The organism is Nocardia sp. NPDC058058 (assembly GCF_042885355.1).
GTDB lineage: Bacteria > Actinomycetota > Actinomycetes > Mycobacteriales > Mycobacteriaceae > Nocardia.
Genome location: NZ_JBHVSA010000002.1, coordinates 154,857 through 385,542, shown reverse-complemented (window position 1 = coordinate 385,542; position 230,686 = coordinate 154,857). Strand labels below are relative to the sequence as shown.

Here is a 230,686-nt window from a genome sequence, read left to right as displayed (position 1 = left end):
CCCCGGAAGCAACCGCCCTCGCCGACCTCCCTGCCGAAACGCCCACCATCGACCTCGACACCATCACCCCACCCGCCATGCTCGACCTCGACGATCAAGGTTCCTTCGAACGCCGCGCCAACGGCCGCTTCGCCGTCTCTGTCCCGAAATCCCACTGAGACTTTGGGAGTACGAGGTTGCTGTATTACCGTGCGGTCCACGAAGGTGACTACGGAACAACGCCGCCATTCACCGTATTCGTGACGACTGATAAGTCCGACGATGCGCTCGTCTGGGCTCAGCGAATTCAGATGTGGCAGTACGACCCGGGTCGCGTGATTGGCTTTATCAACGACTTCAGGAACGACGATCGTTGGGAGTTGGTCGATCGCGGTGCGGCCGAGGAGTTTTCGCGCGGGCTGGCCGTGGTTGGTTCTTCGGCCAGTGAGTTGCCGAGTGAGGATTGGATCGAGTGGTTCTTTGCTTGGAAGGGTGATCCGCCGGACCATGAAGATGTCTCATGGGACAGCGACCTTCACGTCCGTCAGATGAAGGAAGACAAAGCGCGCCAACAGGATCCGTAGCATTGGTGGATCGCCTCGGCTAATACTCGAAGGTTCCCTGTTCCGGCCAGATCTCGTTGTGGCGATTCGCGTACGCCCAGGACTTCGCCAGGCTGGCTGGTTCGGGGATACCGCGTTCGTTCGTTCGAGAGCGCAGGGTTTTCTTATCGATGGTCAGCTGGAGATCGGTTGTCGGGTCGGCTGTTTCGAGCAGTGGTCGGGTCAGCACGTGATACTCGATCTCGGTCTGGTCTTCCCGGATTCGCTGCACCGTCACGCTCCAGCGGGGCGGATGGATCTGGCGGCCCTGGACCGGTTGCCCGGTTCTGATCGCTTCGTCGTACTGTTCCCCGATCGTCTGCGGATGCAGACTCGAATGGGCGGTGACTACGCCGGTCTCGGCATCGACGACAAAGTTGCCCTGGCCTGGATGTGGTCGGTTCTGTGAGTCTCTGCCGGACGAGATCGGATGGCAGACCCAGCCGTACTCCGTCTGATAGATGTGAAATGTTAAGCGCCGCTTGAAGATATGAATCAGCAGCTGCTCCACTTGGTCTCGCGTGCGGTAGCGCCGCTGATCGGTCACCAGTCGTCGGCGCTGATTCGGCTCGGGCGCAGGTCGTCGAGATCTTCGACGTCGGTGAAGACCATGCCGGGGTCGTGTTGTTGGCGCTCCGGGGAATTGGGTGGTGCGAGGGAGGCCGGGATCAGTTCAGGGAGGCGGTCGTTCAGGTTCGGCAGGCCCTCGATCAGGTCGGACATTTTCGGCATGCGGCCGCGTCCTTCCTGGATGGGATTCATGAGTTCGGCTGTCTTGCGGGACAGTTCGGTGGCCGCTTCCTGGGCCGCCTCGGTGACAGCCTTGGCGAGTTCCTCGTGAGTGAGCTCGTCGGTATCGGTGAAGCGCGTTTCGATGACCACGCCATCGGCGTTGAGCGTCACCGTAACCCGCTTCTGTAACGCGGTTCCGGAGGCGACGAGCTGGGCTCGCCGCTGCTGGACATCGGCGAGCACCGTCATCTGCGCCTGGAACTCGTCCATCATGGAAGCGAGTTCGCCCTTGAGGAATTCGTTCGCCATGAGCTACTTCTTGAAGGTGTTCGCGCTGTTCGTATCGGTATTGTCGTGCAGCTTCGACGAATCGTTCTGCGCGTTCGCCTGATCCTCGGCCTGCTTGGTGTAGTCGGTGGTGAGTTCTTTGAGGTTGTCGCGCGCGGCGGTGTAACCATTGTTGTCCTCACCGTTGGCGAACTTCGTGCCGTAGGTATCACTGCCCCAGGGCTGACCAAGGCCGTCGGCCGCCGCGGACAGATTGGCGAACACATCGCGAACCTTATCGGTCACATCCAAGGTCTTGGCGGACGCCTGCCGCAGCAATTCCGCGTTGACCTCTACTTTTCCAGCCATGAAACCGACTCCTCCCCAATCAGTATTGCCGCCGACGATATCCGCTGATCAGCGTCGATGGCAATGCGAAGCATATGTCTCAGGCGGTCCGCGCCCGATAACGCTGGATGAATCCCTTGATGTACACGTCGGGCGGAACCGATGACGACGACGCCTCGATGACGCCGTCATCGGCGATGTAGTAGATGGCCCGCCCGAGCATGATCTCGCCCGGCTGGGTAGGTACGTAAACCATCCAACCCGATTCGATGCGATCCGCGGTCAACTGATCGAGCGGATACCCGGTGGTATCCGAGCCCTTGTCCACGATGTGCGCCCGCACCTGCTCGATCGCGTCGCCGCGCGACAGCGGGGGAGCGGTGACGAAGGTACGCAACCCCGCGAGCGTGAACTGATTCAGCGCCGCATCCACATCGAATCGCGCGGGATCGATTGCGGCGGTAATGGTTTCGAAGGTGACAACCCCGGCTTCGGCTGCGGCGACCAGTGTCGCCACCGCACCCCGGTCCCGATCGCTCAGCGGCGAACCCGTTGCCTGCGCCAGCGCCCCCGTAATGATCTCGGCGGTGACATCCGACGTCCACACACCCGGGCAGGCGAGCGCCAGCCCCGGCCCGCTCGGCGACTCACCGCGATACCACCGGCCGTTATCCCACCAGTAGCAGAACGACAGCAGCCCGGACGTGATACGCGGGTTGAGCACCGCATCGGTCACCCAATCCGGCGCTCCCGCATACAGTTCCGGCATCGGAGCCTCGCCGTTGTACGCGGCGTCGAGCTCCGGCGAATTCCACACGCCGCCGGAGATGATCGCCCGATCACCCGGCAGCACATACAGCGTGCTCCCACTCCGCTTGGTGGTCTCGAACCATGCCAGCGACGGCAGCACGCGCGGCCCCTGCGTCACTTCCAGCGCGGCATAGGTCGCCGCGATCGCCGTCCAGCGCGCCCAGAGTAGCGGCAGCGGAGGGAAATCCGTTGTGGAGACTTCCCCGCGCACACCCTTCCCGCGATCGAGTCGCGCCTGCTCGGCCGCCACCCGCGGTGGCCGCGACTGCCGCCCCTCATGCCCGACATACGCCGCCAGCCACATCGGCAACCGCCGCCGCGGATACTCCGCGAGATCGGCCTGATAGGCCTCCGGCGGAAACAGCTGATCATCGGGAAAAGGCTCATCGCCGTAGTCGTAATCGGTCTGAATCTCACCGCCATTGGTGAGCACGATCCGCATCCGCCACCACGGCCCCTCGGACAGCTGCGCGGCGACCTCCCGCTGCTCCTGCACCAAAAGCAATGTCGTCTGCGGCGGTTCGGCCCGCACTCCGCGCCCCTGCGCCGAATAGATCACATTCCACGCCTGAGTGGCGACCGTCCACGCGAACACCGCGTCGATCCGCTCCCACCCCTCCGGACCATCCGAGGCGAGCGCCCGCGCGATGCCGTGCGTGAGCTCCCGCGCCTGCTCGGTGATCTGCTTCTCATCGGGACCGCTCGGCTGACCGGGATGGGAGACGATCGTCATGCCGGCGTCGCCACCGGCCTGCGTGAAACTGTCCATGAATGTCTTCATGAAGTCGTCCGGGCTCCCGGCCTGCGGATTGTTCACGATATCGCTCCCCTCCTCGACCGAGCGCCAGCGGCGGCCCGTTCGGATACGCCTGCGACCCTACACATTCGTGGACGGTGTTTCAGGTCCGGTCGGCGCGGTAGCGGGGGATTCACTTGACCGAGCGTCGATGAGAATCCGCCCCGATAGGGAAGGATCGATCCGGCCCGACGACCCGTATAACGCGCGATATGAACCACAGCGACCGCATGGCGTCCCCCCGTCCCGGATTCGGCCTGTTCGGGCCGAACATCCCCGAACCGCGGGGCTGCTGACCGTTAGCGGACCGCACCGGCCCAGTTGCTGATCCCCGCCTGATATGGCAGCGTGGCGCGAGATCACTGCCCCGAGTCGGTGAAAACCGCCGCCCGGCAGTGCAATAGCTGATGGTCGGTCGAATCCGGGGGCGGGAGTGACAGTTCGGGGGGCGAAAGCCGCTGCTGGGCGCGTGCTTTCCAGCATCGCGAGTCCGCGTTGATCTGGCGTCCGCCCGGCGCCGACTATTACGGCTGGCTTGTGGGCATGCAATGGCCCGAGGGCAATGAAGACCGCATGTGGGACCTGGCCGACGACTGGAAAGCCGCCGCCGCAAATCTCGAGAACGTCAAAGCCGATATCGACGCCGCGATATCCGCGGTGCGCGTCGCCTATCCCGAAGGCGATGGCGGCGACGCGATGCTCGTACAACTCAACTCGCTCAAGTACGGCGATCTGAGCAAGGATGGCGCCGGGTCGATCGACAGCTTCGTCAAGTGGTTCAACAGTATTGCCGGGCTGGCAGAGAACACGGGCACCGAGTTCGAGTACACCAAATTGATGTTCCACGCCATGTTGCTCATCATGGCGGTGGATATGGCATTCGCCGCGGCCACCTTGATCGGGGCTCCGGCGGCTGAGGCCGCCGTGATCGCGGTCAATCGCGTCACCGCGCGGACCATCGCGAAGCTGCTTATCAAGAAGATCACCATGCAGAGCATGGAGTTCGCCGAGATCGCCGCGCTCAAGGCGGCGCTCAAGAAGCTGGCGATCACGGCCGGTATGTCGGCCGGTCTCGGCGCGGCCATGGGAGCCGCACCCGATGCCGCGATTCAGCTGTGGCAGCGCTACAACGGGCGACGCGAGAAGTTCGACTGGAATCAGGTGGGCGTTATGGCGGCTGCCGGAGCCGCCGGTGGACTCGTCGCCGCCGGCGTCGGTAGCCGTCTGCACAATATGTTCGGCATGCCCTCGAACATCACCAAGCGGGTGGTGACGACCGGGGCCACCATGGTGGCGGCCGGTGGTTCGGCAGGGCTGGCCGGTTGGGCCACCGCCGGATTGATCACCCACCATTGGGAACTCGACCCGCGCATGATCACCGCGGGCATGTGGGGCGGTGCCGCGCCGGGCGCGATCCGAGCGATGAAGCCGACGGCGCACGCGCCGAGCGGGGCCGCCCCGGGCGCCCTTGCCAAGAGCGATGTGGCAGCGCCGAAGCCCGCCGCTGCCGAGCACGTACCGTCCACGCCTTCCGCCACCGCGGAGGGTGCGGCGCCGACCTCTGGTGCACCGCGCGCGGGGGACTCCACCACCATCGGCAGTGAGGCGGCACCCGTCGCACCCGCGGCCGCCCCTGCCGCGGGGCTGGCAGGTGAGCCACAGGCTGCGGTACCTGCCGGGCGCAACGATATTGCGGGCGCCCCATTGGCCAACGGCCAGAGCGTAGCTCCCGCGCCGGCACATTCGGCACCCGCCGCACAGCCCGCGGTGGCGCCCAAAATCGACGGCGGCGCTCAATCCGCCGGTGCCGCACACCCTTCGGGTGAACCCAAGACACCGCCGGAGAGCCGTCCGCAGGTGCCTCGCACCGAGAGCCCGGCCACGACCACGCCGCCCGCGGACCGAGCCGCCGGTGCCGCGCCAGGCCGCGAGGCTCCGGCACAGGCGCCGCACGCGCAGGCGAAAGCCACCGGTGTGGAAGCGACTTCGCGCGCCGAGCGTTTGGACGCCACCTCGAACGACCGCACGAGCGTCCCGGCCTCGGATCGGCCGAAGGGCCAGATCGGCGGGCTCCAGGAGCACCAGCAACCGCACGATTCCGGTCGCGCCCACAACGACGACGCTGCCAATGGGGACCGAAACCCGCAGCGGGACAACGACACAACGCGGGACGGTCACGCCGACCGGGACGGTCATCCGGGGCGCGACGACCACGCGGACCGGGACGGTCACACGGATCGCGATGGTCGCCCGAATCGCGACGGGCATGCCGATCGTGATGGTCAACCCGCTCACGATGGTCAGCAGGATCGCACCGGGCAGCCCGCACGTGACGGCCAGTCGGATCACAACCCGCAGCCGAGTCACGACCCGCAGCCATCGCATCCAGAGCCGTCTAGTTCCGGCGATCACGCGCCGAGACCTGTACTGCCGGTGGATCATCCGATCACCGCCGCCGAGCACCAGCACGCGGCCGACGCTCTGGCCAAGCTCGGTCATGACGCCGAGCCCCGGCAACTCCTGCATGCCGACAACGTCGATCAGGCCGGTGCGCACCAGAAGGCCCGGGAAAACCACGACTGGTGGCAGAAGTTGACGCCCGACGAGCAGTCGGCGATGACACGCCTGCACCCGCACGAGATCGGCAATGCCGACGGCGTGCCCCCGCACGTCCGCGATCAGGCCAATCGCCTCTCGATCGCCCGCGACCTCGCCGAACTCCGGGAACGCAATCCACGTGTGGATAAGTGGACGAGCCGTTTCTCCGACCCTGAAGGCCGCCAGCAGTTCCAGAACCTGCAGAGCACCATCCACAACCTCGAGCACGCGGAGACGCTCGCGGACACTTTCGCGAACCGCGACCGAACCGATCCGAGCGATCCGTCCGGTTACCGCCCGCCGGTGCACGTACTGTCCTATGACTCAACGGCTTTCAATGGCGAGGGACGCGCGGTCGTAGCGATCGGCGACGTGGACCACGCGTCGACCGTCTCCTTCCACATCCCCGGCATCACCACCACTGTCCGCAGCCTCGAAGTGAACCTGAACAACGCGTTCAACCACTTCTGGGCGACCTCGGACAACGTGCACGACCCCAGCATGGTCGCCTCGATCGCCTGGATCGGCTACGACGCCCCGAGTGGTTCGCGCATCGGCCGGGAGATGACGAATCCCGCTCTGGCCCAACGCGGTGGTCAGCTACTTGCGCGAGATGTGGCCGCGTTCAACCAGACTCGCAAGATCAACGCCGGCCTCCCCGGCGGCTCGCCGCCCCCGGATGTGCACCTGTTCGGCCACAGCTACGGCTCCACCACAACGAGTTACGCAGGTTCCGGCGGCCGCCTGACCGGCGAGGTCAGCACCATCACGCTCCTGGGTTCCCCGGGCGCGGGCCCGGTCGTGCACGCCGCCGAATTCGGCATCGGTGCGGAAAACGTCTTCGTAGCCAGTTCCTCCCGCGACCCGGTCACCTGGATCGGCTCCAGCACCCCCGGCGAAATCGCCCGAGCCGCACCCGGTCTCAGCATGGGCTTGGGCATGGATCCCTCGGTAGAGGCCTTCGGTGCACGCCGAGTAATCGCCCAATTCCCAGGCGGTGTAAAAACTTTCAGTGATATCGGCACCCACACCGGCTACTACAGGTTCCACGACGACGCCCACTCGATCCCGAGCGAATCCCTCTACAACTTCGCCAAAATCGCCGCGGGCGACAAAGCCAACATCATCCCCGAATTCGCCCGCCCCGACCACGAGAGCCTCAACGCCTGGCAACGCAACATAGGCTCCCTCCCCAGCGACCCAGCCCACCTGCGCCCACCCATCTTCGACCCACACGAGGGTGCCCCCTTCGGCTACGAACACCTCGTAGACGAATTCCGCCACCCCGACCCGGTCCCCGAACACCCCACCCTCCCCGCCGACCACCAGCCGGTCAACGACTGCGGCCCCCAAGCCCTCCGCCACGCCCAAGAACTCACCGGCAACGAAAACATCCGAATCCCACACGATCCGGAAATCGCCGACCGCGGCATGACGGCCCACGACCTCGAAACGGCCGCGGGCGGCCGCATGCAACACATGGAAACCCCGGGCGTCTTGGCCGACCACCTGAACCGCCTCGGTGAAGGCGCAACCGCCATCGTCGTCTCCGAATTCCACGGCCCCACAGACACAAACGGCATCGGCGCGCACGCCTACACCGTCACCAACGACGGCGGCCGCCTGGTAGTCCACGACTCCGCCGTTCCCGGCGGCCCCCACCCCTTCCCCGCCAGCAACACCAACGTCCGTGCCACCTACGCGGTTCTCTACGACGCACACGGAAACCCTGTGCGCCCAATCGAGTCGGCCTCTCCTGTGCACCCCGGAGCACATCCCGAAGTTCGTATCGGCCAACCGGAGCCACATGCGCAGCAACCGGGACACGAGCAGCCGCCCGTGACTCCGCGGCATCAGACGGAAAATCCTGCTGTCCAGCATGATTCGATCCGTCGCTTCGACACCGATGACGCGGGCCTGAAGTTCGGCGACGAGACGATGGGGTCCCACATGGACTCCCTGTCCGAAGCTGAGCGCCAGGAGGTGAGTCGCTACGTACGGCATGCGTGGATCAATGAATTGCTGCGCGATCCCGACCCGGGTGCGAGATTCACTCAGCTCGTGGCGGACCGCGCGATCCAGCACCAGCTGTCCCGCTTGAACGAAGGGAAGTCGTTCGAGCCGAGCCTCGAGCTGCTCAAGTCCTACGATCGGTACCCGAATCTCGACCCGCCATTGCGGGCTTCCCTCGATAACGTGCTCCGCGACCCGCACCCTCAGCAGCGCTTGAGCGAATTGTGGTCGAACGCCCAGGACCACATGGTCATCGAACGCATTCTCGACACCGCGCCGACCGGCGAGATTCTCAACCAGCATGTACAGACGCTGGATCGGTTGACGGATAACACCACGCCGCAGGGATTCGAGATCACCCGCGGCCTCGGTAACAATGGCGTCAGGCATCTGACCATCGACAACCACGGAACAGTGCTCGGCGAGCGGAGCGTTCTGGATCTGAAAGGAACACTGCAGACCGAACGTGGCTATCTGTCGACCAGTTTGGGGGAGAAGCCGCCGGGTGGCTTCAAAGAGAGCAGCATTCGACTGGAACTCGAGGTGCCCGCGGGCTCCAAGGGTTTGTGGATCGGCGGCTCCGAACACGAATTCCTGATGCCGCGTGGAACTCGGTACCTGATCACCGATGTCATCGAGAGTCCGTCCGGGTCCAGGTACGAGGGTGTCAGGTATCTGATCAAAGGCACGGTGGTGGGCGTCGAGTACGTCCACGATCCTCGAGCCACCACGAACCATGGTTCACACCCGGTAGATCCGCCTCCGCACGCGCCGGCCCCGCACGGCGTCGAATCACCCTCGCATAACGTCGAACCGGCCGTACCTCACGAATCTCTCGACCTTCCGGCGCACACCAAACCGGAACCGGTCGACAAGCCGATCAATCTGAACGACATTCCGACTCCGGTCGAACCGGCACCGACACATCCCATCACGCCCGACGATCGCCCCAGTTCCCTCACCCCGCACCTGCAGGGCCGCTTCAACGAGCTGAAGTCCTTGGCAACCGAGATCTCGAATGCGCTGCGAGATCCTGTCCGTCACAACGAACTACCCCACCTCCGTGACAGTTTCGTCGAGGTCCTCGACAAAACCGGATTCATGGATAAGGCGACATTGGAAACGCCCTGGCGTCTGCTCACCGAACACGATCCTGTTTTCCGGGATTACCTCAGCAAGTACGGTAATGACCTGCTCACTGTCGTCCCCGAGTCACGGACGCCTACCCACCAGGAACCCGCGTCTGCCCACCCCGGGTCCGAGAAACCACAGCACCCGAATAGCGCTCACCCGCACGAGGACCCAGCCCACCCTGACCCGAACAATGCCCATCCCGTCGACGACCCGCACCCGTCCCCCGCCAAAGAGACCGAAGCCGGTGTCTCCTTCCACCCCGACGACCCCGTCGTCTCAGAGCTAGCCTCCCGAATAGCCAAGGACCCCAACCACTTCACGGCCGATGTCCATATAACCGAGGACGGCCACGCCCGCATCGGCGACCGCACCTACACCCCCGAAGAGTTCGCAAACCTACTACGTGGGACCAGCTGGGACGGTAAGACACCTATCCGACTAGTCGGCTGCGATGCCGCCGCCAACGGTTTCGCAGCCCGACTAGCCCACCACCTGGGCGTAGATGTCATGGCACCCACCAAACCAGCCTGGTCCGACTCACACGGTCGCCTATACACCAGCACTGCCGAGCTACACCCGGACGGCACCCGTCGTCCGCGCATCCCACCCGACGGAGCCTGGGAAACGCATCATCCCGATGGGACCAAATCAAAAGTATCAACAGATGGGTTTGCCCCCGGAACTCATGAGACGGCCAAGATGGGCCTCAATGCCGACGAAGCGCGAGAACGGGCAGCGAACGAGGATGCGGTAGACCCCGTCAATAGCGGTCATGATGACATAAAACCGGCTCATATCACTTCGAAACTTGATGAGTGGGTGTACGGAACCTCGCGGCCAACTTTCGCCGCAAAGACGAAGCATGATGTTTTTCACGCGGCTCAGATGCGTGCAGATGGGACGATGGTTTGCAGCACCAGCGGAAAGACTATTGACGTTCGCCGCAACCCGCAGACCGGCGACCCGCTGTTCTTTGAATACAATGAAAAAGGTCACGCTGTAAGAACCTCTGCGCCTGATTGGTACAAAAATTGGAAGACCGAAGATTCGGCACTCCCAGAAGGTGTCGAGCGTCCGGAACCGCCAATTGTCAATGAAGATGACAAGTTCACCAAACCGGGACCTAATATAGCTGATATGGGTCACGTCGAAGAGTCTGAATATTGGAGTCTTCAGCAGTTTGCGATTTACCATGGCATCGATGAACAAGGGTTCAAGGCGGCATACAATAATGTGAGCCACTACCGACTGGAAGAGCGAAGTGCCAATCGGAGTCATGGGCACGAGTCGACAGTGCCAGGCTATGGTCACTACGGTAATCTGGCTGGAACTTACCCGCCCCTTCCGAATGCGCCAAATGCGTTTGACATAATAATGGGGAGAAAGAAGCCTGGCGGATAGTGGGGTTGAGCAATTCCGGTTAAGTGTCATTATGTAAGGTAGAGTGTTGACGGTCGTGTAAGTGCGTCCTGTGCGGAAGGGGTCTTGTGGCAACGTCGAATGATTTTGAAGGACTGCTCGATCACAACGTTGATCATTTGGGGGAATTTCAGTACGTCGAGCCTGCAACCGCTCAGGGTGGAAATAGAGGTTATGACCTGGTGTTCTACACCAAGACTGAGTACGAAGTGACATCGGTGGTGACAAATGGGCTTCGATTCCAGGACGTCACGGCCCTGCTGCCGGAGGAGCTGATCTGTACTCTTCATTCTGGTCAAGAGGGAATTGCTCGACACATTGTTGATGTTACCGCCGGGCTCGTGATAGCGAACGGTCGTGGAATTGAATACGATTCAATCTTAACCAACTCGAATCCACTTGTGGCGGGGACGAATATTTCCGGGATAATAGGTTATCCCAGCCCGTACTTCGGTCCCGATTTTGATCTATTTCGAGATTCTACTGGCCGTGCCGTGCTTCAGACGATAACGCTTATACCCGTCACACGCGAAGAAGCCGAATTTGCTGGCGACAACAGTGTTGATGAACTATGGGATATTTGGAGGGAAAAGAAGGCGAATATTTTGGATATCAATCGTCTGTCAGCCCTCTAGTCTTCGACTGCTCTGACCATCATCGAGCGTGACTGGAAGCAATAATGAGCACACAACAATCGCCGGGTCGGTACGAGGTTTGGACGCGCCGCCCCGTTGCCTACCTACCAATCATGCTTGAAGGCAAGCTTGTAGGTTATCTGTGGGGTGCGGAGTCGGGATCCGCGGCGGGCTACTTCGCCCACATGGGGTCAGGAATCGATCACGTCGACTCGTCGATCTATTGGTACGACAAGCTTGGTGAGTCGTATCAGCTCGGCCTGAAACCTGTTGAGGCAATCCGCCATTGGGTCGGAAAGCCCGAGGATCCTAAATACGGCGGAATCTCGATCGGTGCCGAGCTGGGTGAGGCGCGAACCATTCAGGACCTGGCGCTGCGGTTGAATCCTGATGCGCCACTGGGTGATGGGCCTTGGGAGCAAGACGGAGAGTATCCAAGTGGTGCGCCGGTGGATCGTTCCAAGGGCTGGGGCCCGCTGTTCTCGACTCCGACCAGGACCTATCCCGAAGACGCCAACGGCCCCGTCACGTACCTGCCTGTGGCCCGGAACGGTGTAGTGCTGGGTTACATCTGGGCATCTGAAGCTGACAACGCCGCGGGATATGTACAGCGAACTTCAACCGGGTCCGAAGGCATGCTCGCCGGCGGCCTCTGGCGCTCACGCTTCATCGATACGTTCGGGATGGGCCTGCCGGCACTCGACGCGATGCGCCGAAACCGCTCGTTGCCCGCCCATGCCCCCGAGCTTTTCGGAGTGGTCGACGAAGCGGTCACGGAGCAGCGGGCCGCAAGTCTCGCAGACCTCCGCCGCCTGGCCGATAGCGATTGATCACCCGTTGCCGAAAGTCGGCCGTGAAGGAAAGGGAAGCCTGCCGTGCCATCGATCTCTGCAGCCGAGGTCGGCGAGTGGCTCGGATCGGGAGGCTGGTTTCCGACTCGGGATATCGGTGAGCGAGCCGACGATCTCATCGAATTTCGAGTGAATGATGCTGCGCGCCAAGGCTCGACGCTACAGGCGATCGATCCGGCCCGGCGCTTCATCCACTCGTACGGCGAGTTGGAGCTACCGCTGAGGAAGTCTTCGGAAGAGATGCTCATCATCGATCCCACCGTCGGCTATGAGGGCGACGTCGAGGATTTCGCCGAGTGCGCCGCAGGTTTGGGTAAGGCCATCTTCCCTGTTGGAGCCGAGACGCATGAGTACGGCCTATTGGTGATCGATGAGCTTGGCAGATTTTTCTACCGTCACCATACGGGTTTCTACTTCCTCGGGAACGACGAGCTGGAAGCATTTTCCGCGCTTTTGATCGGCAATAAATTCGTAGACGCCGAGGAATTCTATATCTGATTGCTCCCCTTGGAGCATACCGCTATGGGCCAACCGAAGTCGTTCGATCTTCCGATAGCTTGTCGGCGGGCAGTTAGCCGGGCCGCCAGTCGTTCCCACCAGTATCTATGCTCATGCAGGCAATGTCGGCGAGTTCACGCTGCTTCATTTCGACCAGGCCCAGACGGTTGGCTATATCGAATACCCGACAGGCTCTCTCTACCTGCAGGATTACGATGGGGTGGCAGTGTACGAGATGCTGGCCGACCAGCTTCGTTCGGCGGCTCTGTCGAAAAGTCAATCCGCTGAACTCATTCGGAGCCGGGCGGCCGACTGGAAGTGAGGAGTCGGCATATGGCGGCAAGCGTCGATCACCAGTGGCGCAAGTCCAGTTACAGCGGGAGCAATGGCGGCCAGTGCGTCGAGGTCCTCCTCGGCGACGACCACGTCGGCGTTCGCGACTCCAAGGACCGCAGCCCGGTATTATGGTTCACCGGCGAGCAGTGGGATGGCTTCCTCGCCAGTGACATCTGGCGTCACTCGTAGGAGAACTGCTATGTCAGAACGAGTTCCGATCGGCCCCGTTCAGCGTGCAGAGACTCAGCAGGCCATCGGACGGGAGTTGGTAGCCGCAGCACCCAGGGACTGGAACCGGCTCTGGTACGAGTTCCGTGCGACGATCCAGATCGATGCCGACATGTTCGAGTCGATCTCTGCTGCCGGCAACGCCACTCGACTCTCAGCTCCCTTGCTGATCATGGAGCTGTTCGCGGAATTACGATCGGCGACGTACCAGCCTGGTAAGGGAACCTGGTTCACTGTCAGGTGCTCGATCGATCGTAGCCACGCTTGGACAATGGATTTCGACTACGAAGGCGAGCCTGCCTTCAACCCGCAACTCACCCCCGATGCCTTCGCGCTGGATCTCGAGTACTTCCCGCGGGATACCGCGCACACGCCGCAATGGCTCAGCGACATGTTCGAGCCGGACGGGATTCGGAGTGCGCCGAAAAGCTAAGAGCTGCACTCGATTTCATGCACAGTCGCGGAACGCGCGTTCAGCCGAAGGCCACGAGCTTGCTGCCGATGGAAATGTATTGGATTCTCAGTGAACTGCGAAGATGCACCTGGGTCGCGAACCTTCATGGTTGATCTGATCGAGCCCCTGGTCCGAGGTGGCCTCGTGATAGAGGAAGCCATACACGGGTGCAGCGCGGCGGAAGTCGACGCGCTGATGGATGCACAAGGGGTCGAGGAGCTTCCGGCGTCCTATCGACAGTTCCTACGCTGTACCGGCAAAGATCCATACTGGCTCAGTCGCAACGACGAATGGGACCACAGTTGGGTTTTGGAGGCCAAGGAGATAGCTTGTGAGATCGTCGTCGACGACTACGAACGAGACTTCGAGCAGTTCGAGAAGGCGTTCGTCTTCCTGACCCACCACGGCTACATGTTCTTCTATTTCCGGCCGGAGGATCTCGGACTGCCGGATCCGACCTTCTGGATCTTTGCGGGCGACGAGCCCGTTCGGGACAGCGGCCTCTCTTTCAACCAATGGTTGCGCACCCTGGCCGACTACCTCCCCGCCGCGATCGAACTGCGGCGGGAGCTCGGGATGTAGCCGGTTGACCTCATCGGTCCTGTCGCTGTCCGGATTCCTTCCGCTCGCGCCGCTTGCGCATCCACCTGGCGGCTCGGAATGCGATCCAGCCCAACACAATCAGCAAGATCAGCACCGCGATGAACGCCACTATCGGAACCGCGAGCGCCAAGACCGTGAGCGCCAACGATGTTCCGTCCTCGGCGCTCGACACAACCGGATTACCCACTCCCGCAGTGGTTCCCGTCACGAACGGGCGCGCCACAGACCGGCCGACATGCACGCTTCCCGCAGTGATCGCACCGAGAACCGCGGCGACCGCCGGCGGCATGTGGGAGGAGATGCTGGTTTCGGCAGTGAAGAGGATCGCGCCCGATGCCGGAGCGATGAGGGTTCCGATGCCGTGCAGCACCGAATCCAGTGCGGGGATCTTGTCGCCGACGAGGTCGAGCAGGAAGACGATGCCGATTCCGATCAATGCCGGAGTCGAGGACAGCCATCCGTATGAACTGCCGAGATCGATCCAGCCGAACCGATCCGCAATGCCGACAACGAGCAGAGGCAGCCAGGCGTTGAGCCCCGCCGCGCCCGAGAGCCCGAAGGCACCGAGCACGGCTGCGACGGCCGATGTGATCTCCATGCCACGAGTGTGACGCCAACACGCGAATTCGGCCGTATTTGGATCCTGTGCCAGCTTGGCTGTGTGAGCCGTTGCGGTGATGTGGAATACGGCAGTGAGTTTGCTTGCCTTCCCGGGCTGGCGATAGCGTCCACTTCGACAAGATGAATCGATGGGGGTCAGATGAAGCTGCGCTTGGTGGGATGTGTGTTCGCTGTCGCTGGTGCGCTAGCGCTGTCAGGGTGCGGAGCTGACGTGGGCAAGAAGGTCTCGTTCGGGGAGGCGGTCACCATCGATCGCAAGGACGGAGCACAGGGCCTGACCGTGCTGCGCGTCGACAAGGGCAACACTTCGGATCTCGACTCGCTCGCCGACAGCTCGAAGTATGCGGGGAAGACTCCGTACTACGTCCGCTATCGGCTGACCAAGGCATCAACCAGCTACAACACCACCAGTTACTTCGCGGTGTACGCAGGTAAGAAGCAACTGTCCGAATTGATCTTCCTGCCCTCGGCAGGATCACTTGGCAACCCGAATCGATCCTCCGCCAGCCGTTTCGACAAATGCTTCGGCGCATCGGCTGCCGAGTTCGACAAGATGAGTCAGGGGCAGAGCCTCGAGGGGTGTACCACCTTCTTGGCGGGGTCGGGGGTGGGCACGCCAGACAAGGTGCAATGGAAGCCTGAGAAGGCGGTCATTGCTACCTGGCAATGAGCTTCGTGCCACTGCTCCACTCACATCAGTGGGTTAGACGGCGTAGAGCAGGTTGCTTCGGGAGCCACAAGGCAACTGCACGCGAAGGGCCTGGCCCAATTCGTCGTGGTACCGTCGGGCCATGTCTACACCGGGGGCTGGACGGGGCAGCAGCGGCCGTTTCTCGAACAAGACTCCGACGCACAGGGCGGGCAGTTCGCAAACGCGGTTTTCCTCGGCTCCTGTTGGGGCAGGCCAGTTTCAGGCGCCCCCAGCGGATCCGTTCGCATTTCTGCAGCCCGCGCCGAAACGTCGGTACCAGGGGTGGATATGGGCATTGGGTGGTGCGTTGCTGGCTTCGGCAGTGTGGGCCGCAGGAGTATTCGCCGTCGGCGATCGTGGGGATGGCCCGGAGCTACACGGCTACCACTATGTCGAAAACCTTTGTACCGTAACCGAAATTGGAGCACTGCGAAGTGCCGGCTACGAAAACGCTGGCGGCGGCAATCTGCAGTTTACCGGGGTCGCCGCGTCGGCCTTGGACATGATGTCCTGCAGGGTTCAGCTGGATAACAGTAAGAACCCCAACGCGAACGGCTTTCTCGTGGCGACCGCCAACTTGCACAAGGAAGTGGATCCGGCTGTCGAGTTCGCGGCCTTCAATACCGCACAAGCTGTGGGGCAGAACGGCGTCAAGATCGATACTGCGAAGCTCACAGGGCTCGGCGACGAGGCATACCGGAGGGTGGAGACGTCGCCGAGTATGCCGAACAATCGGACTGTCAGCCTGAGTATTCGTGATGGCGGTTTGGTTTTCGAAGTTTCCTTGACGCAGCCAATGGTCGCTCAATTGTCCACTTCGGATCCCGCAGTCTTCTCTGCGGATGCGACGGTGGACTTTCTTCGTAGCGTTGCGGCTGCGTCGATGGCGAGACTGCGGTCGTAGTAAATGACTATATCAGCGGTGGGGAGTTGAATTTATGGCTACTGATAATACGCAATGGTCTAACCTCAGGTCTTCGGGCGGTGTCAAATTCGATGACTCGGCCGTCACGGATATTGTAAACGCTTGCAATGCCTTACTCGGCAAATTCATCGGTCTGCAGCAATTCACCGATCAGCTATCCGGTCTCAAACCATTTGCGGGACCTTCGGATAAATTCTTCTCCGGCACTCGTCTTGCTGAAGAATTCTCCCTGAAGGGCACGGCGGTTGCGGATGCGATCAAAGAGCATATCGTCATTCTGGACGATATCATCTACACGTACAAAGCTGCCGGAAAGGCGTATGCCGGCGCTGAAACAGACTCGGTCAAGAGGTTCGAGGGAATCCAACGACCTGACGCCGCGAGCTTCGCGAGCGCGCCGCCTGATCAAAAGAATGCCAAGGTTCCTCCGTTCACGCAAAAAGAACCTAGCAACGTCCAGGCAACGGGCGAGCATGTGATCAATGCTGAAACACCGGCGTCCAAGAAATGGGAAGAACTCTACATGTTGAGGGAGAGTATTGATTCTCCTTCGGTTGCTCATGTCGGTGAGATGTGGATATGGATGGCCGGTGAGTTATCGAATGCTATCCCCGACTTCACGAATAGAATAATCTCGACCAATGACAAATGGGACGGTTGGGCTGCGGCTCGAGCAAAAAGTGCGACAGTCGCCTACTCGGACAGTATAGGGAAGTTTGCAACGGGTTTGAAGTCAATTGGTAACCAACTGGTTACTGTTTCGGGCTGGTTGGCTGAAACGAAGAAGAATATGCCCCCGCAGCCCAACAACCCCGCTGGTCAGATGGTCTACGGTGGCGTGCATCTGAATCTGACGTACTCCTATCAGGAGTTTTCTATCCAGACGGACAATACGGCGATGTATCAGGAGAATTTCCGCAAAACCTATGTCGCAGGTATTGCGGACCTCAATGGTGTCATGTTGTCTGTTCTGTCTCCGAATACTCCGGTAGGTAGTCCGGTCACGGATCAACCGCAATCTCCGTCCGGTGCGCCGAAAACCAGTGCAGGTGTGCCGACTTCGCCCACTGGAAACCCTGGCGTCCAGACTCCCGAGAATCCGCAGGACAATCCGGTTAAAGATAATCCTGATAAGACAACGCCGGATAAGACGACCACAACTGACACAACTGTGCAAACGATAGCAACCACGGTGCAGAAGCTGGCTGAAACGGCATCCTCGGTGGCGACATCGGGGATTTCGGCACTGCAGACGGTTGGACAGCAGATCGCCACTGCGATTCAGTCGCAGGTCAAGACGACCGATACGACCACGACTCCGACCGATACTCAGAAGCTGCTCAACCAGCAGCTGACCAACCTGCAGTCCTTGATGAATCCAAGTGGTTCGCCTACCGGGGGCAGTCCGTCGAGTCCCGGTGGTGGCAGCCCGGGCACCGTCAAGACGCAGGAACCCAACAAGCTTGTCTCGAAGCAATTTCCGCGTGCCACGATTGCCACCGAAGAGTCGGTCGTCACTCGGGCGGGAGTCGCAGCCGGTTCGACTGCTTCTACAGGTACAGCAGCTTCCTCCGGGACGGGTGGAATGGGTTCACCCGGTGCGAGTGGTGCGGCCCAGGGGCAGGGTAAGGAATACAAGCGGGCGGCTTATCTCACCGGAGCCGACAATCTGGATGAGGTGCTGGAGATTCCGGATGCGGTGAGGCCGGTGGCCGAGAAATGAGCCGGAGCTGGCAGTTCACGGATTTGGAGTTCGTTGTCCTTTGGGAGCAGCTCGACGGTGACCCTTTGCCCTTTCCGTTTACGTTTACGAGCCGAACGCCGTTGTACGACGACTACCTTCGTGAAGCGCGTGAGGCCAAGGACCAGGTGAATCGCCGACTGAACGGATCGTTCACGGGTGTGCTGGAGTCGGTGGCGCAACCCGATATTCGAGTTATCGTCGACGCGTGGGACGGTCTGGACCCCAAGCGTGCGGACGGTCGCATCCGGATTGTCGCCTCGCGCAAAGGCGATCGTGGCTATCTCGTTAGTCAGCTACCTGGTGAAACCTACATGCACAGTGGTGGATTCACGGTTACCGAGTGTGACCCACTTGAACTTGCCGGTGCCGTCGTGGCGGCGCTGCCTGAGTCGGAACCAGGCGAACATGCTGAGATCCCGCTCACGCCGCCGCATGAGAAGCAAGACGATACCGATTATGAGTACGGTCGCTCACGTATCGGCGCCGACTCGGAGGATGCAGTTGCGGTTCGGTCGAGGAGGTTCTTGCACATCCCTGCGACATCAGTCGGCACGATCGACATCATCCAGGGCTCGTCGGTATTCGGTCCGCGTGGGATCAGTAGACATCGGCTCGAGTGGCGTGACCTGCCGAATTCAGGGCGATACGCCATCGGACACGCACCACCATGGAAGGCGGTTTCTGTTGATCGGAAGAAGTTGACCGGAATGGTCAATACTCGTATTGCCGAAGTCGTTCGAGTGATCAAGGAAGAGCGCACCGCCTAGCGGTTCTGATTCTGGGCCTGCACAGTGTGATTCGGCCACGGCGGGACCCTTGAATCTCGCTGGTGATCGAAAACGTCGTATGGTATCTCTACACGTAAGGACTGGGAGGGAGTTCTGCATGACCGAGGCGGGGGTGAGTTCGGACTCTGCTGAGCAGGGTTGGGCTTCGGTGACCATCGCGAACCCGTACGGTTCGATCAAGCTGCGCACCACCGAGCAGGGGATTCCGCTGGCTGTGAAGGTGGATGCGGCTGAGCTGCATCGGGATCCGGCGCAGTTGGCGGGGGAGGTGCTCAGGCTGTGTCAGCGGGCCGCCGCCCGCGCCGGCCTTGCCAAGCGCAAGGAGTACGAAGAAGCCGGGATGAGTCCCGAGATGCTTGCGCGCACCGGGCTTCCTACCGAGGCGGACGTGGCTCGGCAAGAGATTGTCGAGGAGCAGGACTACGATACTGAGCCGCAGAGCTGGCTACGGACTTTGTGAGGAGGGGGCACTCATGGTCGGGTCGATGGATGAGCTTCAGGAGCGGGTTCGGCGGCAGCTGTATCGGTTTCAGGATTTGGCGGAGCAGATGGCCGCGGTCCGGGGGCGGGAGACTTCCGAGGACGGGGCCGTGATGGCCGAGGTCGACGGGAATGGCGCGCTGCGGGATTTGCAGTTCGGGCATGCTGTTTCGCGGATGACGCCGGATCAGTTCGAGCAGGTCGTGGTCGCGACGTCGGCCGCGGCGGCGCGGGCGGCGTTCGAGCGGCGGGCCGAAATTGTCAATCGGTTCAATGAGGAGATGGCCGGTTAGACCGGTCCGTTAACGCAATCTTGCGCCAGAATTTGCGTTTTACTATCTGGCACAACCAATTTCGTGCTTGTACTGTCATTCAAGATCGTGTATCTGGGAGGGACCACCGATGGTCGACTACGTGAAAGCGGAATTCGAGCCGATTCTGGAGTACGGAACCACGCACGCCGGGATCGCGGCACAGATCGCGGGGGCGGCCGCGGCCGACTCGATCGGCGCGATGGCTTCGGCGGTGCCGATGTTCGGTCTGATCGGCCAGGACTTCCTGCTGGCGTTCGCGGGTGCGCAGGGCAGCTACCTGTCCTCGGCGGCCGAAATCGCCGGTGTGCACGCGGAAACCGCGATCAGCGCCGCGTCCGCGGTGGGCACCTACTCCACCACCGAACTGGCCTCGGCGACGACCTTCCTCAGCAACCTGTGACTGAATCCGTCGGGGTAGTCACCACGACACCGAGCCCTACCGTGCTGGACGTCATTCGTTCCGGTCCGGCTGGGGCGCTGGTGGATACGCCCGTGGCCGATGTGATCAAAGGGCTGGGATTGCCGCAGCTGCCGCAGTTTCCGGCGATCCAATTGCCGGATCTGTCGGGCATCCAGATGCCCACGCTGCCGACCATCGATCCCACGACGCTGATTCAACCGGCGATCAGCCTGCTGTCCGCCATGGGCAACGGCGCGGCCAGCATCGGCACCCAGCTGATCTCGATCTTCGCTGCGGTCAGCAAGGCGCTCACCTCGGCGGCCAGCACGAGTTCTGCTGCTACATCGGCGGTTTCGAACAGTTGGCAGGGTGACGCGGCCAAAGCCGCGGAGGTGAAGAGCAAGCAGGTCGAAACCGTCATCCCGACCGTTGACGCGCAGGGGCAGGAGCTGCGGACGATCCTGCTCGCGGCCGAGGCGACCGTCGCGGAGGGGTATGGGCTGCTCTCGGCCCTCATCTCGCGATTCGTCGCGTCGGTGCTGGCGGATCTGCCCTTCCTGGTCACTCCGGTCGGCGTGCCGGTGCTGATCGCCATGGCCACCGACGCACTGTCGGAGGCGGGGATCATCACCGCCAACACCCGCGCACAGCTGACCGTGCACACCGCCAATGTCGCCGCCGCCGGAATCAAGATTCCGGTGCCCGGTGCGCCGAATATCGCCGACGCGGCCTCGCTGGCCAATCAGGTGACGCAGGCGGTGCAGCCGTTCCTCAATGTGGGAACGACCGCGGTGCAGAAGGTGGTCGAAAAGGGCAGCTCGGTGGCGTCTTCAGCGGCATCGTCGGCCAGCAGCATCAGCTCGGCCGGGCAGTCGGTGGTGAGTGCGCTGACCTCGAACACCAACAAGGACACGACCACCACCAACAAGACCACCACGACGAACCCCAACGACAAGACCACCACCGAGACCAAGCCGGTCGACACCACCCTGAAGACCAACGACACCACCACAACCGGTGGTGGCGGCGGTATCCCGGGCGGCATGCCGATGGGCGCCGGACTGAACAACAGCCCGCTGAGCCCCTACACCGGCAAGATGCCGACGGCAGAGGGCCTGGGCTCCGGCTCACCGGTCTCACGCGTCACCAGCAATAACAACGAGACCCAAACCCGTTCCACCACAAGCATGCCCGGTGGCATGGGTGCGGGAGCGGGCTTGGCGAACAAGGGCGACACCGAATCGGCGGGCGAGCGCACCGCCCTGGTCACCGGCGCACACGGCGACGAAGTGGTCGGCGTAATCGAAGGCGTCTCCATCCCGGTGGTAGGCGCGGTGGAAGCCGTCGACGAACCACCGGACAAAGCGCTCACGCTCTGAAAACGCAGGGGTATTAGGAGGATTGCCATGAGCACCAATGATTTCGAAGGCGTGCGGTTCGACGCGTCGAGCGCACTTCAGGCCGCGATGCAGCTGGACGCACTGGCCGATCGCATCGCGAACGGACTGACCGCCGAACAGGCCAAGCTGGAGATCGCTCCGGCCGGGGCCGATGAGGTTTCCACGCGTGCGGCACAGACACTGAATTCCGTTGCGGCGTCGTTCCAGACGTCCGGCGGGACCGGGGTGGACGAAGTGCGCAAGCTGGCCGCCGCGCTGCGAGCACAGGTCGGTCAGTACACCTCGGTCGAGGAGCAGAGCGTCCTCGGGTTCGCGGTCTGAGGAGCGCCGTAGCCGATGTTGGAACCGACGAGCCCCGGCTTCACCGGTGTGGTCTGGGAATCCAGGCCACCCGAGCAGCTGGCCCGCGATCTGGTCACGGGGGCGGGCGCCGTGCCCGCCGCCGAGGCCGGTCTCGCCTGGGCGCGCTTGAGCGCCGGATTCGCCGCGGCCGCACTCGACTACGAGCGCATCCTCGAAAACCTCGACAGCGCATGGCAATCGAAGAACAGTAGCCAGTTCATCGAGCGCATTCGCACGCTGCGCGACTGGTTCGCCAGTTCCGCGGCCGATGCGGCGGCCAATGCCGCCAAGGCCGAAACACACGCCGCCGCATACGAAATCGCGCGCCTGGCGATGCCGGACGCCGATGATGTCGAGAAGCTGAAGCAGCTGCGCGAGACGCTGGAGCAACTCGGCACCGCACTCGGTGCGCCGATGCTGGCCAAACTCGCGCAGACCGATACCGACGCGGACGCGGTGAAAGCCGTGGCGTCACGCGTTATGCACACCTACGAGGGCGCGACCGAAACACTGTCGACGCCTTGGGAACACCCGGCGCCGCCGGAGATCACCGCCGGTATGACCCCGACGCAGAGCGCGCCGCAGGTGGACCCGGAAACGGTCACGCCGGAGCTGCCCGTCGGTATGCCGGGAATCCCGCTGGGGGCGCTCAACATACCGCCGGTCATCACCGCGTTCCGCCCGCAAGGCGTAGCCGAGGTGAACGCCGGTACCACGCAAAAGGTTGCGGTGCAGCCGGTTACGGTGCAGCAGGCCGGTTCGGTGCCCATGGCTCCCGGCGGTATGGCGCCGAACAGTCAGGACGAGAGCGAGCATCACACACGCTCCGGTCTCGCCGGTGCGCCGACCAGCGATGAGGAACTCGGCCTCACCTCGGGGATGCAGGTTGCGCCCGCGGTGCTTGGTGGCCTCGATCCCAATGCGCAGCAACGGGTTCCAGATATCGCGTTCAATGCCGGGACTACCGGCGTCGAGAATTCCACCCCGGCCCCCGCCCCAGCTACGAGTGAGGAGACGACGACATGACGACCCTCACCAATGACAGTGTCATGGCGCTTGCCTCCCACCTCGGTGTGCAGACCTTGCCGCTGGTGCTGTCGATCGGCCCGCAACAGGATTCGCACACCGAATGGGCGAACGGACAGGAGCGCGCGCGAGCGGAATTGCGCTCCGGTCGGATCGTGGATAACCGTGGAGACGTCGAAACCGGCATAGCCACAGCGCTTTTCGCGCTCGCGCAGCCCGACAGCGAACTCGCCGCGCGTATCTACACCCCCGATGGTCAGATCCGGGTCTGCCTCGCTCAGCGTGCCGACGAGACCGTGCTCGCGATCCGGCGTGGCGACACCCTGGATATCCGCTCGACCTGGACCGACGGCACCGGCGATTCGCTCGCGCGCCCGATCCTGGACGCCCTCGGCGCGTTCCCGCCCGCCGACGTCGCCAGCTTCAGCGCGCTGTCCACCGATCTGAGCGAACGCTTCGATACCGCAACCACTTCCGAACAGTTCGCGAGCGCCGTCTACAGCCTGGGCGTCGCCGATACCGACGCCACCGTATACGGCCTCGCGCTCGCGTCCTGCCATGCTTACGCCGAGGTGGTGGCCTATGCCTACGCCGACGGCGTGACCGATCGATCCCCGGGGGCGGTGGTCGTGTACGACACCGCGCGGGGGCGCATTGTCGCCGCGCCCGGGATCGCTCCGGATCAGCAAGTCTGGTCCACGTTGACACCGGGCACCGATCACCGTGTCGCGCAGGCGATTTCGGCACTCATCGACTCGCTGCCTGGGGGGAGGTGGCTGCGGTGACGGGCAAGTAGCCAGGCAGCTATTCCAATCCGAGTAGGGCGGCGCAGAGTGGCGCCGCCTGCTGATCCGAAAAATAAGCACTGATGGAGGATTCGCGATGACCGTTTCACAGAACAGCGCTGTCGCCAAGGCGGCGCAGAACCACATGTCGGATGTCGTCAGCACCGTCAAGGCCATCCTTGACCGGGTCACCAAGGATGTCGACGACTCGCGCGTGGGCTTCAAGGGCACCGCAGCTGTCGCGTTCAACGCGGCGGCCAACGACTGGCACACCGAGGCCGACAAGCTTCGGGGAATTCTGCACGATATCGAGACCCAGGTCGGTACCGGTGTCGCGACCTTCCAGAACCTGGATTCCGAGAACGAATCGGGTTTCAAGACGCTCAGCACGGGCGGCTCGCACACCAACCTGGTTTAAGCACAACACTTTTCAATCGCCGGACAAATGGAGGACTGACACATGTCGGACGAAATGCTTTATGACCCCAGCGTCATCAACCCGCTGGTCGAATCCCTGAAGTCGAACTTCGGACAGCTCCAGATCGCTGGCGAGGATCTGGGCAAGGCCGCGACTCAGCTCGAGACTTCCTGGGACAGCAACGATTCCATGACGGGTTTCAAGGAGGTGCACGGTCGCTGGGACCGCGAGTACGCCGACTCGCTGCACACCCTGAACCAGGTCGCCATCGCGGTCGAGAACGCGATGCACAACGCGCTCGGCGCCGACAAGAAGATCGGCGACGGCTTCGGCGGTATCTAAAGACCACCGGGATTTCGTTCAACAGCGCACCCCGCTGTCTCGGTGGGGTGCGCTGTCGGATGCCCGTCTCGGTAGTCTCCCGCATGTAGTTCTTGTTCCGACGGAGGTTCAGTGCCAGCCCAGTTGACCACTCGGGCCCAGGTCAATGGGTACCGGTTCCTGCTGCGACGTCTCGACCACGCGCTCGTGCGCCGTGATGTGCGCATGCTGCACGATCCGATGCGTGCGCAGTTCCGGTCACTGCTGTCCGGTGCGATCCTCTCGCTACTGGTGGTCGCGGGTTGCGCGATCCTGGCGTTTATCCGGCCGCAGGGCTCCATAGGTGACGCCAACATCGTCGTGGGTAAGGACAGCGGCGCACTCTACGTCGTTATCAAGGACCCCAACGACAAGACCAAAATGACGCTGAGTCCAGTCTTGAATCTGGCTTCGGCGCGATTGCTCTCGGGTAGTGCCGAAGCCCCGAAGTCGGTCAAGGACAGCAAACTCAGTTCTGTGCCGCGCGGCCCGATCCTCGGAATTCCAGGCGCCCCGGCAGCGTTGCCTGGCTCGAATCAGGGCAATCGATCGCAGTGGACATTGTGCGACAACGTGCAGGTATCCGCCGGTGGCGGTACCGCATCCGCCGTAGGCGCCACCACCACCGCAATCGCGGGCGGGCTGGAGTTGAACCAGCGGATCAAGCAGGCCGATAGCGGCTCCGCGCTGCTGGTGCGCAGTGTCGCCACCAAAGACAACGGTGAGACGGTCCAGAAGGACTACCTGATCTACGACGGCAAACGTGCAGAGGTGGACCTCTCGGATGCCACCGTATTGCGTGCTCTGAATCTCACCGCGGCACGACCTCGGCCGATTTCGACTGGCTTGCTGGGTGCGGCCACTGAAGTCCCACAGCTGACTCCACCGAAGATCCCGAACGCCGGCGATTCGGGTCCCGGACGGCTCAACGGAATTCCGGTTGGCGGCGTCATTCGTGTCGCGGCCCTGGGCAGTTCCGATAAGTCGGAGCTCTACGTGGTGCTTTCCGATGGCGTGCAGCCTATTTCGGCCTTCACGTCCGACGTGATCCGTGCTGCCAATTCGCAGGGAATGGACGACATCAAGTCCGTGCCCCCGGACTTCATCGTCGGCCTGAACCATCCGGCAAATCCCCTGCCCGTTGCCAGCTTTCCAGTTGTTGCACCGAAGATTATTGCCGCAGAGGACAATCCGTACGCTTGCATCACATGGTCCAAGAACAAGGCAACTGATGCCAAGGATGCCGATGCGACTGAAGGACCCACGGATCGTGCGGTGACTTCGTTGCTTGTCGGCACCCGGCTACCGCTGCCCGACTCCGCGTCCCCTGTGCACATGGCGACGGCCGACGGTACCGGCAACCGGATCGACTTCGTGTACATACCGCCCAGCACTGGCGAATTCGTGCGAACGATCGGCATCGAGCCGGGTAGCAAGCGTCGGGACAGCCTGTTCTACGTTGCCGACAATGGAATCCGCTACGCCATACCGGATGTGGCAACTGCACAGAAGCTAGGTCTCGGGGATACCCCTCGCCTGGCCCCGTGGGAAATTGTCGGCCAACTGGTCCCCGGTCCGGCACTCAATCCGACTGCGGCTCTGACCAGCTACGACTCGATGACTGTCACCAACAAATAGATACGCCTGCGGTGAACCGCCGGCTCGATTGAGCGGCTGACACCGGCTGTGACGCATTCCATCGCGAATAGCTCTGGCGCACAGCCGATGTTAGATTGTCGCCGACCCTGCGGCTCGCCTGCGGGGCTCAACAGATGAATGACAACTGTTCTGCGGGGGAGTCGCGGACATAGGGGGGTGTATGCGGTCTCGGTCGCGTCAGCTCGCCGCGGTGGTCTTGGCGACCGTGATCGCGAGTATGTCTGTCGCATGTGGAAATGACGGTAAGGCAACCGATCACGATTCAACGCTCGATGTCGGCACCTATTCGACCCAGCCCTTGGACAGCAGCTACGACGATCGCCCCAGTTATGGGCGAGGGGTACTGGTGGAGTCGCTGCGCCTCGGTGCACGGGCCGCGTTCGGCAGTGAGATAGCCCCCGAGTTCTCGGCTGGGCACGGTGGGATTGTGCTGGCTACCGAAGACGGGATTCGGAATGCCGACGGGATCATGGCACCGGCGATGGCGCCATTCCATCCCATGGGTGCGTTCATAACCGATGCTGCCGAGACCCCCTACGTGGGCGAGCACGATAAGCACTATGAGCTGTCGATTGGTCTCGTGTCCTTTCCCGACGAGCAGAGCGCCACGGATGCCGCTGTAGCCCTGGCGCAGAACGATCTCGGGATGAATGGCAAGAACGAACTCGTGGGATTGCCCGACTATCCTGCGGCGCTGAGCCATTGGCGGCCGGGAGTGCCGAATCTCGGCAGCTGGATGGCGTGGAAATCGGTGGTGATCGCGGTGTTCGTGCAGAGCCGCCAGGCGAACCTCGATCAGCTGACGGCTTTCGTATCCAAGGCATACCAGCAGCAGTTGGCGAAACTGGACGGCTATGTACCCGTAGCCCGGGATCAGCTACCGATGCTCAAGCTGGATCAGGACAAACTCCTGACCCGCCTGGTCAAGACGAACGATGCCAGGCCGGATCAGCGGGACTTCGCCGTATACAGTCCACGCGGTTTCGCGGGGCTCGGTACCGACCCTGTGGCTGCCGCCCGAGAGTACGGCGATGCCGGGGTGAAGGCCATCGCCGTATCGGACAATAAGTATCTCTACGACCTTCGCGATACCGCGGCCGCACGTGATTTCACTACCCGCCTGGCGAAGGACCCGACCATATCGAAGTTCGTTCCGATGGCAGGTGTTCCCGGCGCAGCGGATATCTCATGTTTCAAAGCGACTCAGCCGAACCCGACCGTCGCGGCAGCGCGCCGGTTCCGCTGCGTGATCCCGCACGAGGAGGTCGTCGCCGAGGTTTTCAGCACCGAGGAATCCGATGTGCGACAGCTCGCTGCGGCTCAGTACACGGTGCTGAAGGGTGCCGGGTAGTCGTGGCCGATTCGAATTGCGGCCGAGTGCATTACGTGGGAGGGATCGTATGAAGGGGCTGGGCTCCCAGGATCCTCGTCAGCTGGGGCGTAACCGTATGGTGGCCGTGATCGGCCAGGGCGGGATGGGCCGTGTGCTACTTGGTGAATCGCCGACCGGAAGACTATTGGCGGTCAAGCAGATCCACCGGCACCTCGCGAATGACGTGGAGTTCCGCGAACGATTTCGACGTGAGATAGCGGCCAGTCGACGTGTGACCGGCGCCTACTCGGTGGCCGTTGTGGATTGCGATACCGAATCCGAAACGCCTTGGCTGGCAACGGAATACATCCCGGGGCCCGGGTTGGGGGCCGTGATCGAGGCAACCGGACCACTATCGTTGGGTGGGCTTCGGCTACTGGCGGCGGGGCTGGCTTCGGCGCTGATCGAGATTCATCGAGCCGGTTTGATCCACCGAGATCTCAAGCCCGCCAATGTATTGCTCGCGCCGGACGGCCCCAGAGTCATCGACTTCGGCATTGCCCGAGCGCTCGAGGGTGATGCTCAACTCACCATGACCGGATCGGTAATCGGTTCACCGGCGTTCATGTCTCCGGAACAGGCACAGGGGCAGCCGTTGACCCCGGCGGCCGATGTCTTCTCGGTCGGTGCCATCCTGGCTCTGGCCGCATCCGGGCACAATCCCTTCGCCGGAACTTCCACGCCACAGGTGCTTTTCAGCGTCTTGAACTCCTCTCCCGATACCTCGCGGGTGCCGGACGCGCTGCGGGACATCGTCGAGCGTTGCCTGGCCAAGAATCCGGAGCATCGACCGACTCCGGAGCAGTTGCTCGATGTCGCGGGGAAGATCGAGGCTGAACCCGTCTGGCCCGGGGCGGTACGGGATGTGATCGCCGAGCACGGCACCGACTCCGGGTGGTGGGTGGAGACCACCGCGAAGCATGCTCGATATGAGGCGCAGCTCGCCGGGCTGCGTGCCCAGCGGCGGGGTCGGCTGCGTGTATTGGCGGCGGCGGGCGCCTCTTTGATCCTGCTGGTCGTGACCGGTGTGACAGCGCACCAATGGGCGCAGCAGTCCGGACATGCCGCCCCGGCGAGCGATCTGTCGGTCGCGTTGACCTCCGAACAGTGGCAGCTGCTGGATCTCTGCACACTCTTGGACAAATCGATAAGCCAAAACGGCATGCGGACAGGCGATCTCAGCAACAGCACGCCGGGTCAGTGCTCTGCCCCGTATACGGACACGGGAGGTACGAAACGATCCGTTGTACTTTCGGTGGGAGCCTCCGCCACTGAAACGCTGAATCAGTGGACGCCGACCGGGGCCGTGGCCGGATGGATGCCGATATACGGCAAGTCGTCCATGTGTGACCGCCGGGTGATGACCCAGACTCGCCCGCCCGTGACCGTAGAGGTCACAGTTTCGGGCAAGAGCGACGGATGCAAGCTGTCGGACAGCGCAATGCTTGCAGTTGTCAACCGGCTCGGCGTCAACCCTCCACAGTTGTCGTTGCCCGCGAACTCGATCCGGCGCTTGGACGCGTGCGCGTTGTTGAATACACAATTGCGCACGGAGGTGCTCGGGGGTGATATCGAGCGGACCGGGTTCCCCTATGCGTGCAGCTTGAACGGCTCAGACGCGATGGCGACTGTCGAATTCACTGAACGGATGCGCCCGGACAAGGCCGGAATCAATGGCATTCCGCCGTCCGTTCAGGTCGACGGCGTGACGGCCTACATCGAGGATAACGACGGTCCGTATCACAGCTGTGCGCTCAAATATATGGTGCGCCCCACCAACGGTGACATGGCGGAGGTTGCTGCCGTGCGGATCTATACGCACGACAACGTGAGTGGAACCTGCGACCGCGCCAAGCGAGTGCTCTCCAGCCTTCTACCGCAGCTGCCGAAATGACGATTCGTCCACTCGCCCAAGGCGATCCGCAACAGATCGGCCGGTACCGAATTCTCGGCATACTCGGCTCCGGCGGTATGGGAAGAGTCCTGCTCGGCGCGGGTCCGGACGGTCGGCTGGTTGCGGTGAAACAGGTGCACGCACATCTTCTCGGCGAACGGGAGTACCGCTCTCGTTTTCTCCGAGAAGTAACCGCGTCCACGCGAGTCTCGGGCGCTTTCACCGCCCCGGTGATCGATTTCGATGTCGACGCGTCGGCGCCGTGGCTGGCGTCGGTATTCGTGGTCGGGGTTCCGCTGGACAGCGCGGTGAGTCAGTATGGACCACTGCCGCCATCGGCTGTACGCATGCTGGCGGCTGGGCTCGCGTCCGCATTGCAGGAGATTCACCGAGCCGGCCTGATCCATCGAGATCTCAAGCCCGCCAACGTCCTGCTCGCCGCTGATGGGCCACGCGTAATCGACTTCGGCATCGCGCAGCTATCAGAGAACCCGGAAGGGTTGACCGAGGTAGGATCCGTATTGGGATCGCCCGGGTACATGTCGCCGGAACAAGCTCTGTCCGAACCGCTTACGCCTGCAAGTGATGTCTTTTCGCTGGGCTCACTGCTGTTCATGGCCGCAACGGGGGCGAGTCCATTCGCGGCGTTTACGCTCGCCTATACGCTCTTCAATATCGTGCATGTCGAGGCCGACCTCAGCGGAGTTCCGACTGAACTCAGGGAACTCCTGGCTCCCTGCCTGAGCAAGGATCCGGCTGCCCGACCGACGCCGACGCAGATCCTGGACTACCTCGGGCGGCTCGAAGGGTTTGGCCGACCATGGCCGGAGCCCATCCTTCACGAGATTGGCGGACTCGGGACGGAGTTGGCCGCATTGGCGGCTGACCCGGAGGCCACGTCGGTGCTCCCCGGAGCCCGCCGGAATTCGCAAGCGGCTCAGCGAGTAGTCGAATTGGCCTCTGGTCGGCAAAGGAGACGATCGAGAACTCTTGTCGCGCTTCTTGCGGTGATCATCGCATTGGTCGCGACGTCAGGCGCGGCATGGGTGCGCTGGGGGCGCACCGCCGATCAGACAACTGCCCTGCCCGCCTTGACTCTTGCTCAACTGCGAGAGGCTGACTCCTGCGCATGGTTGCGCACAGCCCTGGGCTCTTCGATCCCCGCCGGGTTGGCGAGCGCCTGGCCCGAGGCGGTCGCCGCATGGACCTTCACCCCAACGTGGGTGTGGGGATGCGAGGCATCCGCGGGTACACAGACGCTGACCTTCGAGCCGGGCGCCCACCTTTTCGCGCTCACGCAGACCACCGCCATTGCGGCAGGACAGCCGGTGTTCGCACGAGAGGCGGACACCTACTGCGGTCGCGCGCTGCGATCCGGCGATGCGCAGCAACGTTGGGGACTGTACGTGGAGGCAAGGAATCAGAGCCAATGCGCGTTGGCCGAGTATGTATTGACGCGCATTGCATCGGTTTCCACGGTGCCGCGTCTAGCCGATGCCGATCGGGTCCTTGCCGGTGTGGATCCTTGCGCCCTCGTCGATCGCGGGACGCTCACTTCACTCATCGGAGCGTTGCCCGATGCACCGAAGGAAGTATCCGCCCACACCTGTGTGTGGGAGGGTTCTGCTCAAGCGACGATCAATCTGCGCCTGCTCGACCCATCCATCCCCGCTGATCGTGAGATTGATCTCGGGGAGGGTAGGACACTGCTCGCACCCGTCAGTAAGACAGCGGCGATCTGTTCTCGTGACTATGTGGTGCGGCAGACAACCCAGCATCGCGAGCAGGTCGAGATCAGCGTGCAGGGCGACAGTGACAACGAGAAACATTGCGGTGCGGCTGAGGACATCGCACGAGTAGTCGTCGACAAGCTGCCGAAATAGGACAGCGGCGGACGCGTAGGGCGATGAATCTGGGGCCAGGAGTAGTTGTAGGCGGCTATCGGATCGAGCGGATGCTCGGTGCGGGCGGGATGGGGACCGTCTATCTGGCGAAGCATCCCAGCCTGCCGCGGTGGGATGCGGTGAAGATGTTGGGGGTGGAGGCCGGCAGGGATCCCGAGTTTCGGGGGCGGTTCGAGCGGGAGGCGAATCTTGCTTCCGGGCTTGATCATCCGAATATCGTTTCGGTGTATGACCGGGGAGATGATGCCGGGCGGCTGTGGATTGCCATGCAGTACGTGGAGGGAACCGATGCCGCGGAGGCTGTGAAGAGTCAGCCGCGCGGGATGGGGGTGGAGCGGGCGCTGCGGATTGTGGGGGAGGTGGGGCGGGGGCTTGATCATGCGCATCGGCGGGGGTTGTTGCATCGGGATGTGAAGCCGGCCAATTTCCTGTTGTCGCATGGGGAGCCGGAGCGGGTGTTGCTGACCGACTTCGGGGTGGCCAAATCGATGCTGGACACCAGCGAGTTGACGGTGACGGGGAAGTTCGTCGCCACGATCGCCTATGCCGCGCCGGAACAGCTTTCGGGCGCGGTGCTGAGTCGGCAGACCGATATCTATGGGTTGGCCTGTTCGTTCTTCAAGCTGGTGACGGGGCGGAATCCCTATCCGGGTACGCAACCGGCCGTGGTGATGACGGGGCATCTATATGAGCCGGCGCCCCGGATCACCGAGTTGCGGCCGGAATTGCCCGCCGCGCTGGATGAGGTGCTGGCGGTGGCGATGGCCAAGCATCCGGAGGAGCGGTTCGGTAGCTGCCGGGAATTCACACAGGCGCTCGAATACGCGGTGAATCATCGGGTTTCGCCGCTCTCCATGGCTACCGTACCGGGGGTGGCCACCACCGGTCCGGCGCGCGGTGGTGAGAAAGCGACTGCGCGGAAGCGTATTTGGATTGCGGCCGCGGCCCTCACGCTGGCCGTTGCCGCTGGGATCGGTGTGCGGGTCGCTGACTTCGGCGGCGCGAGAGTGCCCGGTACGGCGGCGACCACTGCGGCAGCGACCACCGTGGCGGCCGTACCGAAGACGATTGCCGAAGCGCGGCAGCAGAATCCGGCATTCCTGGGTCAGAAGATCGCCGCGGTGGATATCTCGGGCGCCGGCGGATACCGGGCCGATCTCGCGCTGCACTTGAAGCCGAGCCCGCAGGCCGCCTTCTTCGAAGCACTGGGATTCATCTACAACGACGTGTGCCGGAAGGACGGTGACGAACCGTCGCCGCGGCCGCTACCCACCGATCGCGACGGAATCATCGAGAGTTCGGTGCGAAACAGCCTGTCGGAGATCAATTCCGGATTTCTGCTCGCGGTGCGCAGTGACACCTCCGCCGGTGGTGGCGGACTGAACAATCTGCCGGGCAGCGTGAGTCTGCGGCCGGCCCGGGTACTGGTGCTCGACGATCCGATCGCCGTTGCGGCCCTGCGGAATTGGTCGGACCAGTCCGAGTCGATATTGCTGGAACGGCTGGTGCCGGTCCTGCGTAAGAACGTCAAGTAACGGGGGAGTCATGGGTGTACCGGGTAGGGGGATGGTCGCGCTTGTGGTCATCGTCATGCTGGCGATAGCCGGTTGCGGAACCGAATCGACAGCGGCGGAACAGGATCCGCCGGTGGATCTGAACGCACTCGACGTCGGGGGTTATCAGCACGAGCCGATGGACTTCGCGCCGAAGAGTCGTCCATTCGTCAGTCGCGTCTTCGAGGCGGAACGGCTCGGTGCCTACGTGCCGCTCGCCTCGGAGATCGACCCAGGGCTCAAGGTCAATCGTGCCGATAGCGTGCACGCCTTCCTCGGTCCCGACGAGGCGCACCCCTCACCGATGTACGCGTGGTTGAAGAAGGACGGATTCGGCGACGACGCAAAGGGTTTCATCGCCGGATTCGCGACCAAGGGTGAGTCGTCCGATGACTACACAATCTCGTATTCGGTCGCGACCTCGGTGCTGCTGTTCGACTCCGACCGGTCCGCATCGACGGCCGCCACCGCGCTGGCGGCGCGGGGATGGTCATCGGTCAGCGGTGATATTCAGGTCGAACCTGTTCGATCGGCGGCACACCCGGAAGCGATCAGTTCCTGGCGGCCGGATGCACAGGTGCTCGCCTCCTGGTACGCCACCGGCAGATTCGTGATCGTCGCGCTGGCGGAGAGCATGGACAACAGGACGCTGAAGATATCGGATCGAAGCCAGTTGCAATCGCTGACGGACCGGGCGATTACCGTGACCTCCGAGCGCATCAAGACGTTCCAGCCCACCGCCCCGGACCGAATCGGCGACTCGCCACTCGATCCGGATGGATTGCTGCGGATTTCGCTGCGCCGACCCGATGGTGACTCGTTCACGAATATGCCGGGCGTGTACAGCTCGGCGGCTTTCCTGCACTTGGACGATCATCCCGCGACCACGAAGCCGCAGTTCGACCGGTACGGCGTCGATCGAATCGCGGTCGACGCCATGCGGTTGTACCGAACCCGAGACGCACAGGCCGCCAAGCAATTCGTCGCCGAAATCGCCATCGAGAAATTCACCCGCCGGACCGGATCGCCGACCGGTCTGCCGACGGCGCAGTGCCGCGAATACCACGGACCCGAGCACCTGACGTACCCGTTCTACTGCTACGTCGCTTTCGGCCGATACGTGGCCATGAACTGGGGTTCGCAGCTATCCGAAGTGCACCAGCGAATTTCCGCGCAGTATTCGATTCTCGCCCGGAGTAAGTAGATGAAACGATCACGCCGCGGATCGTTTCGCGCACTGCCGCTCGTCATGCTGATCCTCCTCGCTCCCGGATCGCTATCCGGCTGCGGTACAACCGTTTCGGGCGACGCCGTCGCGGCGGAAATCGATATTCGCTCGCTGGATATCGGATCCTTCGCCATCGAACCACTGGACTACCGGGCGACCTACTCCCACCGTTTCGATAATGGCGCCACCCTCGCCATCATGCGATTGGCTGATTCCGTCGCGAACGGATGGGAGATCGACCCCGGGCTGAAGTACTCCCGGCACGCGAAACCGCTCACCGAGTCGAGTCAGATCGGTGATGTGCTCGCCGATGTCGATGTTCCCATCGTGGAACGCGAGCACATGCTGTTCGGATTCGCCATGTCCGCCACCTCGACCGGTCCGGCGGCCAAGGACTACACCCTCCAGCACGATGTCAATTCCAAGGACGACCAACCCCAGCCGGATACCATCGCGCTCAATCTCACCGTGCTGCAATTCCCCGACGCCGATGCCGCCGGACGGGCGGCGGCGGATGTGGAAGCCGCGGATTTCGCGGTCGCGGCCGATGCGAACAGCGCCGTAGTCATCGATGGCTTTCCCAAGGCGAGAGCGCATTGGCGACCGGGGGTTCCGACGCTCGGGGCGACGATGGCCCGGGGAAGCTATCTGGTGAATGTCTTCGTGAAGCGACCGGACGCCGATCTCGGCAAATTGAAAGAACTCACCGGTAAGGCTCTCGCAACCGAGATCCCACTGCTCGACGCACTGCCGCCGTTGTCGAAACGCGAGGTCGCGCACCTGGACTACGATCCGCAGGCGATGCTGCGCCGGGCGCTGCATCCGGAGGATCTGATCTGGCCCAGCTTCACCAAGGAGTTCGTTTTCACCCCGCGGGGGTTCATGCATCTGGTCGCCGATAGCGAAACCTGGCGACACTCCGTCGAAGTCGGTGGAATCGATCTCATGGCGGGCGCGCCCAACGGCGGCCTGGTGATGCGCGCCCGGGACAGTGCCGCCGCCGCGGCGCTGTTGCGGGAGATCAAGGACCGGATTCAGCATCCGGCCGATTCGCCCGTTGGAGTGCCTGACGCCTACTGCAGCGAAACCGCGGCCGCGAATCTCAGCCGCGCGGACGAGCGCTTCTACTGCACCGTGAGATATGGGCGATATCTCGGCCGTGTCCACAGCGCGCAACTACAGGACGCGCGACAGCGCGCCGCCGCTCAGTTCGCGCTGCTGGTGAACAGTTCGTGGATGTAGGTTTGGCATGGTCTCCGCGGTGTGGCGGCTCTCGATGTCCGGCAATGTGTTTCGGCACAGTACGCTCAGCTGGTCAAGGCTAGATAGGCGTAATGGTGTACGTGCACAGGATATTCCGGAAGACAGTGCTGGCGCTGGCGGCCGTGTTGGGGCTGGCGGGGTGTGGGAGTGTGGTTCCCGGCATTCCTGTCGCTGGTGAGGTCGATGTTCGTGAGCTCGATGTGGGCTCGTACTCGACCGATCCGCTGAATTATCGGGCGCTGTCGCTGTCGAAGACGGAATTCGGGGCGGAGCTGGCGATCACTCGGCTCTCGGGGTTTGTCGCCACCGGTACCGAGATCGATCCGCGACTGCGAAATGAACTGGCGGGCAAGGCCATCAGAACGAGTCGTGACGTCGATGACAGGCTTGCGCCTATTGTCGAGCGCAATGGGATGATGTTCGGGTTCGGAGTGGGCGCTGCCGCGGAGTCGGCGACCACCTGGGTTCGGCTCACCGTATTGCAATTCCCGGAGCCCGCCGCCGCGCGTACGGCCGCCATCGAGGTGGAGGCGGCTGGATTCAGTGCGGCTCCCAAAGCCAACGCGCCGGTGACGCTGGACTGGTATCCCGATGCCAAAGCGCACTGGCGGCAGGATATTCCGTCGCTGGACGCGGCTTTGGCGCGCGGGAATTATCTGATCATCGCGAATATCGCCCGGCCGGAGCCCAATCTCGCCGCTCTACAGGATCTCGGTAAGAAGGCGATTGCGGCCCAGCTGCCGCTGCTGGATCAGCTTCCGTCGCTTTCCGTTCCGCAGATGCGGGCGCTGGATCATGATCCGCAGGATATGTTGCGCCGCACGCTGCATCCTAAGGCGGATTTCACGCCGAGCTTCGATCGGGAGGCGGTGTTCAACGCGCGGGGCTTCCGGCATGTCGCGCCCGCGCCCGAATTGTGGCGCCGACTGCTCGAGGTCGGTGGAATCGACGCCGTCGCACGGGTTTCCGAGGGCGGACTGGTCGTGCGCGCTCGCGATCCCAAGGCCGCCACCGTCGTATTGAACGATCTGCGCACCGCGGCCGGGCAGACCACCGCAGCACCGGCCGGGGTGCCCGATGCGTTCTGCGTCGAGAACCAGTCCGCCACCCCGCGATTCAGCTGTACGGTGCGGTCCGGCCGGTATGTCGCACAGGTCGGCAGCGCACAGCTACAGGACGCGCATCAGCGCGCCGCCGCGCAATTCGCCATTCTGGTCAACAGCGGCTGGATGTAGCCGCCCAGCGCGGCGAATCGGCGTCAGCGGGTCGCACCGATGTAGTGCTGTTCGGTCGGCGTGGTGACCAGCTGGGCGGTGGTACGGGTGGCGGGAGTGTGCACGGTGACGGTGTGCGGAGCGTTGGGGTGCTGCACGATCGTCACATCGGCGTCCGGCTGATAGTGCTGGGGCAGCTGATCATGCACGGTCACAACGGTCGCCGAACCCGGCGGCGTGGTCGACGGGACACCGTCGAACACGATCACCGTCGCGGCCGGATGCGGGGCGCGCGCGGTCATGGTGCTGTGCCGCGAGCTGTGCGTGACCGAGGAGGCGAGCGAAAGCGCGTGCGCCGCACCGACATTGTTGACCATGCGCTGCCAGGCGCCGGGCCGCGCGGTGTGTACCACCGCGCCCGCGCCCAGTGCGATCGCGCGCAGGATGACCTGCTGCGCCAGATGCAGATCCGAGATGATGTCGATGCGCCGCGAACCGTCGCCGATCAGCGGCACCGCCACACCGCTGCCGGTGGCGTCCGCGCCGATCAGCTGACCGCAGCCCGCCGTCGGCACCGAGATCTCCGCCAGCGCGCTCACCGGCCCGCGATGTGCGGACGAGTGCAGCTCCTGCGCTCCGAACGCCAAAGTATCGGTGAGTGCCCACAATTGGCGCTGGGGGAGCTGCCGCAGGCCGTCCACCGGCAGGTCGTCCATCGGCTGCTGGGTGTCATAGCGGACGCGGGCATCCACCTCGATGAACTCGTCCTTGCGATCGCTGTCGGCGCTCGCCGCGGCGGGGCGCAGGCGCACCGTCACCGTGGTGGCCAGGCTGCGCACCGACCAGACCGCCGCCAGGCCGTCCGGAGTGAACAGGCTCGGATCGATCTGGAAGCTGGTGAGGTGAACGCCGTTGTGCTCCAGCGACTGCGGCGTCTCGACGAACTCCTCCAGCGGGATACCGCGGGTCAATTCCCTGGTGAACGCGGTCATTTCGGCGGTGGTGAGTATCGATGCGGTGATACCGCGGGCCGCGAGCCGATTCGCCACCCGCCGGGTCGCGACGATCGCCGCGCGCAAGGCGCCTTCGGGTCCGCCGCCGCGGTTCTGCACGGCCTTGGAATTCGCGAGCGGATTCAAGCGCAGCACCAGCCACACCGTGCGATGCGCGATAGCCGGTAGCGGGCCGAGGATTTCGTCGTACAGCCGTCCCAGCGGCGCGATGCTGGCGGCATAGCCGGACAGCACCGCCTCGGTCCCCGCGGTCCGGGTGCCGGTGCTGATCACATCGGCCGAATCCAGCTCGACATCGTATTGCCTTAGGCAGGAGGCGATTTCGGCGAGCGGCAGCACCTGATCGGTACTCAGCGAACCGCGCCGCAGCAGCGTCAGCGTGTCCGGCGGGGTGTCGATGCGCAGCATGGTGGTGAGCAGCGTTCCGTCCCAGCGCAATCCGTAGCTGCCGCCGTCGGGCAGCGGTACGTCGAACTGCCGGGACTCCTCGACCGGGCGGCGGCGCGATACCCGCCAGCGGTAGGCCACCCAGCGGCCCAGGCGCATCCCGATCGGCTTACCGCCGATCGGGGCCAGACCGATCAGCACCGGCAGCGCCCCCGCCAATCCGATTGCCCACCAGGGCGCCTGGCCCGCCACCGCCACCAGCGAGGCGAGTACGCCCACCAGCGCGACCGGGATGACCAGGCGCAACGGCAGCACCCGGAACAGCCACAGATCGTCCGAACGCAGTTCCGCATCGTTCACAGCAGCACACCCTCGTTCACAGCCAACCCCCTCCATAAAACGGCGCGCCGCATTACCCGCGGCACAACCTATTCAGCTGCGGACGATAAACCCAGTGAGCTCAGCAGCGTGCTGAGCGCCGCCTTCATATCGGGCGCCTCGATGCGCATGAGCGCCGCCTCGTCGATATCGCTCAGATCGATCGATTCGTCATTGGCGAGCCGGAATTCGCGCTCCTCCTCGGCGGCCTCGATCAGGTTGCGGATGAAACGGCCGTTACCGGCCACATCGACGCCGCGCCGCGGCTGCCCGCTCTGATCGGTGCTCTCCAGGTCGTAGAGCTTCTGACACGTCCGCACCAGCTGCTCCATGGCGCCGTCGGACAGTTCCGAATCCCGTTTGTGCGCAATGACCTGCCCGATCTCACCGAGTTCGGGCGCGGTGTAGGACGGGAATTGCAGGCGCTTGGCGAAACGCGAGGCCAGACCGTCATTGGCGGCCAGGAAGCGGTCGATCTCGCCGTCGTATCCGGCGATGATCACCACCAGCCGATCGCGATCGTTCTCCATGCGGGCCAGCAGCGTGTCCACCGCCTCGCGGCCGAACGCGTCACCGCCCGAAAGGCCCTGCTGGATAAGGGTGTACGCCTCATCGATGAACAGCACGCCGTCCATGGCGGTATCGATCAGCTTCTCGGTCTTGATGGCGGTGGAACCCAGATGCTGGCCCACGAAATCCGAGCGCTTGGTCTCCACCACCTTCTCGGTCTTGAGAATGCCCAGGCCGCAATAGATTTTGGCGACCACGCGCGCGATGGTGGTCTTACCCGTTCCGGGCGGACCGGTGAATGCCAGGTGCTGACCGCGCGCCGAACTCGAAAGTCCCTTCTCCGCACGGATTTTCGCCAGCTGCGCACTCGATTGCAATTTCGCGACCTGGGTCTTCACCGCGGCCAGGCCGATCTGCTTATCCAGCTCGGCGCGCGCCTCGGCCAGGATCACCTTGGCGCGATCCTCGTTCTCGGCCTGCCGCTTCTCCTCCAGCGACGGCGCGGACGCCGGATCCCATTTATCGGTGCGCGCCTCGATCACCTCCTTGGAGGTGACGGTGATCCGGTACGTCCGATCACGCATGGCCGAGGTGTTGGCCTCGAAATCCGGGGCCTGCGAGTACACCTTCTCGAACAGCGCCTGCGCCTCATCGGCCTCGCCGGTCTCGCGCAGGCACAGGCCGCGGCAGAACATGGCGGCGGTGCGGGCGGCCGGAATCGGTCCCGCTTCGGCCTGTTCCATGCGGCGGATGGCCTCACCGAACAAACCCAGCTGCGCGCACGCTGTGCCGACCATCACATGTGCGCCCGCGGCGAGGTACGGATCCTCCCATGCCTCGGAGCCCGCCAGCACGGTCATCACATCGGACCAGCGCTGGCTGTTGTAGTGCAGAATGCCGCGCACGTATTTGGTGACGCGGCCGTCGATCTCGAAGTCCGGTTCATTGGCCCGCGCCCGGCGATGCTGCTCGAGTTCGTTCAGTACGACCTCGGCCTCGCCGTACTGCTTCTCGGTGATCAGCTGGGCCGCGTACGCCAACCAGATCTCGGTGAAACTGGCCAGCGGGTAATCGATGTAGAGACCCGGCAGGAAACGTCCGGCTAACACCCGCGGCGGTAGCCCCAACCGCCGCTGTTCCCGTCCCAGTGAGATGGTGCTGCACTTGTACAGGTTGTGTAGAACGTCCTTGGTTACCTCACCCGCTACCGCCCGGCCGAGCCAGGCGTCACACATGGTGGGATCCCACTCGGTCGCGCGCTGAAAGGCCAGCTTCGCGTACTCGAGATCCTTGTTGGACTCCTGCCCGTCGATGCTCAACCCCAGTGAGAGCACGCCGGCGTCGAAGGCGCGTTGTGCCTGACGAGTGTCGATCATCGTAGTCGAACCCCGAATTCGTTGAACCTGGTTAGGCTTTCGTTCACAATCCCCATCCGCAGGTGCGGATCGCACAGTTGCGGACAGTCGGATACATTATGGTTAACCGCCCTGGGCGGGCAACTGTTACGAGGGTGAGGGAGCAGTTCAGCTAGTGACCGCACAGTCGATCAGCGGTTTGGGAGCCGCTGAACCCGAATTGTGCCGTGTGTCCGTCATCGGGGGGAATACCCAGCTCGACGTCGGTCTGCCGGCAAACGCGCCGATCGCCGCCTTCATCGGCGATCTGGTGCGTCTCATCGAATCACGCAATCCGGATCCGCTGGGCGGCGAAGAAGGGGGAACGCCGCTCCAGCCACAACATTGGACGCTGGCCAAACTCGGGCGCGACATGATCGCGCCCAGTCAGACGCTCAATGACGCCGAAATCTACGACGGTGAACTGCTGGTGCTGCGCGCCGTCGCGGCCAAGGAAGCGCCCGCGCTCTTCGACGATGTGATCGACGCGGTCTCGCGGCTCACCTCCGAGGAGTTCCGAGGCTGGTCACCGGCCTCGGCGCGGTGGACCGGACTGTGCGGCGCGATTGTCGCGACGCTGTTCGCGCTGTTCCTGGGCGCGGTATCGCGCGGTGCGGGAGACCAATTCGTCGCACCGGCCATGCTGCTCGGCGGTGCGATCGCGGCACTGGTCGCGGCCATGATCGCCGAACGCAAATACGGCGATGAGCTGACCGCGACGGTGCTCACCCTGCTGTTGCTGCTGCTCACCTTCGGTGGTGCGGCGCTGGCCGTCCCGCACGAACTGGGCAGTCCGCACGTATTACTCGGGGCCAGTGCGACTTTGCTGGTCGCGGTCGTCGGATACCGGATGATCCGGACCGGCGCGGCCATTGTGTCCGCGGCCGTCACGCTCGCCATCTTCATCGGCGGAGCCGCCGCGGCGCGCCTGATCTGGGACACCGAACTGCCGAAGCTCGCCGCCGGAATTCTGGTCGCGTCGATTCTGCTGCTCTCGGCCGTACCGCGATTGGCCGCCATGCTGGCCCGGCTGCCGGTGCCGCCGGTGCCCACCGCCGGTGCGGCGATCGATCCCGCCGATCACGAACCCCGGCCCACCATCGAGGGCATCGGCGCGATCGGCGCGACCGTATTGCCGTCGGCGCACGGGCTCGGATTGCGCGCTCGCATCGCCAATCAATTCCAGACCGGCATGGTCGTCGGCGCGGCGATCGGCGCGACCTTCGGGGCCGTGGCCGCCGCCGATCCGCTGGGTGGCGCACGCTGGCAGGGCATCGCGCTGGCGGTGGTCGTCGCGATCATCCTGTGCCTGCGCGGGCGCGCCTTCGCCGATCTGACCCAGGCTTCGGTCCTGATCGCCGGCGGTGGACTGACTTTCGTCTCGCTGCTGGTCCTGCTGGCGTTCGAGGATGACGGCATGCCGCTCGTCTCGGCGGGGCTGCTGCTCGTTTTCGCGGTGGCCGCCATTGTCTTCGGCGTCATCGGCCCGCACATCGAGGTGACCCCGGTGACCCGGCGCTTCAACGAGATCTTCGAATACGGCCTGATCGTATCGATCGTCCCGCTGGTGCTCTGGATCTCGGGTGTCTACTCGATGGCGCGCAACATATGAGAGCGCTCGGCGGAGGCTGGTCGCGAATTCTCTGTGCCACAGCGGTTCTCGGTGTCGCGCTGCTGGGCCCGCAGGGCATCGCGGCGGCCGAGGTCAAGCAGCCGTCGATCGATGACGGCGCGCTCGGCGACGCCATTGCTCTCAGCGGTAAGCCCGCACCGCCGGAAACCACTGAGAAGCAGCACTTTTGCGCCGAACCGTTCATGAGCGGCACGTCCGCGAAGGATGCTCCGGTCGCACAGCGGGTGCTGAATCTGCCCGCCGCTTGGCAATTCAGCACGGGGGCCGGGGTGAAAGTCGCGGTCATCGATACCGGTGTTTCCCGGCATCCGCGGCTGGGGCCGGTGGAAGTGGGCGGTGACTACGTCTCCCCGGACGGTGACGGGACCGTCGACTGCGATGGGCACGGCACCGCCGTCGCCGGAATCATCGCCGCGCGGCCGAGTTCGGATGACGCCTTCGTCGGTGTCGCGCCCGATGCCGAAATTCTCGCCATCCGGCAGAACAGCGAGTACTACAAGGCCAAGAACGCGTCCGGTGGCGATGAGCCGGGCAAGATCCACGGTTCCGGTTACGGCAATATGCGGACGCTGGCCGCCTCCATCGTGCGTGCGGTGAATATGGGCGCGCAGGTTATCAATATGTCGCTGGCAGCCTGTTCCACCGCTACCGCGACGCCCGAGGACGCTGCGGTGGGCGCGGCGGTGAAGTACGCCTACGACCGCAATGTCGTCGTGGTGGCCGCCGCCGGAAATGTGGACTCCTCCAGCGGATGTGGGCAGAATGCCACCGCCGGTTGGAAGAATGTGAGCACCGTGGTCAGCCCGGCCTGGTTCAGTCCCTATGTGCTGAGCGTCGCCTCGGTCACCAAGGACGGCAGTCCGGCCGACTCCTCGATGCACGGCCCGTGGGTCGGCGTATCCGCGGTCGGGACTTCGATCGTGTCACTGGACAACAAGCCCGGCGCCACCGGACTCGTCGACGCCACCGGGTACGGCCAGGACGGCAAGCCGAACCTGCTCAACGGAACCAGTTTCGCCGCACCGTATGTCGCCGGACTGGCCGCGCTGGTCCGTGCCGAGTACCCGGATATGACCGCGCAGGAAGTCATGAACCGGATCACCCGCACCGCGCACAATCCGGGTGGGCCGACCGGACGCGACGACCGCGTCGGCTACGGCCTCATCGATCCGCTCGCCGCGCTCACCGCGCAGCTGCCCGCGCAGGCGGTCAATGTCGGCGCCGATAAACCGCTCGCCATCGCCCCGCTCGAAAAGCCCGCCGGGCCGGACGCTTTGCCGCGTCTGGTCGCCGTCATCGGGTCCATCGTCTGTCTCGCCGCGCTGGGAATCGGTCTCGCACTGTCGATTCCATTCCGGCGCGCCCGCCGCGACGACGAGCTGCCCGACCTCGATTCTTAGACGACCGGAGAAACACTCATGGCTACAGAAGGTTTCGTCCGCAGACCGCGTATCGCGCCGCCGCGCGCGCCCGGCGGTGAGATGGCGCTCACGCCGCCGCCGGAGATTCCGCGCGCGGTGCCCGGCAACCTGCTCAGCAAGCTGATGCCGGTGGTCATGGTCGTCGCCATGGTCGGCATGATCGCCATGATGGCGATGATGGGGCGGTCGATTCTGACCAACCCCATGATGATGATGTTCCCGATGATGATGATCATGTCGATGGCGGGCATGTTCATGGGGCAGCGCAGCGGCGCCAAGAGCGCGGGCGAGCTCAATGAGGAACGCAAGGACTACTTCCGGTACCTCGACCAGACCCGGCGCGAAGTGCGGCGCACCGCGCTCAAGCAGTTGGAGACGCTGGTCTGGAGTCATCCCGAGCCCGCGGATCTGCATTCGGTCGTCGGCACCCGGCGCATGTGGGAGCGGCGGCCCAACGATCCCGATTTCGGGCATGTGCGGGTCGGCATCGGAACCCACCGGCTCGCGGCCAAACTCGCGCGACCCGAGACCGGGCCGCTGGAGGATCTGGAGCCGGTGTCCACCGTCGCGCTGCGGCGGTTCGTGCGCACGCATTCGGTGGTGCATCAGCTGCCGACCGCTGTGTCGCTGCGCGCCTTTCCGGCCATCAATGTCGAGGGACCGGCCGAGGACGCGCGCAGGCTGGTGTGGGCCATGCTCATCGAGCTGTGCGCCTTCCACGGACCCGATCACGTCGCGGTCGCGATCGTCTGCGCCGATCCGCATTCCGAGACCTGGGCGTGGGCGAAATGGCTTCCGCAGCTTCAGCATCCGACCCAGCGCGACGGTATGGGCGCGGCGCGCATGATGTATCGCTCGCTCGGGGAGTTCGAGACCGCGCTGGCCGATGATCTGCTCGAGCGCGGGCGGTTCATGCGCAATCCGCAACCGACACAGGGGCGTCTGCACTTCGTCGTGATCGTCGACGACGGTTATGTGAGTGGTTCCGAACGGCTGATCAGCGAATCCGGTTTGGACGCGGTCACCGTCATCGATTTGAGCGCGGCGGAGAACTCGCTGGCCGCGCGGCGCGGATTGCAGCTGGTGGCCTCGGGCGGGGACGTCTTCGCCAAGAGCGCCGCGGGCACCGAGAAGTTCGCCACCGCCGATAACGTGACTTTGGCCGAGGCCGAGGCATTCTCGCGCAGTCTGGCGCGGTTCCGCGTTGCCACCGCCGCGCAGATCGTGAGCCTGGGGGACAACACCTCCACCGCCGATCCCGGTCTGATGGCGCTGCTGAAGATTCCGGACGCGGCGCAGATCGATCCGGCCAAGGTGTGGCGGCCGCGCTACGGGCGCGAACGCCTGCGCGTGCCGATCGGCATCACGCCCGACGGCACGCCCGTCGAGATCGACATCAAGGAATCCGCCGAGAACGGTATGGGGCCGCACGGGCTCTGCATCGGCGCGACCGGTTCCGGTAAGTCGGAATTCCTTCGCACCCTGCTGCTTTCGATGGTGGCCACGCATTCACCCGATCAGCTGAACCTGGTGCTGGTCGACTTCAAGGGTGGTGCGACCTTCCTGGGTATGGATCCGCTGCCGCATGTCGCGGCGGTCATCACCAACCTCGAGGAAGAGCTCTCGCTCGTCGACCGTATGCGCGACGCGCTCGCCGGTGAGATGAACCGGCGACAGGAATTGCTGCGCACGGCGGGCAATTTCGCCAATGTCACCGATTACGAGAAGGCGCGCGCGGCGGGTGTGCCATTGGATCCGCTACCCGCTTTGTTCGTGGTCATCGACGAGTTCTCCGAATTGCTGTCGCAGAAGCCGGATTTCGCGGATCTGTTCGTCATGATCGGCCGACTCGGCCGGTCGCTGCACGTGCATCTGCTGCTGGCCTCGCAGCGACTCGAAGAGAACAAGATGCGCGGGCTCGACTCGCACCTTTCCTACCGCATCGGTCTGCGTACGTTCTCCGCCAACGAATCTCGCGCGGTGCTCGGTATCACCGATGCCTACCACCTGCCGGGTATTCCGGGCTCGGGTTACCTCAAGAGTGACGCGTCGGATCCATTGCGGTTCAACGCCACCTATGTCTCCGGGCCGTATGTCGCGCCGCGCGCCTCGCGGCAGTTGGACGGGCGGGCCGTGGCCGAAGCGCCGCCGCGCGAATTCACCGCCGGGCCGGTGGAAATGCTCGCGCTGCCCGAACCGGAGAATCCGCTCGATCCGCTGGATCTGCTGCCGCCGCCTCCGCCCGCGGACGAGGGCATTCCCGACACCCTGCTCCAGGTCGTGGTGAAACGCCTTACCGGACACGGCCGTCCGGCGCACGAGGTGTGGCTGCCGCCGCTGGACGAATCGCCGACCGTCGATATGCTGCTGCCCGATCCCGAGTGGAGTTCGCCGGTCAACCGGCACGGACAGCTGTGGATGCCCATCGGCATCATCGACAAGCCGTACGAGCAGCGGCGTGATGTGCTCACCATCAGCCTGTCCGGCGCGCAGGGCAATGTCGCGGTCGTCGGCGGCAAGCTCGCCGGTAAGTCCACCGCGCTGCGCACCATCATCATGGCCGCGGCGGCCACGCACACCCCCGAGCAGATGCAGTTCTACTGCATCGACCTCGGTGGCGGCAGTCTCGGCAGTATGGCTGGTATTCCGCATGTGGGCTCGGTCGCCAGCAAGCTCGACGTGGATCGGTTGCGCCGCACCATTTCCGAGCTCATCACCCTGCTGCATCAGCGCGAGGAGCGCTTCGCGCAACTGGGCATCGAATCGATGGCCGAGTTCCGGCGGCGCAAGCACGCCGCGCTCGCGGCAGGGGCCATGGACGATCCGATTCTCGCCGACAAGTTCGGTGACGTCTTCCTGGTCGTCGACGGCTGGCAGCAGTTCCGCGATGACTTCGACACGCTCGAAGGATCGGTGAGCGCCCTTGCGGCGCAGGGTCTTTCCTACGGTATCCACGTCATCGTGAGCGCCAACCGCTGGGCCGAGATCCGGCCCAATATGAAGGATATGATCGGCACCCGCATCGAATTGCGGCTCGGCGATCCGTCGGATTCGGAAATGGGACGACGGGTCGCGGTGAACGTTCCGGTGAACCAGCCCGGGCGCGGTCTCACCGCCGATCCGCTGCATCTGCTGATCGCGTTGCCGCGCTTGGACTCCGATACCGATCCGACCACGCTGCCCGAGGGTGTGGGCGCGGCCAAGGAACAGATGGCCGCGCTGTACGGCGATCGCCGCGCACCCGAGGTGCGCATGCTGCCGATGAGCGTGCCGCGCGAGCAGGTACTGCGGCTCGCGCACGCGCACGGTATCCAGCAGAGTCCGACCAAGGTCGTCGTCGGGCTCGGCGAATCCGAATTGCAGCCCCTGGCACTGGATTTCAGTGCCGACCCGCACCTGATGATCTTCGCCGACGTGGAGAGCGGCAAGACCACCGCGCTGCGCAACATCATCCACGGCATCGCCGAGAGCTCCAATGCCGAACAGGCCCGCGTCATCCTCATCGACTACCGCCGCACCCTGCTCGGTGCGCTGGAAGGCGATCAGCTGGCGGGCTATTCGACTTCCTCGCAGACCTGCGGGCCGATGATCCAGGAGGTCGTCAACTACCTCGGCAAGCGCATCCCGGGCTCCGACATCACCCCGCAGCAGCTGCGCGAACGCAGCTGGTGGAGTGGTCCGGAGATCTACATCATCATCGACGACTACGACATGGTCGCCACCAGCGGCATGATGAATCCCCTTGCCCCGCTGGTGGAATACCTCCCGCAGGCACGAGATATCGGCATGCACGTCATCGTCACCCGCCGCATGGGCGGTGTTTCCCGCGCCCTCTACGACGGTGTCCTGGGTGCCATGAAGAACATGTCGGTGGACGCGGTGCTGATGTCCGGCCCGCGTGATGAAGGCAAGATCATCGGCGAACTGCGCCCGATGAAATTGCCTCCGGGCCGCGGCATCCTGGCCTCGCGCAGCCGCGGCCAGGAGATGATCCAGTTCTGCGATCTGCCGGGGCTGTAATTGCCGGAAGTCGAGGTGCTGCGGGTCGACCTGTCGGGTGAACGCGGCCATGTGATGCTGATCGGCGGGCCGGACGCCGATCAGCGGGCCGTGCTGCACGAGCTGATCAATGGGATCGCGGTGCTGCACACGCCCGAACAGGTGCAGTTCTACTTCATCGATATCGGGCGCAGGCTGGCGGACCTCGCCACGCTGCCGCACGTCGGGGCGATCGCCGGTAAACGTGACGATGAACTGGTGCGGCGCATCGTTCTCGAGCTCGCGGCACTGCTGCGTCGGCGTCAGGAGAGTTTCGCCCGGCTGGGAATCCGGGATATCGCGGAGTTCCGGGACTGGCAGCACAGCGCCCGTGCGGCCGGGGCGATCAATGATCCGGAGCTGCGGGACGGATACGGAGATGTCTTTCTCGTCGTCGACCACTGGATGGTGCTGACCGAGGAGTTCGAGGACCTGGTACACAGCGTCAATGTGCTCGGACACGAGGGCCTGGCGTACGGCATCCACCTCATTCTGGTCGCCTCCAAGAGGTTCCAGATTCGGCCCCTTCTGCATGACGTGATCAAGACCGAGATCGATATGTCGCCCGACTTTCCCTCGGATCGTTTGGTGCGTCCGATGCTCGTGGTCGAACCGCTGTTCGGCGAGCCCGCCGCCGTCGAGTCACGGGGCGCATCCCGAGCACCCGAAATTCGGCTGCTGCCAACCGATATCACCCGCGCGGAAGTGCTGCGCCGGGCAGAGTCGCACGGGATCAGCCAGGGCGCCACCAGAGTGGTGCTCGGCATCACCGAATCCGAATTGCAGCCGCAGGCGGTGGATTTCGACATCGATCCCCATCTGCTGATCCTCGGTGACACCGAATGCGGCAAGACCACGGTGCTGCGCAACATTATTCGCGGCATCACCGACTTCACCGGGCCGGAGTGGGCGCAGATCTTGGTCGTCGACCCCTGCCGCACGCTGCTGGGCGCGGTCCCCAGCGAATATCTGGCCGGATACGCCACCAAGCACGATTCCACCACCACCCTGATGCGGGACCTGGCCGACTACCTCGCCAAGCGTCTCCCCGGCCCCGACCTCACCCCGCGGCAGATCCGCGAACGGGACTGGTGGACAGGTCCGGAGATCTTCCTCCTCGTGGACGACTATGAACGAGTGACCCGCCCGGGCTCCGCCAGCCCCTTCGCGCCCCTCATCGAATTGCTCCGGGAAGCACAGCATCTCGGCTTCCACCTGATCCTCACCCGCCGCATGTCGCGTGTGCGCGATGCCTTCACCACCGACCCATTCCTGGCCGCCCTGCACACCACCGCCCCCGCCGTCCTCCTGATGTCGGGCTCCCGCGACGAGGGCAGAGTCATCGCCGATACCCGCCCAATGCCGCTACCCCCGGGCCGAGCCATCTTCGTAACCCGCCGCACCACACCGGATCTCATCCAACTATCCAACCTCCCCGGCACTTAGCCTCCGAACATGAAGGCAGACAAGTGATTCCAGGCCCAGGCACCACCCTCGGCGGCTACCTCCTCGAACGCCAGCTCGGCAGCGGCGGCATGGGCACCGTCTACCTCGCCCGCCACCCCGCCCTCCCGCGCCACGACGCTCTCAAGGTCCTCTGGCCCCACCTCGCCGCCGACCCCGAATACCGCGCCCGCTTCGAACGCGAAGCGAATATCGCAGCCGCGCTGGACCATCCGAACATCGTCTCGGTTCTGAACAAGGGCGAAGACCGGGGCTGCCTGTGGATCGCCCTGCAATACGTCAACGGCACCGACGCCGACAGCGCGCTGGCTCGTGAACCCGCCACCATGACCCCCGATCGAGTGCTGCACATCATCACCGAGATCGGCAAGGGACTGGACCACGCCCACGGCGCAGGCCTGCTGCACCGAGACATCAAGCCCGCCAACTTCTTGCTGACATCCGCCACGCCTGGCGAAGAGCGTGTCCTGCTGGCCGATTTCGGCATAGCCAAGCCCACCGAGGACGCAACCCAACTGACCAAGACCGGCACTTTTCTGGCCACCCTCGCCTACGCATCCCCGGAACAGCTCTCCGGCCACGCCCTCGACCCCCGCAGTGACATCTACAGTCTCGGCTGTTCCTTCTACCGCCTGATCACCGGCCAAAACCCCTACCCCGCAACCCAACCCCTCAATGTGATGATGGCCCACATCAATGATCCGGTACCCCGTGTCACCACCGTTCGCCCCGACCTGCCTCGCGCCCTCGACGATGTCCTGACCCGGGTCCTCGCGAAATCCCCGGCCGACCGCTATCCCAGCTGTGCGGAATTCATCGCCGCCGCGGCAGCGGCGCTCGGGACTGCGACAGTGAGGTCGTACAGCCATCCCGGTGCACGCGTCGACGCGATCCGCGCAGCGGATGTCACCGAGGTTCTCGGTGCGTCGCCTGGGCAGCGAAATGTCGCGTGGAAGGCCCTCGGCGCTGTTGTCGCCTGCCTTCTCATCGTGGTGGCGGTGGTCTACGCCGTCGAAAAGAGTGGGCGGACATCATCTCCGGGCATGCCCGGCACCACGAATGCCGTTGCCGAACTGCAGGATCCGTGTCGCCTGCTGACCGAGGAGTCGCGTATCGACGCGCAGACGCCGAAGCGGTACACGTCCGACCACGGCAAGTCCTGTACCTGGGAGCCCAAGGGCGCCGACGGCATCGGGGTCGCCATCGATCTGCTCACCTCGGGCATACCCGCTGTCAGTCAGCCGAAATATGAGCCTATCCGGATCGCGGGCGCGATCGACGGGCAGCAACTCAACTTCAGCTCGTCGAATTGTGCGGTGTTGTGGCCCACCGGATTCGGTCACGCCAAACTCAGCGTGACAGGAAAAGACAAAGGTAAGGGGAAGGACAAAGGCGCGGCCGACGATGCCTGCGCGATCGCGGTGGACCTGGCCGGCACGGTGTCCGCGAAGCTGCACCGCTGAGCGCCGTCGTCCCCTCCCTATCCGACATGCAGTTGCGGAGTGGCGGGGAGGGACTCGGGAAGGCTGCGGGTGGAGAGCCAGCTGGTGGTGGGGCGTTCGAAGAGGGCGCCGGAGGGGCCGGTGGCTTCGGGGCCGGCGAAGCGGGCTTGGCGGAAGCCGGCGCGGATGTAGTAGGCGTGCAGGTCGGCGTTGGTGGTCCAGGCGTCGAGGCGGACCCAGTCCCGATTGGCTTGGGCGGCAAGGTGAGCCGCCTTTTCCAGCAGGGCGTGGCCGATGCGGTGACCGGCGAAGCGGAGGTCGACGATCATGTAGTGCACGATGACGGCCTCGGCTATTTCGCCGGGGGACCACAGACCCTCGTCGGCGCGGTCGTTGACCGTGATGGTGCCCGCGGGCTCGCCCTCGATCTCGGCCATCCAGGTCTCGCCGTTGTCGACCGCGCGTGCCACCGAGCGGACGAAGGTCTCGATGGGCAGGCCGCGACCGGCCCGGGTCCATTGATCGCTACCGCGGGCGGCCAGCCAGCTGGTGCGTTGGAGCCGGAACCGGGTGATGGTTCCGATATCGGTGTGGCGGGCCGGGCGTAGGTGTGGGGTCATGACGAGCCGGGTAGGAGCGAGCTCTCGAAGGAGTGGGAGTTACCGGGCGGCGGTGGGGCGCCGAGTGTTTTGCGAATGATGTCCGTACCTGGGTCGTCGCCCAGCTCGTATGCCAGACGGTTGCGGGCCGCCGTCGAACGATGGCGGGTGACACGCGTGATGCGTTCGTGGTTCGCGCCTATGCGCAGGTGGTCCAGCAGGATGGTGCCTGGACCGACGCCGAGCACGGCGGCCTCCTCAGCGGTGGCCGGGCGCGCGACGACGGTATCCCGATGCGCGGTTTCGGCGAAACCACGCTCGGCGAGTCGGCGTGTCGTACCTTCCGGTATGTCGTACGGATGGTCGATACCGGTGGCCTCGGCGAGATCGCGAGGGTAGAAGCTCACCTCCCAGGACCACGGTTCGTTGTCCAGGTACTGCATGACGGTGCGCGAGACCACCCACGAATCCCGTTGCACCCCCAGCCAATGCGCGACGTCCGGACTGGCCGGTTCCATCCGCGCGCTGAACTGCTTGGACGGCTCGCGACCCGCCGCGCGCGCGATCTCCACGAAGATATCGTGGGCCGCACGCGGCCGGTCCGGCCGAATGTGGTTGGTGACAACCGATTCCAGCACCTCTTGACTGCGTACGATGGTGCCCCTGGAAGTCGCCGTGTAGACCAGGTTTTCGGCAACCAGGAGCTGAATCGCGTTGCGAGCGGTGGTGATCGAGACTTGCATCTGATCAGCCAGCTCGTTATGGCTGGGTAGTCGATCGCCCGGTTTCCACTTGCCGGCGCGGATCTCCTCGCGGAGGAGGTCTGCGATCCGTTGGTATCTCGGACCGTCCGCCATCTCGCTCCTCGGTTGTTGCTTCAAGGCCCCGAAGTCTACTCCGGGTGCCGAATCGCCGTGTAAGGCTTGACAGGCACATTCTGAGGTTTATTGTAATGAACGTCCTGAATGCGGTGTTGTACGTCGATGAACGTGAGGCAACGTGGCTGGTTCGGAGACATCAAATACGGTCGTTGTGGCTTTGCCTGATATGTCCGATCAATATGCGGACGTAGACACGCATGCCCTCACGAGCGGCCTATTGCCGACCTCCGATCTACTTTTACGCGCCTGCCGCGGTCACCGCGTGATCGGCGGACCCCTGCTGTGGTTCGCCCATGATCTCGCGGTGCTGCATGAGCGGCGCATAGTCGGCAGGGGTGGTATCGGCGCCGAGACCGATCCCACCGCAATCATCGAAAACAAGCGTCGCCGAATCGAATTGGTGATGGCGATCGATGATTGGATCGTGCGGTCCATTCCCCAGCACCGGCTGGGTGCGACCCTGCACACCGAAACGGTCGGATCGGTCATAGATCGATTGGCGGAGGCGTCCATTCGCGCGCACCACGCGTTGATGACCCTTGACGCGAACGACGAAATGCTGCACGGCGCTTGGCACCATCTAGCCGAATTGTCGGATGCCTACGACGATCTCGTGCGCGATGTGCTCGCCGGACGGCGTCGACTGCCCGCCTGGTAAGCGTGCTCCGGCGGTCCGGGTCCGAGGGTGGCCCGGACCGCATTCGGAGGCGATGGTCAATTTGCCTTGGGCAGTTGTCCTATGAGGGCGTTCAGTATGGATTTCACTGTGTCGCAGTACTGTTCGCGCCCGCCCTTCGCCCCGTCGATCCGGACATCCACGATCTCCTGGAGGTCTGCCACGGTGCGGTGGGAGTACACGAACTCGCAAGTCGAAGTGAGACTGGACATTTGAGGAAAAGCGGTCTTACCGTTCGCCAGTTCGACACCGGCGTCCAGGCGCATGGATGCCATGTCCACCGCCCGCATGCTGACTTCCAGTGTCGCGGAGCCTTCCCAGTGGCAGCTGTGTGCGGTGGCCACCGGCGGCGTCTGCGACAGCGGGCCGATTGCGGTGTCCAATGCCGTGCGCGGGATGACCCCGCATACGTCTACCCCGGCCAGAGATGCGGTATCGGAGCGTTCGGGGGCCGTGGCACGGGTGGCGAGCAGCCGCTCGATCAGATGGGTGGCGAAGTCGCAGTTCGGTGCATTGGCCAGATTGACGGTAATGCCCCAAATTTGTTGGTCCTCAGCGAGATCGACAGCCCGATCGCAGCCCACATTGCCCGAGCCCTCGGTCCCGAGCAGCGTGAAACCGTCGACCTTTCCTACGATGTCCCGGATCGGCGCGGTCGTCTCGCCCGCCTGCACGGTCATGCGCTGCGCGCCGGACCTGGCATTGCAACCCCAGATATAGGTGGAGCCCATCGTCCAGTTCCCGGGATCGGTGTCCCAGCCGGACCCCGCCGGGACCGATCCGCTCAGTGCCTGTCGCACCCACGCGCATACGTCGGCCGCACGCAATGTGGATAGCGTCGTATCGGCCCCCGGCCGCGCCTGTGCGGAACTTTGCGAATGCTTCCAGGTGAGTACGCCCGCGACGAGCGCGACCACCGCCAGCAGCGCGGCAACGCCGAGCCAGGTCACCTTCCGCCGATAACCCGATGCGCCGCCCGCCCGCGACCGACCGGCGGACCGGGAAGTCCGCGAGGCCACCAAGGTCGCGTTCGGATCGCTCGCGATGCCCGCGAACTCCCGTTCCTGGCGCTCGATCGCGTCCCGGATCGTATCCGGCCACGGCGCCGGACCCTCGGGCTGTCGGCCCAACCACGCCAGCAGTTGAGCCGGGGTCGGCCGGTGGTTCGGATCCTTGTCAAGACAGGGCTCGATGAGCGATCGCAGTTCCGCCGGAACCGCATCCAGATCCGCGGCGCCGTGCGCGATTTGGAACAGGGTGTAGGCCAGCGATGCGGCCTGGAACGGATTGTTTCCGGATGCCGCCGTGGCCAGCACCGAACCCAGGGAGAACATATCGCTCGCCGCCGTAACCGGTTCGCCCAGTGTCTGTTCCGGTGACATGAACGCGGGCGAGCCCAGCGTGGACCCGGTTTCGGTGAGCCCGCCGGGATTCTCGGTCATGTACGCGATACCGAAATCGATGACGCGCGGGCCATCGGCGGTCAGTAGTACATTGGCGGGCTTGAGATCCCGGTGCACCAGTCCGGCGCGATGAATATCGGCCAGCGCCACCGCGAGCCCCGCGGCCAGTGCGCGCACCGCCGGAACCGGCAGCGGGCCGTATTGCTCGATAGCCCGGTTCAATGGCACGCCGATAACGAAAACGGAAGCCAACCAGGGTGTCTCACCGTCCACATCGAAATCGACCACCGGTGCGGTGAACGCGCCCGACACCCGCGTGCCGGCCGACACCTCTCGCTGGAACCGGGCGCGGTAACCACGCTGATTCAGCAGATGTGCGTGCACCTGCTTGATCGCCAATAGTCGTCCGTCCGGTCCGGCCCCGAGCAGTACCCGGCCCATACCGCCCGAGCCGAGCACCCCGAGCACCCGGTACCGGCCGATCGTCCGCGGCTCATCGGGCGTAAGCGGTTGTACCGTCATGATTTCGGCAGTTTGGCGATGACATCGGTCAGCAGGTCCTGTGCCCTGGCGCATTTGTCGACCTGCCCCGAACGGTCCGAGACCGACACGCTGGCCACCTCGGCCAGCTTCCCCGAGGTCGGGCGCGCCATGTACGCGAGGGTGCACACCGAATCCACGGCCGAGCGGTACACGGTGTACCGATCCAGTTGCGTCTTCTCCATACTGCTGTCGGGCCGGGTCGTCTCCACCAGCGCGAGGCGCACGGCCGCCGTGTCGCCACTGATCGTGCACTCGTGCGGTATGGCGCTTCGTTTACCCGGATCGCCGGTTATGTTGCGACTCTTGTCGATATCGAGCACCGCGCAGGGGTCGAGCCGCAGCAGCGATTCCTGCGGCAGTGCGCGCAACGGTGCGAACACCGTCAATTGCCGGACCACCGCGACCAGAGCGCGCTCGGCGATATCGCACTGATCGCCATTCGGACCCTGCGCGGTGAGCTTCAGCGCGACCTGCCCGCCACTCTGGGTGATCACCGACCGGTCGCAGATGTTGTATGAGGCCTTACCGCCGAAGATCGGGGTCCAGCCCACGGTGTGGCCGGTGTTCTCCGACGGAACGAGAGTTTCGGAAAGGGGCGCTCCCACTTGCAGTGTGAACGTCATGTTCTTGTTCGACGCATCGGCCAGCGGTAGCGAACAGTCGCCGAAGATGTTCCGCTCCGGATCGGTCTTGCGGGTGCCGAACTTGCCGGACAAGGTCATGTCGAGCAGTTTGCAGCCGTCCAGCGTGCGCAATTCGGTCGCGGTGAGCGCCAGCGACGGATCATTCATGGGCTCCGGGTGCCCGCTCGTGCCCGCCCATCGGCTCGCCGCCACACCGCATCCGGCGAGCATCAGCACCGCCGCCGCACCGGCTGCCAGCCACCGCAGCAGCTCGCGGCGGCGAGTCTGTATGTCCGCCAATTGATCCTGATACTTCGACTGCTTCTCCGCTGTTCGCGCCCACCATTCCGAATCGGCGCGGTGAGCGCCGATCCGCTCGCGCACCGGCTCCGGCCACGCCGGTTCCGCGGTGATGGCGGCGGTGGCCGTGAGCACCTCCTCGACGGTGGGGCGTTGCGCGGGATCCTTCGCCAGGCACGCGTCGACCAGCCCGCGCAGCGAGACCGGCACACCCGCGGTGTCGGGAGCCGAATGCGCGATGGCATAGAGGATCTGCGGCGTCGACGTACCCGGGAAGGGGCCCGAACCCGTTGCCGCGAAGGTCAATACGGCTCCGAGGGAGAACACGTCGGTGGCCGGGGAGACCGGGCGGCCCTCGGACTGCTCCGGTGAGGTGTAGCCCGGAGAGCCGATGAGCTGGCCGGTCATGGTCAACTGCCCGTCGGGCTGCTCCACCCGGGAGATGCCCAGATCGATCACCCTGGGCCCCTCGGGCGTCAGCAAGACATTGCCGGGCTTGAGGTCTCGGTGCACCAGACCGGCGCGGTGGATCTCCATCAGCGCCGAGGCCAGCCCCGCCGCCAGCAGCCGCAGCCCGCCCAGATGCAGCGGCCCCTCCTCCTCGATCACGGCTCCCAGATCCGGGGCGGCGATGTACTCCGTTGCCAGCCAGGGATTCTCCGGATCGGCGCTGTTGTCGACCACCGCGGCGGTGTACGCGCCGGTGATCATCCGCCCGGCCTGCACCTCGCGCTCGAACCGTGCCCGGAACTCGGGATCACCGGCCAGATGCCGGTGAATCTGTTTGACCGCCACCAGCCTTCCGGTCGGCGTACGGCCCAGGAACACCCGGCCCATCCCGCCCTGGCCGATCACCGTGAGCAATCGATTCTCACCGAGCCATTGCGGATCCTGCGGCATGAGCGGCTTCATCGCGAGCCTCCTGCGAATAGTGCTCGTGCGGATGGTGCTTTCGCGAATAAGGACATGCGCCGTCTCACTGTGGATCCGACAGGATCGAGTCCTCGGCTGCCGCCAATCGGCGCACATCGATATCGGTGTTGCTGAAGACCTTGGCCACGTATTCGCCGCGGGTGATCAGACAGCGGTACCTGGACGCGTCGGGCGACCGCGGATTCGGTTCCTTCAATTGCGCACAGCTGATCGAATCCCTTTCCGCCACACCTTTCATCGGGGTGAAGTCCGTTTGCGTAGCCTCGATGAAGTGCCGGGTGAACTCGATGGCAGCGGTGTTATCGCGCAGCCGGTACAGCATCTTGTTGTAGGACACCGCGATCGAGGTCAGGCCCCGGGAACTGTTCGCCTCGAAATCCGCCGCGGGTTTGGCGGAGGCCGCGGCGAACGCGCGCGTGCTGTAGACGGCGAAGGTGTGCTCATCCGGGGTGTAGTCATCGGTCTTGACCAAACGCGGCAGTAGGCCGTCCGGATCCAGACGTAGGTTCGGCAGATCCGATGCCGCTGTGGGAGTGAATCTTTCGAGCGCCGCCAACTGCAATTGCAGGGCCTTGGTGACCTGCTGGGCGAGCTTGCCGAAATCCGGCTCCGGGAGTTCGGCGAACACCCGGATGACGACCGATTTCCAGGAGATCCAACTGCCCAGCGTCGGCACCCCGGGCCGCCAATGATTGATGGCGGCCGGATAGGCGTCCAGGACGACCGGAACATTGTCGGGATTGATCAGGAAATCCGCGTGCTCCATATCGCGGGCCGCCGCCGCGGCCGTCTGCTCATCGGGAAAGGCGAGCAGCGAGACGGCCAGGAACTTCTTCGAGGTCTCCGCCGGATCGAACGGCTTGTTCCCCGACAGCGCGCTGTACCCACCGAGAATCGAATACCCCTTGAGCGCTGCCCGTTGCGGCCCGGACAGAGTGCTGTCGTCGATACCGGTGCTGTCCACCAGCACCCCGCCTCCACGCCCCGCCGTGAGATCCGGATCGACCTCGTTGCCGAGCACGATGCGCTCGCCGAGGCGCAGTGATTCCGCGAGAATCCCCCTCGCCCGGCTGGGTCGCTGATCGAAATCACCACTGATCCGATGCGTGGGATACGAGCCGTAATCGACACCGTCATCCGAATTGCCACCGCAACCGCTGACCAGCAGCACCGCACCCAATGCGGCAACGGCGAATCGACCCGACCTGAACCGCATAATCCCCCCACACCGCGTCGGCGGTGGTTCCCTCCCGATCCGTACAACTCGCACGAACCTAGCACCGGCCGCCCGATGAGACCATCGGGCGGCCGGAGGGGTGCTGTGCCGAACTCAGACCAGACTGCGCTCGGCGACAATGGCTGCCGCCACGCGCTGGCCCATGCGGACCGCGCCGTCGACGTGCTGGAAGCCGTGGCCGGCGAGGTCCGAACAGGCGAAGTGCATGGGGCCGATGGGGTCGCGGTGGTCGTGGCCGTAGCGGGTCATGCCGCCGAAGTCGAAGCTGACGCCGTAGGCGCCGCGGGTCCATTCCTCACTGCCCCAGTCGGATTCGTAGAAGACGACCGGGTTGGCTGCTTCGGGGCCGAGGTAGCGGACCAGGCAGTCCAGGGCGGCGGCCTTGCGCTCGGCGGGGCCCATGGCGAAGTAGGCGTCGGCCTGTTCGTGCGCGATGAAGCCGACCATCGCGCCGTTGTCGACGCCGTGGTTGGTGTTGTCGTAGACCTCGGAGACCATGTCGGTATCGCTGAAACCGGTTCCGGACAGGCCCTTTTCGCGCCAGAACGGGGTCTCGTACACCGCGTGCACCTTGACCACGAAGCCGAAGGACATGTGCTGGTACATCTGGTGGCGGCGGCGCGGCAGCGGGGGATCGAAGCTGATGCCCGCGTACTGGGTGGGCGGCACGGCCAGCACCACGCGGCTCGCGCGCACCTCGAGATCGCCGTCGGCGAAAACGGTGACGCCCGCATCGGACCACCCGATCTTGCGCACCGGCGCGCCCAGGTGCACATCGGCGCCCAGCGAGGCGGCCAGGCGTTGCGAAACCTGTTGCATGCCACCGATAACGCGCTTGTCGAGCATGAAGGTGTCGGTGGCCAGCGCGGTGTAGGAGCCCTGCGCGGCGGCCATATGCAGCGCCTGCAGGGTGGAGAAGGTGTGCGCGGGCTTGGTCAGCATGGCGCCGGCGACGAAGAACGAGACGGTCTCGCGGGCGTACTCGTTATCGGACTGGCGCTCCAGCCACATGCTGAACGGCACCGAATCCAGTTCCGCCGCTTGCGGATGCGCCCACGGCTCCCACGCACCGACCTCGGCGGCGAGGCCGTCCAGCAGGGCGATGAGCCGATCAATCTCGGCCGCGGTCTCGGCGGGGGCGGGGAACACGTCACCGGTGAACTGCTGCCGGGTGCCATCGGCCGCGAGGTACACCGATTCGCCGTCGCGGTAGCGCGAGAAGGTCCGCAGACCCAGTTCCTCGACCAGCGCCAGCGCGGCGGTGTGGTGCGGGGACAGCCACTGGCCGCCGATCTCGATCATCGCGCCTTCGATATCACCGGTCCAGGTCCGGCCGCCGACCCGATCGCGGGCTTCCAGCACGGCCACCGACAGACCGGCCTTGCGCAGTTCGGCGGCGGCCGTCAGACCGGACGGCCCGGCACCGACGATCACGACGTCACGAGTGATGACAGCCACGAGAGCTCCTTACCGATACATTCGGAAACTTCGGATAACCCGAAGGTTGCTACTTCAGTATGTGCGCGCGGTCACGATTGTGCCCGCGCCGTTTCGGTGAGCCGGCCCGCCCCTCATTCGCCACTTCGGCGTGCGCGGGCCGGATCACCTGCTGACCTCGGCGCTGGTCAGCGAGCCGGAAGCGGCTCGTTCTGGGTGATGCAGTGGATGCCGCCGCCGCGGGCGAAGATCTCCCGGGCGTCCACGGTCACAATGGTGCGGCCCGGGTACACCCGGGCCATGATCTCGGCGGCCTCGGCATCGTTCGGGTCGTCGAACCCGCAGAGGATGACCGCGCCATCGCAGACGTAATGGTTGATATAGCTGTAGTCCACGAAGCCCTCCTCATCCCGCAGCGTGCGCGGGGCGGGCACCGGGATCACCTCGAAAGGCGTTCCGGTGGAAGAGGTCTCGGCGGCGAACTGCTTCATGAGTTCACGGCTCAGCTCATGATCGGGGTGCTCGGGATCGCGCTGATCGTGCACCAGCACCACACCCGGCGACGGCAGCGCCGCGACGATATCGGCGTGCCCGCGGGTGCCGAAGCGCTGCGAATCCCGCCAAAGCCCGCGCTGCAGCCAGATCGCGGTATCGATGCCGATGGTGCGCCGCAGTTCGGCCTCAACATCCGCCCGGGTCAGGCCGGGATTACGGAAGGGGTCCAGCTGTACGGTCTCGGTCAGGATGACCGTGCCCGCACCGTCGACCTGGATACCGCCGCCCTCGTTCACCAGCGGTGAATCGATGACCGGCACCCCGGCCGCCTCGGCGACCGCCCGGCCGATCTTCGAGTCGTTGTCCCAGCGCGCCCAATCCTGTTGTCCCCAGCCATTGAACACCCAGTCCACGGCCGCGACGGAACCGTCGGCGGCGTGCACGAAGGTGGGCCCGATATCGCGCATCCAGGCGTCATCGAGCGGCGCTTCGAGAATGTCGATCGCGCCGGAGAGCTGCTGTTTGGCGGCACCGATATCGGCCGGATCGACCACCATGGTCACCGGCTCGAATTCGACCACCGCATGCGCCACCGCGGTCCACGCCGCGCGCGCCTCGTCGACCGCCTCGGGGGTCGCGGTGATCTCCGAACCGGCGGGCGGGAACGCCATCCAGGTCCGGCGATGCGGTGCGTGCTCGGCGGGCATCCGCCAATTCGATTGATTCCCAGCGGAACTCATCACGCCCTCCCGAACGGGTGCGCGCGATCGACCGGCTCGGTCAGCCGGGCGTAGGTGTCCGGGCGACGCGTCTCCAGGAACGGGAACAGCGTCAGCCAATCCTTGCGCTGATCCAGATCCAGATCCGCGACCAGCACCGCGGACTCGTCGCGCGGCGCCTGCACCAGAATGCGGCCGTACGGATCGGAGATGAAAGATGAACCGTAGAAGGTGATTTCGCCTTCATTGCCGTACCGGTTGGGCACGATCATGAAGGTGCCCGCGGTGATCCCATTGCCCACGATCACGTGCTGCCACAGCGGCTGGGTGTCGAATGCCGGGAACGACGGCTCCGAACCGATCGCGGTCGGGTAGACGATGATGTCCGCACCGGCGAGCGAGTACATCCGGGCGACCTCCGGGAACCATTCGTCCCAGCAGGTCGGCAGGCCGATGCGGACGTCGCCGAGGTCGGCATGGCTGTGCGGCCGGTACGCCTCCTCGGTCGCGGGACCGGCGCGGAAGTAGGTGTCCTCGTAGTAGCCGTCCGTCACCGGAATGTGCAGCTTGCGGGTGCGCCCGACCAGTTCACCGGTGGGAGACACCAGGATCGCGGTGTTGAAGCCCAGCCCGTCGCCCTGATCGGCGTGCTCGTACAGCGAGGCGTGCACGAACACGCCGTGCTCGATCGCCGCCTTCGCCGCGAAGGTGAAGGTCGGCCCGGTGGCCAGATCCTCGGCATCCGCACCGGGATTCGCGCCACCGCGCTCGAAGGCCGGGTACTTGCTGAACGTCACCTCGGGCAGGAAGACCGCCTTGGCGCCCAATTCGGCGGCCTTGGCAATGCCCTCGTTCAGTTCGGCGCGCACGGCCTCGGCGTCGGCCTGCCAGCGATGCTGCACCAGGGCCACCCGCAGCGGCGCACGCACCGGGGCGTCGACCCGCGCGTGCGAGACGGGCGGTTCCAGACGGGTGATGACATTCATGACTACTCCGGATCTTCTCGAAGTGGACTGGGGGAGAGGTGTTTTCGCTACAGCGAGCTCAAATGCGGTTCCGGCACCACCGGCATGGGATCACCCGACACCGCGCGCGGCAGCGTCTTACCGCGGAAGTACTCCGGCTGCCGCCAGCGCAGCACCAGCATCAGCACCGCGCCCAGCGCCAGAATCCCGAAGCCCAGGTAGAACACCAGGCCGATACCGAAAATCGAAGCGCCGCTGCCGACTTCGGGCTTGAGGCTCTCGCGCACCGAGATGCAGAACACGATCAGCAGCATGGAGCCGCCCAGCAGCGGGAACAGCAGCTTGAACACGAAATCGCGCACCGAGGCGAACCAGCGCTTACGGAAGTACCAGACACACGCGAACGCGGTGATGCCGTAGTACCAGCAGATCATGATGCCAAGGGCCGCAATGGTATCCAGCAGCACATGCTCGGACAGCAACGCGGTGATCGCGTAGAAACCGCCCGCCACCACCGCGGCGACGGCAGCGCCGAAACGCGGCACCTGATACACCGGATGCACCGTGGCGAAACGCTCCGGCAGCGCCTTGAAGGTGCCCATGGCCAGCATGGCACGGGCGGCGGGCAGGAAGGTGGCCTGCAGACTGGCGATGGTCGAGACCAGCACCGCCAGGAACAGCAGCAGCTCACCTGCCCCGCCCATCACGGGCTGGGCCAGGGTGCCGAAGACATTGTTCTTCGCGTCCGGACTGCCCAGGCCGATCCCGGTATCGCCGACACCGGCGTACCACATGAGCGCCACCGCCAGCAGCAGATACGTGCCCAGTACGGTCAGGATGGACAGCAGTCCGGCACGACCCGGCGTGCGCTTGGGGTCCTTGCATTCCTCGCCCAGGGTCAGCGCGGTATCCCAGCCCCAGTACATGAAGACCGAGCCGATCAGGCCGATCGCGAACGCGCCCAGAGTGAGTCCGGTGAACGGGTTGAACCAGTCGATATCGAAACTCAGGCCGGACGGGCCGTCACCGGTGATGGCCTTGGACAGTGCGATACCGGCGAACAGCAGCAGCACGATCAGCTGGAAGCCGACCAGCACATACTGCGCGCGCTCACTCGAACTGATCCCGCGACTGGCCGCCCACCCGGCCGCGGCCAGGAAGGCCAGCGTCGTCACGATATTGATCAGCTTGTTATCGCCAAGTGTCGCAATGTATTCCGAGTGCACCAGCCGCCCGATGAACAGGTAGAGGAACTCCGCGCCCACGGCCGCGATATTGGCGAGCACGATGACGACGGCGATCACCGAACCCCAGCCCGCCATCCAGCCCATGTACGGGCCGAGCGAACGAGCGGACCAGGTGAAGGACGCGCCGCAGTCCGGGGTTTCGGAACTGAATTCGCGATATGCGTAGGCCGCCAGGAACATCGGAATGAAACCGGCGATCAGCAGCGCGGGCATTTTCAACCCGACGGCCGCGACGATCAGGCCCATGGAGGCGGTGGTGGTGTAGGCGGGCGCGATGGACGCGATACTCAGGATCGCACCGGAGAAGGTGCCGACCTTATTGGTGGCCAGGCCCTTCCCGCTGGTGGGGGTGGTATCACGCGACGGCACTGTCGCCTCGGAGGCATTCTGCACGAGCATCCAAGCTCCTCGTACTGGGTCTGGTGGTGCCGAAAGCCTTTGGCAGACAACGCCACCGCGCCACGGTGGTGAACCGTTACCCGGCGGGTGAGCGCCGGGAAACGGGTTGGCGCCGAATCCGGCGCAGGGGCCGGGGCGCCGATGACGTCAGCGGGTCAGCGCGACGTATTTGGTATCGAGGTATTCGTGGATCCCCTCTGATCCACCCTCGCTGCCCAGCCCGGACTGCTTCATACCGCCGAACGGGGCCGCCGGATCGGAGATGACGCCCCGGTTCACGCCGACCATGCCGGCGTCCAGGGCATTCGACACACGCAGGGCCCGATCCAGATCCCGGGTGTAGAAGTAGGCGGCCAGACCGTATTCGGTGTCATTGGCCGCGGCCACGACATCGTCCTCGGTATCGAAGCCGTAGATGGCGGCGACGGGGCCGAAGATCTCCTCGCGGTGCATGCGGGCGGTGCGCGGCACCTCGTCCAGCACCGTCGGCTGATAGAACCAGCCCGGCCCGTCGATGGTCTTACCGCCGGTGCGGACCACCGCTCCGGCCGCGACCGCGTCCTCGACAAGGGCGGCAACGGAATTGCGCTGCCGTTCATTGATGAGCGGGCCGGTGTCGACGCCGGGCTCGTGGCCGGGGCCGACGCGCAATGCGCCGATCTTCTCGGCCAGTCGCGACGCGAACTCCTCGCGGATCGAATTGTGCACGTAGATGCGATTCGCCGCGGTGCACGCCTCACCGCCATTGCGCATCTTGGCCGCCATGGCACCGGCGAGCGCCTGCTCCAGATCGGCGTCCTCGAACACGATGAAGGGGGCATTGCCGCCCAATTCCATCGACGTGCGCAGCACATTGTCGGCGGCCTGGCGCAGCAGCAGCTTGCCGACCCGGGTGGAACCGGTGAAGGTCACCTTGCGCAGGCGCGAATCCGCGAGCAGCGGCGCGGTGATGGCGGCGGCATCGCTGCCCGGCACCACCGACAGCACGCCTTCCGGCAGACCGGCCTCGGCGAAGATCTGGGCCAGCGCGAGCATGGTCAGCGGGGTGTCCTCGGCGGGCTTCACGATCACCGTGCAACCGGCCGCGAGTGCGGGGCCGATCTTGCGAGAACCCATGGCCAGCGGGAAGTTCCACGGCGTGATGGCCAGGCACGGGCCGACCGGCTGCTGGGTGACCAGAATGCGGCCGGTCCCGGCGGGGGATTCGGTGTAGCGGCCGCCGATTCGCACCGCCTCCTCGCTGAACCAGCGCAGGAATTCACCGCCGTAGGCGACTTCACCGCGCGCCTCGGCGAGGGTCTTGCCCATCTCCAAGGTCATCAGCAGCGCGATTTCCTCGGTGCGATCGGTCAGGATCTCCCAGGCGCGGCGCAGCATCGCCGAACGCTCACGCGGAGCCGTTGCGGCCCAAGCCGATTGGGCCTTGACCGCCGAGTCCAGCGCGCGCACGGCATCATCGCCGTTACCGTCGGCGACCTCGGTGAGGATCTCACCGCTGGCCGGATTACGCACCGCGAAAGTGGCTTTCGAGGCGGCGGGCGCGGACGTGCCGTCGATCCACACACCGGTGGGGATGAGGCCGCTGATCCGGTCGTACTCCAACATCGTTCTCCCTGAAGGTGTTCAGCCCGCGAGGTCGCTGATCGCGGTGCACAGCACCGTCAGCGCCTCGTCGAGTAGGTCGTCGCTGATCACCAGCGGGGGCAGCAGGCGAATGACATTGCCGTAGGTGCCGCAGGTCAGGGTGATCACGCCCTGCTCCAGGCAGCGCTTGGCGATGGCGGCGGTGAGCGCGGCATCGGGCTCGACGGTGCCGGGGCGCACGAACTCCAGCGCCAGCATCGCGCCGCGGCCGCGCACCTCGCCGATGGCCGGAACCCGTTGCGCGAGTTCGGTGAACCGCGCGGTGGCGACCTCGCCGATATGCCGGGCGCGGGCGGGCAGATCGTGCTCGCGAATGGCGTCGATGGCGGCCAACGCGGCGGCGCAGGCCACCGGGTTACCGCCGTAGGTGCCGCCGAGGCCGCCCGCGTGCACGGCGTCCAGCAGATCCGCGCGGCCGGTGATGGCCGAGAGCGGCATACCGCCGGCGATGCCCTTGGCCATCGTGATGATGTCCGGCACAACGCCTTCCGCCTCGCAGGCGAACCAGTCGCCGGTGCGGGCGAAACCGGTCTGCACCTCATCGGCGATGAAGACCACACCGTTCGCGCGCGCCCATTCGACCAGGGTCGGCAGGAAACCCGCCGCGGGAACGATGAATCCGCCCTCGCCCTGGATCGGCTCGATAATGATGGCGGCCAGCTGATCCGCGCCGATCTGCTTCTCGATGCGCGAGATCGCCTCGCGGGCCGCCGTCACGCCGTCCAGCCCGCCATCGCGGAACGGGTACGACATCGGCATGCGGTACACTTCGGGCGCGAACGGGCCGAAATGCGCCTTGTACGGCATGTTCTTCGCGGTCAGCGCCATGGTGAGATTGGTGCGGCCGTGGTACGCGTGATCGAAGGCGACCACCGCGGTGCGGCCGGTGGCCAGGCGCGCCACCTTGATGGCGTTCTCCACCGCCTCCGCACCGGAATTGAAGAGCACGCTGCGCTTCTCGTGATCGCCCGGGGTGAGCGCCGCCAGTTCCTCGCAGACCTGGATGTACGTCTCGTAGGGGGTCACCATGAAGCAGGTGTGCGCGAACCGCTCGATCTGCTCCTGCACCGCCGCAACGACTTTCGGATGCGAGGCGCCGACGTTGGTGACCGCGATACCGGCCGCCAGATCGATGAGCGAATTACCGTCCACGTCCACGATGACGCCGCCGTCGGCATCCGCGGCGTACACCGGCGCGGTGGAACCCACACCGGCCGCGACCGCGGCCTTGCGGCGCGCGGCCAGCTCCTGCGAGCGCGGGCCCGGCAGAGCGGTGTTCAGCACCCGCTGCTGCGGGAGCCGGTAGCTGATCTCGGTCATTGAAAATCCTTCTGCGGAAAGAGGTTCGAGGGTTCGTGTGGCGCGCGGTCAGTCGTGCGCGCTCATCACGTGCTTGATGCGGGTGTAGTCCTCCACGCCGTACGCGGACAGATCCTTGCCGTAGCCCGAACGCTTGAAACCGCCGTGCGGCATCTCCGCCACCAGCGGGATATGGCAGTTCACCCAGACCGCGCCGAAGTCCAGGGCGGCCGAAACGCGCTGCACCACACCGTGATCCCGAGTCCACACACTCGAGGCCAGGCCGTAGTCGACATCATTGGCGAGCTGGATCGCCTCGGCCTCGTCGGCGAAGGACTGTACGGTCACGACCGGGCCGAAGGTCTCCTCCTGCACGATCGGATCGTCCTGGCGCACACCGGTGATGATGGTCGGCGCGAGGTAGAAACCGGCATCGCCGACCCGGGTGCCGCCGGTGGCGACGGTGGCGTGCGCGGGCAGCGCCGCGAGTTTGCCGGTGACGGATTCGAAGTGCCGAATGTTGTTCAGGGGGCCGTACGCGGCATCCGGATCATCCGGCAGGCCGGGCTTCACGGACTCGGCCTTCTTCACCAGTGCGGCGACCAGATCGTCATGCAGCGATTCGTGCACCAGCACGCGGGTGGCGGCGGTGCAGTCCTGGCCGGCGTTGAAGAACGCGGCATCACCGATGCGATCGGCGGCCAGGGCCAGATCGGCATCACCGAAGACCACCACCGGGGCATTGCCGCCCAGTTCCAGATGCGCGCGCTTGACCTGTTCGGCGGCGGCCGTGGCCACCGCGATGCCCGCGCGCACCGAACCGGTGATGGCGACCATGTCCAGGCGCGGATGGCTCACCAGCGCCGCACCACTGACCGCGGTGCCCAGCACGACATTGAGTACGCCGTCCGGGAGGATGCCCTTGGTCAGTTCGGCCAGCACCAGGGTGCTGCCGGGGGTGGTGTCACTCGGCTTGAGCACCACCGTGTTTCCGGTCGCCAGCGCGGGGCCGATCTTCCAGATGGCCATCATCAGCGGGTAGTTCCACGGGGTCACCTGGCCGATCACACCGACCGGTTCGCGGCGCACGTACGAGGTGAAACCGGGCATGTACTCGCCTGCGGACTTACCTTCCAGCCCGCGCGCGGCACCGGCGAAGAAGCGCAGGTGATCCGCTCCGACGGCGACCTCCTCGGAGGCCACCAGATGCTTGGGCTGGCCGGTGTCGCGGCACTGCGCCTCGACCAGGCGGTCGGAATTGGCCTCGATGGCGTCGGCCAGTTTCAACAGGGCGGCCTGACGCTGACTGGGGGTGGTGGCCTTCCACGCCGGGAAGGCGGCGGAGGCGGCGGCGACGGCGGCATCGATATCGGCCTGCCCGGAAATCGGGCTGATACCGGTCACCGATTCGTCCACCGGGCTGATCAGTTCGAACGACTCCGATGCGGTCGCGGCTACGAACCGGCCGTCGATGTAGTTCCGAAGCATCTCAGTCATGTGTGCCCGATCTCGTTCGAAGGGAGTGCTCTGCGGTTGCCAGTCAGTGTGCTGTGCGACACACCCCCGCGTCACCTGCCGGATCGGCGTGGAGGCAGAATCAGGTTTCGACAACTTGTCCAGTTTGCTACGGGAGAGCTGTGAACGCGGGAATTCCGGTCCGATGGATACTGTCCCAACCCGAGCTGGGACTGGTCCTCAAAGGCGGCGGTGACGGACTCGGGCGCGCCGTCACCCTGGTGCTCACCTCCGAGCTCACCGAACCGCAGCAGTGGATGTCCGGCGGGGAACTCGTGCTCACCACCGGAATGGGATTGCCGCTCAGCAGGCCCGATCGGCTGCGCTATCTCCAGGATCTGCATCGGGCCGGAATCGCGGGACTCGGGTTCGGCGTCGGGCTCTCACACGAGACCGTGCCCGAGGATCTGGTCGAGGCCGCTGATCAGTGCGGGCTGCCGCTGTTCGAGGTGCCGCTGCCGACACCGTTCGGGGCCATCACCAAGAAGGTCATGCAGCGGCTCGCCGAACAGGAATACGAGAAGGTGCTGCGCGCCTCCCGTGCGCAGCCGCGGATGACCCGCGCCGCCATTCAAGGTGTGCGGGCGGTGATCAAGGAGCTGTCGGCGGCGCTGTCGGCCACCGTGCTGGTGGTCGGGGCCGACGGGGCGATCAGCGAGGCGCATCCGCGACAGCCCGCCGCCGAGATTCTCGAACGCATCCGGGAATTCCTGGCCACCCGCAGCGATGTGGTGGGCAGCGGCGCGATACAGCTGCCGTCCGGGCAATACATTGTGCTGCAAGCCATTACGGCCGGGCACACCGTGCACGGACACCTCGCCGTGGTGACGGCCAGTGCGCTCAGCTCGGTCGATCAGGTACTGCTGGGTCACGCCAGCTCGCTGCTCGCTCTCGACTTCGAGAAGCCCGCGCGACTGCGAATCGCACAGAACCGGTTGAACTCCCAGGCCATGGCCATGCTGCTGGAGGAGCCGGGAGATCCGGACCTCATGTGGCAGCATCTGGCCACCGCCGCCGACCGCACCGGGCGGGTGCGCGCCCTGGTGCTGCGCTGCGCCTCCGCTCCGGTGGCCAGACAGGTGCTGGAAACCGTTGACGCGCAATTGCATCCGCAGAATCGGCAGCTCTTCGCGCATCTGGCCGGGGATCGGGTCGCGGTGCTGCTGCCCGGCTCCGATACCGATGCCACGGCCGAACAGCTGCTCACCGGAATCCCCGCCGAAGTGCGGGCCACCCTGCGCGCCGGGCTCAGTGCGCCACATCCACTGCGCCGCTTCAACGCCGCCATCGAACACGCCGAACTCGCCGCCTCCGCCGCCCTGCCCGGTGCCCGCCCGCTCGAACTCGCGGCGCTGGCGGGCCATGCGCTGCTTGCCTTCCCGGAGGCGCAGCGTGTGCTGAGCGCCGTCTCCGAAGCCATGCTGCAACCTCTGGTCGATTACGACGAGCGGCACGGCACCGACCTCATCACCTCGCTCCGCGCCTACCTCGAAGCGCACGGCCAATGGGAGACCGCCGCCAACGCGCTCGGCGTGCACCGCCACACGCTGCGCAGCCGAGTGGCGAAAATCGAATCCGTACTCGGCTGCCAGCTGGATCAGGCCCTGGTGCGCGCCGAACTCCTGCTCGCGGTTGTCGCCCGCCGATAGGCGACCGGGGGCCGCGCCGCCCCGTCATCCCGGCATGCTTTTGGCCGGGATCCACACAATGCTGTGGATGACTCGACCGTCTGGATCCCGGCCGAGAACGCGCCGGGATGACGGGACGGTCATCCGAAGGTGGTGTCAGTGCGTTGCGGCCGTGGCCAATTCGGCGTTGACCACGCACAGGCGGGCGATGTCGACCGTGTCGGAACGCTGTAGTTGGCCGACGAGGTCGATCAGGCGGGTCGCGGTGGGGGTTTCCTTCCATCCGGTGACGTGGTCGCGGGCGGAATCACCGGGGGTGGCTTCGGAGAGGACGGCCGCCACCAAAGCGTGCCAGCGGGATTGGAGTTCGTCGGCCAGGACCGCGGCGGCGAGGGTTTCCCAGTGATCGGAGGTGCGGGTGGTGGCGAAAGTCGTTGCCAGCCAATCCAAACCGATCAGCTCGCCCAACTCGCGATAGGTCTGGGCGACCAGGGCGACGGGCAGGCGGGTGCGGCGGGCCGTATCGCTCAGAGGCAGGGCCTGGGCGAGCAGGCGCAGGTTGGCCAGATCGCGGCCGGAATGGCCGCCCGGGCGGGGCAGGACCGCGACCAATTCCGCGACAAGTGGTGCGTGACGGTCGATTTCGGCGGACCAGGAATCGCCCGAGCGGTGCGTGAGAAGCCAGGCGGTGGACTGTTCCACCGCGTCCTGGATGCCCTTGAGCACGCCCATGCGGACCTGGGGGGAGACACCCGGCAGGGCCAGCGCGTCGCGCCACCAGCGGTCCACATCCAGCACAGTATCGATGACGGTGCAGGCCAGCACGATCTGCGGGGTGCCCGCGCCGATGCGCTCCTCCAAACGATGGATCAGGCCGGGGCCGACCCGGTTGATCACCTGATTGGCCGCCGCCACCGCGACGATCTCGCGCGCCACCGGATGCTCGTTCAGCAGGCGCTCGCCCAGCAGTGTGCGAATGCGCTCGGGGAAATAGCCGGCCAGGGTTCCGGACACGACCGGATCGTCGAGGGCGTCCGAGGCCAGCAGTTCATCACGGACCAGGTTCTTGGCCGTGGCCAGCAGGACCGCGATCTCCGGGCGCACCAGGCCCTTGCCCGCGCGGCGGCGAGCGGCGAGTTCGGCCCGGGTGGGTAGGAATTCGGCCGCGCGATCGAGATCGGTTGCCTGCTCCAGGTTTTCGATCAGGCGGCCGTGCCGGTCGATGAGGAACGGCGCGTGCGCCTCGGCGAGGCTGATGGCCAGGGCCTGGCGGTCGCAGTCGGCGAGTACCGCGCGGGCCACGGCATCGGCGTTCGCGGCGAGCAGCTTATTGCGCTCGGCGACCGTCGAAAGACCCTCCGCCACCGCGGAATCCAGTGCGATCTTGAGATTCACCTCGCGATCCGAGGTGGCTACGCCCGCCGCGTTGTCGATGAAGTCGGCGTTCACCTTGCCGCCCGCGACGGCGAATTCGATGCGGGCCTGCTGGGTCAATCCCAGATTGCCGCCCTCGCCGACGACCCGGCAGCGCAGGCGGTCCGCGCTCACGCGCACATCGTCATTCGATGGGTCGGCGACCTCGGCGTCGAGTTCACCCGCGGCGCGCACATAGGTGCCGATACCGCCGTTGAACAGCAGATCGACCTCCGCGCACAGCATCGCCCGAATCAGTTCCGGCGCAGGCAATTCCGTGGCCATCACACCCAGGCGGCGGCGTACCTGCGGGGAGAGCGGCACCGACTTCGCGGTGCGCGGCCAGACGCCGCCGCCCTCGGAGATCAGGGTCGGGTCGTAGTCGGCCCAGCTGCTGCGATCCAGGGCCGCCAGCCGGGTGCGCTCCTTGAACGACAGCACCGGGTCCGGATCCGGATCGAGGAAGATATGCCGGTGATCGAAGGCGCCGATCAGACGGATGCATTCGGTTTCCAGCATGCCGTTGCCGAACACATCACCCGACATATCGCCGATGCCGGTCACGGTGAAGGGCTGCACCTCGGGGTCGATGCCCAGCTCGGCGAAATGCTGCCGGATCGAACGCCACGCGCCGCGCGCGGTAATGCCCAGCGCCTTGTGGTCGTAGCCGGTCGAACCGCCCGAGGCGAAGGCATCGCCCAGCCAGAAACCGCGGGCCATCGCAATGGAATTCGCCAGATCCGAGAAGCGCGCGGTGCCCTTGTCGGCCGCCACCACCAGATAGGAATCCGGATCGTCGTACACCACCGTCCGGGCGGGCGGGATGCTCACGCCATCGACGATATTGTCGGTCACATCGAGCAGGCCACCGATGAACGCCGCGTATGCGCGCTGCACCGATGCCGGATCGGTGACGCCGCCGCGCACCACGAACGCGCCCTTCGCGCCCATGGGCACGATCACCGAATTCTTCACCGTCTGGGTTTTCATCAAACCCAGTACCTCCGTGCGGAAGTCGTCGACGCGATCGGACCAGCGCAGGCCGCCGCGCGCGATCACGCCGCTGCGCACATGGCTGCCCTCCACGCGCGTCGAATGCACGAAGATCTCGCGATACGGGGTGATCGGACCGGTCAGCGACAGCCGCGACGGATCGATTTTGAACGCCGCCACGGCGCGCTCGGGCTGAAACCAATTGGTGCGCAATACCGCCGCGCAGAACGTGGACAGGCCGCGCAGCAATTGATCCTCCGGCAGCGTGGTCGCGGCCTCCATGCGCCGCCGGACCTCGGCCTCGGCCGCCTCCACGCGCTCGGTGCGATCCGGCAGCGCGGGATCGAAGCGGGCATGCCACAGCGCCACGAACGCACGCACGAAATCCGAATGCGCGGTGAGGATTTCGGCGATGCGCGGGCCACCCAGGCGCAGGCCCGCCTGGCGCAGATAGCGGCAGGCCGCGCGCACCAGCACCACATCACGCCAGGACAGACCCGCGGTCGCGGTCAGGCTGGTGAAGCCGTCGATCTCGAACTCGCCCTCGGCCGCGGCCAGGAAGGCTTCGGCCAGCAGTTTCGCCATCGGCTCGGTCAGCTCGAAAGCGTTGGGGCGGAAGGTGAATCGATGCTCGGCGGCATCGGCGCTCACCTCGTGCGTGGTGACGTGCAGGCCCAGCGCGGAGAAGATCTCGATCAGCTCGGTGAGCGAGGCCGCAGCGCCCGGCCAGACCAGCCTGGCGCCGGGCGGCTGAGCACCGGGATCGAATTCGAGCCGCGGCGCGGCGGCCATCCGATCCTCGTCCAGAACGCCGACGGCTGCTCCGAGATGCATCTGCCTCAACTCCCTGCGCGTGACCCAACGGTTGTGGCAGTTAATCTGCCGCAAAGAGACGCAGGACACAGTGGACGAAAAGGAGCGGCGCAGTGTGTGCGCCGCTCCGTTTCGTACAGCGGGTTCTGATCAGCCGCCGTTCTGATCAGCCGCCGTAGCGGCGGTGATCGGTGGCGAAATCGTCGGCCACGGTGGCGGCGAGCTCCACGTAGGCGCGCTTGGTGTCCTTGGACAGGCGGTTCAGATCGATCTCCGCGCCCTCACCGAGATGGCCGTCGTACGGGATGATGTGCACGGCACGGCAGCGGGACAGGAAATAGTCGCGCAGCTGATTGATACCGACATTCGGGGCGCCCGGGCGCGGCAGGTTGATCACCACGACCGCATTGCGCACCAGATGGTCGTGCCCGTGCAGGGACAGCCAATCCAGCGTGGCCGCGGCACTGCGCGCGCCATCGATCGCGGACGAGGAGATCAGCACCAGCGAATGCGCCAGATCCAGCACGCCCGCCATGGCCGAATGCATAAGTCCCGTACCGCAATCGGTCAGGATGATGTTGTAGAAGCGCTGCAGAATGCGCGCCACATTGCGGTACTCGTCCTCGCTGAAGGCCTCCGACGCCGCCGGATCACGTTCACTCGCAAGCACTTCCAACCGGCTACCGGCCTGCGAGGTATGCCGCCGCACATCCGAATACCGCGCGATGGTCGGATCCAGCAGCAGATCCCGCACCGTCGATCGCGTCTGCAATGGCACCCGCTGGGACAGCGTCCCGAAGTCCGGATTCGCGTCCACCGCGATCACCCGATCCCCGCGAATGGACGAGAAGATCGACCCCAATCCCATGGTGGTCGTGGTCTTTCCCACCCCGCCCTTCAGCGACAGCACGGCGATCCGGTAATCCCCGCGCACCGGCTGCCGAATCCGCGCCACCAACTCCTGCAGCCGCCGCTCCTCGGCCGACATCCCCGGATTGATGGCCCCGCCGGTCGCATGATGCACGGCCCGCCGCCACCCCGACCCGGCAGCCTTCTTCGCCCGCCGCAACGGCACATCATCCAGCGACGGCACCCCTTGCTGCCGCCCCACCCCGAACTGCAAAGGCGCGGCAGGCGGCACATACCCACCCACCTGCTGCCCATACCCCTGCTGTCCGTGCGCTACCGCCCCGGGTTGCTGCACCTGGTGTCCATACCCCGCTTGCCCGGGGTGTTGTGCATGCGCCTCCGGCGCGCCTTGCTGTCCGTACGCGCCCGCCCCACCCTGCTGGCCCGGCCCAACCTGACCCGGCTGCTGCCCATATCCCGCCGCGCCAGGCTGCCCGCTGCCGTCCGCACCGTTCCCGTTCTCCACGGATCCCGGCTGCGACGCGCCCCAATTCGGCTGTCCCGCAGCGTGACCCAACGGCCCCTGAGCACCCGCGGCTCCGAGGTCGGCGTTCCCGGGTTGTGGCACACCCTGGTTGTTCGGCGCGGCGGCGTAGTTGCCGGGCTGACCGTTTGCAGCGGGTTGTCCGGGCGGATTGCTTCCCGACTGTCCCCAATTCGCTTGTCCGACTGCGCTACCGACGGCTTCCCGACCGGCCGCACTCGACCCGTCAGCTCCGTTGCCGTCGGCATTCCCGGGCCGGGACACAGCTTCGTTCGCCGGTGTCGGCACGCGGCCGCCGGTTTGCGGTCCGCGACCGCCATCGGCCGCGGGCTGCTGGGGCGCACCCCAGTTGGATGACGCCGCGGCCGGGGTTGGGTGCGCCTGAGCGCTATTACTTCCGGTAGGGGTGGGCCCCGGCTGCGCCACACCGCGGTTCGCCTGCCCTGTACCGGGCTGCTCCCGGCCGATCTGGGGGTTGTTGTCCGGTCCCCAATATGGTTGCGCCGGTGCTTGATTCGGTTGGACGTGGTTCACGCCCGGGAGTTGATTCGCGGGTGGGAATTGGTGAGCGGGTGCGCTCGGCGCTCCCGGCTGTCCCTCCGGGCGGGCCGGTGTGCCGTTCGACGGCGCGGAGGCTGCGGGAGTCACGGGCGCGGCACCGCTGTTCGCGGCCGGAGCGCCGGAAATCGGTGCGCCGGTGCCGCTTTCGCCCGGGGCGGGGTTCTGCTGCCAGGTGTTCGGACCCGACAGCAAAGGGTTCGGAGCCCAGTTGGCTCCCGGTACCCGAGCCGAGCCGAGTGGCGAACGCTCCGAACCCGTGTCAGGCGCGGTGGGCTGGTGCGTCGCGGGTCCCTGCGAACCACCCTGTGCAGCCTGACCCGGCAGACCCTGTCCGGGAGCGTGCTGGGGCGGCTGACCCGGCAAGTCCTGACTCGACGCGGGCTGCGGCGGATTGTGCTGCGGCGCACCGGGAGTGCCCTGCTGCGGTGCCTGCGGTCCGCGATGCCACGCGGCCATGCCCGGCGCGTCCGGAGGCGTCAGCACCGGCAGCCCGCCGGTGTGCGCGCCCTGGTGACCTGGGCCGTGCGAACCGGTCGCAGGGCCGGGCTGCGCGGCCGTTCCGTGCTGCGGTGCAGGGGATCCCTGCGGTCCCGTTGCCGATCCCACTGGGGGCCACTGGCTTCCGGTCGCGGGTCCTCCGGGTGTTGCGGAGGGGCCCTGCTGCGGCGATGTCCGATCGCGCCGCTCGGGCGCGTATTCCTGCTGCTGGACGTCGGATTCGTGGGGTCCGGGTTCCTGGCGAGCGGGCTGTTGCGGTCCGGGGGTGGATCCGTGCTGCGGTGCCGTTGCGGGAGGCTGCTGCGCGGACTGGGGAGCCGTGGGCTGACGCCAGGGCGGCGTTTCTGCCTGCTGTGCCGGGGTCGGCGGTGTGACGGCGGCGGGGCCCGGCTGTCGGCCGCCTTGGGAGCTCGCAGGCGAAGTCGGTTGTCTTGGAAGGGATTCCGGGGTTCCCGGCAGAGGTGCGTCGATCGCTCGATGGCGGCCGGTGTTCGCATCCTCTTCGCTGTCTATAGGCAGGGACCCGGTGCTGGGGCCGCCGGAAGTCGGTGCTGCGTTTTGGGGCGTGGCCGGGTCCGGCCGCGAGGTGGCTCCGGGGGCGAGCGGGGTGTCATGCACGGATCCGAGGCTGGGATCGGGCAAGCCGTTCGGTGCGGCAGTGTGCGCCGCCGGGTTTCGAGGGGTGCTGTGGTCCGAGCCGGTCGAACCCTGGGCCGTCCCGGACGCGGATTCACGCGGTGCTTCCGGAGTGGCCTGGTCCAGGTGCGGTGGTGTGGGTGAAATTGGTACCCGGACAGTCATATCCGGTGCGTAGACGGGCTGGGGCGGCTCGCCGCTCGAATTGCCTTGGCCTGTGGGGGTGCTCGGTCGGGGCGGCGCGAGGATGTCGTCGAGGGGAGTTCCCGGGACCGGGAACGCCAGTGGGCCGGTGTTTGCGGGTCCCTGTGGGGGTGGGGTTCCGGCACCGTGCGGCGGTGGGGGGAGCAGGGGTTGCTCGGGCGCTGGGACGGGGGTGCGTGGGGGCGCGAGGATGTCGTCGACAGGGGTGCCGGGTATCGGGAATGCCGGGGGTACGGCCGTATTCGAACCCTGCGGTCCGAGAGGTGCGTCGGGGGCGGAGCTATCCGGCGCGGACGGCGACAGCGGGGATGCGCCGAGCTCTGCGGCGTGTCCGGGTGCTTCGGGGAGTGGCGGGTGGTGCGGTGCGCTCGGAGGGGAGTCGGGGGAGAGTGCGAGGGGGTCGGGTTGGGGGGTGGGCGCTTCGAGCGGGGGCAGTCGTCGCGGTGCGGCGGGGGACGCCGCCTCCGGTGCGATGTGCGATGGGGGATCGGGGAGGGTTGGGCGTGGCCGGGCCATCTCGGTCGGAGACGGAGGGAGTGGGGCGCGGGTGCTCGCTGCCGCGCCCGGTCCATGCGGATCTTGGTGCGGTGCGGGCGAATCGGGCTGCTGTGTGGGTGCCTGATCGCCGGATTGCGCGCTCCGCGGCGGCGAATCCGGGAGAGCGGGCCGCGCCGGTGCGGACTCGGTCGCGGCGGGCGGGACGAGGGATGCGCCACCGTGCTGCGGCTGCTGCGCGGGCGGGGGACCCTGCCGCGGCGCCGCGGTCTGATCCTGTTGTGCCGCTGCCGGTGAACTCTGCTGCGCCGCTGCGGGTGAACTCTGCTGTGCCGCTGCGGGTGAGTTCTGTTGCGCCGGGGAAGGCGAATGGTGGTGGGGCGCATCGGGGATGGGCGGGACGCCGTGGGGCGGTGGGGGGAGAGGGGTCGACTGGCGGGGTTGGCCGAATGACGGTTGTGGTGCGCCGCGATGTGAGTCGGGGGCGGGTGGGGCGGAGAAGCGTGCGCCCGGGGGCTGGTGATCCGGGGCCGCGCCGTTGTTCGGGCGCGGGGGGAGATCGGTAGCGGAAGGGGTTGAGCGGGTGGGCTGATGGGGTTCGGGCTGCTGACCTCGGGGCGCGTCCGGAGCCTGAGACCGCGGGCCGTGCTCGACACCGGGTGCGGTGGAGTTCGGCGTGCGGCCCGGCTGGCTCGACGGTCCACGCTGCTCGGCGGGAGTGCCGTCCGGGGAGTGGTTGTCCGGCTGGGGGTTCGGCGGGGTGGTGAAGCGGCCGTTGGCGGGGGCCGGGGAGTCGAGCTCTGGGGTGGTGGGAGGTGCGGGGAGGTGGGGGTCGGAGGTGGACCAGGGCTGGCGGGTGGGAGCCGGGTCGTTGTCCGGGGCGCTGTCCTTGCGAGATTTGCGGCGGCCGAAGAGGCGGCGGGGCGACTTCTCCTCGGGGATGAGGTCGTCGTGCGGGAGGTTCTCCACGGGGGCTTCGTAGCCGGATTGGGAGACGTCGCTTTCGGACAGCCATGGCGGAAGCATGGGGAGGCCGTCGTTATTGCGGCTCACATCAACCCCCGTGTGTTGCGCGGTCTGGCAGGACAGGCCGTAGTTTAGCGATCTCTCGCCGTGCTGTGCTCGGGCCTGCGCGAGCTCGCACCCACCCAGCTTGGCGGTACTCCGGCCGGACTACCCCGCCACGGGCTTCCCAACCCTGACCGCAGCGTGTGTTCCAGCCCACCCGAACAGGGCGTATTTGGCCGCATCTGGCGCAGCGGGTAGCATTGGTCGGCGGTGCACCTACCTGCTGGTTGTGGCATGTCCACATTCCGTGCGGATGAGCGACGCTCAGCGAGTATCGCACCCGGTCGCATGTAGTGCACGACTAACTACAGAGGCTGCTAGACGTGATGAGTTGAACCAACCAGGTTCAGCCTGAAACGGGATCGCGGAGGATATGGCGAAGAAGGAAGGGGCCATCGAGGTCGAGGGCCGGGTTATCGAACCATTGCCCAACGCGATGTTCCGGATTGAGCTGGAGAACGGTCACAAGGTTCTCGCGCACATCAGCGGCAAGATGCGGCAGCACTACATCCGCATTCTGCCCGAGGATCGCGTCGTCGTGGAGCTGTCGCCCTACGACTTGACCCGCGGTCGGATCGTCTACCGCTACAAGTGATTTGCCCCTAACCGGGCATTAAAGGCTTCCGGAGCTTTTCCGCTCCGGGTCTTCCCCGGCCATTAGGCCGGGGAAAAACTGTGTTCACGGCCAGTGAGCACACGGAACCAGATTGGATCTGACGTGAAGGTCAACCCCAGCGTCAAGCCGATCTGCGAGAAGTGCAAGGTGATCCGCCGTCACGGTCGGGTCATGGTGATCTGCGAGAACCTGCGCCACAAGCAGCGTCAGGGCTGATCTCGGCCTAGCCGGATCGCCGGGGGTAACCCCGGTCGCTCACCAGCCAAGCACCGAACGCGATTCGGATTGGCAGCAACACAGAAGTAACTCCCAACGCCAGTCGCCGTTGTCGAGCCCTGTAGAGGGCGGATGGCGGCCTTCCCCCGGTACGGAGGCCGGGGCCCCATTACGAGGGGACGGCCAGGGAGCAGACCTCCGCAACCATTAAGGAAATGCCACATGGCACGTCTGATGGGCGTCGATCTCCCGCGCGAAAAGCGCATGGAGATCGCGCTGACTTACATCTTCGGCATTGGTCGCACCCGCGCCAAGGAGATCCTGGAAGCCACCGGTGTGTCCGGTGACATCCGTTCCAAGGACCTCACCGATGAGCAGGTCACGGTACTCCGTGACTACATCGAAAGCTCCGCTCTGAAGGTGGAAGGCGACCTGCGCCGCGAGGTTCAGGCCGACATCCGTCGCAAGATCGAGATCGGCTGCTACCAGGGTCTGCGCCACCGTCGTGGCCTGCCTGTGCGCGGCCAGCGGACCAAGACCAACGCCCGCACGCGCAAGGGTCCGAAGAAGACCGTCGCCGGCAAGAAGAAGTAGGGATAGCGCATGCCTCCGAAGAGCCGGACCTCGGGTCCGAAGAAGACTCAGAAGTCGCGTCGCCGGGATAAGAAGAACGTCCCGCACGGCCACGCGCACATCAAGAGCACGTTCAACAACACCATCGTGTCGATCACCGACCCGGCCGGCAACGTCATCTCTTGGGCGTCCTCGGGCCACGTCGGCTTCAAGGGTTCGCGTAAGTCGACCCCGTTCGCCGCGCAGCTTGCCGCCGAGAACGCTGCCCGCAAGGCGCAGGAGCACGGCGTCAAGAAGGTCGACGTGTTCGTGAAGGGCCCGGGTTCGGGCCGCGAGACCGCGATCCGTTCGCTCCAGGCCGCTGGCCTCGAGGTCGGCACGATCTCCGATGTCACCCCGCAGCCGCACAACGGCTGCCGTCCGCCCAAGCGGCGTCGCGTCTAAGCGGGAAGGAAAAGGTAGAGAATCATGGCTCGCTATACAGGCCCCATCACCCGCAAGTCGCGTCGTCTCCGTGTTGACCTCGTTGGAGGCGACCAGGCGTTCGAGCGTCGTCCTTACCCGCCCGGCCAGCACGGCCGCGCGCGGATCAAGGAATCCGAGTACCTCATGCAGCTGCAGGAGAAGCAGAAGGCTCGCTTCTCGTACGGCGTCATGGAGAAGCAGTTCCGCCGCTACTACGAAGAGGCGAACCGCCAGAAGGGTAAGACCGGCGACAACCTGCTGCGTCTGCTCGAGACCCGTCTGGACAACGTCGTGTACCGCGCCGGTCTGGCCCGTACCCGTCGTCAGGCTCGTCAGCTCGTCAGCCACGGCCACCTCGTGGTCAACGGCGTGAAGGTCGACGTCCCCAGCTTCCAGGTTTCCCAGTACGACATCATCGATGTCAAGGAGAAGTCGCTGGGCACGCTGCCTTTCCAGGTTGCGCGCGAAACCGTTGGTGACCGCCCGGTTCCGGGTTGGCTCCAGGTCGTTCCCGGCCGTCTTCGCATTCTGGTGCACCAGCTCCCCGAGCGTGCGCAGATCGATGTTCCGCTGCAGGAACAGCTGATCGTCGAGTTCTACTCGAAGTAATGAGGTGCGCTTAGCGCATCGCTGGTTGGTGCCCTGAATTGTTCAGGGCAGCAACATTTTCCAGTCGTGAGCGTCAAATAGCGGACGCTCGAAGGAGGAGAAATCCATGCTGATTTCACAGCGACCGACACTGACCGAAGAGGTTGTGTCCGAGAACCGGTCGCGGTTCACCATCGAACCGCTGGAGCCGGGTTTCGGTTACACCCTCGGTAACTCGCTGCGCCGCACGCTGCTGTCCTCGATCCCGGGGGCTGCCGTTACGAGCATTCGTATCGACGGCGTGCTGCACGAGTTCACCACGGTTCCGGGTGTGAAGGAAGATGTCACCGACATCATCCTGAACCTCAAGGGCCTGGTTGTCTCGTCCGAAGAGGACGAGCCGGTCACCATGTACGTCCGCAAGCAGGGCCCGGGCTCGGTCACCGGTGGGGACATCGTTCCCCCGGCCGGCGTGACCGTGCACAACCCGGACATGCACATCGCGACCCTGAACGACAAGGGCAAGCTGGAGATCGAGCTCGTTGTCGAGCGCGGTCGCGGCTACGTTCCTGCCGTGCAGAACAAGGCGTCGGGTGCGGAAATCGGCCGGATTCCGGTGGATTCGATCTACTCGCCGGTTCTCAAGGTGACCTACAAGGTCGAGGCGACTCGTGTCGAGCAGCGCACCGACTTCGACCGGCTCATCCTGGATGTCGAGACCAAGAACTCGATTTCCGCTCGGGATGCGCTGGCGTCGGCGGGTAAGACTCTGGTCGAACTGTTCGGTCTCGCTCGCGAGCTGAACGTCGAGGCCGAGGGCATCGAGATCGGCCCGAGCCCGGCCGAAGCGGATCACATCGCTTCGTTCGGTCTGCCGATCGAGGACCTGGACCTGACCGTGCGGTCCTACAACTGCCTCAAGCGCGAGGGTGTGCACACCGTCGGCGAGCTGGTTGCCCGCACCGAGTCCGATCTGCTGGATATCCGTAACTTCGGCCAGAAGTCCATCGACGAGGTCAAGGTCAAGCTGCATTCGCTTGGTCTGTCCCTCAAGGACTCCCCGGCCTCCTTCGATCCGTCCTCCGTCGTCGGTTACGACGCGGCGAGCGGCACCTGGAGCGACAGCGGTTCGTTCAGCGACACCGACAGCGGCGAGCAGGACTACGCCGAGACCGAACAGCTTTAGGCCGTATGGGGCGGGCGCCCCGGCGGTCTTAGACACAGGAGATTCCAATGCCCAAGCCCAAGAAGGGTGCCCGCTTCGGCGGGTCGGCGTCGCACCAGAAGGCGATCTTCGCCAACCTGGCCACGGCGCTCTTCGAGCACGGTCGCATCAAGACCACCGAGTCCAAGGCCAAGGCGCTGCGCCCCTATGCCGAGAAGCTTGTCACCAAGGCGAAGGCCGGCTCTCTTGCCGACCGTCGCGAGGTGATGAAGGTGATCCGCAACAAGGACGTCGTGCACTCGCTGTTCGCGGACATCGGCCCGTCGTTCGAGGGTCGCGAGGGTGGCTACACCCGCATCATCAAGACCATCCCGCGCAAGGGTGACAACGCTCCGATGGCGATCATCGAGCTGGTCCGCGAGAAGACCGTGACCAACGAGGCCGATCGTGCCCGTCGCGTCGCGGCTTCGCAGCAGGCCGAGACCCCCGTCGCCGAGGCTCCGGCCGAGGAGACCGCCGAGGTCGTTGCCGAGGCTCCGGCCGAGGCCGCTGCCGAGGAGAAGAAGGAAGCCTAGTCTTCCGTCTCATTCCATGAGGAAGCCCGCCGTCCCCTCCGGGTCGGCGGGCTTCCTTCATGTTAACCAGGAGATCGCTGTGACCGTGGAGGATCAGGCGCCGGAGCCGGTTTCGGTTCGGGTACGGCTCGACATCGGCTATGACGGCACCGACTTCACCGGGTGGGCCCGCCAGCCCGGCCTGCGCACCGTGCAGGGCACGCTGGAGGAGGCGCTGAGCAAGGTGCGGCGCGAGCCGATCCAGTTGACCGTGGCCGGGCGCACCGATGCCGGTGTGCACGCCGAGGGTCAGGTCGCGCATTTCGATACGCACGGTGAGGTGGACGGCCCGCGGCTGGTGCACCGGCTCGCGCGATTCCTGCCGAAAGACGTTCGGGTCATGGATGTTCGGCCGGCGCCGCCGGAGTTCGACGCCCGGTTCTCCGCCATCCGGCGGCATTACGCCTATCGCCTCACCACCGCGCCGTACGGCGCGGATCCGTTGCGGGCCCGGCATATCGTGCCGTGCCGCCCCGGCGTCGATCTGGAGGCGATGGCGGCCGCCTCGCGAAAGTTGCTGGGGCTGCATGATTTCGCGGCCTTCTGCAAGCGCCGGGAGGGCGCGACCACCATTCGGGAATTGCAGCGCTTCGACTGGGAGCGCGCGGGTGATTCGCTCACCGCGTATGTCTCCGCGGACGCCTTCTGCTGGTCCATGGTGCGCAGTCTGGTCGGCGCGGTGCTCGCGGTCGGCGAGGGCAGGCGCACCCCGGACTGGGTCGGCGGGCTGCTGAACGAGCGCGAACGCGCCAGTGCGGTCACCGTCGCGCCGGCGCACGGGTTGAGCCTCATCGCGGTGGATTATCCGGATGATTCGGAGCTGGCCGCACGCAATGCGGAGACGCGTGAAATGCGAACTGTGCCCGATTCTTCCGGATGCTGTGGTGATTGAGTCATACTGGACTCGAATTCGCCTATAGCGGAGCGTGATTCGCGATTTTCCCGGATTCGGAGGAAGATGGCGGGGTGGCCGTGTGGAATCCGGCCGTCGCCGTGAATCCTCAACTCCGCCGTGGGGATTCGTATTGCAACTTGCAATACGCGGATTTTTCGATGCGCTATCCGACACTCGGCAGTCGGGACACACCGGTGAATTCGGGCGCGTAGCCCGAAAGTTGGAAGTTATGAAGGGATTTCGACTTTCGGTGTGCCCGATGGTGCGACAATCGGCCAATGAGCGGCCTGGAGCCCGCAGTGGTGGAAGTGCGGTCCATGCCGGAGGTTTCCGAACAGGAGACCTTCGAGCAGTGGGAGGCAGCGGTGGCACAGGCATATGTGCCCCTGGTGGTGACGCCGGTGCGATCCGGCGACTTCCGGGCCCGAATAGTGCAGTCCCGGTTCGATGATCTGGATGTCTCGACGGTGGACGCGAGCGGTCAGCACATCAGCCGCATTCCGCGGCTGATCCACGAACCGGACGAACCCATCCTGTTCGCCAGCGTGACCACGCACGGGCGCGGCTGGCTGGAACAGGACGGCCGGGTGGGCGAGATGGCCGACGGCGGGCTGCTGCTGTACGTAAGTTCGCGCCCGTTCACCGCGCATTTCGAGCAGAGCTGGGGCGTGGTGGCGGTGCAGGTGCCGCTGTCCCAGGTGGTGGGCGCATCGGGTGTCGCCTCGGATCGGTTGCCGACGGCGGTGCGCTTTCCGCCGGAGGGCGCGGCCGGGATAGTCGGCCGATTCTTCTGCGGGCTGGCGCAATTGCAGCACACCGCGCCGGAGCAGGCCTCGGTGCTGGCGCGGCACGGCACGGGTTTGCTGGCCTCGGTGGTGCAGCTGGCGGCCGGGGCCGCGCCGTCCGACGAACCGGCGCAGGCGCTCACCAAACAGCAGGCGATGGCGTATATCCAGCAACACTATGCCGATCCGGGGCTCACGGTGGATCGGGTGGCGGCGGCCTGCGCGGTATCGCGGCGCACGCTGTATCGACTGTTCGAGAACGGTGAGGACGGACTGGCCGCCATGTTGCGCCGCATGCGAATCGAGCGCGCGCTCGCACTGATCCGGACGGATCCGACACGCCCGTTGCTCTCCATCGCGCGGGCCGCCGGATTCGTCTCCGAACGGCAGTTCTATCGCGCCTTCAAACGCGAGATCGGCATGACGCCGGGCGAATTCCGCGCCGTGCACGCGTGATTCGCGGCCGCGCCGGCCACCGTGCCTCGGATGCGATGCATTGTGCGCGATGTGCCGGGCGGCTCGTATCCGCGGCGCGGTGTCGAATTGTGCGCGATGCGGTGTCGATCGGGCTGACGTCAATGGTCAGTGACTTGGCACTGCCGGGCAGTCACAGTGTGGCTACCGGTGTGAATACTTGTGGGGCATCCGGTTCACGCCGGTGGTAGCCCTCGCACCGGCAGTCGCCGATGATGCCGACGGGTCGGGTCATGCGATGCGGAGACGCCGCCCGGTCGTTGTCGAGCCGCCGACGACCGGGCGTCGTACTGCCCGGAATTCTCTGGTAACTACCTGGAATTCTCTGGCGGTTGGTCTGTTTCGCCGGGTTCGAACAGGTTCAATACATGTTTGCTGGTGCCCCGGGGATGGGATGATGCTGGGGTGGGAAACGCGGCAACCGCCAGCGCCGAGGTCTGCTCGAGTACGGAAACCTCGGCTCGCCAGGCCTTCGAGCAGTGGGAGGCACTGGTCTCCGATGCTGTGCTGCCTTCCACCATCGAGCCGTTGGCCACCGGTCACTGGCACGGAAAGGTGAGCACGACCCAGTTCGACCGCTCCAGTTTCACCCTCATGTCCGCCAGCGCGCAGCGGGTCATGCGCACCCGCCGCCAGGTCGAACAGGCCACCGCGGAGTTCCTGCTGGTGAATATCGTTGTGGAAGGCTCGAACTGGACCGAGCAGAACGGCCGGGTCGCCGATACGCCCGCCGGTTCCATCGTCTTCTTCGACAGCGCACGTCCGATCGAGAGCCGCACCACCGAGAATTCGGTATCGGCGATCGTGCGCGCGCCCATGCATCTGGTGCTCGAGCACGCCGGGCTGGTGCGCGACGAACTGCCGATCGCCACGCCGTTGCCGACCACCGGTGCGCTCGGTGTGGTTGCCGGGTTCTTCCGCGGGCTGGCCGAACTCGCGCCCGATGAGACCTCCAGGGCCGCAACGGTGCTGGATTCGGAGATCGCGGGCATGCTGTCCTCCGCGGTGCTGCTGGCCACCGGGCGCAATTCGCCCGCCCCCTCGGATTCGCTGTACACGCGCCAGCAGGTGCTGGCCTACCTGCGCAAGCGCTATACCGATCCCGAGCTCACCGTGGACGAGGTGGCGCACGCCTGCCTGGTGTCGCGACGCACGCTGTATCGGCTGTGCGAGGGGTTCGGCGGTCCGGCGGCGCTGGTGCGGCGCATGCGGGTCGAGCATGCTCGCCGGCTGCTGCGCGCCGATCCGAATCGGCCGCTGGCCGCGATCGCGGCGGCCTCGGGGTTCGCCACCGATCGGCACTTCTATCGCGCCTTCCGCGATGAGACCGGGCAGACGCCCGGGCAATTCCGCGCGCAATTGGACCCAGGCACACCACGTCGGTAGCTCGGCACGGGATGTCGCTGTACCGGACAGCCGTTCGGCGAAGGGTGATGGCACAGATCATCCCCATCGTGTCGAAGGGAGCCGAGGTGCCGACGAAGGTGCGTGTAGCAGCCGTCCAAGCCGAACCGCGGTGGCTGGATCTGCGGGCGGGCGTCCAGCAGGCCATCGAACTCATCGAGGCGGCGGCGGCCGGTGGTGCGCAGCTGGTCGCGTTCCCGGAGACCTTCCTGCCCGGCTACCCGTGGTGGTTATGGCTGGATTCGGTGAGTTGGGGGCAGGGTTTCTTCGCGCGATATCGGACCAATTCACTGACCGTGGGCCGCACCGAATTCCGCCGCATCGCGGATGCCGCGCGTCGGCATCGGATTCATGTGCTGCTCGGGTTCAGCGAGCGCTGCGGCAGCGCGCTCTACATGTCGCAGTGCCTCATCGATGATCGGGGTGTGCTCGCGGGGGTGCGGCGCAAGCCGGAGTTGACTCCGCTGGAGCACCGGATCTTCCGCTGCGGTGAGATCACCGATCCGTACGTGTTCCGCACCGATATCGGCCGGATCGGCGTGCAGGGCGGGTCCGAGCAATTGCATCTGCCCGCGCGCCGGGAGCTGGAACGCACCGGCGCGCAGCTGCATATCGTGTCCTGGCCCGGTTTCATCATCGCGCGGGATGTGGATTGGGGCGTGCGGGTCAACAATGCCGCCACGCTCTGGTACGCGGTGGTCGGCAATCTGAATGTGATCGCGGCCTGTTCGGTGATGGATGTGGCGGGCAGCGAAAGTCGGCGCGGCGGAACGGAACCCGCGAAACAGCTGGTGCGGGGTCCGGGCGGGCATTCCCGAATCTACGCGCCCGGCGGCACCGAGTTGGCGGCTCCGCTGAGCGGGCACGAACAGGGCATCCTGTATGCGGACCTGGAGTTGGATCTGAGTTGCGAGTCCGCGGCCTAGTGCTTTCTCCGAGTGCTGTTGGGATGGTTGGGTATTGGTGCAGTGGCAGTCGAATGTGTCGAGGGATGGGGAGTGGAGCGGTCTGCGCAAGTCAATCGGGTCGAGGTGCGATCCGGATCGGAAGCCTCGGCGGTGGAGGCTTTCGAGCGCTGGGAAGCGCATGTGAGTGCGGCCTATGTGCCGCTAGCGGTTTCGCCGCTGCCCACGGGGCCCTTTCGCGGACATATCGAGCACACTCGATATGGCGATTTGGATCTGACCGTGGTCGGATCGACGCCGCAGTCGATCCACCGCACCGGTTCGTTGATCGCTCGCACCGAAGACGAGTTCTTGCTCGCAAGTATTCCGCTTTCCGGTAGTGCCCGGTTGTGTCAGGACGATCGAGTCGTGGAAGTGGGGCCCGGGGGCATCGTGTTCTATGACACCTCACGGCCCTATGACTGGGAATTCGATCAGGAGTGGGAACAGGTCGTACTACAGGTGCCGATGAGCAAGCTGCGTGAACGATACGGCGTCATGGGCGCGGAAGTGCCCACCGCGAAGCACTTTTCGGGGGAAAGCGCGCCGGGTGTGGTCGCGCAATTCTTCCGCAGTGTGGCCCGATTGCGGCGTGATGATCCGGGCGGTGCGGCACTGCTGGCCGAACCCGGAATGGATCTGCTGGCGGCGGCGGTGGTGGCGGCCTCGGGCGGGGTGCCGCGGGATCAGTCCGCCGATGCGCTGAATCGGCAGCGGGTCTTGAGTTTCATGCGCGAGAACTGCGCGGATCCGGATCTCGGAGTCGATCGAATCGCGGAAGGTTGCCGAATGTCGCGGCGTACTCTGTATCGCGTGTTCGGTGAGTTCGAGGGCGGTCCGGGGGCGGTGTTGCGGCGTATGCGCATCGAACGTTCCTGCGAGTTGTTGCGTACCGCACCGCAGTTGCCGCTGTCCGCGGTGGCGAAGGCTTCGGGATTCCTGACCGAGCGCAGCTTCTATCGTTCGTTCCGCACCGAAATGGGTACTACCCCCGGAGCATTCCGTACATTGCCTTGAACTGTTTATTGCTATAAACACCGCAGTGGCATGAACAGTCGGTAAAGCGGCACACTCGGCCATGGTGTGCCCTGTCGCCATTCCGCAAGCATCCATTCCATGAGGGAAATGGGATGAGAAAGACTGTGCGAGTGGCGGCGATCCAGGCCGAGCCGAAATGGCTGCGGTTATCGGAGGGAGTGGAGCAGGTTGTCGAACTGATCGGCGCCGCTGCCGCGTCGGGCGCTCGCCTGGTCGCATTCCCGGAGACCTTCCTACCTGGTTATCCATGGTGGCGCTGGGTGGATTCCAATCAGTGGAACGTCGAATATTCGACCCGCTGCCGCGAGAATTCGATGACCCGTGACGGTCTGGAAATGCGTCGAATCACCGGCGCCGCAAGGGATCACGGTGTGCATGTGGTACTCGGATTCGGGGAACGACAGGATCGTCGAATCTATATGGCACAGGCTGTTATCGACGAGAACGGCGAGATCGTTTCGGTACGCCGTAAAGCGGGGCTCAATCCGATTGAACGCAAGGTATTCGCCTCCGGCACACCGAATCTCCCGGCCGTGCGGCACGGTGTGATCGGGCGGGTCGGCGCGCTGTCCGGCCAGGAGAATCAGCGGCCGCTGCTGACGCGCGCGTTGCGCGCCGATGAGGAGCAGATTCATATCGCGGCCTGGCCGGGAAATCCGGAAGGTGAGGCGGCGGGCCCGGATTCGGCCGCGACGGTGAGCCGCATGTACGCGCTGGAGGCGAATGCCTATGTGGTGGCGCCGTGCGCGGTGGTCGGCGCGGCGGCCTGGGATCGCCGCGGGCCGCAGACCGGGCGCGGCAGTGGGCAGGCCCGGATCTACGCCGCGGGCGGGGCCGAGGTGGTCACGCCGCTCGCCGCGGGCGCGGAGGGGATTCTGTACGCGGATCTCGAGATCGGTTCGGCCGCATCGGATCGGCGCGAGGTGGAGCTCGCGGCGCGGCCGCGAATGCGCCGGGGGCAGCAGCAGGCCGCGCGCACGGCGACGCCGCGGCGGTTGGGTGCGGATCGCTGGGCGGTGCCGCTCATGCTCGGCTCCGGGCCGGGTGGTTTGGCCGCCTGCTGAAAAACGGCAGCCGAACCGAATGGTCTGTCTAGGCATTCGATGCGAAGATCGGAAAGGTGAGTCATTCGGTATCGGCCATCGTGCGCTCGGGTACGGACACCTCACCGCAACTGGCCTTCGAAAAATGGGAAGCACTGGTCACCGCCGCGTTCGTACCGCTTTCGGTGGCACCGGCCGGCGGCGGGGCAAACGGGCTGCCGCCCGGGCAATTTCGCGCCCACCTCGCCGACACCCAGTTCGAGCAGTTCGGGGCGGCGGTCATCGGCGCGAGTACCCAGCGCATCGCGCGAACGCGTCGGCATATCGCTCGCTCCGATCAGGAGTACCTACTCGTCAGCATTCAGCGCACCGGCCGGGCCCGGATGGAACAGGGCGGCCGCCGGGCCGACTGGGGGCCGGGATCCCTGGTGCTGATCGACACCAGCCGCCCCTTCGCCGGTTCGCATGCGGCAGAGGCGGAATCGGTCATGCTGCGCATCCCGCTGGATCGGCTGCGAGCGCACACCGGCCTGACGCCCGCGGACCTGCCGCTGGCCACACCCATCGCGGTGCAGGGCACCCTCGCGGTGGTGGCCGAATTCCTGTGCGGTCTGGCCGAATTGGGCGCCGCGTCCGATCCCGCCGCGGACGTGCTGGCCGGGCACGGTTTCGAACTGCTGGCCGGGGCGCTCTCGCTCATCGCCGGTGACGCCGGATACGGGCGGAACAACCCGGTGCTGATCCACGAGGTGATAGCGGCCTACGTGCGTGAGCACCACGCGGATCCCGGTATGACCGTCGAGGAAGTCGCGCACGCCTGCGGCCTGTCCCGGCGATCGCTCTATCGCGCCTGTGAGCAGCTCGGCGGCTTCGGCGCCCTGGTGCGCCGCACCCGCCTCGAACACGCCCGGAACCTGCTCCGCGAGCCGGGTTCCCGCTCGCTCGCCACCATTGCCGGTGCGGCCGGATTCGCCGATGAACGGAACTTCTATCGCGTCTTCCGCCAGGAGATGGGCATGACCCCGAGCGAATTCCGGGCGCAATCGGCATAGCTCAGGAGCGGACCAGGCGCGCGATGGCGTCGGTGGCTTCCTTGATCTTGGCTTCGGCTTCCGGCCCGCCCGCGACGGCGGCGTCGACGACACAGTGGCTGATGTGATCCTCGAGCAGGCCCATGGCCACCGCCTGTAGGGCCTTGGTCATGGCGGAGACCTGGGTGAGGATGTCGATGCAGTACTTTTCCTCTTCCACCATGCGTTGCAGGCCGCGAGCTTGGCCTTCGATGCGGCGCAGGCGCTTGAGGTAGTCGTCCTTGGCGGTGATGTAGCCGTGTGAGCTGTGGTCGTGGTGGGATGCGTCGGCTGCGGGTGCGTCGACGGCTTCGGTCGTGGCGGTCTGTTCGCTGGTCACCGACGGTTTCCTCACTCCCGGCATCAATACCCCCCTAGGGTACATGCTCGGATCCGGTAGCACCACTTGCGCGCGCGTGCGCAAGAATTGCCCGCATGAGTTCGGATCCTCGGGCCACGCTGGCCATTATCGGCGGCAGCGGGTTCTACGACTTCTTCGGCGACGATGCGACCACGGTGGAGCTCGAGACTCCCTACGGCGCTCCCAGTGCGCCCATCACCATCGGACAGGTGCAGGGGCGTTCGGTCGCCTTCCTGCCGCGGCACGGGCGCAAGCACGAGTACTCGCCGCACACCGTGCCCTACCGCGCCAATATGTGGGCGCTGCGCACCCTCGGCGTGCGCCGGATCTTCGGACCCTGTGCGGTCGGCAGCCTGCGTGCCGACTGGGGGCCGGGCACCGTCGCGGTGCCCGATCAGTTGGTCGATCGCACCTCCGGGCGCGATCAGACCTTCTACGACGCGGGCGGCGTGCACGTGTCCTTCGCCGACCCCTACTGCGGTGAGCTGCGGACCGCCGCCATCTCGGCCGCCGGGACCGAGCTGCCGATGAAGGATCACGGCACCATGGTCGTGGTGCAGGGTCCGCGCTTCTCCACCCGCGCGGAGAGCCAGTGGTTCGCCGGACTCGGCTGGGAGCTGGTCAATATGACCGGGCATCCGGAGGCCGTGCTCGCCCGGGAACTCGAAATGTGCTACTCCGCAATCGCTCTCGTGACCGATCTGGACGCGGGTGTGGAATCCGGGCACGGTGTCAGCGCGGTCGACGTGTTCGCCGAGTTCGAGCGCAACCTGGTGCCGTTCAAGGCGCTGGTGGCGCGGGCCATCGCCGCCGTCGAGGGCGATGACACCTGCGATGCGTGCCGCGTGCTCACTGGCACGGGCGTCCAGCTCCCCTTCGAGCTGCCGTAGGCGGAACCCCAGCTCACCGGCCCGGTCCGTACCCTCGGACCGGGCCTTCGCTTTTCCGCCTCTCACCCTCGCGCCGCGGTCGCCTAGGCTGGGGCCATGAGCGAAGGCGGACCACAGGCCGACCGGACGCGAGTACTGCTGACCGGGGCGGCAGGCTATATCGGCTCCCATGTGCGGCGCGCCCTCATCGCGGCCGGGCACGAGGTGATCGCCATCGACACCCTGCTCGACTCCGTCCACGGCTTCGATCCCACTGTCCCCGAAGGCGTTTCCCGCGTCGATATTCGCAATCCGGATGCGCTCGAACCGCTGCTGCGCGGCGTCGACGTGGTGTGTCATCTGGCCGCCGCGGTGCCGATTCCCGATCTGCCCGATCAGGGTCCGGGGCGCTGGGTGCCGCCGCGGACGGCCGCCGAGCGCGCCGACGTACCCGAGGACGGCCGCACGCTGATCCGGCCGCTGGACGGCCGCGATATCGGCGCGCTGCGTGCCGCCGGTGGCGTGGAACCCGGTGGGCGCGTGCAGACTTCGGCCGGCCGCCGGGAGGATGTCGGGCACGGTGCCGGCCCGTGCGTGCGCGGACCGGCGGAGCCGGTGCGCGAACCCGCGCGGGGGCCGATGGAGATGCAGCGGGCCGCGGTCTACGCCACGCACAATGACGCCGGAACCGCGGTGCTGCTCGCGGCGATGGAACGGGCCGGGGTGCGGCGGCTGGTGCTGGCATCGTCGGTGGCGGTGTACGGCGAGGGCCGGTATCGAGCGGGGCGGCAGGGGCCGTTCTTCCCGGGACTGCGGCGGCGGCCGGATCTGGATCGCGGGTTGTTCGATCACCGCGCGCCGCGTACGGGAGACCTGCTGACCTGGGAGTCGCTGGGGGAGGACGCACCGCTGCGGCCCCGGAGCGCTTACGCCGCAAGCAAAGTGGCGCAGGAGCATTACGCGCTGGCGTGGGTGGCCAGCACCGGATCGGCGGCCACCGTGCTGCGGTACCACCACGTCTACGGCGAGGCGGCCGATAGCGCCCGGCCGTTGCGATCGGCGGAATCCGGTGTGGTGGCGCGCTTCCGGGCCGAACTGCTGGCGGGCCGATCACCCAAGGTGTTCGAGGACGGTGGGCAGGTAAGGGATTTCGTGCACGTCCGCGATGTCGCGGCGGCCACGGTGGCGGCGGTGGAGCGGCGGCTGGCCGGATTCGTGCCGTTGAATATCGCCTCCGGACAGCCGCTCACGCTGTGGGAGGTGGCCTCCACCATGGCCAAGGCGCTGGACGGTCCGGCGCCGGTGGTGTCGGGGCAGTATCGGATCACCGATATCCGGCATCTGGTGGCCAATCCCGAACGGGCCAGGCACGCTCTGGAATTCAACGCGCGCACGGGTCCGGGTGTGGGGCTGGCCGGTTATGCCACGGCGGCGGTCGAGCGCTGACGCGGGTTCGCGGCGGCGGGGCTTAGGCTCGGCGGGTGAGCACTCCACTGCGGCTAGAGGTAATCGTGGCCAGTGTGCGACCGCAGCGGTTCGCGCCCGTGGTCGCGGACTGGTTCCTGCGCGCGGCACGGGCGGACGGACAATTCGAGGTGGGGGTGCTCGATCTGCTCGACACCCCGCTGCCCGTGGATTTGACCGAGACCGACGAATCCCGGGCGTACTGCGAAAGGATCGCCGCCGCAGACGCTTTCGCGGTGGTCACCTCGGAGTACAACCACGGGTATCCGGCATCGCTGAAGACCGCGCTCGACACCGCCAAACGTGAATGGCGGGCCAAACCGATCGGATTCGTCAGCTACGGCGGACTCTCCGGCGGATTGCGTGCGGTGGAGCAATTGCGGCAGGTGGTCGCCGAGATCCACATGGTCTCCATTCGCGAGACCGTGAGCTTCCACGAAGCCAAGCGCAAATTCGACGCGGCGGGGGAGACCCAGGACGGAGCCGCCATCGACGCGGCGGGACGTCTGCTGCGCCAACTCGGTTGGTGGGGCCGGACTTTGCGCGATGCGCGCGCGGCCGACCCGTATCCCGGGTAACGGTCACGAGGTGCGCGCCCGGGCGGTCGATCGCTGCGCGTTGCCCGGGCGCGCCGCGGAATCATTCGATCGCTGCGCGTTGCCTCGGGCCGTGCCGCGGAATCGGTTGACCCGAGCGCACGGGATCAGCCCGGCTGACCCGATAGCGCGGTCGCCGCGCGGGGCCGGCCGATGTAGGTGGATTCGCGGGGGATGGAGACCAGGGTCAGTTCCACGCGGGTGGCGCCGGTGCGCAGGGTGATGCGGTTGCCGCCCGCGCCGGGCTGGGTGATGGACAGGTCGGGGCGGGCACCGGGCCAGCCCAGCGGGTCACCGGCCAGGTAGATGGTGGTGATGCCGGCGTGCGGGGCCGGGGCCAGGACGCCGTCGACCAGGACGGCGGTGAATCCGGCGTCGGATTCGTGGGTGTCGGCGGCCAGGGCGAGCCGTTCCGGATTGCCGATGGTGGTGATGAGTTGTTCCCAGACGTGCGGGCGTTCGGTGCGCAGCAGTACGCGCTCGCCGATGGCCAGGGCGCGGAATACCAACTGCTGCGCGAGGTACAGCTCGCCCGCGACGTAGACGCTCGAAATGCCCTGTCCGACCAGGCGGACGGCGACGCCATTGCCGTCGTCGTCGGAGCCGAGCAGTTGTCCGCAGCCGGCCGAGGGCAGTTCGACGGCCGCGATATCGGCGATCTCGCGTTCCCGGGTGGGGACGGTGTCGTCCATTCCCGGTGCGGCCAGCGGAAGTTGGCCGAGCAGGGCTTCGCGATGCCTGCCGTTCATGGAGATCATGTGCGGTTGCAGTTGGTCCTGCGGCAGTTCGCGTGCGGTGAGCCGCCAGGCCGCGCCGATGCGCACGGTGCCCGCCGAGCTGCCGGGGCGCAGCCGGACCGCGACGGTGGTGCCGCGTGAGGGCGGAATCCACAGTCGCGCAAGCTGTTCGGAATCCAGTCGGGCCGGGACGACCGCCGCGCCGATATTGACGCTGTTGCCGAGTTCGGCGTAGCGCCAATGCTGGGTGAGTTCGCGCGGATCGTTGCCGCCGGTGATTTGCAGTGTGGCCCTGGTGATTTCGGGTGCGGTGAGAATGCGGGCGGGGCAGTCGGCGTCCTCGAGCGTGCGCAGGACGCGCTGGGTGGCGATGGTGACCGCGCGGCAGGCGCCGTCCAATCCGCCGCCGCGCCGAGCCGCCGCGTCCGGGCAGGTCAGTGGGTCGAAGGCGATGGCCAGCCAGACGGTGCGGTGTGCGGTGGCCGGTAACGGGCCGATCAGCGATTCGTAGATGGCCCCGGCGGGCGTGCCGGAACGGCTACGGTGACCATGCGAGACGATATCGATGCCCGCCAGCTGAATATCGTGCTGGGTAAGGCTTTTCGCGAGGTCGGGCAGCGGCAGCAGGTGCGCCGCGCGGACCGCGCCACGGTCCAGCCGGGTCAAGCCGCCCCGGGGCGGGAGTATCTCGACCACGGCGACCACGCGGGTGCCGTCGCGGAAGAGGCCGAGTGAGCGGCCGTCGGCGGCGCGGTGGTCGATGAGATCGGCGACGGGTCGCGAGCGTTGGGCGCGAAAGCGCAACCGGGTGCCGATCCATTCGGAAACTGGTCGTTTGCCAAGTGGTAAGAACAAGACCAGTCCGAATGCTACGGCGACCCCGAAGGCGATCCAGAACGGCGTTCCGCACAGCACCGCGACGACCAGCACGGCCACCGCGGTCACCTCCGCGACCAGCAGGTTCACCATGCCCGTCCGGGCCATATTCGTCCCCCAACTGCCGGGCCCGGCCGCGTCGATCCGAGTCTTCAGCGTGGCCGAGTGCGAATGCGGATTCCCGGGAACTGTACTGTGTGCGGCGAACGCAATCACTGGTCGGGGGAGTTTTATGCCTTCAAAACCGACAACGCGATGGCAGGTCAGCGGCTATCGCTTTCTGGTTCGACGCATGGAACACGCCCTGGTGCGCCGGGACGTGCGGATGCTGCACGACCCGATGCGCTCCCAGTCCCGGGCATTCAGCGTCGGACTCATCCTGGCGTGCGTCGCACTCGCGGGTTGCGGGGTGCTTGCTCTGCTTCGGCCGCAGGACAAGATCGGCTCGAACAAGATCCTCATCGGCAAGGACACCGGCGCGGTCTACGTGGTCATCGACAATGTGGTGCATCCGGCGCTGAACCTCGCCTCGGCGCGACTGGCGGCCGGGGAGGCCGCCAAACCCGCGACGGTGAAGGAATCCGAGCTCAGCAAGAAGCCGCGCGGGCAGCTGCTCGGTATTCCGGGTGCGCCCGCCACCTTGAACTTCGAGGCCAAGAGCAATGGCCGGGGCTGGACCGTCTGCGATGTGCTCGCCAATGACGGCAGCCGGACCCTCACCACCGCGGTGCTGGCGGGAGATCCGGCGCTCGGGGAGAAGGCATCCGCGCTGGAATCGGGGCGGGCGCTGCTGGTCCAGGGGCGCGATCACACCTATCTGATCTACGACAATCATCGCGCCCAGCTGGATATGAACGATCGCGCGGTGGTGGACGCCCTCGATATTCGCGGGCACACCCCGCGTCCGATCAGCGAGGGTCTGCTCAACGCGATACCCGAGGTGCTGCCCATCGCACCGCCGCAGATCGCGAATGCCGGTGCCGCGCCCAACTATTCGATCGGCGACCATCGCATCGGCGATGTGGTGCAGGTGCGCACCGACAGCCGGAACTACGTGGTGCTCGCCGATGGGCTGCAACCGGTATCGCCGCTGACGGCCGATATCGTGCGCAATGCCTACCGGTCCACGGCCACCGATGACCACATCGTGCAGGCCGATCGCACCGGAGCGCCGGTGTCCTCGGCGCTGCCGGTCGCGGACTATCCGGACCGCGCACCCGGAATCGTCGACGGCAAGGATCAGCCGGTGGATTGTCTTGCCTGGCAACCGGTCCGAGCCGCCGATAAGTCCGATGGCAGCAAACACGCCGACCTGACCGTGCTCACCGGTCACGCCGTGCCGATTCCCGACCGGGCCCGGCTGGTGCCGCTCGCACAGGCCGATGGCAATGGGCCGGAAGTGGATTCGTTCTATCTGAAGCCCGGCGCCGGGGCCTACGTGCAGACCACCGGACTGGAACCGGACAGTCAGCGGCGCGACAGCCTGTTCTTCGTCTCCGATTACGGTGTGCGCTACGGCATCAAGAACCTCGAGGCCGCGAAAGCCCTCGGCATGGATCCTGAGGCAGTGCGGCCCGAACCCGCGCCGTGGCCGATCGTCGGGCTGCTCGCCTCGGGGCCGACACTGAGTCGCGAGGCCGCCATGGTCGCGCACGACGGGGTCGCACCGGATCCGTATCCGGCCGGGGAACCGGTCAAGACGCAGAACTGAACCGGCTCAGGCGTCGTCGTCGTGCACGCCGAAGCGGCGGCGCAGCGGGAATGCCGCCAGGAAGCCGAGAATGCCCAGCAGGCAGACGATTCCGGTGCCGATGAGCGCGACATCGCGGGCGGTGTTATCCGGCTTCGGCGCTGCCGTGGGAATGGCCAGCTGCCTGTCCCTGGCGGTGCTGGGCTGTTTCGGCGGAAGGTCCTTCGGCACCTCCGCGGTGAGCGCGGCGACGGGATCGACGGCACCGTAACCGACATATGGATTCCAGCCCTCGCCCGGCGCGTGCGCGGTGGCCTCGATGCGCTCGATGATCTCGCGCGCGGGCATATCCGGGAAGCGGGAGCGCAGCAGCGCCGCGACACCCGATACATAGGGGGCGGCGAAACTTGTTCCGCTGTAACGGTTCACCTGCCCCTGATTGGTGAACTTGGCGGTCGTGAGACCCGGACCACGCGGATCCAGGGAGATGACATCCTCGCCCGGTGCGGCCACGCCGACCCAGGGGCCGGGCACGGTGAATTTCGACGGCTGGCCGAATGCGTCGATGGAGCCCACCGACAGCACGTACTCGTCCCACCAGGCCGGAGTGACATACGAGGTGATGTGATTCCACAGATCCGCGGTGGGATGCAGTGGATCGAAACCCGGATTGCTCGCCTTGCAGGTGTCGGTATTGCCCGCCGACGCCACGATGACGACATCCTTGTCCGTCGCCGCGTACCGCACGGCCGCGCCGAGCATGCCCATCTCGGTGGTATCGGGTTCCTTTGTGGGACAGGCGACCAGGGAGATATTGACGACCCGGGCACCGGCATCGGCGGCGCGGCGAACGGCCGAGGCCAGGGCGGAGATCTTGCCGTAGCCGTCCGGCATATCGTCCGGGCCCTTGTCCCGGCCCGCGCCCTCGGCCTGATACATGGCGCTGGTCTGCCGGATGGTCATGATCCGCGCTTCCGGGGCGACACCCGCGAAGCCTTCTCCCGCAAGCTGATTCGCGGCGATGAGGCCGGCGACAATGGTGCCGTGCGCATCGCAGTCCTCGGTGCCGTCGCCGCCGGTGGCGACGTAGTCCCCGCCCGGAATGAGGCCGGGCAGCCGGGGATGCGGTGAAACGCCGGTATCGATGACCGCGACCAATTGCCCTGCCCCGCGCGAGAATCGCCACGCGTGCTCGAGATCCAACGCCCGCTGGGTCGGCGGGATCGTGGGACCGTCGCCGCCCGCCTGCGTGCTGATGCACGGGGAGTTGGCCGGGTGCTCGGTCTTGCCGGGCGGGGCGGCGGGACCACCCGGCGGCAGCAGCCCCGGATCGATGGCCGGCGGCCGATCGGCCAGCGCCACAGCCGGTTCCGCACCCGCACCGAACACCGCCAGTACGATGAGCGTCGCGCCCATTGCCGCGACCCGCACCCCGCGCACACGAAAAGCCCTGGCATCCATTCGATTACCGTCCGCGGCCATTCGCCTCGGCCGGAGGCAGCGCTCCGATGATGGTGCCGACTCGGCCTATCCGCCGCGTCCCAGGCGGCTTCGCCTCGGCGGTGCGCGCGTTTGTCGTCGTGTGGGTCCGCGGGTTCACAGTCCGCGCACCAGGGAGTAGAGCTCGGTTACCCAGAACACCAGGGGCACGACCGCGGCGACACAGGCGTATTCGAGGAGTTCCACCGCGCGGCGCACGGGCGGGGTGGCCTGGCGGCGCGGGACGATGACGCCGAGCACCAGGGCCGCGATCAGCATCAGCAGTGCCAGTCCGAAGACGGTGAGCGGCTGGCGGATCAGGAAAGCCGCGCCGCCCAGCAGGAGCAGCAGGATCGCCGCGCCACCCGCGATGAGGATCACCGCCTGCTCCGCGCCCGCGTAGGTGCGGCTGCGGAACATGAGTACGGCGGCGCAGACCAGCGCCAGGGCCAGCCCCGGCCAATAGCGGGCATCCGCGCCGGGATCGGTCGCGGCGAGTGCGCCGGTCGCGGTCGCCAGGGTGGTGGCGCTGACCAGTCCGGCCAGATATTCGCGTGCGCGTTGGGATTTGGCACGCAGGGCGGCCATGCTCGGCAGGGCGCGGTGATCGTCCGGATCATCCTCGGTGGGGTCTATCGGGGTGCCGGGGGCGGGCACCGGCGGCAGCGGCAGTTTCGCCAGCAGCATGGAAAGCCTTGGGGCCAGCGACAATCCGGCCAGGCCGAAGGCGGCCACACCCGCGCCGATGGCCTTGGCGGGCACGTGGCCGAGCAGGCCGACCAGGCTCGCCGCGATGAGATAGACCGCGAGGGTGGTCGCGCCGATGAACAGGCCGAGGCCGACACCGCTCACGCGCCACGCGAGAATCGCTGTGGCGGCGGTCAATACGGCGCCCAGCAGCAGGTTGGCCCACCCGTAGTGATCGGGGACGAACAGCATGCCCGCGCTGAACGCGGCCGGTAGCGCGCAGCCGCCCAGCACCAGCGCGCTCGCGGTGTCGGAGTACATGCGGCTCAACACCATGCCGGCGATGACCAGCAGGACGGCGATGAACAGCGCCACGGTGCCGCTCACCCAGCCGGGGACCGCATCGGGTGCGGCGAGCAGGCCGAGGCAGCCGGCGAGCATGGTCAGCACCGCGAGAATGGACCCGGTCAGGCGGGCGGTGCGCGGTGTCCAGCCGCGGAAATGATCGGCGTCGGCGATGGCGACGTTGTACATGATGTCGTCGAACAGCGGGGTCGGCGCGATGTGCTCGGCGCTCTCCAGCATGAGCAGTTCGCCGTCGCGCACGCCCTGTTCGGCCAGGCTGAGCGAATTGGACAGTGGCGGTTGGCCGATGCGGGCCAGCACCCATTCGTGTGGTTCGAAGTGTTCGCCGTCATTGTCGAAGTCATTGGCGAGGCTGTGCTGGGCGACCATATCGACCACGCTGGGAATGACCAGTGCCACCGGCACATCCACCGGGATGGCCATATCCACCTGGGTGTGCTTGGCGAGCAGGGTGACCCGGGCCAGATCCGGCGCGCGGACCAGGCCGCGCGCATCGTCGACCGGGTCCATGCGCTGCTGGGTCACCGGGCCTCGAATCGCGGCTGGGTCCGATGGCCACTACGCGGCTGTGTCACGCTGCTGCCCCCAAACGTCGGTGCGCTCTGTGAGTCCTCATCGGCGCGCGGGAACACCGTGCCGCGCCGGACGATATTTCTCGCTGAAATGCGTAAATGCTGCCCAGACTGTACGGCATCGAGGTCGCTGGCCGTACACTGAGCCCGCAATTCCAGACACGCGATGGGGGATTCCGCACGCGATGAGCACCGTCCGTTTCCAGCGCCGTCCACGCCGGGAGATTCCGCGCTCACCGGGCGGCGAGGTGACGCTACAGCCGCCGCCGGAGATTCCACGCAATATTCCAGCGAACCTGTTCGGCAAGCTCATGCCGGTTGTCATGGGCGTCGGCATGCTCGGCATGGTCGTGCTCATGTTCACCTCGGGCAGCGGTCTCGCGAGCAATCCCATGAGCCTGATGTTCCCGATGATGATGGTCTTCTCCATGGTCGGCATGTACGCCGGTCAGGGCGGTAAAGGGCAGAAGGCCGCGGAGGCGAACGAGGACCGCAAGGACTATCTGCGCTATCTGGATCAGGTGCGCCGCGATGTCGAGGAGACCGCCGGGCAGCAGCGCGCCGCAGTCGAGTGGAGTCATCCCGAACCCGGGCTCATCTGGATGCTCGCGGGGACCACGCGCATGTGGGAGCGACGTCCCGGCGACAAGGATTTCTGCCATGCCCGCATCGGCCTCGGCGGCCAGCGCCTCGCCACCCGGCTGGTGGCGCCGGAGACCGGTCCGGTGGAGGAGCTGGAGCCGATAGCTGCGGTGTCGCTGAGGCGCTTCGTTCGAACCCATTCGACGGTTCCGGATCTGCCGACCGCGCTCGCCGTGAAGGGCTTCGCGAGCGTGCAGCTCACCGGAGACCGGGCACAGGCCCGCGAGATGACGCGGGCAATGCTATTACAGCTGGCCATGTTCCAGGGGCCGGATCAGGTACTTGTCGCCGTCGTCTGTGGACCCGACACCGCCCGCGAATGGGAATGGGCGAAATGGCTGCCGCACAGCCAGCATCCGGACGCGCAGGACGGTGTCGGCAGCGAGCGCATGGTGTTCGGCTCCATTCGAGAGGCGCACGCGAGCCTGGCGCCGCTGCTGTACAACCGGGTGCGGTACTCGCGCAATCAGCCGCCCAATCCGAATCTGGTGCAGATCGTGCTGGTGGTGGACGGCGGGCTGCTCGAAGCCGAGGAAGATCCCTTGCGGGAGAACGGTTTCGAAGGCTTCACCGTCATCGACCTGTGCGGGTACGCGCCGCGACTGGCCGCCTCGCGCGGTATCCAGATGCTGGTGGAGAACGGTGAATGCGCCGGGCGCGGACCGTCCGGGGCGATGGAGCGGTTCGCCGTCATCGATCGCATCGGCGCGCGCGAGGCGGAGCAGGCGGCGCGGCGGCTCGCACCGTACCGGGCGGCCGTGCAGCGCACCGGGGACACCGGTGGTGAAGAGGGCGAGGTCATTTCGAGCTGGGCGCAATTGCTCGGGCTCGGCGATATCGGCACCTTCAATCCCGCGAGCGCCTGGCAGCCGCGCTACGGACGTGAGCGATTGCGGGTGCCGTTCGGTGTCGGCGCGGATGGGCTGCCGGTGGTGCTCGATATCAAGGAGGCCGCCGAGGGCGGTATGGGACCGCACGGGTTGTGCATCGGCGCGACCGGTTCCGGCAAGTCGGAATTCCTTCGCACACTGGTGCTTTCGCTTATCGCCACGCATTCACCGGATCAGCTCAATTTCGTGCTGGTGGACTTCAAGGGCGGCGCGACCTTCCTCGGATTGGAAGGCGTAGCGCACGTCGCGGCCATCATCACCAATCTCGAGGAGGAGGCCGACCTGGTCGAGCGTATGCGGGACGCGCTCGCCGGTGAGATGAACCGCAGGCAGGAAGTACTGCGCGCGGCGGGCAATTTCGCCAATGTCTCCGAATACGAGAAGGCGCGCGCCGCCGGGGCGGATCTCGATCCCATGCCCGCGCTGTTCGTGGTGCTGGACGAATTCTCCGAATTGCTGTCGCAGCACCCGGATTTCGCGGAACTGTTCACCATGATCGGCCGGCTGGGGCGATCGCTGCATGTGCATCTGCTGCTCGCCTCGCAGCGGCTCGAGGAAGGACGGCTCAAGGGACTGGAGAGCCACCTGTCCTATCGGATCGGGTTGAAGACGTTCTCCGCCAATGAATCCCGGCAGGTGCTCGGCGTGCCGGACGCGTACAATCTGCCCGGCAACCCCGGCGGCGGCTATCTCAAATCCGATTCCGGGGAGATCGTACGATTCCAATCCGCGTACGTGTCCGGCCCGTATACGGGTGTGGGCGCACAGCGTGAACTCGCGGCCGATGCCTTCGACGGCGATATCGATGTCACCGCACGACCTTTCACCGCTACCCAGGTGGATTTCCGTGCGGAGGACCGTATTCCGCTGCCGACGCAAGCCGCGGAAATAGCGTTGCCGCCGGAGGTCGAACAGGTCTCCAACCTGCAAATGCTGGTGTCGCGTGTGCGCGAGCACGGGCGCGCCGCGCACGAGATCTGGCTGCCACCACTGGACGCGCCGCCCACCCTGGATCAACTGGTGCCGCGTTCTGTGCTCACCGGGGACTGGAATCCGATCGCGCTGCTGCGCGCGCCCATCGGCATCGTGGACCGGCCCTACGATCAGCGCCGCGATCCCCTGCTGGTGGACCTGTCCGGATCGCGCGGCAATGTGGCGGTGGTCGGCGGACCGCAATCCGGCAAGTCGACCGCGCTGCGCTCGCTGGTCATGGGAATGTCGTTGACGCACACCGCCGAACAGGCGCAGTTCTATCTGCTGGACTTCGGCGGCGGCACCCTGGTCGGCTTGGAAGGACTGCCGCACGTCGGCACCGTCGCCAGCCGGATGGAGAGCGATAAGGTGCGGCGCACCGTCGCCGAGATGGTGACCATCGTGCGGCAGCGCGAGGCTCGATTCCGGCAGCTCGGCATCGAATCCATGGCGGAATTCCGGCGATTGCGGTCGGTCACGGCGGCCACCAGCGCCGCGGCGGCCGGGGCGCACGAGGATCCGTACGGTGACGCCTTCCTGGTGATCGACGGGTACGGCACCTTCCGGCAGGAGTTCGAGGCCCTGGAACAGACCGTCATGAACCTTGCGGTGCAGGGACTTTCGTATGGCGTGCACGTGGTCATCTCGCTCGCGCGCTGGCCGGAGGCCCGGCCCGCGCTCAAGGATCAGATCGGCACCCGTATCGAACTGCGGCTCGGCGATCCGATGGATTCGGACCTCGGGCGCAAATTCGCGGCGCTGGTACCGCAGGGACGGCCCGGTCGCGGTATGACCGCCGATCTGCTGCATATGCTCACCGCCCTCCCGCGCGTGGACGGTGACCCCAATCCCGCGACGCTGGGTATCGGTGTGGCGCAGGCGGTTTCGGCCATCGCCGAACGAACGCCGGGGCGCCCCGCGCCGCGTGTGCGCATGCTGCCCGAGCGCCTGCCGCGCGAAGAGCTGCTGGCGCTGGTGCCAGCCCCCGGGAATGACACCGACCAGCCGACGCTGCGCTTTCCGATCGGCATCAACGAATCAGAGCTGGCCCCGGTGTATCTGGACTTCGCGACGAGTCCGCACTTCGTGATCATCGGCGATTCGGAGAGCGGTAAGACAACGCTGTTGCGCTCGATCGTTCAATCCATCTGCGCGACCAATACTCCGGACCGAGCTCGCATCATCATGGGCGACTACCGCCGCACCATGCTGGGCACCGTGCCGCAGGGCTATCTCGCCGGATACGGTTCCACCGCACCGCAATTCACTCGGCAGATGGCCGATCTCGCGGCGTATGTCACCCAGCGCATGCCCGGTCCGGACGTCACCCCGCAGCAGTTGAAGGATCGCTCCTGGTGGAAGGGCCCGGAGCTGTACGTGATCGTGGACGACTACGACCTCGTAGCCACCGCGACCGGCAACCCCCTGCACGCCCTGGTCGATCACCTCGCGCACGCCCGCGACCTCGGCTTCCACCTGATCATCGCGCGCCGCTCCGGTGGTGCGGGCCGCGCCCTCTACGAGTCCACCCTCAACCGCATGAAGGAACTCAACTCCGCGGCCCTGATCATGAGCACCAGCCGCGAGGAAGGCATCCTGTTCGGCAACACCCGCCCGTCCTTGATGCCTCCGGGCCGAGGCACCTATGTCACCCGCGCGGGCGAGGACCTCATCCAACTCGGCTGGCTGCCACCCGCCTGAAGTCGCTCATTCGGACAGCGCGCCCCGACTCTTGTCGGGGCGCGCTCGGTATTGCTGTGGTGGAGCCGGGTTCAGAACAGGCCCGCGAGGGCGATGTCCTTGGCCTGGAGTTCGGCGTTGCCGGTGCGGACCAGGGTGCCGGCACCGCTGAGGGTGGCGTTGAGCTGGCCGACGTGGGTGTTCCACATGCGCTGCATATCGGCGAAGGCCTCGTTGGTCGAGCCCTTCCAGTTGTTGGTGACGAATTCCTCCACATTGCGGTGGAAGGCTTCGAGCTGGTCGCGAATGTGCTCGGCCCGGCGGATGACCGAGTTGGCGCCGTCGGCGACGCCTTCGAAGTGGGCGGAGATGACCTGGCCGTTGGCTGCTGCCATGGTGGTGTCCTTTATCGGAAGGAGAGTGGAAGAAGGTGGGGGAGCGATTTAGACCGGGGGCAGGTCGAGGCTGGAGACCTGCGCGTTGATCTGGGACTTGTAGTCCTGGTCGTGCTCTTCGTAATTGGAGCCGACACGGATCAGGTTCTCGGCGGTCTGCGCCAGCTTGTCGTTGAGCTTGTCGGCCTGGAAGTAGTACCGCTCCATGAAGGCGTTGAAGGCGTCCCGTGCCCCACCCTGCCAATTCGAGCCGACCGTCATGGCGTCCTCATCGCGCTTGAGATCCGCGATGGCGTGCATGAGCATGTCGTGGGTCTTCTTGAACTCCTGGGCCTTGGCCTGGATGAGCTCATTACTGGCTTCGAATGCACCGGCCACCGGTGCCTCCTTTCGATTGTGTACCGCACACTGCGCGAGCGGGAGACCTCGTACAACCTGATTAGACGGAAGTCACGGCCCGGCGGTTCCACCCCTGTTACAGCAATTCGCCAGCACACTACCGAAGGATCGGTCCCTGTGACCAGTGCGTACGTCACAAAGGGGTTACCACGTGCTATTGGCCAGCAATGCGTACTGGGCGTTCGCTCGTTGATGCGCATCGGTGAGTTGGTCGGCTTCGACCGTCGCTACGTAACGGCGATATGTCACCGCGCACCGGTAACGCTTGGTGTAGTAATTGTCCTTTTTCGTGCGTTCGCCACATATCGCATTCGGTAGCGCCGATGGTGCGGCGGTAGCCCCGGGATACGACTTGGTCAGAATCAATCCGGCGAGCGCCCGGGCGCGCTCGGTATCGCGCGCTCGATACAGCAGTGTGGTGTTCGACATCTCCGTACTGTTGGCGACGCGATCCACCCCGTTCTCCTCGAATACGTGCCGCCAATAGGCTTGATCCGTCAGTTGATTCAGGAATCCGCGCGTTTCGGAGACGTACTGGCTCGTGGTGTCGGGATTACCCAGACCGCTGGGATTCAAGGTGCGCCGCAGCATTTCGTCCGTGTCGTACGGCAACCTGAGCGCGTCCTCCTTGCCGAGCGGGGCCAGCCCGTCCAGCAGTGCCAGTTGCACGTCGTACGCCCGCTCGGTGAGGGCGGTGAGCTGCGCCAGGTCCGGTGTGGGCAGGCCGACCACCAGATCTACGACGTATTTCCCGTGCGCGAGCCGCGATCCCAGTGACGGCTGATCCGGCCGCCAATGTGCGTGCGCCGCCGGATATTTCGACAGCGTGACCGGCTGATTGGCCTCGGCGGCGACGCCGAAATCCGCCGCCTCCATCTCCCGTGCGGCCTTGTCCGCGGCGGCCTCGGTGGCGAATTGCACGACGGTGAGTGCGGCGAAAGTGATGTTATCGGGCAGCTTTCCGTCAGTGTCGACCGTTTTCTCGGCGGTGCTCGCGGCCGCCCCGAACAGCATGCCATTATCGGCCAGCACCGCTCGCGATGATTTCGCGAGCAGAGTGCCCTTGTCCGGATCGGTGAACGCCCGCATTCCGGTCCCGTACGCCAGCCGCGGATCGATATCCGAGCCATTCGCCAGCTTGTCCGACAGCCGCGTGGCCGCCAGATTGAAACCTTTCCCCAGATCGGGGTAGTAGATGAATCGCTCTTCCAGTGGACCGGTGGCGTATTTGCCGACATCCAGTGTCCGCACATCGATTTCACCCGGCTGTGCGGAACCGCCGACATTCGATCCGCAACCGGTCGCCAGGAGTGCGGCGATCAGCATTACCGCGCCGCGAATTCGCCTGGTACGCATCACAGTTACCCCCATATCAGTGCGCATTGACCAGTAACGCGTATTGCGCGGCGATTCGCTGCTGTGCGTCCAGCAATTGATTGGCCGACACTTCCGCGGCATAGCGGCCGTAGGAGACGAAGCAGTAGTGCGCGATTATTCCCACGCCCGGCCCGATATATTTGCGGCACTTGGCATTCGGCAGGTTCCGCGGTGACGCCACCGGCCGGAACCGGCGCGAGGTCGCACTGTGCGTATCGACGATCTGTGCCGCCCCCGCCGCGTCGCGCGCCCGGAAGAGGTAGTTGCCCCGCCAGGCGACCCGGTCCACGCCGGCCTCGTCGAAGAGCTTCTCCTCATCCGCGCCCTGCACCAATTGCAACCCGCCGTGCCGGTCGTAGATACCGGGGATACCCGCCTGCGATGGATCGGCGAGCACCGTCGGCAGCGAGCGTGCCAGTACTCCGTCCGGGTCCACCGGGATATCCAGCAATTGTTCGAGCGGGGTGACCGGGAACTTCGCGAGGGCGGGTGGGATCACCTCCAGGCTGCGGCGCACGCGCGCAGCCATTTTCGTGAGATCGCGTTCATGGATTTCCGCCATCACACTGTCGAAGATATTGGTGAGAATGACGAATCTGCCGGTGGCGTACCAGGATCGGAACGGACCGCCATTGCTCTTCTCGACCAGTGCGTACGCCGCCGGATACCCGTCGATCGGCACCCGTTCCGCACCCGGTGTGCTGTCGAAGTCCGCCTGCCCGAGCACCGGCGCGGCGGCGCTCGCGGACCGCTCGTCGGTGAACATCAGGACGATATTCTCCAGCTCATAGGAGAGCGAGATCTTCTCATCGGATTTTCCGCTGGTCACGAAGCCGCTCATGAATCCCGATGCGGCGGAATTCAATACGGCCGCATCGGCGTGCACCCGGTTGTGGATCGCGGCGGAGCTGAGATCGATGAAACTGCGCACCACCACGCTCATGGCCTGGGCGGGATATTTCACCTCCGGATCGACTTCCGACGGCAGCGGGATATAGCTCGCCAGCCGCAGCGCCTCCATCAATTTGGCATGGTCCGAGGACACCGGTTTGTCGTAGAACTTGGGTGTGGTGGTCTGGTTTCCCACATCGAGGGTGCTCAGATCCACCACCGGCTCGCCGGGCGCGGCCGTATCCGATCCGCAGGCGGCGGTGCAGGCGACCGCCATCGTGATGCCGACGGCCGATACCGCGCGACCGAACCTTCCCATGGTTCCCCTCCCCGGCCCGTTTCCGGGCGTTCCCTATTTGATTTGGTTGTGCAGCACCGGGACCAGCTTGTCCAGCAGCGTCTGCTCCGATTCCGGGGTCCACGTGCGCATGGCGGCGACGGCGATCGGATCGTCCAGCGGCACCACGACGGCGTCGGAGCCGGTGATCTCGCTGGGCAGTCCGAGATAGCCACCGCCCCCGGCTTTCTCATCGCTGCGGACGGCGACGATATAGGAGTCCCGGGTCACCTTCAGTGATCCGTAGCCGGTGGCGGGACGCGGTGAGGTCTCATCGCCGACGGGCACGTATTCCGAGTTGTAGAGGAAGCCCAGCCGCGCCATGAATTTCGCCTGTTCGGTACCGGTCAGGTAGATGGCGTATTTGGCGGACACGGTCCCCTGTGTGACGTCGACCAGGGTGATGGACTTGCCCGCGAAAGCGGGATTGTCGCTGCGCGCCTTGTCCATTGACATGGGCACGGGTGTGCTCGTGGTGGTCGTGGCAATGGCGGCGGGTGTGGAAGTGGGTTCGTCGTGGTTGCCGCGCAATACGATCGCGCTGATCCCGCCCGCCAGCGCCACCACGACCGCGGCGGCGGCCAAGCCCAGGTAGAGGGTCTTGCGTCCCGAGTCACCCGTTGCCACCGGCTCGGAAACCGTTGTGTGGATTGTTGTTTCACCATTGCGCCCGAACCGGCCGGAAACCTGGGTGGGTGAGGTGGTCGTCGACACCGGAATGTGCCCGGGGGTCAGCGCATTCGCGACCGCCTCGGTGAATTCCCGCGAGCTGTTGAAGCGTTCGGCCGGATTCTTGGCCATGGCGCGCACCAGCACGTGGTCCAGCGCGGCGGGCAGCCGCGGATTCACCGCCGTCACGCGCGGCGGCGGCTCGTGCAGATGTCCCATCATCACCAGCGCGGGCTGGGTTGCCGGATAGGGGTTCTGGCCGGTGATCATTTTGTAGAACGAGCAGGCCAGGCTGTACAGATCGGCGCGATGATCGAGCGGTTCGCCGGAGAGCTGCTCCGGCGGCGCATAGGCGATGGTGGCGACGAAACTGCCGGTCTGGGTGAGTTCGACCGTGTCATCGGTGGATTTGGCGACGCCGAAATCGGCCAGCAGCGCGCGCTCGTCCTCACCGTCGACATGCGACAGCAGAAAGTTGGCGGGCTTGATATCGCGGTGCAGCAGGCCCTTGCGGTGCGCGTAGTCCAGTCCGCTGCCGACCTGGCCGATAATGCTCAGTGCGCGCTGCGGATGCATGGCCGCCGGATCGCGTTTGAGTTCCGCGGCGGCGTCGGTGCCCTCCACGTACTGCATGGCGATCCAGAGCTGACCGTTCTCCTCGCCGCGATTGTGCACCGCGACGATATTCGGATGATCCAGTCCGGCAACGAGATTGGCCTCGCGTTCGAAGCGGCGGCGGAATTCCGCGTCGCGGGACAGATCGGCCGAGAGCACCTTGAGCGCGTCCATGCGCGGCAGGCTCGGATGTTTGGCGAGATAGACGGTGCCCATCCCGCCGGATCCGAGCACCCGCTCGATCCGGTAGCCGCCGACGATGACGCCCGGACTCATCGCCATGGCTGGAACCCCCCCGATCTGACTGCGGCTACTGCACGCCGGAGCTTACTTGCGGGAGGCGCATCGGGTCACAGACTGTTGGCCAGCAGGGCGTACTGCGCCGCGATCTTCTGCCGCACATCGGGTTCGTCATCGCTGCTCACGACGCCGATGTAGCGCTTGTAGACGACATAGCAGCGGTTCTTGAACTCGGACTCGCTGTCACCCTTGCTGTTCAATCGCACGCATTTGGCGCCGGGCACGTCATTGGGCGCGGCCACGCCGTCGTAGTGGTCGGTCTCATCGGCCAGCAGCGCGGGCATGAGGGTTTGCGCTCCCGCGTCGTCCCGGGCGCGGATCAGCCAGGCCTCGCCGACCGTGGCCAGCGCGTCCGCGCCGCTATCGGTCACCGCCTGCTGGATCTTGGTCTGGTTATTGGCGTTGTGCACGATCTTGGTGCCGCCGTAGACGGCGAACTGCTTGGGATCGGGGACGTGCCCGTTGCGATCCTTGATCACCGCGCGCGCCAGCAGATTGTTCGGATCCACCTTGAGCGCGGTCAGATTCGTCTCCGGCGTGGGAGCGAAGTGGTCCAGATACGGGACCTGCGCGTCGAAGGTCTTGCGCACCCAGGACAGCAGATCCTGCTGATCGGCGGCCGGGCGTTCGATGAACAGCGAGACCACGTACTGCTTATAGGGCAGGAACGCGCCGATGGTCGCGATGCCCGGACGCCAGTGGATGAACGCGTCCGGGTACTGGCTGAGCGCGAGCTTCTTGTTCAGGTCCGGGGCCACGCCGAAATCGGCGTCCTCGAGTTCGCGCGCCGCGGTTTTGGCGGCCTTGTCGTCGGAGAAACGCATCACCATATCGGTGACGGTGGTGCCGCCCTTGCGATTGGGGCCGTCGGGCTGATCGCCGCCGCTGGCGGCGAAGGCGGTGATCAGGTGATTGCGGTCCAGCACCGGCTGCGAGGTCGCGGCCAGCCCGACCTTGGTGGTATCGGCGGTATCGGTGGTGGCGCGCCCGCCGCCGCCGTACACCAGCGACGGGTCGATCTTGACGCTCGGCACCACGGCGTCCGACATGCGGAAGCCTTCCAGCAGTGCGCCATTGGAGCCCGCGTCCTGCGCGTAGGTGTGCCGGTCGACCGGGTAACCGCCCACCTCGAGCTTGCGGACATCGATCTCGCCGGGGGTCGCGGTGCCGCTCACGCTGCACGCGGTCAGCAGCAGGGCGGTGAGTGAAACGCATGCGGCGAAGAGTGTCCTGCGTGAATTCCGAACCATGAGGGTCCTCGTTCCTCCCGTACGGTGCATTCAAAATAACGGACCGCGCGCGCCGCCGGGCGTGGTCGAAGATCACCGGACCCGGCGCGATACCGTCCTACCCTCATCGCGCGACGGTGGCCCGGACGCAACGGGAAGCGGCAACGTAACCTGGTCGATGTGCTGAACATCCCGCGCCGCGCGACCACCGGGGGCCGGTTCCATTGATGGATCGGCAGGTCGAGGTTGTCGCGGGCACGCACGTGGTGCTGCGGGCGGCGGGGGCGGTAATCCTGGTCGCGCACCGCGAACGGGGCGCGTTGACGGCGGATTCCCGCGCCATGATCGCGGGACGCGCACTCGCCGACCTCGTACTCGAGGCCACCGAACAGGCCCCGGACGGTCCCGGCCGCCTGGTGGCGCGGCAGGCCACCCGCTGGCTCATGAAGGAAGCCGAGCGCATCTCACCCGGGGTTCCGGTGGAATTCGGAATCCTGTCGGCCGCCGAAACCGGCGGTGTGGCGCTCTTCCTGCACGGCTCGGTGACCGCGGTACTGGCCGGGCACACCGCCGAGTACTACCGCGGCAGTGATGCCGCCTTCACCGTCGATCGGGTCGCCGCGCATCCGGCCCGCGCGGCCGCGCTGTTCGCCGAGGACGCCGAGCGACGGGTGCCCGAGCTACCCGAGCGCGGAATCGGTTCGCTGGTAACGGGAATCGCGCAGGCCGCGGGCGCGATCGTCTGGTTCGAGGGCGAACCCGCGCGGATCTGGCAGCCCCGGCAGTCGGCAATGCCGGAGCGGTCCCGGGCGGATACGCATACGACGCGGCCGGAGACGCAGACCCAGGCCGAGCCGATCCCGTTCGAATTGGAGCCGACGCAGGTCGAGCTGCCCGCGCCGACGGCGGCCTTCGATCCGGAGCCGGAGCGGATTCCGCTGGACCCCAACCTGACTCCGACCCGCACCTCCAACCGGATCCCGGTCGAGCTGGATCGGGAATTCGAATCATCGTCCGGCACGGCCGGTTACGACGACGACACCGATGAATCCGAAGCCGCCACGGCCGGTTACGACCCGCATCGCGCGCCGACCGAAATGGGTGGCACCAATCCCGCGCCCAAGCCCGATCCCGGGTTGCAGCGGCGGTTGGAGGCGACCGCCAAGGCGACCGCGCTCACCGCGAAGGTGCTCGGATTCAAGTGCGCGCGTGCACATCCCAGCGATCCGCGGTCGGCGTTCTGTTCGGTGTGCGGGATGCCGGTGGATCAGACGCAGCCGGTGACCGAGGTGATCCGGCCGCCGCTGGGCATGCTGATTCTCGATGACGGGATGACGTACATGCTGGCCACCGACGCGGTCGCCGGGCGGGATCCGGAGCAGTCCGAGGCGGCGCGAGCCGGATTGGCGCCCTTGAAGATCGACGATTCCTCCGGCGGCATGTCCCGCGCGCACGCCGAGATCCGGCTGGTGAACTGGGATGTCACCGTGGTCGACCGAGGTTCCACCAACGGCACCCGGGTGCGACTGCCCGGATACCGGGATTGGATTCGGCTGCAGGCGAATCAGCCGATGCTGCTGATCCCGGGCGCGGAGATCATGCTCGGCAATCGCGTGCTGCGCCTGGAACCCATCGCCCCGCCGCCCTTCGGCTGAGCCCGGCCGGGGCGGTTACGAATACCGTGAGGTGCAGGTGTTCTGGTTGCCGAGCACGCCCGCGCGGAAGGCGTCCACGCGGGAGAACCCACTGGGCACCGTGCGGCCGTCGGTATCGCTGGCCGCGAGGCCGTCGGTGAGCAGCCCGGAGACGGCTTCATCCAGATCGCCGGGGGACAGGCTGATATTGCCATTGGCCTTGGATCTATTGGGGTCGGCCAGTTTTCCGGTGATCACGCCCGCCAGGCAGGCGGCGCGCAAGCCGGTCTTCGCGCCCTTGAGCGCCTGTCCGGCGCTCTGTTGCACGGCCAGCGCGTAGCGCGAGATGTACACGACGTAGGCGGTGAAATCGCCGGTCACCTTGACCGGCAACGCATCCTGCCCGTCGCTGTCGGCCACGCCGCGATCGTGCAGTGCGGGCAGATCGGTGCCGATGGTATTGCTGGACGGGCAGTAGGTCACCGGTTCGGTGTCCTTACCGTTGCTGCAGTTCAGCTTCGCGCCGTCGAAGGTGTACTTCGGTTCCTTCTTGATCGGCATGATGTCGGCCATCGCCTTGGACAGTTCGTCGAGATTGGTTCTGTCCACATCGGATTGGCCATTGGTGGTGTCATTGCCGAAGGACTGCGGCAGATTGCCGCGCCGCCGGTCGATCTCCTTGGTGTCGATGCCCTTGCAGCCCTTGCCGCCGTCGGTGAATCCGATCTGCACGGCGGTGACGCGTTCGAACGCGGAGCCGTGCACGCTGCCCGGATCGCTGGGATTGTCATCGCGAATGGCTACGGTGGCGGCCAGCACGGCGTTCAAACCGTCCGAGGTGTTGATGGTGAAATGCTTCGACTTGCCTTCGGCCACATTGCGAATGAACGCGCCCGCGAAGCAGTCGGCCTGCTGTTCCTTGACCAGGGTCGCGGTCTTGCGGCTGACGATATTGGCCATGGTCTGAATGGCGTGCCCGTACTCGTGGGCCAGCACCATCACCACGGCCATCTTGCCGAAGGTCTCCTGCACGGTCGGGAGTAGAACGCTGCGATCCCAGCCGATGGAACCGTCCAGGCTGCAGAAGGCGGCGTTGACCAGCCGGTAGGTGGATTCCTCGCAGAACTGCATGGCTTGTGCGCGTGGGGCTTTGGCGCTCCAGGACAGGAATTTGTCGACGGGCTTGAAGGCGCCGTCGAAATCGCGCGGATACTCGGCCTGCCAATAGGTCTGGATGTCCTCCAGGGCGTTGAGCACGAGTTTGTCGATGGCCCCGCCGTCGGAGTTGGCGGCGGTCAGGGTGCTGTCGGGGACGCCCGCGCGGGGCCCGTTGGGACCGCTGGTGGTGGGTAGTCCGGCGACCTTGAAGGGGTCGTCGTAGATCGATACCGCGCGTCCGCGCACATCCCGGGTACAGCCGCTGAGCAGTACCGCGATCAGGGTGAGAACGGTGCAGGCCACCGCCATCCGGCGTGCGCGTATCCCCACTTGTTCTCCCTCACCCGCCGACATTCCACCTCGGGATCGGGTGTGCCGACGTCATGCCCGATCCGAGCCCACGCATATTATCCGCCGAATCCGCTGTTCGTTGTCCGGGTTGGCTGCGGCTGGGAAGGGTTGCAACGGGGCTGTAATGCCGGATTCGGGGTGTCTGCCGGAACCTTTACAAACCGATCGGTATCCGTCTGCTTACTCCTGCGGCTCTGAGCGGGGCAGACGGTAGTATCCGGGCCATGTCTTCACCGGGGGCGCAGCAGATCACCGTGCGTCATGAAGGAACCGATCGGGTTTTCGACGCGAGCCAGCAGATCACCATGGGGCGGGCGCCGGAGGTCACGCTGTTCGTGGACAGCCCACTGGTCTCCCGGGTGCACGCCACACTGGCCTGGCGCGGCAACGGCTGGGTACTGGCCGACAACGGCAGCACCAATGGGGTTTTCGTCGACGCGAGACGGATCGGCCAGCCGATTCCGATCGACCGGCCCATGCAGGTGCGGCTCGGCGACGCCATCACCGGACCGCTGCTGCACCTGATCCCACGGGTGGGAATGCAGCAGCCACCCTCGGGACAGCAGCCGCAGCAGCAACCGCCCTCCGGACAGCAACCGCAGCAGCGTTGGACGCCGCCGCAGAATTACGCGCCGCCACAGCAGAATCGGCCGCCGACACCGGCGCAGCAACCGCAGCAGCGGACGCCCGCGCAGGGGCAGCAGCCGATCAACTATGTGCGGCCGCCGCGTTCGGGACAGGCCGCGCACGGGCACGCGCCCGCGCAGCCCGTGCACGGGCAGCCGCCGAAATCCGCGCAGCCGCCGCGTTCATCGCAGCCGCCGTCGCAGGGGATGCCGTCGCAGGGCTTGCCATCGCAGGGGATACCCGCGCACGCACCGCAATCCGCCGCGCAACCGTCGCTGCCGATGCATCCGGACGCACCGGACAACATCAATATGACCGCCAAGGCCAGCGTCGCCGCCGCACCGCCGGTGCGCGCCCGCGCCTCCACCGGTCCGGCCGCGCGCGCGGACCGAATCCCGCAGGGCGGCTTGCACATCGGCCGCACCAGCGATAACCAGATCGTCGTCAACGATCCGCTGGCCTCGCGCCGGCACGCCCGCCTGATGTCCGATCGCGGCAATCTGGCCATCGAGGATCTGGGCTCGGCCAACGGCACCTTCGTCAACGGCCGCCGGGAACAGCGCGCGGTACTGCGCGATCGCGACATCATCACCATCGGCAATGTCGACTTCGAGGTGCAGCAGGGCACGCTGGTGCGCCGCGAGCGCCCGGCCGCCGAACAGGGCCTGCACGTGCACGGCGTCGGCTTCACCGTCGAGGGCAACAAGCAACTGCTCGTCGATGTGAACATGGCCGCCGGGCGCGGCACCCTCACCGCGCTCATCGGTCCCTCCGGCGCGGGCAAGTCCACGCTCTCGAAACTCATCGCGGGCACGACCCAGCCGTCCGCGGGCGTGGTCACCTTCGAGGGGCGCGGGCTGCACGCGGAGTACGAAGCGCTGCGCTCCCGCATCGGCATGGTGCCGCAGGACGATGTGCTGCACCGGCAGCTCACCGTCAAACAGGCGCTGAGCTTCGCCGCGCAATTGCGCCTGCCCCCCGACACCAGCAAGGCCGACCGCAAACGCGTCATCGACGGTGTGCTGGCCGAACTCTCGCTCACCCAGCACGCCGATACCCGGGTGGACCGGCTCTCCGGTGGTCAGCGCAAGCGCGCCTCGGTGGCCATGGAACTGCTCACCGGTCCCTCGCTGCTGATCCTGGACGAGCCCACCTCGGGCCTGGATCCGGCGCTGGACCGCCAGGTCATGACCATGCTGCGCGAGCTCGCCGATGCCGGGCGCACCGTCATCGTGGTCACGCATTCGGTTGCCTGCCTTGATATGTGCGATCAGGTGCTGCTGCTCGCGCCCGGCGGTAAGACCGCGTTCGCCGGGCATCCCGGCAGTGTGCGCGACTTCCTCGGCACCAGCGACTGGGCGGAGATCTTCACCCGCGTCGCCGCCGATCCGGACCGCGCCTTCGCGAATTTCCGCTCCCGCCAAGCGTTTGCGCCGCCGCCACCGGCCGTGCAATCGGTGGAGAAGGCCAAGCCGCCGAAATCCAGTGCGTTCAAACAGTTCTCGACGCTGTCGCGCAGACAGCTGCGCTTGATCTTCGCCGATCGCGGATATCTGGCCTTCCTGCTGATACTTCCGTTCGTACTGGGCGGACTGTCACTGGTGGTGCCCGGGAAGAACGGCTTCCAAAAGGGCGGCTTCACCCAGATGCCGGACGGCTCGTACGTCATGACCGGCGGCAGTGAGGCACAGCAGTTGCTGGTGGTGCTGATTCTGGGCGCCTGCTTCATGGGCTCCACGCTCACCGTGCGTGATCTGGTGGGTGAACGCGCCATCTACCACCGCGAACGCGCGGTCGGATTGCGTTCCGGCGCATATCTGATGTCCAAGGTTGTGGTGTTCAGCCTGGCCGCGCTATTGCAGGCGGGCGTCATGATGGGCATCGTGCTGGCGGGCAAGAAACGGCCCGGACCGGGCGCGGTGCTGTCCGCGGGCAGTGCCGAGCTGTACATCGATATCGCGCTGACCGCGGTCACCTGCGTGGTCGTCGGTCTGCTGCTGTCCACCCTCGCCAAGTCCAATGAACAGGTGATGCCGCTGCTGGTGGTCATCATCATGTGCCAGCTGGTGATGGCGGGCGGCATGATCCCGGTCACCGGGCGCGTTGTGCTGGAACAGGTTTCGTGGCTGTTCCCGGCTCGCTGGGGTTACGCCTCCGGCGCGTCGACGGTGAACATCCGCGAATTGTTCCCCAGCGCGCAGGCCGATGCGCTGTGGAAGCACGAGGCGGGCATCTGGTTCCTCGACAACGCGATGCTGCTGGTACTGACCGTGGTGCTGTCCCTGCTCACCTGGTCGCGGCTGCGGCTGAAGAAGTCCGCCTCATGAGCATGGCCTTCGTGACCGGCCGAAAGGGCATCCAGTGAGTAGGGAGTCGCGCGCTTCCTCCGGCGAGCAGGCAGACTGATGGCTGTGACAGCTCGAGTTGGGGCAGTACATCTCGGCTGGGACGTGGTGTCGGTGGCCGCCGGTGGCGGTGGCTCGGCAATCCGTCCCGTCCAGGTCGAAGGAACCTATACGCCACCCGCGTACCTGCTGGCGGACGCGTCCGGCCGGTTGCACACCGCGGGTGTGGACCGGCGACCGGACGTCGGCATCGCCATCAGTGATGTGCGCGATATCCTCGGCCACCCGCAGATCGTGGTGGCGGGCGCGACCTGGCCCGCCGATCTGGTCTTCCGGGCGCGCATGCACAATCCGCTGGCATCGGTGACCGAACATCTGGGCGGACCGCCCGATGTGCTGGCGGTACCGTTCCCGGACGAATGGCCCGACCCCAAGGTGGACGAGTACATCCGGCTGGTCGAACAGCTCGGCGTGGTCGCCGAGGCGCTGCCCGAATCGGTGGCGATGTCCGGCTATATCCGGGCGCTCGGATTGGTGCGGCCACCCGGTCGCGGGGCCGCGGTCGGTGCGACCGGGGTCTACTCGGACGGGCGCGAATGCCTGGTGGTCGCCGTGCACGGCGATGACGAGGAGCCCACCGAATCGGTGAGCGTGCCGATCACCGCCGACGCGCTGCACTCCGCGCGCGCCGCCGACAATGTGGTGATCGAGGTGATGGCGGCCGCGCGCGGCATCAACGCCGACACCTCCACCGTGCTGCTCGCCGGGAACGTGTGCTTCAACGACGCACTGCGACTGGCCTTCCAGAACCATCTCGGGCATCGTTTCCAGGTCGCCGAGCATCCGATGCACGCACTCGTGCTCGGGGCCACGCATCTGCTGGTCAACGACAGCGAGCTGAGCGCCGAGGCGATGGCCGCGCGGCCGGAAACCCAGCTGCCGCAGCCGAGTCCGGCCCCGGCCGCGCCCCGGCCCGCGAGCGCGGCCGAAACCGCCTCGGGCGCGGGTGAGGTCAGGCCGGTCGAACAGGGACCGCGAAATGTCGCGCAGCCCGCGGAATCCGGTGCGCCGCGCGCCGAATCCCAGCGCCCCGCAGCACCTTCCACCGGTCCGCAACCGCAATCCACGGTGCGGCCGCAGCCGAGCCCGCCACAGTCGAGCCCGCCGCAGCCCGCGCCGAGCTCACCGCCGAGTGGCCAGCAGCCCGGACCGGCTCCGCAACCCGCCGCCGCCGCGCAGGCGGGTGGCGATCCCGGGGCGGTGAGTGAAACCCGCCGCATCACAGCCGAAGACGTGGCACAGATTCCGACCGCCTCGCGCGGTGGACTGCCACCGGGCCTCGCGGGGGTGGGTGGCCGATTCACCCGGCCGCCGGGCACCCCGGCCGATGACCAGATGACCGCCATCGTGGGGCGTACCCCGCAGCCCGGCCAGGAGCAGTGGCCTCCGGCTTCCGGTGGGCAGCCGAATCCCGCTGCGGGGCAACAGCATCCCGGTGCACAGCAGCAGCCTCCGGCCGGCGGGCAGCCGAATACCGGTGCGGGACAGTCGAATGCTCCCGTCGTGCAGTACGGCCCCGGGTACGGTCCGCAGGGCGGACAGCAGGGTCAACAGGGACAGCAGGGTTACGGCCAGCAGGGTGCGCCGCAGCAGGGTCAGGGTGCGCCGCAGCAGGGCTACGGCCAGCCCGGGCAGGGCGGTTACGGCCAGCAGGGCGGCGGTTACGGACCGGGCGGTTACGGCGGCCCGGGTGCGAACTTCAGTGGTCCTTCCGGAAACGCTCCTGGTCAGGCCGGTGCGATGTACGGTGGGTCGATGCCGCAGAGTGGGTCGCGTCAGTCGAATCCGCAGATGTCGGAAGGCAGTGCCGGTCAGTCTGATTCGGGCTCCGGTGGCGAGGGGGAAGGCAAGCGCAAGAACAAGTTGTGGAACAAGATGAAGGGCAAACGCTTCGGTGCGCCCATCATCATCGGTGTGGCCGCGCTCAGCGCCATGGGCGTGCACTCCGACAGTGAGCCCGTGGATCTCGCCGCCCTGGCGGGCGATTTCACCGCCGTGCACACCATCCGCGACGTGCTCGACACCCATCTCATCGATGAGCTGTGCGCCATCACGCCCTCTGTCTCCAATGTGCCGCATACGGGCATCTCCAGAATCGACGAGCCGCAGCACCTCGATTGCCACACCCTGGGGATAGACACCCTGCGCTACACCATCCCCGGCCCGGTCCGCGGCGTCGACCCGGGTCCGCCGGTCCAGATCTAGGGCTGTGAGCGGCGAGGTGCGGCCGATCGCACCTCGCCCGGTTTCAGGTCGGCGATAGCGCACTGGTACTGTGGCTCGTTGGCGTTCGGTACGGCTCGGGTTCTCCCTGGCCGTCACACGGGTCCCGGGTCTCCACCAGCCGCCGGGGTCACTCGACCGTATGCCTGGCTGGCACCACATACGACAGACAGGGAACGACTGTGCCTACGTACAGCCCGAAGGCGGGTGACGTGACCCGTAAGTGGTACGTCATCGACGCCACTGACGTAGTGCTCGGACGTCTCTCCGTCGCAGCGGCCAACCTGCTGCGCGGTAAGACCAAGCCGACCTACGCGCCGAACGTCGATGGTGGCGACTTCGTCATCATCATCAACGCTGACAAGGTTGCCGTCTCCGGCAACAAGCGTGAGAACAAGTTCATCCACACCCACTCCGGGTTCCCGGGCGGACTCAAGTCCCGCTCCGTCGGCCAGATCCTGGACACCCGCCCCGACCGTCTGGTCGAGAAGGCTGTCAAGGGCATGATCCCGAAGAACAAGCTGGGTAACGCCATCGGCGGCAAGTTGAAGGTCTACGCAGGCCCCAACCACCCGCACGCCGCTCAGCAGCCCATCCCCTTCGAGATCAAGCAGGTTGCCCAGTGACCGCTCCTGAGGAATTCAACGACGACGAGTTCGTCGTGGAAGACACCACCGTCGAGGTCGTCGAGGAGGGTGACGGCTACGAGGCCGAGTACTCCGCCGAGGAGACCTTCGCGCCGGTGCTGATCGACCGCCCGATCCAGACCGTCGGCCGTCGTAAGGAAGCCGTCGTTCGCGTGCGCATGGTGCCGGGTACCGGCAACTTCGTGCTGAACGGCCGCACCATCGAGAACTACTTCCCGAACAAGGTGCACCAGCAGCTGGTCAAGTCGCCGCTGGTGACCGTCGAGCGCGTCGAGTCCTTCGACATCTTCGCTCGCCTGGTCGGTGGCGGTCCCTCGGGTCAGGCCGGCGCGCTGCGCCTGGCCATCGCCCGTGCGCTGATCGAGGTCACCCCGGACGACCGTCCCGCCCTCAAGCGTGCCGGCTTCCTGACTCGTGACCCGCGTGCCACCGAGCGTAAGAAGTACGGCCTCAAGAAGGCCCGTAAGGCGCCTCAGTACTCGAAGCGCTGATTTTCCGTCGCACGGCTGCTCCGTGCCCGCCCCCATTTCGGGGCGGGCACGGTACGGTCTACGCGGCAACCTGTACGAGAGCAGGCTCCCCGCAACGGTTTTCATCGACCGTCGCACCGGGCGCCTGCTCTCGTGCTGTATCGACCTATCAGGGGTGAGGTTATGGGACGTTTGTTCGGCACCGACGGAGTCCGCGGGCTCGCCAACGACTCTTTGAGTCCCGAATTGGCGCTTGCTGTTTCGAGTGCGGCTGCGCAGGTTCTCAGTAGGGGCAAGAAGCGTGCGCTGGCGGTCGTCGGCCGTGATCCGCGCGCCAGCGGCGAAATGCTGGAAGCCGCCGTCACCGCCGGTCTGACTTCCGCGGGCGTGGACGTGCTCTCGGTCGGCGTGCTGCCCACGCCCGCCGTCGCCTACCTGACCGGCGTCTTCGACGCCTGCCTGGGCGTGATGATCTCCGCCTCGCACAACCCCATGCCGGATAACGGCATCAAGATCTTCGCGGCGGGCGGGCACAAGCTCGACGACGCCATCGAGGACCGCATCGAGGCTCTCATCGCCGAGGGCGGCTTCCACCGCCCCACCGGCGGGGCCATCGGCCGCGTACTCGGCAAGCCCGGACAGTTGTTCGGCGCGCACGATCAGTACAGCCTCGAGGGCACCCACGAACGCTATGTGGAACACCTGGTGGAAGCCACCGGGCGCGACCTGAGCGGACTCACCGTGGTCGTCGATTGCGCGCACGGCGCGGCCTCCGAGGTCGGCCCCGCCGCGCTGCGCGAGGCGGGTGCGACGGTTATCGCCATCAACGCGGACCCGGACGGCCTGAACATCAACGACGGTTGCGGCTCAACGCATCTGGAGCAGATTCAGCGCGCGGTGCGCGAGCACGGCGGCGATCTGGGACTGGCCCTGGACGGCGACGCCGACCGGTGCCTGGCGGTGGACGCCGCGGGCAATGTGGTCGACGGTGACGCCATCATGGCGGTCATCGCGCTGGCCATGCGGGACTCGGGGGAACTGGCCGAGAACACCCTCGTCGCGACCGTCATGAGCAACCTGGGACTGCATATCGCCATGCGCGATGCGGGAATCGCCATGCGTACCACCGCGGTTGGCGATCGGTACGTGCTGGAGGAATTGCGGCGCAGCGGATTCAATCTCGGTGGAGAGCAGTCCGGGCATGTGGTGCTCCCGCAGTTCGGCACCACGGGTGACGGGGTGCTCACGGGGTTGAAGCTGATGGCTCGGATGGCCGAAACCGGGCGTACGCTGGCCGATCTCGCGTCGGTCGTGCGGACGGTGCCGCAGGTGCTGGTGAATGTGCACGTGTCGGACAAGGCGGCGGTGGCGTCGGCTCCGGAGGTACTGGAGGCGGTCGCCGAGGGCGAGCGCGCGCTGGGCGATACCGGGCGAATCCTGTTGCGCCCCAGCGGTACCGAGCAGTTGGTGCGGGTCATGGTGGAGGCCACCGACCCGACCCAGGCGCAGCGGCTCGCCGACGATCTCGCCAAGCTCGTCGCCGCGGTCTGAGGCGATATCTCCGAACACCCGAGCGCCCCTTGATCATTGGATCGAGGGGCGCTTGCCGTCGGCTATTCCTCGGTGAGTTTGCCCGCGTCCAGATGCCACCGGCGGGTGGCGCGCACGTTGTCGAGCATGCGGCGGTCGTGGGTTACCAGTAGCACTGTGCCGGTGAAGGATTCGACTGCCTGCTCGAGCTGCTCGATGGCGGCGAGGTCGAGGTGGTTGGTGGGCTCGTCCAGGACCAGGAGGTTCACGCCGCGAGCCTGCAGCAGGGCCAGGGCGGCTCGGGTGCGTTCGCCGGGGGAGAGGGTGTCGTTGGGGCGCAGCACATGTGGGCCGCGCAGGCCGAACTTCGCCAGTAGGGTGCGGACCTCGGCTTCGGGCCAGTCGGGGATTTCGGCGCTGAAGGTGTCCGCGAGGGAGTCGGTGCCGCGGAACAGGCCGCGGGCCTGGTCGACCTCGCCGATGGCCACGCCGGAGCCCAAACTCGCGGATCCGGTGTCCGGCTGGGTTTTTCCGAGCAGCAGCGATAGCAGGGTGGATTTGCCCGCGCCATTGGCTCCGGTCAGGACGATGCGGTCGCCGTAGTCGACCTGGAGGGTGATGGGGCCGAGGGTGAACTCGCCTCGGGTGAGGGTCGCGTGCGAGAGGGTGGCGACCACCGTGCCGCTGCGCGGGGCGGCGGCGATGATCATCCGCAGTTCCCATTCCTTACGCGGTTCCTCGACCGCGTCCAGGCGTTCGATGCGCTTGATCGTCTGCTTGACCTTCGAGGCCTGCTTCTCGGTGGATTCCGCGCGGGTTTTGCGGCCCATCTTGTCGGAGTCGTTCTTGCCCTTGCGGCGGGCGTTGCGGACGCCGTGCTCCATCCAATTGCGTTGCATGACAGCGCGTGCCTCGAGACCGGCCTTGGTGTCGGCGAAGTCGTCGTACGCCTCGCGGGCGTGGCGGCGGGCGATCTCGCGCTCCTCCAGATACGACTCGTAACCGCCGTCGTAGATGCCCACCTGCTGCTGGGCCAGATCCAGCTCCACGATGCGATTCACGGTGCGGGCCAGGAACTCTCGGTCATGGCTGATCACCATGAGGGGTTCGCGGACGCCGGTGACGAACTGCTCCAGGCGGTCCAGGCCGTTCAGATCCAGGTCGTTGGTCGGCTCGTCCAGCAGCAGAATGTCGAAGCGGGACAGCAGGACCGAGGCCAATCCGGCGCGGGCGGCCTGGCCGCCGGACAGCACCGTCATGGGGGTTTCCAGGCCGTGCGGCAGGCTCTCGGTCAGGCCGAGATCGGCGGCTATCTCATCGGCGCGCTGTTCCAGATCCGCGCCGCCCAGGGCCAGCCAGCGTTCCAGGGCCGGGGAGAACTCGTCCTCGCCGCCGTCGGCCAGGCGTTCGGCGGCCTCGTCCATGGTGCGCTGGGCCTCGCCGACACCGGTGCGGCGGCGCAGGAACTCCAGCACCGTCTCGCCCGCGATGCGCTCGGGTTCCTGGGCCAGATAGCCGACCGTGGCATCGGGCGGGCTGAGGGTGATCTCGCCCTCGGGGGCCTGCCCGTCGGCCAGCATGCGCAGCAGGGTGGACTTTCCCGCGCCGTTGACGCCGACCAGGCCGATCACGTCGCCGGGGGCCAGCACGAGATCGAGGTCTTCGAAGAGGGTGCGTTCGCCGTGTCCGGCAGCGAGTCCGCGCGCATGCAGAGTGGTGCTCACCTGCGCAATTGTGCCCTGTTCGGGGTAGCACCCTGACTTCGGGCCTCCCGAAGTTCAGGGTCGGAATGGGTCATGGGACCGATGTATGGTCGGGTCGCGACCAGGAGAGTAGAGGTATGACTACACAGACCACCAAGCGTCTTACCCGTTCCAGCCAGGACAAGTGGATCGCCGGAGTCTGCGGCGGGCTCGCCGAATACTTCGGTATCAGCGCCGGACTGGTGCGGTTGCTGTTCGTACTGTCCTGCCTGCTGCCCGGACCGCAGTTCGTGCTGTATCTGATTCTGTGGGTGGTGATTCCGAAGCGCTGACGCGTGTTTCGCGTCCGGGCGAGTTGTCCACAGATGCGAGTTATCCACAATTGGTATGAAGCTGCTGCGTGGGTGTTGCGCGGATGACAGGATGGTAACCACGTCATCGCGGAGGAGCGCATATGGTCACATCGGGTGATCTGCCGGGGCTTGATCTGCCGAATTTCGACTCGCACACCGAACTCGGTGCGCTCGGCGCCGTCGAACTACAACATCCCACCCAGGATATCGACGGCGACGGCCTACTCGACACCGTGACCACCACCAGCGATCACGCCATGCACGTGTGGACCGATCTGGATCACGACGGTTACGCCGACCATGTCACCGTCGTGGACAGCGGGGGCGACTACTCCGCGTGGGAGTTCCACCATCATCCGGACGGCACCAGCGAGTGGGTCCGCACAGACGAAGGCCGCCTGGGCAAATAGGCGAACCGGGGGGTTCGACGAGGGGGGATCGATGCCTGGATTCAACGCGCTCGGAGTAGATCTCGACGCGCTGCGCAACACCGTCACCGCGTTGCGCGGCAGCGCCGAAACCCTGGGGACGCAATCCCGGCGCGTCACCGAGCACACCTTCGGCCGGGACCAGGCGGGCCGTGACTACGCGGAACAGGGCGCGGCCATCCACGCCGGCCTCGAGCGCATCGCCGCATGCCTGGCGCACTGGGGTGCCGCCACACTCGCGATCGGCGACGTATTCGACCACGCCGCAACCGAATACGCCCGCCTGGATCGCGAACGGGCCGCCCAACTGTCCGCGGTGCACCCGTGACCTTCGATGCCGCCGGTAAGTCGGCAGACCAAATCCTGGACCACGGCGCACCCGGCCTGGAGTACTGGGAACAGTTCCTGCCCCGCTACACCAAGGCCTTCGACACGCACCGCGATGCCTCCCTGTCGGCCCTGCAAGCCGCCTACGACGAACAGCGCGGCGCGAACCTGCCCCAACTCGACACCGCCGCTACCGAATTGGCACGGGCGCTCGCCGAGGCCGAATCCCAATGGCAGGCGCAATGGACAGCCGCCCAATCCCTCCCCACGCTGTGGACCGGCCCCGCCGGTGCCGAGGCCCAAACCGCCCTCATCACCCACTTGCGCCGCGCCAGAACAGATCTCGACGCCGCCACCACGGCTGCCACCGCTCTCGCCGACCTCATAGAACCTCTCCGCCAAGCGGTCCTCACCAAGGCCGAGTCCACCCTCGCCCTCCTCGATCAATCACCCGGCGGCACAGGAAAACTCGTGATAGACGGCAAATCCCCCGAAGACATCGACACCCTCATAGCCGACAACGCCACCTACTGGCTCACCACCACCTTCAAACCCGATATAGAACACAAACTCGACACCTTCACCGCCGCATGCCAATCCACCGCCGCCACCTTCGAATCCCACTACGCCACCGCCGTAACCGCCCTAACCCAGGTCCTCGACCTCCCGTACCCGCATCCCGCCGCCCTCGCCCTTCCCGCCCCGTCTATGGAACCCGTTCCCTCCCAGCCGCATCAATCGGTCCCGCCTCCCGTCGCAGCAGGATCCGTACCGCCCACCGCGGCGGGCACCGCACCCACCACCGCGGGAGCGGCAGCTCCCACGACGGTGGGCACCGCACCTTCCTCGATGGTGGGCACCGCACCTTCCCCCACAGCCGCCCAGCCGGTCCCACCCCAATCGCAGCCACAACTCCACCCGGAGTCGTCTCCGAACGCGAGCCCCCAGCAGCCCCTGCTCCCTCCGCCGGATGGTGCGACCCGACCCCAATCCGCACCTATTCCCGAAGGTGCCACGCAACCCCAACCGATCCCCAACAACGCTGCACCCGAGAGCATCCCGCCCGCCCAGTCGATTCCCACCGCACCGGGTGCCACGGCCCCCACCCGCTCCAATCCCGCCACCGCGAGCGAACCCGCCAACTCTCCCGACCAGACGGGCCAAGGCGCCCACCCGGATTCGTCAGCCAGCCCCCTCTCGGCCCTGACAGACCTCATCAAATCCCTGATCTCCGGCCTGGATCTCACCACCCTGACCGACCTCCTCCACCCGTCGACCACCCCCGGCGACCCGTCGACCTCGGACCAGAACAATCCCGACCCGAACACTCAGGACAATTCGACAGCCGGTCAGCCGAGCCACCCGGCCACCGATCCGGCCGCCCCGACGAAACACACAACACCCCAACCTGACACGGCCTCGGACTGCGGAACGGCCGAAACCACCACGCCGCCGGACAAAGCACACCCCGCCCCGAACAGTCCGGCACCCGCCCCGAACCTCGACGGTCAATGCCCTCCCCAGGTCCCAGCCTGCCCGACGTCACCGGACGCCAAAACCCAAGCACCGCACGAAGGATGCCAGCCACCCGCACCCAGCCCGGAGGCTCAGCCCCCCGTCGGCACCTGCCCGGCCCCGAATTCCGATGGCCCCGACGCTCCTGAGAATGATTGCTCGCCACAGCCCCCGGAGTGTTTACCCGCTGATGACTCACTCCCGCAGCGGGAATGCACGCCGCCACTCAACGGCGACTCGCCGGAAACGGGCAGCCCTCAGCCGGGCAAGATCCCACCCACAACCGGCGATGCGGCCCAACCTCCACCGGACGGAGCCGCCCCGCCACCGATCGATCCCCAGACTCCCGACGGCACCCTGTCCGCCCCGACGCCCGAAAACCCTGCGCCGGAAAGCAACCCACCCCTGGGCGACCACGGCGACACCGCCGTAGAAATCCCCGACTCCGGCCTGGAGATACCGGAGATAGCCGAATAACCCGGGCTTTGAACGACTTTCGCCACCGCTCGTCGGCGGCGAGAGTGGGTCCGAAGCTACTTGCGCAGGGCTTGGACGAGTTGGAGGATGGGGAGTTTTTGGGGTTCGGCGGGTTCTTCCTCGACTGCTTCGGGGTCGACGATTTGGGTGTGGGGGATTAGGGCTTCGGGGTCGGCGAAGGGTTTGTATTTCTTGTCGCCGAGGAGGGTGTAGTTGAGGAAGCCGACCAGCAGGGCTCGGGTGAGGCGTTCGGTTTTGGGTTCGTGTTTGCCCGCGCCGAGCGCGGCCAGGGCGCGGCGGCCTTCGACCATGCCGTTGTGGGTGGCGCGGTCCAGGGAGCGCAGGGTGGCGGGGCCGCCCCAGGCCAGGCCCAGCGGGATGGCGTTGGAGCTGACCGAGTCGATATCCTCGCCGCCCGCCAGGATCAGTGCGGGAGCATCGATTCCGGGGGCGAGGGACTCACCGGAGGGTGCGGTGGGGGAGGGGTAGAGGGCCGCTACTGCGGACACCTCGCGCTGGGAGGCGGCGATGATCGCCGCGCCCGCGCCCATACCGTGCCCGGCGAGGGCCAGCTTGTCCGGATGCACGCTGATATCGCCCGAACCCAGGCGCACCCCCGTGCAGATGTCCAGGGTGGTTACCAGATCCGTCGCCAGGTTCAGATGCGAGGGAATCGGGCCGCGCTCGGTATCCGGGGCGGCCGCGACGTAACCCCACGACGCCAGATGTTCCAGCAGTCGCCGGTAGTTCGCCGCGCCGGCCAGCCAGCCGTGCCCGAATGCCACCGCGGGTAGGTTGAGCCCCTTCTCGGGCGTGTAGACCACGCCCGGTTGCCCGGCTATGCCGAGGTTGCCGCGCAGCACCGCATGCGGGCCGCGGGCGGTCAAGGTGCTCAGAAGCGATTTCACAGACGCCGACACGAGAGTGAACTTATCCGATCGTCGCGTGCTTGGGGCGTTTCGCCCGGTCCCGCGCGCATCCGGATTCGCGCACCGCCCCGGCCTCGGTAGGCTGAGCCCCCATGTGCGGAATCGTGGGGTACGTCGGGTACAGGGATGCCCTCGGCGTGGTGGTTGACGCGTTGCGCCGCATGGAATATCGCGGCTACGACTCCGCCGGAGTCGCCATTCTCGACGGCCTGGGCGGGCTCGCCGTCGAACGCAAGGCCGGTCGCCTGGCCAATCTCGAGGCGGAACTCGCCGAAACCGGAATCGACAGATTCGGCGGCACCACCGGTATGGGCCACACCCGCTGGGCCACGCACGGCGCGCCGACCGACCGCAACGCGCACCCGCATCGGGACGCGACCGCGCGGGTCGCGGTGGTGCACAACGGCATCATCGAGAACTTCGTGCCGCTGCGCCGCGAACTCGAGGACGCCGGAATCGAACTCGGCAGCGATACCGATACCGAGGTCGCCGTGCACCTGGTGGCGCGCGCGTACGCCCACGGCGACACCGCCGGGGACTTCGTGGCCTCCGCGCTCGCGGTGGTGCGCCGCCTCGAAGGTGCGTTCACGCTGCTCTTCACGCACGCCGATCACCCGGGCACGATCGTCGCCGCCCGTCGCTCCACCCCGCTGGTGGTCGGGGTCGGCCAGGGTGAGATGTTCCTGGCCTCCGATGTCACCGCGTTCATCGAACACACCCGGGAAGCCGTTGAGCTCGGCCAGGATCAGGCCGTCGTCATCACCGCCGACTCGTACACCGTCACCGATTTCAACGGCGATACCGATGGCGTGCGCACCCGCCCCTTCACCATCGACTGGGATCTGGCCGCCGCCGAGAAGGGCGGCCACGACTACTTCATGCTCAAGGAAATCGAGGAGCAGCCCGCGGGTGTCGCCGACACGCTCATCGGGCATTTCCTCGACGGCCGCATCGTGCTCGACGAACAGCGCCTCGCCGATCAGGAACTGCGCGAATTCGACAAGGTCTTCGTAGTCGCCTGCGGCAGTTCGTATCACGCGGGCCTGCTCGCCAAATACGCCATCGAACACTGGACCCGACTGCCCGTCGAGGTCGAACTGGCCAGCGAATTCCGTTACCGCGACCCGGTTCTGGACCGCTCCACCCTGGTGGTGGCCATCTCGCAATCCGGCGAGACCGCCGACACGCTCGAAGCGGTCCGGCACGCCAAGGATCAGAAGGCGCGAGTCCTGGCCATCTGCAATACCAATGGCGCGCAGATCCCCCGCGAATCCGACGCCGTGCTCTACACCCGCACCGGACCGGAGATCGGCGTCGCCTCCACCAAGGCGTTCCTGGCGCAGATCACCGCCAACTACCTGGTCGGCCTGGCGCTCGCCCAGGCGCGCGGCACCAAATACCCGGATGAGGTCGCGCGCGAATTCGCCGAACTCGAAGCGATGCCCGAACTCGTGGCCCGCGTACTGGAATCGGGCGATCGGATCCGCGCCCTGGCCCGCGAGCTCGCGCATGTCGAAACCGTGCTGTTCCTCGGCCGCCACGTCGGTTACCCGGTGGCGCTCGAGGGCGCGCTGAAACTCAAGGAACTGGCGTACATCCACGCCGAGGGCTTCGCGGCGGGCGAACTCAAGCACGGTCCCATCGCCCTGATCGAAGAGGGCCTGCCCGTCTTCGTGGTGATGCCGTCGCCGAAGAGCCGCGCGGTGCTGCATTCCAAACTGCTGAGCAATATCCGCGAGATTCAGGCCCGCGGCGCGCGCACCATCGTGATCGCCGAGGAGGGCGACGACACCGTGCGCCCCTTCGCCGACCACCTCATCGAAATCCCCGCCGCCCCAACCCTTTTCCAGCCCCTGCTGGCGACGGTGCCACTGCAGATCTTCGCCGCCGAGGTGGCGCAGGCGCGTGGCTACGACGTCGACAAGCCCCGCAACCTCGCCAAGTCCGTCACCGTCGAGTAGTCCGGCGCAGATCGCTGACGGGTGGTCCGCCGCACGAATATCGGTGCGGCGGCCACGAATTCGCATGGCGCGCAATGCTGCTGTGGCGCTCGGTGCGTTCGGTCGAACGTCGTGTGACAGGCACCGGGTGCCGCACCGCCGTCTGCGGTAGCCGCTATTCGACGGTGACCGTGCCCTTCATGTCCGGGTGCAGCGGGCACAGGTAGCGGTAGGTGCCGGGCGTGGTGAAGGTGAAGCTCCACTCGCCCTTGCGGATGATCGGGCTGTTGATGCCGAGCGCGATATCGCCGATGCCCTGCACCGCGTGCGGGGCCTTGTCGTCGAACTTCCAGGTGACCTTGTCGCCCGCTTTGACGGTGAGGGCGGCGGGGGAGAACTTCATGTCCGCGACGTTCACCGTCACATCGGCGGGCTGTCGCGGGCCGGAAGGGGCGGCGGCGGAACTGGTGGCGACCGTCGTGGTGGCCGACGCCGACTTCGCGGAATCCGAACCGCAGCCGCTCGCGATCAGCGCCCCCGCGACAACGGTCACGAGCAGCAGCACACGGGCGGGCGAGGGGCGGCGGATAGGCATGCCAGCCAGCGTAACCCCCACGATTTGCGGGCAATTCGCAGGTGGTCGCCCGCCCGGAAATGGCCGATCCGCCCGGGCGAGTCATGCTGTCCCGCTCCGGCTCGGCGTAGTCTGCGTACGTCGTAGGCAGGCGGGGCATCCCCGCGAATCTCGGCCGCGGGAGGCGAACGATGACCGGTCCGGCACTGCGTGGGTACTACACGGCCGATGAGGTGCGAGCCGCGGAAGCCGAGCTGTTCACTCGCGTGCCCGCGGGAATGCCCATGCGCCGTGCGGCTTTCGGGCTCGCCGAGGTGGTGGTGCGGGAACTGCGGGAGCGGACCGGGGGAGTGGCGGGCCGCACGGTGACACTGCTCGCCGGGTCGGGTGACAATGGCGGGGACGCGCTGTGGGCCGGATCATTCCTGCGGCGGCGGGGCGTCGCGGTGGAGGCGGTACTGCTGTCGCCGGAGCGAGCGCACGCGGCGGGGCTCGCCGCACTGCGGAAGGCGGGCGGGCGGATTCGCTCCGATATCGGAACGCCCGATCTTGTCATCGACGGAATCGTCGGCATCTCCGGGCGCGGATCGCTTCGGCCGGAAGCCGCGAAACTTGTTTCCGGAGTGGATGTTCCGATCATCTCGGCGGATCTGCCCAGCGGCGTGGATGCCGATACCGGCGTCGTCGCGGGTCCCGCCGTCCGAGCCGCCGTCACGGTGGCTTTCGGGGCGTACAAGCCCGTGCACGCGCTCGCGGCTCCCTACTGCGGCCGAATCGAACTGGTGCCCATCGGGTTACGGCTCCCCGATCCGAATCTCGCGGCACTGGAACCGGAGTCGATCGGAGCGTCCTGGCCCGTCCCGCACGCCACCGATGACAAGTACACCCAGGGCGTCACGGGCGTCTGCGCGGGCAGCGCCAAGTATCCGGGAGCTGCCATCCTGTGCACCGGCGGCGCTGTCGCCGCCACCTCCGGCATGGTCCGCTACGCCGGCACCGGCGCGCCGCAGGTGCTCGAACACTTCCCGGAAGTCGTTGCCGCACCCTCCATTTCGGAAACCGGCCGGGTCCAATCCTGGGTCTTCGGCCCCGGCGCGGGCACCGATTCCGATGCCCGCGACCGCCTCGCCGAAGTCCTCGCCACCGATCTGCCGGTCGTGGTGGACGCCGACGGCCTCACCCTGCTCGCCGCCGATCCCGGCCTGCTGAGCGCACGCCGCGCACCCACCGTCCTCACCCCGCACGCGGGTGAATTCGCCCGCCTCACCGGCTCCGACCCCGCCCCCGACCGAGTCGCCGCGGTCCGCAAACTCTCCGACTCATGGCAGGTGACGGTCCTGCTCAAGGGCCGAGCGACCCTGATCGCCACCCCCGGCCACCCCGTTCTGGTCAACGAGGCGGGTGGCTCCTGGGCCGCCACCGCCGGCGCGGGCGATATCCTCTCCGGCGTCATCGCCGCCCTGCTCGCCTCGGGCCACGACCCCACCTGGTCCGCCGCCGCTGCCGCTCGAGTCCACGCGCTAGCCGCCAACCTCGCGGCGCACGCGAACACCGTTGCGGGCGCTCCGATCTCGGCCTCACCGCTGCTGCACCACATCCGCGCCGCCATCGGCACCCTGCGCGAGCTGTCCGGCCGCTGATCGTCCGATTGCCCATTGCTGAAACGCGTTCTAGGTTTGGGCTATGGGAGGGAATGTGAATCGCAAGATCGCGCTGCGCAATGTCCGGGTATTCGATGGACGCGAGATCGGGGCACCGGCGACCGTGGTGATCGACGGCGCGGTGATCGGCGTCGATACCGCGGGTGCGGAGGTGGTCGATGCCGACGGTGCGGTGCTCGTGCCCGGATTCATCGACGCGCATGTGCACCTGGACCGTCATGGCGTATTGAATGAGCTTGCGGCGCACGGTGTTACGACCGGACTCGATATGGGATCGCTACAGCCGGAACTGATCGCCGCACTGCGCGGAGAATCCGGGGCCGCGACACTGCGCAGCGCCGGTGTGCCGATCATCGGATCGGCCGGGGTGCACGCACAGGTGCCCGGTGTCGCCGATGTCGCGGTAATCCGCGGGCCCGAGGACGCCGAAGCGATGGTGACTCGGCGCATCGCCGACGGCTCGGACTACATCAAGCTGATTCTGGAGGCTCCGGGGGAAGGTGGACCCGACGCCATTTCGGCGAAAGCCGTGGTGGCCGAGGCGCACGCACGGAACCTACTGGTGATCGCGCATACCTCGACCATCGGTGCGTACACGCTCGCGGTTGATTGCGGGGTCGATATCCTCACCCACATCCCGATGGGCGCGGTCTTGGCCGCCGATGAGATCGAGCGGATGGCGGCGGGCCGGCACATCGTGGTTCCGACCCTGACCATGATGGAGGGCTGCGCCGAATTGTTCGGCGTCGCAACCACCTTCGCCGATGCGCTGGTCAGCGTGGGCGCACTGCATGCGGCCGGAGTGCCGATTCTGGCGGGCACGGACGCCAACCGTATGCCGGGTGTGCCGGTCCATCCGGAGCCCGGCTCGAGCCTGCATCATGAGCTGGAATTGCTTGTCCGCGCCGGTCTTTCGACGGTCGATGCCCTCAACGCGGCCACGGCGCTGCCCGCCCGGTACTTCGGGCTCACCGATCGCGGCGTCATCGCGCCGGGTATGCGTGCCGACCTGGTCCTGCTCGACGGCGACCCGATCGCCGACATCCGCGCGACCCGCGCGATCCGCGGAATCTGGTGCGGCGGTATCGAACACGCGGTCGCTGACGTCCGCTGACCGATCGGGCCGGTGGTCGGCGCGAGGGGTGGCGCTGCGGCCACACCTCGGCTCAGCCGAACCGCGCGCGATCGGCGGCGGAGCTGCAACGCGCCCACGGCTAGGTGGCGGATTGAACGGCTAGATGCAGGGCTGCCCGCCCGGCCGCGACGATGGGGTGATCCGCCGCACCGCGCCGGTAGGCCAGGCGAGTGCGGCGCTGCGTCGGCAGGGGCGTGAGGATGACCCCTGGCGGGACGGCTGACAATCCCAGGTCCGGAACCAGCGCTACCCCCTGACCGGCGGCGACCAGGGCCAGTACCGCGCCGAAATCGTCGGCATGATGGCGGATGCGCGGGGTGAATCCGGCCGCGCGGCAGGCCCGGACCGTCATGGCGTGGCACAGCGTGCCCGGGGTGCTCGCGATCCACGAGGAATCACGCTGCGCGACAAGAGCTTCGGGGTCGACTGGCGACTCGGGCGTGGCAACGGGCTCGAACGCGACAGAGTTCTCGGACATCGCAAGAAGTTCGGACGCGACGGGTTTCGGACTCGATGCGGGTGTTGGCACGGCCAGGTGCACGGTTTCGGTGAGCAGGGGTTCGGTGTCCAGGCCCGGTTCTGGATCCATGGGTACGTAGTCGTATTCCTGTACCAGGGCGATGTCCAGGGTTTCGGCGCGCAGGGCGGCGGGGGCGGCGGCCGGATCCAGTTCTGTGACAAGGAGTTCCAGCCGGGGGTGGGCGCGACTGAGGGTTACCAGGGCGGGGGACAGGATGGTGCGGACGGCGGTGGGGAACGCCCCGATGCGCAGGGTTCCGGTGAGTTCGGTTCGGGCCGTGGCCAATTCGGCCGTCGCCTGGGTGACCGTGGCCAGAATGGTTTCGGTGTGCTCGACCAGGCGCAGGGCGGCCGGGGTGAGGGTGACGCTGCGGCCGGTGCGCTCCAGCAGCGGGACGCCCACCTCCTTCTCCAGCGCCGTGAGCTGCTGCGAGACCGCCGACGGGGTATAGGACAGCGCCTCGGCGACGGCCGCGATGGTTTTTCGGTGCGCGAGTTCGCGCAGCAGGCGGAGGCGGCGCAGATCCAGCATCAGTACAGCTTATGCTCGGCCGCAGAAATGTGAAATGGACGTGATGGTTCGTGGCGACCAGGCTGGAACCATGACACTCACCGGGCTGTTCGTGCCATTGATTACCCCGTTCACCGCCACCGGAGCCGTGGCCGCGACCGCTCTGGAAGGGCTCGCGCACGAGGTCCTCGACGCCGGGGCGAGCGGGATCGTCGCGCTCGGCACCACCGGCGAACCCGACCTGCTCACCGAGGACGAGCGCCGGCGCGTCCTGGATATCTGCGCGAATGTCTGCGCCGAACGCCAGGTTCCGCTCATCGCCGCCGCGGGATCGAATGTCACCGCGACCTCGGTGCGCGCGCTCGCCGAACTCGATCCGCGGGTCACCGCCGCTCTCACCGTGGTGCCGTACTACCTGCGCCCCTCCGAAGCCGGTGTGCTGGAACACTTTCGGCAGCTCGCCGCCGCCAGTCCGGTTCCGCTGGTGATCTACCACATCCCGTACCGCACCGGCCGCGCGCTGAGCGCCGAAACCCTGTGCCGCCTGGCCGAATTGCCGAATGTCGCGGGCTTCAAATACACCGCGGGCGGGATCGACGACGACACCATCGCCTTCATGAGCCGGGCCGCCGATGACACCGCCGTGCTGGCCGGCGACGACCTCTATGCCGCGCCGCTGCTCGCCCTCGGCGCCACCGGAGCCATTCTGGCCTGCGCGAATATCGCCCCCGCCGCCTACGCCGAACTCGTCTCGGCCTGGCGCACCGGCCCCCTCGACCGCGCCCGCCGCATCGGCAACACCCTGGCCCCGCTCGCCGCCGCCCTGTTCGCCGAACCCAATCCGACCGTTCTCAAGGGAGTACTGGCCGCCCAGGGCCGAATTCCCACCCCCGATGTCCGCCTTCCGCTGCTCCGCGCGAGCGATACCGCGGTCGCGGCGGCCCTGACCGCACTCGAATCCACCTACGCCCCGCACGCGAGCTGAGCGATCGCGCCCGCATCGCGCCGAGTCGGTGTGCGCGAGTCAGGACAGGTCGGCGCGGCGTATTTCGGGCGTTTCGCCGCCGCCGCGCCCCGGTCACACCCCCGCGAGAACCCGGGTGTGACGGGTGTCGCGCCGTACGGGATGGCAGGATCGGGGGCGTGAACAAGCCCGATCCGCAGGTGGAGACCGTCGTCGACCTAGCCGCCATCGCCCACAACGTGCGCATCGTGGCCGAGCACGCCGGGGACGCGGCGGTCATGGTGGTCGTGAAGGCGGACGGGTACAACCACGGCGCGATCGAAGTCGCCGCGGCCGCACTGGCCGCGGGTGCGCGCGAAATCGGCGTCACCACCATCGAAGAGGCGCTGAGACTGCGCGCCGCCGGGATCACCGCGCCGATCCTGTGCTGGCTCAACACCTTCGACTCCGATTACGCGAGCGCCATCGCCGCCGATATCGAGATCGCGGTATCGGACACGGCGCAATTGGCGGCCGTCGCCACTACCGCCCGCGCACTGGACCGCACCGCGATCGTCTCGCTCAAGGTCGATACCGGACTGAACCGCAATGGCATCGCCCCCGCCGAATATCCTCGGGTCCTGACTTTGCTCCGCGAGCTCGTCGACGATGGAACGGTCCGGTTCCGTGCCATCTTCTCCCACCTCGCGCACGCCGACACGCCCGATCATCCGGGCATCGATATGCAGCGCGACCGCTTCCTCGAAGCCATCGCGACCGCGAAAGAGCACGGGCTGCAACCGGAATTGGTGCACCTGGCCAATTCCGCGGCCACCCTCACCCGCCCGGACCTGGCCTTCGATATGGTCCGCCCCGGCATCGCCGTCTACGGCCTGTCCCCGATCCCGGAGATCTCCGACTTCGGCCTGCGCCCGGCCATGACGCTGCGCGCCCGGGTCGCGCTGGTGAAGCAGGTCGCCGCCGGTGAAGGCGTCTCCTATGGCCATCAGTGGATCGCCCCGCACGACACCACCGTCGCGCTCATCCCCGCCGGGTACGCGGACGGTGTGCCGCGCCCGTTGAGCGGCCGTTTCGACGTGTGGCTCGGCGGTGAACGCAGACCCAATATCGGCCGCATCTGCATGGATCAATTCGTCGTCGACCTCGGTGACAACATCGCCGGGGTCACGGAAGGAGATCCCGCCATCCTCTTCGGTGGCGACGCGGGCGTCCCGCACGCGCAGGAGTGGGCCGACCTCCTCGGCACCATCAACTACGAAATCGTCTGCGCCCCACGCGGCCGCGTCGTCCGCACCTACCTCGGCGACGCCCGATGACCGCCCCCGGCATGCGCACCCTGCCGACCGTCGAGGACACCGAAGCCCTCGGCCGCGAACTCGCCGCGCAATTGCAGCCCGGCGATCTGGTCATCCTGGACGGACCACTCGGCGCGGGCAAAACCGCGCTCACCCGGGGCATCGCCGCCGGGCTCGGCGTCCAGGGCCGGGTCAGCTCACCGACTTTCATCATCGCCCGCCAGCACCGCGCCGGCGACGACCCCACCTCCATCGCCCTGGTGCACGTGGACGCCTATCGCCTCGGCGGTGACCTCGACGAACTCGACGCCCTCGACCTGGACACCGACCTGCACGATGCCGTGGTCGTCGTGGAATGGGGTCTGGGCGTCGTCGAACATCTGGCCGACCGCCACCTCCGCGTCCTGCTCCGCCGCGAATTCGACTCCGACATCCGCACCGCCGAATGGGAATGGGTGTCCGCCAACTAGCGCGCGGGCCGCACACCGGGTCGAGTGGCCTCGACCACCCGGTATCGTTAGGCCAATCATGCTTGTACTGGCTGTTGACACCTCGACCCCTGCCGTCACGGCGGGACTGGTGGAACTCGAACCGGCGGACGAGGGCAACAACGCACCTCGAATCACCACGCTCACCTCCCAGGTGACCGTGGACGCACGCGCGCACAACGAGGTGCTGACCCCGCAGATCCTGGCGTGCCTGGCCGAATCCGGCCGCACCAGAGCCGAGATCGACGCGGTCGTCGCCGGTATCGGACCCGGACCGTTCACCGGGCTGCGCGTCGGCATGGCCACCGCCGCCGCCTTCGGTGACGCGCTCGGCATCCCGGTCTACGGCGTGTGCAGCCTCGACGCCATCGCCGCCGACACCGAGAGCTATCTGCGGGATCCGGCCGAACCGGTGGAACTGCTCGTCGTCACCGATGCCCGCCGCCGCGAGGTGTACTGGGCGCGCTACCGCGCCGAGGGCCGCGTCGAAGGCCCCGAGGTGAGCAAACCCGCCGATCTCGACCCGGGCACCGCGACCGTCATCGCCGGATCCGCTTCGCACGTGGACTACTTCGATCTGCCCGTACTGCCGGTGGAAACCCCGTCACCGTCCGGGCTGGTGCGCATCGCCGCCCGCGACATCCTCGCCGGAGTCACCCCCGAACCACTGGTGCCGCTGTACCTGCGCCGCCCCGACGCGGTCGAGAAGAGCTATGCGCAGGTGGGCCGATGACCATCCGCATCGAACCGATGCGGCCGGCCGATGCCGTGCGCTGCGCCGAACTCGAACAGCTGCTCTTCCCGGAAGACGATCCCTGGCATGAGGTCTCGTTCCTGTCCGAGCTGGCCGCCTCGCACAATCGGTACATCACCGCGCGCGACGCCGACGGCCGCATGATCGGATACGCCGGAATAGCCCTGCTGGGCACCGACGATCAGCCCGAAGCCGAAATCCACACCATCGGCGTCGACCCGGAACTGCATCGCGGCGGCGTCGGCACCGAACTGCTGCGCGCCATGCTCGCCGAAGCCGGACGCCGCGGCGGACCGGTCTTCCTCGAGGTGCGCACCGACAACACCCCCGCCATCGCCATGTACGAGAAGCACGGCTTCCACATCATCGGCCTGCGGAAGAACTACTACCAGCCCAGCGGCGCCGACGCGTACACCATGCGCAAGCCCGCCATGGCCGGGTTCACCCAGGACGCCGGGTTCCCGGAGGACACAGAGGTCTTGTCATGATCGTCATGGGTATCGAAAGCTCCTGCGACGAAACGGGAGTCGGCATCGTGCGGCGACTGCCGGACGGCAGCTGCGAACTGCTCGCCGACGAGGTCGCCTCCAGCGTCGATCAGCATGCGCGGTTCGGCGGCGTGGTGCCCGAAATCGCCTCGCGCGCACACCTCGAGGCCATCGTGCCCGCCATGCGCCGGGCGCTGGCCGCCGCCGATATCGATAGGCCGGACGCGCTCGCGGTCACCATCGGACCCGGACTCGCCGGTGCGCTGCTGGTCGGCGTCGCGGCTGCGAAAGCCTATGCGGCGGCCTGGGATATCCCGTTCTACGCGCTCAACCACCTCGGCGGGCACGTGGCCGTCGACACCCTCGAACACGGGCCGATGCCGCCCGCCGTGGCGCTGCTGGTCTCGGGCGGGCACACCCATCTGCTGAAGATCGACGATCTGGCACAGCCGATCGTGGAACTCGGCAGCACCGTCGACGACGCCGCCGGGGAAGCCTTCGACAAGGTGGCGCGGCTGCTCGGGCTCGGCTATCCGGGCGGACCGGTGCTCGATGCCATTGCCGCCGAAGGCGATCCGCACGCCATCGCCTTCCCGCGCGGCATGACCGGACCCCGCGATCCGCGCTACGACTTCTCCTTCTCCGGACTGAAGACCGCGGTGGCGCGATACGTCGAAGCCGCCCAGCGCGACGGCCGCGAACTGCCCATCCCGGATATCGCCGCCTCCTTCCAGGAAGCGGTCGCCGATGTGCTGACCATGAAAGCCGTTCGCGCCGTACAGGACAACGGCCTGGACACCCTCGTGCTCGGCGGCGGCGCGACCGCCAACTCCCGCATTCGCTCGCTGGCCGAAGAACGCTGCACCGCGGCGGGCATCACCCTGCGCGTCCCCAAACCCCGCCTGTGCACCGATAACGGCGTCATGATCGCCACCCTCGGCGCCCACGTAATAGCGGGCGGCGCAACCCCTTCCGCCCTCACCGTCGCCACCGACCCGGGCCTGCCCGTCTCCACCAGCCAACTCTGACGACCCGGGCCGAATCGGCCCGCCGCACCGAACCCGCGCGGCACAGCGGGATTCACCAGGGCCAAGGGCCGGTCGACAGCACCGACAGCGCGAGGCTGGCCGCCGCCATCAGCCCGAGCATCACATTCTTCACCCGCGTGTTCTTGACCCGCATCACCACTCCCATCCCCGGGGGATCTGTTCCCCGCAGCGACGCTATCGGCGCGCGAATTCGCCCTCCAGCCAGAGCTTTCCGCGCCCCGAGAAACCGGGGCGGGATCTCCCGCCCGTCATCCCGGCGCGCATTCGGCCGGGATCCACGCGGTCGGAGCATGTATCGCGGGTATGGATCCCGGCCAAAAGCATGCCGGGATGACGTGGGGCTTGTGGGCACACGCGGTGATGGCGGTGGCGCATGCCGTGACGACGATGGGTGTGTGGGCGCATGCCGGGATGGCGGTGCTTGCGGGTGCGGGGCGGATGACGGTGGGCGCGTGCCGATTACGCGGGCGGCGAGTCGGCACGCCGAACCGAAGGGGAAATGCAACGGGGTGGGGGATCGGGGCGATGGGATGGTTATGGGTCGCACCGAATTCGCTCGCAGTGGGAATTCCGGGCCGCGTGAATTGCGGGCCACCCAAATTGGGTGGGTGGCGTGGCGGCTAATCGGTGGGGCGAACCAGGGTTGTGGTGGTGCCGGAGGAGCCGGAATTGTTGCGGGGCAGCGCCGGAGTGGTGGAGCCGGGCACTGTGAAACCGGGTGTGGTGGAGCCGGGGGTGGTCGTCGGATTCGTCGGCTCGACCAGATCCGAGGGCGGCAGGGTGGTGCCCAGCAGCGGACCCAGCAGCCGGGGGAGATCCGAGGGGAAGGGAATCTGGGGTAGACCCGGATCCGGGCGCAGCGGCGGCTGGGCGATGGTGGTCGCGGGGGTGGGCGCGGTGCTCGGGGCCGCGCCGGTTTGGCCCGGGACCGGGGTCGCGGCGGGCGTACTGCGGTGCGAGGGATTCTGATTGGCTGGTACGGACGCGCCGGAAGTGGGGCCGCTCGGCGGCGTGGTGGAGAGCACCGGCTGCTGTACGCCGGTGGTGCTGGGCGAATAGTTGGTGCCCTGCGGTTCGGGGACGAGCTCTTTGACGCCGTAGCCGATGATCAGGCCGACCACGACGATCGCGCCGGCCAGGGTGCCCGCCAGCTTGGTGAAGGTGCCCAGCGGCGCGTCCGAACCGCGGCTGATCACCGGGAAGCTGCTCGGTGTCGCCGAATCCGCCACCAGCGCCGCGCCTTTGGCGATCGCGGCCTCGGGTTCGGGCACGGTGAGCACCGGCACGTCCAGCTGATGCTCCAGATTCGCCAGCACCGCGGGCGTATTCGCGCCGCCGCCGATGACGGCCACCACCTCGGGGAATTTCGGGGCCCGTGCGAAGACGGCCCGTGCGAAGACGGCCAGCTCACGCATGAGATCCGAGACCAGCTCGTCGAAATCCACCCGGGTCAGCTTGAGCGGTTGCCCCGCGACATGGTCGATGGTCACGGCCGGCGCGATGGACAGGTGCTCCTTGGCCGCGCGCGACCGATTGAGCAGCATGCCGCGATTCGGCCGGGTGCCGCGCCGGGCCAGGTGGCAGTCCAGCAGATGCTGCAGGATCAGCTCGTCCACGGCATTGCCGCTGACCGTTCCGGTGCGCTCGGAGCGCAGCACGGTGTCGTCGGCGTGATCGGCCACGGTGACCGTGGTTCCGGTGGCGCCCAGATCGAGTACGGCCACCGTTTGATAGCGGTCCAGCAGGCCGGTGTGCCGCAGAAAGGCCAGGGCCGCCGTGCTTTCCGGGATGAGGCGAACATCGCGGCGTTGCCGGCCGATAGCCGAACGGATGATCTGAGCCTGTTCCCGGTCCCGGTAGGCGACCGCGATATCACCGGGCGCACCCGGGGCCGCGTAATTGTGCGCCGCCGCCAGCGCGGCCGGATGGGTGCCTACGGGGTGCACCGTCTCGCGGGGGATCTGGGTGGTCATCAACTCGATGGAGGAGGCCACCAGATCGCCGAGATCGCTGTGGGCCGTATCCGCGGTGACGACTCGATAGTCGAAGTTCTGCAGACCGTTCGGGGTGGTGGCAACCGTCGCCGAGCACACCACCTCGCTCCCGGCGGAGATGCCGAGGGATGTTCGCATTTTCACCTCCCTTCGAGCGGATGGTCCTGGTGTAGACGACCATCTCGAACGGACTCCGAAACCGTCACGTTGATGACGGACGATCCGAAGCTACGGATCCGGCGGGGCCCTTGTCCGATGGGGCGTCGGGACCAGCCAGCGATCACTTGCGGTAAGGCTCTCGTCTCAGCGCTGCGCGGGTTCGCGCGCAGTGGGGTGAAGCAAAGCAACTGTGTAACTGTGTTCGACCGGGGTCGTGACGGACTTGATGCGGCCCTGCCACGCGGCCGTCGTCAATGGTGTCACAATCCGTTATCCGAACGTTACAGATTTTCGGATTTCTTTGGAAGCCCTCAGATTCCCCGGCCGTTCCACTCGGCGTGTCGGATTGCCTGCGACGATGGGGCCGCGTCGGCCACGGGCGATAGCAGAGCCTGGCCTTGAGCGCTGGCACTCCCGTGTATAGAGTGCTAGGTGGCACTGGGTCATGGTCCCGGCACCCGCGACGACGGGGCTTATGCGCAGCGTCAGCAAACGTGACCGAAACCGTGAGCCCGGGGAACCGCCCCGGGCGCGAAGACCCTGAAAAGTGGAGGGCTCAACGTGGCGAGCGTGAACATCAAGCCGCTCGAGGACAAGATCCTCGTCCAGGCCAACGAGGCCGAGACGACGACCGCCTCCGGCCTGGTCATCCCCGACACGGCGAAGGAGAAGCCCCAGGAGGGCACCGTCATCGCCGTCGGCCCCGGCCGCTGGGACGAAGATGGCGAGAAGCGGATCCCGCTGGACGTCAAGGAAGGCGACGTCGTCATCTACAGCAAGTACGGCGGCACCGAGATCAAGTACAACGGTGGCGAGTACCTGATCCTGTCGGCGCGCGACCTGCTGGCCGTCGTCACCAAGTAACGCCAAATCCGGGGCCTCACAGGGGCTTCGCCCCCGAAACCCCGGCTACACCGCCCCGGCGTCGCGCTTAACAGCTACCGACCCGGGGCGGAGTGCGTTCTCCCCCAACCACTTCAGGAGTAGGTACACACATGCCAAAGCAGATCGAGTTCGACGAGAAGGCTCGTCGCGCCATGGAGCGTGGCGTCGACAAGCTCGCCGACGCCGTGAAGGTCACCCTGGGCCCGCGTGGCCGGCACGTGGTGCTGGCCAAGTCCTTCGGCGGCCCGACCGTCACCAATGACGGCGTGACCATCGCCCGCGACATCGATCTCGAGGACCCGTTCGAGAACCTGGGCGCGCAGCTGGTCAAGAGCGTCGCCACCAAGACCAACGATGTCGCCGGCGACGGCACCACCACCGCCACCGTGCTCGCGCAGGCGCTCATCAAGGGCGGCCTGAAGAACATCGCCGCGGGCGCGAACCCGATGACCCTGGGCAAGGGCATGAGCAAGGCCGCCGACGCGGTCACCGCCGCCCTGCAGGCCGCCGCCACCCCGGTCGACGGCGAGAAGGCCATCGCCCAGGTCGCCACCGTGTCCTCGCGCGACGAGGAGATCGGCGCGCTGGTCGGCAAGGCGCTCACCACCGTCGGCAAGGACGGCGTGGTCACCATCGAGGAGTCCTCCTCGACCCAGACCGAGCTGGCCATCACCGAGGGCGTGCAGTTCGACAAGGGCTACCAGTCCCCGTACTTCGTCACCGATCCCGAGACCCAGCAGGCCGTCCTGGAGGATGCCTGGATCCTGCTGAACCGCGAGAAGATCAGCTCGCTGCCGGATCTGCTGCCGCTGCTGGAGAAGATCGCCGAATCCGGTAAGCCGGTCGTGCTGATCGCCGAGGACATCGAGGGCGAGGCGCTGTCCACCCTGGTGGTCAACGCGATCCGCAAGACCCTCAAGGCCGTCGCGGTCAAGGCCCCGTTCTTCGGTGACCGCCGCAAGGCGTTCCTGGACGATCTGGCCATCGTCACCGGCGGCACCGTGATCAACCCCGATCTGGGCATCACGTTGCGCGAGGCGGGCCTCGAGGTGCTGGGCAAGGCCCGTCGCGTCGTCGTCACCAAGGACGAGACCACCATCGTCGAGGGCGCCGGCACCGCCGATGCCATCCAGGCCCGGGTTGCGCAGCTGCGCAAGGAGATCGAGAACACCGACTCCGACTGGGATCGCGAGAAGCTGGAAGAGCGCCTGGCCAAGCTGGCCGGCGGCGTCGCCGTCATCAAGGTCGGCGCGGCCACCGAGACCGAGCTCAAGGAGCGCAAGTACCGCGTCGAGGACGCGGTCTCCTCCGCCAAGGCCGCGGTCGCCGAGGGCATCGTCCCCGGCGGCGGCACCGCCCTGGTGCAGGCTGCCGCGCAGCTGGCCGACCTCAAGGCGTCGCTGTCCGGCGACGAGGCCGTCGGCGTCGAGGTCGTGCGCGCGGCGCTGCTGGCCCCGCTGTTCTGGATCGCCAGCAACGCGGGTGTCGACGGCGCGGTCGTGGTCTCCAAGGTCACCGATGGCAAGGACGGCTTCAACGCCGCCACCCTGACCTACGGCGACCTGGTCGCCGAGGGTGTCATCGATCCGGTCAAGGTGACCCGCTCCGCGGTCGAGAACGCCATCTCGGTCGCCCGCATGGTGCTCACCACCGAGTCCGCCATCGTGGAGAAGCCGGCCGACGAGCCGGCCGACGCCCACGCGGGCCACTCGCACTGAAAGTGACAGCCGCCCAGCGCGGTTGAGCACAGACCGAGGCCCCCGGACACGAAATGTGTCCGGGGGCCTTGTCATTGGCTGAGCCCGGACGCGCTCTCCACCGAGCAGCCCGGCCGCATCGGAACGAACCGCCCTGTGGCACATGCCTTGTCTCGCTGCCGGACGCGCGATGTCGCGGTGGGCCGAATGATGCCGCGGTGGGCCAAGGGAGGTCGGGCCGGGCGGGATCGTCGTCGTATAACGCGACGAGGCCCACAGACGGGAAGTCCGGGGGCCTCGCGGGAGCATCGAGAATTCGCGCGGAGCGGGCGGGCAGTCCGGGGTGGGAACGGACTGGGCGGGTGCCCTGGATTGCGGAGTGGACGGACTAGTCGCGGATCGCGCGACTGCGGCCGTTCGCGGGGTGGATCGCGGGGCGATTGTGGTGGATTGCGGTCGGTGGCGCCTGGTCTGCTGCTACGGCTGCGAGGAGGCGGTCGCGGAGTGCGGGCGGGGGCGGTGTGGCCGCCGTGTCCGCCAGCTGGGCGAGGGCCTCTCGGGTGTGCTGCACTTCCTGGGTGAAGGCCGCGCGCAGTACCGGGTCGTCGGTATCCAGTAATTCCCGCACCGCGCGCTGATCTTCGTCGCCGATCGATCCCAGCGCGACAGTGTGCGCGAGATCGATCTGGCTTTCGTTCATCTCACGTCACTCCCAAACTTTTCTTGAGTCGTGTCAGTCCATCCCGAATACGGGACTTAACGGTCGGTAATCCTACGCCGAGATAGGCCGCGACCTCGGCATATGTGCGTCCGCCGAAGTAGGCGAGCGAAATGGCTTCCCGCTGGGTCTCGGTCAGGGTGGCCAGACCCTGCAGCACCGCCTGCTGTTCGAGCCGTCGACCCACCTCTTCGGTGACCTCGTCGAATTCGTTACCCAAAGTACTGGTGCCGTAAGCGACTTCGCGTTGCGCGTGCGCCTGTTCGGCCCGCACGCGGTCGACCGCGCGGCGATGCGCCAGCGTCATGAGCCAGGTGACCGCGGAGCCCTTGGCCGGATCAAAATTGGCCGCGGTGCGCCAGATCTGGAGGTACACCTCCTGAGTGGTCTCCTCCGCATACCCCGGATCGTGTAGCACCCGTAGAACCAGCCCGAACACCCGAGCGCAGGTGCGGTCGTAGAGCTCGGCGAATGCCGGCTCGTCGGACTGCCCGCAGCGCTGCAGAAGTGCGGCTAGTTCGAGGCTTTCGGCTGCGCGCGCCGTCATCGCAGAGTCGGCTGACGCCGTCCGCCCGTTCCTGGAACTCTGGAACGAGTCGCCCTCTGCGGCCGGCGGCCGCGCTGTCACAACGCTCCGTTCTGTGTCATCGGCCACGAGGGTAGCCTGCCGCTATAACCTCCTTTCGCGTGGGGGTATCGGCTAAAACGGTTGGCGCGCAGCGGTTTTCCGTTTTGTCCCGACTCGCCCAAACCTGCTCGATCGCAGGACACGCGAAGACACGCCGGAGCATTTGAGAATCGCCGAAGCTTTGCCAGTCACAACCGCCTCCGGCTGTACCAGTGGCCGGTTGTTTGCTAGGCATTCGGCACGCCGCGCCGCGCGGATGGGAAAATTTCTGAACTCACACCGGGCGTGTGCAGCGGTAACGAGGTCGCACGCCTCGTGCGCATCGCTGGTGCACAGCCGTCACAGGAGTGCTCGTGGCGCTCCGCCGCGGGGTCTAGGCGACCGCCCGGCGGCGATTGCGGCGCGCGTGCATCTCGCGCTCGGTCTCGGACATTCCGCCCCAGATTCCGTAGGGCTCACTGACCTTCAGGGCGTGCGAACGGCACTGCAGCAGGACGGGGCAGGACCGGCAGACTTCCTTGGCGCGCATTTCACGCTGGGCACGTGCCCGGCCGCGTTCGCCGTCCGGATGGAAGAACACCGACGAATCCTGTCCGCGGCAGGACCCGCGCATCTGCCAGTCCCAGACATCGGCGTTCGGACCAGGGAGGTGGGTTGGCATGGGCATGGTGAACTCCTCTTGGTGCGAGCTCGTCGGCATTGTCGAGCGGTGCTGGTGGCAAACAGTGGGCCGCATCACCGGGTCCCGGCGATCGCACTCCGCAGGGGCCGTAATTTCACACGGCGCCAACGGCGGCGATGTCGTACGTTAGGTCGGAGAATGAATTCGCGTCAATAGTCCGATCCATCCGGATTCAAATACCAGTGCATTAGAGAATTAACATCGTAGCTATTTACAAAGTAGGGCCACTGTGGTGATACTGATCGGTTGCCCAGTAGCCCGGCCATGCTTCGATAGCCGATGTGACTCGTCAAAATGCCTGATAGGGCGTGCTTTTTCTACGCTAATCCACTCGTGCCCGGCTATGCCCGCATCCGGATCAGCGTGATCTCAGCCATTGCATCGCAAGTGTCGACCGCGATCGAGATGGCCGGTTCGAGGCGCCCAGGTTAATAACGCGAAACGCCATACGAATTCCTTACGGGCGTGCTAGGCGATAGCGAGCACAGATTTACGGAGTGGAAACACAAAGGCATTGATGAATGCTGAAAGGTAGCTGCTCTTCTGTGCTATGACCGCGGGCCACAACTCCGCCGTTACTGGTTACAGTGCGGCAGTGCCTGTGCTCGAAGTGAACTCACTACTGGCCGATACCGCGTTCGGCGGTACCCCCGGCCGCGCTGCTATCGGATTGCCCGCCGCCGCCGACGCCACCGAGAGTTGGCTGCGCGCGGTCGCACTGGGCGGTGTCGGCCACTACGCCGCCGCGCGCGCCGAACTTCACCGCTCCCGCGTGTCGGCCACCGATCCGGTACTGCGCTCGCTCACGCACAGCCTCGAGGGTTCACTGCTGCGCCAGCTCGGCTGGCATGCCCGCGCCGCCGTCGCCGACGGCCGCGCCGCCGCCCTGGTGCTGTCCGCGCCCCCCGCCTCCGGGCGCGCCGAAAACGCCGACACGCCCACGCGAGTCATCCTCGAGTCGGATATCGCACGCGCCGAAGCGGTTTGCGATGCGTTGACCGGCCTGGCCGCGGACGCCCTCGGCACCGCGCGCCCCGAGCTCGCCGCCCGGCTGCTGCGGCGTTGCCGAGAGTGGCTCGAAAGCCATTCGGATGAACTCGAAACGCATTCGCGGAATCCGGAAACCCTGTGGCGACAGCGCATTCGCCTGCACTGGGTATCCGCCGAGACCGCGCTGTCGGCCCCCGGCGCCGGTCTGATCGCCACGCCCGAAAGCATCGAAGCGGTTCCGGGCATCGCGAACCCTCGATCCGAATCCTCGGATCCGGCTCTCGCACATGCCGAGATCGCACTCGCCCTGGCTGAGCAGGGGCCCTCGGCGCGGCACCGGGTGAAATCCCGGTTATTGCTGGCCGCCGCCAGCGCCGCCACCGGCGATCTCGATCGCTCCCGCGCCCTCGCGGCCCAGGTCGACCGGGAGACACGGGAATTCGAGCTGCTGCCGCTGCGCTGGGCCTGCGCCATGCTGCGCGCGGGTATCGATCCCGAATCCGGCGCCGCCGCAGCGGCTTCCGAGTGCGAGCGGTTGCTGATATTTCGCGGAGGGCGATTCCGTTCGGCGAGCGACACTCTCGCCCGTCCCTGAGCGGTCCCCGAGAGCTCCCTGAGTCGTCCCCGAGACTGACCCCGTAACGCCTGGCTCGAATACGTCAGCCGCTATTGTTGGACCGTTCCGCCCCTCCGCGGAAGCACCGGCCTTCCAGCCACGGTGCCACTCGTAACGCCAGGAACAGCTCTGACGATGAACAACGCGGGTGAGGAGTTGGACCCAGCCGTCGTCGCTGCCGCAGCGCAGGGCGACCGGTCTGCTCTAGCCCAGGTACTGGAGAGCATCCGCCCCTTGGTGGTGCGGTATTGCCGTGCGCGCATCGGGTCGGCCGAACGAGGTCAGCTCTCCGCCGACGATGTGGCGCAGGAGGTTTGTCTGGCCGTCATGACAGCCCTGCCGCGTTATCAGGATCAGGGCAGACCGTTCATGGCTTTCGTGTATGGAATCGCCTCCCACAAAGTCGCCGACGCTCATCGCAATGCCGCCCGTAACAAAGCGGATGCCATGGCCGAAGTACCGGATGTCATATCCACCGACCAGGGGCCGGAACAGCGGGCTCTCGAATCGGAGACGAGCCGGCAGATGAACTCTCTGCTGGCGACACTTCCGGAGAAGCATCGAGAGATCCTCATCCTGCGCTTGGTTATGGGTTTGTCAGCCGAAGAAACCGCAGTTGCCGTGGGCAGTACGGCAGGTGCTATACGAGTGGCCCAGCATCGGGCGCTCGCGAAACTCAAGTCTCAAGTGGCGAGGGCAGGTGAAATGTATGGCTAGGGATGGCGAGCGCGGTCGGGGCGACTGGAAGCGGCTTGGATCGCAGAACAGCGGTCCCTACGCCGAGGCGTCCGGTGACACCGGGCCGGTGGATATCGCGGCTGTACGCCGCGACGACGCGCTGATCGATGCCATCTCCGGCGACGGTCCCGTGCAGACGGGCACCACGGAGGAGTATCAACTCGCGGCGTTGCTCGCGAATTGGCGCGCGGAGATTCTGGAAGAGCCGATGCCGGCCGGACCGGATCTGGACACCATCGTGGCCGCGGTCAATCAGGAGATCGGCGCCCGGGACGCGCGCATCGGCGCACAGTCGGGCGGGCGACTACGGCTACTGCGACCCATTCTCGGGTCGGCTGCCGCTCTCGCGCTGATCATCGGCGGGCTGTCGGCCTTCTCGTACAACGCGAATCCGGGTGATCCGCTGTGGCGGGTCAAGGAGGTCGTGTTCAGCGAGCAGGCGCAGAGCACGGTGGTCTCGCGGGCCGACAGCGATTTGGCGCAGGCTCAGGAACTGATCAAGCAGAACAAGCCGGAGCAGGCCAAGGCGTTGCTGGAGAGCGCGTCGGCGAATGTCAGCCAGGTCAACGACAGCGGCAAGAAGGACGATCTGCAGGATCGCTGGCAGCAGGTGCTGACCTCGCTGTCCAAGGTCGCTCCCGATCTGGCCACCTCGTTGATGCCGACGCCGACGGGTAAGCCGCCGGTCACCAGTCAACCCGTGGTGACGCTTCCGGGCGCGACCGTGGCGCCGACGACGGTGCCGGGCACCATCGGCGGTGGCAGTACCGAGCCGACGATCGATCCGCGCATCAGCGGCACCGAACCGGGTACCGGGGGACCGTCCACGGGCGGTCCGACCACCCTGCCGGCGACGCCGCCGGTGACGGTGCCGTCGCAACCGGCGACCGAGCCCTCCGAACCGGCTACCCAGCCGGGCGGCGGCGCGCCGACCACCACCGCGGGATTGCCGACGGGGGCCCCTCCGGCCACCACGGCGCCCGCGGGCGGTCAGCAGCCGGTCACTCAGCCTCCGGTGGAGAAGCCCGTGTCACAGGTGCCCGCGGTGCCGACGCAGGTTCCCACGCAGGCGCCCGTCATTCCGCCGCTGTCGGGCGGTCCCAGGTGATTACGGTGTGCTGCCGAGTGAGCCGGGAAGAGCTACAGGCATAAGTAAAGGGCCGACCCAGATGGAGTCGGCTTTCTCGTACCGGAAAGGGCCTGCGTTCCATTGGAACGCAGGCCCTTTCGCCGTACTAGATGTCGAAGCCGTCGAAGCCGTCGCCGTGCAGCGCCTCGTTCATCGAGGCATCGGCGTAGCCGCGGCAGTAATCCCAGGTGACGTACGCCTCGGGAGTGGGGTCGTAGGCGGGTTCATGGGGGCGCACCGTGCCATCCACCAGTAGCTGGAGGAGGTTGGCGCGCAACATATCCCAATCGTGGTAATGGTCCTGCCGGCAGTCCTCGCAGCTGACCACGAGACCGCGGATGCCGCGGTGGGCCAGCAATGCCTCATATACCGCGAGGTCGGCGAGATCCTCTTCGACCGCTAGGCGCTCGTGAGGATCCAGCGGCTCCCCCGGCTCGATGGCATCGAGCGCGGCCGACGGGTCGGAGGGATCTCCGGCGAATGGATCCGGCGGCAAGCCAGGTGGTAGATGGTCACGCACAGTCCCACGGTACGCAGAAAGAGGGGGTCTGCGCCAGCGCTGTTAAGTATTTGCCCTCAGTTGTCTGGTGTCGAAACACACACCGGGCATTCTGGGACATCACTCTGCCCGGTTACGGGACATCGCAGCGGCCGGGCGTGGCTGCCGATTGGAATTGTGCGCCGGATACCATGGTTGACCAAAGGCCGGGTGGCAAACACCGGCATTGTCATTCATCCAGTCGTCCGCCGGGATCCGGCGGGGGGACTGTGCCGAGCTCCAGGAGGGGTCGATCCGATGAGCAGTCCCGTTACGGGCGAACGAAACGCCGGCCGCCCTCATACGGGCGGAGACGATCCGAACAAGGTCGCGATGCTGGGCCTCACCTTCGATGATGTGCTGCTGCTGCCCGCCGCCTCGGATCTGATTCCGAGCGCGGTGGACACCTCGAGCCGTCTGACGCGGGAAATCTCACTGCGCACGCCGCTGGTGAGCTCCGCCATGGATACCGTCACCGAGGCGCGGATGGCCATCGCCATGGCGCGTGCGGGCGGAATGGGTGTGCTGCACCGCAATCTGTCGGTGCAGGCGCAGGCGGCGCAGGCCGAGACCGTGAAGCGGTCCGAGGCGGGCATGGTGACCGATCCGGTCACCTGTCGTCCCACCGATACGCTCGGCGAGGTCGACGCCATGTGCGCGCGCTACCGCATCTCCGGTCTGCCGGTGGTGGATGACGCGGGCCAGCTGGTCGGCATCATCACCAATCGCGATATGCGCTTCGAGGTCGATCAGAACCGTCCGGTCGCCGAGATCATGACCAAGGCGCCGTTGATCACCGCCCAGGAGGGTGTCACCGCCGAGGCCGCGCTGGGTCTGCTGCGCCGCCACAAGGTGGAGAAGCTGCCCATCGTGGACGGCAATGGCAAGCTGCGCGGGCTGATCACGGTCAAGGACTTCGTCAAGACCGAGCAGTACCCGAACGCCACCAAGGACCGCGACGGCCGCCTGCTGGTCGGTGCCGCGGTCGGTGTCGGCGAGGATGCCTGGACGCGCGCCATGACCCTGGCCGATGTCGGTGTCGACGTGCTGGTGGTCGATACCGCGCACGGGCATCAGGCGGGCGTGCTGCAGATGGTCGCCAAGGTCAAGGCCGAGGTCGGTGACCGGGTGCAGATCATCGGCGGCAATGTCGCCACGCGCGCAGGCGCTTTGGCGCTGGTCGAAGCCGGTGTGGACGCGGTGAAGGTCGGTGTGGGCCCCGGCTCCATCTGCACCACGCGTGTCGTCGCCGGTGTCGGCGCGCCGCAGATCACCGCGATTCTCGAGGCCACCGCCGCCTGTGCCCCGCACGGCGTGCCGGTCATCGCCGACGGTGGTGTGCAGTACTCCGGTGATATCGCCAAGGCGATCGCCGCGGGCGCGGGCACCGTCATGCTGGGTTCGCTGCTGGCGGGCACCGCCGAATCCCCGGGTGAGCTGATCCTGGTGGGCGGCAAGCAGTTCAAGAGCTACCGCGGTATGGGTTCGCTCGGCGCCATGCAGGGTCGCGGCGAGGCCAAGTCGTACTCCAAGGACCGCTACTTCCAGGACGATGTGCTGTCCGAGAAGAAGCTGGTGCCCGAGGGCATCGAGGGCCGGGTGCCGTTCCGCGGACCGCTGGACCAGGTGATCCACCAGCTGGTGGGTGGCCTGCGCGCCGCCATGGGTTATACGGGCGCACAGACGATTCCGGATCTGCAGGCGGCGCAGTTCGTTCAGATCACGGCGGCGGGCCTGAAGGAATCGCACCCGCACGACATCACCATGACCGTCGAGGCCCCCAACTACACCACCCGAGCGTGATTGCCGCGCTCTCCTCGCACGTCGCCCCGGTTTCCCGCCGGGGCTTTCGTGCGGAGAGGGCGGTGTGCGGCGCCGTTCGGCGTGACCTTCGCCGAAGTGCTTCGGCGGCAATCGGATACAGAGAGGACTGACTCGCTATGCGCGATATGGTCGAGATCGGCATGGGCCGGACCGCCCGGCGCACCTACGAACTGGACGATATCGACATCGTGCCGTCCCGGCGGACTCGTTCGTCGAAGCAGGTGTCCGTCGCGTGGCAGCTCGATGCCTACCGCTTCGAGATCCCGTTCCTGACCCATCCCACCGATGCGCTGGTGTCCCCGCGTTTCGCCATCGAGCTGGGCAAGGCCGGTGGCCTCGGTGTCATCAACGGTGAGGGGCTGTGGGCCCGGCACGCCGATGTCGAGGCCAAGATCCAGCAGCTCGCCGATGTCGCCGAGAAGGAGGGCACCGAGGCCGCGGTACAGCTGCTGCAGCAGTTGCATGCCGCGCCGATGCAGCCCGAACTGCTCGCCGCCGCGGTCGCCGAGGTGCGCGCCGCCGGTGTGACCACCGCGGTGCGGGTGAGCCCGCAGAACGCGCGCTCGCTGACCCCGAGCCTGGTGCAGGCCGGTATCGATCTGCTGGTCGTGCACGGCACCATCATCTCCGCCGAGCATGTCGGTGATGATGAGCCGCTGAACCTCAAGACCTTCATCGCCGAACTGGATGTGCCGGTGGTCGCGGGCGGCGTGAGCGATCACCGCACCGCGCTGCACCTGATGCGCACCGGTGCGGCCGGTGTCATCGTGGGCTACGGCTCCATGCAGGGTGCGACCACCACCAATGAGGTGCTCGGCATTCGGGTTCCGATGGCCACCGCCATCGCCGACGCCGCCGCCGCGCGCCGGGATTACCTGGACGAGACCGGTGGCCGCTACGTGCACGTCATCGCCGACGGCGAGACGCTGAGCTCCGGCCATATCGCCAAGGCCATCGCCTGCGGTGCGGACGCGGTCATGCTCGGCGTACCGCTGTCCCTGGCCCAGGAGGCCCCGGGTGCGGGCTGGTACTGGCCCTCGGCCGCCGCGCACCCCTCCGTGCCGCGTGGCGCGCTGCTGCCGTACGCCATCGATGAGGAGCGCGTCCCGCTGTCCCAGGTTCTGGACGGCCCCTCCAACGACCCGTTCGGTTCGCTGAATCTCGTTGGCGGCCTGCGCCGTGCGATGGCCAAGACCGGCTACTCGGACCTCAAGGAATTCCAGAAGGTCGGCCTGAACATCCGTGCTTGAGTAGAGCTTTGAAGGTTCGGCCCCTGTTCCACACGTATGTGGGACAGGGGCCGAAGTCGTTTCCGCGGTGTCGAAATCCCTTGTCAGTGGGGCGTTTTGCGAGGGATGGGGACTTCTCCGGTGCGGACTCGGGGGGAGGACAGGGGGCGGGGGGTGATGTGGTCGCGGAGAAAATCCTGGATGGCGGAGTTGACCGCGGCGGGGTGGGTCATGTTGACGGTGCGGTGGCCGCCGTCGAGCTCGAGGTAGCGGGCGGTGGGGATGCGGTCGGCGAGGGTGCGGGCGTGCGAGCGCGGCACGCCGCTGCGGGTGGGGTGGATAACCAGTGTGGGGCAGGTGATTTCGGCTAGTCGGTCCAGTACCGAATCGCGGCTCAGTAGCGCGCCCGCGGCGATCTCGGTGCCGTGCGGGTCGCGGTCGAGCCAGTGCCGCACCCAGACCGAGCGATACCACTTGTCCTCGCCGATGAGTGAGTGCGCCAGGTGATCGGCGAGGGCGGGGCGGGACGCGTCGTCCTGCCATTTGTCCAGGAACCTGCGGGCATTGTCCAGTTCGGTGGCGGTGGGTTCATGAGCTTCGGCGCTGACCAGCACCAGGGCCGAGACGCGTTCGGGGGCCAGCAGCGCGGTGCGCAGCGCGATGAACCCGCCCTGCGAAATCCCGCCCAGCACGGCCCTTTCCACGCCTAGCTGATCCAGTACGGAGAGCGCGTCGCGGGCGCAGGTCCAATACGTGAACGGCAGACCCTCGTCGCGAGTGTCGCCGTGGCCGCGGGCATCCCATGTGACCAACCGGAATTCCGGTGTCAACGCCGCCTGTTGCGACGCGAACATCGTTCTGTCCATGAGGAATTCGTGCCCCAGCAGCAGTACCGGACCCTCGCCCCCGCTGTCCTCGTAGTGGATCTCTGCATCGATCGCACGGGCGAATGGCACGAGATAGAGGATAGCCAGAGGCTCTGACAAAAACGGTCGCTTTGTACACGGCCGGTGCCGCTCGGCCCGCGACCCGGGACAGGAGTGCCCGGAAGTTCGAGGCCGGAAGGCCCTTGCGCCGTCGAAAACGACCCCTCGTCTCGTTCCGGTCTATGGGACTTCTCCCTGAGAGAGGCGGGTCCGCTGTGTCCTATGTCGCTCTTTAGACTGTGACGGTGGCAGATACCCAGCGACCAGTCCTAGTTGTCGACTTCGGTGCGCAGTACGCGCAATTGATCGCGCGCCGGGTGCGCGAGGCGAGCGTGTATTCCGAGGTGGTGCCGCATACCGCCACCGTCGAGGAGATCGCGGAGAAGCAGCCCCTCGCCGTGATTCTCTCCGGTGGTCCGTCCAGCGTGTACGCCGAGGGCGCGCCGCAGCTGGATCCCCGTCTGTTCGATCTGGATGTGCCGGTTTTCGGCATCTGCTACGGATTCCAGGCGATGGCGCAGGCGCTCGGCGGCACCGTCGCGCACACCGGGACGCGTGAGTACGGCCGCACGGAGTTGAGCGTCGACGGCGGCATTCTGCACGGTGGCCTGCCGACGCGGCAGCCGGTGTGGATGAGCCACGGTGACGCGGTCACCGATGCCCCGGCCGGTTTCGAGGTCACCGGCACCTCCGCGGGCGCGCCGGTGGCGGCGTTCGAGAATCTGGAGCGTCGTCTCGCGGGTGTGCAGTACCACCCCGAGGTGCTGCATTCGCCGCACGGACAGCAGATTCTGAGCCGCTTCCTGCATGAGATCGCGGGCATTCCGGCGGCGTGGACGGCGTCGAATATCGCTGAGGCACTGATCAATCAGGTGCGCGAGCAGGTCGGTGACGGGCATGCCATCTGCGGTCTGTCCGGTGGTGTGGATTCCGCGGTGGCGGCGGCGCTGGTGCAGCGTGCCATCGGCGACAAGCTGACCTGTGTGTTCGTCGATCACGGGCTGCTGCGCGCGGGTGAGCGCGAGCAGGTGCAGCGGGATTTCGTGGCCGCGACCGGTGCCAAGCTGGTGACCGTCGACGCGGTGGACAAGTTCCTGGGTGAGCTGAAGGGCGTCACCGATCCGGAGGAGAAGCGCAAGATCATCGGCCGGGAGTTCATCCGGTCGTTCGAGGACGCGGTCTCCGAGGTGGTCGGCGAGCAGGGCGAGACCAAGGTGGAGTACCTGGTGCAGGGCACCCTGTACCCCGATGTGGTCGAGTCCGGTGGCGGCACCGGAACCGCGAATATCAAGAGTCATCACAATGTCGGCGGTCTGCCGGACGATCTGGAGTTCTCGCTGGTCGAGCCGCTGCGCCTGCTGTTCAAGGATGAGGTGCGCGCGGTCGGCCGTGAACTCGGCCTGCCCGAGGAAATCGTTGCGCGCCAGCCGTTCCCGGGTCCGGGTCTGGCCATCCGCATTATCGGCGAGGTGAATCAGGACCGCCTGGATCTGCTGCGTCAGGCCGATGCCATCGCGCGCGAGGAGCTCACCGCCGCCGGTCTGGACAAGTCGATCTGGCAGTGCCCGGTGGTGCTGCTCGCGGATGTGCGCAGTGTCGGCGTGCAGGGCGACGGCCGCACCTACGGTCATCCGATCGTGCTGCGCCCGGTCTCCAGCGAGGACGCCATGACCGCGGACTGGACCCGCCTGCCGTACGAGGTGCTGGAGCGCATCTCCACCCGCATCACCAACGAGGTGGCGGATGTGAACCGCGTGGTGCTCGATGTGACCAGCAAGCCGCCGGGCACCATCGAATGGGAGTGAGCCGGGCTCTGCCAGGCGCATAACGAAGGCCCCTCGCCGCATTGGCGAGGGGCCTTCTGCCTTCTCGGAGGGCAGTCCGGTTAGGCGGGGTGCGCTGCCCCGGCGAGGGTGGGGCAGCGCGTGATTCAGTCTCTGTTCTTCCGGGGGGAAAGCACAAGCACGATTCCGACAACAATGGCCGCGATGACCAGAATCCAGCCGAGTGAGATGCCCTCGGACACCGGCCAGGAGCTGGGTCCGATGAAGGCCCAGACGCTGACGCCCAGGCCGAGCAGGCCCGCGAGCAGTAGTGAGAAGGACGGTTTGCGATTCTTCTGCTCAGCCACGACGCACCTCCGCATTGCCCATTTGCACATCCACGGTCAGATTGAGGACCGGACCCGTTGCGGGGCCGGACATTCCACTCACACAGTTCGAATCGCCCAGCCGCACCGTGCAGGTGGTGTTCACCCGCAGGTTCGCCGGCAGCACCACGCGGGCATCGCCCATGCGCACCGAGACCTTGGTGGTCTTGTCCTCGGTCAGCGCCAGCGTGCTCAGGTCGAGGGTGGCCGAGCCCATGGAGACGTGATACTCCGGCAGCAGTTCGGTTCCGGCGGTGGCGGACCAGGTGCGATCACCCATCGCGCCCTGATCGAATTGGATCGGTCCGATCAGCGAGGACAGGATGACGAATCCGGCGAGCGGGGCGAGCAGCACCATGAGGCCGTAGCCGCGGCGCAGGAACGCGCCGATGACTAGTCCGAACGCCAGCACCGCCAGCGCGGCCGCGCCGATCCGGCTGGGTGTCATCCATTCCACGCCCGCCGCTGCCGCCGAACCCGCCGCGGCCGCGGCCAGGATGGACAGGCCGATGACGACGGGGGTCAGCCGGGAGCGCGGCTTGCGCGGAGCCGCCTGCACCGGTTGCGCTTGCGACTGTGCCGGAACGGGTTCGGGCAGATCCCAGGCCAGCGGGGCCACCGCGAGCGGATCCCAGCCGGGCGGGGTGGGGCCGAAGTCGGGGGAGATCGGGGCGGGGCCGTAGGCGAAGGAAGGGCGTTCGCTCGTCGACGGAATACGATGCAGGACAGGCGCTTCCGGTGGATTCGGCGGGCTCGGCGGAACCGCCGGACTGTCGCCGTGCGGGATGTCGAGGGCCGTGCCCGGGGACTCCGGCGTTTCCGTGGCGGACGGCGAACCGTCCTGGGTCGCGCTCTTGCTCAGCACCACCGTGTCATTGGTGGTGACCGGCGAAATCTCCTGCGCCGCAGTATCTACCGGCGGCTTGGTCAGGACGGCGGTCGCGTCGTCGACGGGGGCATCCTTACGGAGCAGTACGGTCGCCTCGTTCGCTTCCTGCGGAACACCCTGTGCGGCAAAGGCTTCGGTGGGTGCTTCGGCCGCCTGCTGGGTCGCCGGGTCCGGGACGTAGCTGTCCGGGAGTTTGGTGTACGGCCCGTATGTCTCGAAAGGCGCTGTGGTGCCGGGATATCCGGTCCAGAACGGCGAGTTGGCGACCGGGAATCCGCCCAGCGCGCTCTCACCCGCCTGTTCCAGATAGCCGATCGGCGGTTCGGGCTGGCGCTGATGCAGCAGCCACCAGCCGGCCAGCATGAGTCCGAAGCTCACCACACCGGATCCGCCGAGTCCGATGCCGACGGGGCCCATCGTGCTCACGGCGATACCCAACGCCACCAGGAGCACGATGGTCTTGGACGAGGTCTGCGAGCTCTGGCCCTTGCCGAACAGCGATTCCGCCGCCGAGGACTGGTCGCCGGCCTGGTTGAGCAGCAGCCAGCCGAGCAGGTAGAGCACGATGCCCGCGCCGCCGAACAGTGCCGAGACCACGAACGCGACCCGGATCAGCACCGGATCGACGTTGTAGCGGCGGCCGAATCCGGCGGCGACGCCCGCGATCGGTCCCTGCTGGGGCAGGCGCAGCGGCCGGCTCTGCCACATATCGTGAATCTGTTCCGCGAAGCCGGCACGCCCGGTGCCCCTGGACCAGTCGCTCGTTCTCGTCATGGCTTCCATGGTGGTTGTGCGCCGGGTCCGGGCGCATCGGGGAACACCCTGAAACCGCACCTGAATTGCCCGTCGGGGACGGGAAACGCTCAGAGCGTGATCAGGTCTCCGTAGACCGCGCCGCTGCCGCCGTCACCGTCGGAGTTGGCCGTGATGATGGTGTACGGCCGCAGCGTGAGCTGTCCGCCGCAGCCGGTGACATTGAGGTGGAAGTCCTTGTTCATCAGGTAGGCGAGGCTGCCGTCGCCGGGCAGATCCTTCTCCCCGGCGAGCACATCGGCGATCTTGCCCGGGGCCAGGTAGATGTCGAGGCCGATACCGCCGTACACGGTCGGGCCGAGCGACATGTCGACCCCGGCCTGTGGACCGTCCAGCCCTACTCCCGCATGCGCGGTGACTCCCGGATTGGGATCGAACTCGGGATCGATATGCAGTTTGGCGTCCACGTCGACCTGGCACGCCACGTAGTACCCGGCCTTGAGATGCCCCTTGCCGCCCGCCGCGATCTTCCCGTAGGAAGTGTTGTCCAGGAACACTTCCCGATTGGTCGGCATCCCGTTCATCGGCGGCACCGGCCGCACATCCTGATCCTGATTCCCCACCGTGAACTCGAACCCGTTCGGCGTGGCATAACTCTTCTCATGCGGGGCGGACGTCACCGCGTTCGCCCCGGGCGCGCCCAGCACGCACCCGGCCACCGCGATGAGGGCAGCCACTACCCGTGTGCGTTGCATTCTTCTCCCCATCCACCAGGCGACCCGCCCTGCGAGCCAGCAATGATGATCTAGCCGCAACCTCCACAGCTGCTGCGGGGTGACTGTGAATCGCCTGTGCGCACGGTAGGTCAGGCACAGGGTGGTTTATAGGAGAGCTGCGGTAGGTAGTACTGCCAGAGCTGCGGGGTCCACATGGCACCGGTCGCGGTGCAGACGCGGGTGGCGGCGTGTTCGGGGTCCAGGTCCCAGAGTCGTACCGCGCCACCGCCTCCGGTGGCGATCAGGAAGCGATCGGAGGGATGGAAGCGGGCGTCCATGGTTTCGTCGGAGTACACCAGGGAGCCGCCGATGCGGCGGGGGTGGGCGCGATCGGAGAAATCCCAGAGCTGGACCGATCCGTCGATGGCGTTGATGACCATGGTGCGACCGTCGGCGGTGAAGTCGATGGAGAGGATCGAGCCGGGTGGGCTGATCATCGGATCGCTCAGGGGCACCGGCTTTTCCGGATCTTCGATATCCCAGCTTCGCATCGACTTCATGCCCACGGCCATGAGGGTGTGGAAGTCGGGTGTGAAGGCCACCCGATAGGTTTCCCGCGCGGGTGCGTGGAACAGCTCGTTGAGTTGCCGTGGTCTGCCCGGATCGCTGATATCCCAGCGCACGACCACCAGATCACCGGAGGTGCCGCCCGAGAGTTCGGTGATCAGCAGGGTGCGGCCGTCCGGGGAGAAGGTTCCCGTTTGGAAGACCGGTATCTCCCCGGCCGGGGTTATGCGCACGCCGAGCGGGACGGGGTGGGTGCGATCGGAGAGATCCCATAGTTGCGCGTGGTGCGCGCCGACCGTGGCCGCGCGCCGCCAGTCGGGGCTCAATGTCACGGTGACCAATTCGTTCATCGATATCAGCGGCCATGTGATCGGCGGCGCGATGTGGGCGGGATCCGACAGATCCAGCAGCAGGGCGGTGGCGGGGGAGTGGGTCGTCGCCAGCAGAGTGCGACCGTCCGGGCTCAGATGCGGTGAGTAGTACCCGCGCGGCAAGGTGTAGTTACCGATTCGCTGGGGAGCGAGGATATTTCGTAGATCCCAGACCAGGACACGACCGTCCGAGGAGATCGTCACCATGCGATCGCCGGAGGCGTCGAAGACCGATTCCGAGACGGTGCCGGAGTATCCGTTCAGATCGGCCGACGGCAGCGACCACAGTTGGATCTGTCCGCTCAGATTGCCGGTTGTCAGGGTGCGTCCGTCCGGCGTGTACGTGAGTACTTCGAAAGCGCCATCGCATTCGCCGGAGCTGCCGTCGTATCGGCAGGTGCTGGCACTGGTGGACAGTCGATTCGGGTGGCGCGTGGGAGTCACGGGATCGAGTACGTTCCAGAGCGCGCCGCCGTTGCCGCCCGCGACGGCGAGGGTCTGCCCGCCCGGGCTGTATGCCAGCCCGAGCACCGTGCCGCCGTCCGGGTCCGCCAGGATCGAGGCGAGTCGCGGATGCGCGTGATCGGTGATATCCCACAGGCGCAGGATCGATGTCATGCGCGTGGTGCCGGGGACCGCCTCGTACCCGCCCGCGGCGAGGGTATTGCCGTCGGGACTGATGACGATGTGACGGGTGCCGCCGCTGGCGGCTTGGAATTCACTCAGCGGGGTGGCCGCTACCGGATTGCTTACATCCCAAAGCCGTACGGTCCCCGAGGATTCGGCGAAATCGGTGGTGGCCAGTATGTGCCCGGCGGCGTTGTACGCCAGTGATTCCAGCCCGATGGAGATCGGCGCAGCGGGATCGCTTTTGCGCGGCAGCGGCGTCGACGTCCCCGGTATCGGGGTGGCCGGATCGCTGATATTCCAGAGCGTGAGATCGGCCGCGGAGTACGCGGCGACGGTGCGTCCGTCGCCGAGGAAGATCGTTTCGATGGGGCGCGACTGCCCGTTTCGGCTCAGTGTGGTCAGCAGTCGGGGTGTGTCGGGTGTGTGGATGTCCCAGACCTGTGGATCGACCAGATAACTCGAGGTGATCATGAGCGTCCCGTCCGGGCTGAACGCCACATGCTTCACGTCCGAGATCGGCGCACCCAGTTGGCGGAGTTGATGCGGTGTCGCCGCATCCCACAGCCGGAGCGTGTCATCGCTGGCGATCGATGCCAGCACCCCGCCGTCGGGTCGATACCGGATCTCCGTGATCTCTTTGTCGTGCGCGGGGATTCGCGTCATCAGCGGCAGGTTCTGGGTTTGCAGCAGTCGTGTGCGCACATCCTCGTCCTCGGGGCGCATGCGGTGCGCGATCAGATACATCTGCGCCGCCACCGAAGGATCGGCGGCGACCAGCCGGTCGGCCGTCGCCATCACCGCCGCGAAGTTCTTGTCCGCGCGTTGCTGATCGGCGCGACGGCCGTTGTTGTAGCTGACCATTCCCACGATGAGCAGGCAGACACCGAGGAAAACCAAGCCCGCCTTGGTGGTTCGACCTAGGAGCTTGGACTTGCGCGCGGTGTTGCTCGCGGCGTCGAGGAATTGTTGTGCCAGCGGTCCGACCGGTGGAGGGGCGACGTGTTGCAGGGCGTTCTGCAACCGGGTGCCGCGGTAGAGCAGGGATGAATCGCGGTCCTGGGCTGCCCATTCGGCGGCGTCGGTTTCCAGGCGCTGGCGGACGAGGTAGCCGACGCGGTCTTCGTCTATCCAGGTGCGGAGGCGGGGCCAGGCGGTGAGGACTATTTCGTGGGTGAGGGTGACCGCGTCCGCGTCCAGGGTGATGAGGCGGGTGCGGGATAGGAGTTCCATTGCGGCGGTGGCGTCTTCGGGACTTTCGGCGCGGCGCAGCAGGTCGGGGCGTTGGGCTCGGCGGCGGGTGTCTCGGGAGTCCTGGCTGACGGTGACGAGGCCGAGCAGGACTTCGCGGGCGGCGGTGCGCTGGGGGGTGTCGAGTTCGTTCCAGGCGTGTTCGGCGGTTTCGGTGACCGAGCCGACCACCCCGCCGGAATTGCGGTATCCGGTGATGGTGAGGCGGCGGCCTTCGCGGTGCTGCCAGGTGGCGGCCATGACATGCGAGAGCAGCGGGAGCGCGCCCGGGTCGTAGGTCTGGCGGCCGTGGTGGTCGCCCGCGCCGCAGAGTTCGGTTATGACGAGTTCTTCGAGGCCGGGCTCGAGATCCAGGCCTACCGAGCGGGCAGGGGCTGAAATCGCCTGTGCCAGTTCGTCGGGGCGCATGGGGCCGAGGAGATAGCTGCGATTCTCCAGGGCGTCCTGGAGGATCTGATAATTGAGGCAGTGGGCGTAGAAGTCCGCGCGCAGGGCGAGTACGACCGATACGGGGTCGTCGGTGCGGGTGGCGGCGGTGTGCAGGGTGGTGAGGAAGTCCTCGCGTTCGCGTTCGGTGGCGCAGGTGGTGAAGAGTTCCTCGAACTGGTCGATGATCAGCAGTCGGCGCGGACTATCCGCGCGCGGGGCGAGAGCCGATTCGAGTTGTGCGGGGACTGAATCGGTGTGCGCTGAATCGGACTGTGAGGAGGCCGATGCCGATCCTTCGAGCGCCTCGGCGAGCGCAGTGAGCGGGTGTGCGCCGGGGGTGAGTGTTGTTGTCTCCCAGTCGGTGAGGGCGGGGATTATGCCCGCTGCCAGGAGGGAGGATTTGCCCGCGCCCGAGGCCCCGATGAGGGTGATCGGGCCGGTGGCGGTGCGGATCAGGTCGGTGAGTTCGGTGGTGGCGCGGGTGCGGCCGAAGAACAGGTCGTGGTCGGCGCTGCCGTAGGAGACCAGACCCGGGTAGGGGCAAGCGGATTCGGTGTCGGCTTCGGGATTCCAGGTGGTGGCGGACTGCCAGAGGCGTTGCCATTCCCGGGGTTCGGCCAGTTCGCGGGGGAGTGGGGTGCCGGATTTGCGGGCCAGGTCGATGAGGGTGAGCACCACCGGGAGCAGGGATTCGAAGCGGGCCGGGACATTTCGGCCCGCTTTCCAATCGCTGATGCGCTGCGCGGACGCGCCGCCCGGGCGGGTGCCCTGGGCGGCGCGCATGCGGTGCTCGGCGGCGGTGGCGACGCGGCGGAGGGTCGGATTGCCCGCCGCCTCATATAGTTCGGCGAAGCGCTGGGCGAAATGCGTTCGGGGTGAACGGACCTGGGTCTCGGAATCGGTGTCCCCGGTCACCATGGCCGGTCCGGCATTCGATCGCTCCCCACCCGCATACCGCCAATTTAGCCGCCGTCGAGCGCGCATCACAGCGACATCGGATCGCCGAGAACGTATTCCGTCACGCTGGCCTCGGGTGAGCTGGCCTGGATGACGGTGTACGCCTGCACGGTCAGTGGTCCGCCGCAGTTCTGCACGGTGAGCCGGTAGTCGCGGTCGATGATGTAGCCGGTGCGGCTCGCGGGCAGATCCTTGTCGGTGAGCGCGGGCGGCAGGGTCAGGTCGATGATCTTGCCGGGCGTGATCGACAGGTTGGCTCCGATGCTCGCCCCGATCTCGGGTGAGATCGACACGCTGGCGGTCGGTGTCACCTCGGTCAGGCTCGCGCTCGCCCCCACCGAGGCGTTCACATCGATGCCCGCGCTGGCCTTGATATCGAATTTGACGTCCAGGTCCACGGCGCAGGCGATGAACCAGCCGGTGTGCAGTTTGCCGGTGCCGCCGGTGACGGTGCCGTAGGACGTGTTGTCCAGGTACGCCTCTCGACTGGTCGGCATGCCGTTCAGCGGCGGTACCGGGCGGATGGCGTTATCGGTGTGCCCGACGGTGACGCTCATGCCGTTGGGCGCGGTCACCGTCTTCTCGTGCGGGGCCAGTGCTCCGGCCTGTGCCCCGCCCGTCTGGGCGATGAGGCTGAAAGCGGTGAGCGCTCCGGCGATCGCGGTCTTGATGATCATGTGTGGTTCCTCCCCGAACCTCGTTGCGGGACTCGATGACCCGCTGATCGAAAGGTAGGGAGGCGATGCGGCTCCGGGCGCCGGAATTTCGCGCCGGACGAAACGAAACCGCTGGTGGTAGGCGGTGCGACCGGTTATCCGGTCCGGCCGCGCACGAACCGGTTCGCTGTCCGGACCGGACAGCGAACCGGCCCGAATCGCGTTCAGGCGGAGCGGTATTCACCTGCCCCGGCGAGGATGCCCTCGACGAACGAACCGATCTCGGCGACGGCGGCCGTGGCCTCCGGCGCGAAGCCGACCGCCGCCTGGAAGACGTGCACCTGATTGCCCCAGATCTGGAGTCGGCACGAGATGCCGTGCGCCAGCAGCCGTTCCGCCAGCAGGACGGCGTCGGGATAGAGCATCTCCGAGGAGCTCGCCTGGATCAGGGTCGGTGGCAGCCCGGTGAGATCGCAGCGCGCGGGCGATTCCGGCACGATTCCGCCGCCCGCCGTCCGCGCCATCACCTCGAACGCGGGTATCGCGCCGGGGGCGAAGATATCGCAGGTGTGTGCGGTGGGAGCGGCGAGTTTGGCGGTGAAATCCCAATCGGCGAGCGGGGCCATGGCCACGATGGCGGCGGGCATGGGCAATCCCTGCCTGCGGATCTCCACCGCGGTCATGAAGACCAGATAGCCGCCCGCCGAATCGCCCATGAGGGTGATCCGCTCGGGCGGATAACCCCACGCCAATGCCTGCCGGTACCCGTCGACGCAGTCCGAAATCGCCAGGGGGATGCCGTATTCGGGCAGCTTGCGGTAGTTGACGGCGAGCACCCGGGTACGCAGCCGCACCGCGAAGCGCGCGGTCAACTGCCGGTGCAGATGCCGTCCGCCGACCACGAAGCCGCCACCGTGCAGGTACAGCACGAAGCGCTCGGGATCGACGACGGGCGGAACCGTGAGTGTCGCACCGCATTCGGGCAGTGCGACCGCGCTGCGGGTGAGCCCGCGCGGACCGGGCAGCGGCCGCCCCAGCCAGTCGGCGGTGCGGTAGGGCCAGCGCAGCTGCGGATGGCGTGCCCAGATCGAGATGAGCGGCCGTACCGTGCCGCGAATCAGGGCGGATACCAGCCGTGATCGGGTACTGCCGCCGGGAAAATCGGTGCGGTGCAGGGGATCCGACGCGGTCATGAGAATGCCTTCCCGCCGGTGCGGTGCTGCGGCGCGGACGCGGTCCGCGCGCACCGGGGCACAGCTGTTTCCGGCCCCGTTGCCGCCCGGCATCATCGAGTGCCGATGTGCTCGGAGACAAGTATCGAAGGCCGGAACAGACGGTGTCACTGCATGTTCGGGAGAACCGAGGGGTCTCGATTTGTGCCCGGAGACTAATTCGGGCCGAACTGCGATTCGGGTTCGCCGAGCCGGTACACCGTCAGCGCCGCCGCCAGCATCCGCGAATCGTAGGGGTCGGCGGGATCGAATCCGGTGAGTTCGGCGATGCGCCGCAATCGATAGCTGAAGCTGTTGGGGTGCAGGTGCATCGCGGCGGCCGCGCTCTTGCGATCCCAGCCGAAGCGGATATGGATTTCGAGTGTCTCCAGCAGATGCGGATGCTCGATCAGCGGGGTGATGCGGGACGCCAGCCGATCCCGGGCGGGGCCGGGCCGGGTGAGCTGATACTCCAACATCAGATCATCGAGGCGGTAGGCCCCGGTGGGGCGGCCCAGTTTTCGCGCCAGCACGCCGAATTCGGTGATCTGCGTACAGGATTCGGGTAGGTCGGCGCGGGCCACCGCACCGAAGTCGATGATCACGACGGGCACATTGAAGATCTGTTCGAGATCGGCCGCGAGCGTCGCGTACTGGGCCGGGCCCCTGGTGGGTCCGGTCGGCAGCAGCGCGATGCCGGCGATGCCGTCGAAGGTGTGCAGGGCCGTGGTGCCACCGGCCAGTTCCTCCAGGGCGTGCTGTGCCCGCTGCATGCGCCGCCGCGCGATGGCGTGGCTCGCCAGGGGCAGTGCGCGGTCCGGCGGCACCACCTGGAGCGCGATCATGTCGTAGGTCTCGGCGATGGTGATGTCCGCGCGCGCCGCCAGATCTGCGGCGGGCGCACCGCGCAGCAGGGCGGCGCATAGTTCCCGGCGCGCTTCCCGCTCACTGCCGTACAGCGATCGCTCCACATCGGCGTGGGTCTCGGCCATCGTGACCGTCGCGCACTGGAGTACCTCGAGCAGCACTTCCGACAGCGCGATCAGGTCCGGGAGATCCCCCGGCTGGGCATCGGCCGCCACCTTCTGCCACAGCAGGCGCACGCTGCCGAAGAACGCGGTGATGAGCACCCGCAATGGAATTCGTTCCTCGGCGCGCTGTTCGATGATCGGGGCGATCAACTCGATCAGCTCGTGCTCGTCCAATTCTCGCCGCTCGTCGACGGCGCGCAGGACGGTCATGGTGCCGGTGATGATGCGGGCCGCGACATCATCGGCGAAGAGTTCGACGGGCACCTGTTCCGCGCCCGGCACGGCGGCCAGGCCCGCGACGAACAATTCGTCCGCCAGTTCGGAGAGTTTGGGCAGCAAGCGCAGCAGGACCGGGGCGTCGAGGGTGAGGTGATGCTGCGTGATGGACATCGCCGAATTGTCACGTGGAACAGGATTCAACGCAATCTTTGTGCAATCGGGTAGACGATTCCGACAATATGTTTGTCTCTCGAAACAAATTTAGACGCCGATGTTCTACATTTCGTGCATCGCGCGGCTACCGCGCGGCAGCGGGTTCTCAGGGCTGAATCGGGGTGTTTCCCGATGCCGCCGGTCCCGGCCGCATGCCAGTATCGAAGGCATGTATCCGTCCGCACCCCTGTTCGACCCTGCCCGTGGGGCGTTCGATCCCACGCGCGGGTCCGTCGACGCGGCCGGTCCGGCGGGTCAGCCGCCGAAACTGGTGCGGCGTTCGGGCGGCCGGGTGGTCGGTGGTGTCGCGGGCGGAATCTCCGATCACCTCGGCATCGACGTATTCAAGGTGCGCATCGCGTTCGTACTGCTGTCCGGTCTGCTCGGGGCCGGGGTGGTGGCCTACGGCATGCTGTGGATCTTCACCCCCGGCGGTGATGATCAGGCGCGGCCGTCGGCCTCGGAGCGGCGGCAGGCGGGCGGCCTGGTGCTGCTGGGTTTGGCGCTGTCCGTTGGCATGTCGTGGTTGTTCAGCGGTACCGCCGCGCATGTGATCGGCCCGGTCATCGTGGTGGCGATCGGTGCGGCGCTGGTGTGGCGCGAATTCGACGCGGACGGACCGCGATCGGTCATCGGATTGCCCGCGCGGCCGTCGGTGGTCACCTGGGCGCGCATCGTCGGCGGCGCGACGCTGATCGTGGTCGGGTTGGGCGTGGTGGTGCTGGCCCGCATCAACTGGAGTTCGATGGGTTCGGCGCTGCTGGCGGTGGCGGTGACCCTGGTCGGGGCCGGACTGCTCACGGTGCCGCTGTGGCTGCGCATGGTGCGGGCGCTCAATGATGAACGCGCGGCGCGCATTCGCAATGACGAGCGCGAGGAGATCGCCTCGCACCTGCACGATTCGGTCTTGCAGACCCTGGCCCTGATCCAGCGGCAGGCCGAGGATCCGCACGAGGTGGTACGACTGGCGCGCAGCCAGGAACGCGAACTGCGCCGCTGGCTGTTCGACGATTCCGGTCCGGCCGAATCGAGTCTGGCCGCCGCGCTGCGCACCATCTCCGGTGAGGTGGAGGATCAGCACGGGGTGAAGGTGACGCCGGTGACGGTCGGCGATGTCTCCATGGATGTGGACGACAGCGGAATCGGTTTGCCCAAGGAGCATTTCACCGCGGTGCTGGGCGCGTCCCGGGAGGCGCTGGTGAACGCCGCCAAACATGCCGAGGTGCCGTCCATCGATCTGTTCGCCGAGGTGGAACCGCATCAGGTGAGCGTGTTCGTGCGCGATCGCGGTAAGGGTTTCGATGTGAACGCCGTCGAATCCGACCGGCAGGGGTTGGCCAGATCCATCCGCGCGCGGATCGAGCGCCGGGGTGGCAAGGTGGAGATCCTGTCCACGCCGGGGCGGGGTACCGAGGTGCGAATCATCATGCCGCGCAAGGATGGTGCGGACGAGCGCATTGTGGTGCAGCAAGAGAATTCCGCCGCCGAATGAGGAGATGTTGTTGAGCGTCCGGGTGTTTCTGGTCGATGATCACGCCGTGTTCCGGTCCGGGGTGCGGGCCGAGCTGAGCCGCGAATCCGATATGGAGGTGGTCGGCGAGGCGGGCGGGGTGGCCGAGGCCATCGCCGGTATCAAGGCGACCACGCCGGATGTGGTGCTGCTGGATGTGCACATGCCGGACGGTGGCGGCGTGGCGGTATTGCAGGGTATCGAGGCGGGGCCGGTGTGCTTGGCGCTCAGCGTGTCCGATGCCGCGGAGGATGTGATCGCGGTGATTCGCGCGGGGGCGCGCGGCTATGTCACCAAGACGATTTCCGGCCCGGAATTGGCCGACGGCATTCGCCGGGTATCGGGTGGCGACGCCGTATTCAGCCCGCGCCTGGCGGGTTTCGTGCTCGACTCGTTCACCGGTAAGTCGCAGGTGCCCGAACCGCCGCTGGATCCCGAACTCGATTCGCTCACACCGCGTGAGCTGGAAGTGCTGCGGCTGCTGGCGCGCGGCTACACCTATCGCGAGATCGCCGAGAACCTCTTCATCTCGGTGAAGACCGTCGAGACCCACGCCTCGAACGTGCTGCGTAAAACTCAGCAGTCCAATCGAAACGCGTTGACGCGCTGGGCGCATCGCCGCCGTATCGACTGAATTACAGCGCTACCAGAATGACGATGATGATCAGCAGGCCGATGAGCAGGCCGATCGCCACCGCGAGCGGTCCCGCGTTGGGGCCGAGCTTGGCGAAGTCGAAACCTTTCGACTGCTGTTGCGGCGCAGCCGGAGTCGCGGCATTGGCGCGTTGCGGCCGGGGCAGCGGGCTGGAGTTCGGGCTGCGCAGTCCGGCGGCGGAGTTGCGGGCCGCCCAGGCCGGAATGGTGCCGTCATCGGTGCGCACGGGCGCGCCCAGAATGTAGGGCGCGGTGCCGGGACCGAATGCGGCGGTGAGGATCTCATTGCGCGCCTCGGTCATGGTGGGGCGGCGCTGCGGCGCGGGTTCCATCATGTGCAGCAGCACCTCGGTGAGCTGCCCGCTGCGCTGCGGCGGAATGATCTGCGCCATGGCGGCGCGTTCCACGATCACATCGCTGTCCTCGTGGAAGCCGTACGGCGGCTGGCCCTCGATGGCGGTGTACAGCGTTGCGCCGAGCGAGAATACGTCGCTGGCGGTGCTGGGCTGGGTGCCGCGCGCGACCTCCGGCGGCAGATAGGCGGGGGTGCCGGTGATGACGTCGCCGGGATCGTCCGAGGCGTCGCCCGCACCGCTGGAGATGCCGAAGTCGCTGAGTTTGACCATGCCGACCTCGTCACCGCGATCGGCGACCAGAATGTTGCCGGGCTTGATATCCCGGTGCACGATGCCCGCCGCGTGCGCGGTGGCGAGCGCGTCGGCGACCTGTGCGCCGATCTGCGCCACCTCGATGGGGGAGAGCGCGTTGGCCAGCGAAAGCGCCTTGGCCACACTGCGCGAGGGCAGGTACTCCATCACCAGCCAGGGCTCACCGGCCTCGAGGACGACGTCGTAGACGGCGATGGCGTGTTCATGCGAGAGCTTGGCCGCGACCCGGCCCTCATGCATGATCCGCTTGCGCACCTCCTGCGCCTCGTCCTCGCTGAGTCCGGCGGTGGTGAGCACCTGTTTGATGGCGACATCGCGGTGGAGTAGGCGGTCGGTGGCCAGCCATACCGCACCCATGCCACCGCCACCGAGCTTCGACTGGAGGCGATAGCGGCCGGCAACCAGGTAATCGGGGCCGACGATGGGACGGGCGCGTTCGGTCACGGGTGCAGGGTAGCGGAAAACCATCCTGAACGGCCTCCTTCGAAGCCGAACGTTTGCGCCACACCCTCTTGACGCGCGGCGACACTCGAGTTCTACTTTGCATCGATCGAACATATATTCGATTATGTTAGGTAGCTGGATCGGTGCTGTCTCCTCGGGCTCGGACATCGGTTGGGAGAGGTGGTGCGTGCATGGGTGCGGCGTCGGAAGCGAAACAGGCGCAGCTCGCTGAACTGCGGCGACGCATGGCGGCCATTCCGGCGCGCGGGGTGCAGGCGGCGGCCGCGCCCGGACCGCGCGCGGCGGCGGCACCGCGCGCCGCGACCGCCGGACCGCGACCGGACACAGCCGAGCTGCGGCCCGTCGGCGCTGATAGCAGGGCTGTGACCGGCGTATCGCCGATCGTGCCGGGGAGTTCGGCGGCGGGTGCGCCGCCCGCGCGGGTGAGTCCGCAAATGGCCGAGGAGGTGGGTGCGCGGGCGCTGGCCGAATCCCTGCGACGGGATGCGCTGCCGGTGCCCGCGGCGCTCGAAAGTCTTTTGCCCGAGGGCGGTTTGGCCAAGGGATCGGTGGTGCGATACAGCGGCGGGAACGCGTTGCTGTCCGGTTTGCTGGCGGCGGTGACCGGTTCCGGCGGACATGCCGCGGTGATCGGGCTGCCGCGTTTCGGCTTGCTGGCGGCGGCGGAAATGGGTGCGCGGCTGGAGCGATTGGCCGTTGTCGCCGATCCGGGCTCGGATCCGCTGGAGGTCGCCTCGGTGTTGCTGGATGGTCTGGATTTGGTGGTTCTGGGCTTGAACGGCGCTCGGGTACCCATGTCCCGCACCCGGGTGCTCACCGCGCGGGCGCGCAATCGCGGTTCCACCCTGGTGGTGACCGGCGGCTCCTGGGCGGGTCCGGTGCTGCGCATCGACACCCGGGTCGACGAGTACTCCGGTCTCGGGCGCGGTCGCGGCAGGTTGCGCACCCTGCGGCTGGATGTATCGGTGCAGGGGCGATCCGCACAGCCCCGCACGGGCAAGCTCGCGCTCTGCCCGAACAACGGCCGGGTCGAATGGGTGGATACGAATCATGTTGCCGCCGAACCGCTCACCGCCGTGCGCCATGCTGTCTCCTGACCGCGATCGGCTCGGGCGTCATGCCGCGCTGTAGTGGCACGTTCTCGCCGGGGCCGATGTGAAGGCGCGGCGGGTGGTGGCGCTGTGGTGCCTGGACTGGCCCGCCGTCGCGGCCGCCGCCGAGGCGGGCGCACCGGTGACGCGGCCGGTGGCGGTGCTGTCGGCGAATCGGGTGATCGCGTGTTCGGCGACGGCGCGGGCGGCGGGGGTGCGGCGCGGGCTGCGCAAACGCGACGCACAGGGGCGCTGCCCGGAATTGCTGGTGGCGCAGGATGATCCGGATCGGGACGCGCGATTGTTCGAGCCGGTGGTGGCGGCGGTCGATGCGACGGTGCCCGGGGTGGAGGTGCTGCGGCCCGGACTGCTGGTGCTGTCGGCGCGCGGTGCGGCGCGATTCTTCGGATCGGAGGAGATCGCGGCGGAACGACTGGTGGACGCGGTGGCGGCGGTCGGGGTGGAATGCCAGATCGGCATCGCCGACGAGATGTCCACCGCCGTGCTGGCGGCCCGCCGCGCCACCATCGTCGAGACCGGTAAGGGCGCGGAATTCCTTGCGCCGCTGCCGGTCTCCGAATTGTCGGCCGAACCGGCGCTGGCCGCGCCGGAGCGCGCCGACCTGGTGGATCTGCTGCACCGCCTGGGTCTGCGCCGCATCGGGGATTTCGCGGCGCTGACCCCGGCCGAGGTGTCCTCCCGGTTCGGTTCCGATGCCATTGCCGCGCACCGGTGTTCGCGCGCGCAACCCGAACGTCCGCCGTCGGCGCAGACTCCCGCTCCCGACCTCACCGTCGAATACCGTTGCGATCCACCGATAGACCGGGTGGACGCCGCCGCCTTCGCCGGTCGCCTGCTCGCCACCCGCCTGCACGAATCGCTCGCCGCCGCCGCGGTGGCCTGCACCCGCCTGGCCATTCACGCGGAAACCGAATCCGGCGAACAGTTCTCCCGCATCTGGCGCTGCGCCGAACCCCTCACCCCCGACAGCACCGCCGACCGCGTCCGCTGGCAACTCGACGGCTGGCTCACCCGCCGCTCCCTCGACCGCACCCGCGCCGCCCGGCGCAATATCTCCGGTGGGCAAGAGGATTCGATACCGGTATGGGATGACGCTCCGGCGGATCCGATCACCCTGTTGCGCCTGGAGCCGATCGAGGTGGTTTCGGCGGGGGCGTTGCAGTTGGGGCTGTGGGGTGGGGTTGGTGAGGACGAGGAGCGGGCGCGGCGGGCGTTGGTTCGGGTGCAGGGGTTGCTCGGGGGTGATGCGGTGCGGTTGGGGGTGCTCAGTGGCGGGCGCGGTCCGGCGGAACGGGTCACGCTGGTTCCGCTCGGGGAGGAGCCGGTTCCGGCGGCGGATCCGGCTCAGCCGTGGCCCGGCCGCCTGCCCGAACCCGCTCCCACCGTGGTGTGGGCGAGCCGCCCCGAGGTGCGGTTGGAGGGTGCCGACGGCGCTCCGATCTGGGTCACCGATCGGGGCCTGTTCACCGCGGACCCGGCACAACTGCACTGGGGTAGTCGTTCCTGGACGCTGACCGGCTGGGCGGGGCCCTGGCCGCTGGACGACCGGTGGTGGGTTCATGGGATCCAGCACGGGGTGGCGGCTCGCGCCCAGGTTCAGTTGGATTCCGATAACCGCGTCCTGCTGCTGCTCGGCTACGACCGCACCTGGCATGTCGAGGGCCTCTACGAGTAATCGCAGACCGGTCACTCGCCGATTCGGCAGTCGGCGCGGCCTTCGAACGCGCGTTGACAGTTATGGCGGCTGCCGCGATTCATTCGCTATGGCGATGCGCACAACCGGCGGCGGGGTGGAGAGCGGGTCCGTAGGCTTGATGATCGTGGAGTTGACGGTTGCGCGCGAGGCGTTCGGGGACGTGCTGATCGCCTATCGGGATTCCGGGCCGGGGGATGCGGCCGAGCCGCCGGTCGTGCTGGTGCACGGTATGGGCGGGGACGGGCATACCTGGGATCGGTTCGCGGCGCGGCTGGTGCGGCAGGGTCGGCGGGTGATGATTCCGGATCTGCGCGGGCACGGGCGGAGTGCGCATACCGAGTCCTATCTCTTCCCGGAGTTCGGGGCCGATGTGCTGGGGTTGTGCGAGCGGCTCGGGCTGGATCGGGTCGACCTGGTCGGGCATTCGCTCGGCGGGTACGCGGTGTCCTGGGTTGCCATGCGGCGTCCGGAGTTGGTGCGCCGTCTGGTGATCGAGGAGCAGCCGCTGCCGTTGCGCTCGGGCGATGAGCAGGTGACATTCACGCGGCGGCTGCCGTCGGTGCCGGAGCTGTGGCATGCCACCACCAGCGTGCTGCGCCATCCGCGGGCGGTGCTGGCGTTCGATCGATCCATGACCGGGACCGCGCTGGAGCAGTTCCGTAAACCGTATCCGGAGTGGTGGGAGGGGCTGGGCGAGATCACCGCGCCGACCCTGTTCCTGCGCGGCGGGCCGGGCGGCATGGTGGATCCGGTCAAGCTGGAGTCGATGCGCGCGGCGGTGCCCGATTTCGCGGTGCGGGTGTTCGGTTCCGGGCACAGTATTCACCGGGATCGGTATCAGGAATTCGAGGCCGCGGTGCTGCCGTTCCTGCAGCCCTGAGTGCAAATCCGGCATATTGCGTTTTCCGGGCACCGAACACCGGTGGTTCGGGCGGAATCTACAGTTAGACCGTGTCCGCACTCGAGCGTCCCACCCTGTTCTTCGCCGATGAGCAGTCGTTTCGGGAATGGCTGTCGGCCAATCACGCCGCAGTGGACGGCATTTGGATGAAACTCGCCAAGAAAGGCTCCGGCTATATCTCGCTCGAGCATGCCGCCGCGCTGCGGCAGGCACTGTGCTTCGGCTGGATCGACGGTCAGGCCAAACCGGTGGACGAGGAGTTCTATCTCGTCGGCTTCACCCCGCGCCGCCGCCGCAGCCCCTGGTCGCAGCGCAATACCGAACTGGTGACGGAATTGATCGACCAGGGGCTCATGCATCCCGCCGGACAGGCCGAGATCGACCGCGCCAAGGAAGACGGCCGTTGGGCCAACGCGGAGCCCGACGATCTGCCGGAGGATTTCCTCGCGGCGCTGGCCCGGCATCCGGAGGCGGCGGCCTTCTTCGAAACCCTGCCGGTGCAGTCCCGCATCGCCGTCGACTATCACCTGGGCAGCGCCGTTCGCCCGGAGGCGCGGGCGCGCCGCCTGGACCAGCTCATCCGCAAACTGTCCGACGGGCAACCACTATGAAATTCGACGGTATGCCGTGTTCGACTGCCGCCCTGGAGGTTCCGCTCCCCGGCAGCGCGACGCGCATCACCGGCTGGCTGTGCATCGAACAACCCGGGGCCTGGGGCCGCGATGTGATCGGCGATGAGGTGCTTGGTCCGGAGATCACCGCGGATCTGGCCGCCCGCACCAAGGCCGCGCACGTGCGCCCGACCCTGATTCGCCGTCCCGGCCGCAATGAATTCACCGGTGTGCGAACGGTTCTCATTGCCAGTACGCGCCCGCGCGGGTCGTGGTGCGAGCGGTTCGAGATCACCGATCTGAAGGAACTGCTGGATCTGGACCTGCACCTGTTGAACGGTCCCGCACCGGGTATCGGGGCGCGCGTGCCGGAATCGCCGATCCTGGTCTGCGCGCACGGCAAACGCGATCAGTGTTGCGCGCGGCTGGGCCGCCCCATCGCCGCGAGTTTGGCGGAGGAGTACCCCGACCGGGTCTGGGAGTGCTCGCACACCGGTGGTCACCGCTTCGCTCCCGCCGTGATCGCGCTCCCCTCGGGTCTGACCTACGGTCGCCTGGACGCGGATGCGGCGCTCGCCATGGTCGCCGCCGCCGATCGCGGTGAGGTCGGCCTGACCGGTTTCCGCGGCCGCAGCTGCTACACCCCGGTCGAGCAGGTCGCGGAAGTCGCTGTCCGTCAATTGATCAGCGATGAGAGCTATACCTCCGGTGCGGGGCAGCCCGCCGCCGGGGATTCCGATGCCGCCGCACTGATCGACGATCTCATCGTGACCGCCACCGATATCGACAGCGCCACCGCCCGCGATCCGGCCACCTGCGCGGGCGCGGCCACCGTGACACATCGCGACGGCCGCAGCTGGCTGGTCACCGCCCGCACGGTCGCCTATGCCCCGCGGCAGGCCAGTTGCGGGGCCGGTCCGAAGCCCGCCACCGCGGTGGTGGCGGACCGGGTTCGCCTGTTGCCCTGAGGTATTCGCCTAGCCTGTGACGGCCCCGAGTGCCTCGCGCAGTTCCGTGGCGCCGGCCGGACCCGCATCCCAGCGGGCGGCGATATGGCCGTCGGGTCGAACCAGTAGTGCGCCGCCCGTGCCGAGCCCGCAACAGTAGGCGTGTTCGGGCAGTAGGGGTTCCAGGCGCAACGGCCAGCGGCCGGCGGATTGTCCCCAGCGGGCCGGGTCCGGGGTGAACAGGGTGAACCATTCGCCGAGCGCGTCGAGGGTGGAGCGTTCGGGGCCGAGCCACAGGTGCGGCATGCGATGGCCGGGCAGCGGTGTGGGCAGATAATCGGTTCCGGTGCTTATCGATTCGCTGCTGCCCAGCACCGCGTTGGAGTGGTACGCCGCCCCGAGTACCAGCCCCAGTTGCGCGAAATACTGTTCCGACCAGGGTAGTTCGATCTCGGCCGAGCCACCGGCGCCGTGTGCGATCTGTTCCTGCCGTCGGCGCTGCACCTGGAGCGTGAGCTGGGTATTGGCCACCGCCTGCCCGAGGGTGCGCCGGGCGACCGGTTGTCGTTCCGCCGCATAGCTTTCCAGCAGTGCCGGTCCGGCCCAGCCGTGCAGTAGTCCGGCGAGTTTCCAGCAGAGGTTGTGCACATCGGCGATGCCGGTGTTCATGCCGAGCCCGCCGACGATGGGCAGCGCGTGCGCGGCATCCCCGGCCAGCAGTATCCGACCTCGGTGAAACTGTTCGGCCACAATGGCATTCATCGACCAGTGCTGGATTCGCACGATCTCGATCGGAATATCCCGGTCCGGTCCGAGCGCCTGTGCGACGAGTTCGGGCCAATCGGAGCGGTATTCGGGTGTGCGCGCGAACCAGGCCCAGCCGCCCTCGGGATAGAGCGGTGCGAACAGTCCGTCCATGGTGAAGTACACCCCGGCGGGCCGGTCCGCACACCAGCGCCGCAGGTCGGCGTCGAATACCACCGTGGTGAAATCCGCCATCACCCCCGGTCCGGTGACGCCGATGCCGAGTCCCTGTCGCACCGTGGAATTCGCGCCGTCGGCGGCGATGACGTAGTGCGCCCGCACCCGCTGCGCCGCACCGTGATCATCGAGCACCGCTTCGACGCCATCGCCGGTATCGCGCAGTTCGACCAGTTCGGCCCCGAACCACAGCGGTGTGCGCGCCGCCGCGAGCAGGGTGGGTTCGAGGCGGTCCTGTGAGGTGACGATGCCGATCTCCGGGCTCTGCGCGATCGGGGCATCGACGCCGACCATGGCGGCGGTGGCGAAATCCGGGTGTTGCAGATTGTCGCGGAATCGAATGCGCCCGTATTTCGCCGCGAAGGCGCGGGCGGTCATGGCCGCGCTGAGCCCGAGTCCGCGGAAGATCTCCATGGAGCGCACATTCACCAGCCGGGAGCGCGGGAACGGCGAAAGTTCCCGGTGCTTCTCGATCAGCAGCGCCCGCACGCCCCAGCGTTGCAGCAGCGCTCGCGCGGTGAGCCCGACCGGCCCACCCCCGACGATCAGTACATCCACCTCGGCATCCGCCCCCGGCATTTCCCCAGTGTGGCACCGGACGGGCGGGGCGGGTGCGGCATCGGGGAATGTGGCGAGCGGCATCATTGCGTCCGAGCGTGTCGCTGGTTACAGTCACCAACCGCTAGGTACGTAAATGTTTCTCAGAGTTCGCGGGGATGAATGAAACTCAGGAATCTCGGGGGACGTGCCATCGGCGTCCTCGCCCTACTCACGGCGGCGGTCACCGTCGGCGCGCTCGCCACACCGGTCGCGGCCACCGCGCCGGACGGTGGTGCGCTCGGCGCCGCGTGGACGGCCGCGCAGGACGCTCCGCTGTATCCGAATGTGCACATCGACTGGGATGTGCCGATCACCATGAGTGACGGAACAGTGTTGAAGGCCAACGTGTATCGGCCGATGGACGCGCAGGGCCGGATCGTGGACACCCCGCTGCCCACCATCGTGAACCTCACCCCGTACACGAAACTCGTGTCCAACATCGTGGATTCGGCGCTGTCGATCCCGGTGCTGCCGGATATCCTGACCAATTTCCTTGCCGGATTCGATCTTTCGGGTGTCGGCCTGGGCGGGCTCACCGAACTCACCAAGGCGCTGCCCGGTGGTGCGGCGCGGCTGTTCGCCGCCGATCGCAAACTGGTGCAGAGCGGGTACACGCAGGTCGTCGCCGATGTGCGCGGCACCGGCTTCTCCGAGGGCGTGTGGCAGGTCTTCCAGGAACGCGAACAGCTCGACAGCGTCGAGGTGATCGATTGGGCGAGTAGACAATCCTGGTCGGACGGCAAGATCGGCATGAGTGGCATCTCGTACTCCGCCATCAATCAGGTGCATGCCGCCGAACATCATCCCGAGGCACTGAAGGCGATCTTCCCCGTCGAACCGGGCAGCGATCTGGTGCGCGATGTGCTGGCCACCGGTGGCGCGCTCGGCTTCGGCTTCATTCCGCCGTGGTTGCTGGGCGTGAACTTCCTCAAGCTCATGCCGGATCTGACCGCGCTGTTCAGCGGGAACTTCGACTGGAAGTGGCTGGCGGATCGTTCGCAGAGCCCGATGACGTTCTTCGACTACATCATTCAGGCATTGACGGTGCAGAGCGTCCCGGAGATCCCGGACAATCTGAAGAGCCTGCTGGAGACGAACAGTTCGCTGCGTCAGGGCTGGCTCGGGCATCCGGATCAGGTGCGGGTGCCGACCATGGTCTACGGCGGCTGGCACGATATCTTCACCTATTCCGAACCGCGCATCTACAACGCGATTCCGTTGCCGCCCGGGCAGAAACAGCTGATCATGGGCGATACCTACCATGCGAATCCGGGCAGCGGTTTCGGTGCGCCGGGTACCCCGCCGCGCCTGGATGTGTTGCAGCGCACCTGGTTCGACAAATGGCTCAAGGGCATCGACAACGGTATCGACGGCTACGGCCCGGTGACGCTGTTCCAGCAGGGCGGCTCCTGGACCACCGCGGGCGAATTCCCCCGCGCCGAAGCCGATTACCGCCGCCTGTACCTCTCGGGCGCGCCCAGCGGCACCACCAACGCCAGCGTGCACGACGGCAGCCTCACCACCGAACCCGGTGCGGCCCAGCGGCTTACCGTCGCCCCCGGCCTGATGAGCCTGTGCTCCCGCGATTCCGCGCAGAGCACCGCCGGTGTCACCGCCATCCTCGATATCTGCGCCAAGGACGCGCGCCCGATGGAACTCAACGGTCTCACCTTCACCAGTCCGCCGGTGGCCGAACCGACCATCGTCTCCGGTCCGGTGAGCGTGCACCTGAACACGGTGCTGGACGCCACCGACGGCTACTGGTCCGCCACGCTGAACGATGTCGGCCCCGACGGCAGTTCCAAGGTGCTGACCTCCGGCCAGCTCACCGCCTCACTGCGGAAAGTGGATGACACCAGGTCCTCCCGCTCCGCCAACGGCGATTACACCGACCCGTACCCCTATCTGACCCTGGACACCCGCGAACCGCTCGTCCCGGGCCAGGCCACCCAGCTCGACCTGGGCCTGACCGCCACCGACGCCGTGCTGCAACCGGGCCACCGCCTGCGCGTGGACATCTTCGCGTTCAATTTCCCGCGCGGTCTGCCGCTGCGGCCGCTGCTCAATGAGAGCCAGTTGCTGCCCCAGCACATCGATATCGATCCGTCCGCACCCAGCTGGGTCAACGTCCCCCTCGGTGGCCGTCCCGGCTGGTGACCGCCGCACCTCGACAACCCGCAGGTGAAAGCCCTGCCGGTAACGTAGGGCGGTATGACCGTCTCGAACAGTGAGCCGGACCTCGACAGCGCCGGGAAACGCCGGCGCTCGACCGCGGTGCGCCCGACCGATGACGCCCTGCTGGACGGGGTCATCGCGGTCTTCGGCAGGTCCGGGTTCGACAGGGCCACAATGGAAGAGCTGTCGTCGGCCGCGGAAACCTCCAAGCCGACGCTGTATTCGCATTTCGGCGGTAAGGAACAGCTGTTCGAGGCGTGCGTGCGCCGTGAGGCCGAGCGGCTGCGCGACTGGATGCTCGAAAGCTACCGGAGCGCGGCCGGTTTGGGCATCAAGCGGCACACCGATGTCACCACGCACGCGCTGTTCGAGTACGCGGCGCGGCACGATCAGGGTTTCCGGCTGCTGTTCGGATCGCTGAACCGGCCGCACGCCCGGCAGATCTCCGATGAGGTGCTGCGTCCGATCGCGGCGCGGATCGCCGATCTGATTCGGGCCGAACACGAGCGCGACGACCGGGCCTGGACGGCCAGCGCGGAATTCTGCGCCGCGATCGTCACCGATATCGCGGTGCGCGGGGTGACCCAGGCCGTCGAGCGGCAACTCGATTTCACCGCCGCCGCCGAATTGACGGTCTCGATGATCGTCGCCGCGCTGCGCCAACTCGATCCCGAGGCCGCGCGCGCTCTGGACCGCACCGCCCCGCCCGCGAACGGTCCGTCGTCGCGCGATACCGAGGAATCCGTGGAACCCTATCCGGCACTGGAGATCCGGCGTCCCGTGCCCGCCGGGCGACCGTCCGGCCGCCAGCCCGGAGCCACCGCCGAGGATGTGCTGGACGCGACCATGCGCATCTTCCGGACCGCGGAGCGCTTCGAAGCGGGCACGGTCGCAACGGAACTCGGTATCGGCCGGACCACCCTGTATCGCTGGTTCGGCTCCCGGGAGGGCCTGCTGGGAGCCGCCTTCGCCCGGCAATTCGAACAGCTCGTCCTCGGGATCGACGGTCGCCGCGACAGTCGCGGCGCACTGCGCATTTCGGAGGTGCTGGACCGGGCCACCCGGGCGGTGGCCGCCGATCCGGCGCTGCGCCGCTTCCTGGCCAACGAGGCCGATGCCCTGCGCCTGATCACCCGCGCCGACGGCCCGGTCCACACCGGCAGCGTCGCCGTGATCAGCGCCCTCATCGATCGCGCCCGCGAACACGACGGTTACCGCCCACCCGTGGATTCCGCGGCCCTGGCATACGCCCTGGCCCGGGTCGGCGAGGCTTTCCTTTACGACGATACGGCCGGTGATATCCGCGGAGACGTCGAACATCTCCAGCAGGTGCAGCGCACCCTGCTCGGCATAGACGATTCGGGGCCTTCCACCTCGGAAGGCCCCGAATCGACTGTGGCCTAGGCGGTTTCGGCCGCCAGCAGTTCGGCCCGTACGGCCGCGCGGTGCCGTTCGGCGTCCGCGCGTCCTGCCGTCGGGCTCCAATGACCGGTCAGCAACCAGATGGACGGCAGGAACAGCAGTTGGGCCGCGAAGCAAAGCCACCACAGCCGCGCCCACTGATCGGGTGAATCATGTGCCGCGTCGCGCACTTTGGCAGCGTGCGCGGTGAGATAGGCCAGATCGTCCTTGGGCACCGCGCTCGTCGCCCGCAATGCGGTGGCGGCCGCCGCCACCCGGTCGCCGGTCGCCGCCAGGAATTCCCGGTCCGGTCCGGACAGTGTCGCCGAATTCTGTTGCCGCTGTAGCGAGAACACTCTGCCGATATCGGCCGCGGGCAGGTCCGCCAGTTGTCCGAGCGCCTCCGCCTGAACCACGGGATCGTCCGGCCGCGTGGACAATTCGGCTTTCACCGCGGGGCTGAGTCGTTGCAGGGTGGTCAGCTCGGCCGCATACCGGGTGGCGAGTTCATGCACCCGCGGTCCCGCGTCGACCAGGGTGTTCGCCGCCGGGATCAGGAAGATCAGCGCGGTGAATCCCGCCGCGACCGCGACCCGCACGCTCGCGCCCCAGATGGCCAATCCGGTCGCCGTCGCGGCGGGATTGCGTGCCTCGACCGTTTCGGTGAAGGCCGCCATCCAGGCCGCGAAGGTCATGCCCGAACCGATCGCGATAACCAGAATGATCACCGCGAAGGAGTAGTAGCCGGTATCGCCCGCCCGGGTCGCGATGGCGAACCAGGCGACGCCGATCGCGCTGATCAGACCTCCGGTCAGCATGAACGGCTTGCGCACCCGGAACAGATCGGACAGCAGCCCGAAGATCACCAGGGTCAGCGCGTTCGCGATCCAATACCAATTGGCCAGTGCGTTGGCCCGCGCCTCGGTATAGCCGTAGGTGGTCACGTAGAACAGCACGAAGAAGCCGACGGACAGGTAGTAGAACAGCAGATAGCTGCTGATCGCCAAGGCGGGCAACACGATTCGAATATGCAACAGCTGCCGCCAGTGTCCGCGCAGTGCCTGTTCCGGATCGATGCCGCGGGCGCGGGCCTCCAGCAGCGCGCGATCGTGGATGCTGACCATCAGTTGATCGCGCAGCGCCGGTGCGAGCTCGCGCAGCCCGATGAACGCGATGGCGAACACGATCCAGCCGACGATGCCCGCGACCTGGAATTGGAACTGCCAGCGCGGATGGTCGTCCAGGGTATTGCTCGAGATGGCGGTGGCCAGCAGACTGCCGAGCACCGGGCCGAGGGTCCAGAACCCCATCGCCGAGGCGCGCCCCAATTGCGGGGAGAAATCTCTGATCAGTGCCGGTGTGGCAACGAGTATCACCCCTTCCACGCCGCTGATCAGCACGAACACGATCAGATACGCGGTCTCGCCGTGCACGTTCGGTGCCGCGAACAGCATCAGCAGCGATACCAGCGCCAGTCCGTAGACCACGAGATTGGCCCGGCCCCACCGATCCGCGAGTCCGGCCGCGAGTGAGCCGATCGCGCCGATCGCACCGCCCGCGATCTGGATGACGATGAAGTAGGTCAGCGACATATGAAGGTCGGCAATGATTTTCGTGGCGACGGTGCCCTGGGCGTAGAGCTGGTAGTAGAGCACCACGGTGGCGGCGATGGTGATGCCCAGATATCGGGTGCGGGCGAAAGTGCCGGGGAATCGGTCCAATTGGCGGCCCCAGATGCCCGTCGCGGCGGGGATGGGCGCCGGGTCGGCCGCGATATGCGTACGAGTCATGCTGTACTTCCGTGATCCATCGGTGGAGAGGAGTTACCGGAGAACGGGGGAATTCACCCGTTGCGGGGCCGGCCGAAGCAGTTGACCGGCTGGGCGTGCTCGGGATCCAGTGCGTTCAGAACATGTTGCAGGGCAACGGGATCGGAGGACGCGCCATTGTGTTCGAAGATCGAGAGCGGGCATTGGTCCTGCACCACGATGTTGGTGACATTGGCCGCGATGGGGCCCAGTCCGCTGGTGTAGGGCACGACCAGCTCGTCGTAGCGGGTCATGATGAACGTGTATCGGATATCGGGTTGGTAGGCCACACCGGAATTCAGCGCCGCCAGGAAGTTCGATCCGGCGGTCAGCTGCACCGCGGCCCCGGAGCCGGTGTCGATCGCGAATTGCTGTGCGCGGTCCCATAATCCGACGCGGGACAGCAGTGCCCCCAGCAGGGCGCCACCGTTGGCGTGGGTGCCGTTGTTGATGGGGGTCAGATTCACCGATTTGGCCACCTTGTCGGCGCCGCCGAGGAATTTGATGTACCAGCGCGGCATCACGGTGCCCTCGGAATGCCCGACGAAATCGACGCGTTCGGCGCCGGTCGCGGCGAGCACCCGATCGACGAACGGCGCGAGTTGGTTGGTGGCCGAATCGATCATGTCCCCGAGGCCCGGCACCGTGTTCAGCGGTGCGGGCAGCCGGGATTCCATGCCGTAGTTGAGCGAGAACACGCAGTAGCCGTTATTGGCCAGCAGCGGGGCGAGCGATGCCCAGTCCGCTGCCTGCGTCGCGGTGAGGCCGTGCAGCAGGATGACCGGTTCGGGGTGTTCGGCTGTCGGGCGGCAGGACCAGTCATTGGCGCCGGGCGGCGACGCCGGGTCGAAATAGTGCGTCAATCCCTCGCCGAGGCCGTACGGCACCGGGTAGACGGGCGCGGCAGTAGCCGTGTTTCCGGTGGAAAGTGCTGCGGCGCAAGCGAATACGGCTGCGACAAGTAGTCGGCGGGTGCTGTTGCGGCGGATCGGGGAGTGCGTGGGCATCGGATCTCCTGGGACGTCGTTGAGCCTCCCTATTGCTAACATGCTTTACCTATTGGTAATGCTGTTTTCGAAAAATAGCAGCTCAACTTCAACTCTTATGGAACGTTAGATCTATCAAGTTCCAGTCGATCGCGCACTTGAGCACCTTGCCGGTCGGCCCGATCGGCAGCGCGGCCACGAACGCGAAGCGGTGCGGCACCTTGTACGCGGACAGCCGTTCCTTCGCCCACGCCCGGATCTGCTCCGTGTTCAGGTCATGGCCGGGCATCGGCACCACGGCCGCGGCGACCTCCTCCCCGTGATGCGCGTCCGGTATGCCGATGACCGCCACCGCGGCGATACCGGGATGCCGGTACAGCACCTCTTCGACTTCGCGCGGGTAGACGTTGTAGCCGCCGCGAATGATCAACTCCTTGAGGCGATCGATGATGAACAGGTGGCCGTCGAAATCGAGATAGCCCAGATCGCCGGTGCGCAGCCAGCCACCGGACAGTTCGGCGGCAGTCGCGTCCGCCCGCCGCCAATACCCCTTCATGACGCTCGGACCGCGCAGGTGGATTTCGCCGACCGTCCCGATGCGCACCGGCACGCCGTGCGTATCGCGGATCTCGATATCGGTGCCGGGCAGCGCCTGCCCCGCCGAACCCGGCGGATGCGTGCGCCCCGGCGCCTGATACGTTGCCGCGCCGGTGGATTCGGTCAATCCGTAGCCCTCCAGGATGGTGCAGCCGAACCGGGCCGCGAAGGCCTCGACCACCTCCCGCGGCAGCGCCGCGCCACCGGACGCCGCCAGTCGCAGACCGCGCAGATCATCCGCGCCGAAATCGCCCTCGGCGTGCAGCATGGCGTTCCACATGGTCGGCACCCCGGCCACCACGGTCAGCCGGTGATCGCGAATGAGTTCGAGCATGGCGTCCGGGGTGAACTTCTCCAGCAGTGAGAACGGACAGCCGATATTCAACGCGGTCAGCAGCGCTACCGCCTGCCCGAACACGTGGAACAGCGGCAGGCCGGTGCCGAGCCGGTCATCGGGCCGCAATCCGAGCTGTTCGGTGTAGACCCGGGCGGTATGGCCGAGATTGGCAATGGTCAACTCGACGCCCTTGGGTTTACCCGTGGTTCCCGAGGTGTAGAGCAGCACCGCCGTATCGTCCGGGTCACGCGAGATCGGTTCCGGCAGTGTGTATTCCGAGATCATGCCGATGTCGGCGGTGAGTGCCATGTACCGGACGCGGCGAGCGGTGGACGCGGCGGCCGCGGCCGCCGTGCCGGTATGCCAGGCCGCGATCAGCGTTGCCTCCGAATCGGCCAGCACCCAGTCGATTTCGGGTGCGGTGGCCATGGTGTTCATGGTGACGACGATGACCCCGGCGAGCTGCGCGCCGAGATAGGCGATCACGAATTCGGGCCGGGTCGGTGCGATCAGGACCATTCGATCACCGGCGCGGAGACCGGAACCGCGCAGTATGCCGCCGAAACGCGCTGCCCGGCTTATCAGTTCGCCGTAGCCGAGGTCATCGGATGGTGTCCGCAGCGCGATGCGCTCCGGCTCGTCGGTGGCGTACTGCCAGATCCGGTCGACGATATTGGCCATGACGGGGTGCTCCTCGGGATGTGGACGGCCGGGTGCCGGCGGGCGGGGCTCACGGCTGGACGATGACGCGGCCGACGGTCGCGCCGCCGCCGAGCCGGGTGAGTCCGGCGGGCAGGTCGGCCAGTGCGATCAGACTGTCGATCACCGGGGCGATCAGGCCCTTGTTCGCCAATTCGGTGAGCGCGTCATGCGCCTCGACCACCGCACGGTGCCGCTGTTCGCGGTACAGCCCCCAGTGCAGTCCGAGAATCGAATAGTTCTTCACCAGTGCGTGATTGAGCACGGGCGTCTGCACCTTGCCGCCCGCGAACCCGACCACCACGATGCGGCCGTCGAAGGCGACGCATTTGGTGGAGCGCGCATAGGTGTCGCCGCCGACCGGGTCGTAGATGACATCCGCGCCCTGTCCGTCGGTGGCCGCGCGCACGACGGCGACGAAATCCTCGCTCGTGCGATCCACCACGATGTCGGCTCCCTGGGAGCGCGCGATCGCGGCCTTGTCCGCATCGCCCACCACCGCGATGACCTGAGCGCCCGCGGCTTTGCCCAATTGCACCGCCGCACTGCCGACTCCGCCCGCCGCCGCGTGCACCAGCAGCGTCTCACCGCGCTGGAGTGCCGCGCGGTGGTGCAGGCCGAACCATCCCGTCTGGTAGGCGATATGGAACGCGGCGGCCTGCGCGTCCTCGAGGACCGCGGGAGCCAGGAAAGCCTCGGTCGCGTTGACGACGGCGAGTTCGGCGAACGCGCCGTGCGGCATGGACGTCACCCCGATGATCCGATCGCCGATCCGGAACTCGCCGGTACTGGAACCGGCGGCGATCACCTCACCACAGAGTTCGACGCCGGGTGTGAACGGCAACTCCGGGCGGACCTGATACTCGCCGCGGCACATCAGCACATCCGGGAAATTGGCCGCCGCCGCGCGCACCCGGACCAGCAGCTGACCGGGGCCGGGGATCGGATCGTCGAGTTCGGTCCACCGCAGCGCCTCCGCGGGTTCGCCCAATTGTGTTATCTGCCAGGCCTTCATGGCTGTCTCCGTCAACATCGTCAGTTGTATGGAACAAACTGCATGTAACGTTCCATAGGCGCGGAAGCACTGTCAATGGGTATCTGCTGTTGAAGTCGGTATTTTCATACATGGTCTGGCGTATCACCGCGATAAGTGTTTACTATCGAGTAAAGCTCAGGCGACTCGGAGAGAATATGCGCAGAACCGTGTACGACACCTTCCGCAAGACCCCGCGCGAGTTCTATTACAAGCTCGGCGAATTCGGCGTCTGGGGCATCGAGGGGCGCTTCGGTATCTCCCTGCTCGCCGTGGACGCCGCGTCCGACGGCTATCGCGTGGATACGGGCCTCTGATATGCCGCAGCGGACCGTCACGACGAATTCCGAAGCGGTGCGCGCGGATCTGCGCCGCCGCGTGCGGGCGGTACTGGCCGCCGATGATCCGGCCGACACCGATGCGGTGCGCTTCCAGCAGGCTCGCTTCGACGCGGGCCTGGCCTGGGTGCATTTCCCCGTCGGACTGGGCGGCATGGATATCGACCGGGAGTGGCAGCCCTATGTCGACGCTCTGTTCGAGCACGCCGGTGCGCCGGGGAACAGGGCTGAACTCAATGGAATCGGGCTCGGTATGGCCGCGCCGACCATTCTGGCCTGCGGCAGCGATGACCAGCGGCGGCGGTTCCTGCGGCCGCTGTGGAGCGGTGTGGAGATCTGGTGTCAGCTGTTCAGCGAACCGGACGCCGGATCGGATCTGGCCGCGGTGCGAACGCGCGCGGTCCGGGACGGCGACGACTGGATTGTCAACGGGCAGAAGGTGTGGACGTCCGCCGCGCATGCGGCGCACCTGGCGATCCTGATCGCGCGCACCGATCCGGGTCGGCCCAAACACGCGGGACTGACCTACTTCATCTGCGATATGAGCGATCCCGGGGTGCGGGTGCGGCCGCTGCGCCAGCTCACCGGGGAAGCCGAATTCAACGAGGTCTTCCTCACCGATGTGCGCATTCCGGATGCGAATCGGCTCGGCGCCGAGGGTGACGGCTGGCGGGTGGCGAATACGACCCTCAACAATGAGCGCGTCGCCATCGGCGGGCGGGCCGCCCCGCGCGAGAGCGGCATGCTGGGCGCGGTCACCCGCACCTGGCGGGAGCACACCGCCGGGCACACCCCGGAACTACAGGATCGGCTGCTGCGGCTGTGGGTCGAAGCCGAGGCCGCCCGGCTGTCCGCCGCGCGACTGCGCCAGCGGGTGGCCACCGGTCAGCCGGGGCCGGAGACCGCGGCGCTGAAACTCTCGTTCGCGCGAATCAGCCAGCGGCTCTCCGGATTCGAGCTGGAACTGCTCGGCGCGGATGGGCTGCGCTACGACGACTGGACCATGGTGCGCCCGGACCGGGTCGACTTCGCCGGTCGCGGCGCGGGCTATCGCTACCTGCGCGCGAAAGGCAATTCGATCGAAGGCGGCACCTCGGAGATTCTGCGGAACATCATCGCCGAGCGGGTGCTGGGACTACCGGCCGAAGCCCGCGCCGATAAGGACATCGCCTGGAAGGACCTCATCCGATGAGCGCGGACATCCTGCTGCTCGACACCGATACCGAAGTCGCACTGCGTGATTCGGTGCGCGGACTGCTGGCCGGACGCTGCGCTCCGGCGCAGGTGCTGCGGGCCTACGCGGGTGATCGGAGTCTGACCGGAACACTGTGGCCGGTCATCGCGACCGAACTCGGGCTGGCGGGGCTGCTGATTCCCGAAAACCGCGGCGGGGCAGGGGGTTCGGCCCGGGACGCGGCGGTGGTGCTGGCGGAACTCGGGCGGTTCGTCGCACCGGTGCCCTTCCTCACCAGCAGCGTGATCGCGGCGACCGTCCTGCTGGCCGGGGATTCCGGACTGCTCGGCGACCTCGCCGCGGGGGACAGCACGGTGGCGTTGCTCGCGCCGTTCTCGGCCGCGACCTCCGCGCAGGTTCCGGGATTGCACCGGGACGCCGACGGCCGGATCTCCGGCCGGGTGACCAATGTGGCGGGGGCGCTGGAGGCCGATACCGTACTCGCGGCGGTGCGCACCGCGAAAGGCACCGAGGTGCACGCGATTCCGGCCGCGGCGGTCACGGTGGAACCGGTGATCTCGCTCGATATGACCAGGCCGCTGGCCGATGTCACCATCGACCGCGCCGCGAGCGAGCCGGTGGTCGGCGCGCAGGCGGGCACCGCGGCCCTGCGCGCGGGTCTGCGCGCCGGAGCGGTGCTGCTGGCCGCCGAACAGGTCGGCGTGGCGGCCTGGTGCCTGGACACCACGGTGGAATATCTGAAGACCCGCCAACAGTTCGGCCGGGTGATCGGCGGATTCCAGGCGGTCAAACATCGGCTCGCGGAGCTGTACGTCGAGGTCGAATCCGCCCGTGCGGTAGCGGGATACGCCGCGGGGACGCTGGCGGCCGGGGATCCCGACACCGAAATCGCGGCCGCGGTCGCCGCCGCGTACTGCGGTGATATCGCGGTGCACGCGGCGGAGGAAGCCGTACAACTGCTCGGCGGCATCGGGATGACCTGGGAGCATCCGGCCCACCTCTATCTCAAGCGCGCCAAGGCCGATCAGATCGGTCTCGGCGGTCCCGCGCAGCATCGTGCCGGACTGGCCGAACTGGTTCAGCTCCGGCTCGGAACCTCCTGAGCGGGAACGCTTTACCCGAGCGTGTCGATCAGGCGGCGAAAAGCAGTGCGGCGCTGATGAGTACGAGGATCGCGGTGGCGAAGTGGATGCCGAAGGCGGCGGCCTTGGTGCCGCCGTTGCGCAGCACGATGGCGCAGTCGCCGAACGGGGTCAGGGCCACGGCCAGCATGAACCAGGCTTCGGCCGAGGCGCCGGCGAAGGCGAGGATCGCCAAACCGATTACGCCCGAGGTGATATCGCGCAGGCCTTTGACGGTGAGGTAGGGGCCCGCGTCGCCGTCGGCGCGGGCCGGGACGCCGAAGGCCGCCGCCGCCGTCTCGGGTATGAGCAGGAACCGCACCCCGATGAAGATGATCGTCAGGTCCAGCACGATGGCCAACCCGTAGGCGAAGACTGTCAACGCATTACTCCCGGTTCTACGGTCGTGGGACCGTGCCTCAAAGGATTCGGTACCCGGGATCCGGGAACAATGACGCGTTGACAAACCGGCCTTTAGCCGGAGTGAACGATCCGACCACCGCTCGGCGCGGAACAAAATCCGCTTTCACGTGGTAGTTATGGCGATGGAACGGTACGAGATAGAGGCCTTTCTGGCGTTGGCCGATGAGCTGCACTTCGGCAGAACCGCACAGCGGCTGCGGGTTTCGACCGGGCGGGTCAGTCAGACGATTCAGGCGCTGGAACGACGGTTCGGCGCACCGCTTTTCGAGCGCACCAGTCGCCGGGTCGAGTTGACGCCGGTCGGCAAACAGCTATTGGATGATCTGCGCCCGGGACACGATCTGATCCAGCGGGCGATCGAGCGCGCCACCAGCGCGGGCCGGGGTCTGCCCGGTGTGCTCGAGGTCGGCTTCGGCAGTGCGGGCGCGGGCGTCTTCCTGATGGAGGCCGCGGACCGGTTCAAAGCCGCGAATCCGGGTGTGGAGGTGCGGATTCGGGAGTTGCCGCTCTACGAGGGGGAGGCGGCGCTGCACGCCGATCTGGTCCAGATGGTGCTGGTATGTCATCCCGTGGCCGAGACGGGGCTCACCGCCGGACCGGTACTGCGGACCCTGCCCCGGCTGCTCGCCGTACCGCGCGCGCACCCGCTGGCCGCGCGCGATTCGGTATCGCTGAACGATCTGGCCGATATCACGTTGATCGGCGCGCCCGATTCGACGCCGTCGGCGATCGCCGCCGATCGGACGCCGACCCGCACACCCGATGGCAGGCCGATCCGGCATGACAGGTCCGCCAGCACATTTCAGGAGGCGATCAGCCTGGTCGGGGGTGGTGCGGGGGCGTTCGTGGTGGGTGACGAGGGCTCCTGCTATCGCGCCTACCCCCGCGTCGCCTATCTGCCCATCGACGACGCGCCACCGCTGCGGGGCAGGCTGGTCTGGCGCGAATCCCGCGAGAATGCCCGCATCCGAGCGTTCAGCGAGGCGGCGCTGGCCACCAGCCGGGGAGACTGCCGCCGACCGCGGGGAGCGGAAATGGCCGCCTGCTGACGCTTTCGGATGGATCGCGGTGCCGGTGGTTACCAGTGTGTGCCGGGCACCAGTCGCGCGGCTCGGCGCAGCGCCGTTCCGGTCACCCGGATGGCGGGCGGAACCGTGCGGCGGCGGCGTTGCGGCACAACGATATCCACCTCGACCGTCTCGGGTTCGGTGACCGTTTCGCCCTTGGCCGCGGGGGAGTCCGGGATCGCGCGGTAGTACCGGTGCAGTGCGCGCTCCTTGATCGCGGGCGCGACCAGATTGCCGTATTCGGCGAGTGTGCCCAGCGGGACGTCGATGCGGCGCGGTCGTTCGCTGAGCGCGCGCACGATGGTCGCCGCCGCCCACTCGGGTGATTGGGTGGGGGTGCCCTGATCGCCGCTCGGGGTGATCATCGGCGTGCGCACCAGCGGCATGTGGATGGTGGTGAAAGTGATGTTGTCCGCGAGCATTTCGGCCGCGGTCACCTCCGCGAACTTGTCCAGCGCCGCCTTGCTGGCGAGGTAGGCGGCGAAGCGTGGCGTGGCCACCTGCACGCCCGCGCTGGAGATGTTCACGATGTGCCCGAACTTGCGCTCGCGCATCTGCGGCAGCAGCGCCAGCGTCATGCGCACCGCGCCGAAGTAGTTGACCGCCATGGTCCGTTCGAAATCGTGCATGCGGTCGGTGGACCGGTGCACGGCGCGGCGGATGGACCGGCCCGCATTGTTGACCAGCATGTCGACATGGCCGTGCTGGGCCAGGATGAGCGTGATCGCGGCGTCCACCGAATCGGCGTCGGTGACATCGCACTGGTAGCCGTGCGCCTCACCGCCCGCGGCCTTGATCTCGTCGACCAGGGTGGCGAGTTCATCGCCGCGCCGGGCCAATAGCAGGACGACTGCGCCCTTCTCGGCGACGGCCAGGGCGGCCGAGCGGCCGATGCCCGAGGACGCGCCGGTAATGACAATGTGCTTGCCGGTCAGGTCGCGGCGGGCGCGCCGACGGGCCAGGTAACCCGAGGTATCGGTCATCACTGCTCCCTTGCAGGTTGAATTGCCTAGAACTTACTCCTAAGTAAGTTCCGGTGCCAGAAGAAGGTGGCGGGTGTCTCGGACACGCCGGGGGCGGCTCTATATAGACCGTTCGGTTGGGTCTCCTATACTGCCTCTAGAGATCGAATGTATGTTCGATCAGCGGCGGTGATCGAGGTGTGAGGAGGGGCCGTGGGCTGGCATAACGGTCCGCCTACCTGGGCGGAGCTGGAGCGCGTGCTCTCCGGCCGCCCCGATCCCGCCCGGCGCGTGGAAGGCGATGGCGGCGACAGCCCGGCCTGGTCCCACAAACGCGAGAAATACGAAGCCGGGACCCTGGCCCGCACCGCCGGGCCCACCGTCCCGTACGCCGAACTGCACACCCACTCCGCCTACAGCTTCCTCGACGGGGCCTGCCCGCCCGAGGAACTCGTGGAGGAGGCCGTACGCCTCGGCCTGGAAGCCCTCGCCCTGACCGACCACGACGGCTTCTACGGCGTGGTGCGCTTCGCCGAAGCGGCCCGCGAATGGGGTATGCCCACCGTCTTCGGCGCGGAACTCTCGCTGGGCACCTCCGCCCGGGCCGGGGCGCATCTGGCTCCGCGTGGCCGGCGTGCGCGGGGCGCGGCCGCCAATCCCGAATCCGTGAGCGGCGACGGCGCATCGGCTAAACGCGGTGCGAGCCGCGGCCGCGAAAGTGGCGGCGGCGCAGGGGAATCCATTTGGGCTGATTCCGCACCGCGCACCGGTGCGCCCGATCCGGTCGGACCGCATCTGCTGATCCTGGCGCGCGGGCAGGAAGGGTATCGGCGGTTGTCGCGGGAGATGGCGGCGGCGCATATGGCGGCGGGGGAGAAGGGCATTCTGCGGTACGACCTGGATCGGCTCACCGAGGCGGCGGGCGGGCACTGGCATGTGCTCACCGGCTGCCGGAAAGGGACCGTGCGACAGGCGCTCACGCGGAGCGATGCCGCCGCCGAGGGCGCGCTGCGGGAGCTGATCGAGCGTTTCGGGGCCGAGCACGTGAGCGTGGAGCTCACCCACCACGGGATTCCGGAGGACGATGAGCGCAATGCCCGGCTCATCGCGCTCGCGGATCGGCTCGGCCTGCCCGTATTGGCAACCACCGGAGCGCATTTCGCCGCGCCCCCGCAGCGCCGCCGGGCCATGGCGCTGGCCGCCATTCGCGCCCGGTCCTCGCTGGACGAGATGGCGGGCTGGCTGCCGCCCACCGGCGGTGCGCATCTGCGCTCCGGGGCGGAGATGGCGCGCCTGTTCGCCGATCATCCGCGCGCGGTCGCCAATGCCGTTGCGCTGGCCCGGGAATGCGCCTTCGATCTGCGCCTGATCGCACCGCAGTTGCCGCCGTTCGATGTGCCCGAAGGTCATGATGAGGACTCCTGGCTGCGCGAGCTCACCATGCGGGGCGCGGGCCGCCGCTACGGGCCGCGCGCGAGCAATCCGAAGGCGTATCAGCAGCTCGACCACGAGCTGGAAGTGATCGCGCAACTGAAGTTTCCGGGCTACTTCCTGGTGGTGCACGATATCGTCGACTTCTGCCACACCAATGACATCCTCTGTCAGGGGCGGGGATCGGCCGCGAATTCCGCCGTCTGCTACGCCATCGGCATCACCAATGTGGATCCGGTCGCCAATAAGCTGCTGTTCGAACGCTTCCTGGCCCCGGAGCGGGACGGGCCGCCCGATATCGACGTCGATATCGAATCGGACCGGCGCGAGGAGGCGATCCAGCACGTCTACGCCAAATATGGGCGTGAGTACGCGGCGCAGGTCGCCAATGTGATCACCTACCGCGGCCGGTCGGCGGTGCGAGATGCCGCGCGCGCCTTGGGATTCGCGCCCGGGCAGCAGGATGCCTGGAGTAAACAGGTGAGCCGCTGGACCGGTGTCGCGGAAGAGGAGCACACCGACATTCCGCCGGACGTGCTCGGGCTGGCTGGTGAATTGGAGGGGCTGCCAAGGCATTTGGGTATTCACTCGGGTGGCATGGTGATCTGCGATCGCCCCATCGCCGATGTCTGCCCGACCGAATGGGCGCGCATGCCCGGGCGCAGCGTACTGCAATGGGATAAAGATGATTGTGCCGCAGCGGGTTTGGTGAAATTCGATCTGCTCGGGCTCGGCATGCTCTCGGCGCTGCACTACATGATCGACCTGGTGCGCGAGCACAAGGGTGAGAGCGTCGAACTGCATCGACTGGATCTGACCGAGGCCGCGGTGTACGACATGCTGTGCCGCGCCGATTCGGTCGGCGTCTTCCAGGTGGAATCGCGCGCGCAGATGGCGACGCTGCCGCGGTTGAAACCGCGCAACTTCTACGACCTGGTGGTGGAGGTGGCGCTGATCCGGCCCGGGCCCATTCAGGGCGGTTCGGTGCATCCGTACATCCGCCGACGCAACGGCCGCGAAGCGGTCGTCTATGACCATCCGGCACTGGAGAATTCGCTCGAACGCACGCTCGGCATTCCGCTGTTCCAGGAACAGCTCATGCAGATGGCCGTGGATATCGCCGGATTCACCGCCGCCGAGGCCGATCAGCTGCGCCGCGCCATGGGGTCCAAACGCTCACCGGAGAAGATGGAACGCCTGCGCGAACGTTTCTACACCGGTATGCGTGAGCTGCACGGCATCACCGGCGAGAAGGCCGACCGCATCTACGAGAAGGTGTACGCCTTCGCGAATTTCGGCTTCCCGGAAAGTCATTCGCAGAGTTTCGCGTCCCTGGTCTTCTACTCCTCCTGGTTCAAACTGCATCATCCGGCGGCGTTCTGCGCGGGGCTGCTGCGTGCCCAGCCGATGGGGTTCTACTCACCGCAATCACTGGTGGCCGATGCCCGGCGGCACGGGGTGGTGGTGCACGGGCCGGATATCAACCACAGCCTCGCCGAGGCGACGCTGGAGGAGCACGGTATGCGGATCCGGCTCGGGCTGGCCTCGGTGCGCGGTATCGGCGCGGAATTGGCCGAGCAGATCGTGACGGCACGCGAGATCGGGCCCTACGCGTCCTTCCTGGATCTCACCGGTCGCGTGGAATTGACTGTGCCGCAGGCGGAATCGCTGGCGACGGCGGGCGCGCTGGACAGCCTCGGCGGGAGTCGGCGCGAGGCGCTCTGGGCGGCGGGCGCGGCGGCGGGTGAACGCCCCGACCGCCTCCCGGGCATGGGCGCGGCCGTGAACGCCCCCGCGCTGCCGGGTATGAGCGCCCTCGAACTGGCCGCCGCCGACGTCTGGGCCACCGGCGTCTCGCCAGGCAGTTATCCGACCGAATTCCTGCGCACCCAGCTCGACGCCCTGGGCGTCATCCCCGCCGATCAACTACTCGGAATACGGGACGGCACCAGGGTTCTGGTGGGCGGCGCGGTCACCCACCGGCAGCGCCCCGCCACCGCGGCGGGCGTCACCTTCATCAATCTGGAAGATGAGACCGGCATGGTCAACGTCGTCTGCTCGGTGGGCCTGTGGGCGCGCTACCGCCGCCTGGCGCAAACCGCCCCGGCGCTGCTGATTCGCGGCCGCGTGCAGAACGCCGAAGGCGCGGTCACCGTGGTCGCTGATCACCTCCAGCGCATGAACCTGCGCATCGAAGGCCGCTCCCGCGATTTTCGCTGATGGTGAACGCATGTCAGCTTCGGGAACGCCACATCGTCAACCTCGTGTTACCGCATGCACCAGCGAAGGAGACGACAGTGACCATCGAACTCATCAACCCCGCCGACCTGCACGATCCGACCGGTTTCGGCTACAGCCATATCGCCCGCGTCAGCGGCGAACTGGTCTTCATCGCGGGCCAATACGATTCCGACGAACACGGCCACACCACCTCCGAGGACTTCGCCACCCAGGTGGACCACGCCTTCGAAAACCTCGGCAAAGCCCTGCGCACGGTCGGCCTCGACTACGCCGACGTAGCCCAACTCCGCACCCACATCGTCGACCACAACCTCGATAAACTCGCCATCCTGGGCACAAAGATCGCCGAACTCTGGGGCGACCGCCCACCCGCCCAAACCCTCACCGGCGTAGCCTCTTTGGCCTTCCCCGGCATGCTCTTCGAGGTCGACGCCGTAGCCGTCCAGTAAGGAGACCGATGCCCACGGTGGTCCGGGCGACAATCTCCCGGCCACCCACTACGGCGTCCCCAAGTCCGCCGTAACCCTCACCGCCGGAACAACTTCCCGCTTCAAACGCTTCGAAATCGCCGACTGACTCTCAGTATTCGAGTTCGGTCCACGGGATGCGGATGGGGAAGGGAAATTCGAAGTCGACGCCTTCGGAGTCGGAGTGTGTCCACTCGCCCGCGAGGATGTAGTTGGCCGGACGCAGCGGGCGGACCTTCTCTGCCAGCCGACCGGTTTCGAGCTCGAGCACGTATGCCCGAATGGCGTCTATTGCACTGCTCCCTGATGCCAGCTGGACTTCCCAGTACCAGGGAATCCCGGCATTCGCGTAGCGGCCCTTCTTCGCCTCGATATTGGACTTGGTATTCGACGGCGACAGGATCTCGCCGACCAGCAGCACATCGGCGGCGCGAACATCCTGATAGGGCGCCGCCAGGCATTGGAAGACGAGGAAGTCCGGGGTGAGGAAGTCGGATTTCCCCTTGTTCCCGAGGAAGACGTTGGTCTCGAAGTTGGCTCGCCAGCAGCGTTCCGGGTGGGCAGACATCTCCGTGCGAGCGCTGCGTTCCAGCGCGGCCCAGAGGCGGCCGGTGAAGGCCTGGTGTTCGCTGGGGCCACGTCGTAGCCAGACCGGATGTCCGTCCCAAAGCTCGATCTGCTCGGCGATCTCATCGGGAAGCTGCTCGAGTTCCTCCCATGTCATGCGCTCCGGGAGTTCAGGTTGGGTATACGGAAGTGCCACGTCGTCAGGGTAATTCGGCATACCCGCAGCCTCCCGGGCTTTTCGCAGCTAGGACGGTTTCATCCCCATTGTCGCGTGTCTCGGCGGTATGGCACTACACCGCGCCCGGGAAACCCTGTTGGCGCCAGGCTTCGTAGACCGCGACGGCGGCGGCGTTGGAGAGGTTCATGGAGCGGCGGCCGGGGAGCATGGGGATGCGGAGTTGCTCGGTGACCTTGGGGTCGGTGAGCACCTCTTCCGGGAGGCCGGTGGGTTCGGGGCCGAAGAGCAGTACGTCGCCGTCGCGGTAGGCGATATCGGTATTGCGGGTGGTGGCGGCCGCCGTGAAGGCGAAAACCCGTTCAGGTTTGATGGATTCCCATGCGGCACTGAGATTCTGGTGCACGGTAACCGAGGCGAGGTCGTGATAATCCAACCCCGCCCGGCGTAGCTTGGGCTCCGATAGATCGAACCCCAGCGGCTCGATCAGGTGCAGCTCACACCCCGTCCCAGCGGCCAGCCTGATGGCATTGCCGGTATTGGGCGGGATACGAGGCTCGAAGAACACCAAATGAAACACGCCCACCAGCATCCCAGAGCCCGGCGGCCATACCGTCCGCAGCCCGCCGCCGGCGCGGTGCGGGAAAAACGCCTCGCCTGATTCGCGTGGTCGCGGACATGATGTGGGCGTGTCGAACATCTTCACGGACTTCGTTCGCGTCTACGCGCAGACCGGTCACAGTATTCAGCACTCCGAGGCGGAGTGGATCGCCGCGATGCTGATCGACTTCGCACGCGGCGATCACCGTAGTGTCGGTTCGTACTGGGTTCCGGTCTGGTTCCGGGTGGCGGAGGACATGAGCTACGCAGACATCCAGTACGGGTCCGGGAAGAGTCTCGGGATGATGGACTTTCTCGATCAGCTCAACGCCGAGCGGTATCGCGCGGTATGGGTGCGGCACTACGACGAGGGCGGCGACCAGGACGTCATCGCGTGCCACTATCCCGATGACGAAGGTCGTTTCTGCCGTTACGGTTTCGATGAGGTCCGAGTGAGTTCGGCCGGTGCGCGGCCGTCCTTCGCGCCCGAGCGGGACTGGCGGCGTCATGAGGACGGTGCGTGGGGGCTGACCGTATCTGGGAGCTATCGGACCGGAAACGGCCGCGAGGACATGGAAATCGGCCCGTGTGCCGGGTTGACGAGATCGCCGTCGCCACAAACGGAATCGGCGTTGAGCACGCCGACCACGCCCTGCTACTACGGCGATACGCTGGCCGCCATCGATCCGCCCTGGTTGGAAGCGCTGGCGGATGCGTCTCCGGAGCTGACGCTTGTCGAATTCCGTTGGCAGGGAAGGGTTGTGCATCGCGCTCGGATGGAAGACACCGAATGGGGCCGCGAATGGGAGCATCGCAGTGCCGATGACTGGGACAACTGCCTCGATGCGGAATTCCTACGTTTCACCGGCGTCGAGGACGCCCTGGTACCGCCCGAAGTCCGGGAGCGGGATCGCCGGGATTGGGAGGCTGCTCCCTGGTATCGCGGGGGTCGTTAGACTCGCCCCGTGAGTCCAGCCCATGCCGCTCCCTCGAGTCCCAGCAGCCGGTTCGGTCAGGCCGTGCGTGATCATCTGCCGATGGTGTTGATCGGTGCCGTGTTGGTGGTGGCGGTGGTGTTTCTGGCGTGGGATCGGTGGCGGCGGGGGACGTTTTTCTTCGGGGGGGCGGCTTTGCTGGCGGCGGGGTTCCGATTGATGCTGCCGACCGAGCGGGTGGGGGTGTTGGCGGTGCGGAGTAAGCCGTTCGATGTGGCGTGGTTGACGGTGATGGGGAGTGTGATCATCGTGTTGGCGGCGACGATCAACAGCCTCGGGGTCACCTAGGCCGCGACGAAAGATTCCCCGGCAGCGGCGAACGCTCCGGGGAATTGCTGTGTACGGGGAACGTCGTAGGTGCGTCAGGCGGGGGTGAGGCGGCGGCCGAGTTCGCGGCGCAGGATTTCCTGGTCGGGTAAACGGTGTAATACGCGCAGCACGGCGGGACGTAATTCGTGCTGTTCCTCGTCGGAGAGCAACGCGACCAGATCGCGCAGATCCATGTCATCGAAGGCTGCTGTCATGTTGCATACCTTACGACGATGCACCGATTCAGTCACGAAATCGGCGTGTCGGTTACCGAGGTGTCATCGGTGCGAAACCGACAGTGCGTCAAGATAATTCAGACGAAACAGGTATGACTCATGGGAGAACCCGCGGTCATTGCACCGCGGGAATTCCGTAAAGACCCGTCAGTCCCGTGCGTCACACCGTCAGCCGCGCGCCGCGCGCGCCAGCTCCATGGTCTCCGCCATGAGCTTGCTGACCGCCTCGGTCTCGGTCAGGAAGCCGTCGTGACCGTCGCGCGAGTGCACGATCTCCAGGCCCTTACAGCCCGGCAGCAGATCCGCCAGCTCCTGCTGATTGCGCAGCGGATACAGCCGATCCGAATCCACGCCGCCGACCACGACCGGCACCGGCGTACTCTGCAACGCCGCCTCGACGCCGCCGCGCCCGCGACCCACGTCGTACCGGTTCAACGCCTCGGTGAGGTAGACGTAGGTGCCCGGATCGAACCGCGAGATGAGCTTGTCCGACTGATACTCGAGGTAGCTCTGCACCGCGTAACGCCCACCCTCCCAAGGGTTTTCGTCACCCTGGGCATGGTTCTCGAAACGGTGGTCGAGTTCGGCCTCGGCGCGGTAGGTCAGGTGCGCCATGCGGCGGGCCAGTCCCATACCGGTCATCGGGGCGCGCCCGGTGCCGTAGTAGTTGCCGCCCTGCCAGTCCGGATCGGACTTGATGATGGCGATCTGCGTGGTCTGCTGCCCCAGCTGATCCGCGGTGGCGCGGGCGCTGGCCGCGAGCACCAGTGCCGCCCCGACCCGTTCCGGATAGCCGATCATCCACTCCAGCACCCGCATACCGCCCATGGACCCGCCGACCACGGCGGCCAATCGGTCGATGCCGAGCAGATCGAAGAACTGCGCCTCCGCGGTCACCTGATCGCGAATGGTGTACTCGGGAAACCTTCCGCCCCAAGCTTTTCCATCCGGCGCCAGCGAGGACGGGCCGGTGCTGCCCTTACAGCCGCCGAGCACGTTGATCGCGATGACACACCATTCCCGGGTGTCGACGGCCTTGCCGGGACCGATGGTCCCGTCCCACCAACCGGCGGAGTCGTGATGCACATCCGCCGGGCCGACCACATGCGAGTCGCCGGTGAGCGCGTGCTCCACGAGCACCACGTTATCGGCGGTCGGGGATAGTTCGCCCCAGCGTTGCACGGCCAGCGTCACATCGGGAATGACGGCGCCGCTCTCCAGTGCCACATCCCCGATGGAGAAGCTGGCGAGCGTCCCGTCCGGCGGCGGTAGTAGCGCCGCCGCGGTCGGGACGGTGGTCTTCGAATCCGTATCGGCGGTCAACTCGCGGCCGCCGTAAGTCCGTTGCGCAGATCCGCCAGAATGTCGTCGATTCCCTCGATGCCCACGGCCAACCGCACCAGACCTGGGGTGACGCCGGAAGCGAGCTGCTCCTGCGGCGTCAGCTGGGAGTGGGTGGTCGAGGCGGGGTGAATCACGAGCGAACGCACATCCCCGATGTTAGCGACATGGCTGTGCAGCACGAGAGCGTCCACGAACTTCTTGCCCGCATCGACACCGCCGGCCAGTTCGAAGGACACGATCGCGCCGACGCCCTTGGGTGCCAGCTGTTTGCCACGCTCGAACCAGGGGGAGTCGGAAAGTCCCGCGTAGTACACCTTCTCGATGCCCGGCTGCTGCGCCAGGAACTCCGCGACCGCCTGCGCGTTGGATACGTGCCGCTCCACCCGCAGGCTCAGCGTCTCGATGCCCTGGGCGATCAGGAACGCGTTGAACGGCGCGACGGCCGCACCCAGATCGCGCAGCAACTGCACGCGCGCCTTGAGCGCGTACGCCGGTGCGCCCAGATCCGCGAAGACCACACCGTGGTAGCTGGGATCGGCGGTGGTGAACCCCGGGAACCGCGACTTGCCCTCGGCGTCGGTGACGGTCCAGTCGAAGGTGCCGCCGTCCACGATCACACCCGCGACGGCCGAACCGTGCCCGCCCAGGTACTTGGTCGCCGAATGCACCACGATGTCCGCGCCGTGCGCGAGCGGCTGGATCAGGTACGGCGTGGCGACCGTGTTGTCCACGATCAGCGGCACACCGGCGGCGTGCGCGACGCCCGCGATGCCCGGGATATCCAGAATCGAGCTGCTCGGGTTCGCGACGGTCTCGCCGTAGAACGCCTTGGTATTGGGCCGCACGGCCGCTTCCCACTGCGCCAGATCATCCGGATCGTCCACGAAGCTGACCTCGATGCCCAGCTTGGGCAGCGAGTAGTGGAAGAGGTTGTAGGTGCCGCCGTACAGGTGCGGGCTGGACACGATGTGATCGCCCGCCTGCGCGAGGTTCAGGATCGCGTAGGTCTCCGCGGCCTGCCCGGAGGCCAGCAGCAGGGCCGCCACACCGCCCTCCAGCGCGGCGATGCGCTGCTCCACCACGTCCTGGGTGGGGTTCATGATGCGTGTGTAGATATTGCCCGGCTCGGCGAGCCCGAACAGCGCGGCGGCGTGATCGGTATCGCGGAACGCGTACGAGGTGGTCTGGTAGATCGGCAGGGCGCGCGCGCCGGTGGCGGCGTCGGGGGCTTGGCCGGAGTGGACCTGCCTGGTCTCGAAGGACCAGTTGGCGGGATCCGTATCGCCGTTCGCGGGGGAGGCGGAGGGCGCGGTCGAGTCACTCATGTCGTGCTCCAGGTGGAAAGGTCGCCGGAATCGGCGGAGGCGGACGTTATCGGAAGGCGAATTGGCTTCGACAACAACACATCTCGGGTCCTCCTACAGTGCGCTTGCGCTCGGCCTTCGAGCGCCTGGTCTTCACCCGGAGCACCCCGCCGCTGCTGGAGGGTTGCCGATCAGCGAGCCGGGGCTTGGCGCTGATGCTCTTGACCTTGGCGCAGATTCTAACGGGGCGGCGCAATAGCCTCGGCGACGGGGAGGGCGCAGCTGCGAATGAACTCGTTGTAGGCGGCCGTGACGTTGTCCATGAGCTCGCGGGCCGATCCGGCGCTGGAGCAATCCGGGAATTCGGAGGCGGCGTCGAACTCGCACTCCATGCCCACGCGCACGATGCCGTGCCAGGTGGTCGAAATGAGCCGCACCGGCATGGAATTGGGGTCCATGCGCAGGCGTTCGCCCAGCACGGTGGTCATGGACAGGGTCTTGGTGTCGGCGGCGGACAGGCTTTCCGCGCGCACCGTGGCGTTGTTCTGTGAGATGCGCTGCATCTGCTGGAACCAGCGGAAGGGTGCGGGATTGTCGCCGTCGATGACCTGTTCGACGGTGGCCCGGAAGGCATCGAGCAGGGCTTGCAGTTCATTGCCGGTGATCGGCTGGGCGCGCAGCTGTTCGGCCAGGGCCTTGCCCATGTCCTCGACGGGGGCGATGACGATCGCCTCTTTGCTGTCGAAGTAGCGGTTGATGGTGCGCGGTGAGACATCGGCCTCATCGGCGATCTGTTCCACGGTGGTGGCGTCGAACCCCTGTGTGTCGCACAGCCGCAGCGCCACATCGATGATTCGCGTCCGGGTCTGCTGCTTCTTGCGCTCGCGCAGGCCCGGGCGGTGCCGTTCCAGGGTGTGCTGCCGCTGTGGGGAATCAGCGATCGTCGACGACTCGGCCATGCCGTCATTGTATAGCCGTCGGACAGGATTGTGACGTTAACGGCCAACTGTCTGATTGCGACACTTTTCTCTTGACGCCAAATGTCGGCCGGTGCCACGATGGAGCGAGCTGTTCGAACCACTCCCGAGGAGACGGCATGACCACTGGGACCGCGATCGACGCGCCCAACGAAACATCAAGTCAGGCAGGCGCTTCCAAGCGCTGGCTGGCGCTGGGCGTGATCGCCATGGCCCAGCTGATGGTGGTGCTCGACGCGACCATCGTCACCATCTCCCTGCCCTTCGCCCAGCAGGACCTGGGCATCAGTGACGGCAACCGGCAGTGGGTGCTCACCGCGTACACGCTGATCTTCGGTGGCCTGCTGCTGCTCGGCGGGCGGCTCGCGGATTACCTCGGCCGCCGCCGCATCTTCCTGATCGGCCTGATCGGCTTCGCCGCGGCCTCCGGGCTGGCCGGTCTGGCACAGAACACCGCGGAACTGTTCATCGGACGCGGTTTGCAGGGCGCGTTCGGCGCGCTGCTGGCTCCGGCGGCACTGTCCCTGGTGTCGGTGACCTTCACCGAGGCCAAGGAGCGTGCGCGGGCGTTCGGCGTGTTCGCGGGCGTCTCGGCGGGCGGCGCGGCCATCGGCCTCATCGTCGGCGGCGCGCTCACCGAATACGCCAGCTGGCGCTGGTGCCTGCTGGTGAACACCCCCATCGCGCTGCTGGCGTTCGCCGGCGCCATCGCGTTCGTCATCAAGGACGTTCCGGCCCCGCGCACCGGCGGGTACGACCTGCCCGGCGCGATCACCGCGACGCTCGGCCTGGTCTCGGTGGTCTACGGCTTCAGCCGCGCGGCCGATGACGGCTGGGGCGCGACCAGCACCCTGTCGCTGCTGGGCGTGGGTGTGGCGCTGCTGATCGCGTTCGTCGCCATCGAGCGGCGTACCGCGAATCCGCTGCTGCCACTGCGTATTCCGGGTGAAATCAATCGCGGCGGGTCCTTCCTGGTCGCGCTCATCACCCCGATCGCCATGTTCGCCATGTTCTTGAACCTGAGCTTCTACCTGCAGATCACCCTCGGGTACTCGGCGCTCAAGGCGGGCGCGGCGTTCCTGCCCTTCCCGCTCGGCATCGTCATCTCGGCCGGTATCGCCAGCGCGGTGCTGCCCAAGCTCGGACCGCGGCCGGTGATGTTGGTCGGCGCGCTGTTCGGCACCGCCGGGCTGCTCTACCTGGCGCAGCTCGAGCTCGGGGACAGCTATGCCACCCATGTGCTGCCCGCGATCCTGTTGATCGCGCTCGGTATGGGCGGCTTGTTCGTGGCCATGCAGACCACCGCGCTGCATCAGGTCGATGACAAGGATTCCGGTGTGGCCTCGGCGCTGTTGAACGCGGCGCAGCAGGTCGGCGGTTCCATCGGCACCGCACTGTTGATGACGCTGTCGGTGCAGGCGACCGAGCGGTATGCCCGCAATCACCCGACCATCGACAATGTGGTGGCGCGCGCCTCGATCCACGGGTACGACATCGCGTTCTACGCGGGCGCGGGCTTCTTCCTGCTGACCATTCCGATCATCGCGTTCATGATCCGGGACAAGCCGGAGAATCTGCTCGAGGGTTCCGAGCACGTGCACGTCGGAGTCTGATCCGTTCGAATTCGCACCCCAGTCGAGCTATGCGCGGCGGGGGTGTTTCGTGCCCTGGGTCACGCCTTTGCTACCTGTGAGTAACTCGGATGGGGTCCCGCACAGCGGGGGCTGCCCGCGCGGTGAGGTCGGCAGCAGCAGTACGCTCGTCTTGTTTGGCGTCCTACCGCGCGGACCTGGTACCAGAGGTCCCGAGGAAAACGCCGGGCATATACGTTGTTTGTTGAACAGCCGGGGTTCCCGCTCACAAGCGTGCTCACCTGGCCGTGCAATGGGAGCACCACCTTCCTAGGAGGACACGAAGTCCAATGTCCAAGATTAAGGTTGAAGGGACCGTCGTCGAACTCGATGGCGACGAGATGACCCGGATCATCTGGCAGTTCATCAAGGACAAGCTGATCAACCCGTACCTCGATGTGAACCTCGAGTACTACGACCTCGGCATCGAATACCGCGACAAGACCGATGATCAGGTCACCGTCGACGCGGCGAACGCCATCAAGAAGCACGGCGTCGGCGTCAAGTGCGCGACCATCACTCCGGACGAGGCCCGGGTGAAGGAATTCGATCTCAAGAAGATGTGGCGGTCGCCGAACGGCACCATCCGCAATATCTTGGGCGGCACCATTTTCCGCGCGCCGATCATCATCTCGAATGTGCCGCGTCTGGTTCCGGGTTGGACCAAGCCGATCATCATCGGCCGCCATGCCTTCGGTGATCAGTACCGCGCCACCGATTTCAAGGTGCATCAGGCGGGCACGGTCACCCTGACCTTCACGCCGGAGGACGGCTCCGAGCCGATCCAGCACGAGGTCGTGCGCATGCCGGAAGACGGCGGCGTGATCATGGGCATGTACAACTTCCAGGAGTCCATCCGCGATTTCGCGCGTGCCTCGCTGAATTACGGCCTGCAGCAGAACTACCCGGTGTACCTCTCCACGAAGAACACCATTCTCAAGGCCTACGACGGCATGTTCAAGGACACCTTCGAGGACATCTACCAGACCGAATTCAAGAAGGAATTCGACGCGGCGGGCCTCACCTACGAACACCGCCTGATCGACGATATGGTCGCCTCCGCGCTCAAGTGGGAGGGCGGCTACGTCTGGGCCTGCAAGAACTACGACGGCGACGTCCAGTCCGACACCGTCGCACAGGGTTTCGGCTCGCTGGGTCTGATGACCTCGGTGCTGCTCACCCCGGACGGCCGCACCTGTGAGGCCGAGGCCGCGCACGGCACGGTCACCCGGCACTACCGCCAGTACCAGCAGGGCAAGCCCACCTCCACCAACCCGATCGCCTCGATCTTCGCGTGGACCCGTGGCCTGGCGCATCGCGGCAAGCTGGACAACACCCCCGAGGTGATCGGCTTCGCGCAGACCCTCGAAGAGGTAGTCATCAAGACCGTCGAAGACGGCCAGATGACCAAGGACCTCGCCCTGCTCGTGGGCGGCGACCAGGGTTACCTCACCACCGAGGAATTCCTCGGCGTGCTCGACGCCAACCTGGCGCGCACACTGCGTTGATTCAACTCCCGGAGTCTCACCTTCGGGGGCACAGGGCGTTTCGGCGTCCAGGACGTTCAGGCGTCCGAATTTCGCGCTGATGCAACGTGAACAGCGCCGCAGCGGCGAACCGATGGCGGCCGGGACCGATCGTCCCGGCCGAGCCTATCCCTTCGCCCCCACGCATTCCGGGCACCTGTCCCCGCCATCAAGGCGGCGCGGGTGCCCGAACTGTTTTCCGGGCCTTTTCCCGTGACCAACTCTTTTGGGGTCATGAAACTCTCATGAATGGCGGGGGAGGATGGGCCGGTTGGCGGGCGAGTAGGAGTTGTGGTGGGTATCGGGAACGATTTGCGGCGGGTGGTGCGCGGGCGGGTGCTCGTGGCGGGGGATGAGGAGTTCGACGGGGCGCGGACGCCGTGGAATGTGGCTGTGGAGCAGCGGGTTTCGGCGGTGGTGGAGGTCGCGGACGCTGCGGATGTGGCGGCCGTGGTGGAGTACGCGGGCAAGTTCGGGGTGGCGGTGAGCGTGCAGGGGACGGGGCACGGGGCTTCGGCGGCGGCGGATGGGACGGTGCTGGTGAAGACCGGCGGACTCGCCGATATCGCGGTCGATGCCGGGGCTCGGACGGCTCGGGTGGGGGCCGGGGTGCGATGGGGTGCGCTGTCGGAGCGGACCGCGCCGTACGGGCTGGCGGGTGCGGTGGGGAGTTCACCGGTGGTGGGGGTTACCGGGTACACGCTCGGAGGTGGGCTCGGATGGTTCGCGCGCAGTAGGGGATTCGCGGCGAACGCGGTGCGGGCGGCGGAGGTCGTGCTGGCGGACGGCACTCGGATGCGGGTGACCGCCGAATCGGATCCGGAGCTGTTCTGGGCGTTGCGCGGCGGCGGTGGGGACTTCGCGGTGGTGACGGGGCTGGAGTTCGAGCTCTTCGAGACCGGACCGCTGTACGGCGGTCGCATGCTGTGGGATGCCGAGCGGGCCGCGGAGGTGTTCGCTGCGTTTCGGGCGGCGACGGCGGAAGCCGATGAGCGACTGAGCATCTGGGTGACACTGGTGCGGTTCCCGGACTTTCCGCAGGTGCCGGAACCACTGCGGGGCCGGGTCATGATCGCGGTGGATGTGGTTGGGGTGGAGGGGATTACCGGACCGCTGCATCGGTTCGAGGCGATTCCCGGTGTGGTGCTGGACAATCGGCGACCCCTGGATGTGACCGAGCTGGGCGGTATCTGCATGGAGCCGACCGCGCCGAGCCCGGCCCGGGTGCGCGCCGAACTGCTCACCGATTTCTCCCCGCACGTCACCGAGGTGCTGCTCGGCCCGGCCATGGCGGGTGCGGCGGCCGCGCCCGGCCCGGAACGCTCGATCGCGCCGCTCGCGCTCGTGCAGGTCCGGCACCTGGGTGGTGCGCTGTATCGCCCGCGCGCGGATGCGGGCGCCGCCGCCGGGATTCGCGAGCCCTATCTGCTGTCCATGCTCGGGCCGGCCCCGACACCCGAGCACGCGGCGGCCGTCGCCGAGCGTCAGGTGGCGATCACCACGGCATTGCATTCACATGTCTCGGGCCGCAAACCGTTCACCTATCTGGATGCCGGTGATTCGGCGGCCGCCGCCTTCGATCCGGAAACCCTGTCCCGCCTGCGCTCGATCAAACGGCGCTACAACGAACAGGGCACCATTCGAAGCGGTTTCCCGATCCCGGTCTGAGCCGCGACGCCATACTCGAGCCGGGCCGGTCGTGAGGGGAGTCACGGCGAAATCGGGATGGGGGATGGGCCGGTGGGTGTTGCGCAATTTCATGGCGAATTCTGTACCCGGCGTGGACGCGACCGTCGAGGCCCCTGAACCGGTGGACTCGGTGGTCGCCGCGCGGCGCTGGCCGGTGGCGGCGATCCTGGCGCTGGCGCTGGGCGGATTCGGCATCGGCACCACCGAATTCGTCACCATGGGTTTGCTGCCGAATATCGCGGACGATATGAGCGTCTCCGAACCCACTGCGGGACACATTGTTTCGGCGTACGCGCTGGGCGTGGTGGTCGGCGCGCCGGTGATCGCGGCCATGGCCGCACGGGTCGGGCGCAAGAAGCTGTTGATCGCGCTCATGGTCGCGTTCAGCGTGGGTAACGCCGCGAGCGTGATCGCGCCGACCTTCGCGACGCTGACCGCCGCACGCTTCATCTCGGGCCTGCCACACGGCGCGTACTTCGGTGTCGCTTCGCTGGCGGCGGCTTCACTCGCTCCGGTGGGGCAGCGAGCCAAGGCGGTTGCCGCGGTTATGCTGGGATTGAGCGCCGCCAATGTCGTCGGCGTTCCCGCCGCGACCTGGCTGGGTCAGCATCTGGGCTGGCGCGATGCCTTCGTGGTGGTGACGATTATCGGATTGGCCACCATCGCCGCCATTTTCAAGTTCGTGCCGGAGTTGCACGGAATTCGCCTCACCGACCCCCGCACCGAACTCGGCGCGCTGCGCCGCTCGCAGGTACTGCTGACCCTGGTCGTCGGCGCGGTCGGCTTCGGCGGCATGTTCGCCGTGTACACCTACATCACCACCACCCTCACCGATGTCTCCGGAATGCGGGTCGGTTTCGTCCCGATCGTGCTGGCGCTGTTCGGCCTCGGCATGGTGGCGGGCAATATCCTCGGCGGCATCCTCGCCGACCGCGGCGTGGACCGTTCGATCTTCATCGCCCTGCTGTCCATGGTCGTCATCCTCGCGGCTTTCGTTGCCGCCGCACACAATCCGTTCACCGCCGCCATCGGCGCCTTCTTCATCGGCGCATCGGGTGCGGCCCTGGGCCCGGGCCTGCAAACCCGGCTGATGGATGTCGCCCACGATGCCCAGACCCTGGCCGCCGCACTGAATCACGCGGCCCTGAATATCGCCAACGCCGCCGGCGCGTGGCTCGGTGGTCTGGTCATCGCCGCGGGTCTGGGCTACACCGCGCCCGCGGTGGTCGGGGCCGGGCTGGCGGTACTGGGCACCCTGCTCTTCACCGCGACCGTGGCCATCGCGCGGCGCTCGGCGGCGGGCTCGGTACCGAGCGGTAGGTCCGCCGCAATCGGGCAGTGAACATACACGGGTGTATGTAAGTGTAATATCCGTCGTATGACCAGGTCCGCCGTCTCGAAGCCGCAGCGTCGCACGCAGGAGCAGCGCAGCGCCGAGACGCGGGTGCGATTGCTGGACGCCACCATCGAATGCCTCGTCGAGTACGGGTACGCGGGGACCACCACGCCGCGGGTGGCGGAACGGGCCGGGGTCACCCGGGGCGCGCAGGTGCATCACTTCGGATCGAAGACCGATCTGGTGGTCGCGGCCATCAGTCACCTGGCGCAACGCCGGACCGAGGCCGCCATGCAGGAGATCGGGCGGGTGCGCGCGGGCGGCGATCCGCTGGGCACCGCCCTGGAATTCATGTGGGAGCTGCATCAGGGCCCGCTCTTCATCGCGGCCATCGAATTGTGGGTGGCCAGCCGCACCGATCCGGTGCTGGCGGTGGAGATGGAGAAGGTCGAGCCGTACGTCAACAACGCGGTGCTGCTGGCGGTGGCGCAGCTGGTGCCGAATGAGATGCACCGCAAGAACGTTCGCGATTTCGCGTACACGGCCATGGACACCCTGCGCGGGATTCTGGTCACGAACTTCATCTCCCCGGATCCGGCGCGTGCCCATCGCCGCTGGCAGCGCGCCTCGGCGCAGTTGAATCTGGTCGCCAAGACGGTCATGCCGGACCTGTCGGTCGCCGACTGATCCGTCCGGATCCGGCGGCTTTTCACCATCTCACCTGTATGTTCCGCGCCCCGCGCGTGAACTGGTGATCTTGTGCGCACATCTGCCGATTCGCGCTGCCCTCTTGCCTACTTACATACAGCTTTGTATGTTTGTTTCTAACCGGCCCGAAGGCGGGCGGCCTGATGTGAGGAGTTCGATGGCGAACAAGGTCTACGTCGTCGGCGTCGGCATGACGAAGTTCGAGAAGCCGGGGCGACGCAAGAACGAGGACGGCAGCAACTGGGATTACCCGGATATGGCGCGCGAGTCCGGCACCAAGGCGCTGGCGGACGCGGGCATCGACTACCGGGAGATCGAGCAGGCCTACGTCGGATACGTATACGGCGAATCCACCTCGGGCCAGCGCGCGGTCTACGAACTCGGCATGACCGGCATCCCGGTGGTGAACGTCAACAACAACTGTTCCACCGGTTCGACCGCGCTCTACCTTGCCGCACAGGCGATTCGGGGCGGTCTCGCGGACTGCACGCTGGCGCTGGGCTTCGAGAAGATGCAGCCGGGCTCGCTCGGCTCCAGCTACGACGACCGCGAACAGCCCATGGCCAAGCATGTGATGGCGCTCGCGGAGATCTCCGAGGTGCTGTTCCCGGTGGCCCCGTGGATGTTCGGCGCGGCCGGTCGCGAACACATGGAGAAGTACGGCACCACGCTCGAGCACTTCGCCAAGATCGGCTACAAGAACCACAAGCATTCGGTGAACAACCCGTACGCGCAGTTCCAGGAGGAGTACTCGCTGGACGACATCCTGAACTCGCGGATGATCTACAACCCGCTCACCAAGTTGCAGTGCTCGCCCACCTCGGACGGTTCCGGCGCGGCCATTCTGGCCAGCGAGGAATTCGTGGAGCGGCACGATCTGGCGGCGCAGGCGGTGGAGATCGTCGGGCAGACCATGACCACCGACTTCCAGTCCACCTTCGACGGCAGCGCCAAGAACCTCATCGGCTACGACATGAATGTGCAAGCCGCCGAGAAGGTTTACGCGCAGGCGGGCCTGGGCCCGGAGGACTTCCAGGTCATCGAGCTGCACGACTGCTTCTCCGCCAATGAACTGCTGCTGTACGAGGCCCTGGGCCTGGCCAAGGAGGGTGAGGCCGGTCAGCTCATCGACGCGGGCCAGACCACCTACGGCGGCAAGTGGGTGGTGAACCCGTCCGGCGGGCTCATCTCCAAGGGACATCCTTTGGGCGCAACGGGTTTGGCGCAGTGCAGTGAACTCACCTGGCAGCTGCGCGGCACCGCCGACAAGCGTCAGGTCGACAACGTCACCGCAGCGCTCCAGCACAATATCGGCCTCGGCGGCGCGGCGGTCATCACGGCCTACCAGCGCGCCGACCGCTGAATTTCGCTGTCACCGAACAACTTTCACCACAAGACTCGACGAGGAGCACTCTCATGGGACATATCGAAGCCAGCAAGGACCTGAACGCCACCCCCGACGCCCTGTGGGCGGTCGTCTCGGACCCGCAGACCTGGGACAAGTGGTTCTCCATCCACGAGCGCTGGATGGAGGAGCCGCCCGCCGTGCTGGCCCCCGGCTCCAAGCTGGTCGCCAAGATCCTCATGCTCGGTATGGCCAACAAGATCGAATGGGTGGTGGAGAGCGTCGACACCCCGAATCGCCTGGTACTCAGCGGAACCGGCATGGCGGGCGTGAAGGTGCAGTTCGCCTTCGACATCACCCCCGAGGGCGCGGGCAGCAAGTTCTCCGTCTCCGGTGACTTCGAGGGCGCGCTCATCAAGGGCGCACTCGGCAAGGCGGTCGAGAAGGACGGCCTGAACCAGCTCGACAAGACGCTGACCGCGCTCGACGCGCTGGCGACGGCGGCCTGAGATGAGCGGCAGCGCAGTCGAATTCAACGCTTCCGGGCTCAATGTCTGGAGCGATGAGGAACCCTTCGAGGTCACCGGCGAGCGCATCGCCGAATACGCCGCCGCCACCAATGATCCCATCGAGGCGCACCTCAAAGGCGCTGTCGCATCACCGATCTTCGGCATCGTCCCGGTCTTCGAGGCCATGATGATGCCGGTGCTCGAGGTGGTGCCGATGGATATCTTCGGCCGGGTCGTGCACGGCGAGCAGGACTTCCACTTCCACCGGCCGATCCGCCCCGGCGATCAGCTGGTGTCCCGGGCCAAGGCCATCGGCTTCGAGGGGAAGGACAATGGCTCGACCATCACCATCCTCATCGAATGCCGGGCGCAGGACGGTGAGCTCGTCAACGAGCAGTACCTGACGGCATTCTTCCGGAATGTGAACGCGGGCCCCAAGGTCGGCGACGGTGCGCCGTCGCACCGGTTCGATCCCGAACTGGCGCAACAGCCGCCGCTGTTCGCGGTCCCCGCACACGTGGATCTGGATCAGACGTACCGGTATTCGCCCGCCTCGGGCGATCCGGTGCCGCTGCACCTGGACGAGCAGGTCGCCAAGGACGCGGGTCTGCCCGGCATCATCGCGCACGGGCTGTGCACCATGGCCATGTCGTCGTGGGCGGTGCTCACCGAGACGGCCGGTTCGGATGTCGGCCGGCTGCGCCGCTTCGCCGTGCGCTTCTCCAAGATGGTCTTCCCCGGTGACGACCTGGAGACCCGCATCTGGCGCAAGAGCGCCGGGAACGGTGAGACCACCTATGCCTTCGAAACCGGGCGCGGTGGCGACCTGGTACTGACCGACGGCCTCGCCGTCATCGCCGACTGAGTTCGGGCACAAGACTTTTCGAATCCACAAGGGAGTAGGACATGGGAGCACTGGAAGGACGGGTCGCCGTCATCACCGGCGCGGGCCGCGGTATCGGCCGTGAGCACGCGCTGCTGTTCGCGCGCGAGGGCGCGGCCATCGTGGTGAACGATCTGGGCGGCAGCAATTCCGGTGAGGGCGCGGACTCCGGGCCCGCGCAGGAGGTGGTGAACGAGATCGTCGCCGCAGGGGGGCGCGCGATCGCGAACACCAGCAATGTGGCGGACTGGGCGGGCGCGAAAGAGCTTGTCGAGCAGGCGATCTCGGAGTTCGGCCGACTCGATGTGGTGGTGAACAACGCGGGCATCCTGCGCGATGCCTTCATCGCGGGCATGGATGAGTCGCAGTGGGATTCGGTGGTCGCGGTGCACCTGAAGGGGCATGCGGCGGTACTGCATCACGCCGCCGCGTACTGGAAAGATCAGTCCAAGGCGGGCAATCAGCCCAATGCCGCGGTGATCAATACCGCCTCTGCCTCGGGCACCACCGTGCCGAACGCCGGACAGGGCAATTACGGTGCGGCCAAGGCCGGTATCGCCGCGCTCACCCTGGTGGCAGCCGATGAGCTGGCCCGCTACGGCGTGCGCGTGAATGCCATCGCGCCCATTGCCCGTACGCGGCTCACCCTGGCCACGCCGGGTATGGGCGCGATGATGGCCGCCGAGGCCGAAGCCGTGGAGGAGGGCGATTTCGACGCCTTCAGCCCGGCCAATATCTCCCCGCTGGTGGCGTACCTGGCCACCGAGAAGTGCCCGATCAACGGCAAGGTGTTCGCCGTTCAGGGCGGCGCCATTTCCGAACTCGCGGGCTGGCACGACGTGAAGACCATCGAAACCGAAGGACCGTGGCTGGTCGACGATATCGCCGCCCGCCTGCCCTGAGACCCCTTGGAGAACAACGATGTTCGAATGGTCCGAGACCGATGAACTGATCCGCTCGGCGGTACGCGGTTTCATCGACAAGGAGATCCGCCCGCACCTGGACGGCCTGGACAGCGGCGAGGTGTCGCCGTACCCGATCATCCGGAAGCTGTTCAGCGAGTTCGGCATCGACGTGCTGGGCGCGGAGTCGATCGAGAAACTGCTGGCCAAGCAGCGTAAGCGGGAAGAAGCGCTCGCCGCCGGAGAACCGCTGCCGGAGAAGAAGGAACGCAAGTCCGGCGACGGTGGCCCGTTCGCCGGGCAGGAGTCGATGATGGCGGTGCTCATCGCCGAACTCTCCGGCGTCTGCATGGGTTTGGTCACCGCCATGGGCGTCAGCATCGGTCTCGGCGCGACCACCATCATGTCGCGCGGCACCCTGGCCCAGAAGGAACGCTGGCTCGGCGATATCGTGACCATGAAAAAGGTTGCGGCATGGGCGATCACGGAACCTGACTCGGGCTCGGACGCCTTCGGCGGTATGAAGACCTACGTCCGCCGCGACGGTGAGGACTACATCCTCAACGGGCAGAAGACCTTCATCACCAATGGCCCGTTCGCCGATGTGGTGGTCGTGTACGCCAAGCTCGACGAGGGCGACGGCGCGGACAAGCGCGATCGCAAGGTGCTGACCTTCGTACTCGACAAGGGTATGGAGGGTTTCGCGCAGGGCAAGCCGTTCAAGAAGATGGGTCTGCACGCCTCACCGACGGGTGAGCTCTTCTTCGACAATGTGCGGCTGTCCAAGGATCGCCTGCTCGGTGAGACCGAGGAGCACAAGGGCGGTGACGGACGTGAAAGCGCCCGAACGAGTTTCACCGCCGAGCGCGTCGGCGTCGCCTTCATGGCGCTGGGCATCGTGAACGAATGTCACCGGCTCTGTTTGGATTACGCGAAGAACCGCAAGCTGTGGGGCCAGGAGATCGGCCGTTTCCAGCTGGTGCAGTTGAAGCTGGCGAAGATGGAGATCGCCCGCATCAATATCCAGAACATGGTGTTCAGCGTGCTCGAACGCGGTCGCGCGGGTAAGCAGCCCTCGCTCGCGGAGGCCTCGGCCATGAAGCTGTACTGCTCGGAGACCGCCACCGATGTCGCCATGGAGGCGGTGCAGCTCTTCGGCGGGAACGGCTACATGTCCGAGTATCACGTGGAGCAGCTGGCGCGCGATGCCAAGTCGCTCATGATCTACGCGGGCAGCAATGAAATCCAGGTCACGCATGTGGCGAAGGGATTGCTCGGGCGATGACCGGCTCCGATCACAGCGTGGTGATCGAGGCCGCGCGGGAGTACGCCGGGGTTCGGACGCGGGAACTGTCGGTCGCCGGGACGGGGCCGACAGTTGTTCTCCTGCACGGATATTGCGATAGCTCCGACACCTGGCGCGGCGTGCTGAACCGGCTGGCGGCGGCCGGGCGGCGCGCCATCGCGGTGGATCTGCCCGGCTTCGGCCTGGCCGATCCGCGGCGACCCGGGGCGCTGACACCGCAGTTCGACGCCTTCGCCGACGCGATCATCGGTGCACACGGACCCGTTGTGCTGGTGGGGAATTCGCTCGGGGCGGCGACCGCGGTGCACGCGGCGGCGCGGGATAGGACCGGGCGCGTACGGGCGGTCGTCACCCTGGACGAACCGCTCCTGGCCCGGCACCTCCCCGCTCGCCTGGTGCGGTACGGCGAATACCGCCGGTTGTTCGATATCGCCGCCCGACTTCCGGTGCCGGATCGACTGGTGCACAGTGTGGTTCGGCTCGGAGTCGACAAGCTCATCTACGGGCCGGGCTACGCCGCCGACCCGGAATTCGTCGCCACGGCGGTGCGGTCGATACCGACCATGGCCGCGGCCGCCGAACGCGGCCGGGACGCCATCCGATACGCCCGCGAACATCCGGCGGGGCACGGGGATCTCACCGTCTCCTGCCCGGTGCTGGTGGTGCACGGCGGTAAGGACCGCATCATCCCGGTGCGGGCCAGCCGCGAACTGCACGCCCTGCTGCCCGGCAGTGAGCTCGTGGTGCTGCCGAGGGCCGGCCACTGCCCGCAGTTGGACGAGCCCGAGAACGTGACCCGGCTCGTGCTGGACATTCTGGCCCGCGCGGGCGGCCATCGGGAGCACGCTGGATGACACAACCCAGCTCCGGCATCGAGGAGACGAAATGACTCTGGCAACCGTGATTTCCGGCAAAGTCGTGGTCATCACCGGCGGCGCGCGCGGTATCGGTCTCGCGACCGCCCGCCGCCTGCGCGACCTGGGCGCGCAGGTCGCCATCGGGGATGTGGACGAAGCGAAGGTGAAGGAGTCGGGGGCCGAACTCGGGCTGGAGGTGTTCGGGAAACTGGACGTCACCGATCCGGACGGGTTCTCGGCCTTCCTCGATGAGGTGGAGCGGCGGCTGGGACCGGTCGACGTGCTGGTCAACAATGCCGGGATCATGCCCGCGGGGGCCTTCGATCAGGAGCCGGAGCGGGTCACCCGGCGCATTCTGGATATCAATGTGTACGGGGTCGCGCTCGGCAGCAAGCTCGCCGCACAGCGAATGTTGCCGCGCGGCAAGGGAACCGTCATCAATATCGCCTCGCTGGCGGGCGAGGCGACCACGCCCGGGCTGGCGACCTACTGCGCCAGCAAGGCGGCGGTGCTGGCGCTCACCGACACCCTGCGCCTGGAATATCACGAGTCCGGGGTGCATTTCTGTTCGGTGCTGCCGACCTTCACCAATACCGAACTCATCGCGGGCACGCAGGGTGCCAAGGGCCTGAAGAACGCCGAGCCCGGGGATATCGCCGAGGCGGTCGCCAAGCTCATCGCGCAGCCGCGGCGGCGAGTGGCGGTCACCCGGCTCGCCGGACTGCTGGTGGCCTCGCAGCACTACATGCCGCGCCGGGCCAGCGAGGCGCTGGGCCGGGCATTCGGCCTGGAGCACGTCTTCCTCGACGAGGTGGATCAGGACGCGCGCCGCGCCTATGAACAGCGTGCGCGCGGGCTCGACTGAATCGCGCTCGGCGGCACACGCACTCGCGTTCGGCGGCTCCGGCCAACCACCGGGCGCATCGGATCAATGATCACCGCGCTCACGGCGCGAACAATCGAATCAGCATGGCCGTGTCAGGAATGGAGCACCGTTGACCGAGCAGCCCAACAGTCTGTGCGCGGCATTTCAAGCCACCGCCGCACGGCATCCGGATCAGGTGGCGCTGCGCGGTCCGGGCGGGACACCGAGCTACACCTGGCACGAGTACGCCGAACAGGTGCGCAAGCTCGCGACCGGACTCACCGCGCTCGGGGTGCGGGCCGGGGACACGGTGGCGATCATGCTCACCAATGTGCCGGAATTCCATCTCGCCGATACGGCGGTGCTGCATACCGGTGCCACACCGTTCTCCATCTACAACACCTTTACCGCGGAACAGGTTTCGCATTTGTTCGGCAATGCGGGCAATCGGGTGGTGGTGACCGAGACGCAGTTCCTGGACAAGCTGCGGGCCGCGAATATCGACGGGCGGGTGGAGCATTTCATCTGTGTCGACGGGCCGGTCGAGGGCGGGTACACCCTCGGCGAGGTCGCTGAACTGCCCGCGCCCGACTTCGACTTCGACGCGGCTTGGCGTGCGGTGCGAGCGGATTCGCTGCTGACGCTGGTCTACACCTCCGGCACCACCGGGCCGCCCAAGGGCGTCGAGCTGACCCATGCCAATATGCTGGCCGAATTCTCCGCTGTCGATGGGGTTTTCGAGGTGCGGCCGCAGGATCGGGTGATCTCGTATCTGCCCGACGCGCATCTGGCGAATCGCGCCTTCGGGCATTACAACAACCTCATCGAGGGTGTTCAGGTCACCACCGTGGCCGATCCGAAACAGCTCGTCGCCACGCTGCCGGAGGTGCGGCCGACGCTGTTCCTGGCGGTGCCCGCCATTTGGTACAAGCTCAAGGCCGGTATCGAAAACATTGTGGCGCAGGAGAGTTCGGTCAAGCGGGCACTGGTCGGCTGGGCCATCGGCGTGGGAATCGAGGTGGCGCGGCGTAATTCGGATCGACGGCCGATTCCGCTCGCGCTGCGCTGGCAGCATGAGGCGGCGGAACGGCTGGTGCTGAGCACGCTGCGCGCGCGAATGGGTTTGGATCAGGTGCGCGCGGCCATCACCGGGGCCTCGCCCATCGCGCCCGATGCCATGGCTTTCATTCTGGGACTTGGCATTCCGGTGTACGAGGGCTGGGGGATGACCGAGACCTCGGCCGCCGCCACGCTGAACCGGCCCGGCGGCATTCGGATCGGCACGGTCGGGACGGCGCTGCCGGGTACCGAGGTCACCGTCGCCGAGGATGGGGAGCTGCTGGTGCGCGGACCGCTCATCATGCGCGGCTACCGGCATGATCCGGTGCAGACCGCCGAGGCCATCGACGCCGAGGGCTGGATGCACACCGGCGATATCGGGACCATCGACGCGGACGGATACATCCGCATCGTCGATCGCAAGAAGGAACTCATCATCAACGCGGCGGGCAAGAATATGTCGCCGTCGAATATCGAAGGGGCGGTGAAGGTCAGCTGCCCGCTGGTGGGCGCGGCCATCGCCATCGGTGACAATCGCAAGTTCGTGACGGCGCTGTTCACCCTCGATCCGGATGCCTGCGCCGCCTATGCCGCACAGCACGGGCTGCCCGATGCCGCGCCCGCGGTGCTCGCCGCCGATCCGGGCGTGCTGGCGGTCATCGAGGCGGGGGTGGCGGCCGCCAATGAGCGGCTCGCGCGCGTCGAGCAGATCAAGAAGTTCACGGTGCTGCCGGTGACCTGGGAGCCGGGCGGCGATGAGCTGACCCCGAAGATGTCGCTCAAGCGCAAGCCGATCGCGGCGAAGTACGCGGCCGAGATCGAGGCGCTGTACGAGTGATTCCGGCCGTACGGTGTGCCAAAAGATAACTGACGGTCGGTTCGTGCGACGATCGCGGCATGACATCGCTGTCGGATCTGCTCCCCGAAGACGCGATCGAACTCGATGTGCCCGCCGAGGACTGGCGATCGGCCATTGCCGCCGCCGGTAGTTTGCTGACCGCCACCGGTGTGGCCACGGCCGACTACACCGATGAGATGATCCGCAATGTCGAGGACAACGGGCCGTACATCGTCATCGCGCCCGGGTTCGCCTTCGCGCACGCCCGGCCCTCACCGGCGGTGCAGCGCACCGGTATGTCGTGGGTGCGGTTGCGTGAACCCGTCGCCTTCGGGAGTCCGAACGATCCGGTGGATCTGGTGGTCGCGCTGGCGGCCACCGACTCCGGGGTGCACACCGATGCCATGGCCGCGCTGGCCCGGCTGCTGCTGGAAGCCGGTGCGGATGAACGCCTGCGCGCGGTGGCGACACCCCGGGAGTTGCGCGCGTTGATCGCGGGGGAGGACGCGGCGGAGGGGACCATGCCGTCCGTCGTCCCGGCCGAGGTGAAGGAAGATCCCCTCCGTCATTCCGGCGCGTCTTTGGCCGGAATCCACCCTGACGCAGTGGATCCCGGCCAAGAACATGCCGGGATGACGAGGGGAAGCGGCTCCACCGGCCCGGTCAAGATCCTCACCGTGTGCGGGAACGGCGTCGGCACCAGCCTGTTCCTCAAGAGCACGCTCGAAAAAGTGCTGAGCCGCTGGAAATGGTCGCCCTACGTGAATGTCGAAGCGACCGACACCATTTCGGCCAAGGGCAAGGCCGGTGAGGCCGTCGCCATCCTCACCTCGGGGGAGATCGCGAAAACGCTGGGGGATGTCGGTATTCCGGTGGAGGTCGTGGAGAACTTCACCAGCACAGCCGAAGTCGACCGCAGGCTTCGCGAACTCTTCGACGTGTAGGAAGGCGAGCCCGCAGTGAACGTCGTACTGGCCATTGCCAAGTTCATCGTCAACGAGATCCTCAGTCAGCCCGCGTATCTCATCGGCATCATCACCGCGGTCGGGTTGATCGCGCTGCGAAAATCGACCGGGCAGGTGGTCGGCGGGGCGATCAAGGCGACGCTGGGATTCCTGCTCATCGGGGCGGGCGCGGGACTGGTGGTGCTGTCGCTGAAACCGCTCGGCATCATGATCCAGGGGGCGCTGGGCGCGCACGGGGTCATCCCCACCAATGAGGCGATCGTGGCCATCGCGCAGGCCCAATACGGTGCGCAGGTCACCTGGTTGATGATTCTCGGGTTCGCCATCAGCCTGGCGCTGGCGCGGTTCACACCGCTGCACTACGTCTTCCTCACCGGACATCACATGCTGTTCATGGCGACCATGCTGACCATGGTGCTGGCGGTGGCGGGGTTCTCCACACCGGTGGTGGTGTGCGTCGGCGGCATTCTGCTCGGGGTTGTCATGGTGTCGTTTCCCGCACTGTCACAGGCGTATACGCGGCGGGTCACCGGCGGTGACGATGTGGCGATCGGGCATTTCGGCACCGCCGGGTATATCGCGGCGGGTGCGACGGGGCAGCTGGTCGGCAAGCGCAGTCGCAGCACCGAGGAGATGAATCTGCCGGAAGGGCTGCGCTTCCTGCGGGATTCGATGGTGGCGACCGCGCTGTCCATGGTGATTCTGTATCTGACGCTGGCGATCATCTACCTCGTGCGGGTGGGGCAGGACACCGCGTTCCAGGCGTTCGAGACCGGTGCCACCGATGTGGGCAACTACCTCATGAAAGCGGTGAGCCAGGGGCTGCAATTCGGAATCGCCGTCGCCGTCATCCTTTTCGGTGTGCGCACCATTCTGGGGGAGCTGGTTCCGGCCTTCCAGGGCATCGCGGCGCGTGTGGTGCCGGGTGCGATTCCCGCGCTGGACGCGCCGATCGTGTTCCCGTACGCGCAGAACGCGGTGCTGCTCGGCTTCATCAGCAGTTTCGTGGGTGGTCTGGTCATGCTGGGGGTGCTGACCTGGATCCTCAATCCCGCCTTCGGGCTGGCACTGGTGCTGCCGGGGCTGGTGCCGCACTTCTTCACCGGCGGTGCGGCCGGTGTCTACGGCAATGCCACCGGTGGTCGGCGCGGTGCGGTGCTGGGCGCGTTCGTGAACGGGCTACTCATCACGATTCTGCCCGCGCTACTGCTGAAAGTGCTGGGGCCCTTCGGCGATGAGAACACCACGTTCGGCGACGCCGACTTCGGCTGGTTCGGCACGGCCATCGGCACCGCCGCCAAAATGGGCGGCTGGGGGGCGATCGCGATTTCGCTGTGCATCGGCGTGGTGATTCTGCTGGCCGCCATGCTGGTGCAGGTGAAAGTCGTTGCCACGGGCTGGGATCCGGGCGCGCGACGCGACTCGATCCTCGGAATCATCCCGCCCGCAGCGCATTACGAGGTGCCGCCCGAGGTGGGCACGCGGCGGTACGCGAAGATACCGCCGCCGCACGGCGCACCCGTACCGCCGCCGCCGGAATAGTCAGACCGCGCGCAGGCGGGTGCGGCTGGCGTAGACGTGCTCGGCGATGAGGGTCGCGATGCGATCCGGGGCCTCCAGCATCGGCACGTGGCCGACATCGTGCATGACGATGCGATCCGCGGACTCCGGGAGTTCGCGCAGGAAGCGTTTGGCGTACGCGCGATACGGGATGATCCGGTCGTTCTCGCACATGAGCAGGCGCACCGGGGTTTTCAGCGTGGACAGATCCTCCAGATCCGGTGCGCGCAGCGCGCCCGCGATCATCGGCAGCATCGCCCGGCAGTTCAGCGCCGAGGTGATGGCCGCCTCGATGGCGCGGCGCGGGGCCGCGGCGGTGTTCTTGCTCAACACCATCGCCACCGCCTGCCGCACCGGGGCGCTGAACGCGATCGCGTCGGGCAGATGTTTGCCGATCTCCACCACCGGCACCAGCGACAGGAACTTCATACCCACCCGGACCTGCAGCGCGGACGGGGTTTGCCAGCCGCCCGCCGGGGCGATAGCGGTGAGGGTGCGGGCCCGGCCGCGGCGCGCCAATTCGAAACCCACCCAGCCGCCGAGCGAATTGCCCGCGATATGGCAGGTGCGCCAGCCCAATTCATCGAGCTGGTTCTCCACTCGGTCGGCAAGGGCGCTGACATCGAGGTACCAGCCCTCGAAATCCGGTCCGCCCCAATGTCCGGTGAAGGCCGGAGCGAACACCTCGCAATGACTGGCCATCCGGGTCGCCACCTGCTCCCAGCAGTGCGGCGACATCATGAATCCGTGCAGCAGGAGCAGCGGGTCCCCCGAGCCCGTATGGATGGCGCGCACGGGAGCGAGCGGGGCGGTGGGCTTGGCGGTGCCTGACGTCATCGTCATCACCCCTTCCTGGACCTCGATGTCCACGGAGAAGGTTCGGTATCGGCATTGTACGTTTGAGGGGTGCCCAAAATCCTCAGCTCGGTAAACGTCAATGGAGTGCGCGCCGCTGCCCCCAAGGGACTGCTCGCCTGGCTAGCGGTCACCGAGGCCGACATCATCTGCCTCCAGGAAACCCGAGCCACCGACGAGCAAACCCGTAGCGTGCTGGCTCCCGCCCTGGATGCGGGCTGGTTCCTGTCGCACGCCGAACCCGGCGTGAAGGGCCGCGCGGGCGTAGCCATCCTGTCCCGCCGCGCCCCCGACGCGATCCGCATCGGCGTCGGCGGGTTCGAAGGCGAAACCTGGACCCCCGTAACGGAATTCGCCGCCCTCGGCCGCTACATCGAAGCCGACTTCGACGAGTTGACGGTGGCCTCGGTCTACGTCCACACCGGCGAAGCCGACACTCCCATGCAGGACGAGAAGTACCGCTTCCTCGACGCCATCGGAACCCGCATGACCACCATCGACCGCGACTTCGTCATCAGCGGCGACTGGAACATCGGCCACACCGAACTCGACATCAAGAACTGGAAAGGCAACATCAAGAACTCCGGCTTCCTCCCCGACGAACGCGCCTGGGTGTCCGCCATGCTCGCCGCCGGCTACCGAGACGTAGTCCGCGACCTCAACCCCGGCACCCCCGGCCCCTACAGTTGGCACTCCTACCGCGGCCGCGCCTTCGACAACGACGCAGGCTGGCGCATCGACTACCAACTGGCCCGAGGCGACATCGCCACCCGCGCAAAGCAAGCGGTAGTCGAAAAAGCAGCCACCTACGCCGAACGCTGGTCCGACCACGCCCCCGTCACCGTCCAATACCGCTGACCGCTCTCCCGGGACCACGCCTGGCTGATCCTCGGCGAGGCGCTGGTCATGGCGTGACCGATGTCGCTCGCAGCGGACAGGATCGGCATCGGCCGGTCGGTGTGCCGGTGACGTAGATTCCTCAGTTATGACTGGTGGCCGCGTGATCAGTGGGGTGCAGTTCCGGTGAATATCTCGTCCAAGACGCGTGCGTGGCTGGTGCTCGGTGGGGCGTTGGTGATGGTGTTGGTTGCCGTCCTGGTGTCACGTGGGGGCGAGCATTCAACCAATAGCGGCGGTAAGGCCTCGGTTACTTCGACTGTGGCCGGAAAGACCACTACCGCACCGAAACCCGGGCCGCGCACTACCGTGCCCGGGGCGGCGGAGGTCACGGTTACGAAGGCGCCGGGGGTTCCGGATCGGGCCTATCAGACCCTGGTGGAGATTGATGCGGGGCGGTGGCCGGGGTCGGCTAATGCGCCGGGGACGCATGGTGGGGATACCTGGATGAATCGGGGTGGGGATTTGCCTGCGAAGGATTCCGGGGGGAAGAAGATCAATTATCAGGAGTGGGATGTGAATCCCAAGAAGGCGGGGCAGGGGCGGGATGCGGAGCGGATCGTCACCGGGAGTGATGGGTCTGCTTATTACACCGGGGATCACTACAACACTTTCACGAGGATGCGCTGATGACCGAGGCGATGTCGCTTTCGCAGTTCCTCTCCGCCGCACCGGTTTCCGGGGCGAGTGGCACGGCCGCGCGCTCGACCGGTGACGGATCGCGGTCCGGCGCATCTCCGGTGTTGGGGGTGTTGCCGGTGAGTGCGGCCGAGTTCTCCGGTGTGCGAAGCCAATTGCCGGACAGCTATATCGCGCGGGAGCTGCGGGCTCGCAAGATGCGCACGGTCGCCGAGGTTTTCGATGAGTTCGCGGCCGCTTTCCAGTTCCCGTACTACTTCGGGCAGAACAAGGACGCGTTCGATGAATGCCTGCGCGACCTGGACGAATTCGTCGGTCCGGCACAGGGATACGTGGTGGTGGTCCGGAACGCGGCGCTGCTGCTGACCGATCAGCCCGCCGAACGGGAGTGGTTCGCCGAGGCCATGACCGATGCCGCCGCCACCTGGTCGGCCAAGGGTGTTGCGCTGCGGGTGGTTCTCCAGGACGCGGTTCCCGGCGGTATCGACGCGGTGCCGCTGACCTGGTCGGAGACCTCGGCTCGCGACTGAGCGTCCGGGCTAGTCGGCGCGCAGCCGGGTGGCCAGATCCTCACCGAGCAGGACGAACACATCGGTGGTGTGCTCGATGAGTTCGGCGCGGGTGAGCGGCAGATCGCCGTGCAACCATGAGGTGAGCGTCTGGATCAGCCCGCCGACCAGATACGTTGCGCGGAAGGTGATCACGGGGTCGGGGTCGGCCTCGGTGAGACCGTAGAAGTCGATACCCTCCGCCGCCACGAGATTGGCGAACACCTTCGTGGTGTGGATTGTGCGGGTGCGGAGTTCGGGTGTCGCCGAGCTGACTATCAACGCCACGTGCGCTTTTCGCGGATCCTCGGTCAACAGCTCGATGCCCGCGGTGATGGCCGCATGGGCTTTGGCGCGCGGCGCGGCGGGTGCCGTCTGGACCGCGGTGATCAGCGCGGTCGCCAACTCTTCGGCGATGCTGTCGAACAGTGCCGACAGCACCGCGTCGCGGCTGTCGAAATTCTCGTAGTAGTAGCGCTCGTTCAGGCCCGCGCCCGCGCACAGCGCGGAGACGGTGAGTTTGTCCAAACCCTGGGTGCCGAGGATGTCGAGCGCGGCATCGAGCAGGGCGGTGCGGCGCTGGGTGCGGCGTTCCGCCGCCGAGATGCCGCCGTAGGTCCGTTGCCCGGTCACGGGTTGATTCTGGCATGGCCGCGATTCTGGTAGTAGGTCTTGCCAGAATTGTGATTCTGGGGGACTCTATTTCCAGATGGCGTGGCCTGCGCCACAGTGCACCAGGAGGCAACGATGCCTACGCAGACCGGGTACTTCTCCGACGACTCGATGATCAGACGGGTCATGCGCAAGCGCGCGGTGGGACTCACCTACGGACAGCGCGCACTGGTCATCGGGGCCGTGCACCCGCTGCTCTACGTGGGCACCGCGGAGAACACCCAGCATCGGACCACGCCGTATACCCGACTCGCCTTGACCGGCAAGCTCTTCGAAGCCGTCTCACTCGGCACCCGCGAGGAAGCCGATCGGGCGCGCGCCTTCACCCGCAAACGGCACAGCACCGTCAGCGGCGCACTGCCCGAGGACGCGGGGCACAGCAATCCGGCGGGCACCCGCTACTCCGCGCACGATCCCCAACTCATGTTCATGACCATGGCCTTCACCTTCGACTCCGCCGAGGTCATGCACGATCTGCTCGTCCGCAAACTCACCTCGACCGAGCGCGAGGGCCTCTACCGGGACTATTGCCGCTGGGGCGAACTCTTCGGCATGCCGCGCGAGGCCGCGCCCGCGACCTACGCCGAGTTCCGCCGCGTCTACGACGGCTACCTCGCCTCGGACGAGGTCTTCCTCACCGACGAAGCCAAACTGGTCGGCTCGTACCTGATGGGCCAGCGCGTCGCCTACCCCATGCCGATGCCGGTGCAGCAGGCCCTCGGCGGCTTCAACCTCCTGGTCCAGGGCAGCCTCCCGCCGCGCATCCGCGATATGTACGAGCTGAACTGGGGCATGCGCGAGGAAGTCGCCTGCCGCACCCTCGCCCAGGCGGTTCGCACCGCGCACTACGCACCCCCGCTTGCCCCCAAACTGCTGCGCGCCCAGCTCACCGGCCCCAGCTACCCGCTCTACCGCCTCGCGACACGCCGAGAACAGCGCCTGGTCGCCTCGGGGCGTCCCAGCATGCCGGGCGTGGATCCGCTATCCCTGGCGGCCCGAGCGGGTTAGCGCATCGCCGGCCGGGCCCGCGGATGCCGACCGGCTCGGCCGAGAACGAGCTCGGCCGAGAACGCCCGAGGGGCCGCGAACGCGCCCGGACCGCCCTGTTGGCACCGCGCGGAATTTGGCTCGACCGGCGTGCGAAGATCTGAATATGTCGAGTCCTGCACCTTCCGCCGAACGCAAGCAGCGGGTCCTGTCCGGGATCCAGCCGACCAGTGATTCCTTCCATCTGGGGAATTACCTTGGCGCGCTGCAGTATTGGGTGCCGCTGCAGGACGAGTTCGACGCCTTCTACTTCATTCCCGACCTGCACGCCATCACCGTGAACCCGCCGGACCCCAAGGTGCTGCGCCATCGCACCAAGGTCGCGGCCGCCCAGCTGCTCGCGCTCGGCGTCGACCCCAAGCGGGCGACCCTGTTCGTGCAGAGCCAGGTGCCCGAGCACGCGGAACTGACCTGGGTGCTGAGCTGCATCACCGGTTTCGGTGAAGCCAGCCGCATGACCCAGTTCAAGGACAAGTCGGTCAAACAGGGTTCGGAGAACGCGACCGTCGGCCTGTTCACCTATCCGATCCTGATGGCCGCCGACATCCTGCTGTACCGCCCGCACCTGGTGCCGGTCGGCGAGGATCAGCGCCAGCATATGGAGCTGACCCGAAATCTGGCGCAGCGCTTCAACACTCGCTACAAGAAGACCTTCGTGGTACCCGAGGGTCATATCGTCACCGGCACCGCGAAGATCTACGACCTGCAGGATCCCACCTCCAAGATGAGCAAATCGGCCCAGACCGATGCGGGCCTGCTCAATCTGCTGGACGATCCCAAGGTCTCGGCCAAGAAGATCCGCTCCGCGGTCACCGATACCGAGCGCGAGATCCGCTACGACCCGGAGACCAAGCCGGGCGTCAGCAATCTGCTGGTCATCCTGAGCTCGCTCACCGGCACCCCGATCGTCACCCTGGAACAGGACTATCAGGGCAAGGGCTACGGCGATCTCAAGTCCGACACCGCCGACGCCCTGGTCGAATTCGTCACCCCACTGCGCGCGAAGGTCGACGAGTACATGTCCGATCAGACCGAACTCGACCGCATCCTCATCGAAGGTTCGGTGCGCGCTCGCGAGGTCGCCAGCCAGACCCTCGCGCAGGTGTACGAGCGGGTCGGCTTCCTGCCGCGCTGAAACACGCTGTGGCGAAGGTCGCGATTCGGCCGACGCGCACCGAAATTGCGGTGCGCGCCCGCCACGGGATGGAAGAGTGTCGGTCTGACCAGGGCGAACATGTTTACCTCCGCGTCGATGAGGTAGTTCGCCAGTAGAACTCACGCGCGGATGTCCGACCGGACGGCCATGGCCTGCCGGTCCGGCATGGTGCGCCGGGCGTTGCGGAGGTGGCGGTGTTCGGCAAGGTGCAGGCGTGGATCGAGCGAGAGATCCAGAAGCGACACTGGCTGGATCATCTGGTGCGCGCCGGCGGCCGCTATCAGCGCCAGCGTGGCGACTACTACGCCGCGGGCATCACGTATTTCACCGTGCTGTCGCTGTTTCCGCTGCTCATGGTGGGATTCGCGGTCGCGGGTTTCGTACTGTCCCGAAATCCGCACCTGCTCACCGAGATTCAGGACAAGATCGTCGAGAACATTCCGGGCGCGGCTGGCGACCAGATCAATGCTCTGATCTCCCAGGCGGTTCGCTCCCGCGCCGGGGTCGGCGTGATCGGCCTGGCGACCGGTGCGTACGCCGGGCTCGGCTGGATCGCGAACCTGCGCGCCGCGCTCACCGAGCAGTGGGATCAGCCCAGCAAGGAACGCAATTGGGCGGTCACCAAGCTCTCGGATCTGCTGGCGCTGGTCGGCCTGTTCCTGGCCATCGGCGTCTCGCTGGGCCTGTCGATACTGGCGTCGAGCGGGTTGATCAGCAAGCTGCTGGACCGCTGGCATATCAGCGAATCGATCTGGATCACACTGCTGTTGACGCTGCTGTCCCTGGTGCTCGCCGTCCTGGCGAACTGGGCCGTATTCGTCTGGATCATCGCGCGCATGCCCCGGCACCCGGTCACCTTCCGCAGCGCCGCCCGCGCGGCCCTCATCGCGGCGATCGTGTTCGAGGCGTTCAAGCAGCTGGCCTCGATCATTCTGCGCTCGGTGGTGAACGGCCCCGCCGGTGTGGCCTTCGGACCGATCATCGGCCTGATGGTGTTCAGCTATTTCACCGCGCGCATCATCCTGTTCGCCACCGCCTGGGCCGCCACCGCGACGGAAAACGAAGTCCCGGCGGACATTCCGCCGCCCGCCCCGGCCGTCATCGAACCCCGGATCGCGGGTCCGGGACTCACGGCCGGAACGGGCGCGGCGCTGTTCGGTGCGGGAGCGCTTGCCGGAGCGGCGATTTCAGCCCTGCGCAGGCGGTGAGGTCAACGCCGGGGACGGTTCATCCGACGTGCGCCGGCCAGTAAAACCAGCACCAGGATGACGCCACCGGCAATGAGCGTATTGCGCAGTCCGGTGTGCGAGGAACCCGAATCATCGGCGGGCTCGGTGGACGCGATCACCGGTGGGGTCGCCACCACCACGGTCGAATCCGTGGATTTCGCAGAGGCATTCGGCAACTGCCCGACATTCGCGCCGGACGGCAGCGCGAACGCGTAGTCCAGCAGTTTCGCCGCCTGCTCCCACGGCCGGAACGGCAGCACATCCGCCTTCAACAGCGTCACCGCGAGCCGATGGCCATTGCGCTGCGCACCCGCGACGAACGTCTGGCGGGCGTCATCGGTGTATCCGGTCTTACCGCCGAGCGCACCGTCGTATTCGAAGAGCAGGTGATTGTCGTTGCCGATCGGATAACCCGGATGATCCTTGTCATCGGTGTTCTTTGGATCGGCCGGATAGCCCGGGAAATCCACCTGTTCGGTGTGAATCAACTCGGCGAACAGCGGCAGCGTCATGGCATCGCGGAACAGCAGCGACAGGTCGTACGCCGAGGTGCTCATGCCGGGGCCGTCCAAACCGGACGGCGTTGCCGCGCGAGTGTCCTTGGCCTGCAATCGATCCGCCATGCTGTTCATCTTCGCCACGGTCGCCTCGTCCCCACCCAGTTGAGCCGAGATGGCATGCGCCGCATCATTACCCGACGCCATGATGAGCGCCTGGAACAGCTGCCGATTGGTGTATCGCCCACCCGGGCCGATGCCAACCCGGGTGCCGTCGGCATTGGCGTCCTCCTGGGTGCCGACGACCACCTTGTTCAGATCCAGCACGCGCAGCGCCACATCCGCCAGCAGCACCTTGATGGTGGAGGCGGGCCGGTAGCGCCCGTGCGGATCCTTGGCCACCAGCACCTTGCCGGTATCGAGGTCCGACACCACGAACGCCGTCGCGGAAATACCCTCCGGCAGGCCGGGCGCGCCGGAGGGCAGCACCACGCCGCAGCTGCCGAGCCGGTCGCCGCCGATGGGCGGATTCGGTATCGGCAGCGGTTTGGGCGCGCTCTCCCCGGGCGCGGGCACCTCGGAGGTGTCGATGGGCGGCGGGGGAGTGGTCTTGTTCGGGCAATTGTCGGTATTGGGCGTGGTGAACGGGGTCGGCGAGGTGGTCGGCGGCTGGGCCGCCGCACCGGGTAGGGGTGCGTAGGCCACGCCCGTGATCGCGGTCAGTCCGGCCGCCAATGCGGCTGCGGCAATGAGGGATACGCGTCGCCGGTGCGATCCGGCGGAACTGGGGTCTCGGCGCGAATGCCTGCGGATGATCATCGCCCCCGAGCTTAGAGGCGCGCATGACACGACAAGTTTTGACAGACACTAGCAAATGAGAGACTCTGTCATTATCTAGTTGGCACCAACTGATTGGAACTGTCATGAAAGAGCCAGGAGTGCGCCGCTGGCTGGCCCTGGGCGCCCTAGCGGTCGCCATGCTGACCATCGGCCTCGACGTCACGGTGCTGACCGTGGCCCTGCCCACCCTGTCCGTCGACCTGCACGCCGATACCGGCGCGCTGCAGTGGTTCAGCAGCGCGTACACCCTCGCGCTCGCCGCCGTCATGCTGCCCGCCGGAGCGCTCGGCGACCGCTACGGCCGCAAGAAGCTGCTGCTCGCGGCGCTGCTGCTGTTCGGCGCGGCCTCGATCGCCTGCGCCTTCGCGGCTTCCTCCGGACAACTCATCGCGGCCCGCGTGGTACTCGGTGTGGCCGCGGCCGCCATGATGCCGCTGTCCATGGCGGTGCTGCCCGGGCTGTTCCCCGATCCGACGGAACGGCAACGCGCAGTGACCATCTGGATCACCTCCACCGCCATCGGGCTCCCGCTCGGCCCCATCCTCGGCGGCTGGCTGCTGCAGCACTTCTGGTGGGGATCGGTCTTCCTGATCAATGTGCCGCTGGTCATTGTCGGCGCCACCGCCGTGGCCCTGCTGGTTCCGGAATCCAAGAGCGGCAGCGTCTTCCGCATCGATCTCCCCGGCATCGCACTGTCCGTGGCCGGAATGCTCGGGCTCACCTACGGTTTCATCCGACTCGGGCAGGAAGGGTGGAGCAATGGCCCGGGCTGGGCGGCGGTGGCCGCCGGAACCCTGCTGCTCGGCGCGTTCGTGCTGTGGCAGCGGCGCACCGAACATCCGCTGATCGATCTCGGACTCTTCGCCGCACCCGGATTCCGCTGGGGCACCGTCTATATGGTCATCGTCAACTTCGCCATGTTCGGCCTGTTCTTCACCATGCCGCAGTACTTCCAGTCCGTGCTCGGCACCGACAGCCTCGGCAGCGGCGTGCGACTGCTCCCGCTCATCGGCGGCCTGCTGGTCGGCAGCCGGACCGTGGACAAACTGCTGCCCAGGATCGGGCTGCGGATGGTGCTCTCGCTCGGATTCGCCTTCCTCACAGTGGGACTCGGCGTCGCCGCCCTCATCACCGTCGACAGCGGATACGGGCTCGCGGCGGGCGCGCTGGCGCTGGTCGGCCTCGGTATGGGCTTCATCATGCCCGCCTCCATGGGCCTGGCCATGGGCGATCTCAGCGCCGAACGCGCGGGGTCCGGCTCCGCGCTGTTGCAGGCGCTGCGCCAGGCCGCGGGCACCATCGGCGTCGCCATCCTCGGCACGGTGCTCGCCACGCAGTACCGATCCAGCCTGGGCGAATTGAATCGCGATCCCATCTCCGACGGCGTCAACGCCGGTGTGGGCGTGGCCCGCAAACTGGGCGATCCGGCCGTGCTCACCCACGTGCAGACCGCGTTCGTCGACGGTATGAGCGTCATGCTGTGGGTGTGCGCCGGGATCACCCTGGCGGCCACCGCACTCGCCCTGCTGCTCACCCGGTCCCAGCCGGTCGCACCGGAGCCCGAGAACGATGCGGCACAATCGGTTCATGCCGGCTGAGTCCACCAACGCACTGATCTCCGAGGAACCCGCGAGTCGGCCCCGGCCGACCCTGCGGGAACGGAAGAAGGAACGCACTCGGCGCACCATCCGCTCCGAGGCGTTCCGGCTTTTCCGGGAACAGGGTTACACCGAGACCACCATCGAGCAGATCGCCGAAGCCGCCGACGTCTCGCCGAGCACCTTCTTCCGGTACTTCCCGTCCAAAGAGCAATTGGTGCTGGCCGACGATCTGGACCCGGTGATGATCCAGGCCATCGACCGGCAGCCCATGGACAAGCCGATTCTGGCCGCCATCCGCGACGCCACCATCGAAGCCTTCGCCGAAATCGATCCGGAGACCTTCGAATTCGAGAAACAGCGGGTATCGCTGGTCTATTCGGTGCCGGAGTTGCGCGGTGCGGTGACCAGGGAGTTCGAGCGCAATATCACCCTCATGTCCGGGATCGTCGCACGGCGACTGGGGCGTGACGACACCGATTTCGAGGTGCGGGCCCTGGTGGGCGCGCTCACCGGAGCCATGTTCGCGCTGATCGGGGAGGAACCGTTCAGTCAGGAGCAGATCGTGCGGGTGATCAGCTTCCTGGAATCGGGGATGCGCATCTAGACCGGTTGCCCGGTCAGCTCCGCCACCGACTCGTCGTTCACGGTCGCGAAGAAACCGCCCACCACATCCTCGATCTCGGTGATCGAGCGCGCGCAGTACAGGATCGGCTGATAGTGCGTGATGTCGTAGACGGCGGTGCCCATCTCCCGAATGTTCAACGGGCGCAACAGGGCTCCGCGGAATTCCTCGATCTCACCGAAGGAGGACAGCAAACCGGCTCCGTAACAGCGCACTTCGTTGTCCTCCCGGACCACGCCGAATTCCAGCGAGAACCAGAACACATCGGCCAGGAACTTCAACGCGCGCTCGGTCTCGAGCCGCTGCACCGCCGCGCCCACCGTTTCGTACAGGGCCGCGAAGCGCGGACTCGCCAATTGATTGGCATGGCCCAGGATTTCGTGCACGGCGTCCGGTTCCGGGGTGTACAGCGGCGCGGAATGATGCCGAATGTACTGGGTGGAGTGGAAGATCCGATCCGCGAAGGAACCGAAGAATTCCCGAAGCGGCACCAGCCCGGCGGCGGGTGCGTAACGGAATCCGGTGCGCGGGAACAGCTTCGCGGACACCTCGTCCAGCTGCGGAATGTGATCGGTGGGCAGATTCAGCCGATCGGCCGCCTCCACCACCTCGGTGCAGGCGTACTTCGCGCGCTTGAACGCCAGTTCGGCGGAGACGATCCGCCACACCTGCTGCTCTTCCTCGGTGTAATCGACCTGCGGCACCGGCTCGCCCGCACGGTGCTTCAACGCCATCGCCGCGATCGCATTGCGGCGCGCGCGGTACTCGAGATCGTGCACGCCGGGATGCTCATCGCTCAGATGCACCAGCACATTGCCGTCATCGCCCTGGGTGACCGGCGAGTACAGCTGACCCTCGGTGAACATGACCTGATGCAATCACCACCGTGTGATTCAGACAACAAATGCCCGCTCAGCTGAGCAAATTGCCAAGCTGAACGGGCCTCGTAGGTGAGTCGACGGCTGCCTTACCGCCGGCCGGTGTGCAGCGCGCCCAATGGCCCGGATTGCACCCGCCTCCCGTGCCGCACGGACGGTGCGCCTGGAACGGCGAAGGCCGCCCGCATTGCAGTGCGGGCGGCCTTCGATCGGGTTATCGCTCAGCGGGGCGCGTTGGCCGGATCGACCAGGGTCGGGGTGCGGCCCTCGCGGTTGGCCCGGCGGGCATCCTCGATGAACTCGCGGCTGAACAGCGCCGACAGCACGGCGATACCGCCGCGGTGCACGCGGAACTCACCGCTGCGGACCGCACCGGTCAGCCGGATGACGCGGCCGGAAGCGGTTGCGGGACGGGTGAAGTCCTTGACCCGGCCGCGACCGGTCCACTCCAGTTCGGACTGGTCGATGACCGCGTCGTCCGGCACCAGCAGCTTGACCATGGCGTGGTCCAGATCGGCGTGCACCACGATCTCGTCCTCGCCCTCGATGAGCGGCGAGCGCAGATCGATGACCACGCTGCCGTAGCGGGCCTTGACCTCGAAATGCTTCTCGGCGGTCCAATCGCCGAGGCGCTTGGTGGTGCCGTGATCGGTGTGGATGCGGGTGGTGGTGTTCATTTCGCTGCCTTTCGGTGCGGTGGAGCGGGTCGGGTTCGCCTGCTCCTCAATAGTTGCACGGAGACTAGTTTCTTGGCAACTAGTTTCTGGAAATCTAGTTGTCCGGAACCCAGTAGGATGCGGATATGACAGCATCGCCGCAGTTCAAACGCTCGCCCCTGGCGCTGGCGCTGCTCGGCATCCTGCATATGGAGCCGATGCACCCCTACGCCATCCAGCGCCGCATCAAGGAGTGGGGCAAGGACAAGGTCGTGAACGTGGGGCAGCGGGCGGGGCTGTACAAGACCATCGCGCGATTGCAGGAGGCCGGACTGGTGACGGTGCGCGAGACCGGGCGCGATCAGCAGTACCCGGAGCGCACCGTGTACGAGATCACCGATGCGGGCCGCGAGGCGTTCATGACGTGGCTGACCGAGATGGTCGCGTTGCCGCGCAACGAATTCCCGGAATTCCCCGCGGCACTGTCGTTCCTGATGCTCATGGGACCGGAGCGGGCCCGCGCCGAACTGTCGAACCGGGCCGCCGCCGTGCGCACTCGCATCGCTGAAATCGATTCCGACGCTGCACAATCCGCGCAGTTCGGGCTACCCCGGATCGTCACCCTGGAAGACGAATATCAACGCGCCGTCGCCGCGGCCGAATTGCGTTGGCTGGAGGGCGTTATCGCGGATCTGGCGGCGGGCACGCTCACCTGGTCGTGGGAATCGCTGGCGGCGTTCCAGACGTAACAGCCGGGGCCACATCGTTTTTAAGAATTTACCCCGATGGTCGTTAAGGTCCGCCGGACATGATCTTTCCAACGAACTCCCAAGGGGGAGTGGGAACGGAAGGTACTCCATCATGTCGATCTCGGTGCGTCGCGCAGGTCTGTTCATCGTCGGTGCGGCTGCGGTCGCGATGCTCTCGCCCATCGGCGCGGGTTCCGCCATGGCCGAAGGCATTCCGCTGGATCAGCCCACCCAGGTCAGCCAGACCGATGACACCACCTCGGTCGCCCCCACCGCCACCGCCGACGAAATCCGCCTGCTGCACTGCCGCCCCACCGGCTCGGGCTACGCCCGCTGCCACTGAGCATTCCGGGGGACAAACGAAGAACGCCCGCATCGAATGATGCGGGCGTTCTTCATGTTTCGGCTTATTACCGGGCGAACAGCAGGGCGCGCTTGACTTCCTGGATCGCCTTGGTGACCTCGATGCCACGGGGGCACGCGTCAGTGCAGTTGAAGGTGGTGCGGCAGCGCCACACACCCTCGACATCGTTCAGGATGTCCAGGCGCTCACGAGCGCCCTCGTCACGGCTGTCGAAGATGAAGCGGTGCGCGTTCACGATCGCGGCCGGGCCGAAGTAGCTGCCGTCACTCCAGTACACGGGGCACGAGGTGGTGCAGCAGGCGCACAGGATGCACTTGGTGGTGTCATCGAAGCGCGCCCGGTCGTGCTGGGACTGGATGCGCTCGTAGGTGGGCTCGTTACCCGTGGTGATCAGGTACGGCTTCACCGCCTTGAACGCGTCGAAGAACGGCTCCATGTCCACCACGAGATCCTTCTCCACGGGCAGGCCGCGGATGGGTTCGACGGTGACGGTGATGTCCTTGCCGTTCTTGGGCAGCATGTCCTTCATGAGGATCTTGCACGCCAGGCGGTTGACGCCGTTGATGCGCATGGCATCGGAGCCACACACGCCGTGCGCACAGGAGCGCCGGAA

194 protein-coding genes, 1 pseudogene and 1 riboswitch (2 of these 196 only partly in view) are annotated in these 230,686 nt (G+C 66.6%); of the genes and pseudogenes, 126 read left to right on the top strand and 69 right to left on the bottom strand.

What is annotated here, in order from left to right; genetic code table 11:
• A protein-coding gene (locus ACFVUS_RS16835; RefSeq protein WP_387766522.1) for a hypothetical protein crosses the window boundary here: on the top strand, window positions 1-158 show its end. It extends 373 nt beyond the left edge of the window; only the last 158 of its 531 coding nucleotides appear in the window; its start codon lies beyond the left edge, outside the window; the stop codon is at window positions 156-158.
• An 18-nt stretch (window positions 159-176) separates the two neighbouring features.
• Entirely contained in the window at window positions 177-563 is a 387-nt protein-coding gene (locus ACFVUS_RS16830; protein WP_387766519.1) for a hypothetical protein, read from the top strand.
• A 19-nt stretch (window positions 564-582) separates the two neighbouring features.
• Here the strand turns inward: ACFVUS_RS16830 and ACFVUS_RS16825 are convergent, their stop codons facing one another.
• From ACFVUS_RS16825 to ACFVUS_RS16810, 4 genes are all read right to left on the bottom strand, one after another.
• Window positions 583-1,092: a hypothetical protein gene (locus tag ACFVUS_RS16825; RefSeq protein ID WP_387766516.1), complete on the bottom strand. Its 510-nt coding sequence runs from the start codon at window positions 1,090-1,092 to the stop codon at window positions 583-585.
• 32 nt (window positions 1,093-1,124) lie between these two features.
• A complete protein-coding gene (locus tag ACFVUS_RS16820) occupies window positions 1,125-1,622 on the bottom strand; it encodes a YbaB/EbfC family nucleoid-associated protein (protein ID WP_387766513.1) in 498 nt (165 codons plus the stop codon).
• Window positions 1,623-1,625: 3 nt separating this feature from the next.
• Window positions 1,626-1,949: a hypothetical protein gene (locus ACFVUS_RS16815; protein ID WP_387766510.1), complete on the bottom strand. Its 324-nt coding sequence runs from the start codon at window positions 1,947-1,949 to the stop codon at window positions 1,626-1,628.
• 79 nt (window positions 1,950-2,028) lie between these two features.
• A complete protein-coding gene (locus ACFVUS_RS16810) occupies window positions 2,029-3,555 on the bottom strand; it encodes a hypothetical protein (RefSeq protein WP_387766507.1) in 1,527 nt (508 codons plus the stop codon).
• Between the two features lie 474 nt (window positions 3,556-4,029).
• Between ACFVUS_RS16810 and ACFVUS_RS16805 the strand changes: the two genes are divergently transcribed.
• From ACFVUS_RS16805 to ACFVUS_RS16770, 8 genes and pseudogenes are all read left to right on the top strand, one after another.
• A complete protein-coding gene (locus ACFVUS_RS16805; RefSeq protein WP_387766504.1) occupies window positions 4,030-10,680 on the top strand; it encodes an alpha/beta hydrolase in 6,651 nt (2,216 codons plus the stop codon).
• Between the two features lie 86 nt (window positions 10,681-10,766).
• The gene (locus ACFVUS_RS16800) at window positions 10,767-11,333 is read left to right on the top strand and encodes a suppressor of fused domain protein (protein WP_387766501.1); all 567 of its coding nucleotides are present in this window, start codon (window positions 10,767-10,769) and stop codon (window positions 11,331-11,333) included.
• 113 nt (window positions 11,334-11,446) lie between these two features.
• Window positions 11,447-12,163, top strand: coding sequence for a hypothetical protein (locus ACFVUS_RS16795; RefSeq protein WP_387766498.1), 717 nt, complete (start codon window positions 11,447-11,449; stop codon window positions 12,161-12,163).
• A gap of 45 nt (window positions 12,164-12,208) precedes the next feature.
• The gene (locus ACFVUS_RS16790; RefSeq protein WP_387766495.1) at window positions 12,209-12,682 is read left to right on the top strand and encodes an SUKH-3 domain-containing protein; all 474 of its coding nucleotides are present in this window, start codon (window positions 12,209-12,211) and stop codon (window positions 12,680-12,682) included.
• A gap of 100 nt (window positions 12,683-12,782) precedes the next feature.
• A pseudogene (locus ACFVUS_RS16785) lies at window positions 12,783-13,004 on the top strand (Scr1 family TA system antitoxin-like transcriptional regulator); the annotation flags it as partial.
• Between the two features lie 11 nt (window positions 13,005-13,015).
• Window positions 13,016-13,207 (top strand): DUF397 domain-containing protein, encoded by a 192-nt coding sequence (locus ACFVUS_RS16780; RefSeq protein ID WP_387766492.1) that lies wholly within the window; start codon window positions 13,016-13,018, stop codon window positions 13,205-13,207.
• A gap of 10 nt (window positions 13,208-13,217) precedes the next feature.
• The gene (locus tag ACFVUS_RS16775) at window positions 13,218-13,679 is read left to right on the top strand and encodes a hypothetical protein (protein ID WP_387766489.1); all 462 of its coding nucleotides are present in this window, start codon (window positions 13,218-13,220) and stop codon (window positions 13,677-13,679) included.
• Window positions 13,680-13,805: 126 nt separating this feature from the next.
• Window positions 13,806-14,282 (top strand): SMI1/KNR4 family protein, encoded by a 477-nt coding sequence (locus ACFVUS_RS16770; RefSeq protein WP_387766486.1) that lies wholly within the window; start codon window positions 13,806-13,808, stop codon window positions 14,280-14,282.
• A gap of 10 nt (window positions 14,283-14,292) precedes the next feature.
• On the opposite strand, the gene ACFVUS_RS16765 is transcribed toward ACFVUS_RS16770, so the two are convergent.
• Window positions 14,293-14,901, bottom strand: coding sequence for a DUF4126 domain-containing protein (locus ACFVUS_RS16765; RefSeq protein ID WP_387766483.1), 609 nt, complete (start codon window positions 14,899-14,901; stop codon window positions 14,293-14,295).
• Between the two features lie 234 nt (window positions 14,902-15,135).
• Between ACFVUS_RS16765 and ACFVUS_RS16760 the strand changes: the two genes are divergently transcribed.
• The 21 genes from ACFVUS_RS16760 to ACFVUS_RS16660 all read left to right on the top strand — a co-directional run bounded on the left by ACFVUS_RS16760 (window position 15,136) and on the right by ACFVUS_RS16660 (window position 36,705).
• Window positions 15,136-15,594, top strand: coding sequence for a hypothetical protein (locus ACFVUS_RS16760; protein ID WP_387766480.1), 459 nt, complete (start codon window positions 15,136-15,138; stop codon window positions 15,592-15,594).
• A 316-nt stretch (window positions 15,595-15,910) separates the two neighbouring features.
• Window positions 15,911-16,519 carry a hypothetical protein gene (locus ACFVUS_RS16755; RefSeq protein ID WP_387766477.1) on the top strand — a complete coding sequence of 203 codons (609 nt, stop codon included), beginning with the start codon at window positions 15,911-15,913 and terminating at the stop codon, window positions 16,517-16,519.
• Window positions 16,520-16,553: 34 nt separating this feature from the next.
• Window positions 16,554-18,263 (top strand): hypothetical protein, encoded by a 1,710-nt coding sequence (locus ACFVUS_RS16750; RefSeq protein WP_387766474.1) that lies wholly within the window; start codon window positions 16,554-16,556, stop codon window positions 18,261-18,263.
• The gene (locus ACFVUS_RS16745; RefSeq protein WP_387766471.1) at window positions 18,260-19,051 is read left to right on the top strand and encodes an ESX secretion-associated protein EspG; all 792 of its coding nucleotides are present in this window, start codon (window positions 18,260-18,262) and stop codon (window positions 19,049-19,051) included. The genes ACFVUS_RS16750 and ACFVUS_RS16745 overlap by 4 nt, the downstream gene beginning before the upstream one ends.
• 118 nt (window positions 19,052-19,169) lie before the next feature.
• Window positions 19,170-19,532, top strand: a complete 363-nt coding sequence (locus tag ACFVUS_RS16740) for a hypothetical protein (RefSeq protein ID WP_387766468.1) — start codon at window positions 19,170-19,172, stop codon at window positions 19,530-19,532.
• Between the two features lie 25 nt (window positions 19,533-19,557).
• Complete coding sequence (locus ACFVUS_RS16735; RefSeq protein ID WP_387766465.1) at window positions 19,558-19,845, top strand: YbaB/EbfC family nucleoid-associated protein; 288 nt, start codon at window positions 19,558-19,560, stop codon at window positions 19,843-19,845.
• A gap of 109 nt (window positions 19,846-19,954) precedes the next feature.
• Window positions 19,955-20,266, top strand: a complete 312-nt coding sequence (locus tag ACFVUS_RS16730; protein WP_387766462.1) for a type VII secretion target — start codon at window positions 19,955-19,957, stop codon at window positions 20,264-20,266.
• Complete coding sequence (locus tag ACFVUS_RS16725) at window positions 20,263-21,645, top strand: hypothetical protein (RefSeq protein WP_387766459.1); 1,383 nt, start codon at window positions 20,263-20,265, stop codon at window positions 21,643-21,645. The genes ACFVUS_RS16730 and ACFVUS_RS16725 overlap by 4 nt, the downstream gene beginning before the upstream one ends.
• A gap of 27 nt (window positions 21,646-21,672) precedes the next feature.
• The gene (locus ACFVUS_RS16720) at window positions 21,673-21,987 is read left to right on the top strand and encodes a PE family protein (protein ID WP_387766456.1); all 315 of its coding nucleotides are present in this window, start codon (window positions 21,673-21,675) and stop codon (window positions 21,985-21,987) included.
• A 15-nt stretch (window positions 21,988-22,002) separates the two neighbouring features.
• Window positions 22,003-23,034, top strand: a complete 1,032-nt coding sequence (locus tag ACFVUS_RS16715; RefSeq protein WP_387766453.1) for a PPE domain-containing protein — start codon at window positions 22,003-22,005, stop codon at window positions 23,032-23,034.
• Window positions 23,031-23,819 (top strand): ESX secretion-associated protein EspG, encoded by a 789-nt coding sequence (locus tag ACFVUS_RS16710; RefSeq protein ID WP_387766450.1) that lies wholly within the window; start codon window positions 23,031-23,033, stop codon window positions 23,817-23,819. The genes ACFVUS_RS16715 and ACFVUS_RS16710 overlap by 4 nt, the downstream gene beginning before the upstream one ends.
• 97 nt (window positions 23,820-23,916) lie before the next feature.
• Complete coding sequence (locus ACFVUS_RS16705; RefSeq protein ID WP_387766447.1) at window positions 23,917-24,237, top strand: WXG100 family type VII secretion target; 321 nt, start codon at window positions 23,917-23,919, stop codon at window positions 24,235-24,237.
• A gap of 42 nt (window positions 24,238-24,279) precedes the next feature.
• A complete protein-coding gene (locus ACFVUS_RS16700; RefSeq protein ID WP_387766444.1) occupies window positions 24,280-24,579 on the top strand; it encodes a WXG100 family type VII secretion target in 300 nt (99 codons plus the stop codon).
• A 111-nt stretch (window positions 24,580-24,690) separates the two neighbouring features.
• Window positions 24,691-26,235, top strand: coding sequence for a type VII secretion protein EccB (gene eccB, locus ACFVUS_RS16695; RefSeq protein WP_387766441.1), 1,545 nt, complete (start codon window positions 24,691-24,693; stop codon window positions 26,233-26,235).
• Window positions 26,236-26,473: 238 nt separating this feature from the next.
• On the top strand, window positions 26,474-27,607 hold the full coding sequence (locus ACFVUS_RS16690) for a hypothetical protein (protein ID WP_387766439.1): 1,134 nt from the start codon (window positions 26,474-26,476) through the stop codon (window positions 27,605-27,607).
• Between the two features lie 49 nt (window positions 27,608-27,656).
• Entirely contained in the window at window positions 27,657-29,522 is a 1,866-nt protein-coding gene (locus tag ACFVUS_RS16685; RefSeq protein WP_387766436.1) for a serine/threonine-protein kinase, read from the top strand.
• Window positions 29,519-31,405: a serine/threonine-protein kinase gene (locus ACFVUS_RS16680; RefSeq protein ID WP_387766433.1), complete on the top strand. Its 1,887-nt coding sequence runs from the start codon at window positions 29,519-29,521 to the stop codon at window positions 31,403-31,405. Before ACFVUS_RS16685 ends, ACFVUS_RS16680 begins: the two co-directional genes overlap by 4 nt.
• A 23-nt stretch (window positions 31,406-31,428) precedes the next feature.
• Window positions 31,429-32,961 carry a serine/threonine-protein kinase gene (locus ACFVUS_RS16675; protein WP_387766430.1) on the top strand — a complete coding sequence of 511 codons (1,533 nt, stop codon included), beginning with the start codon at window positions 31,429-31,431 and terminating at the stop codon, window positions 32,959-32,961.
• A gap of 31 nt (window positions 32,962-32,992) precedes the next feature.
• Window positions 32,993-34,183: a hypothetical protein gene (locus ACFVUS_RS16670; protein ID WP_387766427.1), complete on the top strand. Its 1,191-nt coding sequence runs from the start codon at window positions 32,993-32,995 to the stop codon at window positions 34,181-34,183.
• Window positions 34,184-35,449, top strand: a complete 1,266-nt coding sequence (locus ACFVUS_RS16665; protein WP_387766424.1) for a hypothetical protein — start codon at window positions 34,184-34,186, stop codon at window positions 35,447-35,449.
• A gap of 92 nt (window positions 35,450-35,541) precedes the next feature.
• The gene (locus ACFVUS_RS16660; RefSeq protein WP_387766421.1) at window positions 35,542-36,705 is read left to right on the top strand and encodes a hypothetical protein; all 1,164 of its coding nucleotides are present in this window, start codon (window positions 35,542-35,544) and stop codon (window positions 36,703-36,705) included.
• Window positions 36,706-36,728: 23 nt separating this feature from the next.
• Here ACFVUS_RS16660 and eccE (ACFVUS_RS16655) read toward each other — a convergent pair whose 3' ends face one another.
• Window positions 36,729-38,444, bottom strand: coding sequence for a type VII secretion protein EccE (gene eccE, locus ACFVUS_RS16655; protein ID WP_387766418.1), 1,716 nt, complete (start codon window positions 38,442-38,444; stop codon window positions 36,729-36,731).
• Window positions 38,445-38,512: 68 nt separating this feature from the next.
• On the bottom strand, window positions 38,513-40,348 hold the full coding sequence (gene eccA, locus ACFVUS_RS16650; RefSeq protein WP_387766415.1) for a type VII secretion AAA-ATPase EccA: 1,836 nt from the start codon (window positions 40,346-40,348) through the stop codon (window positions 38,513-38,515).
• A gap of 154 nt (window positions 40,349-40,502) precedes the next feature.
• Here eccA and eccD (ACFVUS_RS16645) point away from each other — a divergent pair, with 154 nt between their 5' ends.
• The 5 genes from eccD (ACFVUS_RS16645) to ACFVUS_RS16625 are packed head-to-tail and all read left to right on the top strand — an operon-like array spanning window position 40,503 to window position 50,385.
• Window positions 40,503-41,978, top strand: a complete 1,476-nt coding sequence (gene eccD / locus ACFVUS_RS16645; protein ID WP_387766412.1) for a type VII secretion integral membrane protein EccD — start codon at window positions 40,503-40,505, stop codon at window positions 41,976-41,978.
• Window positions 41,975-43,399: a type VII secretion-associated serine protease mycosin gene (mycP, locus tag ACFVUS_RS16640; protein WP_387766409.1), complete on the top strand. Its 1,425-nt coding sequence runs from the start codon at window positions 41,975-41,977 to the stop codon at window positions 43,397-43,399. Before eccD (ACFVUS_RS16645) ends, mycP (ACFVUS_RS16640) begins: the two co-directional genes overlap by 4 nt.
• 18 nt (window positions 43,400-43,417) lie before the next feature.
• Window positions 43,418-47,440 carry a type VII secretion protein EccCa gene (eccCa, locus tag ACFVUS_RS16635; protein ID WP_387766406.1) on the top strand — a complete coding sequence of 1,341 codons (4,023 nt, stop codon included), beginning with the start codon at window positions 43,418-43,420 and terminating at the stop codon, window positions 47,438-47,440.
• The gene (locus ACFVUS_RS16630; RefSeq protein WP_387766403.1) at window positions 47,441-48,904 is read left to right on the top strand and encodes an FtsK/SpoIIIE domain-containing protein; all 1,464 of its coding nucleotides are present in this window, start codon (window positions 47,441-47,443) and stop codon (window positions 48,902-48,904) included.
• A gap of 23 nt (window positions 48,905-48,927) precedes the next feature.
• Window positions 48,928-50,385, top strand: coding sequence for a serine/threonine-protein kinase (locus ACFVUS_RS16625; RefSeq protein WP_387766400.1), 1,458 nt, complete (start codon window positions 48,928-48,930; stop codon window positions 50,383-50,385).
• Window positions 50,386-50,402: 17 nt separating this feature from the next.
• Here ACFVUS_RS16625 and ACFVUS_RS16620 read toward each other — a convergent pair whose 3' ends face one another.
• On the bottom strand, window positions 50,403-50,984 hold the full coding sequence (locus ACFVUS_RS16620) for a GNAT family N-acetyltransferase (RefSeq protein WP_387766397.1): 582 nt from the start codon (window positions 50,982-50,984) through the stop codon (window positions 50,403-50,405).
• Window positions 50,981-51,820 carry a GntR family transcriptional regulator gene (locus ACFVUS_RS16615; RefSeq protein ID WP_364640825.1) on the bottom strand — a complete coding sequence of 280 codons (840 nt, stop codon included), beginning with the start codon at window positions 51,818-51,820 and terminating at the stop codon, window positions 50,981-50,983. The genes ACFVUS_RS16620 and ACFVUS_RS16615 overlap by 4 nt, the downstream gene beginning before the upstream one ends.
• Before the next feature lie 286 nt (window positions 51,821-52,106).
• Here ACFVUS_RS16615 and ACFVUS_RS16610 point away from each other — a divergent pair, with 286 nt between their 5' ends.
• The gene (locus tag ACFVUS_RS16610; protein WP_387766393.1) at window positions 52,107-52,502 is read left to right on the top strand and encodes a DUF4254 domain-containing protein; all 396 of its coding nucleotides are present in this window, start codon (window positions 52,107-52,109) and stop codon (window positions 52,500-52,502) included.
• Window positions 52,503-52,558: 56 nt separating this feature from the next.
• On the opposite strand, the gene ACFVUS_RS16605 is transcribed toward ACFVUS_RS16610, so the two are convergent.
• The 10 genes from ACFVUS_RS16605 to ACFVUS_RS16560 form a co-directional block, all read right to left on the bottom strand.
• The gene (locus ACFVUS_RS16605) at window positions 52,559-54,445 is read right to left on the bottom strand and encodes a serine/threonine-protein kinase (RefSeq protein WP_387766390.1); all 1,887 of its coding nucleotides are present in this window, start codon (window positions 54,443-54,445) and stop codon (window positions 52,559-52,561) included.
• Window positions 54,442-56,301 carry a serine/threonine-protein kinase gene (locus ACFVUS_RS16600; RefSeq protein WP_387766387.1) on the bottom strand — a complete coding sequence of 620 codons (1,860 nt, stop codon included), beginning with the start codon at window positions 56,299-56,301 and terminating at the stop codon, window positions 54,442-54,444. The genes ACFVUS_RS16605 and ACFVUS_RS16600 overlap by 4 nt, the downstream gene beginning before the upstream one ends.
• 64 nt (window positions 56,302-56,365) lie before the next feature.
• Window positions 56,366-57,538, bottom strand: coding sequence for a hypothetical protein (locus ACFVUS_RS16595; protein ID WP_387766384.1), 1,173 nt, complete (start codon window positions 57,536-57,538; stop codon window positions 56,366-56,368).
• A gap of 114 nt (window positions 57,539-57,652) precedes the next feature.
• Window positions 57,653-59,017: a flavin monoamine oxidase family protein gene (locus ACFVUS_RS16590; RefSeq protein WP_387766381.1), complete on the bottom strand. Its 1,365-nt coding sequence runs from the start codon at window positions 59,015-59,017 to the stop codon at window positions 57,653-57,655.
• A gap of 167 nt (window positions 59,018-59,184) precedes the next feature.
• Window positions 59,185-60,231 (bottom strand): agmatine/peptidylarginine deiminase, encoded by a 1,047-nt coding sequence (locus ACFVUS_RS16585; protein WP_387766378.1) that lies wholly within the window; start codon window positions 60,229-60,231, stop codon window positions 59,185-59,187.
• Window positions 60,231-61,196 (bottom strand): nitrilase-related carbon-nitrogen hydrolase, encoded by a 966-nt coding sequence (locus tag ACFVUS_RS16580; protein ID WP_387766375.1) that lies wholly within the window; start codon window positions 61,194-61,196, stop codon window positions 60,231-60,233. Before ACFVUS_RS16580 ends, ACFVUS_RS16585 begins: the two co-directional genes overlap by 1 nt.
• Window positions 61,197-61,243: 47 nt before the next feature.
• A complete protein-coding gene (locus ACFVUS_RS16575; RefSeq protein ID WP_387766372.1) occupies window positions 61,244-62,821 on the bottom strand; it encodes an APC family permease in 1,578 nt (525 codons plus the stop codon).
• 147 nt (window positions 62,822-62,968) lie between these two features.
• Window positions 62,969-64,426 (bottom strand): NAD-dependent succinate-semialdehyde dehydrogenase, encoded by a 1,458-nt coding sequence (locus ACFVUS_RS16570; RefSeq protein WP_387766369.1) that lies wholly within the window; start codon window positions 64,424-64,426, stop codon window positions 62,969-62,971.
• Window positions 64,427-64,444: 18 nt separating this feature from the next.
• Entirely contained in the window at window positions 64,445-65,785 is a 1,341-nt protein-coding gene (gabT, locus tag ACFVUS_RS16565; RefSeq protein WP_387766366.1) for a 4-aminobutyrate--2-oxoglutarate transaminase, read from the bottom strand.
• Between the two features lie 48 nt (window positions 65,786-65,833).
• On the bottom strand, window positions 65,834-67,261 hold the full coding sequence (locus ACFVUS_RS16560; protein ID WP_387766363.1) for an aminobutyraldehyde dehydrogenase: 1,428 nt from the start codon (window positions 67,259-67,261) through the stop codon (window positions 65,834-65,836).
• A gap of 140 nt (window positions 67,262-67,401) precedes the next feature.
• Between ACFVUS_RS16560 and ACFVUS_RS16555 the strand changes: the two genes are divergently transcribed.
• Window positions 67,402-68,928: a PucR family transcriptional regulator gene (locus ACFVUS_RS16555; RefSeq protein ID WP_387766360.1), complete on the top strand. Its 1,527-nt coding sequence runs from the start codon at window positions 67,402-67,404 to the stop codon at window positions 68,926-68,928.
• A gap of 135 nt (window positions 68,929-69,063) precedes the next feature.
• Here ACFVUS_RS16555 and ACFVUS_RS16550 read toward each other — a convergent pair whose 3' ends face one another.
• Both ACFVUS_RS16550 and ACFVUS_RS16545 read right to left on the bottom strand, forming a co-directional pair.
• Entirely contained in the window at window positions 69,064-72,147 is a 3,084-nt protein-coding gene (locus ACFVUS_RS16550) for an NAD-glutamate dehydrogenase domain-containing protein (RefSeq protein ID WP_387766357.1), read from the bottom strand.
• Between the two features lie 145 nt (window positions 72,148-72,292).
• Window positions 72,293-73,330, bottom strand: coding sequence for a MinD/ParA family protein (locus ACFVUS_RS16545; protein WP_387766354.1), 1,038 nt, complete (start codon window positions 73,328-73,330; stop codon window positions 72,293-72,295).
• 4,024 nt (window positions 73,331-77,354) lie between these two features.
• Here ACFVUS_RS16545 and infA point away from each other — a divergent pair.
• From infA to ACFVUS_RS16475, 14 genes are all read left to right on the top strand, one after another.
• The gene (infA, locus tag ACFVUS_RS16540) at window positions 77,355-77,576 is read left to right on the top strand and encodes a translation initiation factor IF-1 (RefSeq protein ID WP_040804562.1); all 222 of its coding nucleotides are present in this window, start codon (window positions 77,355-77,357) and stop codon (window positions 77,574-77,576) included.
• 123 nt (window positions 77,577-77,699) lie between these two features.
• Window positions 77,700-77,813 (top strand): 50S ribosomal protein L36, encoded by a 114-nt coding sequence (gene rpmJ / locus ACFVUS_RS16535; protein ID WP_067561702.1) that lies wholly within the window; start codon window positions 77,700-77,702, stop codon window positions 77,811-77,813.
• Window positions 77,814-78,035: 222 nt separating this feature from the next.
• Window positions 78,036-78,407, top strand: coding sequence for a 30S ribosomal protein S13 (gene rpsM, locus ACFVUS_RS16530; protein ID WP_067561705.1), 372 nt, complete (start codon window positions 78,036-78,038; stop codon window positions 78,405-78,407).
• Window positions 78,408-78,416: 9 nt separating this feature from the next.
• On the top strand, window positions 78,417-78,830 hold the full coding sequence (gene rpsK, locus ACFVUS_RS16525; protein ID WP_067561707.1) for a 30S ribosomal protein S11: 414 nt from the start codon (window positions 78,417-78,419) through the stop codon (window positions 78,828-78,830).
• Between the two features lie 24 nt (window positions 78,831-78,854).
• Window positions 78,855-79,460 (top strand): 30S ribosomal protein S4, encoded by a 606-nt coding sequence (gene rpsD, locus ACFVUS_RS16520; RefSeq protein WP_375963197.1) that lies wholly within the window; start codon window positions 78,855-78,857, stop codon window positions 79,458-79,460.
• 106 nt (window positions 79,461-79,566) lie between these two features.
• Window positions 79,567-80,625, top strand: coding sequence for a DNA-directed RNA polymerase subunit alpha (locus ACFVUS_RS16515; protein WP_364640777.1), 1,059 nt, complete (start codon window positions 79,567-79,569; stop codon window positions 80,623-80,625).
• 47 nt (window positions 80,626-80,672) lie between these two features.
• Window positions 80,673-81,179 carry a 50S ribosomal protein L17 gene (gene rplQ, locus ACFVUS_RS16510; RefSeq protein WP_387766347.1) on the top strand — a complete coding sequence of 169 codons (507 nt, stop codon included), beginning with the start codon at window positions 80,673-80,675 and terminating at the stop codon, window positions 81,177-81,179.
• A gap of 16 nt (window positions 81,180-81,195) precedes the next feature.
• Window positions 81,196-82,110, top strand: a complete 915-nt coding sequence (gene truA / locus ACFVUS_RS16505) for a tRNA pseudouridine(38-40) synthase TruA (protein ID WP_387766344.1) — start codon at window positions 81,196-81,198, stop codon at window positions 82,108-82,110.
• A gap of 281 nt (window positions 82,111-82,391) precedes the next feature.
• On the top strand, window positions 82,392-83,354 hold the full coding sequence (locus ACFVUS_RS16500) for a helix-turn-helix domain-containing protein (RefSeq protein ID WP_387766341.1): 963 nt from the start codon (window positions 82,392-82,394) through the stop codon (window positions 83,352-83,354).
• Between the two features lie 423 nt (window positions 83,355-83,777).
• Window positions 83,778-84,758 (top strand): AraC family transcriptional regulator, encoded by a 981-nt coding sequence (locus ACFVUS_RS16495; RefSeq protein WP_387766338.1) that lies wholly within the window; start codon window positions 83,778-83,780, stop codon window positions 84,756-84,758.
• Between the two features lie 68 nt (window positions 84,759-84,826).
• Window positions 84,827-85,702, top strand: a complete 876-nt coding sequence (locus tag ACFVUS_RS16490; protein WP_387766335.1) for a nitrilase-related carbon-nitrogen hydrolase — start codon at window positions 84,827-84,829, stop codon at window positions 85,700-85,702.
• 72 nt (window positions 85,703-85,774) lie between these two features.
• Window positions 85,775-86,737, top strand: coding sequence for an AraC family transcriptional regulator (locus ACFVUS_RS16485; RefSeq protein WP_387766332.1), 963 nt, complete (start codon window positions 85,775-85,777; stop codon window positions 86,735-86,737).
• A 113-nt stretch (window positions 86,738-86,850) separates the two neighbouring features.
• Window positions 86,851-87,822 carry a nitrilase-related carbon-nitrogen hydrolase gene (locus tag ACFVUS_RS16480; protein ID WP_387766329.1) on the top strand — a complete coding sequence of 324 codons (972 nt, stop codon included), beginning with the start codon at window positions 86,851-86,853 and terminating at the stop codon, window positions 87,820-87,822.
• 56 nt (window positions 87,823-87,878) lie between these two features.
• On the top strand, window positions 87,879-88,853 hold the full coding sequence (locus ACFVUS_RS16475) for a helix-turn-helix domain-containing protein (protein WP_387766326.1): 975 nt from the start codon (window positions 87,879-87,881) through the stop codon (window positions 88,851-88,853).
• Window position 88,854: 1 nt separating this feature from the next.
• Here the strand turns inward: ACFVUS_RS16475 and ACFVUS_RS16470 are convergent, their stop codons facing one another.
• A complete protein-coding gene (locus ACFVUS_RS16470) occupies window positions 88,855-89,235 on the bottom strand; it encodes a metal-sensitive transcriptional regulator (RefSeq protein WP_387766323.1) in 381 nt (126 codons plus the stop codon).
• 71 nt (window positions 89,236-89,306) lie between these two features.
• On the opposite strand from ACFVUS_RS16470, the gene ACFVUS_RS16465 reads away from it, so the two are divergent.
• From ACFVUS_RS16465 to ACFVUS_RS16455, 3 genes are all read left to right on the top strand, one after another.
• Window positions 89,307-90,122 carry an S-methyl-5'-thioadenosine phosphorylase gene (locus ACFVUS_RS16465; RefSeq protein WP_387766320.1) on the top strand — a complete coding sequence of 272 codons (816 nt, stop codon included), beginning with the start codon at window positions 89,307-89,309 and terminating at the stop codon, window positions 90,120-90,122.
• Between the two features lie 96 nt (window positions 90,123-90,218).
• Complete coding sequence (locus tag ACFVUS_RS16460; RefSeq protein WP_387766317.1) at window positions 90,219-91,547, top strand: NAD-dependent epimerase/dehydratase family protein; 1,329 nt, start codon at window positions 90,219-90,221, stop codon at window positions 91,545-91,547.
• 35 nt (window positions 91,548-91,582) lie between these two features.
• Window positions 91,583-92,143, top strand: coding sequence for an NADPH-dependent FMN reductase (locus ACFVUS_RS16455; protein WP_387766314.1), 561 nt, complete (start codon window positions 91,583-91,585; stop codon window positions 92,141-92,143).
• Window positions 92,144-92,268: 125 nt separating this feature from the next.
• Here ACFVUS_RS16455 and eccE (ACFVUS_RS16450) read toward each other — a convergent pair whose 3' ends face one another.
• Window positions 92,269-93,882: a type VII secretion protein EccE gene (gene eccE / locus ACFVUS_RS16450; protein WP_387766311.1), complete on the bottom strand. Its 1,614-nt coding sequence runs from the start codon at window positions 93,880-93,882 to the stop codon at window positions 92,269-92,271.
• A 124-nt stretch (window positions 93,883-94,006) separates the two neighbouring features.
• Here eccE (ACFVUS_RS16450) and eccB (ACFVUS_RS16445) point away from each other — a divergent pair, with 124 nt between their 5' ends.
• Window positions 94,007-95,485 (top strand): type VII secretion protein EccB, encoded by a 1,479-nt coding sequence (eccB, locus tag ACFVUS_RS16445; RefSeq protein WP_387766308.1) that lies wholly within the window; start codon window positions 94,007-94,009, stop codon window positions 95,483-95,485.
• 6 nt (window positions 95,486-95,491) lie between these two features.
• On the opposite strand, the gene mycP (ACFVUS_RS16440) is transcribed toward eccB (ACFVUS_RS16445), so the two are convergent.
• A complete protein-coding gene (gene mycP, locus ACFVUS_RS16440; protein ID WP_387766305.1) occupies window positions 95,492-96,925 on the bottom strand; it encodes a type VII secretion-associated serine protease mycosin in 1,434 nt (477 codons plus the stop codon).
• 135 nt (window positions 96,926-97,060) lie between these two features.
• Entirely contained in the window at window positions 97,061-98,506 is a 1,446-nt protein-coding gene (gene eccD / locus ACFVUS_RS16435; protein WP_387769915.1) for a type VII secretion integral membrane protein EccD, read from the bottom strand.
• A gap of 247 nt (window positions 98,507-98,753) precedes the next feature.
• On the opposite strand from eccD (ACFVUS_RS16435), the gene eccCa (ACFVUS_RS16430) reads away from it, so the two are divergent.
• The gene (gene eccCa, locus ACFVUS_RS16430) at window positions 98,754-102,773 is read left to right on the top strand and encodes a type VII secretion protein EccCa (protein ID WP_387766302.1); all 4,020 of its coding nucleotides are present in this window, start codon (window positions 98,754-98,756) and stop codon (window positions 102,771-102,773) included.
• 71 nt (window positions 102,774-102,844) lie between these two features.
• Here the strand turns inward: eccCa (ACFVUS_RS16430) and ACFVUS_RS16425 are convergent, their stop codons facing one another.
• The 6 genes from ACFVUS_RS16425 to ACFVUS_RS16400 form a co-directional block, all read right to left on the bottom strand.
• A complete protein-coding gene (locus ACFVUS_RS16425; RefSeq protein WP_387766299.1) occupies window positions 102,845-103,147 on the bottom strand; it encodes a WXG100 family type VII secretion target in 303 nt (100 codons plus the stop codon).
• 48 nt (window positions 103,148-103,195) lie between these two features.
• On the bottom strand, window positions 103,196-103,525 hold the full coding sequence (locus tag ACFVUS_RS16420) for a WXG100 family type VII secretion target (RefSeq protein ID WP_364640723.1): 330 nt from the start codon (window positions 103,523-103,525) through the stop codon (window positions 103,196-103,198).
• A gap of 165 nt (window positions 103,526-103,690) precedes the next feature.
• On the bottom strand, window positions 103,691-104,902 hold the full coding sequence (locus tag ACFVUS_RS16415) for a hypothetical protein (RefSeq protein ID WP_387766296.1): 1,212 nt from the start codon (window positions 104,900-104,902) through the stop codon (window positions 103,691-103,693).
• A gap of 16 nt (window positions 104,903-104,918) precedes the next feature.
• Window positions 104,919-106,133, bottom strand: coding sequence for a hypothetical protein (locus ACFVUS_RS16410; RefSeq protein WP_387766293.1), 1,215 nt, complete (start codon window positions 106,131-106,133; stop codon window positions 104,919-104,921).
• Window positions 106,134-106,166: 33 nt separating this feature from the next.
• Window positions 106,167-107,717 (bottom strand): serine/threonine-protein kinase, encoded by a 1,551-nt coding sequence (locus ACFVUS_RS16405; RefSeq protein WP_387766290.1) that lies wholly within the window; start codon window positions 107,715-107,717, stop codon window positions 106,167-106,169.
• A gap of 68 nt (window positions 107,718-107,785) precedes the next feature.
• Window positions 107,786-108,985: a hypothetical protein gene (locus tag ACFVUS_RS16400; protein WP_387766287.1), complete on the bottom strand. Its 1,200-nt coding sequence runs from the start codon at window positions 108,983-108,985 to the stop codon at window positions 107,786-107,788.
• Window positions 108,986-109,191: 206 nt separating this feature from the next.
• Between ACFVUS_RS16400 and ACFVUS_RS16395 the strand changes: the two genes are divergently transcribed.
• Window positions 109,192-110,619, top strand: coding sequence for an FHA domain-containing protein (locus tag ACFVUS_RS16395; protein ID WP_387766284.1), 1,428 nt, complete (start codon window positions 109,192-109,194; stop codon window positions 110,617-110,619).
• A gap of 15 nt (window positions 110,620-110,634) precedes the next feature.
• Here ACFVUS_RS16395 and ACFVUS_RS16390 read toward each other — a convergent pair whose 3' ends face one another.
• Window positions 110,635-112,080, bottom strand: coding sequence for a metallopeptidase (locus tag ACFVUS_RS16390; RefSeq protein WP_387769912.1), 1,446 nt, complete (start codon window positions 112,078-112,080; stop codon window positions 110,635-110,637).
• A 251-nt stretch (window positions 112,081-112,331) separates the two neighbouring features.
• On the opposite strand from ACFVUS_RS16390, the gene ACFVUS_RS16385 reads away from it, so the two are divergent.
• The 5 genes from ACFVUS_RS16385 to glmM all read left to right on the top strand — a co-directional run bounded on the left by ACFVUS_RS16385 (window position 112,332) and on the right by glmM (window position 120,030).
• Window positions 112,332-115,061, top strand: a complete 2,730-nt coding sequence (locus tag ACFVUS_RS16385) for an FHA domain-containing protein (RefSeq protein WP_387766281.1) — start codon at window positions 112,332-112,334, stop codon at window positions 115,059-115,061.
• An 84-nt stretch (window positions 115,062-115,145) separates the two neighbouring features.
• Window positions 115,146-117,344, top strand: a complete 2,199-nt coding sequence (locus ACFVUS_RS16380) for a hypothetical protein (protein WP_387766278.1) — start codon at window positions 115,146-115,148, stop codon at window positions 117,342-117,344.
• A gap of 200 nt (window positions 117,345-117,544) precedes the next feature.
• A complete protein-coding gene (rplM, locus tag ACFVUS_RS16375) occupies window positions 117,545-117,988 on the top strand; it encodes a 50S ribosomal protein L13 (protein WP_387766275.1) in 444 nt (147 codons plus the stop codon).
• Entirely contained in the window at window positions 117,985-118,500 is a 516-nt protein-coding gene (gene rpsI / locus ACFVUS_RS16370) for a 30S ribosomal protein S9 (protein WP_387766272.1), read from the top strand. The genes rplM and rpsI overlap by 4 nt, the downstream gene beginning before the upstream one ends.
• 162 nt (window positions 118,501-118,662) lie before the next feature.
• A complete protein-coding gene (gene glmM, locus ACFVUS_RS16365; protein WP_387766269.1) occupies window positions 118,663-120,030 on the top strand; it encodes a phosphoglucosamine mutase in 1,368 nt (455 codons plus the stop codon).
• A gap of 62 nt (window positions 120,031-120,092) precedes the next feature.
• Here the strand turns inward: glmM and ACFVUS_RS16360 are convergent, their stop codons facing one another.
• Window positions 120,093-121,733, bottom strand: a complete 1,641-nt coding sequence (locus tag ACFVUS_RS16360; protein ID WP_387766266.1) for an ABC-F family ATP-binding cassette domain-containing protein — start codon at window positions 121,731-121,733, stop codon at window positions 120,093-120,095.
• Window positions 121,734-121,849: 116 nt separating this feature from the next.
• Here ACFVUS_RS16360 and ACFVUS_RS16355 point away from each other — a divergent pair, with 116 nt between their 5' ends.
• The 4 genes from ACFVUS_RS16355 (at window position 121,850) to ACFVUS_RS16340 (ending at window position 124,812) form a co-directional block, all read left to right on the top strand.
• Window positions 121,850-122,044: a PspC domain-containing protein gene (locus tag ACFVUS_RS16355; protein ID WP_387766263.1), complete on the top strand. Its 195-nt coding sequence runs from the start codon at window positions 121,850-121,852 to the stop codon at window positions 122,042-122,044.
• A 122-nt stretch (window positions 122,045-122,166) separates the two neighbouring features.
• A complete protein-coding gene (locus ACFVUS_RS16350; RefSeq protein WP_387766260.1) occupies window positions 122,167-122,475 on the top strand; it encodes a DUF6802 family protein in 309 nt (102 codons plus the stop codon).
• 31 nt (window positions 122,476-122,506) lie between these two features.
• A complete protein-coding gene (locus ACFVUS_RS16345; protein WP_387766257.1) occupies window positions 122,507-122,821 on the top strand; it encodes a hypothetical protein in 315 nt (104 codons plus the stop codon).
• Entirely contained in the window at window positions 122,818-124,812 is a 1,995-nt protein-coding gene (locus ACFVUS_RS16340; protein ID WP_387766254.1) for a hypothetical protein, read from the top strand. Before ACFVUS_RS16345 ends, ACFVUS_RS16340 begins: the two co-directional genes overlap by 4 nt.
• Window positions 124,813-124,868: 56 nt before the next feature.
• Here ACFVUS_RS16340 and ACFVUS_RS16335 read toward each other — a convergent pair whose 3' ends face one another.
• Complete coding sequence (locus ACFVUS_RS16335; RefSeq protein WP_364640676.1) at window positions 124,869-125,732, bottom strand: dienelactone hydrolase family protein; 864 nt, start codon at window positions 125,730-125,732, stop codon at window positions 124,869-124,871.
• 101 nt (window positions 125,733-125,833) lie between these two features.
• On the opposite strand from ACFVUS_RS16335, the gene glmS reads away from it, so the two are divergent.
• Window positions 125,834-127,702, top strand: coding sequence for a glutamine--fructose-6-phosphate transaminase (isomerizing) (glmS, locus tag ACFVUS_RS16330; protein ID WP_387766251.1), 1,869 nt, complete (start codon window positions 125,834-125,836; stop codon window positions 127,700-127,702).
• 154 nt (window positions 127,703-127,856) lie between these two features.
• Here glmS and ACFVUS_RS16325 read toward each other — a convergent pair whose 3' ends face one another.
• Entirely contained in the window at window positions 127,857-128,276 is a 420-nt protein-coding gene (locus ACFVUS_RS16325; RefSeq protein WP_387766248.1) for a cupredoxin family copper-binding protein, read from the bottom strand.
• A 185-nt stretch (window positions 128,277-128,461) separates the two neighbouring features.
• On the opposite strand from ACFVUS_RS16325, the gene ACFVUS_RS16320 reads away from it, so the two are divergent.
• Together ACFVUS_RS16320 and ACFVUS_RS16315 are read left to right on the top strand one after the other, a co-directional pair.
• Window positions 128,462-129,895 (top strand): NAD(P)H-hydrate dehydratase, encoded by a 1,434-nt coding sequence (locus ACFVUS_RS16320; protein ID WP_387769909.1) that lies wholly within the window; start codon window positions 128,462-128,464, stop codon window positions 129,893-129,895.
• A gap of 55 nt (window positions 129,896-129,950) precedes the next feature.
• The gene (locus ACFVUS_RS16315; RefSeq protein WP_387766245.1) at window positions 129,951-131,030 is read left to right on the top strand and encodes an amidohydrolase family protein; all 1,080 of its coding nucleotides are present in this window, start codon (window positions 129,951-129,953) and stop codon (window positions 131,028-131,030) included.
• Window positions 131,031-131,130: 100 nt separating this feature from the next.
• On the opposite strand, the gene ACFVUS_RS16310 is transcribed toward ACFVUS_RS16315, so the two are convergent.
• Window positions 131,131-132,102: a LysR family transcriptional regulator gene (locus tag ACFVUS_RS16310; protein ID WP_387766242.1), complete on the bottom strand. Its 972-nt coding sequence runs from the start codon at window positions 132,100-132,102 to the stop codon at window positions 131,131-131,133.
• A gap of 70 nt (window positions 132,103-132,172) precedes the next feature.
• Between ACFVUS_RS16310 and dapA the strand changes: the two genes are divergently transcribed.
• From dapA to tsaD, 6 genes are all read left to right on the top strand, one after another.
• Complete coding sequence (dapA, locus tag ACFVUS_RS16305) at window positions 132,173-133,066, top strand: 4-hydroxy-tetrahydrodipicolinate synthase (RefSeq protein ID WP_387766239.1); 894 nt, start codon at window positions 132,173-132,175, stop codon at window positions 133,064-133,066.
• Between the two features lie 158 nt (window positions 133,067-133,224).
• On the top strand, window positions 133,225-134,361 hold the full coding sequence (gene alr, locus ACFVUS_RS16300; RefSeq protein ID WP_387766236.1) for an alanine racemase: 1,137 nt from the start codon (window positions 133,225-133,227) through the stop codon (window positions 134,359-134,361).
• On the top strand, window positions 134,358-134,810 hold the full coding sequence (gene tsaE, locus ACFVUS_RS16295) for a tRNA (adenosine(37)-N6)-threonylcarbamoyltransferase complex ATPase subunit type 1 TsaE (protein ID WP_364640656.1): 453 nt from the start codon (window positions 134,358-134,360) through the stop codon (window positions 134,808-134,810). The genes alr and tsaE overlap by 4 nt, the downstream gene beginning before the upstream one ends.
• A 58-nt stretch (window positions 134,811-134,868) precedes the next feature.
• Entirely contained in the window at window positions 134,869-135,561 is a 693-nt protein-coding gene (gene tsaB / locus ACFVUS_RS16290) for a tRNA (adenosine(37)-N6)-threonylcarbamoyltransferase complex dimerization subunit type 1 TsaB (protein WP_387766232.1), read from the top strand.
• A complete protein-coding gene (gene rimI / locus ACFVUS_RS16285; protein ID WP_387766229.1) occupies window positions 135,558-136,070 on the top strand; it encodes a ribosomal protein S18-alanine N-acetyltransferase in 513 nt (170 codons plus the stop codon). The genes tsaB and rimI overlap by 4 nt, the downstream gene beginning before the upstream one ends.
• On the top strand, window positions 136,067-137,098 hold the full coding sequence (gene tsaD, locus ACFVUS_RS16280) for a tRNA (adenosine(37)-N6)-threonylcarbamoyltransferase complex transferase subunit TsaD (RefSeq protein ID WP_387766226.1): 1,032 nt from the start codon (window positions 136,067-136,069) through the stop codon (window positions 137,096-137,098). The genes rimI and tsaD overlap by 4 nt, the downstream gene beginning before the upstream one ends.
• 641 nt (window positions 137,099-137,739) lie before the next feature.
• Here the strand turns inward: tsaD and ACFVUS_RS16275 are convergent.
• The gene (locus ACFVUS_RS16275) at window positions 137,740-139,251 is read right to left on the bottom strand and encodes an Hsp70 family protein (RefSeq protein WP_387766223.1); all 1,512 of its coding nucleotides are present in this window, start codon (window positions 139,249-139,251) and stop codon (window positions 137,740-137,742) included.
• A 582-nt stretch (window positions 139,252-139,833) separates the two neighbouring features.
• Between ACFVUS_RS16275 and groES the strand changes: the two genes are divergently transcribed.
• Complete coding sequence (groES, locus tag ACFVUS_RS16270; RefSeq protein ID WP_067818842.1) at window positions 139,834-140,136, top strand: co-chaperone GroES; 303 nt, start codon at window positions 139,834-139,836, stop codon at window positions 140,134-140,136.
• A gap of 131 nt (window positions 140,137-140,267) precedes the next feature.
• Window positions 140,268-141,875 (top strand): chaperonin GroEL, encoded by a 1,608-nt coding sequence (gene groL, locus ACFVUS_RS16265; protein ID WP_387766219.1) that lies wholly within the window; start codon window positions 140,268-140,270, stop codon window positions 141,873-141,875.
• A gap of 367 nt (window positions 141,876-142,242) precedes the next feature.
• Here the strand turns inward: groL and ACFVUS_RS16260 are convergent, their stop codons facing one another.
• The 3 genes from ACFVUS_RS16260 to ACFVUS_RS16250 all read right to left on the bottom strand — a co-directional run bounded on the left by ACFVUS_RS16260 (window position 142,243) and on the right by ACFVUS_RS16250 (window position 143,867).
• A complete protein-coding gene (locus ACFVUS_RS16260) occupies window positions 142,243-142,554 on the bottom strand; it encodes a hypothetical protein (RefSeq protein ID WP_387766216.1) in 312 nt (103 codons plus the stop codon).
• A 1-nt stretch (window position 142,555) separates the two neighbouring features.
• Complete coding sequence (locus ACFVUS_RS16255) at window positions 142,556-143,119, bottom strand: sigma-70 family RNA polymerase sigma factor (protein WP_364640635.1); 564 nt, start codon at window positions 143,117-143,119, stop codon at window positions 142,556-142,558.
• 454 nt (window positions 143,120-143,573) lie between these two features.
• Window positions 143,574-143,867 carry a WhiB family transcriptional regulator gene (locus ACFVUS_RS16250; RefSeq protein WP_067561966.1) on the bottom strand — a complete coding sequence of 98 codons (294 nt, stop codon included), beginning with the start codon at window positions 143,865-143,867 and terminating at the stop codon, window positions 143,574-143,576.
• A 610-nt stretch (window positions 143,868-144,477) separates the two neighbouring features.
• Here ACFVUS_RS16250 and ACFVUS_RS16245 point away from each other — a divergent pair.
• The 3 genes from ACFVUS_RS16245 to ACFVUS_RS16235 all read left to right on the top strand — a co-directional run bounded on the left by ACFVUS_RS16245 (window position 144,478) and on the right by ACFVUS_RS16235 (window position 147,334).
• On the top strand, window positions 144,478-145,467 hold the full coding sequence (locus ACFVUS_RS16245) for a hypothetical protein (protein WP_387766212.1): 990 nt from the start codon (window positions 144,478-144,480) through the stop codon (window positions 145,465-145,467).
• Window positions 145,468-145,623: 156 nt separating this feature from the next.
• Complete coding sequence (locus ACFVUS_RS16240) at window positions 145,624-146,205, top strand: sigma-70 family RNA polymerase sigma factor (protein ID WP_364640628.1); 582 nt, start codon at window positions 145,624-145,626, stop codon at window positions 146,203-146,205.
• Window positions 146,198-147,334, top strand: a complete 1,137-nt coding sequence (locus tag ACFVUS_RS16235; RefSeq protein WP_387766208.1) for an anti-sigma-D factor RsdA — start codon at window positions 146,198-146,200, stop codon at window positions 147,332-147,334. Before ACFVUS_RS16240 ends, ACFVUS_RS16235 begins: the two co-directional genes overlap by 8 nt.
• A 127-nt stretch (window positions 147,335-147,461) precedes the next feature.
• Here the strand turns inward: ACFVUS_RS16235 and ACFVUS_RS16230 are convergent, their stop codons facing one another.
• Window positions 147,462-147,875: a DUF5319 domain-containing protein gene (locus ACFVUS_RS16230; RefSeq protein ID WP_067561879.1), complete on the bottom strand. Its 414-nt coding sequence runs from the start codon at window positions 147,873-147,875 to the stop codon at window positions 147,462-147,464.
• Between the two features lie 276 nt (window positions 147,876-148,151).
• Here ACFVUS_RS16230 and guaB point away from each other — a divergent pair, with 276 nt between their 5' ends.
• Together guaB and ACFVUS_RS16220 are read left to right on the top strand one after the other, a co-directional pair.
• Complete coding sequence (guaB, locus tag ACFVUS_RS16225) at window positions 148,152-149,696, top strand: IMP dehydrogenase (protein WP_364640620.1); 1,545 nt, start codon at window positions 148,152-148,154, stop codon at window positions 149,694-149,696.
• A 137-nt stretch (window positions 149,697-149,833) separates the two neighbouring features.
• Window positions 149,834-150,967 (top strand): GuaB3 family IMP dehydrogenase-related protein, encoded by a 1,134-nt coding sequence (locus ACFVUS_RS16220; RefSeq protein ID WP_387766203.1) that lies wholly within the window; start codon window positions 149,834-149,836, stop codon window positions 150,965-150,967.
• Between the two features lie 83 nt (window positions 150,968-151,050).
• Here the strand turns inward: ACFVUS_RS16220 and ACFVUS_RS16215 are convergent, their stop codons facing one another.
• Entirely contained in the window at window positions 151,051-151,902 is an 852-nt protein-coding gene (locus tag ACFVUS_RS16215) for an alpha/beta fold hydrolase (RefSeq protein WP_387766200.1), read from the bottom strand.
• Window positions 151,903-152,117: 215 nt separating this feature from the next.
• Here ACFVUS_RS16215 and guaA point away from each other — a divergent pair, with 215 nt between their 5' ends.
• Window positions 152,118-153,677 (top strand): glutamine-hydrolyzing GMP synthase, encoded by a 1,560-nt coding sequence (gene guaA, locus ACFVUS_RS16210; RefSeq protein WP_364640611.1) that lies wholly within the window; start codon window positions 152,118-152,120, stop codon window positions 153,675-153,677.
• A gap of 125 nt (window positions 153,678-153,802) precedes the next feature.
• Here the strand turns inward: guaA and ACFVUS_RS16205 are convergent, their stop codons facing one another.
• The 7 genes from ACFVUS_RS16205 to ACFVUS_RS16175 form a co-directional block, all read right to left on the bottom strand.
• Window positions 153,803-154,003, bottom strand: a complete 201-nt coding sequence (locus ACFVUS_RS16205; protein ID WP_364640608.1) for a hypothetical protein — start codon at window positions 154,001-154,003, stop codon at window positions 153,803-153,805.
• On the bottom strand, window positions 153,996-155,684 hold the full coding sequence (locus ACFVUS_RS16200; RefSeq protein ID WP_387766195.1) for a PspC domain-containing protein: 1,689 nt from the start codon (window positions 155,682-155,684) through the stop codon (window positions 153,996-153,998). The genes ACFVUS_RS16205 and ACFVUS_RS16200 overlap by 8 nt, the downstream gene beginning before the upstream one ends.
• A gap of 89 nt (window positions 155,685-155,773) precedes the next feature.
• On the bottom strand, window positions 155,774-156,418 hold the full coding sequence (locus ACFVUS_RS16195; protein WP_387766192.1) for an MspA family porin: 645 nt from the start codon (window positions 156,416-156,418) through the stop codon (window positions 155,774-155,776).
• Between the two features lie 110 nt (window positions 156,419-156,528).
• The gene (locus ACFVUS_RS16190; RefSeq protein ID WP_387766189.1) at window positions 156,529-160,542 is read right to left on the bottom strand and encodes a WD40 repeat domain-containing protein; all 4,014 of its coding nucleotides are present in this window, start codon (window positions 160,540-160,542) and stop codon (window positions 156,529-156,531) included.
• Window positions 160,543-160,607: 65 nt separating this feature from the next.
• Entirely contained in the window at window positions 160,608-161,258 is a 651-nt protein-coding gene (locus ACFVUS_RS16185; protein ID WP_387766186.1) for an MspA family porin, read from the bottom strand.
• 203 nt (window positions 161,259-161,461) lie between these two features.
• The gene (locus ACFVUS_RS16180) at window positions 161,462-162,430 is read right to left on the bottom strand and encodes an alpha/beta hydrolase (protein WP_387766183.1); all 969 of its coding nucleotides are present in this window, start codon (window positions 162,428-162,430) and stop codon (window positions 161,462-161,464) included.
• Window positions 162,431-162,624: 194 nt separating this feature from the next.
• Window positions 162,625-163,869 (bottom strand): PucR family transcriptional regulator, encoded by a 1,245-nt coding sequence (locus ACFVUS_RS16175; protein ID WP_387766180.1) that lies wholly within the window; start codon window positions 163,867-163,869, stop codon window positions 162,625-162,627.
• A gap of 211 nt (window positions 163,870-164,080) precedes the next feature.
• On the opposite strand from ACFVUS_RS16175, the gene ACFVUS_RS16170 reads away from it, so the two are divergent.
• Both ACFVUS_RS16170 and ACFVUS_RS16165 read left to right on the top strand, forming a co-directional pair.
• Entirely contained in the window at window positions 164,081-165,403 is a 1,323-nt protein-coding gene (locus ACFVUS_RS16170) for a PspC domain-containing protein (protein ID WP_387766177.1), read from the top strand.
• Window positions 165,404-165,413: 10 nt separating this feature from the next.
• A complete protein-coding gene (locus ACFVUS_RS16165; RefSeq protein ID WP_364640581.1) occupies window positions 165,414-166,055 on the top strand; it encodes a response regulator transcription factor in 642 nt (213 codons plus the stop codon).
• A 1-nt stretch (window position 166,056) separates the two neighbouring features.
• Here ACFVUS_RS16165 and ACFVUS_RS16160 read toward each other — a convergent pair whose 3' ends face one another.
• Window positions 166,057-167,211 carry a serine/threonine-protein kinase gene (locus tag ACFVUS_RS16160; RefSeq protein WP_387766173.1) on the bottom strand — a complete coding sequence of 385 codons (1,155 nt, stop codon included), beginning with the start codon at window positions 167,209-167,211 and terminating at the stop codon, window positions 166,057-166,059.
• Window positions 167,212-167,378: 167 nt separating this feature from the next.
• Here ACFVUS_RS16160 and ACFVUS_RS16155 point away from each other — a divergent pair, with 167 nt between their 5' ends.
• From ACFVUS_RS16155 to ACFVUS_RS16135, 5 genes are all read left to right on the top strand, one after another.
• Complete coding sequence (locus tag ACFVUS_RS16155; RefSeq protein WP_387766170.1) at window positions 167,379-168,305, top strand: hypothetical protein; 927 nt, start codon at window positions 167,379-167,381, stop codon at window positions 168,303-168,305.
• A gap of 58 nt (window positions 168,306-168,363) precedes the next feature.
• Complete coding sequence (locus ACFVUS_RS16150) at window positions 168,364-169,995, top strand: DNA polymerase Y family protein (protein WP_387766167.1); 1,632 nt, start codon at window positions 168,364-168,366, stop codon at window positions 169,993-169,995.
• 139 nt (window positions 169,996-170,134) lie between these two features.
• Window positions 170,135-170,896: an alpha/beta fold hydrolase gene (locus tag ACFVUS_RS16145; protein WP_387769906.1), complete on the top strand. Its 762-nt coding sequence runs from the start codon at window positions 170,135-170,137 to the stop codon at window positions 170,894-170,896.
• 71 nt (window positions 170,897-170,967) lie between these two features.
• A complete protein-coding gene (locus tag ACFVUS_RS16140; RefSeq protein ID WP_387766164.1) occupies window positions 170,968-171,528 on the top strand; it encodes a YdeI family protein in 561 nt (186 codons plus the stop codon).
• Between the two features lie 11 nt (window positions 171,529-171,539).
• On the top strand, window positions 171,540-172,496 hold the full coding sequence (locus tag ACFVUS_RS16135) for a sucrase ferredoxin (protein ID WP_387766161.1): 957 nt from the start codon (window positions 171,540-171,542) through the stop codon (window positions 172,494-172,496).
• A gap of 9 nt (window positions 172,497-172,505) precedes the next feature.
• On the opposite strand, the gene ACFVUS_RS16130 is transcribed toward ACFVUS_RS16135, so the two are convergent.
• Entirely contained in the window at window positions 172,506-174,035 is a 1,530-nt protein-coding gene (locus tag ACFVUS_RS16130; RefSeq protein ID WP_387766158.1) for an FAD-dependent monooxygenase, read from the bottom strand.
• A gap of 141 nt (window positions 174,036-174,176) precedes the next feature.
• Here ACFVUS_RS16130 and ACFVUS_RS16125 point away from each other — a divergent pair, with 141 nt between their 5' ends.
• On the top strand, window positions 174,177-176,213 hold the full coding sequence (locus ACFVUS_RS16125) for a CocE/NonD family hydrolase (RefSeq protein WP_387766155.1): 2,037 nt from the start codon (window positions 174,177-174,179) through the stop codon (window positions 176,211-176,213).
• 54 nt (window positions 176,214-176,267) lie between these two features.
• Complete coding sequence (locus ACFVUS_RS16120; RefSeq protein ID WP_387766152.1) at window positions 176,268-177,635, top strand: QsdR family transcriptional regulator; 1,368 nt, start codon at window positions 176,268-176,270, stop codon at window positions 177,633-177,635.
• Here ACFVUS_RS16120 and ACFVUS_RS16115 read toward each other — a convergent pair.
• From ACFVUS_RS16115 to ACFVUS_RS16100, 4 genes are all read right to left on the bottom strand, one after another.
• Window positions 177,632-179,422 carry an MFS transporter gene (locus ACFVUS_RS16115; RefSeq protein WP_387766149.1) on the bottom strand — a complete coding sequence of 597 codons (1,791 nt, stop codon included), beginning with the start codon at window positions 179,420-179,422 and terminating at the stop codon, window positions 177,632-177,634. The two genes, ACFVUS_RS16120 and ACFVUS_RS16115, sit on opposite strands and share 4 nt — an antisense overlap.
• 53 nt (window positions 179,423-179,475) lie before the next feature.
• Window positions 179,476-180,447: a lipase family alpha/beta hydrolase gene (locus ACFVUS_RS16110; RefSeq protein ID WP_387766146.1), complete on the bottom strand. Its 972-nt coding sequence runs from the start codon at window positions 180,445-180,447 to the stop codon at window positions 179,476-179,478.
• Window positions 180,448-180,535: 88 nt separating this feature from the next.
• Window positions 180,536-182,041, bottom strand: a complete 1,506-nt coding sequence (locus ACFVUS_RS16105) for a class I adenylate-forming enzyme family protein (RefSeq protein ID WP_387766143.1) — start codon at window positions 182,039-182,041, stop codon at window positions 180,536-180,538.
• Window positions 182,042-182,090: 49 nt separating this feature from the next.
• Complete coding sequence (locus ACFVUS_RS16100) at window positions 182,091-183,074, bottom strand: NADPH:quinone oxidoreductase family protein (RefSeq protein ID WP_387769903.1); 984 nt, start codon at window positions 183,072-183,074, stop codon at window positions 182,091-182,093.
• A gap of 176 nt (window positions 183,075-183,250) precedes the next feature.
• On the opposite strand from ACFVUS_RS16100, the gene ACFVUS_RS16095 reads away from it, so the two are divergent.
• Genes ACFVUS_RS16095 through ACFVUS_RS16085 form a run of 3 tightly spaced genes read left to right on the top strand, consistent with a single transcriptional unit; the run spans window position 183,251 to window position 185,728 of the window.
• Window positions 183,251-183,409 (top strand): hypothetical protein, encoded by a 159-nt coding sequence (locus ACFVUS_RS16095; RefSeq protein WP_387766140.1) that lies wholly within the window; start codon window positions 183,251-183,253, stop codon window positions 183,407-183,409.
• A 1-nt stretch (window position 183,410) separates the two neighbouring features.
• A complete protein-coding gene (locus ACFVUS_RS16090; protein WP_387766137.1) occupies window positions 183,411-184,622 on the top strand; it encodes an acyl-CoA dehydrogenase family protein in 1,212 nt (403 codons plus the stop codon).
• A complete protein-coding gene (locus tag ACFVUS_RS16085) occupies window positions 184,619-185,728 on the top strand; it encodes an acyl-CoA dehydrogenase family protein (RefSeq protein WP_387766134.1) in 1,110 nt (369 codons plus the stop codon). The genes ACFVUS_RS16090 and ACFVUS_RS16085 overlap by 4 nt, the downstream gene beginning before the upstream one ends.
• 28 nt (window positions 185,729-185,756) lie before the next feature.
• On the opposite strand, the gene ACFVUS_RS16080 is transcribed toward ACFVUS_RS16085, so the two are convergent.
• Window positions 185,757-186,128 (bottom strand): DUF4267 domain-containing protein, encoded by a 372-nt coding sequence (locus ACFVUS_RS16080; RefSeq protein ID WP_387766131.1) that lies wholly within the window; start codon window positions 186,126-186,128, stop codon window positions 185,757-185,759.
• 157 nt (window positions 186,129-186,285) lie between these two features.
• Here ACFVUS_RS16080 and ACFVUS_RS16075 point away from each other — a divergent pair, with 157 nt between their 5' ends.
• Entirely contained in the window at window positions 186,286-187,218 is a 933-nt protein-coding gene (locus ACFVUS_RS16075) for a LysR family transcriptional regulator (protein ID WP_387766128.1), read from the top strand.
• Window positions 187,219-187,247: 29 nt separating this feature from the next.
• Here the strand turns inward: ACFVUS_RS16075 and ACFVUS_RS16070 are convergent, their stop codons facing one another.
• A complete protein-coding gene (locus ACFVUS_RS16070; protein WP_387766125.1) occupies window positions 187,248-188,219 on the bottom strand; it encodes an SDR family NAD(P)-dependent oxidoreductase in 972 nt (323 codons plus the stop codon).
• A gap of 192 nt (window positions 188,220-188,411) precedes the next feature.
• Between ACFVUS_RS16070 and ACFVUS_RS16065 the strand changes: the two genes are divergently transcribed.
• Complete coding sequence (locus ACFVUS_RS16065; RefSeq protein ID WP_387766122.1) at window positions 188,412-191,849, top strand: error-prone DNA polymerase; 3,438 nt, start codon at window positions 188,412-188,414, stop codon at window positions 191,847-191,849.
• A gap of 77 nt (window positions 191,850-191,926) precedes the next feature.
• On the top strand, window positions 191,927-192,319 hold the full coding sequence (locus tag ACFVUS_RS16060; RefSeq protein WP_387766119.1) for a RidA family protein: 393 nt from the start codon (window positions 191,927-191,929) through the stop codon (window positions 192,317-192,319).
• A gap of 130 nt (window positions 192,320-192,449) precedes the next feature.
• On the opposite strand, the gene ACFVUS_RS16055 is transcribed toward ACFVUS_RS16060, so the two are convergent.
• Both ACFVUS_RS16055 and ACFVUS_RS16050 read right to left on the bottom strand, forming a co-directional pair.
• On the bottom strand, window positions 192,450-193,061 hold the full coding sequence (locus ACFVUS_RS16055; protein ID WP_387769900.1) for a Uma2 family endonuclease: 612 nt from the start codon (window positions 193,059-193,061) through the stop codon (window positions 192,450-192,452).
• A gap of 133 nt (window positions 193,062-193,194) precedes the next feature.
• Entirely contained in the window at window positions 193,195-193,671 is a 477-nt protein-coding gene (locus tag ACFVUS_RS16050; RefSeq protein WP_387766116.1) for a tRNA (cytidine(34)-2'-O)-methyltransferase, read from the bottom strand.
• Between the two features lie 97 nt (window positions 193,672-193,768).
• Between ACFVUS_RS16050 and ACFVUS_RS16045 the strand changes: the two genes are divergently transcribed.
• Both ACFVUS_RS16045 and ACFVUS_RS16040 read left to right on the top strand, forming a co-directional pair.
• Entirely contained in the window at window positions 193,769-194,635 is an 867-nt protein-coding gene (locus ACFVUS_RS16045) for a hypothetical protein (protein WP_387766113.1), read from the top strand.
• 81 nt (window positions 194,636-194,716) lie between these two features.
• Window positions 194,717-194,962, top strand: coding sequence for a DUF3017 domain-containing protein (locus ACFVUS_RS16040; protein ID WP_387769897.1), 246 nt, complete (start codon window positions 194,717-194,719; stop codon window positions 194,960-194,962).
• A gap of 74 nt (window positions 194,963-195,036) precedes the next feature.
• Here the strand turns inward: ACFVUS_RS16040 and ACFVUS_RS16035 are convergent, their stop codons facing one another.
• The 4 genes from ACFVUS_RS16035 to ACFVUS_RS16020 all read right to left on the bottom strand — a co-directional run bounded on the left by ACFVUS_RS16035 (window position 195,037) and on the right by ACFVUS_RS16020 (window position 198,826).
• Window positions 195,037-195,198 (bottom strand): hypothetical protein, encoded by a 162-nt coding sequence (locus ACFVUS_RS16035; protein WP_364646027.1) that lies wholly within the window; start codon window positions 195,196-195,198, stop codon window positions 195,037-195,039.
• 189 nt (window positions 195,199-195,387) lie between these two features.
• A complete protein-coding gene (locus tag ACFVUS_RS16030; protein ID WP_387766109.1) occupies window positions 195,388-196,542 on the bottom strand; it encodes a homoserine O-acetyltransferase in 1,155 nt (384 codons plus the stop codon).
• Window positions 196,539-197,888: a bifunctional o-acetylhomoserine/o-acetylserine sulfhydrylase gene (locus tag ACFVUS_RS16025; protein ID WP_387766106.1), complete on the bottom strand. Its 1,350-nt coding sequence runs from the start codon at window positions 197,886-197,888 to the stop codon at window positions 196,539-196,541. The genes ACFVUS_RS16030 and ACFVUS_RS16025 overlap by 4 nt, the downstream gene beginning before the upstream one ends.
• Window positions 197,889-197,983: 95 nt before the next feature.
• A riboswitch (SAM riboswitch) is annotated at window positions 197,984-198,094 on the bottom strand.
• Between the two features lie 12 nt (window positions 198,095-198,106).
• Window positions 198,107-198,826: a TetR/AcrR family transcriptional regulator gene (locus ACFVUS_RS16020; RefSeq protein WP_387766103.1), complete on the bottom strand. Its 720-nt coding sequence runs from the start codon at window positions 198,824-198,826 to the stop codon at window positions 198,107-198,109.
• A gap of 137 nt (window positions 198,827-198,963) precedes the next feature.
• On the opposite strand from ACFVUS_RS16020, the gene ACFVUS_RS16015 reads away from it, so the two are divergent.
• The 15 genes from ACFVUS_RS16015 (at window position 198,964) to ACFVUS_RS15945 (ending at window position 216,805) form a co-directional block, all read left to right on the top strand.
• Complete coding sequence (locus tag ACFVUS_RS16015; RefSeq protein ID WP_387766100.1) at window positions 198,964-200,457, top strand: MFS transporter; 1,494 nt, start codon at window positions 198,964-198,966, stop codon at window positions 200,455-200,457.
• A 308-nt stretch (window positions 200,458-200,765) separates the two neighbouring features.
• A complete protein-coding gene (locus ACFVUS_RS16010) occupies window positions 200,766-201,983 on the top strand; it encodes an NADP-dependent isocitrate dehydrogenase (protein WP_387766097.1) in 1,218 nt (405 codons plus the stop codon).
• A 312-nt stretch (window positions 201,984-202,295) separates the two neighbouring features.
• Complete coding sequence (locus tag ACFVUS_RS16005) at window positions 202,296-203,669, top strand: FAD-binding oxidoreductase (protein WP_387766094.1); 1,374 nt, start codon at window positions 202,296-202,298, stop codon at window positions 203,667-203,669.
• Window positions 203,670-203,760: 91 nt separating this feature from the next.
• On the top strand, window positions 203,761-205,032 hold the full coding sequence (locus tag ACFVUS_RS16000; protein ID WP_387766091.1) for an MFS transporter: 1,272 nt from the start codon (window positions 203,761-203,763) through the stop codon (window positions 205,030-205,032).
• A 36-nt stretch (window positions 205,033-205,068) separates the two neighbouring features.
• Complete coding sequence (locus ACFVUS_RS15995) at window positions 205,069-205,713, top strand: TetR/AcrR family transcriptional regulator (protein WP_387766088.1); 645 nt, start codon at window positions 205,069-205,071, stop codon at window positions 205,711-205,713.
• A gap of 178 nt (window positions 205,714-205,891) precedes the next feature.
• Entirely contained in the window at window positions 205,892-207,097 is a 1,206-nt protein-coding gene (locus ACFVUS_RS15990) for a lipid-transfer protein (RefSeq protein WP_387766085.1), read from the top strand.
• 53 nt (window positions 207,098-207,150) lie between these two features.
• A complete protein-coding gene (locus ACFVUS_RS15985; protein ID WP_387766082.1) occupies window positions 207,151-207,588 on the top strand; it encodes an SRPBCC family protein in 438 nt (145 codons plus the stop codon).
• Between the two features lies 1 nt (window position 207,589).
• A complete protein-coding gene (locus ACFVUS_RS15980; RefSeq protein WP_387766079.1) occupies window positions 207,590-208,453 on the top strand; it encodes a MaoC/PaaZ C-terminal domain-containing protein in 864 nt (287 codons plus the stop codon).
• A 41-nt stretch (window positions 208,454-208,494) separates the two neighbouring features.
• A complete protein-coding gene (locus ACFVUS_RS15975; RefSeq protein WP_387766076.1) occupies window positions 208,495-209,373 on the top strand; it encodes an SDR family oxidoreductase in 879 nt (292 codons plus the stop codon).
• Between the two features lie 19 nt (window positions 209,374-209,392).
• Entirely contained in the window at window positions 209,393-210,658 is a 1,266-nt protein-coding gene (locus ACFVUS_RS15970) for an acyl-CoA dehydrogenase family protein (protein WP_387766073.1), read from the top strand.
• On the top strand, window positions 210,655-211,533 hold the full coding sequence (locus ACFVUS_RS15965; protein WP_387766070.1) for an alpha/beta fold hydrolase: 879 nt from the start codon (window positions 210,655-210,657) through the stop codon (window positions 211,531-211,533). The genes ACFVUS_RS15970 and ACFVUS_RS15965 overlap by 4 nt, the downstream gene beginning before the upstream one ends.
• Window positions 211,534-211,564: 31 nt before the next feature.
• Window positions 211,565-212,401 carry an SDR family oxidoreductase gene (locus ACFVUS_RS15960; RefSeq protein ID WP_387766067.1) on the top strand — a complete coding sequence of 279 codons (837 nt, stop codon included), beginning with the start codon at window positions 211,565-211,567 and terminating at the stop codon, window positions 212,399-212,401.
• A gap of 130 nt (window positions 212,402-212,531) precedes the next feature.
• Complete coding sequence (locus ACFVUS_RS15955) at window positions 212,532-214,298, top strand: AMP-dependent synthetase/ligase (RefSeq protein WP_387766064.1); 1,767 nt, start codon at window positions 212,532-212,534, stop codon at window positions 214,296-214,298.
• Window positions 214,299-214,357: 59 nt separating this feature from the next.
• Entirely contained in the window at window positions 214,358-215,242 is an 885-nt protein-coding gene (locus ACFVUS_RS15950; RefSeq protein WP_387766061.1) for a PTS sugar transporter subunit IIA, read from the top strand.
• A 15-nt stretch (window positions 215,243-215,257) separates the two neighbouring features.
• The gene (locus ACFVUS_RS15945; RefSeq protein WP_387766058.1) at window positions 215,258-216,805 is read left to right on the top strand and encodes a PTS ascorbate transporter subunit IIC; all 1,548 of its coding nucleotides are present in this window, start codon (window positions 215,258-215,260) and stop codon (window positions 216,803-216,805) included.
• On the opposite strand, the gene ACFVUS_RS15940 is transcribed toward ACFVUS_RS15945, so the two are convergent.
• A complete protein-coding gene (locus ACFVUS_RS15940) occupies window positions 216,806-217,666 on the bottom strand; it encodes an alpha/beta fold hydrolase (protein WP_387766055.1) in 861 nt (286 codons plus the stop codon). It abuts the gene before it with no gap.
• Window positions 217,667-217,729: 63 nt separating this feature from the next.
• On the opposite strand from ACFVUS_RS15940, the gene ACFVUS_RS15935 reads away from it, so the two are divergent.
• The 3 genes from ACFVUS_RS15935 (at window position 217,730) to ACFVUS_RS15925 (ending at window position 219,744) form a co-directional block, all read left to right on the top strand.
• A complete protein-coding gene (locus tag ACFVUS_RS15935) occupies window positions 217,730-218,536 on the top strand; it encodes an exodeoxyribonuclease III (protein ID WP_387766052.1) in 807 nt (268 codons plus the stop codon).
• A 165-nt stretch (window positions 218,537-218,701) separates the two neighbouring features.
• Complete coding sequence (locus ACFVUS_RS15930) at window positions 218,702-219,205, top strand: ribonuclease domain-containing protein (protein WP_387766049.1); 504 nt, start codon at window positions 218,702-218,704, stop codon at window positions 219,203-219,205.
• Complete coding sequence (locus tag ACFVUS_RS15925; protein ID WP_387766046.1) at window positions 219,205-219,744, top strand: barstar family protein; 540 nt, start codon at window positions 219,205-219,207, stop codon at window positions 219,742-219,744. The genes ACFVUS_RS15930 and ACFVUS_RS15925 overlap by 1 nt, the downstream gene beginning before the upstream one ends.
• Before the next feature lie 9 nt (window positions 219,745-219,753).
• On the opposite strand, the gene ACFVUS_RS15920 is transcribed toward ACFVUS_RS15925, so the two are convergent.
• Window positions 219,754-220,395, bottom strand: a complete 642-nt coding sequence (locus tag ACFVUS_RS15920) for a TetR/AcrR family transcriptional regulator (RefSeq protein ID WP_387766043.1) — start codon at window positions 220,393-220,395, stop codon at window positions 219,754-219,756.
• A gap of 114 nt (window positions 220,396-220,509) precedes the next feature.
• On the opposite strand from ACFVUS_RS15920, the gene ACFVUS_RS15915 reads away from it, so the two are divergent.
• From ACFVUS_RS15915 to yhjD, 3 genes are all read left to right on the top strand, one after another.
• A complete protein-coding gene (locus ACFVUS_RS15915; protein WP_387766041.1) occupies window positions 220,510-221,442 on the top strand; it encodes an oxygenase MpaB family protein in 933 nt (310 codons plus the stop codon).
• Between the two features lie 145 nt (window positions 221,443-221,587).
• Window positions 221,588-222,616, top strand: coding sequence for a tryptophan--tRNA ligase (gene trpS, locus ACFVUS_RS15910; protein ID WP_387766038.1), 1,029 nt, complete (start codon window positions 221,588-221,590; stop codon window positions 222,614-222,616).
• A 209-nt stretch (window positions 222,617-222,825) separates the two neighbouring features.
• Window positions 222,826-223,845: an inner membrane protein YhjD gene (yhjD, locus tag ACFVUS_RS15905; RefSeq protein ID WP_387766035.1), complete on the top strand. Its 1,020-nt coding sequence runs from the start codon at window positions 222,826-222,828 to the stop codon at window positions 223,843-223,845.
• 2 nt (window positions 223,846-223,847) lie between these two features.
• Here the strand turns inward: yhjD and ACFVUS_RS15900 are convergent, their stop codons facing one another.
• Window positions 223,848-225,182, bottom strand: coding sequence for a D-alanyl-D-alanine carboxypeptidase family protein (locus tag ACFVUS_RS15900; protein ID WP_387766032.1), 1,335 nt, complete (start codon window positions 225,180-225,182; stop codon window positions 223,848-223,850).
• A gap of 104 nt (window positions 225,183-225,286) precedes the next feature.
• Here ACFVUS_RS15900 and ACFVUS_RS15895 point away from each other — a divergent pair, with 104 nt between their 5' ends.
• Entirely contained in the window at window positions 225,287-226,801 is a 1,515-nt protein-coding gene (locus ACFVUS_RS15895) for an MFS transporter (protein ID WP_387766029.1), read from the top strand.
• The gene (locus ACFVUS_RS15890; RefSeq protein WP_387766026.1) at window positions 226,791-227,408 is read left to right on the top strand and encodes a TetR family transcriptional regulator; all 618 of its coding nucleotides are present in this window, start codon (window positions 226,791-226,793) and stop codon (window positions 227,406-227,408) included. Before ACFVUS_RS15895 ends, ACFVUS_RS15890 begins: the two co-directional genes overlap by 11 nt.
• On the opposite strand, the gene ACFVUS_RS15885 is transcribed toward ACFVUS_RS15890, so the two are convergent.
• Together ACFVUS_RS15885 and ACFVUS_RS15880 are read right to left on the bottom strand one after the other, a co-directional pair.
• Window positions 227,405-228,292, bottom strand: coding sequence for a phenylalanine 4-monooxygenase (locus tag ACFVUS_RS15885; RefSeq protein WP_387766023.1), 888 nt, complete (start codon window positions 228,290-228,292; stop codon window positions 227,405-227,407). The two genes, ACFVUS_RS15890 and ACFVUS_RS15885, sit on opposite strands and share 4 nt — an antisense overlap.
• Window positions 228,293-228,525: 233 nt before the next feature.
• A complete protein-coding gene (locus ACFVUS_RS15880) occupies window positions 228,526-228,981 on the bottom strand; it encodes a hypothetical protein (protein WP_387766020.1) in 456 nt (151 codons plus the stop codon).
• 125 nt (window positions 228,982-229,106) lie between these two features.
• Between ACFVUS_RS15880 and ACFVUS_RS15875 the strand changes: the two genes are divergently transcribed.
• Complete coding sequence (locus tag ACFVUS_RS15875; RefSeq protein ID WP_387766017.1) at window positions 229,107-229,709, top strand: PadR family transcriptional regulator; 603 nt, start codon at window positions 229,107-229,109, stop codon at window positions 229,707-229,709.
• Between the two features lie 112 nt (window positions 229,710-229,821).
• Window positions 229,822-230,052: a hypothetical protein gene (locus ACFVUS_RS15870; RefSeq protein ID WP_387766014.1), complete on the top strand. Its 231-nt coding sequence runs from the start codon at window positions 229,822-229,824 to the stop codon at window positions 230,050-230,052.
• 67 nt (window positions 230,053-230,119) lie between these two features.
• Here the strand turns inward: ACFVUS_RS15870 and ACFVUS_RS15865 are convergent, their stop codons facing one another.
• On the bottom strand, window positions 230,120-230,686 hold the 3' portion of the coding sequence (locus ACFVUS_RS15865; RefSeq protein ID WP_387766011.1) for a succinate dehydrogenase iron-sulfur subunit. It continues 201 nt past the right edge of the window; only the last 567 of its 768 coding nucleotides appear in the window; its start codon lies beyond the right edge, outside the window; it ends in the stop codon at window positions 230,120-230,122.

Excerpts from the sequence above, each read along its gene's own strand:
- ACFVUS_RS16410 (WP_387766293.1), bottom strand. The coding sequence starts at position 106,133 with ATGGGAAGGTTCGGTCGCGCGGTATCGGCCGTCGGCATCACGATGGCG.
- ACFVUS_RS16515 (WP_364640777.1), top strand. The coding sequence starts at position 79,567 with ATGCTGATTTCACAGCGACCGACACTGACCGAAGAGGTTGTGTCCGAG.
- ACFVUS_RS16220 (WP_387766203.1), top strand. The coding sequence starts at position 149,834 with ATGCGCGATATGGTCGAGATCGGCATGGGCCGGACCGCCCGGCGCACC.
- ACFVUS_RS16750 (WP_387766474.1), top strand. The coding sequence starts at position 16,554 with ATGGCTACTGATAATACGCAATGGTCTAACCTCAGGTCTTCGGGCGGT.
- ACFVUS_RS15965 (WP_387766070.1), top strand. The coding sequence starts at position 210,655 with ATGACCGGCTCCGATCACAGCGTGGTGATCGAGGCCGCGCGGGAGTAC.
- ACFVUS_RS15940 (WP_387766055.1), bottom strand. The coding sequence starts at position 217,666 with ATGACGATGACGTCAGGCACCGCCAAGCCCACCGCCCCGCTCGCTCCC.
- rpsM (WP_067561705.1), top strand. The coding sequence starts at position 78,036 with ATGGCACGTCTGATGGGCGTCGATCTCCCGCGCGAAAAGCGCATGGAG.
- ACFVUS_RS16730 (WP_387766462.1), top strand. The coding sequence starts at position 19,955 with ATGGTCGACTACGTGAAAGCGGAATTCGAGCCGATTCTGGAGTACGGA.
- ACFVUS_RS16700 (WP_387766444.1), top strand. The coding sequence starts at position 24,280 with ATGTCGGACGAAATGCTTTATGACCCCAGCGTCATCAACCCGCTGGTC.
- ACFVUS_RS16105 (WP_387766143.1), bottom strand. The coding sequence starts at position 182,041 with ATGGCCAATATCGTCGACCGGATCTGGCAGTACGCCACCGACGAGCCG.
- ACFVUS_RS15960 (WP_387766067.1), top strand. The coding sequence starts at position 211,565 with ATGACTCTGGCAACCGTGATTTCCGGCAAAGTCGTGGTCATCACCGGC.
- ACFVUS_RS16460 (WP_387766317.1), top strand. The coding sequence starts at position 90,219 with ATGAGCGAAGGCGGACCACAGGCCGACCGGACGCGAGTACTGCTGACC.
- ACFVUS_RS16190 (WP_387766189.1), bottom strand. The coding sequence starts at position 160,542 with ATGGTGACCGGGGACACCGATTCCGAGACCCAGGTCCGTTCACCCCGA.
- ACFVUS_RS16325 (WP_387766248.1), bottom strand. The coding sequence starts at position 128,276 with ATGCCTATCCGCCGCCCCTCGCCCGCCCGTGTGCTGCTGCTCGTGACC.
- ACFVUS_RS15990 (WP_387766085.1), top strand. The coding sequence starts at position 205,892 with ATGGCGAACAAGGTCTACGTCGTCGGCGTCGGCATGACGAAGTTCGAG.
- ACFVUS_RS15970 (WP_387766073.1), top strand. The coding sequence starts at position 209,393 with ATGTTCGAATGGTCCGAGACCGATGAACTGATCCGCTCGGCGGTACGC.
- ACFVUS_RS16310 (WP_387766242.1), bottom strand. The coding sequence starts at position 132,102 with ATGCTGGATCTGCGCCGCCTCCGCCTGCTGCGCGAACTCGCGCACCGA.
- ACFVUS_RS16615 (WP_364640825.1), bottom strand. The coding sequence starts at position 51,820 with ATGGCGGACGGTCCGAGATACCAACGGATCGCAGACCTCCTCCGCGAG.
- ACFVUS_RS16665 (WP_387766424.1), top strand. The coding sequence starts at position 34,184 with ATGAAACGATCACGCCGCGGATCGTTTCGCGCACTGCCGCTCGTCATG.
- ACFVUS_RS16000 (WP_387766091.1), top strand. The coding sequence starts at position 203,761 with ATGGCGAATTCTGTACCCGGCGTGGACGCGACCGTCGAGGCCCCTGAA.
- ACFVUS_RS16815 (WP_387766510.1), bottom strand. The coding sequence starts at position 1,949 with ATGGCTGGAAAAGTAGAGGTCAACGCGGAATTGCTGCGGCAGGCGTCC.
- tsaB (WP_387766232.1), top strand. The coding sequence starts at position 134,869 with ATGCTTGTACTGGCTGTTGACACCTCGACCCCTGCCGTCACGGCGGGA.
- ACFVUS_RS15895 (WP_387766029.1), top strand. The coding sequence starts at position 225,287 with ATGAAAGAGCCAGGAGTGCGCCGCTGGCTGGCCCTGGGCGCCCTAGCG.
- ACFVUS_RS16605 (WP_387766390.1), bottom strand. The coding sequence starts at position 54,445 with ATGACGGTACAACCGCTTACGCCCGATGAGCCGCGGACGATCGGCCGG.
- rplQ (WP_387766347.1), top strand. The coding sequence starts at position 80,673 with ATGCCCAAGCCCAAGAAGGGTGCCCGCTTCGGCGGGTCGGCGTCGCAC.
- ACFVUS_RS16765 (WP_387766483.1), bottom strand. The coding sequence starts at position 14,901 with ATGGAGATCACATCGGCCGTCGCAGCCGTGCTCGGTGCCTTCGGGCTC.
- gabT (WP_387766366.1), bottom strand. The coding sequence starts at position 65,785 with ATGACCGAGATCAGCTACCGGCTCCCGCAGCAGCGGGTGCTGAACACC.
- ACFVUS_RS16600 (WP_387766387.1), bottom strand. The coding sequence starts at position 56,301 with ATGAAGCCGCTCATGCCGCAGGATCCGCAATGGCTCGGTGAGAATCGA.
- ACFVUS_RS16690 (WP_387766439.1), top strand. The coding sequence starts at position 26,474 with ATGTCTGTCGCATGTGGAAATGACGGTAAGGCAACCGATCACGATTCA.
- eccA (WP_387766415.1), bottom strand. The coding sequence starts at position 40,348 with ATGATCGACACTCGTCAGGCACAACGCGCCTTCGACGCCGGCGTGCTC.
- ACFVUS_RS16250 (WP_067561966.1), bottom strand. The coding sequence starts at position 143,867 with ATGCCCATGCCAACCCACCTCCCTGGTCCGAACGCCGATGTCTGGGAC.
- ACFVUS_RS16095 (WP_387766140.1), top strand. The coding sequence starts at position 183,251 with ATGCGCAGAACCGTGTACGACACCTTCCGCAAGACCCCGCGCGAGTTC.
- ACFVUS_RS16575 (WP_387766372.1), bottom strand. The coding sequence starts at position 62,821 with ATGCTCGTGCAGAATGCCTCCGAGGCGACAGTGCCGTCGCGTGATACC.
- eccB (WP_387766308.1), top strand. The coding sequence starts at position 94,007 with ATGCCTTCAAAACCGACAACGCGATGGCAGGTCAGCGGCTATCGCTTT.
- groL (WP_387766219.1), top strand. The coding sequence starts at position 140,268 with ATGCCAAAGCAGATCGAGTTCGACGAGAAGGCTCGTCGCGCCATGGAG.
- ACFVUS_RS15890 (WP_387766026.1), top strand. The coding sequence starts at position 226,791 with ATGCCGGCTGAGTCCACCAACGCACTGATCTCCGAGGAACCCGCGAGT.
- ACFVUS_RS16685 (WP_387766436.1), top strand. The coding sequence starts at position 27,657 with ATGAAGGGGCTGGGCTCCCAGGATCCTCGTCAGCTGGGGCGTAACCGT.
- eccD (WP_387769915.1), bottom strand. The coding sequence starts at position 98,506 with ATGGACCCGGTCGACGATGCGCGCGGCCTGGTCCGCGCGCCGGATCTG.
- ACFVUS_RS16595 (WP_387766384.1), bottom strand. The coding sequence starts at position 57,538 with ATGCGGTTCAGGTCGGGTCGATTCGCCGTTGCCGCATTGGGTGCGGTG.
- ACFVUS_RS16580 (WP_387766375.1), bottom strand. The coding sequence starts at position 61,196 with ATGAATGTCATCACCCGTCTGGAACCGCCCGTCTCGCACGCGCGGGTC.
- ACFVUS_RS16820 (WP_387766513.1), bottom strand. The coding sequence starts at position 1,622 with ATGGCGAACGAATTCCTCAAGGGCGAACTCGCTTCCATGATGGACGAG.
- ACFVUS_RS16175 (WP_387766180.1), bottom strand. The coding sequence starts at position 163,869 with ATGTCCATCACGCAGCATCACCTCACCCTCGACGCCCCGGTCCTGCTG.
- dapA (WP_387766239.1), top strand. The coding sequence starts at position 132,173 with ATGACACTCACCGGGCTGTTCGTGCCATTGATTACCCCGTTCACCGCC.
- ACFVUS_RS16145 (WP_387769906.1), top strand. The coding sequence starts at position 170,135 with ATGATCGTGGAGTTGACGGTTGCGCGCGAGGCGTTCGGGGACGTGCTG.
- ACFVUS_RS16070 (WP_387766125.1), bottom strand. The coding sequence starts at position 188,219 with ATGACCGATACCTCGGGTTACCTGGCCCGTCGGCGCGCCCGCCGCGAC.
- rpsD (WP_375963197.1), top strand. The coding sequence starts at position 78,855 with ATGGCTCGCTATACAGGCCCCATCACCCGCAAGTCGCGTCGTCTCCGT.
- ACFVUS_RS15925 (WP_387766046.1), top strand. The coding sequence starts at position 219,205 with ATGACCGAGGCGATGTCGCTTTCGCAGTTCCTCTCCGCCGCACCGGTT.
- ACFVUS_RS15900 (WP_387766032.1), bottom strand. The coding sequence starts at position 225,182 with ATGATCATCCGCAGGCATTCGCGCCGAGACCCCAGTTCCGCCGGATCG.
- ACFVUS_RS16255 (WP_364640635.1), bottom strand. The coding sequence starts at position 143,119 with ATGACGGCGCGCGCAGCCGAAAGCCTCGAACTAGCCGCACTTCTGCAG.
- truA (WP_387766344.1), top strand. The coding sequence starts at position 81,196 with ATGAGGAAGCCCGCCGTCCCCTCCGGGTCGGCGGGCTTCCTTCATGTT.
- ACFVUS_RS16405 (WP_387766290.1), bottom strand. The coding sequence starts at position 107,717 with ATGGCGATGAGTCCGGGCGTCATCGTCGGCGGCTACCGGATCGAGCGG.
- ACFVUS_RS16040 (WP_387769897.1), top strand. The coding sequence starts at position 194,717 with ATGGTGTTGATCGGTGCCGTGTTGGTGGTGGCGGTGGTGTTTCTGGCG.
- ACFVUS_RS16735 (WP_387766465.1), top strand. The coding sequence starts at position 19,558 with ATGGATGAGCTTCAGGAGCGGGTTCGGCGGCAGCTGTATCGGTTTCAG.
- ACFVUS_RS15875 (WP_387766017.1), top strand. The coding sequence starts at position 229,107 with ATGACAGCATCGCCGCAGTTCAAACGCTCGCCCCTGGCGCTGGCGCTG.
- ACFVUS_RS16550 (WP_387766357.1), bottom strand. The coding sequence starts at position 72,147 with ATGCATCTCGGAGCAGCCGTCGGCGTTCTGGACGAGGATCGGATGGCC.
- ACFVUS_RS16020 (WP_387766103.1), bottom strand. The coding sequence starts at position 198,826 with ATGGCCGAGTCGTCGACGATCGCTGATTCCCCACAGCGGCAGCACACC.
- eccCa (WP_387766302.1), top strand. The coding sequence starts at position 98,754 with ATGAGCACCGTCCGTTTCCAGCGCCGTCCACGCCGGGAGATTCCGCGC.
- ACFVUS_RS16100 (WP_387769903.1), bottom strand. The coding sequence starts at position 183,074 with ATGAAGGCCTGGCAGATAACACAATTGGGCGAACCCGCGGAGGCGCTG.
- trpS (WP_387766038.1), top strand. The coding sequence starts at position 221,588 with ATGTCGAGTCCTGCACCTTCCGCCGAACGCAAGCAGCGGGTCCTGTCC.
- ACFVUS_RS15880 (WP_387766020.1), bottom strand. The coding sequence starts at position 228,981 with ATGAACACCACCACCCGCATCCACACCGATCACGGCACCACCAAGCGC.
- ACFVUS_RS16480 (WP_387766329.1), top strand. The coding sequence starts at position 86,851 with ATGAGAAAGACTGTGCGAGTGGCGGCGATCCAGGCCGAGCCGAAATGG.
- ACFVUS_RS15885 (WP_387766023.1), bottom strand. The coding sequence starts at position 228,292 with ATGTTCACCGAGGGTCAGCTGTACTCGCCGGTCACCCAGGGCGATGAC.
- ACFVUS_RS16275 (WP_387766223.1), bottom strand. The coding sequence starts at position 139,251 with ATGCGAACATCCCTCGGCATCTCCGCCGGGAGCGAGGTGGTGTGCTCG.
- ACFVUS_RS16170 (WP_387766177.1), top strand. The coding sequence starts at position 164,081 with ATGTATCCGTCCGCACCCCTGTTCGACCCTGCCCGTGGGGCGTTCGAT.
- ACFVUS_RS16500 (WP_387766341.1), top strand. The coding sequence starts at position 82,392 with ATGAGCGGCCTGGAGCCCGCAGTGGTGGAAGTGCGGTCCATGCCGGAG.
- ACFVUS_RS16795 (WP_387766498.1), top strand. The coding sequence starts at position 11,447 with ATGCTTGAAGGCAAGCTTGTAGGTTATCTGTGGGGTGCGGAGTCGGGA.
- ACFVUS_RS16010 (WP_387766097.1), top strand. The coding sequence starts at position 200,766 with ATGTCCAAGATTAAGGTTGAAGGGACCGTCGTCGAACTCGATGGCGAC.
- ACFVUS_RS16055 (WP_387769900.1), bottom strand. The coding sequence starts at position 193,061 with ATGACATGGGAGGAACTCGAGCAGCTTCCCGATGAGATCGCCGAGCAG.
- ACFVUS_RS16025 (WP_387766106.1), bottom strand. The coding sequence starts at position 197,888 with ATGAGTGACTCGACCGCGCCCTCCGCCTCCCCCGCGAACGGCGATACG.
- ACFVUS_RS16395 (WP_387766284.1), top strand. The coding sequence starts at position 109,192 with ATGGATCGGCAGGTCGAGGTTGTCGCGGGCACGCACGTGGTGCTGCGG.
- ACFVUS_RS16415 (WP_387766296.1), bottom strand. The coding sequence starts at position 104,902 with ATGCGTACCAGGCGAATTCGCGGCGCGGTAATGCTGATCGCCGCACTC.
- ACFVUS_RS16035 (WP_364646027.1), bottom strand. The coding sequence starts at position 195,198 with ATGACAGCAGCCTTCGATGACATGGATCTGCGCGATCTGGTCGCGTTG.
- ACFVUS_RS16400 (WP_387766287.1), bottom strand. The coding sequence starts at position 108,985 with ATGGTTCGGAATTCACGCAGGACACTCTTCGCCGCATGCGTTTCACTC.
- ACFVUS_RS16660 (WP_387766421.1), top strand. The coding sequence starts at position 35,542 with ATGGTGTACGTGCACAGGATATTCCGGAAGACAGTGCTGGCGCTGGCG.
- ACFVUS_RS16770 (WP_387766486.1), top strand. The coding sequence starts at position 13,806 with ATGGTTGATCTGATCGAGCCCCTGGTCCGAGGTGGCCTCGTGATAGAG.
- ACFVUS_RS16570 (WP_387766369.1), bottom strand. The coding sequence starts at position 64,426 with ATGTTGGAGTACGACCGGATCAGCGGCCTCATCCCCACCGGTGTGTGG.
- ACFVUS_RS16155 (WP_387766170.1), top strand. The coding sequence starts at position 167,379 with ATGGGTGCGGCGTCGGAAGCGAAACAGGCGCAGCTCGCTGAACTGCGG.
- tsaD (WP_387766226.1), top strand. The coding sequence starts at position 136,067 with ATGATCGTCATGGGTATCGAAAGCTCCTGCGACGAAACGGGAGTCGGC.
- ACFVUS_RS15870 (WP_387766014.1), top strand. The coding sequence starts at position 229,822 with ATGTCGATCTCGGTGCGTCGCGCAGGTCTGTTCATCGTCGGTGCGGCT.
- ACFVUS_RS16775 (WP_387766489.1), top strand. The coding sequence starts at position 13,218 with ATGTCAGAACGAGTTCCGATCGGCCCCGTTCAGCGTGCAGAGACTCAG.
- ACFVUS_RS16350 (WP_387766260.1), top strand. The coding sequence starts at position 122,167 with ATGGTCACATCGGGTGATCTGCCGGGGCTTGATCTGCCGAATTTCGAC.
- infA (WP_040804562.1), top strand. The coding sequence starts at position 77,355 with ATGGCGAAGAAGGAAGGGGCCATCGAGGTCGAGGGCCGGGTTATCGAA.
- glmM (WP_387766269.1), top strand. The coding sequence starts at position 118,663 with ATGGGACGTTTGTTCGGCACCGACGGAGTCCGCGGGCTCGCCAACGAC.
- ACFVUS_RS16180 (WP_387766183.1), bottom strand. The coding sequence starts at position 162,430 with ATGACCGCGTCGGATCCCCTGCACCGCACCGATTTTCCCGGCGGCAGT.
- ACFVUS_RS16465 (WP_387766320.1), top strand. The coding sequence starts at position 89,307 with ATGAGTTCGGATCCTCGGGCCACGCTGGCCATTATCGGCGGCAGCGGG.
- ACFVUS_RS16720 (WP_387766456.1), top strand. The coding sequence starts at position 21,673 with ATGAGCACCAATGATTTCGAAGGCGTGCGGTTCGACGCGTCGAGCGCA.
- ACFVUS_RS16355 (WP_387766263.1), top strand. The coding sequence starts at position 121,850 with ATGACTACACAGACCACCAAGCGTCTTACCCGTTCCAGCCAGGACAAG.
- rpsK (WP_067561707.1), top strand. The coding sequence starts at position 78,417 with ATGCCTCCGAAGAGCCGGACCTCGGGTCCGAAGAAGACTCAGAAGTCG.
- ACFVUS_RS15995 (WP_387766088.1), top strand. The coding sequence starts at position 205,069 with ATGACCAGGTCCGCCGTCTCGAAGCCGCAGCGTCGCACGCAGGAGCAG.
- ACFVUS_RS16085 (WP_387766134.1), top strand. The coding sequence starts at position 184,619 with ATGAGCGCGGACATCCTGCTGCTCGACACCGATACCGAAGTCGCACTG.
- tsaE (WP_364640656.1), top strand. The coding sequence starts at position 134,358 with ATGACCGCCCCCGGCATGCGCACCCTGCCGACCGTCGAGGACACCGAA.
- ACFVUS_RS16110 (WP_387766146.1), bottom strand. The coding sequence starts at position 180,447 with ATGCCCACGCACTCCCCGATCCGCCGCAACAGCACCCGCCGACTACTT.
- ACFVUS_RS16115 (WP_387766149.1), bottom strand. The coding sequence starts at position 179,422 with ATGACTCGTACGCATATCGCGGCCGACCCGGCGCCCATCCCCGCCGCG.
- ACFVUS_RS16715 (WP_387766453.1), top strand. The coding sequence starts at position 22,003 with ATGTTGGAACCGACGAGCCCCGGCTTCACCGGTGTGGTCTGGGAATCC.
- ACFVUS_RS16740 (WP_387766468.1), top strand. The coding sequence starts at position 19,170 with ATGACCGAGGCGGGGGTGAGTTCGGACTCTGCTGAGCAGGGTTGGGCT.
- eccCa (WP_387766406.1), top strand. The coding sequence starts at position 43,418 with ATGGCTACAGAAGGTTTCGTCCGCAGACCGCGTATCGCGCCGCCGCGC.
- ACFVUS_RS16425 (WP_387766299.1), bottom strand. The coding sequence starts at position 103,147 with ATGGCAGCAGCCAACGGCCAGGTCATCTCCGCCCACTTCGAAGGCGTC.
- ACFVUS_RS16075 (WP_387766128.1), top strand. The coding sequence starts at position 186,286 with ATGGCGATGGAACGGTACGAGATAGAGGCCTTTCTGGCGTTGGCCGAT.
- ACFVUS_RS16620 (WP_387766397.1), bottom strand. The coding sequence starts at position 50,984 with ATGACCCCACACCTACGCCCGGCCCGCCACACCGATATCGGAACCATC.
- ACFVUS_RS16680 (WP_387766433.1), top strand. The coding sequence starts at position 29,519 with ATGACGATTCGTCCACTCGCCCAAGGCGATCCGCAACAGATCGGCCGG.
- ACFVUS_RS15980 (WP_387766079.1), top strand. The coding sequence starts at position 207,590 with ATGAGCGGCAGCGCAGTCGAATTCAACGCTTCCGGGCTCAATGTCTGG.
- ACFVUS_RS16135 (WP_387766161.1), top strand. The coding sequence starts at position 171,540 with ATGCCGTGTTCGACTGCCGCCCTGGAGGTTCCGCTCCCCGGCAGCGCG.
- ACFVUS_RS16160 (WP_387766173.1), bottom strand. The coding sequence starts at position 167,211 with ATGGTTTTCCGCTACCCTGCACCCGTGACCGAACGCGCCCGTCCCATC.
- ACFVUS_RS16195 (WP_387766192.1), bottom strand. The coding sequence starts at position 156,418 with ATGCAACGCACACGGGTAGTGGCTGCCCTCATCGCGGTGGCCGGGTGC.
- ACFVUS_RS16705 (WP_387766447.1), top strand. The coding sequence starts at position 23,917 with ATGACCGTTTCACAGAACAGCGCTGTCGCCAAGGCGGCGCAGAACCAC.
- ACFVUS_RS16050 (WP_387766116.1), bottom strand. The coding sequence starts at position 193,671 with ATGCTGGTGGGCGTGTTTCATTTGGTGTTCTTCGAGCCTCGTATCCCG.
- glmS (WP_387766251.1), top strand. The coding sequence starts at position 125,834 with ATGTGCGGAATCGTGGGGTACGTCGGGTACAGGGATGCCCTCGGCGTG.
- ACFVUS_RS16200 (WP_387766195.1), bottom strand. The coding sequence starts at position 155,684 with ATGACGAGAACGAGCGACTGGTCCAGGGGCACCGGGCGTGCCGGCTTC.
- ACFVUS_RS16015 (WP_387766100.1), top strand. The coding sequence starts at position 198,964 with ATGACCACTGGGACCGCGATCGACGCGCCCAACGAAACATCAAGTCAG.
- ACFVUS_RS16090 (WP_387766137.1), top strand. The coding sequence starts at position 183,411 with ATGCCGCAGCGGACCGTCACGACGAATTCCGAAGCGGTGCGCGCGGAT.
- ACFVUS_RS16670 (WP_387766427.1), top strand. The coding sequence starts at position 32,993 with ATGGTCGCGCTTGTGGTCATCGTCATGCTGGCGATAGCCGGTTGCGGA.
- ACFVUS_RS16120 (WP_387766152.1), top strand. The coding sequence starts at position 176,268 with ATGACCGTCTCGAACAGTGAGCCGGACCTCGACAGCGCCGGGAAACGC.
- rimI (WP_387766229.1), top strand. The coding sequence starts at position 135,558 with ATGACCATCCGCATCGAACCGATGCGGCCGGCCGATGCCGTGCGCTGC.
- ACFVUS_RS16130 (WP_387766158.1), bottom strand. The coding sequence starts at position 174,035 with ATGCCGGGGGCGGATGCCGAGGTGGATGTACTGATCGTCGGGGGTGGG.
- ACFVUS_RS16260 (WP_387766216.1), bottom strand. The coding sequence starts at position 142,554 with ATGAACGAAAGCCAGATCGATCTCGCGCACACTGTCGCGCTGGGATCG.
- ACFVUS_RS16345 (WP_387766257.1), top strand. The coding sequence starts at position 122,507 with ATGCCTGGATTCAACGCGCTCGGAGTAGATCTCGACGCGCTGCGCAAC.
- guaB (WP_364640620.1), top strand. The coding sequence starts at position 148,152 with ATGAGCAGTCCCGTTACGGGCGAACGAAACGCCGGCCGCCCTCATACG.
- ACFVUS_RS16125 (WP_387766155.1), top strand. The coding sequence starts at position 174,177 with ATGAAACTCAGGAATCTCGGGGGACGTGCCATCGGCGTCCTCGCCCTA.
- ACFVUS_RS16185 (WP_387766186.1), bottom strand. The coding sequence starts at position 161,258 with ATGATCATCAAGACCGCGATCGCCGGAGCGCTCACCGCTTTCAGCCTC.
- ACFVUS_RS16470 (WP_387766323.1), bottom strand. The coding sequence starts at position 89,235 with ATGCCGGGAGTGAGGAAACCGTCGGTGACCAGCGAACAGACCGCCACG.
- mycP (WP_387766305.1), bottom strand. The coding sequence starts at position 96,925 with ATGGATGCCAGGGCTTTTCGTGTGCGCGGGGTGCGGGTCGCGGCAATG.
- ACFVUS_RS15950 (WP_387766061.1), top strand. The coding sequence starts at position 214,358 with ATGACATCGCTGTCGGATCTGCTCCCCGAAGACGCGATCGAACTCGAT.
- ACFVUS_RS16745 (WP_387766471.1), top strand. The coding sequence starts at position 18,260 with ATGAGCCGGAGCTGGCAGTTCACGGATTTGGAGTTCGTTGTCCTTTGG.
- ACFVUS_RS16710 (WP_387766450.1), top strand. The coding sequence starts at position 23,031 with ATGACGACCCTCACCAATGACAGTGTCATGGCGCTTGCCTCCCACCTC.
- ACFVUS_RS15985 (WP_387766082.1), top strand. The coding sequence starts at position 207,151 with ATGGGACATATCGAAGCCAGCAAGGACCTGAACGCCACCCCCGACGCC.
- ACFVUS_RS16780 (WP_387766492.1), top strand. The coding sequence starts at position 13,016 with ATGGCGGCAAGCGTCGATCACCAGTGGCGCAAGTCCAGTTACAGCGGG.
- ACFVUS_RS16235 (WP_387766208.1), top strand. The coding sequence starts at position 146,198 with ATGGCTAGGGATGGCGAGCGCGGTCGGGGCGACTGGAAGCGGCTTGGA.
- ACFVUS_RS16675 (WP_387766430.1), top strand. The coding sequence starts at position 31,429 with ATGAATCTGGGGCCAGGAGTAGTTGTAGGCGGCTATCGGATCGAGCGG.
- ACFVUS_RS16585 (WP_387766378.1), bottom strand. The coding sequence starts at position 60,231 with ATGAGTTCCGCTGGGAATCAATCGAATTGGCGGATGCCCGCCGAGCAC.
- ACFVUS_RS16385 (WP_387766281.1), top strand. The coding sequence starts at position 112,332 with ATGTCTTCACCGGGGGCGCAGCAGATCACCGTGCGTCATGAAGGAACC.
- mycP (WP_387766409.1), top strand. The coding sequence starts at position 41,975 with ATGAGAGCGCTCGGCGGAGGCTGGTCGCGAATTCTCTGTGCCACAGCG.
- ACFVUS_RS15915 (WP_387766041.1), top strand. The coding sequence starts at position 220,510 with ATGCCTACGCAGACCGGGTACTTCTCCGACGACTCGATGATCAGACGG.
- ACFVUS_RS16560 (WP_387766363.1), bottom strand. The coding sequence starts at position 67,261 with ATGACTGAGATGCTTCGGAACTACATCGACGGCCGGTTCGTAGCCGCG.
- eccE (WP_387766311.1), bottom strand. The coding sequence starts at position 93,882 with ATGGCCCGGACGGGCATGGTGAACCTGCTGGTCGCGGAGGTGACCGCG.
- ACFVUS_RS16240 (WP_364640628.1), top strand. The coding sequence starts at position 145,624 with ATGAACAACGCGGGTGAGGAGTTGGACCCAGCCGTCGTCGCTGCCGCA.
- ACFVUS_RS15975 (WP_387766076.1), top strand. The coding sequence starts at position 208,495 with ATGGGAGCACTGGAAGGACGGGTCGCCGTCATCACCGGCGCGGGCCGC.